The organism is Exiguobacterium sp. MH3 (genome assembly GCF_000496635.1).
In the GTDB taxonomy this organism is placed as follows: Bacteria; Bacillota; Bacilli; order Exiguobacteriales; family Exiguobacteriaceae; genus Exiguobacterium_A; species Exiguobacterium_A indicum.
The window spans coordinates 2,574,447-2,805,132 of the sequence record NC_022794.1; the positions used below are offsets into that span (position 1 = coordinate 2,574,447).

Sequence of the window (230,686 nt, forward strand, 5' to 3'; positions counted from 1 at the left end):
CGCCGGTAACATCGTCACGGTCCGTCGAACGAACAACGGTAATTGGAGATGAAGGAATCCACGCATGATCGCGTCACCTGACATCGTACCGACACTTGAAGAAGCAAGACCTGAGACGAGTAAAGCAATCGCAAACAGATATGGCGCAATGCCACCAAGCGTGACATGAAGTCCCTCGTAGATCGCTTCAAGCGAACCCGCTTGATACTTCGTGCCATAAAAGACACTTGCCGCAATGACGAGCATCGCTCCGTTGACCGCTCCGGCAATCAACATCGCCCCCCAGATGTCGAAGCGTTGGATGTGTAACATCGAAGCTTTATTCGCAACGTGCCCCATCCGCCGTTTCGTTAAATCGGAATGGAGATAGATCGCGTGCGGCATGACAGTTGCCCCAAGCATCCCGGCAGCGAGGACGATGCTCGATGTGCCTTCGAATCCCGGTAACAAACCTGCCGATAGATCACGGAATACAGGATGAACTTCAAATACTTCAATCGCAAAAGCAGCCGCGATGATCAGGACAAGAACGGCGATGACGGCTTCAAAATGCCGAAGTCCCTTTTGCTCGAAGCCGAGGATGACGAAGGACAGTACAGCTGTTAAAAGGGCCGCCATCCGTAAATCAATCGCAAACAATAAATGAAATCCGAGTGCGGCTCCGACGAACTCAGCGAGATCGGTTGCCATCGCGACAAGTTCCGCTTGTACCCAGTAGAAGAAGCGTGTGACCGGCGATAACTCTTCCCGGATCACTTCCGCTAAACTGAGATTGCTGACGATTCCGAGCTTAGCTGACAGGAACTGAATGACGACGGCCATCAAGTTCGAGGCGACGATGACCCAGAGCAGTAAGTAGCCATACTGGGCACCTGCCGTCATGTTCGTCGCGAAGTTTCCCGGATCGAGATACGCGACGGCAGCGACGAACGCCGGTCCGAGATATGTCCGTTTTCTTGGTAAATCTTGTGTAAGTGGCTGTGTCGCCATCTCGTTCACCTCACTTTTTGTTTTCATTATACGCTCATTTTGCACAAGAGCAACAAATATGTTTATGGTAAATAACAACGTATGAAGTGAATTAAAAAGGGATGTCTCCTGTAATCAGGAAACACCCCTTTTTGTTAATTAGACGATCTTCCGCTCAGGCTCCGCACCTTTTAGCTGCGCTTGCACTTGATCGAATTCATCATAGATCGCTTGACTCGGTTCCTTCGTCACGAGACTACCGACGACGAGCGCAACAGTCGAAGCGAAGAAGGCTGGAATCATCTCGTACATCTCAGAAATGTAGAATGGCAACCCTTCGACATTTTGTTTGATGAGAATCCAGGCGATGACGACGACAGATCCCGTAATCATCGAAGCAAGTGCTCCTGTCTTGTTCATCCGGCGCCAAAGCAAGCTGAACAGAACGACTGGTCCGAACGCGGCACCGAAACCAGCCCACGCATAACCAACGAGAGTCAAGATCGACTTCTGTGCACCGAACGATAAGAGAATCGCTAGAGCAGCGACGACAAGGACCATCACGCGCCCCATGACCATCAATTCACGATCCGAAGCATCACGCTTGAAGAAACGTTGATAGAAATCATTCGTTGCCGCACTCGAAGAGACGAGTAGCTGTGTCGAGATCGTCGACATGATGGCAGCAAGTAAGGCTGCAAGCAACAGTCCCGTAATGAAACCAGGGAAGAGATCGCGTGATAATTGAATGAAGACATTCTCTGGTTCTCCTAAAGGACTATTTTGTTGCGTGAAGTAGGCATATCCGATCAAACCTGTCACCATCGCTCCAACGATTGAGAACGTCATCCAGATCATCCCGACGCGACGTGCTGACTTCATCTCGTGTAAGTTCCGAATCGCCATGAAACGAACGATGATATGCGGCTGACCAAAGTAGCCGAGTCCCCATGCGAGTAGCGAGACGATTCCAATGACCGTCGTACCTTTGAATAACTCGAGCTTTGAACCGTCCGTCGACCGAATCGTTTCGAGCGTCTCGTTGATCCCACCGCTTAAAGCGAGGGCAACGCCTGGTACGATCAGCAACGCGATCACCATGATCATCCCTTGGACGACGTCTGTCCAACTGACGGCAAGGAAACCACCGAGGAAGACGTATGCAATGACGACGCCCGCTAGAATCCAAAGACCTGTCGTGTACTCGAGACCAAAGACTGCTTCGAACAAACGACCACCCGCGACAAAGCCACTTGATGCGTACATTATAAAGAATATTAAGATAACTCCAGCTGAAACAGTACGCAAGACACCACTTTTATCGTGGAATCGTTTTTCGAAGTAATCGGGAATCGTGATCGCATCCCCTGCATGTGCCGTATACGCACGCAGACGCGGCGCGACGAGTAACCAGTTGGCGTATGCGCCAAGTAACAATCCAACGACGATCCACCCACTGGACAGACCAGTTGCATACATCGCACCCGGTAATCCCATCAACAGCCAGCCACTCATGTCACTTGCTCCAGCAGAGAGCGCCGTGACGACTGGACCAATCGTACGTCCCCCAAGCATGTAGTCATTCATGTTCTTCGTCCGATAATACGCAATGACGCCAAGTGCGACCATCAGTCCGAGATACAACAAAATCGCAAACCACATTCCGTTCATCCTTGCTCCCCCTTTTTCCATGATATAAGAAAAACGGGCATGCAGGTCGCACACCCGTTTCATCTATTAAACACCATTTCAGAACATTTCTGAAGTTGTTTTTGCTTGAAGATGTAAAGTCAAGTAATCTGGTCCGCCCGCTTTCGAATCCGTTCCAGACATGTTGAATCCACCAAATGGTTGGTAGCCAACGATTGCGCCTGTGCACCCACGGTTGAAGTAGAGGTTACCGACGTGGAAGTTCGCACGCGCGTACTCTTGGTTCGTCCGGTCTTGCGTGATGACAGCACCTGTCAATCCGTATTCCGTGTTGTTCGCGATGTCGATTGCTTCTTTGAAATCTTTCGCTTTCGTGAAGGCGACGACTGGTCCAAAGATCTCTTCTTGCATCAAACGATCCGTTGGTTGAACGTCCGCGACGACTGTCGGTGAGACGAAGAATCCTGTTGAATCATCTGCCGTACCACCTGCGACGATGCGTCCTTCTTCTTTTGCGACGTCGAAGTACGACGTGATTTTCTTGAATGCTGCTGCGTCGATGACTGGTCCGACGTTGTTTGAGACATCCGTCGGGTTACCGATGCTGAGTTTGTTCGTGTTCGCGACGACTTTTTCGAGCAACTCGTCATAGACAGAGTCGAGTGCGACGACACGTGAACAAGCTGAACATTTTTGACCCGAGAATCCGAATGCCGCTTTCGTGATCATGTCCGCTGCGTAATCGAGGTCGGCCGACTCATCGATGACCATCGTATCTTTTCCGCCCATTTCCGCGATGACGCGTTTGAGCCAGATTTGACCTTCGTTTAGTTTCGATGCCCGCTCGTTGATGCGAAGACCGACATCACGTGATCCCGTGAAGCTGATGAAACGTGTTTTCGGGTGATCGACGAGGTAGTCACCAACTTCTGCCCCTGAACCTGGTACGAAGTTCAAGACACCAGCTGGAAGGCCAGCCTGCTCCATTACTTCGACGAATTTCGCTGCGACGACCGGTGTCGTCGATGCGGGTTTCAAGAGGATCGGGTTCCCTGCCACGATTGCTGCGACAGCTGTTCCAGCCATGATCGCGAGTGGGAAGTTCCATGGTGAGATGATGACACCAACACCGAGTGGGATGTAATCGTAACGGTTGTATTCGCCTGGACGACTCTCGACTTTTTTACCGTCTTTTAAGACGAGCATCTGACGTGCGTAGTATTCGAGGAAGTCGATCGCTTCTGCTGTATCAGCATCCGCTTCATTCCAAGGCTTCCCTGCTTCTTTAACGAGGTAGGCAGAGAACTCATGCTTCCGCTTGCGGATGATGTTCGCTGCTTTGAATAGGACGTCCGCACGTATAGACGGATTGACGAATTTCCATGTTTCGAAAGCTGTGACTGCTGCTTGCATCGCTTCTTCTGCATGTTCCTGTGTCGCTTTCGAGACACGTCCGACGATCTCTTCTTTGTTAGCCGGATTGACGGAGACGATTTTATCTTCCGTCGTCACATGTTTTCCACCGATGACGAGCGGATAATCTTTGCCGAGTTCTTGCGTGACGAGTGCAAGTGCCTCTTCGAACGCTTTCTTGTTTGCTTCTTGTGAGAAGTCCGTGAATGGTTCGTGTTTGTACGGAATCATCTCTATTCCCCCTTTAGTCTCTACTTTAAATCGCTTACATTCTCCATTGTACAGAAGCATGAGTCCGCTTACAATTATTCTAGTCAAAAAAATAGAGGAGCGACCAAATTGATCTCTCCTCGTCTCTATTTATTCCTTCGCTTGTGAAAAGACGATCTCTTCGTGTTCAATTGAAACTTTGACGTCTTGCCCTTGGAATAACCAATCATCTTGATCCGAGACGACGAAGTGGATGCCGTCGACGACCTCTTCGACCGCTGCCCGCTCGACTTCTTCCATATGAACACCAACCGAGAAACCTTGTGTTAAATCCGTTGAGCCACCATATTTTGCGAAGAAGCGAATCGTATCGCCTGATTTTGCTTCCATCTCATCTTTGAAGTATTGTAATGCCTCATCTGTAATATGAATTTTCATATCTATCACTCCCCTTTCATTTAGTGTACCGATATCCTACTCAAAAAAGCGAATTTCCTGTATGGTAGAGACAAGATTAGCTATGGAAGCACCATGAAACATTCATCTTAGGAGGAATTCGAATGAAACGATCGCTCGTAGTGCTGCTTGCGACCAGTCTCGTACTCGTCGGTTGCGGAAACGATTCCCCGTCTTCTACAGATACCAAATCCCCGAAGACGACGGAAACGAAACAACAGAAGGCTGAACAAGCCGTTCTTGACGTCTATCAAACATACGAAAAAACGCTCGGTCAATCCGGACGAGCAGATGCGAAGGATCTCGCATCGATTGAATATACGGCTGACGCAAAACAACTTGAACCGCTTGCCGTTGGTGCGAAGAACTTGAATGTCGTTCCCGGTAAGGTCGTCAAGTCGTTCCAAAAGGGCGACGTCGCCTATATCATCCACGAATTCAAGGATGCGAAAGGATCGATTCTCCCAAACCGGGGATCGAAACTGTTATTGAAGAAAGACGATGAGTGGAAAATCGTCCTGACACCGACGACATTCGATCCGTCCGTCTTCTCGACGCTTGGCGATATGTTCACTGGATTTAACGCTGATGAATATGGTGTCAATGCGAAGGCGGCTGATGAGATCGGAAAAACCGATGAAAAAGAGCAGGATGCCGTCTTCTCTCGTGTCAATGCGCAAACCGATTATATGGCGCTTGAGATGAACAGTAACATCCTGATGATTTACGGTGAGGCGCTCAAGAACGAAGGAAATCCTGAAACGCTCGTTGATTACTATCAAGACTACGCAGACTGGTATGAAGAAGAACAGCCACTCCTCATGAAGACAGCGAAAGCCGGTTCGGATTATGAGAAGTACTTGATTGCCCTCGATCCATTAAAAGAGAGTCTTCAAAAGAAGCTTGAGAAATATGCGGATCAATTAAACATGGAATTAGGATAAGGAGGAATTTTCATGCAAGCACCAACATTCACCCTTCCGAACGCACAAGGAGAACCGATTTCCCTCGAGGATTATCGCGGAAAAAAAGTCGTACTCTATTTCTATCCGAAGGATTCAACGCCTGGTTGTACGACCGAGGCATGTGATTTCCGTGATGCGACGCAAGCGTTCGAAGAAAATAACACCGTCATTCTCGGTGTTTCTGCTGATAGTCAGAAACGGCATCAAAACTTTATCGCAAAATACGAATTACCGTTCCAATTGTTATCAGATATCGAGCATGAAGTGTGTGAGCAATATGGCGTCTGGCAACTGAAAAAGAACTACGGTAAGGAATATTTTGGAATTGTTCGTTCAACTTTCCTAATTGATGAGTCTGGTGAAATCGTCAAGGAATGGCGCAGTGTGAAAGTAAAAGATCACGTCGCAGAAGCACTTCAGTACGTCCAAGAGCAGAAATGAGTTCAAGAACCAGTTGTTTTATACAACTGGTTCTTTTTGTATTAAACCCTTTTAAAAACTCCTAATTTTATCCTTCAAAAAAAATAATTTAATAAAAAAACCATTGGTATTACACACAAATTTAATGATTTTGAAATAATCTGAAAATATTCTATTGATTTTTCTGAATATTGTATTTATTATTGATAACAAGTTGATCCGGTGCTTTCCACAGCTTAAGAATAAAAGGCGATGACCCCTCTTATTTTTAGTCGGACACCGGATCGCTATCCTATCGGTTCTTATCGTTTCACCAGATATATCTATTTCTTTTGGGAGGGATTTACTTTATGAAGAAGAAAAAGGCACTTGCACTCGTTGGAGCACTGACAATCGCTGGATCAAGTCTTGCGGCATGTTCGACGACAGATGAAGGTAAAAAAGAAAGCGGTTCGACATCTGGAGAGAAATCTTCAGACAAACAAATCTTAAATTTAACGAGTGCTTCAGATATTCCAGCACTTAGCCCAACCGTCGCAACAGACTCTGTTTCCTTCACAGTGTTAAACAACGTCCAAGAAGGTCTATTCCGTCTTGATGACAAACAAGAAGCTACACCTGGTGTTGCTGAAAGTGTTGATGTTTCGGAAGATGGACTTACATACACGTTCAAGCTTCGTGATTCGAAATGGTCGGATGGCAGTGATGTCACAGCAAAAGACTTCGAGTATGCATGGAAACGTGTTCTTGATCCGAAAAGTGGTTCGCAATATGCGTATATCATGTATCTCATCGATGGCGCAGAAGCGTATAACACAGGAAAAGGAAAAGCTGACGATGTTGCAGTCAAAGCTGTTGACGACAAAACGCTCGAAGTTAAGCTGACACAACCGGCTGAATACTTCAAATCATTAACTGGTTTCGGTTCATTCATGCCACTGAAACAAGAGTTCGTCGAAAAACAAGGGAAAAACTTCGCGACGAAACCAGATACATTCCTTTACAACGGACCATTCGTCCTATCAGACTGGAAAACAGAAGTCGGTTGGAGCTACAAGAAAAACGATCAGTACTGGGATAAAGATAACGTTAAACTCGAAGAGATCAACTACAAAGTCGTTAAGGAAACATCGACTGCAGTTAACCTTTACGAAAAAGGTGATATCGACCAAGTTGGTCTGACAAGCGAATTCGTGGATCAGTACAAAGATAACGAAGACTTCGATACACGCCTTGATGCATCGATGTACTATATCCAAATGAACTTCAAGAATGAACTCTTGAAAAATAAAGACATCCGTAAAGCAATCGACTCTGGGTACGATAAAGAGCAGATGGCAAAAGTTCTCTTAAACAACGGTTCAATCCCAGCTTATTACTATGTCCCGAAAGAATTCGCAAAAGGTCCAGACGGTAAAGACTTCCGTGATGGTAACGAAGGCTTCGGTTCATACGATGCTTCTTCTGCAAAAGCATCGTTCGAAAAAGGATTGAAAGATATCGGTAAAAAATCAGTCAAACTCGAGCTTCTTTCATACGATGATGATAACTCGAAGAAAATCTCTGAATACCTTAAAGGCGAGTGGGAGAAAAACCTTCCAGGTCTTGAAGTCACGATCAAACAACAGCCGTTCAAGAACAAACTTGAGCTAGAATCAAAAGGTGAGTTCGAACTATCATTCGCAGGATGGGGACCTGACTACCAGGATCCGATGACGTTCCTCGATATGTGGGTAACAGGTGGACCATACAACCGTGGTAAGTACTCAAGCGATAAATATGATTCACTCATCAAATCAGCTCAAAAAGAAGTAGATGCTGAGAAACGTTGGCAGGCACTGAAAGACGCTGAGAAAACTCTCCTTGAGGACGATCAAGCGATCTCTGTTATGTATCAGCGCGGAGCTTCCTTCTTACGTAAGCCGTATGTCAAAGGAATCGTCAACCATAAAGTAGGTGCCGATACTTCATACAAATGGGCATCAATCGAAGGAAAATAAGTTACACCAAAAGACCAGATTCGCTGACGAGCGTGTCTGGTCTTTTTTTCCACCTGTGTCATTTGTCCTATTTTTCTGAATAGCATTAAAATTTCGTGTCATTCTGTTTTCATTTTTATATCTTCGTTTTATACTATCAAAGAATCCGATTCACTATATTTACAATAATTCATTAAAATTATTCATAATTAATGGAAATGAACCGATATATTTACCACAGAGGACTTTTGCCTCAATACTCTACTTCACTAGGAAGGAGGACTCACTCATGAAGCAACGCGTACTTACAAATCAAAAGAGTTATACGGAAGAACAACTCGAGATGATCGAAGCGATTCGCGCAGTCGGTGAACTCATCCAGGATCGTCCAAGGCGTACAGTCTACCGTCGTTATGCGCTCGTCAATGACTGGCCACAGCCAGAGAATATCGTTCGTCAATTCGGGTCTTGGCCTGAAGCTTTATCTGCAGCAGGTTACGAATGGAATGTAGATCAGCAACCCGAAGAACTCGAGCGGGCGCCGAAGTATACAAAAGATGAGATCTTAAAATCGTTTCATCGCTATGCGCAGGATGTCGGATCGACGATCACCTTGAAAAAGTATCAAATGTGGCGAAAATCCGTTCACCACGCGCCGAGTCACTATCACATCGTTAAGATGTTCGGATCATGGCATGATGCCTGTACGGCAGCAGGTCTTGAAGCCAGCGTGACCTATTCTAAAGCAGAACTCGCTGCATCGCTTCGTCAAGCCATCGAAGAAGTCGGATTTTCTCTTTCATTTGAAGCCTATCGAGAATGGGCGAAACGGAACAATAAACCCTCGACGAAAGCTCTATTACACCGATACGGCTCTTGGTCGGCTGCGATTCATGCGATTGAAAATGAGATCCGTCTCAACAAACAACAAGCTCAATGAACTCATCCATTCTTCAGTCCTTTCCGATCTTCGAGACGGAAAGGCTTTTTTTCACCAAAAAAAAGATGACGTTTCCGCCATCTTTTTTTGGTGTGATTCAAATGACTTTCTCTTTCCATTCATGATACGCTGCGACACGATCGCGTCCTTGGAACTTCGCACCGACATACATCGCACGGTCCGCGTTTCGGATCAAACTGGCTAGATCGCCCAGTTCCTTCAGCGTATCTATCCCTATGCTCGCTGTAATCTCAAGAGTATGACCCTCGACTACTATCGGATTAGCATGCAACGTCTCACGAATTCGTTCTGCCACGATGCGGGCGGACTCTAGATCCGTATTCGGAAGCAAGATGACGAATTCTTCCCCACCATACCGAGCCACGAGATCCGTGATTCGCGTCGCTTGCATCAGCAACTTAGCTACTTCAAATAGGACGACATCGCCGATTTCATGACCGTACGTATCATTGATTTGCTTAAAGTGATCGAGATCGATCATCAATGCGGAGAAAGGATACAGATCGCGTTGTTTGATTCGACGATCCCCCCACTCTTGTAACGCGCGATAATTGGGTAATTTCGTCATCGCATCCGTCCGGCTATCAATCAGCAATCGCTCTCGTTCATGTGCGCGCTCTACAGCCCATGACAGGACACGCAACGCGCGATACAACTCGTACCCAAAGTCTTTCGTAAACTCTCCACTGGCTTCAGAGGCAAGTAAGAGTGAGCAATTGATCGTCTCCGTTGCTTCAGGCTGTATGAATAAGACGGATTGAATTTCCTCTGGTAAACAATCATACAATCGAATATCCCACTCCTGTTGCATACCATAGAGTAAAACTTCCTCTTTTTCAATGATTTCCTCTATGACCTTCCCTTCTACATGGTCCGCCTTTAATTTACGCCCATCCTTTAAGGAATAATAGACACTTTGTTGTCCTTCTTCGAAATCGAATTTAATCCATGCAATATCCGGTTTGACGAATTGATTGAGCTGTCGCAGGTATCGTTCGATGATAAATTGCGCGTCACCGTCTTTCCACGCCGCTTCTTTTAAACGTTCAATTTGTTCCCAATGCTCAATTCGGTCCGATGCTTGGACCGAACTACCGAGAGAACGCTTGATGATGAAAAGTGCAAACGCTGCCATTACAAGCCCGCTATTCCCGTTTCCTTGCACGACAAGTGTACTGAAAATACCATAGAGTAGTTCTGCCGTGATGACGACTGCTTCGAAGCGTAGCAGCTGAAACATGACATCACTTGGAATATTTTCACCCAAAAGAAATCGTGAAAGTTGGTATTGCAGCAATAAGACAATCCATAAAATAACGACCATCGCAAACAACGGGATGATGTTGTCAGTTAATTGAAAGGCATCACCATGCGTCCCACCTAAGAGATTATAAGCTAGACCTGCTGGTACGATTAAGAAAAGTTCTAGCGCAACATTGAACGGATAGTTATGTAGCATCCGTCGTCTTCCGACTGGTGTATGAATCGTACGTAATTGATAAATCAACATGGTGACCTGTCCTACACAAATAGCAGAAAGCATGCCATACGTTAAAAATGTGAACAATACAAAACCAAAATGAAACGTGAAGCTCATATGTCGTCGGCGAACCGGATCGACGACAAAAATAGTGGATAATGCGGCAATCAATAAAAACGTGAACAAGTCGACGCTGAGGCTATAATCCTTAGACTTCGCAAAAAGATCGATGCCAATCACGATTAAGAAAAATACGACCCAGCTTCGAAGGAGATATTGTTGAAAACGGCGCACTCGAACTTCCCCTTCCTGTTTAATCTATTTTTTAAAATTGTAATAAATTGTTAATTCTATTATTCAATTTTTTGAGCAAAATGTCGAACTTGAATCGTTTCATTTGATACACTCATTAAAGAGGTGATCTTTCATGACAAATACGTTTACTCAATATGCTTTTGACACGTTTCACATTGATGGTCTTGATTCACGAATGCATGCCATTCGCGAGCGCATCCAACCGATTTTTCGCGATATCGGACAAGAAATCACGCCCGACTTGACCGTCGCGATCGAAGAGGACATGCACGTCCATATCGCACAACATGCTAGACGCAAAGTAAATCCGCCACAGGATACATGGATGGCTTTTTCACCAGATAAACGCGGCTATAAAAAGCATCCTCACTTCCAAGTCGGACTGTTTGATGACCATCTGTTCATTTGGCTCGCCTATATCTATGAGTTGCCGAACAAACAACAATATGCCTCACAATTACTAAAGCATACGGATTTACTAACCACACTCCCTGAAGACTTCGTCATTTCATATGATCATATGAAAAAAGATGCTGTTCCCGTACACGAGACCGACATCCATTCAGGGTTAGAACGCTTCCATGATGTCAAAAAAGCAGAATTCCTCGTCGGTCGTCACATTTCAGCACAACAAGTGAGCGAATTGACACGCGAGGAGTTGTTAGATGTGATTCGAAATACCTATTCGCATCTCGTACCACTCTATAAAACGATTAAATAAAAAGGATGGCCGAATCGGTCATCCTTTCATTAGTTATATTTTACTAGAATTGACATGACTTGTGTACGGTCAGAGTTTAAATTTAGATAAATGTTGACCTGTTTTGAGGAAACGGTCATGACATTGAACGTTTTATCGAGTTTAGCTGTCGGATAGGCTTGTTTGACTTCCTTGACTGTAACCGTCCGTTTGACTTGTTTCGGATCATAAACGATGGCACTGACTTTCGCTTTTGCATCCTTCACACCATACGTTGAACAGTAGTGAAGGGCACGATCTGCTGAAGCAAGACCATTTCCACTTTGACACCAGTTCGAGCTCTTTTCGCCTTTGTACGCTTTATGTACTTGCGCAAGTGTCGTTTTTTCAAGAACAACTTTTCCATCGAGGGAATGTGCTTGTTTTGCTTGCGTCTGAATTTCTTGAAGCCATTTTACATCAGTTTGTTTTGTTGCTTCGACCGATTGATTATATGAAGTGCCTGACACGATGCTGACAGTGAGTGCGGCAGTTAAGATGATTCCTAAGACTTGTTTCATGCTAATGTCCTCCTCGGCGCCTATATAAAGCGTTGATAATAAACTGATTCCCCTATTTCAAAAAATTATTCAGTTTTTATAGTTTTTTTATGGAAGTTTATTTTTATTTTTTATACATGCAAACAAAAAGAACCTAGTGTCGGCGGGACACTAGGTTCTTCCTCATTTCTTATGCATCTTAAACTCTAGGAACAACTCATTGTAATGTGCGAGCATCTTCTTCCCGAGGTTCTCATAAACTTCAAGTGTATCGGTGACTTGTTTATCAGGATAGAATCGCTCATCGGTCCGAACCGATTTGTCGAGCAGTTTTAAGCCTTCTTTGTTTGGTGTCGAATAACCGACGTAATCCGCATTTTTCGCTGAAACATCTGGACGCAGCATGAAGTTGATGAACTCATGTGCCCCCTCGACGTTTTTCGCGGTCTTCGGAATGACGACATTATCGAACCAGACGTTTGATCCTTCTTTTGGAATGACGTAGTCAAGATTTTCATTCTCGCTCATGATCTCGTTTGCATCACCTGACCAGACGACACCGAGCCCCGCTTCTTCATTCGCGAGCAATAACTTAATCTCGTCTCCGACGATTGCCTTGACGTTTGGTGTCAGGCGCATCAAGTTCGCTTTTGCTTCCTGTAGTTTCGACTCATCCGTTTCATTTAACGAATAACCGAGACTATTCAAGCTCATCCCCATCACTTCACGGGCACCGTCAGCGAGTAGAATCTGATTCTTTAGCTTCGGATCCCAGAGATCCTTCCAGCTCGTCGGTTTCTTCCCATCAATCAAGTCTTTATTGTAGACGATACCGACCGTTCCCCAGAAATACGGAATCGAGTACTTGTTGTTCGGATCGAACGATAAATCTAAAAAGCGCGAATCGATGTTTTTGAGATTCGGGATTTTTTGATGATCGATCGGAACGACGAGCTTCTCATCGATCATCTTCGCAATCGCATAGTCGGACGGAACAGCGATATCGTACGTCGTTCCTCCCTGTTCGATCTTCGTCAGCATTGCTTCGTTTGAATCGAACGTCTGATAGACGACTTTGATGCCGCTCTCCTTCTCAAACTGTTTGATCAGTGCTGGGTCGATGTAATCGCCCCAGTTGTAGATGTTCAGGACATTTTTCCCTGAATACCCTTGTGTCTCATTTAACTGATTCAAGGTGAATAAAATGACACCCGAGATCAGGAAAATCGCAGCAAATAATTGAATCAATTTTTTCAACGGTCATTTCACCTCCGGTCGCGAAAGCTTCGTAGCAGCTCGTTGGTTCAAGAAGTAGTAGCCGATGACGAGTAAGAACGTAAACAAGAAGATGACGGTCGACAAGGCGTTGATCTTCATCGAAATCCCTTGACGGGCAAGTGAGTAGATCTCAACGGACAACGTCGTAAAGCCGTTTCCTGTCACGAAGAACGTCACCGCAAAATCATCCAGTGAGTACGTCAATGCCGTAAAGAAGCCAGCGAAGATCCCCGGTGTGATATACGGCAAGATAACTTTCGTCAAAACATCCCAACGGCTTGCGCCTAAGTCGCGCGCTGCATCAACGAGCGTTGGACTCATCTCCTGCAACTTCGGCAGGACGAGAATGACGACGATCGGTACCGAAAACGCGATGTGGGACAGTAGGACTGACGTAAAGCCGAGTTGGATGCCAAGTAGCGTGAAGAAGATCAAGAACGATGCCCCAATGATAACATCCGGACTGACGATCAAGATGCTGTTGAGCGTCAACAACGACGTCTCGACCCGTTTCTTACGGACGGCTTGAATCCCAATCGCTCCGAATACGCCAAGAATCGTCGAGATTGCAGCTGATAACAAGGCGATGACGAGTGTGTTCAATACGATGATCAACAAACGTGAATCTTGGAAGACTTCCTTGTACCAATCCCACGTGAACGAATCGAAGTTCGTCATGTTGTCAGCACTGTTGAACGAATAGAATGCCAAGTAGAATATCGGAGCATACAAAATGATGAAGACTCCGATCAGATAAAGATTTGCTAGTTTCAGACGTTTCATCAAGTCGTCGCTCCTTTCTTCCGTTTCGTACTCGTCAAGGCAAGGATGATCGCCATCGCGATGATGAGGAAGACAGCGATCGTCGCTCCCATGCCCCAGTTCTGTGTCACGAGGAACTGCTGTTCAATCGCTGTACCGAGCGTGATGACGCGGTTCCCGGCAATCAGACGCGTAATCATGAACAGCGATAACGCCGGAATGAAGACGAGCTGACAGCCTGACTTCACACCATCGAGCGTCAGCGGGAAGACGACACGCCGAAACGTCGTGAAGTTCGACGCCCCAAGATCACGTGCAGCGAAGACGAGTGACGGACTCAGTTTTTCAATCGCATTGAAGATCGGCAGGATCATGAACGGAATGAAGATGTACACCGAGACGAAGACGAAACTAAAATCGGTAAAGAGAATCTGTTGTCGTCCAATTCCAATCGCTTCAAGCGTTTGGTTCGCAAGACCATACGTACTGAACAACCCGATGAAGGCATAAGCTTTCAACAACAAGTTGATCCACGTCGGTAAGATGATCAAAAGTAGCCACAGCTGTTTATGCTTCGTTTTCGTCAACAAGTAAGCGGTCGGATAACCGATCAAGAGCGAAAACACTGTAATCAAAAAGGCATACCAGAACGAGCTGAGTGTCATCGTCAAATAGGTCGACGTAAAGAAGTTCTGGTAGTTCTCAAATGAGAAGTTGCCGTCCAAATCAAGGAATGAATAGTAGACGACGAGTACGATCGGTGCGATGACGAACAAGGCAATCCAGAATAGATACGGGATGAGATACCAGTTACGTGATTTTTGCATCATAACACCCCGTCGTAGGATTCCAGACGCTTATCGAATTCTTCTTCCGTCTCGTTCAGTCGCATGACGTGAATCGCTTCCGGATCAAATGTCAGTCCGATCTGCTCACCAACCGTCGCTTTTTTCGTACTGTGGACGAGCCATTCGTTACCGACTTCATCCATACAAGCGATCTCGTAATGCACGCCACGGAAAAGTTGCGAATCGACGGTGACTTGTAGTTTCCCTTGGGTCACGTTCGTGATTTCGAGATCCTCCGGACGGATGACGATCTCGACCGGTTCGTTCAATTCAAGACCACGGTCGACACATTCGAATTCCTTTTCTGCGAACCAGACCCGATAGTCTTCCACCATGCGCCCTGGAATGATGTTCGACTCACCGATGAAGTCCGCGACGAAGCGGTTGATCGGTTCATCATAGATATCCGTCGGTGTGCCCGATTGTTGAATGACACCGTGATTGAGGACGAAGATTTCATCTGACATCGCCAGTGCCTCTTCTTGGTCGTGCGTGACGAAGATGAACGTGATGCCAAGACGACGTTGCAAGTCGCGGAGCTCATACTGCATCTCTGTCCGTAATTTCAAGTCGAGCGCTGACAGTGGCTCATCGAGCAAGATGACTTCCGGCTCATTGACGATTGCCCGAGCAATCGCGACACGTTGCCGCTGTCCACCTGACATCTCGGTGATTTCTCGTTTCTCATAACCGGACAAGTTGACGAACTTCAACGCGTCCGTCACACGTTTAGCGATTTCTGCTTCTTTCACCTTCTTGATGCGAAGACCGAAGGCGATGTTCTCGAAAACGTTCAAGTGCGGGAAGAGTGCATAGTCTTGGAAAACCGTATTGACTTGACGTTTGTTCGCCGGTACATCGTTGATCCGTTTTCCGTTGAAGATGATGTCCCCTTCTGTTGCTTCCGAAAAGCCAGCAATCAGTCGTAAGATCGTCGTTTTCCCACAACCCGATGGTCCGAGTAACGTATAGAACTTCCCGCGTTCGATTTCGAAGCTGACTTGGTCGAGGACGGTCTGATCGTCGTATCGTTTCGTAACGTCCTTGAATTGAATGATCGTAGTATCTGCCAATCTAGTTCCTCCTTTATAAGTATGAGTCAGTCGCAGTCACGAGGACCTTCGTCTCTTGTGTTGACTCATTGCGTAGTTGATGGATTTCTGAAGCCTTATAGTAAAGTGTCTCTCCTTGTTTTGCTACAAAAGACTGACGTCCGAGCGTCAGCGTGACGTTTCCTGCGAGCACATAGACGAACGTCTCGGCACCTGATGGTTCATACGTCTTGAATGCTCCCCCTGGCGCGAGTGTGAGCAGGACCGGTTCCATCTCTTTTTCATTCGATTCCGGAATGAGCCACGTGACATGATACCCCTGTTCCTCATCGGCATATGTCGTGACATCCTCTTCCCCATAGACGACTTTTTGATTGAGTGTATCCTCATCAAAGAAATCCTTCGGTGAGATGCCAAGGACTTCGAGGAGATGAAACAGCGTCTCGATCGACGGTGAACTGATTTCCCGTTCGAGTTGCGAGATGTACCCTTTACTCAGGTCTGTTCTTTCCCCTAGTTCCTCTTGCGTCAATCCCTTTTGAAGACGGAGGTTCTTGATTTTTTGACCGATTGAGTACAATCGACGTCCTCCTCTCATCGGCTTAGTTTAGTATAAGATGACTAAAAGTTTACTAATCACGTACCGATTATAGCGTATTTCATTATTTAATCAACTAAAACGTTCGATATTTTTTAATGTTCATTTGACAGCGAGAACGCTTACACCTACAATTAATATCAGGTACTAATTTAAGGAGGAACTTGTTATGCGGATCGCTTGGATCACTGATAGTACAACGATTTTACCGGATACGATCGCTCAGCGCGATGATCTTTCGGTCGTCCCTTTACTTGTCATGAAGGATGGAGAAAGTTTCGTCGATGGTGTCGACGTTGATGCGGAGACCGTCTATAGCTGGATTGACTCAAAACACAAGGTAACGACGAGCCAACCTTCAATCGGAAGCTTCACCGAGCATTATGAACGGTTGAAAGAGGATTACGACGTCGGCTTCGCTGTTCACTTATCGAGCGAACTGAGCGGAACGTACAACGCTTCCGTTCAAGGGGCAGAGATTGCTGGCTTTCGTCTGATTGCGATTGATTCCCGTTGTGGCATTTACCCGGCTGGTCAACTCCTAGCAGAAGCGATCGAACTCGTCGAAGCGGGACACTCGATCGAATCCGTCGAACAGATCATTCTCGAGCGTCGTTTCGATCATCACATTGAATTCACGGTCGCAAACCTCGATCAATTACAAGCAGGTGGACGGATCTCTTCGACGAAGGCATTCGTCGGTAACTTGTTGCAACTTCGTCCGTTGTTCCACTTCGAGGAAGGAAAGATCGTTCCTTATCAAACCGTCCGGACGTTCAAAAAAGCGCATTCGAAGATTTTTGATCACCTTGTCGCAATCATTGAACGGGGACAGGTCACGGATATTTCACTATTCCACGCGACAGCGTATGACCTGGCACTCGAGTGGAAACAACGCCTCGAATCGCAATACGATGTGCGTGTCCGGATCGATGACTTGACACCGGTTCTCGGTTCGCATACAGGAAATCCAGCGATCGGGATGTCCTTTTTGAACCCGACGCGCCGACCGTGATGACTAATGAATTTGATTTTTGGGTAAACCTTCTTTAGAGAATAAAGGAGGTTTTTTGTTTGAAAAATAATAAATGGATTTGGCTCAACTGGGTCGGCTTCATCTTCACGATTGCCGTGAACGCCCTTGATGGTGGAAAGACAGGACGAATCTCTGATTCGATCATCACATTGTTCAAACCGGCTGGGTATGCGTTCTCGATTTGGGGATTAATTTATACGATTCTACTCATCTGGTTGATTTTACAATCGATTCCGAAGTTCAAGGAACACGAACTGGCGAAGAAAATCGGACCGTGGTTCTTGATCAGCTGTCTGTTTAATGCTGGCTGGATCGTTTCCTTCACGTTTGAACTGTTCGTTGTCTCCGTTGTCGTCATCGTTGGTCTCTTGTTGTCCTTGATCGTCATCTACTCAAAAATTGACCGTGAGACGAAAGGATTACGCTTTAAGCTACCGTTCTCGCTTTACCTCGGCTGGGTATCGGTCGCGACGATTGCCGACATCTTCCTGACGATCAATGCAGAAGGTGTAACATCTTGGCTTGGAATTGGAGATGCGGGTTGGACGATGATCATACTCGTCGTCGGAGTCATCATCGCTCTTCTCTTCATGTTTGCGAACCGTGATCCGATTTATCCGCTTGTCTTCGTTTGGGCGTATATCGCGATTAATTTCGAGTCCGATAATGGTCTCGTCGATACGACGGTTCTCGGTAGCGTCGTCTTATTGTTAGCTGGTTATATCTTCCTTCTCGTTCGGATGCGCCGCCAAGTCAGCGTGAGCAAGTGACGTTCCTTTCTCGTTCAAACGGCGTATAATAAAGGAAAGGAGTGAATGACCATGAACATTACATTTACACCGTCTGCTCAGGAGCGAATCCGCCAATTACGCGGTGAAGTATCCGGTCTACTGCATCTCTATTACGATACAGAGGGTTGTGGTTGCGGAAACTCTGGTATTTTCAGTATTCGCATCGTCGATGAAGCGACATCCGAAGACATGACGATTGATTCAAACGTCGGTCCCGTTCTCGTCAAGCGGTGGTCGAGTCATTTCCTCGATCAAGAAATGACACTCGATTACAACGCGGAGAAAAAAGCGCTCATCCTAAAAAGTGATGGCCAATACTTCAATACGAATGTGCTCGTGACGGATCAAACAGGCTGCGTCCTGACGGTTCGTTCATAAGCGCAAATGAAAAAGGCAACTTCCGTCGTGGAAGTTGCCTTTGTTTGTGTTCGAACAGACAGGTGCTGCGTCGAAAGCTAGATGGTCTGAGTATGATTGAATGTACTAGATGTCTGTCTGCGTCGTGCACGAGCTGGTAATATCCCAGCGCTTTGCGTCCCCCCAGACGTCGCATGCATCATCCTCGCATGCTTATCTAGTATACGAACGAAAGTCATGTTTGGATTGCCTTATCCGACATTTAGAACGGTCTCTTCGATCGCTTGCTGATTTAAATCCTTCACATGCATCGGTCTACTATAGTAATAGCCTTGTCCATAATCACAACCGAGGCGTTTCAAGAAGAGATGCTGTTCGAGCGTTTCGACACCTTCTGCGACGACTTCGATCCCAAGACTCTTCGCAAGCTGGATGATCATTTCCGTAATCGCTGTTCCCCGTTCGTCATGTGGGACTTCATCGATGAACGACTTGTCGATTTTTAAGATATCGATCGGCAAATGCTTCAAGTGCGTTAGCGACGATAGACCCGTTCCAAAATCATCGAGAGCGATTGTCAGACTAAGCTGTTTCAATTCACCAAGCATCGTCATCGCCCGGTCCAGATTCTCCATAACGGACGTTTCCGTTATTTCGAGTTGTAGTTGCAATTCACTTCCGTTCTTCAAGGAATGATGAACGATTTCTTTAATCATCATATTATGCGACTCCGATCGGAAATGCATCGCGGATAAGTTCACCGAGACTTGGCGAATGAAATAATCTTCTTTCTTCCAAATCTCCATCTGTGCAACGGTCTCCTTCAACACCCACTCGGTCAAACGATGAATTAAACTATACTTTTCAGCAAGTGGAATGAATTCCGCCGGTGAGATGAAACCGAACTTCGGATGATTCCAGCGAATTAGAACTTCCGCCTGATCCACCTTGCCTGTCGCGAGTGCGATCTTCGGTTGGTAGACGAGAGCGAACTCCTTGAAATCCGTCATCGCCCGGCGTAAGGAACCGACGATCAATTGCTCTCTTTTGTCGGAATGCAGGGAATCATCGTACACGATGAATCGATCTCTTCCTTCGTTTTTGCCGACCCGGAGAGCACTTTCCATTTGACCAATTCGCATTTCTAACGTTTCTCCCATATCCGGTAAGATGACACCCATCGTTGCTGTCAAATGGATTGGTTGATCATCTAAGTGAATCGGTTGTCGAATATCTTCTAAAATTTGTTCGAAAGTACGAAGTAATGCATCAGTAGGTACTTTTTTGATAAGAAAAAACTGCGTTCCATTATAACGAATACATGCTTCATCTTCCGATAAGGACGCACGCATCCGATCTGCAAACTCACGAATGACGGCATCTCCTTTATCAAAACCAAACGTATCATTGACCCATTTGTACCCGTCCAGGTCAAGTATAGCCATCGCCATCTCGTCTTTAGACTTTCCGTAATGCGCATCTACTTTTATCATATGGTGATCTAACCATCTACGGTTATGCAAACCGGTCAAATGATCAGTATATGCCATCATCTGTAAGGCACGTCGTTCTAAATGAATATAGAGTCCAGCGATTAAGATCAAAATCAAAAATACCGGAATGGCTACATCGTTTAAAATATTCGATGTAATAGGACCATCACCAATACGTCCTGCTTGATCAATCGGGATACAAAAAGATGTTCCTAACATACCTACATAATGCATGGAAGAGATAGCAAAGCCCATTACAATCGCAATGGGAATAAGAATTCTTTTCTTATCAACATGTCGTAGACGATGTAAGAGTAACAAGGCAACATATGCTACAGTGATCGCAATTAGGATGGATAGAGCGAACAACCCTGTTTCATAACGAATCGCGCCACCAAAATCCATTGCCATCATCCCAAGATAATGCATCATCGCAATACCTACGCCCATCAAAGAACCTGCTAAAATGACTTTGTTTCGTGTAATCGCTGATGAGTAGAGTAGATAAAAGGCGATGAAGGCAGCTAAAATAGCTGGAATGACGGATAAGAACATTAAAATCCAGTCATAACGAACCGTGACGGGTAAAGCGAAAGCACCCATACCAACGAAATGCATCCCCCAAATCGATAGTCCCATCGTCAAAGAAGATAAGAATAACGCTCGTTTTTTCAAAGAAGTCGCCTTAGCCAAACGTCGATTTAATTCAAGCGATCCATACGATCCAATGATCGCGACGAGTACCGACAGTACAACTAAGCCCACTTCATAGTGCTTTGTTAAAATAATCCATTCATTCATTGTATGTGGCCTCTCCTTATAGAACTGACTTTCTTCTTAGTATCGACGGTTATGAAGTATATTTTCAGTCGAAACTTGCATTTCATGCGATTTAATTGATATTTTCTATTTTTTAGTCTTTTTTTCTTAATGTAAAACGCACAAAAAAACGAATTCGTCGTAGACGAATCCGTTCGTATTTTTTAAGTTAAAGTGCAACTGAGGCCACGATTTCTCCCGTAGGTTTCGCTAAATCCGGCTCTGGTTCGACAGTGATTGCTACAGCATCGACGTCACCATTACCTTTGAGTTGAAATACCGCTGCTGCTTCGCCGTCTTTTTCAATAATACCGTTCGCAGTCGGTGTCTCACCTTTGATGGTCCATAATTGATACAATTCTCCTTTTTTCAATGGAGGCAGATCTTTCAATTGAACGAGCATATACGACTTATCGTTTTGTGTAAATACCATGCTTGATCCCTTGATCGACTCGTTGCTTTCAAAGTTTCCCATTCCTTTAATTTCATCCATCGCCAGTGTTTCCGGTGTATCTGTACTTTCTTCCTGTGACAAAAAGTAGGCATTCGCACCAAGTGAAAGAATAAGGGCGGCAGCAATGCTCATCAACCAGCCAAGTGGGACACTCTTTTTCTTCGTTTGTTGCTGACGTGCTTGTTTAATGTCTACTGGAGTAGTCATCGGTTCTTCTTTAGGAGACTCCGTCTCTGTTGAACCAAGAACTTCTCCAAGAATACGTGCTTTCATTCCTACAGGAACAGGACGCTCCGGAAGCGATTCAGCGATGGGAAGCATGAGTCCTTCCATTTCTAAAAGTGCTTCGCGACATTCTTCGCACGTCGCAAGATGCGCTTCGAACGCGTCGCGATCTGCTGAAGAGAGTGTTCCATTGAAGTAATTGATCAAGTCATGACAACGTTCTTCCATCTCGTTCCCTCCCATCTAATCGTTTTCTTAATGCTTGAATCGCACTTCTGATACGTGTTTTGACTGTTCCGAGTGGTAAGTCAAGTTGATCTGCGATTTGTTGTTGCGTTAGTCCCTGAAAATAGACTAGTTCGATCAAATCCTGTTGTTCTGATTTTAGTTCACTTACGGCGCCCCGCACTTCCGCTGCAGTTTCGCGTTGCATGACGGTCCGCTCAACAGGTTCATCATATCCGCCATCTCGTTCTTCAACTTCAATCGTCGGTTGTCGTTTTTCACGACGTAAACAATCAAGAGCCGCATTACGCGTGATCGTCAAAATCCAAGATGAAAACTTTCCTTTTTGTGTATCAAAATCAACACGACCATTCCAAATTTTCATCCATACTTCTTGAATGACTTCTTCAGACAATCGATCATTATTCGTAAAGCGATAGGCGAATGAAAATAACAATCGCTCGTACTTCTCATACAAAGTCTCGAGTGCCTGTTCATCACCGCTACGCATCAGATGATAAAGCGATTCATCGGATTGAGTATGCATCCTTTTCCTCCTCCTGATATCAGCTTCATCATATAGTATACGAGAGCTAACACCAAATCGTTTTAGTTTTCATCAATTTTCTAAGTAAATTCCTCACCACATCCATATTCCCTGATTTCAAGAAAAGTATATCTTAAAATTCGATAGAATTGACAGTAATACCGTTATGGGCATAGCATAAAGGTATTACTCAGACGTTAGTTCTACTATGAAACGGAGGAACATATATGGATTATGATCGCAAAATGAAAAATCGCGTCAGCCGAATCGAAGGGCAATTACGTGGTATCCTTCGTATGATGGAAGAAGGGCAAGACTGTCGAGATGTCATTACTCAACTTTCCGCTGCTCGCTCCGCGATTGATCGTACGATTGGTGTCGTCGTAAGCTCCAATTTAATTGAGTGCGTAAAAGACGCCGAACAAAATGGTGACGGTCAGACAGAAGAGCTTGTGAAGGAAGCTGTAAATCTTCTTGTCAAAAGTCGCTAATTACTATAAACCACCCGTCAGAGTAATTTTTATCTGATAAAAAAAACAGGGTCAAGATTTCATTGAAATCCGATTCCCTGTTTTTTTTTTTAGGTTTAGTATAAAACTTTGAGTTGATCCAAGTACACCTTACTCTTAATGGTTGTTCCTTTTTTCGATGTATCCGTTTCAACAAAATACAACGATTCGATTTTAAGAGGTGTTGGCCACGTCGGATCGAGTGTCGCTTGTACCGTTTTAAATCCTTTCCAATCTACCTTCTTGACGAAATCCACGACATGTCGATTTCCTGCAGCATCTTTGACTTCTGAGCGAAGCCAAGGCGCGCGTCCATCTCCATACACATCCATCGTCAATGCACGGGCAGGAGAAGGAATGATCCATGATGCTTTTTTAATGTACATGGCTCCGTTTTGTTTCTTCCACCCTGAATAATCGTATGTCATTTCAAGTGATTGTTTGCCACTGGATTTCTGTAAGGAACTGAGACGGACAGCATAACTCGAAACATAAGGAGATTTCGCTTCGTAGACTCCCTGTTCGAAGGAATCGATGACTTCCTCTTTTTTCATAGCAGAGACGGTGACCGGTAGTCGAACCGTCTTCCCTCCAGATGAGACAGTTAGTTCTGTCTTCCCGATTTTCTTTGCAAGAATATTCCCTTTTGTAATCGATGCGGTCGCTCCGTTTGCAACCTGGTAATTGAGTTGCGAAGCAGGGATTACGACACGTCGTCCGTTTAGCCATCCTTCTGATGAAATAGCGAGGCGTTGTCCTACTTTTAACAAGATCGGACGCCCTCCATTGACTGTAAGACCGGTCAAGCGATTCGTGACTGGAATCGATACGGTTCGTTTAGCACGATCAACTTGCATCGTACCTGTCCATTTTCCAGGAGTCAGCGGTGCCGTGACTTGTAAGCCTTTGACACCTGTCCCTTTCCAAATAATCGATTTCTTCGTTGCATCTACAGGCTGTCCATTTGCATCCGTCAGCTTTAATCCAAATCCACCTTTTTCACCTACATATAATTCTTTAGGGGCAGTCAATAAAATCGTCGTCGCTACATTCGATGGAACATAATGAGTGGCTAATATTAAACCGTTCGTAATAGAGCGACTTCTTCCATCTGCCGGTACGTTCGCTGTTTTAGGTAAAAACTCTCCAGCGCGTCTGACCATTATCTCTGTCGATCCCCCACCATCAAATGCGAGGGCCGACGTTACACCTAAACGCTTCATTTGCTCCACTGCCTCAAGCATCGTAATCCCTTTTGAATCAAGACGAGCTTGATCCACCGTAATAATTTGAACTGTCCCGTTTGATGTTGCACCGATAAGTGTCCGCGCCTTACGAGCGAGCATCAAAAAGCGGTCATGGTTCAATGCTAGGCTGTCTAAACTATATCCAACTCCATTTTGAATCAACCAGTTATATCCGGATACAGCTTCTTGAATATCGTTACGCATTTGAAGATTCGATAATTGAACTAGATTTAATTGTGTTGATAACAGACCATTTGATTTTTCTTCTGCTGCTTTCACAAGTGCGAGTAGTGCCGCTTTTTGTTTTCCGAGACCGACGAGGACAACTCCAGCATCGGGTAAGCGAATTTCTTTACGGAATGTCGTATCTACCGATTCAACGGTCCATTGATAGTTCTTCCCGAGTGTAAACGCCGATGTCGCGGTTCCTTTTAAATAGACGATAGCAATTTCTTTTTTCATCGTTTCTGACGGCTCAATTAGCTTCAGCATTTTTGAAGCATGATGAGCTGAACTAAAGATACCGATTCGATTCGCTAAGTTCTCGTTACGGTTAACTGAGTGGATCGTTACCCGCTTCGTATCAGTCGTCGCAGATCCGATGATACCGAACGACCCGATCTCTGGTTTCCCTTGTCCGTTGATCATGAATGATGGGAATTTTGTCGCAGAATCTTTTACACTATGACTAACCAGTACTTGATTTTGCTGAATTTGAAGTCCAATCGGTAACCCCGAAGCTACTCGATACATATCGGCATTGATCGCTGTTACGACACGACCCCCGCTCGCTGTCACGCGACTAACTTGAGAAGGTAAAGATTCTGTTGCTAATACACGATCTCGTCCTTTCGTCGTCATCCAGTAGTTACCGGTATCGGGCTGAACCGTTATATGTCGAAATAACTGTGGTGTACCCGAAAGTGTTTCTGATTTTGTCGTATAGGTCACACCTTTTGAAATCGTTTCTGCCTGAGTGGTAGAGACAGATTGAAAAAGACAAAAAGTTGTTAATAAAATACAAATTTTCTTGAACATAACACACCTCCGTTATATATTATGCCTTTTTTAGTAAATAAATGACATAATTAATTTAGGAGAGGTTTATTTTTATTCATAACAGGTATAGAAAGTAGTTAACTGATTCCTTTTAAGCCACATATGTTGCAATCAACATATGAATCTATTCATACATGATGTAGGAGGCCTTTTCATGAGTGTATCTGTATTTATTGATGTCGCGTGTAAGACAGGTGAATCTCCTGTCTACGACGCGAAAACAAAACGCTTTTATTTTGTCGACATTCCGAATCAACTTCTTTTTTCATATGACCTTGCCACAGAAGCACTCAAGCCGTACACGTTACCAAGCGCCATCACATCAATTGCCTTGACGGACGCTCCAGACTTATTACGTGTCACGGCTGAACACGGATTTGGGACGTTTGATCTCAAGGAAGGTCATCTGTCTCTTGAGCATCAACTGTCACTGCCCGATTCCGACCGAATGAATGACGGAAAGCTCGATCCGACTGGACAATATGTCGCTGGTAGCATTAATGAAGAAGACGGTAAGACTGCTGGATTGTTCCGTCTGCGTCATGACGGTTCCATCGATGTCTTGCACGAAGACTTGACGAACTCGAATGGACTCGTCTGGTCAGAAGATGGCAAGACGCTCTATCACATCGATACACCGACAAAAAAAGTCTATGCCTTTGACTACGCTCCGGACGCACCACTTTCCAATAAACGTGTCGCCGTTGACCTTGAAGAAGAAGAAGGGTTCCCGGATGGTATGACGAAGGACGCGGAAGGTCATGCTTGGATCGCGCATTATGCTGGATCATGCATCACCCGTTGGAATCTTGCGACTGGTGAAAAACTCGATCATGTCGACTTCCCTGTTTCGAATCCGACGTGCCCGATTTTCTATGAAGATCGATTGCTCGTCACGACGGCTGCCGACGGAGATGATGCACCACATGCCGGTGCCGTCTTCGCTGTGACATTTGAATGATTCATAGAAGAGGGATCATCTTTTTACAGGTGATGCCTCTTTTTCCACATAATGCGTCTAGACGCATCTAAAAAAACAGACGATACTAAAGAAGAAAACTATTCATTTTTTTGAAGGAGTGAAGCCGATGCGTGTCACGACAATCGAACGTTTACACCAACTGCAGACGACCCCATCCTTTTTCCCGGTCAACTGCTACCTGTTTGAAGAAGCAGACAGTTTGACATTGATTGATGCCGGCCTCGGGATCAACGCAAAGGCGCTCTATCACTATATTCGAAAGCAAGAGAAACCGCTTGGTGCAATCATCCTGACTCATGCGCATGCCGATCATGTCGGTTCGCTTGATTTCCTTGCGAACGCCTTTCCTCTCGCTCAAGTCTGTATCAGTTATCGCGATGCTGCATTGCTCAGTGGGGACGAGACGCTACGCGAAGGCGAAACGACACCTTTAAAAGGTGGTATTCCGAAAAACATCAAAACACGTCCGGATCGCTTGCTCGAGAGTGGTCAACAAGTCGGAAGTCTCAGTGTCATCGCCTCACCCGGTCATACACCTGGTTCGATCTCACTTTGGCATGAAGGAAGCCGGACGTTGATCGCCGGAGATGCTTTTCAGACGCAAGGAGGACTCGCCGTCTCCGGTGACGTCCGCTGGCAATTCCCGTTCCCTGCACTCGCAACATGGGATCCGGACGTCGCCCTTCGCTCGGCTGATCAACTGACGGAACTGTCTCCGGATATACTCGCTGTCGGACATGGTCCGCTCTTTCTCGGACCGAGTTACGAGATGCGCCAAGCCGTCGATCGATTCTCTCACGTCTTACAGACGAAAAAAACATCACCTTTCAAGTAATGTACGCATATGAAAAAACATCCGCGAACGTGTTCCTGACATGTCCGCGGATGTTTTTCTTTTCAACAGACGACTCACGTCTGTTCTGTAACAGTATAACGATAGACGCGTGCTTCGTAAGGACGCAAGATATCCGGGCTACCCGGATAGTTTGATATGAGCAACTTTTCCTGTGGTAAGACGAGGGCGGTCTGCATCGGTTCATCATGTACGTTGAGGACGATCCGCCAGACTTCTCCCTCTAATTCCCGCTCATAGATATAGAGATACGGATCATGAAGCGCTAAGTCTCGGTATGTACCGTAGACCATAATCGGATGATCCTTTCGCATCTGAATCAGCGACTTGTAAAAAGCAAGCACGGACGATGGATCTGCTTCTGCCTGCGCGACATTGATGTCCGTATAATTCGGATTGACCGCTAACCATGGTTTACCACTCGTAAAGCCAGCTGCATGTGTATCGTCCCACTGCATCGGTGTACGGGAATTATCGCGCGCAAGTAACTGCATCGATGAGAGCACGACCTCTGGGTCCTCTCCGCCAGCGACGCGCTCCGCGTATCGATTCCGAAAGGCGACGTCCTGATAAAGCGACGGATCCGAGAAGCGAATCCCCGTCATCCCGATCTCTTCTCCTTGATACACGTATGGAATGCCCGGTAACGTATGCAACATCAAACCGAGTAGTTTCGCACTCTCAACCCGGTATCGTTCACTGCCGAAGCGCGTCACTTGTCGTGTATGATCATGGTTGTTGAGGAACTGTGAATTGACACCTAATGGGTATAAGACGTCGTACCAGCGTTTTTGAATCTCCTTGAATCGTAAGAGATCCATCGCTTCCATGTCGTCCGCGATTTCGAAGTGAAACAGTGTCCGGAGTTCTTTTCGTTCGTCACTGACATATAACAGTCCATCTTCTGGACCGACGAACGGAATCTCACCGACTGTAAACAAGTCTTTACCAGCGAGAACATTCGCATGCATCTCCTGCAAGAAGTCATGCACACCTGGCTGATTCCCAAGGTACGAGAGATCAAACGGATTGGCGACATCCTCGAACGACCGTTTTTTGATCAAGTTGATGACATCCATCCGGAAGCCGTCGATCCCTTGAGCAATCCACCAGTTCATCATATCGTAGATTGCTTGCCTCACAGCTGGGTGCTCCCAGTTCAAGTCCGGTTGTTCTTTGGCGAAGGAATGAAAATAATACTGCCCGCGCTCTTCACTCCACGTCCACGGACTTGGCGCAAAGTACGAGCGCCAGTTGTTCGGAGGCGTCTCTTTCGTGCCGTCTTTCCAGATGTACCAGTCATCCTTATCGTTGATCCGCTCACATGACTGACGGAACCAGGCATGCTGGTCACTCGTATGGTTCACGACTAAATCGAGAATGATCTTTAATCCACGGGCATGAGCAGCCGTGATCAACTCCTGGAGATCTCCCATCGTTCCCGCTTTTTTCATGATCTCGTAATAATCGGCAATATCATAGCCGTTATCGACGTCCGGGGAACGATAACATGGATTCAGCCACACGACATCGACACCAAGTGAAGCGATGTAATCAAGCTTCTCGATGACACCTCTTAAATCACCGATCCCATCCCCGTTCGAATCTTTAAAGCTACGCCAGTAGACTTGATAGACGACTGCCTCTTTCCAGTTAGCTCGCTTCATCTTCCCACTCCTCTCCCTACTCTTTATTCCCGCTCCACTTATCTGTACCTGTTTATCCGACAATTTTTTTAAATTTCGAAAAAGTTCTTTTCTTTTGACTGAATATTCGTTATCCTTGACGACAATACCACGAAGGAGGCATTCATCCATGAAACATTTCGCTCCATCCATCGCCATTGATCGGCTTCCTGCTCCCGTCTTCGCTGAACTTGCGAACCGAATCGGTGCTGTAAAAGCTGCCGGACATGATGTCATCACACTTGGTCAAGGAACACCCGACCAAACGACGCCTGTACATATTCTCGATGCCTTAAAACAAGCCATCGACGAGCCAACGAACCTTCAATATCCACCATTTCGTGGACATGATTTTCTAAAACAAGCTGTCGCAAACTTTTACGCGACTGAATTCGGTGTCACGATCGATCCGGCAACGGAAGTCGCGATTCTCCTCGGCAGTAAAGCCGGAATCGTCGCCTTACCGCAGACGATCGTCAACCCTGGAGAAGGTGTCATCGTCCCGGATCCAGGATACCCGGATTACCTGTCTGGTGCAGCACTTGCTGGCGCTTACCCGATTACGCTTCCGTTGCTCGAGAAAAATGATTTCTTGCCGGATTATGACTTACTTGATACGACGGACGTTGAGCGTGCCCGGATGTTGTTCCTCAACTACCCGAGTAATCCGACGGGTGCGACCGCGACGGCAGAAGCCTTCGAACAGACAGTCGCTTTCGCCGATGCCCATGATATCTGTGTCGTTCATGACTTAGCATACGGCGGTATCAGTTTCGATGGTCCGACGCGAAGTTTCTTGCAGACGGAAGGGGCAAAAGACGTCGGAATCGAGCTATTCTCACTCTCAAAACGCTTCAACATGTCCGGCTTCCGGATTGCCTTTGCCATCGGAAATCCGTCCGTCATCTCAAGCATCGAAACGTACCAAGAACATCTCTACGTCAGTGCCTTCACACCGATTCAGCATGCGGCGACCGTCGCCCTCACGAGTGACCAGACGTGCGTCCGTGAGTTAAGTCGCTTGTATGAAACACGACGCGATGCGTTGTTCGCAAAACTTGATGCAATCGGCTGGAGTGGACCACGCCCGGGCGGTTCCTTCTTCGTCTGGCTTCCTGTTCCTGAAGGTTACACGTCCCAGAGCTTCACCGATCATCTACTTGACGAAGCGCACGTCGCTGTGACCCCTGGATCCTTCTTCGGCGAACACGGTGAAGGCTACGTCCGGATCAGCTTGATTGCTGACGTCGAACGTCTAGAAGAAGCCGTCGATCGAATCGGAACGCTCAACCTATTCCGGACACCTGTTGCGGAATAATTCTGAAAAAACATTTGACAGATGGGAATCATTTCCGTTAAAGTAAATCCCAACAGCATAACTACTTATCGAGAGCGACCGAGGGATTAGGCCCAACGACGTCCGGCAACCACCTGTAAGGAACGGTGCCACATCCTACAGAATGATTTTCATTCTGAGAGATAAGTTACGAAATCTTACACTTTCGTCGCTTTTTTCTGGTTGCTCTGCTACTAGGAAAAAGCGACTTTTTTTGTATGAGGAGATGAGCGGATGATTGAATTCAAACACATTACAAAACGGTTCGTCCGAGACCGGACCCCGATTTTTGCCTTACGGGATGTCGATTTGACGATCCAAAAAGGAGAAATCTTCGGAATCATTGGCGAGTCTGGTGCCGGTAAAAGTACGTTGCTTCGCCTAATCAATGGGCTCGAGCATCCGACACAAGGAACCGTCAAGGTCGACGGTGTCTCGCTTGGCGGGATGTCAAAAGCAGATTTGCGTCAACTTCGCTTGCGGACAGGAATGATCTTTCAGCATTTCCAATTGATCCAGTCGCGCAACGTCGCGGATAACATCGCTTTTGCGCTCAAGGCCGCTGGCGTCAAACGAGCAGATTTCCCGGAGCGGATTCGCGAACTCGTCTCGCTCGTCGGACTTGAAGGATTTGAGACGAACTTCCCGAGTCAATTAAGCGGTGGGCAGAAACAGCGCGTCGGGATTGCCCGGGCACTCGCAAACAATCCGACCGTCTTGTTATGTGATGAAGCGACATCCGCTCTTGACCCCGTTACGACACTACAGATCCTTGAACTGCTGAAGGATTTGAATGAACGACTCGGGTTGACGATCGTCCTCATCACGCATGAGATTGATGTCGTCAAACAGATTTGCCATCGTGTCGCGGTCATGTCACAAGGTGAAGTCGTTGAAGTCGCCTCAACCTATGACTTGTTCAGTCAAGCTAAGCATCCGGTGACGCAACATTATGTCGATACGGCACTACAAATCGAATTGCCGGAACGCATTTTACAGGCAACCCCAGGCAAGATCATCCGCTTGCAGTTCACGGGCGAAAAGACCGGTGAGAGTACGTTATCAGAAGCGATCCGCCGTTACGATATCTCAGTCAGTATCTTGCACGGCAAGGTCGACTACATTCAAGACGTCGCCTTCGGTGTCCTCATTGTCAGCTTGACGGGATCATCCAATCAAATCGCTCTTGCCCTCGACTGGCTCGCGACGGAACTTCATGCACTCGAGGTGATTCAGGATGTGGCTTGATCGTATTCAAACGATGTTACCTGAGCTCTTGAAGGCACTCGGCGAGACAGCATGGATGGTCGGAATTTCACTTGCTTTCGCATTGGTCGTCGGGATTCCGCTCGGAATTCTCTTGTTCGTCACCGACCGCGGATTATTTTTTCAAAACCTTGCCGTCCGCCGTGTTCTTGACTTCGTCGTCAACATCGTCCGGTCGCTACCGTTCATCATCTTGCTGGTTGCCCTCATTCCGTTGACGAAGTTCTTACTCGACAATACAATCGGTCCGACGGCAGCGTCCGTCAGCCTTAGTGTCGCAGCGATTCCGTTTCTCGCACGCCTTGTCGAAACATCACTCCGCGAGATTCCGCCTGGTTTGATTGAAGCAGCGGAAGCCTGTGGGGCGAAACCATTGCGGATCATCGTCAGTGTCCTCTTACCGGAAGCACTCCCTGGCATCATTCAGGGCATCACATTAACGACGATCAGCTTGATTGGCTTCTCAGCGATGGCTGGTATCGTCGGCGGCGGTGGTGTCGGTGACCTCGCGATCCGTTTCGGTTACTATCGCTACGATAATCTCATCATGATCGTGACGATCGTCGTGCTCATCGTCATCGTTCAAAGTATTCAAGCACTTGGCAATCAACTGGCGCGAAAAACAGATAAACGCTAATCACACATACAAAGGGAGAGTGGAATCATGAAAAAACGATATGCCTTTTTAGCAACAGCCTTACTCGGTGCAGGAGTCCTCGCAGGATGTGGAGACAGCAGCGCTGATGAAAAAAACAAGACGATCAAGATCGGGGCGACGAGCGGTCCGTATAGCGACATGGTCAAACAAGCGATTCAGCCACAACTCGAAAAGAAAGGCTATAAAGTCGAAATCGTCGAGTTCAGCGATTACATTCAACCGAACATCGCCCTCGGTAGCGGCAATATCGACGCCAACTTGTTCCAACACTCGATCTATCTAAAAACGTTTTCTAAAGAAAAGAATCTCGACTTAAAAGGACTGATCACGGTTCCGACAGCACCGATGGGACTATACAGTAAAACAGCGAAGACACTTGACGACGTCAAGACAGGTGCTGAAGTCGCGACGCCGAATGATCCGACGAACCAAGCACGGGCACTGAACTTGCTTGCGGAACAAGGGTGGATTGAACTCAAGCCGGATGCTGATCCTCTGACCGTTTCAGAAAAAGATATCGTCAAGAATCCGAAGAAACTCGTCATCAAACCACTCGAAGCGGCTCAACTGCCACGCGCTGTCGAAAGTGTCGATATCTCAGCCGTTCCAGGGAACTTCGCACTTGCTGCGAAATTCGACTTACTTGATGCGTTAGCACTTGAGACGATGGACGAACAATACCGGAACCTCGTCGCTGTCCAAACGAAAGATGCGGACAAACAAGTCGCAAAAGACTTAAAAGCAGCCGTCGAATCGGACGCCTTCAATGAAGTTATCGAAAAATCATTCAAAGGCTTCAGCAAGCCTGAATGGGCAAACTGATGTAAAAAACGACCGGAATTCAAGGAGAGATCATCTCTTTGAATTCCGGTCGTTTGGTGTTAGAACCGATACCACATCAGTTCTTCATCATGATAGGTATCATCGATTTTCAGCGCCCGTGGTTCAATCGCGTATGATTCAAAACCAAGCGACCGATACAACGCTTTAGCAGCTTCGTTCGTCCGGACGATCGAGAGATGGACTTGCTCAATTACAGGATGCTGCTTTAATGTACGTAATGCCTCTTCTACAAGGTGTCGTCCGACCTGTTGTTTTCGGGCGCGTGGCGTGACGTACATCGCAAATACATTCGCTCGATGTCGCATCTTGAACGGCTCGGAGCAGACGATAGTGACGACACCGACGAGTTCATTTTCATGAAACGCACCAAACGTCATCGACTGTTCGCTTTCAAGACGAGTTGCGTACCGTTCGACGGATCGATCTTTTTCTGATTCATAATCAGAGCCAAATGCCTCAGGATGGTTTCGTAAGGCTTCTAATCGCAACGCTTTATAGAGTACTGCATCTTCTGGATTCAATCGACGGATTTCCAACATCCCCACCTCCTGCCTTTAGTGTAAAACACATCGCTTCATGAAAAAGAGGACGACATCGTGAAATATCGTCCTCCATTTTTCTATTTTAAGGTGTTCGGAAATTAATCGTGAAGTATGGCGCGTTACTCCGGAAAGCCACACCGATGTCAGCTTGTTTGTACTCTTTTTTCAAAATATTTTCTCGGTGCCCTTTTGAATTCATTAAGCCCCAATGTGATGCAAAGACATTCGGATAGCCCATTGATAGATTTTCACCAGCATAGCTGAACCTGATTCCTTCACGCTTCATCCGGTCGAACGGATCACGCCCTTGCGGATCCGTATGTGCGAAGAAATTATTCTTCGCCATATTTTCGCTATGACCGCGTGTCACTGGCTTCAGTGCCGTATACGGAGCCAACGGATTTAACTTGTAGTCAGCCCGTTCCCAGTTCATCAATCGTAGCATCAGCTTCTCATCCGTCGTTCGTAACGCATTCGAAGCCGTACCATAGAAACCCTTTTTCTTCGCTTCGACGTCTTTCGGAATCGACAGTGTCGCTTTCACCTTATTCCCATCATGTTGGTCGAAGAAATAGGTGACGTAATTCCCCTTCTTCTCATAGACGGCTGCATGATCCAGGTTCAACATGTAGTTCGTGTTGCCTTTACGGTAGGACTTCACTGCGGTCCATCCTTTTTTCTTCAGCGATGATTCCGTATCCTTGTTCAAGACTGCCCCTTGCGTTGTTATACCATTTTTAAATCGGTACTTTCCGTATTCCTTACCGTCCTTCGTCAACGATACGAATTCTTCGCTGGACGTTCGCCTGACTTCCCAGTCGTAACCTGGATATTCACTGCTATATCGATCAATCAGCTTGCCGCCACTTTTCGGATAATCGGCTTCTGCCTGTTCCATTGGAATGTTCTCGTAGCCGAAAAAAGCTACTGCTGCTACTCCGACGATCAACCATTTTTTCATATCTTCGTTTCGCCTCCTTTAATCATTACCTTTATTTTAAAAGAAAATGATTCTTTCGAACAGTCATTGGCTCTTAATTGTCTAAATCACATTTTCCGTTCACAAATTAGACACGTTTTATGAGAACGTTCTCATATTATTAAAATGCTTTCGTTAAGAGGATTCTTAAAAGTATTTAGTACATATACTAAACCATCTTTCCCTTTTCTTAAAATGTGTGAACATTCTTTTATTTCATCATTCGAGATTTTTGATTGCTCTCGGAATTCTTACTCGGTATCATTAGAATTCGTAAGCCAAACTTTCAATGCTTTTCCAAATAACATAATGAAATGAAGGAGTTGACCTATGGTTTTACTGTATTTCATTTATGAGTCCATCGCCTTTTTACCGATTCAGCAATATTTATTTTCTGGATGGATGATTCTCGTCGTGTTGACGGTTTCATTCAGTTTAGCGAATGCACACGAAGATGTACGATTGAATCAACGACTCGGTTTTGAGTTACTCGTTCCTGGTTCTGGTATGTTGCTTTGCAAACAATTCATTCCTGGTCTCGCCATTATCCTATTTTTGATCATGGTACACTTCACGTATATGTTCCGCGTCATCCCTCTTCCTGTCGCGTTAATCTCGACACTTTCGATTAGCACACTTTCTTTTCTTTCTCTCTTTTTCTCGTCACGCAAAAAAGCGGACCGTTAAGTCCGCTTTTCATCATTGATATTTCGTTGTTTCTTTCAAACGATAGAAATGAGAAAGTTCTAACCAAATCGTTTTTCCTTTTTTCGTCTTCACTTGAATATATGGTCGATCTTGCGATACACGCAGTGCGAGCAACTCACCTTGTTGCTCTCCAGTTGTTCCGCTCGCTTTTAACCAATGACGACCTAATTTCCATTCGAGGAAGATATGTTTTCCTTTTTGAACGGCACGCCATTTTCCGATTTCTGCGATGCCTTTGACCGGAACGGCTGTCTCTGCACCTTGAATCGAGATGATCGCCGGATCGTGGTCACTCGCGCTACCGTCTGCTTCCATATACTCCGAGTTGATGTTGACGATATCAGAAGACGTATAACGTTTTAAGTTGTTCGAGATCAAGATGTGATCGAGCACTTGAGCATTTCCGTTATAGACGTAAGAGTATCGCTCGGATTCTGGAAGATCATCGACTGTATTCCAGAGGTTTTTCCCTTTCAGGATATTTAGCGTTTCTGAGAACTGGAAGTCGTTCAAGTCACCGAGAACGACGACGTTCGAGTCTTTGACTTCCGTTTTCAATTCAGAGACGAAATCTTGGACGATGTTCGCGATCGCATGACGCTGGACTTCACTCTTACGTACGACCGGTTGGTTCTTACCGAAGTCAGCTCCGTCGCCACCTTTTGAGTTGAAGTGGTTGACGATGACGTGATACGAATCACCGTTGAAGAGGAATTCCGCGACGAGTGGTTTTCGAGAACTGGCGAAGTTCGGATCCGTCGGCTGGATGCGACCCGGGTTTTTCGTCAGCTTGCCGTTCTCCACCGCAACAGCTTCCGTTGCACCACCTTTTTCACCTGGTGCGAGCGATACACGCGCCGGGTTGTAAAGGAATCCGACACGGATGTTTCCACCCGGCTGTCCACCGTCTTTCTTATCTTCAGGCGCGATGTCCGTATAGGCATAGCGGACACCTGTTTTTGCTTCGATTGCTGCAATCAATGTCTCGAATGATTTTGATGCGTCGACTGTTCCGCTATCCGTCGCACCATCATTATCCTGCATTTCTGTCAAACCGACGATGTCCGGCGTCTTCAGGAATGTCGCGATGCCTTCTGAGACACGATCGACTTTTCCAGTGTCTGCCGTTGAGGCGAAGTTCTCGACGTTGTACGAAGCAACCGTCAAGCGTGATTCCCCCGTCTTGATGTTCGTCGGTTGACGCTCCACTTCGCTCGTGACGAGTTTCGGAAGGTCCGCTGCTTTGGCGAGTACTTTATAGGCCGAATAGTTATAGCTCATGACGCCTTCGATTGTTCCATCGAATGTATCACCAGCTTTCGCACGGTACGACGAGCTGCCCATCTCGACAAAGAGACGTTCTGGGTTGACATTATCCTTCGTCAGGATTGGTGTGCCACGTTTTGTGTAGACCTTGTTTGCGTCTGTTTGTGTCCGAACTGGGATTGTTCGGTTTGCTTGCGGCCCTGTGACGATTGCGTTCGGTAAAGCGACACGCATACCTTCTAAGCTTTCGTATAAATCGATCGCATCTTCTTTTGGATCAAACTGCGCGAAGGAATCATTGTCGACGACTTGCGTCGGAATCAAGACCCCTTTATCACCAAGAACGATACTTGCTGGTAAGCCTTCATTAAGCGCCCCCTTCACGAGATTGACCGTACTGATTTCCGTGACAGCAAGGTCTGTATCTGCTTTATCGCTGTATCCGCCAAGTAACCACTCTTTGACATATCCTGTCGTCGCGATCTGTTGTCCAACAGCAGCACCATGGTTTTTCGCATAGACTAGAATCCCTTCCGATGTCCGGCTGTCATGATCCGGATTCGGATCTTGCATGTAGAAGTTGTTCGCATCGACGACGTACGTGACGACACCTGTCGTTCGGACGAGTTGATCTGCGTAAGGCGACGTATGCGCAATACCTTGGATGTTGCTGATTTTCGTGATTGGTGGTGCGATATAGTACTTGAATGTCGAAACCGCTGACGTTTTACCGTCCTTGACGGCAACTGCTTGAATCGTCACTTCATCGTTGATTGTAATCGGTGACGTGTACACCGGACTGTCGACAGTTGGTGTCGTGCCATCGACCGTATAATGAATCGTTCCTTCACCTGATAATGTCACTTGATCTCCACGTTCAACTTCACCGACTGGAGAAGCTGTAGGTGCTGCAAGAACGTCGCCCGCTTCTGTCTGATGACTGCCGAGATTCGTCAGTGTATCGACCGGGAAGCTCGTCCACTGTGATGGTTCGTACGTTTTAGCACCAGACGTGACGCCGGCATTCCGGACGAGTGTCGTATCTTTTGCGAAATCCGTTGATGAACCGAGTGGTCCGATGATATCAAGAACAACATCACCCTTTTTCAGTGCGATGGGATCATTTCCGTTAAAGTTCAATGATCCCGTCGTCAATTGTGCTTTTGCTTTGATGTCCGCATTCGCACTCGAATTCGCGATGACGAACGTCTTCCCTGGATCCACTTTCCCCGATAGTGTGATTTTTGCTTCTGACGGTCCACCGTTCGTATATTGAACGAGTGTATAGTCTGCTAAATCAATGATTTGCCCCGACCCATTGTATAGCTCGATTGCCTTATTATTACTTGTTCCTTCTATGTATTCAGACAAGATGACGCCTTCGCCTTCTGCCCCGACAAGACCCGCTTGTGGAAGGATTCCTGCTGTTAATACTCCGGCCAATGCCCACTTTCCAAACGTACTGCCGTATTTCATGATGAGACCCCCTATTGAATTTTCTGACACTTCTTCATAATATCAGATTATATTCTCAATAGTGTATATTTTTCGTAAAAAAAGATACCATCCTTCGTAAATGAAAGAAATGGTATCGCTTACAACTTTTTATTGTTCGTCTTTGTGACTTTCGTACCATTTTTCAGCTTGCGATGTCGCGATCGGAATGGCGCGTCCCTCTTCATAGCCGTCTTTTAATAACGCGTTCGCGATTTCGATCGCTTTCTTTCGAAGCGGCGGATCAAAGTTCTTGAATGACTCCGGATAGTCGTTCTCATTCCATGGCATGTCGTCACCCCCCTTCTTTCAGCATTACCCGAAAAAAGGCAAAAAAAAAACGCCTCATCAGCGTGTCGTTGTTTTTGGTTGTCATGAGAATCGAGGATTACAGGTGATCAAAACACCTGAAACGACGAAAGCCCTACCTCTCTTTCGTTGTTACGGCTCCTTGGCCGCGCCAGCTGAATCAAGCATTTTAGCAAGAATCGTGATGCGTCTGCAACGGACGCATGATACTGGGATTTTTAGAAATAGCTCGGGAATGAGCGGAAAAGTATCGATTGGAAGGTTTATCTTGCTGGGTCAACTTCTCCTCGTAGTATGAAGAAGGACAAAATAAAAGCGATGACTTATGTCTGACTCATTTGTCAGTAGCGGTCTAAAAATCCTGACCTGTCGATTTAATTGTATGATATGGATTGAAGATTCTCACATGAGTGATCATCCCCGATTCATGACTTGTATTAATCTATCACACTTTCTTTTATAAAGTCAATCTTTCTTTTAAAAAATCGTTTTCTTCTGTCTCAGAATTGAAGTTGCACCTGCCGTAAAAGCCGAGTATCGTGAAGAGGACTCATTACTATAGAAGAAACGAGGGAAATCCATCATGTCGAATCGACTTATCCATGAAACGAGTCCCTACCTATTGCAACACGCTCATCAGCCTGTCGATTGGTACCCGTGGGGCGAAGACGCCTTCACTGCCGCTCGAGAAAGCGGCAAGCCGATCTTTTTATCGATTGGTTATTCGACGTGCCATTGGTGCCATGTGCTGTCTCATGAGAGCTTCGAAGATGAAGAAACGGCACGACTCTTGAACGAACGCTACATCGCAATCAAGGTCGACCGGGAAGAACGTCCTGACATCGACCATGTCTACATGACGGCGGCTCAAGTCATGAACGGACAAGGTGGCTGGCCACTGAGCGTCTTCATGACAGCGGACCAGCAACCATTTTACATCGGCACGTATTTTCCGAAGACGCCTCAGTTCAACCGCCCGAGTTTTCGTCAGGTGACGCTTCAGCTCAGCGAGCAATTCCGCCGTTCACCAGAAAAAATCGCACAAGTCGGTCAGAACATGTCGCAAACGCTTCGCGACGTATTGCAGCCTACGACGTCTACCCATACTTGGAATGAATCCATCATTCACGAGACCTTTGATCAAGCGATGCGCCAATTTGACCGTCAACACGGTGGATTCGGCGAGGCACCGAAGTTTCCGTCGCCAGCCCTGCTTCGTTTCTTGCTTGATTATTATCAATTCGCGGAAGACGAAACAGCGCTCCATATGGTCATGCGGTCACTGATTGCGATGCGTGACGGCGGGATGACGGATCAAGTCGGCTACGGTCTGTTCCGCTATACGGTCGATGCCGAGTGGCAGATTCCTCATTTCGAGAAGATGCTGTACGACAATTCTTGGTTTGCAACCCTATGTATCGAGACGTACCAAGTGACCGGACAAATACGCTTCCGACGTTACGCGGAAGAAGTACTGACATTCGTAGAGCGTGAGTTGTCTGCACCGGACGGCACCTTCTACGCCGCCTTGGATGCGGATAGTGAAGGAGGCGAAGGACATTATTATACGTTCACGGCTTCTGAACTGACCGACTTACTCGGACCAGACGCGCTGTTCCCGCGCTTTTACCATGCCTCCCAGTCCGGGAACTTCGAAGGAAGGAATGTCTTTTACCGGACAGGACAAACACTCGAGATGTTCGCACGTGAAATCCACTTGTCACCTGCTGAGACAGCAGCGCAACTCGAACGCGAGCGACAAATTCTTCTTCGTGCGCGAAGTGAACGCCCGCGACCATTTTGTGATGATAAGCGCCTGACATCGTGGAACGCGATGATGATCTCGACGTTCGCTAAAGCCGGTCGTGTCTTTGGTGAACCGCATTATACACGTGTCGCCACGCGTGCGATGACATCACTCGAGCGATTCGTCCGCACGGAGAATCACCTTGCTGTTCATTACCGAGATGGACAAGCGACCGGTCACGGTTTCCTCGATGACTATGCGTACTTGATCGATGCACATCTTGAACTATTCCAATCAACACGACGGGCGCTTCATCTAAAGGAAGCTTTAGCATTCGCAGATGTGCTGCAGGACCAGTTTCAAACAGCAGATGGTTATTTTTATCTGACTTCGTCACGCTCCGATGAGCTACTCGTTCGCCCACTCGATCTGTATGATGGCGTCACACCTGCTGGAAATAGTATTGCCTTAAACGCTTTCTTCACGCTTAGTCGTCTGACCGGGCGTCTCGTTTATCAGGAAAGTGCCGAACGGGCGCTCACAGCTTTAATCGAAGAAGTCGAGCAACAACCGACCGGATTTGCCTCCCTTGTCAGTACCTTCACCTACCGGCAGATGGAACCGAAGGAATTGATTATCTTGATTCCAGAAGACGTAGACATCCCGGTCGAAATCGAGCAACTGCAACAGTTACGCTTACCGGAAGTTGCGTTGTTAATTGGTACGAAGCGTGACCTTTTGCCGCACGTCTCTTTGCTCGCGGATTATCCAGAACCAGAAGAGCCAACGGCGTATCTCTGTCATGATTTTACTTGTGAACGCCCGACGACGAATTTAACAGAAATCCTCGCACGTCTCACTATCTGATCCTATTCCCTCTTGTTTAAACAAACAGGAGGGTTTTTCAAAAAACTAAATCCCTTTTTTCAAAAAAACCCAATATTTTCTTCATAAAAATCCGATATGGTCGATAGTAGGAATAGGCATAAGTACGTACACCTTAGACCAGACATCCTAGAAGCCGATTCCGTCCGCTTGGACGAATATCTACTAGGAGGAAAGATACTTTGAATACGACATCCATCTCGAAACCTTTGAAGGTGTTCGCGAGTCTTCTTATCGTGTTTAGCATCATTCTATCATCTCTACCGATAGTGAACGCAGCAACAACGAAAGTAACGGCTTATCGTCTATCGGCAGATACGGATCTGTATGATAAGACGACATCTTCACGGAAACGCTTGTTGACGATCAAGACCGGAACGGTCGTTTCATCCGCATATGATGCCGGAAGCTACAAAAAAGTAACAGATGGCGGAAAAACGGGATATGTCGCTTCAAAATATTTAGTGTTGTATGAGAAAAAGCAAACGATCTCTGGACAACGCTATATCGTCTCTACGAATACGGCGATTAAAAATGCGGCACGCACGACAGCAACGACAATTGGTACCTTGCAAAGTAAAGATGTGTATTATACGACACAACGGATTACCGATCCATACGGCAAAACGTGGTATCGCCTGAACTACGCAGGAAAAACAGGATATGTCCTATCTGGTGCCACTCCTGTTTCCTATCAGAAGATTGCGAACGAAACATCACGTACGACGGATACCTACACGCTACATACTTATGCAGGAACGGGTTATCCAAAAGTCGAATCGATTCCAGTTGGGACAAACGTTGAAGTAGTCGGAAAAATCGACGGCTGGTATAGCGTTCGTCACGGCAAAAATAGTGGATACATGCACCGTGACGCTTTTTTACAAGTCTCTAAACAAAGTGTCAAAACGATTCCTACTACACGTGTTCTCTTGAAGAAATCCGTCGAAATCAAAGCATCTGCCTCTTCGACGAGTAAAACGATTGCTTCTTTAAAAACAGGCGATGCGTATTACACGACGACACTTGCAACGGATTCTCGAGGTAGCACGTGGCACAAAATTAAAAAAGACGGTCAAACCGGTTATCTTTTAGCGAATCAAGGAACGATCGTGAATTATGAAAGCCTGAAGAACGTCTCTTTCGTCACAACAGCTAAAACGACACTTCGCTCTTATGCAGGCAGTTCGTATGCAGGAATCAAGTCGATTCCGGCCGGTGCAAAACCGCTCGTCTCTGGTCGAATCGGTACATGGTATCGTGTCACGTACGATGGTGTAACAGGATATGCGTCGGCTTCGACGTTTAAGACAGCAGCCCTCGTCCAAACCATTTCAGGTACACGTTTCGCCGTCACATCATCCACCGATATCTTAGTCGCTCCTGAAGCAGATGCGTTTAAAATCGCTACGCTTCAAGAGGGTGATATCTATTACACGACACGTCTCGTCACACTTGGTTCTAAAAAATGGTATCAGATCAAAAAAGACGGAAAGACCGGTTACATCGCTTACGGAACAGGAGAAAAAGTCTCCTATCAAGCGGATGCCGTGACGATGAAAACAACCGACGCTACAGGATTAAAGTCTTATGCTGGCGTATCTTACGCTTCCATCAAGTCTATCCCAAGCGGTACGAAGGTATCCGTAACAGGGGCTATCAATGAGTGGTACCGTGTGACGTATGCAGGAAAAATCGGATATGTTCATCAGGATGATTTGAACGAATATATCGTAACGTCTACGATCTCAGCAGCGCGTTATGTATTAAATACATCCATCGACGTCAAAACGACGTATCAGGCGGATGCCGATACATGGAAGACGCTAAAAAGCGGAGATGTCTATTACACGACGCGCCTTGTCACGAACGGTCACGGTCAGTCGTGGCATCGTATTTCAGTAGACGGGAAAACAGGATATATCCGAGCGAATCAAGGAAGTCCGATTTCATACCGTAAGATTTCAGCCCATCGCTATAAGACGGTACAAACGACTTCTCTGAAGTCATATGCTGGTCCGACATACAGCGAAGTCTCATCGCTTACGAAAGGAACAGTCGTACAAGTGAATGGTTCAATCGGGACATGGATGAACGTAAGTGTTAATGGAAAAACAGGGTATATCGATGGCTCTCTTTTAACACCTTATACAGAAACGAAAAAGATTAGTGGCGCTCGTTTCCTCGCGAACGAGAACTTAATCATTCGAAATTCACCTTTAGAAGAAGCAACAGCACTTACGACACTAGCTAAAGGAAACGTCTACTACACGACTTCACTGATTACGTCACATACGAATAAACAGTGGCATAAAGTAACGATCAATGGAAAAACAGGGTATGTCGATACGAACGCATCTACAAGTAAGATTGACTATGTATCGAAAGATTCGTTATACGTCCGAGCTACAAGTCCTACTCCACTTCGCTCGTATGTCGGAAGTTCCTATCAAGTCGTGACGACGATTCCTTCGAACGTCGTCGTCAACGTCACCGGACAAATCGGCCAATGGTATAAGATTTCCTATCAAGGTAAATCAGGCTATGCGTATAATGGAACACTTGTAACGACATCTTCAAAACTAAATGTCTACAACTCCATTGCGACACCGTATACATTTGATAACTTCATCAGCACTCAAATGAAGTTAAATCCTTCACCTCAAACCGATTTGTATAAAAATAAGATGATGTATGTCAGCTCGATGTATGTTCGATTCGGTGGATTAGAAGACCCAGTCAATGGTACACTCGCGACCGTATCGTCAACGACACCACTCAACATCCGATCGGGTGCGGCGACGGATAGCCATATTTATGGACAATTCCAGCCGAAACAGATGATTAAGGTCTATCAACGAATCGGTGATTTCTATACGACGTATCCGCGTGTTTACACGTCTTCCACTGGATACTGGACACTCGGTTGGTTGAATGCACTCGAGTCCGATGTCCGGAACGTCGCTGACCCATTAAAAGTCAGCCGCTCTTCAAAGGAATTCTTCCAATTCCTTGATTTATCGAAGACGACAGGCGCATCTGCCGCAACATTAGATAAGATCATCAGTACAAAAGGCATCTTTGGTAAATGTACGACTGGAAGCTGTGGACAAGCATTCATCGACGCTGGTACAGCCTTTTCCGTCAACGAAATCTACTTGATCTCCCACGCGCTACTTGAGACAGGAAATGGAACGTCAACTTTAGCGAATGGAGTCATGTGGAATGGAAAAATGGTCTACAACATGTACGGCATCGGTGCTATCGATTCAGATCCAATCAACGGTGGAGCAAGAACAGCTTACGAAAAAGGATGGTTCACACCGGAAGCAGCCATCATGGGTGGAGCCGAATTTATTGGAACCCAATATATTCACCATGCATACAATCAAAACACACTCTATAAAATGCGCTGGAACCCAATGAATCCTGGTCGTCATCAATATGCGACAGACATGGGATGGGCAGCGAAACAAACGACTCGCATCTATGATTTATATCAACAAATGGATAGCTATACAGCTGTCTTCGATATTCCAGTCTTCGCTCGTTGAGGAAACGATGAAGCCGAGTCTTTAAATCATTGAAATGATTCCAACAAAAAAAGGAAAGACCGTTCTGGTGACTTCACTGGAACGGTCTTTCCTTTTTGATTGATGTAGAACGAAAAATGTCATCCTCCACTCCTACAGGATAAAAAAGCGCGCTCGGCGCTTTCGTCAGGGTTAGGTAAGACCCGGCAGACCGCATCAAATGCAGGGATGCCGCGGCTTACCTCCCGCCCTGAGGACAGGGAGAATGACCGACTCGTTCGTCTTGTGAAACGACAAACTTCGAAGAGAACCCCTGCATTTACGCGGAAGGGCTCCCCTAGCGTTCCATGTCATCGGCAACGATTTGAATATCAATCCCGCGGACATGACGCATGATTTCATTGATGATTGATCCGCGCCGAATTTCCTGCCAACGGGTCCGTGCGGATTGACCGAGGACGATTTGAGTGATGCGATGATGCTTGGCAGCTGCCGTGATCGCTTGGGCGATCGAGCGCTCGCCTTGGATTCGGATTAGAACTTCTGCTCCGAACAAGGAGCCGCTCTCGCGTACCATCGCTAAGACTTCTTTCTGTTTCGCATTCAATTGATTTTCTGCTGCCGGTAAAATCGTTAGGACATACAGTTCTGCCTTCAATCGACTTGCCATGCGAAAGCCGCGATAGATCAACTTCCGCGCGTTGTCGTTGAGCTGGATACAGACGAGAATTCGTTCTTGTAGCGACGCCGGATCTTTTTCGATCAGCAAACGTGATTGATAGACTTGATCGTCGACTTCGTCCGCGACCTGACGCAGCGATAGCTCACGTAAGCTCGCAAGATTCTGAAGCGAGAAGAACGAATTCAAGCTCTGTTCAATCTTTTCTTTTTTGTAGATCTTTCCTTGCTCGAGTCGTTCCCGTAACGTCTGTGGTGTGACATCGACGAGTAGAATCTCATCGGCTTCCCCGAGAAACGGATCCGGGATGCGTTCCCGCACTTCGACACCCGTCACTTCCTTGACTTTAAAGAGCAAGCTTTCGAAATGCTGGATGTTGACGGCCGAATAGACATTAATTCCTGCTTCAAGAAGTGCTGCGACATCTTGATAGCGTTTCTTTCGTACCGATCCTGGCGCATTCGTATGCGCCAGTTCATCGATCAGTACGATATCCGGGCGACGGGCAATGATCGCGTCCACGTTCACCTCGGGGAATGTCTTGTCCTTGTAGACGACTTCAAGTAGCGGGACTTGTTCGAGTTGCCCGACCATCTCCGCCGTCTCTTTTCGACCGTGCGTCTCAATCAGACCGATGACGACATCCTTACCCTCAAGCGTCAATGTTCGTGCATCGGCAAGCATCTTATACGTCTTTCCGACACCAGGAGCTGAGCCGATGTACAGCTTCAGCTTTCCTCGTGTCATGATTTACTCCGATCAAGGGCTAAGTTCAAGCGCAGGACGTTGACGTAATCATGTGTTCCTGCTTCCTTCGTGATCAACTTCCGTACTTCTTCACGCGACAGGTCGCGCGCGGTTGCGATACGCTTCGCCTGAACCAAAGCATAATCGACTGAGATGTGCGGATCGAAGCCAGAACCGGATGTCACGAGGGCATCGTCCGGAAGCGAAGCGCCGTCCACTTGGTTCTGTTTCTGTAATTCCGCCATCTTCGTGCCAAGCTCCGGGTTCGATGCTGCTAGGTTATCCCCAGCAGACGCTCCCGCTAATTGATCGACCGCTGATGGACGTCCGTGAAAATACTGTTTCGACGTGAACGGCTGGGCAATCAATTCCGATCCGATGAATTTTCCGTTTTCTTGTACTAAAGAACCTTCAGCTTTATCCGGTACGAGTAGTTGACCGAACAGGGTCAATAAAGCGGGAAAGACGATCCCGCATAACGCCGTGACGAAGACCGTCACACGAATGGCTTGTTTCATGATTCGTTTTCTCCTTAGAGGATGCTTGCAAGCAAGACATCGATGATTTTAATCCCAATGAATGGAACGACGACACCGCCAAGACCGTAGATCAGCAAGTTACGACCGAGTAATTGATCCGCCGTCATCGGTTTGTAGGTAACCCCCCGCATCGCGAGTGGAATCAACATCGGAATGATGATCGCATTGAAGATCAAGGCAGACAAGATCGCACTCGTCGGTGAATCAAGACGCATGATATTGAGTACTTCCATCTGCGGGATTGCGACCATGAACATTGCTGGGATGATCGCGAAATATTTCGCGACATCGTTTGCGATCGAGAACGTCGTCAAGGCACCCCGTGTCATCAAGAGCTGTTTCCCGATTTCGACGACTTCGATGATTTTCGTCGGGTTCGAATCGAGATCGATCATGTTCGCCGCTTCTTTTGCGGCTTGCGTTCCGCTGTTCATCGCGAGTCCGACATCGGCTTGAGCGAGCGCTGGTGCATCATTCGTTCCGTCTCCCGTCATCGCGACGAGGTGACCAGCTGCTTGTTCCTGCTGAATGACACGAATCTTATCTTCCGGCTTACATTCCGCGACGAAATCATCGACGCCTGCTTCGCGGGCGATCGTTGCTGCCGTCAACGGGTTGTCACCCGTACACATGACCGTCTTGATACCCATCTCACGCAACCGATCGAATCGTTCACGCATGCCCGGTTTCACCGTATCCTTCAAATATATGACGCCAAGGATCGTTGCGTCGATCGCTACGACAAGTGGTGTTCCACCAAGACGAGAAACTGCATCTACTTTCTCTTGCAAATCATTCGGAATGGTTCCACCTTGTTCCTTGACCCATTCTTGAATCGCTTGCCCCGCCCCTTTCCGTACACGGCGACCATCTCTTAAGTCGAGTCCGGACATCCGTGTCTCTGCGCGGAACGGTACGATCTCTGCTCCATCTAACCAGTGTTGTTCCACCGGCATCGCGCGAAGTTCAGCGAGTTCAAGAACGGAACGTCCTTCTGGTGTCTCATCAGCGAGTGAGGCGAGGATTGCCCCCTCAAACGCCTGCTCGGCAGTGCGTCCGCCGACTGGCGTGATTTCCGACGCCATCCGGTTACCGAACGTGATTGTTCCTGTTTTGTCCAAGATGATCGTTTGGATATCGCCTGCTGCTTCGACCGCCTTCCCGCTCATCGCGATGACGTTGAAGCGGGTAACACGGTCCATTCCGGCGATTCCGATTGCTGACAGTAAGCCACCGATCGTCGTCGGGATCAAACAGACGAGTAAGGCGATCAAGATCGGACCTGACAGATCAAATCCAAGGTAGTTCGTAAAGACAGGTAGTGTCATGACGACAAGTAAGAAAATCAATGTCAAGCTCGTCAAGAGCGTTGATAACGCGAGTTCGTTCGGTGTCTTTTGACGACTTGCGCCTTCAACGAGGGCAATCATCTGATCGAGGAATGATTCACCCGGATTGCTTGTGATCCGGACTTCGATCTCGTCACTGACGACGAGTGTGCCGCCGATGACCGAGGAGAAATCACCGCCCGCTTCTTTGATGACGGGTGCGGATTCACCGGTGATCGCCGATTCATCAATCGAAGCAAGTCCTTTGATGATTTCACCGTCACCCGGTACATACTCTCCTGCTCGGACGAAGACGATATCGCCCTTCCGAAGGGTCGCGGACGAAACGCTTTGAATCAGTTGTCCGACACGTTTACGTGCCATGACATCTGCTTTTGACGCTTTCAGTGAGTCCGCCTGGGCTTTCCCGCGTCCTTCCGCGATCGATTCAGCGAAGTTCGCGAACAAGACCGTTAAGAAGAGGATGATACTGACCGTCAAGTTAAAGCCACGCATCTCATCAATGAAGATCGTATAGCCGATTGCGAGCAAGCAGCCGATCCAGACGACGAACATGATCGGTTGTTTGACCATATTGACGGGATTTAATTTTTTAAAGGCATCGATCGTCGCTTGACGCGCGATCGAGCCATTGATTGCTGATTTGGATTGGTGTTCCGGCTCCCCGTTCGGTTGGTGTTCCTCGGGCGTCGGATGCATGATTCGTTCCATCATATGCTTTTATCTCCTGTTCACATCGTCAGCCAATCCGCGACTGGTCCAAGTACGAGCACTGGCAAGAATGTCAATGCACCGACGAGTACGACCGTACCGAGGAAGACTGTTCCGAAGAGTGGTGTGTCTGTCTTAAACGAAAATTCATCTTGCGGAACCGATGGCTTCGCTTTAAGCGAACCAACGATTGCAAGCATCAAGATCAATGGGATGTAGCGTCCGAAGAACAACGCGAATGACGTCGAGACGTTCCAGTAGACGTTTGCGTCACCGAGTCCTTCAAAACCTGATCCGTTGTTCGCCGTCGCAGACGTGAACTCATACAAGACTTGCGACAGTCCGTGATAGCCTGGGTTCGAGATGCCGGCGACGCCTGGTGCAACGTACATCGAGATTGCCGTTCCGACGAGAATCAGGAAGGGCGGCACGAGTAGCGCGATCGCGATCATCTTCACTTCGAACGTCTCGATTTTCTTCCCGAGGAACGTCGGTGTCCGACCGATCAAGAGACCTGTCAGGAAGACCGCGACGAAGGCATAAAGCAAGACGTTCAAGAATCCTGCACCTGCTCCACCGTAAACGACATTGAGCATCATATTACCGAGCTGGATCAATCCAGCAAGTGGATGCAGTGAGTCGTGCATCGCGTTGACCGCACCGGTTTCAGCTGCCGTCGTGATCGAACTGTAGAGCGCCGTTCCGATTTGACCAAATCGTAATTCCTGACCATGTGCCGTTGGATTCGCAAGTAAGCTCCCTGCCATTCCGACCGTCATCATGATGAAAAGAAGCGTCATGACACCAAGGAATAGTCGACCTTGTTTCGCTGAACCGATGATTTTTCCGTAAGCGATCGGAAGTGACATCGGAATCAGTAGCATCAAGAACATCTGGATGAAGTTGACGAACTGGTTCGGGTTTTCAAACGGATGCGCTCCGTTGGCACCAAAGAAACCGCCACCGTTGTTACCAAGCTGTTTGATGACTTCAAAAGCAGCGACCGGTCCGCGGTAAATCAACTGCTTCGCTCCTTCGAGCGTCGTGACGCTGACTGCTCCTCCGAATGTCTGCGGTACACCGAGTACGATCATCGCTAAACCGAAGACGAACGAAATCGGTAAGAGAATTCGGAAGATGAAGCGGAAGAAGTCGGCATAGAAGTTACCGAGCGGTTTATTCGCAAGTCCACGGATGACAGCGATACAGACCGTGAATGCCATCGTTGGAGCGACGAATAACATCGTTCCGAGGACGAACGTTTGCGAGAGGTATGAGAGTGCCTCGCCTGAATAGTGTTGTTGATCGGTATTCGTCATGAAGCTGATCGTCGTATGAAGCGCCGTCGACCAGTCGAGATTCACAGCACCATTCGGATTCAAGGGTAGACTGCCTTGGAAGCGAAGTAACAAATATCCACCGATGAAAAATAACAGGTTGACGAGCAAGAGGCTCTTCGAATAGCCGACCCACGATTGATCGTGTTTCTTTTCATCGACACCGAGTAACAACAACAGTCGTCGTTCGACCTTACCAATTTTATCGACCCGGCGCTCTGCGACAGGTGCGAAGTATATCCCGATGTAGCGACCAAGCAAGACCGCCGCGCAAAGTGCGATGACGAGTAGGATCCAAAATTGGATCATGAATTGAGTCCACATGTTTTTCTTTTCTCCTATGCGATTAGAATTTTTCTGGATACATCAGACAATAACCGAGATACAAGAAGACGAGGCAGCCCGTCGCCAGTAAAAACCATGTCATTTGCGGTCACCTGCTCTCCACTGGACACGCTCGATCAGATGAATCATCCCGAACGTCGTACCGAAGAAGAAGGCAAGTAGTAAGATACTCCACAGCTCTCCCATTATGAAATTACCCCCATATTATTCAATATTTTTACAATTAAACACGACAAAAAGGCGATGTGAGGCGAAAAACGGCCCCAGCATCGCCTTGATAACTTGGCATACTGAAAAAGAGTCGTTCCCTCCTAAAAACGCCTGCGAGGTTAGCTGTCGGATTCGGGCATACCTAGGAATTAGCCCTACCTTTCCCGTTCGGAAAGGATTCACCCCGTGTCACGGTTCGTGACGGTTGGGTCCCCCGCTTCAATCATGAATTCGGCGTACTTTGAGATCGAAGCATTAACATGTTAGTGTTCGTTGATGAGATGGATATTACTCCGATTTTTTAAGGTTGTAAATAGAAAAGTTGAAAAAAAAATAGTCTGATTTTTTAATGACTTACTTTTGAAAAATAGTGTTTTTCGTCCCTATACTATAGAAGAAAAAAAACCGCAGAAATCGATTCCTTCATCTAAAATGGAGGAGCTCCATTTTAGCGAGAATCGTTCCGCGGTTTCATGAACAAACAATGATTATGATTGCTGATTCATTTTGGCATGGACCGTCAAAGGAGCTAGCATCGTCACCCATAGGGCAACCACTCCAGAAACAAGAATCACAATATCGCGTTCGAATCCAAGCGTCAGTAAGGTAATACAACTTCCGACGAGGACGAGACAAAGCGTCGCGATCATGACGAACCGCGATTGTTTCAACATTTTTCTCATGTGGCATCTCTCCTTTCCTTCCATATTCCTTTTCATCGTAACAAAGATTCGTCGAAAAAGCGTCGCTGACACCCGATTGTGATGTTTCTGTCATCTCGCAAGTAGCGATAGAAGACGACGGGAAAACGGATTTGTTACACTGGAGAAGTACTTAAAAAGGGGGAATCGATATGTTACAAGATCATTCATTTCAACGCGTCGACGGAACATCGGCATCCTTAAGTGACTACCCAGCTCAAGCATGGCTGATCGTCAATACAGCCAGCAAATGTGGCTTGACGCCACAGTTCGAAGGACTCGAGCAATTGCATCAAGATTACCGTTCACAAGGATTGACCGTACTTGGTTTCCCATGTAATCAGTTCGCGAACCAAGATCCGGGAACGGACGAGGAGATTCAGTCTTTCTGCCAAGTCAACTACGGCGTGACGTTCCCCGTCTTTTCAAAAATCGATGTCAACGGTGAGCAAGCACATCCGTTATTCGAAGAACTGAAAGCACAAGCACCAACGACGGACGGTGCAACAGACATCGAGTGGAATTTCACGAAATTCCTCGTGACCCGTGATGGAGAAGTGACGCGGTTCTCTCCAAAAACGAATCCAACTGATTTGACGGCAGCGATCGAACGATTGCTCGTTCAAGTCTAAAAAATAAGCTTCCCTCCTTCTATCTTGAAGGAACGGAAGCTTATTTTCATGTTGTCCCCGGCTCGAGATGACGACTGATCATCTCTTCCGCCAATCGTTTGACGTCATCGATATCGCGCATTTCCGTGAACGGATGCCCCCAGACGATCAGCTCTTCGATTTCTTCAATCGGTTGCGTCGTATAGCGTGTACCATCGGCAACGAACTCTTGCGCAATTGTGGATTCAAAGGCAGCATATTTTAGGAGCCACGGCTTTTCACTTAAGATCTTTTGCGCATGTTTCGCTTGCTTGAACGAAACATCGCCGACGAGGACGACCGGATCGAATCGTTCGTGGAGCGGATGCGTATATTGAACAGAGATCAGCAATCCATGTTGATTCGTTTTTTCTTGTTGCCGGACATACGTCCGTGTTAAAAAGTGCGGCACGAGTGACTCCGCACTCTCCTTTGTCTGATGGATGCTCAGACCATGCTCCGTTTGGACGACTTCCGGGAGAACCGGTTCGTATCCACGGTTTGCTAATTGTTGATCGAGCTCTTTGAACAACAGCAGAGTATGTTCGACCAGTGCTCGGACTTGGCGAAACGATAATTGAATCGATTGATTGATCATACGATGACCTACCTTCTCTAAAAGTATGGCAATATACAGTTATTTACCCAAACTTTTCCGACTTCATCCCTGTTCCCGTGAAAGTTCTTTTAGCCAGATCGAGGCCTGCTCTTTTAAGCGAGCAAACGTCTGCTCTTTGTCTAACGTAACGGGTCGGTTGACATGAATCGATCGACAATCCAGCGCACCGGGTATCTTTTCTTCGACGATACCAGCAAGAATAAGACATGGAACTTGAGCAACTCCAGCAGATCGCACGATTTCTCCTGTTATTTTCCCTAATTGACTTTGGTGATCGACTTTCCCTTCACCAGTCCAGACATAATCTGCTTTCCGTAATCGTTCTTCGAATCCTATATACGTGAGGATGGACTGGGCACCGGATACGATCGTTCCCCCGACAGCATGAATCGCACCACCCAGTCCACCTGCGGCTCCTGCACCTTGAATATTTTCTAGCTTAAGAATCGTTTCCATTTCTTTCAATCGTTGATCTAAATATTCAATCTCATTTCGTCGCAACCCTTTTTGGGGTCCAAATAGATATGCTGGACCGTCTTGACCAGAGTAATGGGAACGAACATCGACCAATGCCTCCAACGAAAATGAAGCGTCTATACATGTCAGCCGTTGCGCCTCGACTAGCGGATTCGTGTGAAACCGAATCGGACGATCTTCCGCATCTCGTAAAGAACATCCCATTTCATGTAAAAAACCAAGCCCGCCATCTGTCGTTCCTGTTCCTCCAAGAGCGACTCGAATCTTTGTCATGCCTTTTCGGCGTAACGTCTGGACGAGATGACCGACTCCTTTGGTGTGTAGCAAAAACGGATCGTCTGTTTCATGTCTCATCGATAATCCGCATATCTGTGCGACTTCAATGACGGCTTCTTGTCCATGTTGCGCATACATCACTTCACAAGGGCGTCCGGCTAAGTCCACCGTCCACTCCGTCCGCATCTCATAGCCCCCTGCCGCGTACACGGTGAGTGTTCCTTCTCCTCCATCAGCGACAGGCGATTGATCGATGATCGCGGATGGATCCCGTTGAAGAATACCTGCAGCGACCGCCTCTGCCGCTTCTTTCGAAGCGAGGCTTCCTTTGAACGTATCCATTAAAATCAAATGACGCATTCTTCACACCTTCTTTATAAGTTAATCCGCCTTTTTCTGTAACCACTTACATTTACTTTTATGGTATGTTATTGTGTGTTAAAAATACCATCTTCTTTTACACATATTAGGAGGTTTTGTTATGAATGTATCACATCTGTTTTTGAGAATGGCACGGTCCGGTAAAACGATCTTACCGAAACGCTCTTCTTCTAAAGAACGGAAGACTAGCAAACAGCAGATCTCTCTTATGTCAGATGAACATGCTTTATCCTTATCGGGTCATCTGACCGATCCGGATTTAGTCGTCGAGTCCCTTTGTATTTATGACCGGAATCAGCTCCTCGTCACGGAGCTCGTGAATCATCAAGCACGTTCAACCTTTTTCCGATTCGAATTCAATCCATCCCATATTCACCTTCTGATCGATCACCTCATTCAGCATCAAGACACTCACCTAGAACAAGAAGATTTTTCAGAAGAATCAGCTCTTACACCTGAGACGTTATTGCCTCATGGTCGATTTTCCCTATATCTCAAATATCGTAAACCGCTTGCGGCCATTCCACCGGAAACACTTGAGAAGTGGCAAGAGAGCGGTCTTCCTTCGCGATCGACCATTACTAATGAGTCATATGTACGAGAAATTACATTAGGTCGTTTCTTACGTACTACTATTCCTTCACCACTCTCGCCTCTTTTTGATGAAGCGAAGCAACATCGCGTCTTTTTATACACAGACTTGAAAGGAAACATCCGATTATTGCTCAACAAGGAACCCGTCATTAAGTCACGGCTTCAGATTGATCGGATCGATAAAAAACACTCTCACGAAACACATATCGAAGGGAAACTTTTTTCACGTCATTCTTTTTTAAAGAAAGGACAGCTCATCCTCGTCCATCGTGAAACCGGAGATCGGATCGCACTGCCTGTTGATTGGTTCTATGATCAAGAGGCAAGTCAACGTCGGTTTGGTCTATATCGCTATACGTATCGCACACAGATTGATTGGTCCGCCTTACAATCGGAGCGTCTTCTCCATGAAGGCATCTACGATAGCTTCATGGAACTGACCTACTACCATCGTCTGATCCCTCGCCTCGTCCGACTCGGAAGAGCTCGTTACATCACACGTCATCTCACAACGGAACTCACTGGGCGCAACGCGACACATACGATGCATGTCACACCTTATTTCACTGTCGGTCATCGGAATCTCTCGTTTGAATTAAGTGCGTTCACGAACGAAAATTATCGTTACCTTGAGCATATGATGACGTTTGCCCCTCTCTATCGTCTCTTTGCTGACCGAAAAACATGGTTGATCGGGGAAAGACCTTATAAAGCACAAGATAACGGGTATCACTTTTTCCGGTTCATGCGCGAGCAACATACAGAACATCCTGCTTACTACGTGATTGATCCAAATTCACCTGAGTATGATAAGGTCGCGATTCTTGGAAATACCTTGCCTTTCCGTTCGAAAGAACATATTTATCATTCGTTCATGGCAAGTAAATTCGTTGGAACCCATCATGCCGACTATCTTTATCCCCTTCGCTCACCGCGATTCAAGCGAAAAATGAAAGCCGACCGGATCTTCATTCAACATGGAGTACTGGGCGCTAAAAATATGGAGAATCAGTACGGCAAATTCGCATTATCGTTCGATACCGATCTCTTTTTAGTGAGTTCTGAACGGGAACGTCGATTGGTCATGCAGGATATGGGCTATCGTCAAGACGAGATTCGAATTACGGGGCTCTCACGCTTCGACGCCCTCTTGAACGGTGACACGCCCGTCAAACGGCAAATCTTGATCATTCCGACGTGGCGTTCGTGGTTGCAAACACCTATTCAGTTCTTGGAATCGGACTATTTCGCACAGTACTCCGCTCTTTTAGAACACCCGCGCCTCCATGAACTCGCACACGACCATGATTTGGAGATTCTGTTCTGTCTACATCCGAATATGCAACAGTACGCGAGCCATTTCGAGCGTTTCCCAGTGACCGTCATCTATCAAGGCGAACGGGATGTCCAAAGTTTGTTGAAGGAGAGTCTCTTACTCATTACAGACTACTCGAGCGTCGCCTTTGATTTTAGTTTCTTAGGACGACCGGTTCACTATTTCCAATTCGATGCTCGCAGATTCATCGGTCCGGTCGGTTCGCACCTTGATTTAGCGAAAGAGTTACCCGGTCCCATCTCGACTACAGTCGATGATTTAATCGCTGACCTCGAAGCGACGGCCTCACGTGATTTTGCGATGCTTCCGTCTTACAAGGAGCGGGCTGCGGTCTTCTTAAAACCAACAGAACAGTCTTATTCCGAAGATATCTACCAAACGATTCTTGATTACAAACAGCAGCGCCATGTTTGGGAAACGATACAAACAAAAGAAGCATCACTCGTGTTATTCCGACTTTTCCGTCGGAGTCGCTTCTATTTTCCGATCATGAAAATCAGCTATCGCTTGATGAAAAAATTACCGGTACAAGAAAATAAAATCGTGTTCGAGAGCGGGCTCGGTAAACAGTACGGTGATAGTCCCCGTTATATCTATGAAGAATTGCGTCGCCTCGGTAGCACCCATCAAGTCGTCTGGGTACACAATAAACGACTCTATCTCGGGGATGATCATGTTAACGTCATCAAACGTCTGTCACCTCGCTACTTTTATCATTTAGCGACGGCCAAGTACTGGGTGAACAATCAAAACTTCCCTCATTACATGACCCGACGTAAAGAAACGACCTATATTCAAACATGGCACGGCACACCACTGAAAAAGATGTTATTCGATTTAGAGGAAATTCATGGTCGAGACACCGGTTATGTCGACCGTGTCACTCGCTCGATCCAACAATGGAGCGTGCTTCTCTCGCCGAGTAGTTATGCGACAGCGATTTTTAAAAGTGCTTTCCAGTATGAAGGAACAATCCTTGAATCCGGCTATCCACGTAATGACTTATTTTTTGCAGATGCTACGAAAAAAGTCGACGACTTGCGTGCACAACTGAACATTTCGCCGGATAAAAAAGTCATCTTATATGCTCCTACGTTCCGGGATCATCATGCATTAGGAAACGGAAAATTTTTCTTTGATTACCCGTTCGAATTCAGTCGTGTCGCTGAAGCACTAGGGGATGACTATGTATTCCTCATTCGAACCCATGTACTCGTGACGAAAAAACCGAAAATTCCAAGTGAGTATCGAGAACAGTTCCTCGATGTCACCAACTATCCCGACATCCAAGAACTCTATTTATTAACTGATTTATTGATCACTGACTATTCATCCGTCTTTTTTGATTTCGCCAATCTTAATCGTCCAGTCCTGTTCTATGCTTATGACCTAGAGCTCTATCGCGATACGTTGCGCGGTTTCTACTTGGACTATCAAAAGGACTTACCTGGTCCGATCATTGAAGAGGAACTGTCCTTTTACGAGGCACTGGCGACGATTCCGTCTTGGTCGAAGGATTATCAAATAAAGCTCGATCATTTTCGGGAAACGTTCTGTGCGAAAGAGGATGGGCTTGCCGCTAATCGCGTAGTACGTACCTACTTCTTGGATGATGCTCCACTCGAAGCGTCCGAGACAGCCGAAGGAATCTTCGTAACGGATCCGTTGAAAAGTACGTAAATGAAACAGTAAAGAACTCATCCATTATCAAGCTGGATGAGTTCTTTTTCATGCTTTGATTACGTTTTCAATTAATGATAAGATGGAAATGATTTCAATAAATAAGATACCGACAAGAAATTGAATTTCATACACTTAGGAGGACTTGTCTTATGGAACGTTGTTCACTTTGCGGAACACCTCTAGGCTACGAGGATGACGCGTGCTCCTATTGCCAGCATCCCGTCATCGCACGGAAGCGTCCTGAAACGGAACCGACTTCATCTGCATTTCGTCCTGTTCTACTATGCATAATCATTCTTTTCGTCTTAATGACCTCAAGTTTATTTTGGTATATGACGAAAGATGCCTCTTCTTCAGAGGTCGTACCTTCTCCAGTCCAGACATGGAGTCTCTCGGAATGGTCAGATGAACAGGTTGCCTATAATCAAACCTATTCGAAAAATAAACCGCCTACATCGTATGATGTATTACGTTTCGTCCGTCAGTATACAGGAACCGTCCCTGAACTCATCACCTTTTCAACACGTTATGATTCGATCGAGACTTTCTCTTCGATTCAATATATGTCTTCTCGCGCATTCAAATCTGAACTTCAGGCACTGACCGCTCTGCGCCAAAAAGCAACTTCTGCTGCACCACCCCGCATTCACACAGTTGAATTCCAGGATTTTTCATCCGATGGTTCCATCTATGAACTTCGTACGCTAGAAACGTATCAAACGACACAAGGAAACGAGCCTTCATTTGTCACCTATCGCGTGCAGTATCGTATTCAACTGCATACGGATCATCTCCAAATCACGCACACTACACGAACTGAGGTGAAAACATGAGATATACATGGATGCTTCTTTTCTGTTTGATTTTATCAGGTTGTAAAGAGACACCCTCTAACGTTCAAAGGGAAATGGAGAACGATGCCTACACTCAAGTCGTCGAGCGCGCGACAACTAAGCAGGATAGTCAAGCGGCTCAAACGATGGTGAAGTTGGAGCAACAGTTCGCTAGCTATCATTTCAAAGAAGTAATCCGAACTGCCCGTACGATTGAACAGTCTGATTTAGCGCCGGATCACCCGATTCGTGAACGGGCTCAGTTGATTGAACAAACCGCTCAAGAGAAAATCAAGCAAGTCCGGCAGTTTGAAGGAACGTATGAAGTGGAGCGAAGTACTTTCGAAAATGAACCGTTTGAAGGGAGGGGTCGTATCCACGTTTCGTTTGATTCACGAAATACCTTTGTCGCATCCCTTCAATTCGATCACTTTGGAACAGCTGGATCTTTTCGAAACGATACAGAAGTCATTCGATTCGAGCCTGACCTTTCAGCTCGCCTTTTCTTTTCAGAAGGAAGTGTGACCTATCGATTCGTTCGTTCCTCGCTTCGTCTGACCTTCGAAGGACCAGGCGGAAAAAAGACGTATCAGCTTTATGAGGTGACGTGATGGTAGAAGACCCATTCCTCGATTCCATCCATAGAAAAGCCGTACTCTCCTTGATTCCAGAGTACGGCTTTCGTTCATCTCATCACATGTTGATAGATGTGATGACAGAGTTCATGAGTTTCTAAACTATCTGAAGCCGTGACGGACGCAGACGGCTCACCCGCTATCGTTTTCAAGAATGCATCAATCAAGGCAATGAATCCTCTTCGACTCAATGTCGATTCCCAGTTATCTAGCGGATAGACAAGCGTTCCTTCACTCGTTTGTCGTTCGTGCATCGTCACGTCTGTAGCGATCCGCTTTTCATGCGGTCCCATCACTTCTACCCGCTCTTCCGTGACACCATTGTTCCGGTTCATCACTCCGATGGCAGTAATTCCATTTGATTCGAATTGAATCGTAACGTGATGCAACCCACTCGTATCCTGCTTACTCCGGATATGCAGGTTTTCGATTTTTCCACGTCCCGTCAAATAGCGCAGCGTATCCGCAACATGGATGAAATCATCAAACAAAAAAGGTTGCGCGCCCTCAACAGAAGGCGTTCGATTTTTTTGCATGATGATCATATTCGGGGATTCAACTTCTAACAGGCGACGATGTGCGGACGCGAATCGTCGATTGAATCCTGTAATGAACGGGACCTTCTTTTCCTCTGCCAATTGAACCAGCTCCCGAATTTCCTCGATGTTCATCGAAATCGGCTTATCGACGAATACAGGAACCCCTGCTTCGAGTGCTTGCTTCGCTTGTGTTGCATGCGCTTTTGTTGCGGAATGAATCATGACAGCATCCATTCCCTCTGACAACGCCGCTTCTAAAGTCGGAAACGTACCTGAAAAACGATACATCGATTGCCATTTTTTCGCTTTTTCCTCTTCGCGCGAAATCAAATGAATGTCCACGTCTTCTCTTGCGGCATATACAGGTAAGTATGCTTTTTGTGCGATATCTCCGATACCTACTACGGCTAATTTCATCTACTATCTCCTCCATTCATCTGCTCCATTATTCCCTTTTCATCACTATTATATTCGAATGCATCAATTTTTTTGAAAACAAGTGAATTTCCTTTTTTTGTTTTATGATGAATCTATATTTTCAAAAAGGAGGGAATGATTTTTTATGAAGCCATTTTTTCGAATGAGTCTGATACTCCTGATCCTGTTTACACTTTTCCTACCAGCTTTACCGGCGCAAGCTGCCAGTTATCAAGTCGTCGTCACATCCAAATCCGGAGGAAATATTCGTTCTAAACCAAGTACGAGTTCCTCTGCAACTATCGTTCGCCTCGCTGCGTATCAATCGAAATTCACAGCAGTATCGTATTCGAACGGTTGGTACAAAATCAAAGATGGCGGCACATACCGTTATCTGTCCAATCAAGTCGCAAAAAAAGTGACCGGTCCGAGTACATATGCTCTCGTCGTCACCTCTAAGTCTGGCGCGAACATTCGCTCCAAACCAAGCACGTCCTCTAGTAAGACGATCGTTCGGCGTGCTGCTTACAAGAGTGTGCTACAAGCAGTCTCCTATTCCAAAGGATGGTATAAGATTAAAGACGGAGGAAAGACACGCTACGTTTCCAATCAAGTCGTCCGAAAGAAAACAGCAGCTAGTAAATACCCGGTTGCCTCTTTACGCTATTTTCAACTCGGTTCTACTTCCTATATTACGACGAAACAAAGTAATGTCCGACGGTATCCGGCAAGTACGACCAAGTTGTTGACTGCCATCGTCGGATACGAAGTAGCCGCTCGAAACGGTACACTGGATCAACCTTTTACGCTCACGTATTCCATGATTTCAGTACCGTATGGTAGCAGTGTGGCGAGTTTACGCTCGGGAGATCGTGTCACGATGCGCCAACTCTTGAATGGCATGTTGATTCGCTCGGGTAATGATGCCGCTAAAGCGATTGCCGTTCGGACCGCGGGTTCTGAATCAAAGTTCGTTTCGTTAATGAATAGTCGTGCTCAAGCACTCGGCATGACAGCAAGTCATTTTTCTAATCCACATGGTTTTCATGAATGGAATCACTATACGACAGCTGCCGATATGCAAAAACTCGCGAACACATACGCGAATTATAGCTACCTGATTACAGTAAGCGGTCGAAAATCATATAAAGCAAGCATCAAAGGACCTTACGCTCGGACGTTAAAGTGGTATCACACGGATAAAACCTTACCTAAGGAACCTCGTATTTATGCGAGTAAAACGGGATATACTCCTGAAGCGAACAATACGCGCGTCTTTTTCCTTAAAAAGGGGAATGTCCGTTATGGATTGGTCACACTCAAAGGTACTCCCACTCAAACGGAAACGACACTCCGCTCTGTCTTAAAACAATAATTGCTCAATCAACAACCTGATTCCCTTTCCGGGAGTCAGGTTGTTTTTCATTTTGTCTCTAAAATTATGCTTGCGCTGAAAACGAATTCATCTTAGAGTTAAGTTTAGAATCAGACGTCTGACGTCTTAATGAAGGAGAGTTTTACGTGGGAAATGTCAGTTTGTTATTTGGGGGCGTCGCGCTCTTTTTAAATAGTTTGACCTTGTTCGGAAAAGTCGATCTCCGTAGCGCGGGTGTCTTCAGTCTCATCACCGGTTTATTGCAGACGTTCATCGCAACCTATCTCGTCATCGGTGCCGCTGGCGATCCAGCGTTGACGTTCGGATACGCGAGCATCTATCTGTTTGCCTTTACGTACGTTTACGTCGGGATCACGTTCTTGTTTAATCTCGACGGGAGCGGGGTCGGTTGGTTTTCCTTGTTCGTTGCGATTGCCGCCTTGTTTTATGCGTTCGTCAGTTTCACGACGAATGACATCATCGGTGGTGTGACGTGGTTGTTCTGGGCGTTGCTCTGGAGCCTGTTCTTTCTCGGAATGGGAATGAATCGCCCGATTGATGCAATCACTGCCCGTGTCGCCCTCGTCTTGAGCTGGTTGACATTAATCGTACCGGCACTGATCGGGCTTCGATTCGGCTACTTCAGTTCAGCGTATCAATGGTTATGGAGCGGTGCTGCCCTTCTGACTACCGTCTATTTCCTCTATACGATGATGAAATTCTCGATGCTTCGGATGATCCGGTCGTCGTGATACGCTCATCGATTCATCAAAAAAAGATGTCCATTTTCGGTTATGAATCGGAGATGGACATCTTTTTTTGTTTTATTTGTAGTATACGTCAAACGAAAAGCAAAATAATTTGTTCGCTCGACATCGCTTCCTAGGGAAAAACAAGCAAGAGTGACCCTGCAGCGAAGCGGTACGATGCTTGTCCCAGGAAAACGATGCGAGACGAACAAAGCATACGCTCGTTCTTGCCTCATGTCATTCCAATGCTTCCTTTAGTTGAGCTTGAACTTCTTTCAACGACTTGTCCGTCGGATGCCAGTAGTAGATTCCGTCCGATTCGATTCCCCCTTTCCCGTCGAGTGATAAGGTCTCGACATTTCGTAAGGCATCCCGGTAATCCGTCGCGACGGTCCGGGCAACGGAAAATGGTACGTTCGTCTTGACGTTTTTCCCGAGTGCGTCGAGGACAGCATTGAAGCGACGAATCGAGAAGTCCTCCGTCATCTTATCGGTGACCGCCTGAACGACTTGCCGTTGACGGATCTGTCGTCCAAAGTCACCGCGTGGATCATCATAGCGCATCCGCGCATAGGCAAGTGCTTCTTTCCCGTTCAGCGACAGTTCCCCTTTTGGAAATTGCATCTCATAATATGAGAAATTGATATCGTTCTCGACGGTGACACCATCGACGGCATTAACGAGATCCGTGAACCCTTCTAAATTGATCTCTGCGAAATAGTCGAGTCGGATATCCAGCAGATGACTAACCGTGTCGAGTGCCATCTGTGGACCACCGAAGGCATACGCATGATTGATCTTATCGTTCGATCCATTGCCGATGATTTCTGTTTTCAAATCACGCGGGATACTGATCATTTGGCTCTTATTCGTCTTCGGATCAATCGTTACGACGATGATCGTATCACTGCGTCCTGTCTCGTTTTTTCGTTGATCGACGCCGAGTAATAAAAAGGAGAGCCCTTTTTTCTGTTCGACGGCTTTCTCTGTCTCGACGCTCGCTTTGACTGGCACTTGGACTTGAACTTCTTTCATCGTCTGGCTCGCTTTATGGTACACATACCCGCCTGAACCGAAGAGAAGGAGCAGGCATATCCCCGTCAGTGTCAACACGATCCATTTCCACTTCTTCATCATCCATTCCCCTTTTCTTCGATCTGAATTCAGGACGGTCTCTGCGCTTCAAGTACGAGCAACGCATTGCGCCAGCTACCGAACAAAGCGGTGATGACGCCGATGCTTGGCGCATCACGTCCGATGCTGAACCGTTGGTAACTTGCGATCGTCAGATGTTCCGTTTCTTTTGCAGCTGCGGCGAGCACGTCGAGTACCTCCTCTTCCCGCCAGCGTTTTCGCGGAAATTCAATGCCGATGATTTCAAGGGCGTTTGACCAAGAGCCGTACCGGCGAGCAATCGTTGCGACGGTCGGACGATTTTGACCAGCCGCCCACTTCGTGTAGGTCTGGCTCGTCAAGACCGGCAAGGCACCTTGCGCTTCAAGTAATGACTCGATGATCCGTTGTTCCATTTCCTGGATGCGTTCCTTTAAGATATCCGCTTCTGACAATGCCTGCTGCCACGAGTTGAATTGATGGACGATATCCGTCAGGCTAGGTGCTTGCTTTTGTTGCGCCCATTCGCGGTACGTCGCGCTCGTGAAAGGATCGAGTTCCTCCCGTGCCTGACGCAAGGCGTCAATGATTTCCGATTTCGTGAACGTCAAGCGGGCTTGTCCGATGCCAGCTCGTTCCAAGGCGATCTGCCACGACCCAAACAGCATCAGGATTTCCGCGACGCTTGGATGAGTGGTGTTCAATTGCCAGCGGAAATAGGTATTGGCCGTCAATTCATTCTTCCCGTTCGCAGCGAGACGGAGTGCGTGGATCGCTTCCTCCATATCGCGCATGACGATGTCCCCTTCCCATATATTCATGACTGGACGTTCCGGCGTACGTTCGTCTGTAAGGTATGACGAACGTTTCGGATGACGACGGCTTGTTCGGTGAACGTCATTTGTGAAGCAGACGGGAGGCAGATTCCGTCTTCAAACAGACGACGGCTGACATCCATCCCTTCTGCTGTGATGAATGGTACGTCGCGATAGACGGGCTGCAAGTGCATCGGTTTCCAGACCGGACGGGACTCGGCATTCGCTTGTTGTAGCGTCTGGATCATCGCATCGCGTTGCACTTGACCACCTGGTAAGAGAAAAGCACTGAGCCAACGGTTGGCGAATGTTCCGGTCTGCTCGACTTGCGACGTGACGCCGCCCGGTGCAAAGGCACGTTCATAACGATCAAAGATCTTCCGCCGCGCATCGACGCGTTGATCGATGACTTCGAGTTGACCGCGTCCGATCCCAGCAGCGACGTTGCTCATCCGGTAGTTGTAGCCGACTTCCGTATGCTCGTAATGGAGGACCGGTTGTCTCGCCTGTGTCCCGAGATAGAAGGCACGTTCGATCAAGGCTGGATCATTTGCGACGAGCATTCCACCACCTGACGTCGTGATGATCTTGTTGCCGTTGAAGGAGTAGATCCCGAACGTCCCGAATGTCCCCGTCATCCGCCCGTTGACGCGTGTTCCAAGTGACTCTGCCGCGTCTTCGATCAACGGAACATCGTACTCTTCACAGAGCGCAGCGATCTCCTCGATTTGTGCCGCGACTCCGTATAGATGAACGACGATGACGGCTTTCGGAAGTTTTCCTCGCGTTGCCGCCTGGATCAACGCGCGTCGGAGTGCGACGGGTGACATGTTCCATGTCTCCTCTTCCGAATCGATCAGGACGGGACGAGCACCGACGTAACGAATCGGATTCGTCGAAGCGATGAACGTCAAGGACTGACAGAAGACGTCATCCCCCGTCGTGACACCAAGCGTCGCGAGTGCCAAGTGAATGGCTGCCGTACCACTGCTCGTCGCAAGCATTGCGCGAGCTCCCGTGTAGGCTTGCATCTCTCGTTCGAAGGCGTCGACGTTCGGTCCAAGCGGTGCGACCCAGTTCGTCTCGAGTGCTTCCGTGACGTAACGTGCTTCTTGACCACTTAAGTGCGGGATGGAGAGCGGGATGTGTTTCATGATGTTTCCTCCCTTCGAGGTGACAGCTGACGGAGCGGCGTCCGGTAGATCGGGAACCACTGTCCTGTCTCGATTTCCGGATGTTGTTGTTTGATTTGTCGCGCGAGCCGGTCATAAATCGTCGGATCAAGAATCGATGTCCCGAGTCCAAAAAATGTTCGATTCGCTTCACCAAAGGATCGTTTGTAGGCGAGTAAGCTATCTGCATCGGATCGTGTCGTTCCGCCACCGAGATGTAACGCTTGAAGACCAGCTTGTTTTGCCCAGCGAATCATCTCCGCGAATAATAGATGATTCGGGCGAAGCGACAAGTAGGCAGGATCTGAAGCACCGAGATGATAATGTGCGAACTGGCGACCCGTCAGGACGATGCACCCAGCGATGATCCGCCCCTCTTGTTCAGCAAGCAACAGGATATTTTTGATCCGTCCTTCAGCGAAGTGATCGAAGTAGGTCTGATCAAAATAATACCGCGCATCCGCTTGATGTTTGTCCATCGTCATCTGATAGAGACGGGCGAAGTCCGAGTACTCTTCCGGACGTCCGAGGCGAATCGTGACGCCTTCGCGGCGTGCTTTCCGGATGTTACGTCGCGTCATTTGCGAGAATCCACCTTCAATCGTCTCGAACGGATCCGTCAGCTCAAGTGTCACCGTCGGCTGCAAGATATCCGTTTGATGGCACCAGTGTTGACCGAGTTCCTGATTGTGTAGCAAAGGGTGGAAACGAACCGTCTCGGTGACGATTCCGGTTTCACGACAGTACTGTTCGAATCGCGCGCGGGCTTCGCGAATCTGATCAAGTGACCAGATACCCATGAAATAAGGACCACCATAGCCGTACGGCGTCGTGATGTCCTCAAAGCGTGTGCCTGGAATCGGTCGCCGCAAGTACGGATAGATCAACGTCCCAAACTCCGTCGGATAATAAAATAATTCAGGAATCTCATCGGGCCCCTTCGCAAGTTCGAAGTAAGCATGTTCGTAATAACAATCGAGTTGATAGGTCGCGACGAGTGCGTCCCATTCGCGTGGATCCCGAATCAACCGTTCATCGCTTAGCGACATCATGGGGAACACCTCCGTCGAGACCCTTGAACTCACCCATGCCGGTCTGGTGAGCCGTCGAGTTCCCTTCTGACGAGATGACCATTTTGAACGTCTTGAATAGGATGTAGAGATCCAGTCGGAATGTATGATTGGCTGCATACCATTGATCTTGCTCGAGGCGTTGCTGCCACGTCGTTGCGTTGCGACCGTGAATCTGTGCCCAGCCTGTCAGACCAGGTAAGACATCGTGTCGTGCCATCTGCTCCTTCGTATAATGGTTCAGATAGCTGACGAGTAACGGACGCGGTCCGACGAAACTCATCTGTCCGCGGAGAATGTTTAAGAACTGCGGGATCTCATCAAGGCTCAAGCGACGAATCCACTCGAGCGATGCTGGAATCCGGTCCGCATCCGGAAGGAGTTTTCCTTCGTCATCCGTTTCATTCGTCATCGTGCGAAATTTATAGATTTTAAACAGCTCGCCCTTGTAGCCAGGGCGGACTTGATTGAAGAAGATCGGTCGTCCGAGCTTCGTATAGATGACTAAGGCGACGACGGCGTAGACAGGAATCAGGATGAGGATGGCGATTAGACTAACCGTGAAGTCAAATGTGCGTTTCATGATGACGTCCTCCTTTTACATAGCTGAAAAGAGATCAAGTTGTCGTTTGATGACGTCGGCTTCGTTGAAATGTTTCATGGCACGGTCAAATCCATTCCGTCCCATCTCATTGGCACGGTCCGGTTGTTCGACGAGGGTATTCATCCGGTTGGTGAGCTTCGCGATGTCGTGGACTTCAACGAGATACCCCGTTTTCCCCTCGACGACCTCTTCGCGGCAGCCGCGGATGTTTGTTGCAATGACGGGCTTTGCGCTCGCCATCGCTTCGATGATCGAACGTGGGACGCCTTCGCGATGCGATGGTAAGACGAAGGCATCGACTTGTTGAAACAAGCTCGGTACGTCTTCGACGAACCCAAGGTAATCGACATTCGGAATCTCGCGAATCCGTCGTAGGAATAAGTGTTTCGTCGTCTGATCCCGCTCGCTTGCCATCATCTCACCAGCGATGACGAGACGGGCTTCTGGGTGGCGATAGACGACGTCCTCGAACGCATCGAGCAGTTCGAGAATCCCCTTTTCTTCGACGATCCGACCGATGAAGAGGAACGTAAACGGCGCTCCGGCTTCACGTGGTCGTGGGTAGAAGCGGGTCAAGTCAATCCCATTTCCAAGGTGCATCAGGCGGGTATTCGCCTTAAAGCGTTTGCGCTGAGCGAGTTGATAATCTTCTTCGCTTTGGAGGAGAAGGTAATCGGTCGCGAAACGAGCTAGCCACTTTTCAACGGAATACGTCAGCTGGTACGTCACCCGCCCCATCTTCTCGTGGAAGTAAAAGCCGTGTGCCGTGTAGACGATATGCTTCGTTCCGGCCCGTTTTGCGGCGACGCGTCCGAGGGCGGCAGCGACTGGTGTGTGGACATGGACGGCGTCGTAGCCGTCCTCCTTCAAGATTCGTGTGATTTCTTGGATCGTCCGCCAGTTACTCGTCCAGTCGATCCGGCGCTCGATCGGGATGTCGTGCATCCGGAATCCCTTTGCAGCCAGTTTCACCGAGGCACCGGTGTCGGCACAAGCAATGCCGACGTCGTGCCCGGCGTTTTGTAAAGCGAGTAAGAGCGGCTGTAACATCGTCTCTGCCGTCGTATCAAGGGCACAGACCTGAAGAATTTTTAAAGGCGCCATACGTGGACCCCCTCTGGCTGTTCTGACCGTGGCAACATGCCTTTGATGTCGACGACGATTCCGCGTCCGACCTTCAGTAAGTGTTGCGCTAGATTCCAACCGCCTTCGACGTATTCTTCGTGTGAGACGGCGAAGATGACGACGTCGGCTGGTTTGAGTTCGCTCATCTCGAGCAAGTCGATGCCGTACTCGCGTTTCGCCTCACTCTTTTCGACGAGTCGATCCGTCACTTGGACGTCAATGCCGAACTCTTCGATTTCGCGGACGAGGTTCGCGACTTTCGAGTTCCGGATATCGCTGACGTTCTCCTTGAATGATAAGCCGAGGATCGTGACACGAGCACCGAGGACCGGCATGTTCTGTTTAATCAGGTTCTTGACGAGCGCTGTTGCGATGAAGCGTCCCATCGTATCGTTGATCCGGCGTCCGGCGAGGATGACTTCCGGGTGATAGCCGAGCGACTCGGCTTTCATCGTTAGATAGAATGGATCGACGCCGATACAGTGACCACCGACGAGACCCGGGCGGAACGGAAGGAAGTTCCATTTCGTACCGGCTGCTTCGAGGACTTCGAGCGTATCAATGTCCATCCGGTCGAAAATGATTGCCAGTTCGTTCATCAAGGCGATGTTGAGGTCGCGCTGTGTGTTTTCGATGATTTTTGCGGCTTCTGCAACCTTGATCGACGAAGCCCGGTGGACACCGGCTTCGACGACCGCTTCGTAAACTTCCGCGACGATATCGAGTGTCTGTTCATCCTGAGCCGAGACGATTTTTTTGATCGTCTTGAACGTGTGCTCGTGGTCACCCGGATTGATCCGCTCCGGTGAGTAGCCGACGAAGAAGTCGACACCAGCGCGTAAGCCGGATGCTTCTTCAAGGACCGGGATACAATCTTCTTCCGTCGCTCCTGGGTAGACCGTCGACTCATAGACAACGATATCGCCTTTATTGAGCTGGCGACCAACGAGGTGTGAGGCCCGTAAGAGTGGCGTTAAATCCGGTTGATTCTGCGCATTGATTGGTGTCGGAACAGCGATGATGATGAAGTCACTCGCTTGCAGTGCTGATGGATCCGAGACGTAGTCGACGGTTGCGTTCTTCAACGTGAACGGACTCAGTTCGAGTGTCGCGTCGATCCCTTCTTGCAGTTCTTGAACGCGTTGTTCCTTGATGTCAAAGCCGACAACGGCTGTTTTTTCGCCGAAGGCGACAGCGACGGGAAGACCGACGTATCCGAGTCCAACGACGGCAATCGAACGATTGGCAATGGGAAGTGAACCAGTTTGGGCTGCTGTCGTATCTACGATGTGTTTGACTGCCTTGTTCATGGTGGGTTCCTCCTATTTCATCGACTGTTTGACGATCAACGTTTTTCCGTTCGGTTCCTGTTTGACTTGTTCGACCGGCTCAAGGACGATTTTCATCTCGGATCCGAGCAACTTGCGCATCTCGTTTAAGAGGATCTGCTCGTGTTTTGGACGGAAACGCTTCGCATCTGGAATATACCGAAGTGTCACGTGATTGAGCGCGTGCTGCTCGACTTGGAGTCGCAAGACGGAGTTCGGAAGTTCTCGGGCAATCGTCGTGATATCCCCTTCGAACACCTTGCCCCGCTTTTCGCTGACGATATAACTCGTTCCCCGTCCATCGATCGAAGCGATGACTGGTCCGTTTAGTCCACAGCTACAGGTCTCGTCACTGAGCGTCATCCGGTCACCGATCCGGTAACGAATCAGTGGTGTGCCCCGTGTCGTAAAGCACGTGACGACGACTTCGCCGTCCTCTCCATATGGTTCGATGATGCCCGTCTCATGATGGAGATGAAGTTTTCGATGACTGCATTCTGAGATGATTGGTGCGCCTTCTGAAGAACCATATTGATCGAAGACCGGTGCGTTGAAGGCTTCCTCGAGAACCGAGCGCATCTCCTCCGTCACCGTTTCCGATGTCGGGAAGATGGCGATCAGCGGGATATCCAGCTTTATATGATGCTTCAGCATATAGCGGGCGATTTCGACCATCGCTGTCGGTGTGCCGTCAAGTGCTTGCGGCTGGAATCGATTCAGCTCCTCGATGTAGGCCGGGAAATTCTCCTCCTTCATGTGAAAGATCGAGACGAGCAACTGATTAAGTGGTCGGTTCATTCGCCAGAAGATTGGTTTCTTTTGATCGACAGCTGTCAGCGTCCGTCCGGTGAAACTCGCTCGGCGCATTCCGGCGTGGAAACCATGACGTTCTTTGAAGTAATCGAGATGTGCCATCCGTTCCTGGACATCCTCGCGCATGAACGCCACTTGAAGTGACTTCCCGCTCGTCCCCCCCGTCCGCCCTCGAACCGGCGCATCGACGCGGGACATGAAGGCGTCATTGTTTTGACGAAGTGTTTCTTTTTCAAGGATTGGAATTGTCTTCAGTTGCTCGAGTGACGTGAACGGTAATTGGATATCATGTTCGTGAAAGAGTTGCGCGTAGTATGGCGTATGCGTTGCAACAAAAATGAGAAAGGCATTCAAGCGATCGAGTTGTTCCGCTTTATAATCTTGCGTCCGATCTTTTTTCCGGAGTTCCTTCATCTTCTGTTCATAGAGGGGACCGTATCGTTCTTGCATTAACTTCCGACCGTATAAGGAGGTCAGCCAATTTTGGATGAAGATTGGGGACCGATAGTAGAATTCCTCTTTAAGCGCCATCTTGAATTTCCTCCTTCAGCAAGTAGTGACTCTCGTACCAGTCGATGAATGCATTGACGCCCGCTTCGACCGTCGTCTGTGGACGGTAGCCGATCGTCTCGAACAGTGATGAGACGTCAGCAAAGCTTTCTGGAACATCGCCTGGTTGAAGCGGCATCCCGTTTTGGATTGCCGTCTTGCCAAGGCGCCGCTCAATCAAAGCAACGAATTCATTGAGACGAATCGGGCTGTGACTGCCGATGTTATAGACACGATACGGAACGTTGCTGCGGTCCGGTAAGGGATTTGAGGCATCGAACGATTCATCGACTTCCGGTTCAGTCTGGAACAGGCGGTAGATGCTTTCGATGATGTCGTCGACGTAAGTGAAGTCCCGCCCCATCTCACCGTAGTTGTAGAGGTCGATTGGTTTGCCTTTCGCGATTGCTTCCGTGAACTTGAACAGTGCCATATCCGGGCGTCCCCAAGGACCATAGACGCTGAAGAAGCGAAGGCCTGTCGTCTTGATGCCGTAGAGACTGCTGTAGGTGTGTGCCATCAGTTCATTCGCTTTCTTTGAAGCGGCGTAAAGACTTAGCGGATGATCGACGGCATCCGTCGTCGCAAACGGCATCTTCGTATTCGATCCGTAGACGGAACTTGAGGAAGCGTAAATCAGTTGTTCGACTGGGTAATGCCGACACGCTTCTAGAATCGAGAGAAAGCCGACGATGTTTGACGTCATGTAGACGTCCGGTCGATCGATGCTGTACCGTACCCCTGCTTGTGCTGCTAGATGGAGAACGAGATCGATCGATTCCTGTTCGAAGATCCGCGCGACGGCTGCCGTCTCTTCGAGTGAGACCCGGTAAAACGTGTAGTTCGTTCCGAGTTCAGCGAGCCGTGCTTCTTTTAACGTCGGGTCGTAATAGTCGTTCACTTCATCGAGTCCGATAACCCGGTAACCCTCCCGGATGAAACGACGTGCGGCGTGAAATCCAATGAAGCCTGCGATACCTGTAATTAAGATCGTTTTATTCGGCACGGTGTTCGACCTCCTCGAAGTAGTGGCGCGCTTGCCAGCGCATGTAGTGAACGGATGTGTAGACGATGAGTAACATCGGGAACAACTTATACCGGTGTCGGATGGCCGTTCCGACATTGCCGGTTCCAAGACCGAAGATGACGGCGTTAAGAGCGAAGAGAAGGAAAAAGAAGAAGAGGACGCTGCCGAACGGATGCTGACGGATCAGTTTAAAGGACCGGACGATCGCAAAACAGGCGATGAAGTAGAAGATGGCGTCAAGGAAGAAGATCAGAATGTTCATGACGCTCGACCATTGCCACGGGAACGGTGAGAACAAGAAGTAAATCGTCCGAATCGGCGAGTAGAGAATCATGTCAGCTGGACCTGTCACCATCAATCCGTTCAGATAAGCAGAGCCGCCACGGTCGTAACTCATCCCGCTGAATAACTGTCCGTTTTCTGAGACGTGAGTGAACTTCGCGAACAAGACGTCCTGGAAGCTGTAGACGATGAAGCCGACGATCAGTACTTGAAAGATCAGTCGCTGTACCTTCGTCGGTTCAAAGTCCATTCGTCGTGTCTCATGGCTATAAAATGAGAAATAGACGAGTAAGACGATGATCCCGACAGCAAGACCGGAGTGGAACATCGTACTGACGAAGTAGCCGAGATACGCGAGCGTCATATACCACCCGGACTTCTCTTCCGTCCAGCGCACCATGTAGTAGAGTGTGTAGACGATGCCAAGGGCGACGATCTGGTCACGCAAGAGAATCGGTGAGAGCAACAATCCTTGTGGGAAGAACGCGAAGATCAGTGTTGCTGCGAACACGTAGCGTTCCGGTAAGCGTAACCGTTGCAGCGTCTTCGCTAGGATGACGACAGCGACGACACCAAGGATGACGTTCAAGAACTGAGCGAGAATCCGTTCCGGACCGAACATCAGGTAGAAGATTCCGAGAAACTTGGAATAGGTGCCACGAACGACATCATTGAAGGTCGACGGATCGGTGAAGATTTGGACACCTTCGAGATGAAAGGCTTCCGTGTCGTCACCACTGTGTGGCGGTAAGCGGAACAGCTCGAGATCGATGAACATCAGGACCAATCGGACGAAGAAAGCGGTGATGAAAACGAGAAAGAGTGGCGTCGTCTCTGCCTGACGGAGCAGATAATACAGAAACAACACCGAGTTGATGAGCAGCAAGGCGGTCACGTAGGTGTCCGGGAAGAGCGACCGGGCGAATTGACAAACGAGCGCTTCGAAAACGATGAGTAGTAGGATTGGTCGCATCTTCTTCCCTCCTTAACTGCTTTGTTCGACGACGAGCGTGACGTCCCGTGGATATAAGGACCGATACAGTGCTGGTAACAGCAGGACGATCTGGGTGACGGCGCAGAGGGTGTAAGCGATCGTCGCACCGTAGAGACCATACAGCGGAATCAACAGGCTACAGGCGATGAGATTGACGACGACACTGCCGAAGATCGAGATCGTCTGGATCCGGAACTGCTGGAAGCCGGTCAAGAGTGCCTGAATGACGGTCGAGTTGTAGAAAAAGAGTGAGGCGACCATCATCAAGACGAAAATCAGATGATATTGAACGAACGACGCGTTATAGAAAATCGTCAAGCCCCACTTACCAAAGAAGATTGCTCCGATGATCAACAGGATCCCGACGACGTTCGTCATCAGTAACATCGAACGAGTCAGCTTGCGCAGTTCCGGTAAACTTTGGCGTTCACCCGTCTCAGACGAGAAGTTCGGTAGCAAGACGGCAATCAAGGAGTGGATGAACAGACTACCAAGTACGAGTAAATAGGCGATGCTGGCGTAATAACCGAGCTCTTCCGTTCCGATTGCGTGACCGACGAACAATCGTGGGATGTTTGCGTTCAAGGCGATCAGAAGAGCAACGAATCCAAGTGGCATCGCTTTAAGGAACAGCTCCTTACCTGATCGGTACCGTAAGTCGAGTGCTTGATTGTCAAAGCCGCGACCGACGCGGCGAATCGTCGGTAAGTCGTATGCGAGTAGCATGATCAAGTTTCCGGCGATCAAGGCGAGTACGAATCCATGAATCGAATGGGTCGTAAAGAGAACGAGTGCTGCGCCCGAGACGTTCAAGAGACTCCGGAAGATTTTCGAGACGGCGACTTCCTTGAAGGCAGTGTGTCCTTGCAAGAAACCATAAGCGAGATCAGCGAATGACTCCATGTATTTATTGAGGTAGACGAGCAGTGTCAGGAGTAAGATATCCGCTTCACCGAAGAAATAATAGACCCCAAGGAGGACGAACACACCTGCCGAGAGGAGTGAAAAACGAGTCTTGATGAAGAGCCAGAAGTTCGTCAGTCCAGCCCGTTCTGCCGTCAGGATCGTACTGGCGTTCAGCCAACAGAACATGACGATCGGTGCGGTGATGGCAAGGGCGTAGTTGAAATAACCGATGTTGAGCGGTGTACTCCATTTGATCAGGAGCGTCAAAATCATCCATTGATGGAGCGAATACGCCGTATCGGCAATGAAGATGAGATTGAAGCGGGACAGCCGGGCCGTTTTCATCGTTTCCCCTCCTCTCTATTTGCGAGCAATCCGCATCGTCGGTGCGACCGGGTCGGCATCGGTTTCGTTCGTGACGTCTAACAAATACTGGCGGAGTACCTCGTCCTGACCGAGCGCTTGGGCGATCTCACGCAAGTACGGGTCGACGGATCCAAAAGGTCGTGTCTTACCGACAAGAATTTTATCGAAGACGAGTTCGTCATGCACTTCATCACGAGCGAGCAGTTCCTCGTAGAGTTTCTCGCCTTTTCGAATGCCGCTGTAGACGATTGGAATCTGCTCTTCCGTGAATCCACTCAAGTGAATCAAGTTCTTCGCCAGTGTCGTGATGTGGACCGGTTCACCCATATCGAGGACGAACACTTCGCCACCCTTTGCGAGGACACTCGCTTGAATGACGAGACGACTCGCTTCCGGGATCGTCATGAAGTAGCGCGTCATCCGGGGATCGGTGATCGTGATCGGTCCGCCTTTCGCGATTTGTTCTTTGAAGAGTGGAATAACGGAACCGCGGCTCCCGAGGACGTTGCCGAACCGGACGACGGCGAACGTCGTCTCGCTGTTACGCGCCATCTGCTGGATGACCATCTCGGCGATTCGTTTCGTCGCCCCCATCACACTCGTCGGATTGACGGCCTTATCGGTCGAAATCATGACGAAGCGTTTGACACCAGCCGCTTCCGCCGCTCGAGCGACGTTGCGTGTTCCATAGATGTTGTTCTTGACGGCTTCGCTTGGGTTATCCTCCATTAGCGGCACGTGCTTGTGGGCTGCCGCGTGATAGACGAGATCCGGCTCGAACCGTCGCATGACTTCAAGCATCCGATCACTGTCTTGCACATCGGCGATGACGGATTCGAACTGGATGTCCCGACTGAGACACTCGAGTTCCCGGCGGATCAGATAGATGCTATTTTCGCCGTGTCCGAGAAGGATGAGCCGTTCAGGACGGAAGCGAATCAGTTGCCTGCAAATTTCGGAACCGATCGAACCACCAGCACCGGTGACGAGGACGGTCGCGCTATGAACGCTTCGTTCGATTTCCGTAATATCGAGTTCGACCGGTTCGCGACCGAGTAAGTCAGCGATCGAGACTTCACGAATTTGTTTGATCGAGACCTTTCCGGACGCCAGTTCGACGAGCATCGGTAACGTATGCGCTTCGACTTGGGTTTGTTTAATCCGGTTCAGCAATTCAACCCGCTGCGGATACGGTAACGATGGGATCGCGAGAACGACTGCTTCAATCTTTTGTTCCTCGATGATGCATTCGAGTTGGTCGATTGCTCCGATGACGGGAACACCGTGAATCCGCATCCCGCGTAGTTCAAGCGAATCATCCAGTAATCCAACGACGTTTAAGATATGCGATTTCTTTTGTTTCAGTTCTTTTGTGATCATCTGACCGGAGGCACCGGCACCGATGATCAGCGTTCGTTTGCCGAGCGTCTTATTGTCAGGAACGAGTCTTAAGCTACGTCCGCGAATCAACAACCGGACGAATAAGATACCGTTTAAAACGAGTCCGGTCTGCAGGAAGATCGCTCGTTCGACCGCGAAGTCGAACAATGCGTACTCAAGTCCTAGTAAGACGAAGCTGCTGGCGAGGACGACGACGAGGAGAACGGCGAGATCACGAAGGCTTGCGTAACGCCAGATGATTTGATAGAAGCGCATCCAGTGTGCGACGAACGTGAGGGCGACCCACTGGATGAGAGCGATTTCGAGTGCATCCTGCAACTCGAAGTTGACGGTGAGATGGAGCGGATTAAAGAAGTAGAACGTAACGACAGTCGCGAGTGCGATGATTCCGGCGTCGATCAGGCGAAGGAGTCCGATCTTCAACTGCCGACGGTACGGGGTGAGCGGGGAATGCTGCATGACGGTGTCTCCTCTCCTCTCTCATGAATGGGTGCGGGGAATTGCTTTCGGATAACTATCAGTGGATTCACGTGTCGCTTCCTTTTTGCTTAACGAGCGAGAATAGACGATCAGGAGTCCGAGCATCAGACCAAGGACGCCACCGATCCCTGTATTCATCAGAATGTTCGGTGATACGGGGTTCGTTGGAATCCGTGCACTCGAGAACACTTCCGTCTTACTCGTGTTAATCAGTTGCGGGAGATAGTCCTGGAAGACTTCCGTCATCGTATTCGCTTGAATCGCTGCCTGCTCCGCCGAACGATCTGTGACGGATAAGGCGATGACTTGCGAATCGAGATTACTCGAGACCGTCAGACGATCCGTCAAATCGAATAACCGCTTGTCGGTGACGTTCATCTTTTGGGCGACCTGATCGACGACCTCTGGGCTTCGTAAGATATCTTGATAGGTACTGACGAGTGTCGGCGTCGATGTCGCCTCAGCGTTCGCTTGAGGAACGACGAGGATGTAGGCCGTCGCCTCGTATGTCTTTGGAATGACATACATGCTGAGTGCATATCCAGCACCCGCGAAGAGAATCATGAAGAGTGCGAGTAGCCACCAGCCGCGTCGGAGCGTCGTCAAATGATCTCCGAAGGTTTTTCTTTGATGCATCGAGCTCACTGTTGTTCACCTCTTTCTAACTTGACCGAATGGATGGACATTGGTTATATCTACACCTTATTTCCAATCGAATCCCAAAACAATTAGAGCTTGGTGGAAATGATTATATTTTTTTCGGTAGCTATCTCGCTTGCGCAACACTAGTTCACCGTATGAATTCATGTCACGAAAAAAACGCGATTCACGAAAAAATGATCACGTTTTTCTTAATCTTTTTTCATTTATCTGCATGATGTTTTGAAAGATAAGGGTAAATACCAATTTGATGATTAAAAAGTGTTCAAATCGGTAATAAGTCCTATATGAAGGGTGGATAGTCTTTAGAAATCATGTTAAAATCAGCCAATATACCCACATCGTTTGCCTTATCCATCCTAGTCGCTTGGATCATGCTCGATGCTTGGATTCGTCCCTTATCCTTCACGGACGAAGTGTTGCCGAAACAGTGGTCTCTTTGGTTGCTTCCGGTCTACATCGTTCTGTTCAGCGTCTGTTGGCTCATCTTACGACCGTTCTATCGCGCCAATCGGGCGAGAGGACATCAAATCGCACTAATTTTTCTGATTTACCTGACATTTCATATCGTTTTTTTCTTCTTTAACACGAATACGGATCGTATTCTTGCTTCGCTTTACCTCATCTCGACTTGGCTGTTCGTTGGCATCGTCTCTTCGCTCTCGCGTACATCAATCGAACAATGGCAACGGCTGTTGTGTCACTTTCTTTATGGACAAGCCGTCTTTCTCGCTTCCTATGCCCTCATCGTCTCATTTGGTTCAGAGTATGTTCCGGTCGAAAACCTGCAATGGCTTCGGATCGGTCCTTTGTCATTTCCTCAACTGTACGTCGGGGAACAAGGTTCATTCCTTCGCCTCGCTGGTCTGATGAACAATCCGAATACGCTTGCAGCATGGCTTGTTCCAGGCGGACTGTTTGCTTGGTTCTACTTGCTCAAACAGTTCCCGCGTCGGCAAAGCTTTCTGCACGCCGTCCTCCTCCTTCTCATCATCGTCGCGTTACTCAGAAGCGGTTCGCAGACAGGAATCTATTCTTTTCTCCTCCTTGCCCTGCTGACGAGTATTCGAATGGTTCCGGGAACGAGACAGCGGGTGCAGGTGACAGCATGTTACGTAACGGGCAGCTTGATCCTCCTAGCCGTCTTTACGTTTCAAGGACTGCTTCCCCGTTTGCTCAGTCTCAACGGACGATTGACGCTTTGGCAAGCCGGATGGCGCGCTTCCGCTGATTCGCTTTGGTTCGGGCACGGGATCGGAAGTGCCCCACGCGGACTGGAGGAACAACTGAACGAACAAGTTCTCTATACGTTCCACAGTACACCGATCACTTATCTCTATGAATTTGGACTCATCGGTTGTTTGCTGTACGGCGCAGTCTTTCTGTATCTGTTCTATCGACTGTTTCGGATTCAGACAACGGATCTCGCGTTTCTCGCACTGTTGCTTGCAAGCTGGCTCGGACTACTTCAATTCACGGAAAGCATTCTCGTTAGACCGAGTGGATTTTATTTCATTTGGCTCAGCCTTCTCGCTTATACGTCGCTTCGTCGACTTCCACCTCACGACAGTACCCACACCTAGAGCACCTACATGAAAGGGGTATGACATCATGAAGAAATGGACAGAACAACAAGTCATCGATAGCCTAATCGAAGCTAGTATCGAATATCCCGCTCTCGACGCAAAGACGTATGCGCGCTGGTCGGTCGGAAAAGACATTCCATCGATCACGACGATCATCAATGTATTTGGCTCTTGGCGTGAAGCACTCCAAGCGGCTGGTCTCTCATCAATCCGTCCGTACTTTTCAGATGAAGAGATTCTTGCTTTCATCAAGGAAGCATCGACACGCTTACACCCGTTCCATAGCAACAGCTACCGGGAATGGGCAAAGGCGAAACATGGCCCCTCCTTGACATTGATCAACTTACGCTTCGGTTCTTGGTCACGTGCACTCGAAGAAGCACACATTGAAATGACACGTTCTATCTCGATGACAGAAGAACGTATTATCACGGCACTGCTCGAAGCTTCAGATGTCCTTCCACGTCTGACGACACAGACGTATGCGATTTGGGCACAAGAAAACGGACATCCGACAGTCGCGACGATTGCCCGTAAATACGGTTCATGGGCAGATGCCCTCGCTTGCCTCGACATCGCACCGCCTCGCCGGAAATGGGTCGAAGAAGATGTCCTTGAAGCACTGCGGCAGGCACAAGAAGAATTACCTTCCCTCAGTATCATTCATTACCGGAAATGGGCAGAAGGTCGCTCGGTTCCGAGTACCTCGACGATCAACGCTCTCTTCGGTAGCTGGACCTCCGCCGTGCAATGCCTCAAGCGTGCACGCGTCTCTCTTTCTTGATTCTGCTCTTCTACCTAAAAGGAGTGGTCCGGTCTCGACCGGATCACTCCTTTTTCGTGCCTATGATTTTTTGATTTGCTCAAGCAGCGAGGCAGGCAACAGCGTCACCGTATCGTGCTTCAATAAATAGATGTCTTCCACATACGCTCCGATGCGTCGGGGATTACGTTGCCCGTGGAGATTGTTTTGAATCGCTTTCGGAAAATTGACGCCACATTCATACGCATGCGGGTACCCCCCACCGAATCGCGGATTGATCTCTGATAGGTAGAGCGTTCCGTCCACATCGAACAGGTCAAAATCAAGCGGACCGATAAGACCGGTTCCATCTAAGACCTGCTCGACCAGTTCAAAGACATCATCGCGTTTAACGGAACGACTCTTGTCAGTTTCTCCTGCACGCATGACGAGTTTCTCCTTGATGAAGATATCGGTCACTTCATGCGTCAGCCAGTCGACATAGACATCGACACCGAGCTCTTGTCCTCTTAAGTATTCTTGAATCAATAAATCGGGATAGGTAGCGAATAATCCTTCGACGACCTCAAGTGAAGAAACCGCCTGGACATGGAGACTGGCACTCCCATTGCGTGGTTTGACGAAGACTGGGAACTGGACCTCCCCTTGCGCAAGTGCGCTCCGGAATGCTTTGAGCGTCACGTATGTCCGCGCATGCGCGATCCCTTCCGCGACACAATACGTATACATCGCGTACTTGTCGAAACAGAGACGACAGGCATCCATCGGTGAGACGAGGACCGTGACACCGATGGCTTCAAACTGTTCCGTCGCCGCTGCAAGTAACTCCAGTTCAGGATCAATCAATGACAATAATGCTGTCACCTGTTCCCGCTGGCACAATTCAAGTAAATGCTCGATATAATCCGGTGCATCGATCCGTGGTACGAGATGATGGCGTTCCGTCATATAGAGACCCGGTGCAAGTGGACTACAATCCGCGGTACTGACATGACCGTTTGGCATCTCATGGACAAAATACTCGACCAGTTTCGTCCGACGACCAACGCTCGTCATCAATAAATGGGAAGTCTTCATAAGGCAGTCTCCTTCGTTAAAAGTGATGCCTGTTCTTTTCGTGCTGGAAGGAAAGACTTCCTGCTTGGCGTCGTACTTTTTTCCTATAGACGAGTAGATAACATCCGATTCCAATCAAGGCACCCGTTCCATCGAGTAAGACATCTTGAATGAGTCCTGTCCGGTCCCCTGTCAAAATCTGATGAAACTCATCAAAGACCGCTACCGTGATTGCTAACGAATAGGCAAACAAGACGGCCAGTCCTGTCGTTAGGCGACGACGCGTCAAATCAATCAATCCCACACCTAACACAAGAAACGTTGAGACGTGCGCGGCTTTTCGAATGAAAAATTCAATGAAGCCACTCCGTCCGAGTGCATCAACACTGACTTCTCCGTGATACGAGAAAGAAATGAAGCGCAGATGATCGACGAATCCTAACGGAATGAAGCGCGATAACCCTGGTTTGATGGATTGTGCCTGGTACGGCATCGAACTTGAGATAAAGAGGACTAAGAGAACGGCGAGGACAACATAGCCGGACCATGTAATTTTTTTCATGAAGACACTCCTTTTTTCACATACACCTTAGAATAGCATGTGATTTACCTCAGCATGACTATCGCTTTAAAAGCCAGATTTAGTATTTCACCATCTTTTTATTTCCTTATTCAAACGTTTTTTACATTTCAAAGGTTTCTCCCGTACGATAAGTGGTTAATTAGTACTATACACGATGACCTGAGGAATAGGAGTGAAGCGCTATGAATCGCGCACTTGGAAAAAAAATCATGCAACTACGAAAACAGCACAAGTACACCCAAAAGCATCTAGCCGAAAAATGCGGTGAAACTGCGACGACGATTTCCGCATATGAACGCGGACAACGGATGCCAACTCCCCAATCCCTCGAACGCTTAGCACTTGCTTTAAATACAACAATCATTGATTTGATTGATCCAAAGCATGTTCAGCACCCATCTCTGAATGAATTCATACAACAAGCGCTCGAACCGACGAAACCTCTTGATTTGAAGCTCGTATTAGAGGATTTACTTGTTCACTTGAGTTTATCTAAAGAAATTTATTTCGATGGTAGACTGATCTCAACTACAGTTCGAGAAGAGATGGCGACTTCGATTGATCATGCGTTAAAACGCGGATCAGCATCGATCGAAGCCTAAAAAGAGAAAAGGCATGGGGCGTAATCGCTCCCATGCCTTTTCTTTGGATTAATCGGTTTTTACGACATGATCGATGTACAATTGATTTTCTTCATATGTTGCCTCCAACAGCCTTCGGAAAAAAGTGTTTTGTTTAGTTTTCTCCGAAACAAACACACGATCATATCGTTGATGTGTCTGTTTGAGAAGACTGAATTTTAGCGTTCGAAGTTCTGAAGAAAAAAACAATTGAATACCGTGATGTCCGAAAGCATCCATTGCTCTCGATTCTTCTAAGAAGTGAAAGGATTCGTCTGGAAACAAAGTCTCAATGAACGATAGACAGCTTTTTTGAAAGGTAGTTTCGTTCTGATTTTCCATGATGGTCCGGCTCCTCTTTCTCATGATGTACTTTGAATCGTAATACAAAACTTCTGTATCTCAATACCCTGCCTTTAGACCTATTCAAACTAAACTAGGAGATATATTTTTAATTTATTCTCCTTCTATTCTATCAAAAGCTTATTGTTTATTGAATTCAAGAACGACAATTGTTTTTCCTTCATATATTGATCGACCTTCATAACGAGAGAGTTTCGCGAATTCAAATAAGGTTTCAGGTTTGTATAAGTAATCGATTGCATAGCTTACTTTTTCTTCGCTACCTGATTTTAAATACGCATTAAATAAGAGTCGTTCGCCATCTACATGATGACCAAAGAACATTAAAGTATCATGTATCCGTCGAGTCGAAATGGACTGCTCTGATTCTCTTAGATAAGGAATATCGTGCAACGAAACGAGCAGTTTTCCATGTACACCTAAAAGTTGACGTATGTTCCGAAAGAATAATAGCAGTTCCCCACGGTTGTAATGCATGATGGTCGTACCAGGAAGAACGATCCGATCAAAGAATTCAGGACCTACGACGTCTGTCACATCATGGCTCCAGCCATATACTTTATGACGGTACGGTGTATCGATTTGATGTGTCCGAATCATTTCTGACTCGATCAAATATAAATCGTATCCTTCATCAGATAAGAGATTAAAGAGTTTTGGATCGAACGTGCCGTAAAACAGAACCTTCTCTTCTTTTTGTAGATAGCGTCGATAAAACGTCAATTCATCAATTTCTGTGACTTGCTTCGCTTCTTGATACAGTTGCCCAAAACGTTTATCCGCATAAACGTGATCGAGTACTTCAACACGTGAATAGCTTCCCTTTCTTAAAAATGGACCAAATAATACGTCACTCATGATACATCAACTCCTTATAGTATCGAATCGCTTCTGCATAGTCTGCTCCAAGTCGTTCTGGTAATACGTCAAATTGTTCTTTTTGATCAGCTTCAAGAATCCACAAAAATGCTTCGTTCGTTTCGAATAGTTGCATCGATGTTAAATCGAAAGCGAAATACCCCTCTTCGTTTTGAATACCAATCAACGTGAGTGGACCGATACGTCCAATCGTTCGTGGTAATTCTAAATCTGAATAGGGTGTAACAAATCGACTTTCACCTGAAAATGATCCTGCGAGTTGATAGAGTAACGGAAATAACTCGAGTTCCTTTGGTGTGGCCATTGCCTCTAACTGCCCTGCTCTTTGCTCAACCATTAGAGAAATGTCCGAACTCAACCGATCGGTTTTCTGTCGATCCGCATAGATACCATCTTCAAAGAAAAAAAGACGATGTGAATTTTTCAATCCAGCTTGTGTCGCATAATCCAATATACCGGCAAATCGTTCGTTTTGAATCCACCCGGTATTCTTCCAGCGCTCCAACTGACGAGCGAGTTCTGCCCGAGATAAAACATCAAGTCGTGTTTCAAGCGGTGGGGACAGTGTATCACCGAAAGCAAGAAGGACTGGCGTCCGACTCATTAATTCAATGATTGGTAGATCGTGACGCATCGGATGATCGAAATACACGATACTATTCACTGTCATCGATGTGAAAAAAGATGCCGGAATACGATTCAACAATGAGCTATCTTCGATATAGACATGCCGCAGCGGTTCTGGTTGGAATAGTGAAACATATCGATGAACGCCCGTCATTAAAGACAATAACTCGTTTTGAACGATGGGAAGCACTAACTTTTCATCCTCAAATATGAGAGGTAGTTCTAAACCATTTAGAAAATCGGGTTGTCCAAATACGATACCACCTTCCGCTCGAATTAAATGAAACTGAACGTGAAGCATCTGCTGTTGCAAATAAGCAACCAGTCGTAATGTCCGTTCTCCTTCACCTTGTAGAATAAAGAGATAATGTTCATATTCTTGAAAATCCATATAATCCAGTAAATCCTCGAACGTATGCATGTCGTAATCAAAAACATCTAAAGAAAAACGATGGGTTTCACAAAAGTGTCTCATCGCTGAAGAGGGACGTGAGCGTTGTAACCAACCATCCTGTTCTGATACGATCGTAATTCCTATCATGTGATTACTCCTTTCTGATGAAAATCATGCAAAAAGGACTTCATCCCACATACGAATGAAGTCCTTAGAATGATTCAAGCAGTCTTGTTTCTATCTTTCTTAGACTTAGCAATGGTTTGATCCATTTCCCGATGAGCCAAGGGGGCGACTGAGACGGTAGCAGCATTGAGACACCAAGCGCAAGAAGTCATGTTACGTCGCGTTTCTTTTAAGATGAGTGTCATGGGTGTACCCCTTTCTGAATCAAATACGGCGGGCGATGAAACATTGATATGAAATCAAGTAAATCTATGGTATCCCTTTGCAATCACTTCTATAATAGAAATGGATACTGAGTAACAGTTCAATTTTCATGAAAGGACGAGGATCCAATGGATCATTTCACGTCACCGCAAATCGGTTTAGCGTTACGTCGTCTCCGAAAAAAACACAACTTGACACAAAAGGACTTGGCAAGTGGAATCTGCAGTCAAGCAGAAATTAGTAAGATCGAGAGTGGTACACATTCGCCAACAGTTGAGTTGTTATATGCGTTATCAAAACGATTACAAGTTTCAATTTCTGCTTTTTTAGATCCTAATCGTCAACAAGATTCACTTAAGACGATCGACGAAGATTTATTATATCGCTTTAGAAATTTAGATTTTGAATCTATCTATAAAGAGAGTCAAAAGATTTTAAAGCAGCATGATTCTTCTTTTGAATATGTCTTACTCTATAAATATTACTATTATATTTGTTCATATCGGCTTCAAAAAATCGATTATCGAACCTGTATCGTAGAGCTCCAAAACTTATCAACAGAATACCTAACATCTCACTATTCGCCTAATATGTTGATTCGTATTAAATCAGCTATTGCGAATCTATACTCTGAAAATAAAAGTTATCAACACAGTATTAATGTTTATGAGGAAATCCTAAAATTAAACTTTGATAGTGATGATTTAGTGACTGAAAAAATCAGAATCATGTATAATTTTTCTAAGATTTTATTAGAGTTCTCAAAAAATGATCAAGCTTTACAATTAATTGATGAAGCAATCGAAGAAAGTCTTAACTTTAAAGATATGTCTCTCTTAGGGCAACTGTATTCCCAAAAAGGAGATTGCTTAGAGAGACTAGGTGCTTCGAAAGAAGGTATACTTGATGCGTACGATAAGGCGTATTTTTTGTGTGATTTGCTCAATATGAATCACTATAAAAAAATTATTGTTTCAGTGCGAAATAACTATTTAAAAAATATAAGTGAATCGATTGAATAATTACGCCCGCTTCGTAGCGTATTCTAATGGAAGACGTTCAATCGCTACGTCACGCTTGACTGAGTACTCAAGTGGTAAACGTTCGATCGCTACGTCACGTTTGACTGAGTACTCAAGTGGTAAACGCTCGATTGCTACGTCACGTTTGACTGAGTACTCAAGTGGTAAACGCTCGATTGCTACGTCACGTTTGACTGAGTACTCAAGTGGTAAACGCTCGATTGCTACGTCACGTTTGACTGAGTACTCAAGTGGTAAACGCTCGATTGCTACTTCTTTATGATCAAGTTGATTTGCAATGCCAACTCCAACAGTAGCAGTCAATGAGAAAGCAGCAATTGCTAAACTTAATTTCTTTTTCAAGTTCATATAAATAACCTCCTAATTTTTTTCGTCTGGCTTTGTAACAACATCATATATCCTTAGACCCCCTCTAAATATTCGAATACGAATATTTATGTTATTTTACACATTATTCATTATAACCATTACTTTTGACACGTATCATATGTCCTGAATACTGTCCTTTTTTTACAAACTATCCATCAAAGTGTTGAATTTGTGTATGAAAATAGATTCTTTTGAATATTCCATCGCTTTATTTTTTCAAATCTAAATAAAAATGCTCGTTCAACTCATTAGAGTCGAACGAGCATTTTTATTTAGATGATTGTCGTAACGCAATGACGTAAAAGATACCGAGTACTACAATCACGCCTAGTAGTATTGAACTAATCGTCGTCCGAGTCGATGTATCGGGCATCCATATCCCAAGTCCTAAATTGATTGCTGCGATGATTAGGACGAGCCAAACAATTGTACGTGGTCGCATATCAATCTCCTTTCCATTCTGCCTTCCCATCGTCGAATATGCTATGGTGGAAACAACGAAGGAGGTTCTTTCATGAATAGACTTGCTGTATTTTGTGGTTCCAAAGATGGTGCCGATTCACTCTTTCGAGAGGCGGCAGGAAAACTCGGTCAAGCGCTCGCCGCGCGCGGCATCGGACTTGTATATGGAGGATCACGCGTTGGAACGATGGGCGCAGTCGCAGATGCTACGCTCGCTGCTAAAGGTCAAGCAATCGGTGTTCTTCCCCACTTTCTTCAGGAAAAAGAACTTGCGCATCCTGGACTAACCGAACTGCATCTCGTCCACTCGATGCATGAGCGAAAAGCCAAAATGTCAGAGCTCTCTGATGGATTCATCATTCTCCCGGGTGGTCCAGGAACGATGGAAGAATTTTTTGAAGTTTTCACTTGGGCACAGCTTGGACTTCATGAAAAGCCATGTGGTGTACTGAACATTGATGGCTACTATGATCCCTTGATTTCCCTATTCGATACGATGGAACGTCAAGGATTCTTGATTCCCGAACACCGTGCGATGTTGATCGTCGAGTCAGATGCTGAACGTCTTTTAGAACGTTTTGCAACGTATGAAGCACCGCGCGTCAAAACCTATATGGATCGTTCACAAACCTGATGAAAACGGAGTCTTGAACTCCGTTTTTTTTGATTACATTTCTTGATTTGCGATGATTCCTTCTTTTTCCACTCTCCTTTAGCATTCTTCACTCCTTTTACTAATTCCTACTTACATGATATAAAAAGCCAGATACCGATTGGTACCTGGCGCAGAGAATCAAAAGAAATTTAAGATTGCGTCGCTGAGATTCACCAAAGATGGCGTCTCATCAACGACCATTAAGCTACCTGCTGCGAGTACAAGAATACCTAGCGCAGATAAGATCAATGCCGGATGTTTGATGTTTTCCTCTGAATCCGTATTTTGTTTCCCGGATCGAGCATTAGCAGCTTGTGCTTTTAAACGGTCACGCCGAAATTGATGTTGCTCCTCTTTCGACCATTTTTTATACTCCGCAAGAAACTTTTTGTACTCCGGTAAGACATCCTTCGTCGTTCCGTCGAGGCGGACTTGACCGTATTCGAGCCAGACGACCCGCTCACAGAAGCTCTTGATTTGCGAGAGTGAGTGACTGACGAAGATGATTGTCTTCCCTTCTTCCTTGAATTCGTTCATCTTATCGATACAGCGGTTATAGAAGGTTTGGTCCCCGACCGATAACGCTTCATCGACGATCAGGATGTCGGCGTCGACGTTGACGGCAATCGCGAAGCCGAGGCGCGACTTCATCCCACTCGAGTACTTCTTGATCGGCTGATCGATGAAATCACCGATATCCGCGAAATCGATGATGCCTGGCATCCGACGCTCGATTTCCGCATCATCCATCCCAAGCATGAGACATTTCAAGCGGATGTTCTCACGCCCCGTCAGGACATTCTTTAATCCTTGTGAGACGGCGATGATCGCGACTTCACCATTAATAGCGACGTCTCCTTCGTTTGCATAGATGATTCCTGAAATCAAGTTCGAAAGTGTAGATTTACCGGAACCGTTGATTCCGACGAGTCCAACGACTTCACCCGAGCCGATTTCAAGCGAGATATCTCGCAGTGCAGTGAATGTTTTAACGCTCTTACTTTGATTCTTGAACAAGAGCTTGAATTTTTCTTTCGTAGTCGTAACCATGTCGAAGCGTTTCGTGACATGGTCGAGTTTAATCATAGACATGGCGATTTCCTTCCCTTAGACGAGCTCAGTGAATGATTTACGGAACTTGATATGCAAGAATGTTCCGGCTGTGAACAAGAGGAGCGTCACACTCCAGAAGTACAGTCCAGTTGGCCATTCCTGCCAGACCCAATGTCCTCCGAGCAGACTCGCCCGGTATCCTTCGACGAGATAGTAGACCGGATTCAGGCGAAGGACACCGTGCAGGGCGTCCGGGAACCGCTCAATATTCCAAAGAATCGGTGTCATATAAAAAAGCATCCGCATCATCGATTGCAAGAAGAGCTGAATATCTTTGACGAGCGTAATGAGCGTTGAAAAACAAAGTGAGAATGCGTAGACGAAAATGTATGTCGCAATCATGTAATAAGGCAACTGAAGTAGTTTCCATGTAATCGGAATTCCATTTGCAAGGATGACGATGAATACGATCACAAGCATTGCGAAGTGTTGATACATCCGTGACAAAATAACGTATGACGGAATGGCACTCATCGGGAAACGCATCTTCGTCACCATCGCAAGTCGACTATTGATCGAGTTCGATCCACGTAATAAAGCATCGTTGATAAAGAACCAAACGACGATCCCACAGAGAAGCCATACGATGAATGGAATGTTTCCATCGACATTTTCATTTCCCCGAAGACCGACACCAAAGACGAACCAGTAGATGAAAATTTGGAGACCCGGATTGAGGAGTTCCCATAAGAGACCAAGGCGTTGTTCTGCGTGCGCGGACTTAATTTCATATCGCGCGAGCCGGCGAATCAAAGGAAAGTTTTCAACCTGTTCCCGGATGATACTTTTCATTTCTTTCAACATAAGTGTAAGTTCCTTCCGATTTCATGGTGCATGTATTTGTAATTCAATGAATTCTGGATCAAATTCAAACAAAAAACGGGTTCTGTCCGCGATTCCTCAAACGAACATTCCTCCGATCGACATGATATATCATGTCTAATTATCCATCCCTCCTCGTTTATCTTTCAATTGTGTATACACGAAGTACACTTAATCAATTCTAGCCATCCGTAAAAAGCGTGTCAACGTATAGCGTGAACCGACACCAAACTGTAGCTTTCCCGTTGAAACAAAAAAATCGACAAGGACTCCTTGCCGATCCATTCACAGGATTAGGTATGTGTAAAGTTAGGAAATTCAATTGTCGTCGGTGGAGAGGCGAGCCCCCATATAATCAAGATTCCCATTATACAAAGTATACCTACGAGTAGACTCCTACGTATCTTTTCATCCATTCGTACTCCCGCCTCCCCATCGCATATTTTTCATATAGTAAATTATACATTTTTTTGAAAATGTTTACTACGCGATTCTCTCAAAATGAGGACAATTTCCTACAATCTATTGTAATCTACGTTTCTTTTGAAGGAGGAACAAGATATAATGTAAGCGCAATCATTTATCTTTTCTTCTTTCAGGTAGAAGAAAACAAACGACTTGCAAGAGTTGTATTGTCGTCGGACCTAAGAATTTACGCATTTTACAAAAGGTTCATGACACGATTGTCCGTTAAGCATTTATAGTAGAAGAAGAGGTTACCGATCGCTGGTTGACCTCATATCATCTCGAGGGAGGATTTTTATTTATGTACAAATCAAAACCGCTTTACGCGGCAGCAGTAGCTGTCGCATTGACGACATCGGCAATCGTGCCGGCTGCACAAACGACCGTATCTGCTGCAACACATGTCAAAGTCAAGACGGTCAAATTGAAGTCTCTCACTTTCACGAAGGGTGAGCCTGTTAAACTTCCGGCTACATACAAGGGAGAAAAAATCTCATGGGGTGCATACAATAAGCACATCTTCAATCGCTACCAAACGGTTCATGGCACATATGGTAAGAAAAAGCTCCCAATCGAAGTAAAGATTCACGTCGAGAATTATGTGATCAAAATCATTGAGTCCGTTAAGGAACAAGTGATTTCAGTCGATCAAAAACCAGTCCTTCCTAAAAAACTAGCTGTTCTTTACGCTAACGGCAAAGTCTACGATAAAGAAATCAAATGGAGCAAAGTTGATACGAGTGAGTCAGGTACTTACTATGCGACAGGTAGCTTGACGCATAAAGGCAAAACGGTCACGACAAAAGCAAAAATCATCGTCCGTGACATCAATACAGATGATTTCAGCCTTGCCTTGCTCCATACGAACGACACACACGCTGCACTCGATAACGCTCCAAAACGTGCGACTGTCATTAAAGAGCGTCGTGCCGCTTACCGCGCCGAAGGTACACCGTCGCTTCTTCTTGATGCTGGTGACGTCTTCTCAGGATCACTCTACTTCAACGAGTTCAAAGGACAAGCTGATCTCGAACTCATGAACTACATGAAATATGACATGATGACGTTCGGTAACCATGAATTTGATTTGGGTGACCAAGATCAAGGTGCTGCTTTACAAGCCTTCGTTGCTGGCGCTGACTTCCCATTCATTACAGCAAACGTTGATTTCAGTAAAAATCCGCTCTTCAACGGGATGCAAAAGAAAACAATCACGTCTGGTCCGGAAGATGGACGGATCTACCAAGGTGTCATCAAAAAAATCAACGGTGAAGAAGTTGGTTTCTTCGGCTTGACGACAGAAGAAACAGTTGGTATTTCAAGCCCTGGTACGATTGCATTCTCAAACTATATCAAAAGCGCTCAAGCGACCGTTGATAAGTTCAAAGCACGCGGTATCAATAAAATCGTTGCGTTGACACATATCGGTTACGATGATAATTCTGAAATTGATAACGATCCATTGCTTGCACAAAACGTTGATGGTATCGATGTCATTATCGGTGGTCATACTCATACGAATCTTACTAAACCAGTATTGATTCCTGCGAGTGAAGAAACAAAGAAAAAAGAGCCTACAGTCATCGCCCAAGCTTCTCAATATAGTGAATTCCTTGGAGATGTCAACGTAACGTTTGATTACAAAGGAAAAGTCAAATCATACAGTGGTTCGACGATTGAAGTAAAACCGTATGCAGCAGATCCTGGAGCCGCTGCTATTCTCAAACCTTACGCGGATAAAATTACAGCAATCAAAAACCAAGAAGTTGGGGTTAATATTGTATCTGCCCTTCCAAACCCACGTACTGGTGGCACTAACACAGTGAGCGTTCGAAATAGTGAAACAGCTCTCGGAAACTTAATTACGGACGGTATGCTTGCAAAAGCGAAATCAATTAACCCAGAAACCGTCATCGCTGTTCAAAACAGTGGTGGAATTCGTGCCGCGATCGATGCAGGTCCACTTACAACTGGTGAAATCTTAACTACTTTACCATTCGGTAACACACTTGCACTCGTGACAATGAACGGTTCACAACTTAAAGATCTCTTTGAAATCAGTGTTGGACTTGCACCACTTGAAAATGGTGGATTCTTACAAGTATCAGGTATGAAACTTGAGTACGATGGTTCAAAAGCGAAGGGACAACGTGTTACGAAAATGACGATTACGAAAGATGGCGGTGTAGAAGAGGCCATTGATCCAGCCAAAACGTACACAGTTGCTACAAACGCTTTCACTGCTAAAGGAAGCGACTTCTTGACACCATTTGAAGATGCGTATAAATCAGGACGTGTGAAAGACCTCGGTCTCTCTGACTGGGAAACATTCCGCGACTACGCGATTTCGAAGAAAACAATCGATTATAAAATTGAAGGACGAATCCTTAACGTGGATCCAGCTCTTCAAGGTAAATAAGTTCATAAAAAATGCTCCTTCCCGATTTCGGGAGGAGCATTTTTCTTATAACGTTTGAGGCGTATGTTGCTTTAACAATCGAATGATGTCGTCTAATTCATATTGCTGTGCCAACATCAAAGGCGTCAAACCATCCTTATTCTTAATCGAGACGTCTGCCCCTTGTTCTAGCAATACTTTCACGGTTTGAACGCCTTCCCCTTCCACCGCATGATGTAAAGGTGTGTACTTTTGATCATCAAGCTGATTGATGTTTTCACCGTTCTTTAAATACAGTTCTACTAATTCATTATTGTTACTATATACTGCTGTGATGAACGGACGTTCTCCGAAGTCATTGATTGCGTCCACATCACTTCCCTGCTTAAGTAACGTATCAAAGATTTCCTTCAGTCCTTCACTTGACTTGCGATACCCTAAATAGTGAAGTGCTGTATCACCATCTGCATCCACGGCTTTCATATCTCCGTCCGGTAACTCCTTCTGAACTTCTTCCAACGTACCTTTTTGAATGGCAGCCATCAACTTCGTTTCCTGCAATCCATTCGCCTTTGATTCATCCGATGAGGTGACGACAGCTTTTGCGGTTTCATTTGAAAACGAAACGTTCTGGACACTCCAGCCAATCAAAACGAATGCTACTATACTCGATGCTACCAACAAGAATCGAACAGCATGCTGCCCAGTAGGAGTCTCGCGTGACATCCAGCCTAATTCAATCAATCGTCTGTCTGTCGTCGGTGTCGTGTAGACCATTTCGCTAACGACTTCAGCTAGCGTAATCTGCCTCTTTTCAGCTAAATATGCTGTTACATCGATTTCATTGATCAATTGGTGCCGTCCGTTTTCTTTTAGAATACTCTGCATGACACTATCTGGATCGTCTACAAGATGCATGGCTTGACGATCCCGGTATAAGGATATCGTTCGTAAATAAGCCGGTCTTAAAAATGGAATCCAACTGCCTAATAGTAATGCGAAGCGTTTTTCCTCGTCATTATGCTTCAGACGAAGCAACTCTCGAGCTCGTTCGAACTCATTTCGCTCCCGCATGGCTTTCTCTGGTAAAAAAAACACGTTCGTTCGGAACAGACTCACTCCTCTAATCGGCGATACGTCGTCTCCGACGATATAGATGCGTGGTGTCTTTAAATTCAAACGTTCCGATAACGACGCGATATCATGATATAGTTCCGGAAAACGATATTCGGTTACCTCAATGCCTTCTTGTTGCAATCGGATCACCGAGGAAAAGAGTCGTAATATTTTCCAGGCGAGCCAGACAATCGTTAGCCCCATTAAGACAAGGCCCAAAGCCCCCAGTTCAAAAGACAGATAGACCAGTGCCCCTACTGTCGCAATCGCATTTAAAAACAAAAGCCAGAAGTATATTTTTCCTTTCATGCCAGTCCTTCTTTCTATATGTCTCTTCTCTTTATTCTTTAGTTTAGAGTAACATTTTCAATTTTGTCGTGCCTATATTTTTCCATTCCTTACTCTTTATCGGTCAACTTCTTGTGATTTCAAAGCAAAAAGCACCTTATCTCAAAAAAGATAAAGTGCTACAGACTTAAAGTGATGACGGTTTTGGTTCACGCAGGAGATGCTTGATGTCCTGGAACGTGACGAACGTCTTATTTTTTGCATCGTATAGTTTATAGCGTAAAGATTTTAAGCTAGAGAACAAACCGATCGTCGTCGCCTTTTGAAGCGGTGGTGTCGAGACGTGTGCTTTCTCTAGATGATAGTTCGGTACACGCGGACTCAAGTGATGGACATGATGGAAACCGATGTTTCCTGTCACCCACTGTAATACTTTTGGCAGCTCGTAATATGAACTACCTTCGATCGCAGCCTTGACGTAATCCCATTCGTTTTCATCCTCAAAGTAGGAATCCTCGAATGTATGCTGAACATAAAATAACCAGATACCGAGTACGCCCGCTGTGAACATCGTCGTCCCTTGGATGATCAAGAATGCTTGCCAGCCAATCCAGTAAATCAAGACACCGTATAAAACGACTAGTGATCCGTTAATGAGATATGTGTTAAGACGCTCTTTCTTCCGTGCATCCTTTCGGTTGAAACGACTCGTCACTAAAATCAAGAGCAACGGACCTAGTCCGAACATGACGAGTGGGTTCCGATAGAGTCGATATTTCAATCGCGTCCATTTCGATGACGCAATGTATTCTTCGATCGTCATTACCCAAATATCACCGACGCCCCGCTTGTCCAAGTTACCGCTTGAAGCGTGGTGAATCGCATGTTCTCGTTTCCACTTTTCATATGGAAATAGCGTTAGCACACCTGTAATGGTTCCTACGATCGCATTCGCTTTTTTGTTTTTGAAAAACGAACCATGTGTACAATCGTGGAAGATGATGAACATCCGCACGACGAATCCCGCAGCGATCATCGCAAGCGGTACTGCGAGCCAGGCTGACACGTGAAGTGCTTGATACGCCAAAAACCAAATGACGAGAAACGGCAGGATCGTATTGATCATCTGTCGGATGCTGGCCTTGATGTCTGCCTTCTCAAAAGGCGAGACATGTTTGCGCAGCTGTGCGATTTTTTCTTTACTCATGTATTACTTCCTCCTCGGGTTGTTCCAGCGTTCACGACGCTAATGATGATGATGCCTAAAAAATGAAAGAATTGAGCGGCGTACGTGACGATGTCCTCGGAGATTCGAACGTAATCATGCCCATATTGATTAATCGCTTGAATATTTTTAGTACCAAGTAATGATATCATATCATATATTTATCAGGATTTTGATTTATTAGAAAAGTTTTTAAAAAATGAGGCTGACAAAAAAGAATGACGCTTCTTTTCACGCCCTTTCCTCAGGCGAGACTCAAGTCAGTTTTCCTGCCTTATTCAGGCATGAAATTGGGGCTTGTTTGTCCCTGATAGCGCAAACATACGCATTTTCCTGTAGGAGTGGCGTATGACGCGTCACTCTTTTTGTTATGAGGTAAAGGTGACAGCTCATCACTCTGCCACCCTTACCTTTGTAGAGACTGACTGTTGAGTCATCCTCACTGTCATGTATTAGACAATTGGCGGTGACACCAAGATTTGTTCAGCGTTCCATTTTAATCGATTGACGACATTCGCTCCAGACCACTGTTCAATCTGTTGATACGCCGGCATAAGATGAAGATGGTCTGTTGCTTTTTTAGCGTTGGATGCGATGAAGTGTACCCATCCTTTTTGAACGGCACGTTGACAAAATAGCTTCTTCTCTTCTCCATGATGGCCGAGAATACTGTGTGTCGCCAGTTGACAACGCACGCCCTTTTCAATTAGCTGGACCAGACGTTCAGGATGCTCGAGAAGTTCTGCGTTATCTTCCGGTTGCGCAAGGATCGGCAAATACCCGTCTTCGATTAATCCGGTCATGACTTCTTCCGTATAGACCGGTAGCGGATCGTCGGGGCAATCGATTAACAGATAGGCGGTATCCGCTAACGTCAAGACGTGCCCTTGGTTGACCGCATCACGCAATCCGAGTGTCAAACGCGTCTGTTGTCCCGGATAGACGAGGACAGGAATCTGTCGCTGGGCCAGTAAAACATTCAGCTCTGCTACGATCAATTGGACTTCTTCTGCTGTCGCATGCGTCGCATATGGTGTTGCGATGATTCGGCGCACCTCTTCCGCAGCAGCACGCCGTGCCATGCGGATCGTTTCTTCGACATGAGTCGCTCCCTTATCGATCAACGGCAAAAGATGATTATGAATATCGATCATCATCGTTCCCCCTTTTCTCATTCGTCGTCCCATAAAAATGATATCATAAAAGGAAACGGAAAATTCATACATATCCTGACGTTAGAAGGAAGGAGGATGCCTTATGCATCGCGCCTTATCCGCTTTACAATTCTATACCTCTCACACGGAAGTTGATATCAAGCGTCTCCATGAACGAATCCTGCTGTCCTTGTCTTCCTCTTCTTCGCTTCAGGCGACCTGCCTTCATCTGACAGGGATAGCACCCTCGCGACCGTTTCAGCAAGATACGGTTCGTCCAGAAGAGTGGCAACGATTTTTGGACGGTCATCCACACGAGAGCATCGCCGACTTTTATGGTTTCCTTACATCTGTTCCTTTACTAGATGAAGGAGACGAGATGCCGCTCGAACAGACGACGCCCAATGCAGTACCGAAAAAGCGAGTCTTGTCCTGGCGACTCGTCCTCCTCGCGCTCGCTTGCTTCTGTATTGGTGCGCTTGCTACATGGGGATATCAGACATGGGCGAAGAAAGACGTAATCTATCATTTCGTCTCCACGAAATCGAGTCCGATTTATCGTCATCCTGATTCCTCGACCATTCTTCAATCCGCCGACTTTGGTGATGCATTCCCTGTCCTCGATATCGTCAAGGATCGTGCGCGTATCCAGCTCCCTGACCGGACGCAGGCATATATGAAAGCAAGCGACCTATCCGAAAAAACGATTGGTTCCATGATGACGGATCAGGCGTTGTTGAAATGGACGGACGCATATATGACGCTTCCGAAACAAACACGAGCGACCGATCTATTGGATGATCCCGCTACGACATGGGTCGGTCTCGGATCACCGAAACAGAAAATCAAAACGGCTGTAGATGAAACATGGACGTATGAGTCATTCACCGTACACCTCATCGATGATCGCGCATACGCCATCGATTGGAAGAGCCCACGCCTTTCCCAAAAAGAGTTGGCGCGTCTTGGGACGTTCCAGCGAACGAATACAGCGGGACGACTGCGCATAAGTACCCATTATCAATTACAGATCATCGAGTCCGAGTCGCGTATTCAGCTGATTCGTCTAACAAAACGGATGTAAAGCAAAATCAAGAAAAAACCGCTCTCTTTATGCTATTATTAGATAAATAATGGAATTTAACGGAGGGTATCCTATGAACATTTTAGTAACAGGAGGCGCTGGCTATATCGGCAGCCATACCTGTCTCGAACTGCTACGAGAGGGTCATGAAGTCATCGTCGTCGACAATTTAAGTAACAGTCATCGGAGTGCCCTTGAACGTGTCGAACACATCGCGGACCGGACGGTCACATTCTATGAGTCGGACGTGCGGGATGAATCGGCACTCGAACGGATCTTCCAAAACCATGCGATTGATGCTGTCATTCATTTTGCCGGTTTAAAAGCGGTTGGTGAATCGGTATCACGCCCGTTGTTCTACTATCAAAACAACCTGATCAGTTCGCTCGTCCTACTCGAAGTGATGGACCGACATGATGTCAAAAAACTTGTCTTTAGTTCATCTGCGACCGTCTACGGTGTGCCGGAGACGACACCAATCACCGAATCTGCTCCGCGCTCCGCGACGAATCCTTATGGTGCGACGAAACTGATGATCGAGCAGATGCTTGAAGACATCGCGTTCGCTGATCCGACGTGGGATATCACATTACTCCGCTACTTCAACCCGATTGGTGCCGATATGAGCGGTCTGATCGGTGAGGATCCAAACGGTATTCCGAACAACTTGATGCCATATGTGACACAAGTTGCTGCTGGAAAACTCGATACGCTTCAAATTTTCGGAAATGATTACGATACGGATGATGGTACGGGTGTCCGCGATTATATCCATGTCGTCGACTTAGCGAAAGGACATATCAAGGCACTCTACCATGATCATTCCGGGATCGAGGCATTCAATCTAGGAACGGGACAAGGGACAAGTGTGCTTGAACTCGTCGCGACGTTCGAAGATGCGACGTCTCTGCAAATCGATCGAAAGATCACGGCACGACGTCCGGGTGATGTCGGATCGTGTTATGCGGATGCTTCAAAAGCAGAACGCCTCCTCGGATGGAAGGCGGAGAAAGACTTGTATGATATGTGTAAGGATGCTTGGCGCTGGCAATCTAAAAATCCAGACGGGTATCAAAAATAATAGGTAGGATAAATCGTTTTACCTGCAATTAAAAAGGGCGATCCACTTCCGATACGAATTCGGAAATGGATCGCCTTTTCAAATTAGCCTACATGCTATTGATCTACTCAAAAGAACCTTTAACCGCTTCACATCCACGAACGATTCAATCGTTCACTCCATCGCGTAAAACGCATCGAGCGTGGCGGTAACACCATCCGACAAAACGTATGGTAATCAATATCCGAGACATAATGGATGAGTCGCATAAGCGCAAACGCAAACGTCAAAGTTGATCCGATCGCGAAGCTGAGACCGTATCCGGAAAAACCGAACGGCGCGATCAACAAGGCTAAAATCCCATTAGAGAAGAAGAACACGCATGAAATCCATGCCGCTCCTTTTTGATCTTCAAAATACAGTAACAAGAGGGTCAAGACGAGAACCATCGCATTCGAGAACGCACCGATCGTCGTCATTTGGAAGATGCTAATCGTTGCTTCAGGTAATGCGAGGTAACCGAGCAACGTCGAGGCGAACAATAAGGTGAACAGCGTAAACAATCCTTGATTTCGAAACAGTCGTTGTAACTCCTGTCGTAAGACGAGTAACATCGCGTCCCGCGCTTTTTCAACTTGATCCAGCGTTCCGCCCTCGTTCGCGTATCCATAGAAGATGCGATACCGTTCATAGAAACGCGTCTCGACGGAAACGACGAAGATCGTCATCGTCGGGATGACCGTCAAATAGGATAAGAAGATCGCCGTATCGTATAACGGATGATAACGGAATGTCCCGAGATGAACAGCACCGCCGTCAGAGAACCAGATGACCCAGTTCCCGACCCACACCCCGATATTGTAGAGAAAACTCGTCCAAAAGAGCGCCGGGTAACGATCAAAATAACTCAAGTAGGTAAACTGATTTTTCGTCCCGCGTTGCGGGAACGTCAACAACATCGAGGTGAATAGACCGAATAACGTGATGACCATGCCGAATGTGAAACCTGCCGTTAAGGCAAGACTTGGTGTCACGATACCCGTTACATACTCCATCAGATACCGATCAATCAGTAAGACCGATCCGACAGCTACGATACCGCCAATCAAAAAGCTGTATGCGACAGCCTGATAGAACTTCGCGGCACTTAAGAATAGGAAGTGCACCCAGATCAAATTGATCGTCATGAACAATATGAAGATCAGCCCGTTCAACAAGAACGGAAGTTTTGAGAAGCTGAGGAAGATGAGAAAGGCGATACTGCCTAACGCCATCGTCATCTTCGTCATACCTAGAAATGCAGGAAACAGGTCTTCATATCGTTTCTCGTAGAAACAGTCCGCCAAATAGCGCGTGACGACGAGTTGCTGAATACCGAGCAACACTTGTGAAAAAATGAAGCTGTATGAGACGACCAGATTGAAGGTCGTCCGTTCTTCAAAAGAAGCAATCGACAGGAACGTCGTCAGCCACTGGGTCACAGCGATCGTCAAGATGACGATGAGCCATGGACCGGACGTGACGAGTCCAGCGAAAGCATATGCCTTTAACCGAGATGAGAAATAGTCCTCTTGAAACAATTTTTGAAGCTTAAACCCGATGCCCGCCATACGTCACCCCCCTCTCTTGATACAATGTTTGATACTCCGAGATGAAGCGGTGCGTCTGGTAATACGCAAGCGCGCGTTCTTTCCCATTTCGTCCAAAGCGAATCGCTTCTTCCGGATGTGACTGGAACCAGGCACACCGTTCTGCGATCCGGCGAGGATTGACCGGTGGCACGACGAATCCAGCCGGACCGTAAGGATCATCCTCACGTCCGTTGATCAGCTCGGAACACGCACCGACATCAGTGACGACCCACGGTATCCCTGCAGCCATGCCTTCTAGGACAGCCAGTGGTTGCCCTTCGGAAATACTCGTCAACAAGCAGACATCAAATGATGGCAGATAGCTCCGGATATCGACCTTTCCGACGAGTTTCACACTCTCTGATAGTTCAAAGAGATCGATTTGTTCTTGGCATTCACGGGCGTATTCCGGATCCTCTTCAAGCGGACCCATGATCGTCATTTCAAATGGAACGTGCATTTCCTGTAAAACCTTCGCGGCATGGATCATCGTCTTGATGTCCTTGATTGGAACAATGCGGACGATTGCGCCGATCCGAAGTACATCTTGCTTTGGAGTATGTCCTAACGCAGCAAGTCCTGTCGCATCAATTCCATTCGGGATGACGCGAATTTTTTCGGCAGGTGCTCCAAGTTCACGCTGTAATTCACCGTTTCGGTCAAAGAGCGTGATGATATTGTCCGCCCCAGCGTAGGCTTCGCGTGATAAGTGATGGAAGAACTGCACCCAGTGCATGCGGTATTCTTGTGGAATCCACATCGCTTGGACGAGCTCCTCTTCTCGTTCGCGGGAGTAGATCCCGTGTTCCGTTAGGACGAACGGAACGTGTTGGCGTTGTTTGATCGCCGCTGCGACGAGTCCCGCATATCCCGTCGACGCGGAATGGATCAAATCGACGGTCGGTAAGTCGGCTTGGAGCAGTTCCAGAACAGGCGCATACATGCTACGCCACATCCATAAATAATCGATGAAGGAGCCAGCTTGTCGTTCTTCCCGGTAACTCGTCTTGACGAGATCAAAAAAGAGACGACTTGAGAAAAATTGCGTCGATGTTCCGATCGCCTGACCGAAGAGTGGGAAAATCGACGTGTTCGTCGCTTGGAATCGCATCCATCGTTTGATATCCTCTTCCTGCTCCGGCGTCAACGTCTGTTTTAGCGGACGCGTCTCATGCGTTTGATCGAGTGGAAGGTTCGTCACACCAACGACGTTCGCGGGAAGCGTGTAACGGAACTCTGCTTCCGTCATGCGTGTAGGTGTGATCGTGATCAGCTCGAACTCATGCTCTGTCATTTGTTGAATCAGCATATGTGCCCAACTAGCGACGCCACCACTGACATAAGGGTAACTCCCTTCTAACACTAAACCAATCTTCATTGGGATCCCTCCAGTACCGGTATGCGCGCGAAGTTCTTCTTGAGTTCTACTTCGTATAAATCGTCCGCATCTCCAAGTTTTCGCACTTGCCCGTACGCGAAGGACCCGGTCGCTAGTTTTCCTTCATTGACACGAACGACCATCTTCGAAGGAAGGAGCATTTGACTACCTGAAATCTCAATCGCTGTTTTAGAATAACGAACATCGATTTTCGATTCTTGATACAACTTCATTTTTTTGTAGCCATCGTACTGTGTCATGCTCTCGAGATACGGATAATCCGTATGGATCGTTTTGAACATCTTTTCTATCGAACGTTCCATCGTCGGCCATCCTTGCCCTTTTGAGCGTCGTTCATCAAGGACGTCATCCGGGTGGATGAAGTGCGAGACAAGTCCGAAGTTCGCGACCGCATCTGCTAAGACAAACATGTCTTCAGGCGATTCATTATATCCGCTTGTGATCCGTGGGAAATTATAGAGATTCTTATAGGTCGAATCTGGTTCGAACTCCTGAATGTAACTTCCTTTTGATGGGTCTCCAATATAAAGAGACGCGATAATTAATCCATCCGGAAATGCTTCATTTAAGACGGATAAACCGGTCGGACCAATGATGTTCGAAGGTGGTACATAGCTGCGCAATTGCTCGTTCGGGAAGAAATACTGATGTGCCGTTTTCACTTCTTCGATACCTTTCATCATCTGCTTACGGTTCTCCCAAGTGATATATCCGAGACTCGGATCCATCGTTTCCCCGTTAATGATGAGTGGTTGGTGGTTATATCCATGTAAACCAAGTTCTCCACCCATCTTCAATAATCCGCGTCCGAAGTTCAGCATCGGAAAACGAATGTTTTCAATCAATTGTTTTTCCGTATCATAAATCGCATTCTTGTAGCTTCCGATGATGAATCCGGAATAAATGACATCCTGTTCCTTCGCGACCCGTTGCATGTCTTTCCACCAGACTTCTGCAAAGAAATCTTTAACGGTCAAATCATAGTTTTTCTGAATCGCTGGATTGGAGGCATCTGGTACGGGTGCCGGGAAATCATCGAAGTGCGCTAGCTTTACAGCGACTTGCTGACTGACGAATGTCGGAAACAGTAATGACAGGGACTGGACGAGTAGACCACGCGAGTTTTTTTCGAGTAACGAAGAAGTATTCCAGAACAAGACCTCTCCTTTTCCGTATTCATGGGTCCATAAGATCGGATTCCCATCAGCCTCGATTTTGACGTCGGCATCTTTTAACGTCACATCCGCAATACTATGGACAAACAAAGTAGAAGTCTTCGGTAAATCGATATACCCGGGAAATAAATCTTTTTTGAATGTCATCCCGTTAACATCCTCTTTAAAATCACCAAAGCGTTCTACCCCTACTAAGTCGCCCCATTTCGGATCAATGAATCGACCGGCGATGTACAAGCGACCGCCTTGTTGGACGAATTTCCGAATGGTCTCGTACGGCCATTCCTTCGTATGTTCACCGGATAAGACAAGCACTGTCCGGTCACTCGGTTGAAGCGTCTTGATGTCTGACGTACGAATCCGTTGGTGATCGATCTTCGCATATTTCAATGCGTACGAGAAATTTTCGATTGCGCCTTTTGACAGGTCGCTATCGTTTTGAAGCAAGTAGACACGAAGTGCCTCCCCTTTTGCTTCAGTCGTTTTCGTGTTTGCTGTCTCGAATGAACGGACCTTCGTTTTTTCAGAAGGAATCAGTCGATGTGGATAATCGAGACGAAACAGCTGTACGATGCCCATCGTCACGAATAAGACGACAAATAATCCAATGAGATAGCCATAAGGTTTCTTATTCATTGGTCTCCTCCTTCCAAACGTTCCAATATGAAGCGATGCTCTTCTGGAATATCCTCTTCTGCTACTGTTGTTCTTAACTGATGGAGCACCGGACCGATCGAAGTCCAGTCCTGCCGTTGAAAGTAATAACGAATCAACGCTAAATATCCGTCTGGCAACGTCGGATGGATCTGAATCATCTCTTCGTAGAAGGAAATCGCTTTTTCCTCTTCGCCTTGACGTATCGCCATTTCCGCTTCCGCTTCAATCCGGACGAGATCCGTCGGATAGAGAGCGCGCATTTGTTCTAGCACGAGGTGAAGTCGCTCATCGAGTCGACCGATACCGCCTTCATCTAATAGACCACTGTCGAGGAAGGTTTTACATTCCTGAATGAACAGATGATACGTCGTCACGTCTACCGGATTGAGTTGTTGTTCCCGTAGCCGAAGATTTGCTTCATAACGGTCAAATAAGGAATTTCGGACCGTCGCTGCGTAGTGGACGGTTTCCGAGTCATCATGATCAAGTCCGTATTGCAAATACTTCCCAGTCTCCTTCAAGGACGATGTCGTCAAATGAATCATCGATTGCTTCCGGCGTTTCGCATCCATGTTCAATGCCTCCTTGATCGGAACCATCTCCATATTGTCTGCAGCTTGCTGCTGCAGTCCTTCGAGATTCATCACGTCGAACTGCACATATTCATCGTAATCCAGTAACGTATCGGAAGAAGCAAAACGACGGGAAATCAGATAAGCCAGTCCCCCTAGTACTTCACCGAGAAGTGGTAGGACGGCACTGAACAAGCACACGAACGTTAAGATCCCTCGCTCTTGCTCTGGCAATCGAAAGACGAGTACACGATAAGCCAATACGATGAGTAAAAGATGAAGTACATAAAGAATGAGCAGGAGTGCCGTCATTGGACACGCCCTCCTTTTTGAACGTACACAGCCTTGATTCGTTCGAGGAATCGGTTCGCATGTTCTTGAGGTGTTCCGGGTAATAAGAATTGGAGGTGCTCCGTGTTTTCATCAAAACCGATCAGGTCAATTTCACGCATCGATTGTCGCAAGATCAATTCCAGTTCAATCAGAGAGAACGGTGTATTTCGAATATCAAGTTGAACGAGACTATACGGCTGACCATAATGCTCGCGTCGATATTCTTGATACTTCACTTTCTCCTCGAAGTGCTCCCGTTTAAAGATGCGCGTGCCTTCGATCAATTCATGACGCGTCTCGATCCATTCCATCAGCATCGCTTTCTCGATGCGTGAGCCTGTCCAATCGACGATCAATTGCATGACGTGCATCTCATAGTTCGTCAAACGTTCGAAGGCGATCGATTGAATGACGACGACTTCCTGGATGCGTCCGTCATAACGGATTGGTGCAATCAGTAACGGGACATCTGTCTCATCAATTGTCCGGATGGCAATCGCCTGTTTCTGGAACATCCGTTGATAGATGCCTTGTTCCGGATCGATGAACATCGTTTGCGGCAACAGTTCCTTATCACCAAAACGAATATGCAAACGAAGCGTACGACGTGACGCATCAACGTGATAGATCGCGATTTCCTTCGCATCGAAGGAATCCTGTAAGATTTGCAACAGCTTATCGCGTACGATGTCCGCGACGGATTGATCAAGTTCTGTTCCGATCCGGTAAATGTTCGTCAACGTGTGATTGGATTCAAGCACTTTGTTACGCATTGCCTCTTGCGCAACGCGCAATTTTTCGAGCGTATCGCGCAACCGTTCGTTCTCTTCTGTCACTTCCTCTTGTCGTAAGCGTAAGGATAGATAACGTTCTTGGAAAGAAGTACTGAACATGCCGCATGAAATCGCGACTAAGAAGTGCAAAATGATCCATGACAATTCGCCACGATCATAAACGAAGAGTAAGACGTCTTCTCCCGCCCAGGCGAGAGAACTCAGGTGATAAATCATCGTAAACAGAAAACTCGCGAATGCTCCGAGGAGTCCATAACGGAGAGAAAAAAGTAAAATATAAAAAATAAGTGGATCAATCGTCCATTTTAAGATCGAAAGGTTAAACATATAGTCTAAAGTGCCGATAATAAGAATACTAACGATCATCTCAATCCACTTGATGCCTTGCCGGTGCTGAGTATATATCATTTTATTCACTCCTTTTGTTTTTTATCGGTATGAAGATGGAAGAAATGTATCGTTGGAACACTACAATTTCATATCGAGAAGGGCAAACTTACTGAAAAGTAAGGGCGCAAAGACATGGGTCGTCGATCTACGGATACCGATCGCCAGTCTGCAATGCCGCGGCCGCTCTCTGATAATTAATCAGGAGGCTATCAACATGGGTATTATCTCACTCAAGCGCATGACGTCTATTTTGTGCATTCTTTTATTAGGAGTGTTCTTCATGTCGTCACTAGACGCAAAAGCAGAAAAATCCAATCCATTGGACAATGCGAAGTCGTACAAAGTTTACTACGACGCACCGTCAGCAGCGAAAATCAAAAAGATGCAACAATACGATGTCATGATCATCGAACCCGTCTTTTATTCCGCTGCACAAATTAAACAGATCCAACAAAACGGTACAAAAGTATACGGCTACATCAACACGATGGAAGCAGACAACTGGAATACGGATTTGATGGGACAACTCGTCGAGTCAGACTTTTTCCATCGCGATGGTCAGCGTATTCATTACGCTGAATGGGATTCGTACTTAACGGATATTACATCGAAGCACTACCAAGCTGTTTTAATGAAAGAAGTCGAGAAACAAATCGTCCAAAAAGGACTAGATGGCGTTTTCCTCGATACAGTCGGTAACATCGATAACGAACATGCCGACCAGCCTGCCGTTCTTGAACAACAACGGGTAGGAATGACAAACTTCTTAAAATCACTAAAAACAAAACATGCGTCTCTATCACTGATCCAAAACTGGGGATTCGGAACGTTGAAATATCATACGTATCCTTATGTCGACGGCATCATGTGGGAGAACTTCAATTATTCAACGGTCGCCAACGATCAGTGGTCAAAGGATCGGATGACAGACCTCCAAAAATTGAGTCAATCTCAAGACATCAAAACATTGACGATTTCTTCTGTACAAGGAACAAAAAGTGCGACACTCGCTCAAAAGAATGGATTCCTTCACATGAAATCAAACGTCGATTTGAATTACAATAAATTCTAAACCCTTTCATATACCACCTTATAAAATGACAGTGAATCCCATCACTTGTCAAGTATCTGGCATATGCTTTACTTCGAAGATGAAGGACCATTTCCCTCTAAAATCTGAGGAAAATGGTCCTTTTTGTCTCGATAGAAATCTATTATGTCAAATACTGATATACAGTATTTGACACTACTTGTTTTTAATTATATATTTTAGAAAACTATTTGTATAGATTGGATGTCTTATATATGATTCAAAACTGGATGATTCAAGGGTCCATGATATTCGCCCTGACGTATCTCCTTTTAGCCACATACCAACTGATTCGTAGTAGAAATAGTGAATTCATCGGTACCTTGATTCTTATAATCTGGTTCGGTAGTTACCTACTGACCATTGATATTTTGTTTTCATCACAATCTTTGATTTGGCAGGTCATTCCTTTTGTTTTACTGGCCTATCACCGAGAAAAAGAGTCATTTATCGGTGTAGCGATCATCACGCTTATCCATCTAGCGATCCATGCAAATGGCTATGCTGTACTGCTCGCATCAGCAGGAATCGTGATTCTATCATTACTTTTACGGCAAAAGACATATCTCGCTTTACGCTTTGGTGTGCTGCATCTTCTGATTGGAAGTAGCATTTTGTTCTTTCTACCGGATCGAACGCTGTCCACGATCGTCTTTCACGGAAGTCTCACGTTATTGATGTACGGGATATTCCTCTATCTGTTGCCGCTGCAGCAACGCCACCGAAAACAGCTCGAGGTCTATCAACATTTAGCGGAGTATGATGCGTTGACGGGGCTTGCTAATCGGCGGGCATGGGAATTACGTGCCAAGACACTCGCCGGTCAATCTTCAACTTATCACTTGATCATCCTTGATTTGGATCAGTTCAAACAAGTGAACGACCAATATGGTCACTCTAATGGTGATGCCGTGTTGGAACAGTTCGCAAAAATTTTAGAGCGCAATACACGCCCAGAAGATTTAGTCGCCCGGATGGGTGGCGAAGAATTCATCGTGCTCCTGACCGATTTGACGGCAGAACAAGCGACTACCATCGCTGAACGGATCCGTCAGGAAGTCGAACGGCATACGTTCCGTTTGCTAGACGGCTCTTCGATTCACGTCACGACATCAATCGGACTCTCTTCCGGAAAACGCGGCATCCCTGTCCAGCACTCGATGGAACTATCGGATCAAGCACTCTATCAAGCGAAACGATCCGGACGAAATCTCGTTCGGATTGCAAGTCATCTGTTATAAAAGCAAACGACCCGAATGTATGATCCAAGCGGATTACACATTCGGGTCGTTCTAATACTTCGATGTCATCTGTTAATAAAAAACAGTCACCTCAGAAAAATCCATGATGACTGTTTAGGATAGATTAAAATTGGGAGATAGAAATCATACGTGCAATATCGTTTTGGTCGTAGTAAATAATGATGTCACTTTTACCAACAACATATTGATGGTGTGTTTTTATACCGTACCGCGCAAATACCTTTTTCCCTTTCTCAACTGTATAATCAGCTGTCCCATCACTCGGCCACAGGTTTTTATATTTTTTCCCGAAGGCTTGTAAGATTTCTTGCTTTTGTAACTTTCGCTCAGATAAGGCGGGAACAAGAAAAACGATCCCTAAACGATTGGATTTAGGATACTGCATCGTCGCTGCGTTGCGATAGAGTAAGTCCTTTATCAACGGACCATGAAATACACCATCTGAATTGGCAAGACTGATCGTTCCTTTGCTACCTTTGATTTGATTATATGGCGTTGAAAATGGATACGCCCCTTCGAACGTTCCGCTTTTTTCAATATTCGCCCAGTGTCTCTTTAACCAGTCGACGTCGGATAAGCTTGCTAGCGGTGCTTGTGTCACTTTCCCTTTTAACGTAACGGATAGCCCTTCATACGTTGCCTTTAACGTATAACTTCCCGGTTTGACGCCGTACAGTGTTCCTTTCTTGATTTGGACCGTTTTTGATGTCGTTGACCAGTTGACTCCTGTCCGAATCGATTTCGTTTTTCCATCAAATTGTTGAACTGTTAGCTGAAGTGTTTGCTTCTTTCCGGCTTGAATCGCCGCATGTACTTTCGGGATCAGGATCGATGTCGTGCGTTCCATGACTTTACTGCCGTCATAGAGGTTCGTTCCCTCTTCTGAACCAATCATGATTGTATTGGCTTGATCTGTCATCGCAATTGGTCCCTTAGTAAAGTCATCTCTCTTATCGAGAGATGTAAAAATACGGCGTCCCGAACGATCAAACAGGCGGAACTGCTCATCTTCATCAAGTGTTGCAACATATGACCCAGAAGGATCGATCGCAACAGACTGGACTCCTCGGTCTGTTGCTGTTACGAATCCATGTGGAGCGACCGTTTGAAAGTCATTTTTTCCATCGTAGACATGAACAGCTGTCGCATCTTCTGCGACGACAAGTACATCGTCACGCGTGACATCTATGTCATTTAAAACCGTGTCATCTACGGAAGGGATTTCACGAATAAACTTTCCGTCGTGTGTATAAACGTAAACAGCTTCTTCTCCTTTAACATATACGTATTGCTTCGAAGTCAATAGTTCTCCGAATTGTTGCGTTCCTCGAACGAATGTAACGACTTTCTTATCTAAATCATATCCAATTAACTTACCTTCATCTGATTCATCCGCCAAAAAAATGACGGTATGTGAATTTGGAACGAAGGCTGCATACGAAAAGTTTTCTACTTTTTCTTGATTGATAGAAATCGTCTGTACTTTCGATTGCATGGGTTGTAACGTAGCATCATAGACAACAAATCCATCTTCTACTAAAGCAATATGACGCGTCCCGTCATCGGATACGGTGAAGTCTTTCATGCCTTCTTCCAAAGTGTGTATTTTAGCACCTGTTTTTACGTCGAATGCTTTACTTCCGAACTCATTTGCGTCCATCGCCCAGACACGGGATTGATCTGCTGATATGACCAGCTTCTCTGCTGAAGCGATAGCAGCCGTATTTGGAAACGAAACGATTGCGGAAACGTTACTTCCACCAAGGCATAGTGCACTCACGATCCCCATCACTAAACTTTTTTTCATGTTCCATCTCTCCCTTCGGTTATCTATCCATTTTTTAAGCTATTCCCTGTTCGAAATAGGACTTGATACGCGCAATATCTTTTGACTCGACCGTCAGCGGTTGCTTTTCGATATAAGCGCGTAACTGGTTGACGTCATTCGTAACAATCGTCTTTTGACTTGTCACATCGAGAGCGGTCTCATGATCAAATAAGACGACACCTTGAACCCAAAGGTTTTTTGCGATCGGACGTAAATTGTTCGCCAGCCGGTAAACGTGTGTCCCTACTTGTTTCGTCGGATTGTAGAATTCCTTACCGTATACGCCGCCTTGACGTCCCGTTTTTTCGAGATACCAGTTTTTTTCTGCTTCGTCCCCGTAAACGCGTCCACGCATTGACTTCATTTCGACGACGTAGATGCCTGTCGGTCCAACGACGACTGAATCCAGTTCGCTTTGCTTACCTTGCCATTCAATGAACACGTTCGTGTAGATATCGTAGTTCTCAGGCAGCTTCGCTAACTGACTCGTCAATCGCTTCTCACCGTTTAAACCGTGAAGCTGGATCCGATATTCTTCCGCTGAAATTCCCGCTCGTGATGAACTTCGTTTCGAGAAGTAGATAACAAGGACAATGCCAACAACGATACCGAATAACGGTTGCAGGAATAATAGTAAAAACGCAACTACAAGACTGAGTATGATCTGTAGCGTTCCTTTTCGCTTTTCTTGCTTGTATGTTGAAATCGCTTGCTGTAGATGTTGCGAACCATTATGAACCTTCGCCATGGATGAATACTCCCTTTCCTTCAGTCATTGGACGAGCTTCAGAACGTGGTCCTTGAATTCCCGAAACGCCTAATCGATAAAATTCCTGATAGAGTGCCTGCTTCTTTGCAAAAGAAACGTGATGACTCATCATGACTTGTTCATTAATGCGTCGCGCATAGTTCCAAGTCGTCGGTGTATTTATGAAATTCCGCCACTTCCGGAACGTTCGAATCATTTGATCGACTTGGCGGTCGTCCAATACTTCGTAAACACATACCTTCATTAAATTACTCAAATAGAAATAACGACGGATATTAATAGTCCAATATGAAACTATGAATACGAATACAGCTATAAAAAATAGCGAAAATATCATATTACAGCACCCCTTTCATCTATTCATATTCTACAATCTAGCTTACATTTAATTCCTTTTGTTTTTCTCTAATGAAGTAAAGTGTTTTTTTATTTTTGTAATATACCTATAACAATTTTGAAGCCCATCAAAAAACGTGTACCCCCCCTCGGGCGTACACGTCTGCTTCACTGGAATCGTTTCAGGAACGCTTTTAATTCTTCATGCATTTCAGGATCCTTCATCGCATATTCAATCGTCGTCTTGACGAAACCGAGTTTCTCACCGACATCATGACGGTTCCCCTCGAAATCAAACGCATAGACCGCTTGGTCCGCATTCAACCGTTCGATCGCATCGGTCAATTGAATCTCACCCCCAGCGCCTTCCGACTGGTTTTCCAAGTAATCAAAGATATCCGCCGTCAAGACGTATCGACCCATGATGGCAAGATTCGAAGGCGCCGTCCCGGACTCCGGTTTCTCGACGAATCGGCGGACCGGATAAAGTCGTCCCTCTTTATCGAGCGGATCGATGATTCCGTAGCGGTGTGTTTCTTTCGGTTCGACTTCTTGGACACCGATGACGGACTGACCGGTCTCTTCGTAGGCGTCCATCAACTGCCGGATCGCCGGCGTCTCCGATTCGACGATATCATCACCGAGCAAGACGGCGAATGGTTCGTCGCCGATGAATTGACGAGCCGTCCAAATCGCATGACCAAGTCCTTTCTGTTCTTTTTGACGAACATAAAAGATATTCGCCAGATTCGTCGAAGCACATACCTTTTCAAGTAACTCCGTTTTTCCTGACGCCTGAAGTGCGGCTTCTAGTTCATATTGATGATCAAAATGATCCTCGATCGCACGCTTGTGTTTCCCGGTCACGATGATGATATCTTCGATTCCTGCGGCAGCGGCTTCTTCCACGATGTATTGGATCGTCGGTTTATCGAGAATCGGTAACATCTCTTTCGGCATGGCTTTTGTTGCCGGTAAAAAACGTGTGCCGAGCCCCGCAGCTGGAATAATGGCTTTTTTGATTGGTTTTTTCATGACATTCGCTCCTTCGATCATTCAGTGTGCAGCCAGTTCATCAGGTTGCGGTAATTTTCGATGCCTTGTGTTTCATATAAACCAGGTTTCGTCCGCACATGTGGGAGTGGTCGTTCGACGATTTCGACCATCTTTTCTGCGAATCCCGTGACGTCTCCTTCAGGGACGAGGTAACCATTTTGACCATCTTCGATGATTTCACGCGGTCCGTACCGAACGTCGTAGGCAATGACAGGACAGCCGACATTAATGCTTTCCATGACGGTTAGTCCGAATCCTTCAAAGCGACTCGTCAATAACGACGCACGGGACGCCGCGAAGACTTGGTCCGGTGTCGATGTGAAGTCGTGAATGAGAACATCTTCCTCGATATTCAGTAAATACATCATCTGCTTCATCAATGCTAGTTGTCCATCCTCATCCGCGCCATACAGCGCAAGCTTCGTCGGATGTCCCGATCGTTTGAAGATTGCATAACTGCGGAGCAAGTGCTCGAGTTGCTTTTGTTTTCCAAAGCGTCCGATAAAACAGAATTGATCCTCTACATGCGTCCGGTCGATCTCGACCGGTTTGATCGAGTGCGGAATGACTGCGAACTGATCATCCGGTATCGGAAAACGCGCTTGAATCTCGTCTTTTTGATGTGTCGTCAAGACGAGATATTTTGCCACACGATCCGATCCTTCGAGAGCGGTTTGGTAAGATTTTTTGATTCGTTGCTGATCTAATTCCAAATGAGAATTATGGAACACGAGAATATTTTTTGTCCGTACCTGACAGTTGAGCAATGACCAGTCGAGAAGTCGCGCATCGTTGAAGACGATATCTCCATCCGTCAAACGATGATTGAAGTAGTAGAGAAATAAATCCTTTTCAGTCTGAAAGGTATGGACAGGACGTCCAAGTTGGTAGGTTTGAATCGAAATCAATTTATTCCGTTTTTGTTCCTCATAATGTTTTTCGCAGTAGATATGACCTTCTTGATCATAGAACTGTTCATGAATTTTTTTATGCGTTTTTAGTGAGTATCGAATCTTGCGATGCAATCGACCGTTATCGTTATATTGCCAACGTTCGACTTTTTTCTTCGATGCAGGACTCATGAAATCTTCAAATGACAGCTGATCACTCGCTTCATGGTACTTCCGGTATAAGACATATGTGTTCCCGTCATAGTACCGGACTGTGTCTGTGTCTACCTGCACAGCTCGTAATCCTTCGATTTCCCGGGAAGTCACAAGCGGTGTCGTAGCTTTATATAATCGATTTCCGGAGAGCCATTCGTAGATATTCTCGATTTGCGTCGTCTCGCTTAAAATGTTCTTTTCTCTAAAGATTTGTACGATACGATCATATGCTGCATCATAGTTGGTTGTAAGGATCGTTGTCGCATAGCCAAGGTGTTTTTCGATCATTGCGATTCGACTGAGGAGCGACTTCGTGCGTCCCCCATGTTGTGCCGGTAATGTCGAAGTCATCGTATACAGCATGATTCACACTTCCTTTTTCCCGTTCTCCGAACTATTCTCTGTTAAGACAGACAGTCGCCTGTTTTCTTTTTCATATTTCAGCATCTTTTATTATTTCCGATCTGCCTCTCTCAGAAACTTCAACGAGCATATTGTTTACTCTTCCCTCTTTTTTAACGGTTTAACAGCAGGTCCTTCCATCACTGCCCCGTCGTGTGCAAAGCGCGAACCATGGCACGGACAGTCCCATGAGCGTTCGGCTGCATTCCACTTCGTATCACATCCCATATGGGTACACGTCGTTGAAACGAGATGAAGCCTTCCGGCAGGATCACGATATCCCCCGACTGTCTTTCCATGATGCCGCACAAGTCCTCCTTCGTCAGGCTGAAGATCTTTTGCGTCACGATGTGCTTTTGATACTTTCCCTTTTACGAGTTCGATCGCGACATCCGCGTTATTCTTGATGAATTGGGTCGCGTCGACTGCTTTAAGTTTTGATCGCGTCGGATCAAACAGATGTCGAAACCGATTCGGTGTCCCAGTTAAAAGATCACTGAGTAACAGTCCTGCCGCAATACCATTCGTCATGCCCCATTTTGCAAATCCGGTTGCGACAAAGACGTTCGGGTCATCTGCTGTCATTTGACCGACATACGGGATGTAATCCAGTGTAATTAAGTCCTGCGCCGACCAAAATCGGTCGAACGTTTCCACTTGAAAGGCGTTCGTCGCAAAATCTGCTAAGTGCTGATAACGTGCCATCGTTTCCGTTTCGTGACCCGATAAATGATTTTCTCCACCAAACAGTCCTAATCGACGACCGTCCGAAGTACGTGTGTGTCGTAAAGAACGACTTGGTTGATCGGCACTCATGAACATACCGTCAGGAAACGAATCGTCGACGAATCCTGAAACGATGTACGATCGATGAACTTCAAGCTTCGAAAAATATAATCCTTTGAAATCATGAAACGGAAAATGGGTTGCGATCACGACCTTCTTAGCTTCAATACGATGTCCATTCTCAAGGACGATCGTCGGTGTTCGATTACTTTCAATCGTCGTCGCCCGTGACTTTTCATACAGCGTCCCACCTTGTCGGACGAAATGTTCTGCTAAGCCCTGTAAGTACTTGACGGGATGAAACTGTGCTTGATCGCGCAGAACGACCGCCCGCTTCACGGTGTACGGCAACTTTTTCTGTACTTCATCTGTCGCATCGCCACCGTTTATCTCAAGACGAGCATACGCTTTGATTTCACGATCCATCGCATTCTCTTTTGAAGAAGAGACATACAGATACGCGTCTTGGGTCTCAAGCTCACACGCTAGATCAAGGCGTTCGACTTGATGACGAAGAAACGTAATGGCTTCTTCATTTGCTTGATAATAAAGTCGTGCTTTGTCCTCTCCTACACTTTTGATCAATTGATCATAGATGAGACCATGTTGAGACGACACCTTTGCCGTCGTATATCCAGTCGTACCAGCTGCCACCTCTTCTGCTTCAATAACACCCACGTCATACCCTCGTTCTGCGAGTTGCAAAGCGGTGACTAAACCGGCAATGCCAGCTCCAACGATGACGACATCATGTTTTGTGTCTGTCTCAAGGGGTGGATACGATACACCAACAGATGATGCTTTCCAGTACGATGACGGAAAACCGGATAATTCAGACATACAAAAACTCCTCTCTTCAAACAGGCACAACGATCAACTTCGATAGTATTAGTGCTTCCCTGTCTGCGACAAAACATGCACAAAAGATATTTTTTATATAAGAACGTCATCCGAAGTTTTTGGACCTTAAATATGAGCAACGAAAAACAGCCCCTTTTTAATCAAGAGGCTGTCCATATTCATGAACTTAGTTTGTCCGCTTGGCGTTCCAGCAGTCCGAGGCGGCGAATCTTTTTCTCCTCGACGACGGCGACAATGGCGAGGGCGATCAAACCGAACAGTAACGCAGCATTAAAGATGACAAACGTGTCACTCCAACCGTGCAATGTAACGGAACCGATCGTTAGACCATTCGTTTCCGGATCAGCGATTTTTGCGAGACCGACTTTTGCGATCGAATCACCGAACAAGTAACCGAACGTTCCGACCATCCCGTTCGTGACTGTCGTCGCTTGTTTTGGTGCAAAGCTGATGACCGAGACACCGATCAAGAGCTGCGGGCCGTAGATGAGCGCACCGAGTGCGAACAATGACGCATAAATCATGAGTTCACTCGTACCGTAACGATAACCGAGGACCGCGACAGCCGTCAGCAAAAGACAGATCGCGGCAACGAGCGCCCGGCGTCCTTTGAGTAAATCGGACACGTAACCCCAAATCATACTGCCGCATAAGGCGCCGATCTCAAAGAAGAAGATCGTATTGACGGCACTCTCCGTGCTGAAGTGCAAGTGTTCCGTGACATAGAGTGGTGCCCAGTTATCAATCCCGATCCGGACGATATAGACGAAGACGTTCGCGATACAGAGCGTCCAAATCCAGGGGTTCGAGATAACGTATGTCTTGAAGATTTGCCATTTTGTCATGCTTTCTGCAGCAATATTTTCCGGTTCGATCGGTTCCTCGAAGATTTCTTCACTCCGATTCCATCCGAGTTCCTCCGGATCATCCTTCCCGATGAACAGACCGACGATCCCGATGACGAGCGCGATCGCAGCTGGGAAGATGAACATCCCGACGACACTGCCGTTAAAGAAGACGTTCGCTCCCCAAAGGGCGAGACCCCCGGCAATCGCTCCACCGATGTTGTGCGAAACGTTCCAGAAGCCGAGGTAGCGTCCGCGTTTTTCAAACGGTGTCCAGCGAGCAATCGTCGAGTACGACGACGGTCCCCCAACCGATTGGAAGAACCCACTGAGTCCCCATAAAACCATCAAGAGACCGACTGGACTTCCACCGGCACTCATCAACAGTCCCATCGCGGTGACAATTAGAGAAGATAAGATCAATAAGAACGAGATGACACGTTTCGTGTTTTTCCCGTCAACGAAATAACCGAGTAACGTTTTCCCGATTCCGTATGTAATCGAGAAGGCGAAGCCGATATATCCGAGTTCCGTCGTCGTAAAGCCGAGTTCCTCTTTCAAGAGCGGTTGCGCTGCCTTGAAGTTGTTCCGGATGAGATACATCGCCATGTATGAGAAGAAGACGACTAAAAATGCCTTTAAGAATTGTTGTAACCATTGTTTCCGTTGTACTTCGATTGGTATGCCGGCATTCGGCAATTTTTTGATGCTGAAGAAGCCCATCTTCCATTTCCCCTATCTGAATCAGAGTCTTCGCATCATTTGTCCTGGAGCTGATTGAATCGACGGAGATAATCCCGATAGTCGGCGACGATATCCTGTCCGACGTTTTGCTGGATCGGTTGTGTCTTCGCGATCGCATAGGTCGGCGTACCAAACGAGACTTTCCGCAAGATGGCCTGACCGTCTGCTGAGAGCACGAAACGCATGAAGGCGTTCGCCTGCTTTTGTTGCGTCCGTCCTTTCAGCTTTGAAATCGCGTTGATCGAGTACGTATCGAGTGGAATGCTTTTGACCGGATAATACTTTTCACGCAGCGATTGTTGATCCCCGATGAAATTGACCCCAAGCATCGCTTCCCCACTGGCGACATACGACGTCGGTGCAAAGCCGTTCGCCGTGAATAGTCGTGTTCGCTCGATTAGCTGGCGTAAGACATCTTCTGCCTTCGTTCCGTATCCGTCAAAGACCGCTTGCAGGATCGTCGCACCGGTACCAGAATGGTTCGGATCCGGCAAAATCAACTCGTTCTGATACCGCTTCGCCGTCAAGTCAGCGAGCGTTTTCGGATAAGCTGATGCCCCGAACCGCTCGTTCCAGACGTCTGTATTGATGACGATCGCGAGGCGTTCGACTTCATAGCCGATCCAGTAGCGATCCGGATCCTGCAGTTCTGCTTGATCCATGTCGCTTGGGAACGGTGTCGACAAGCCGCGTTGTTTGAGCGTCTGGTGGGCATCCCACGTTCCGCCGATGATGACGTCAGCGCGTGGATGATCCGCTTCCTTCGTCACACGCCGGACGAGTTCTTCTGTCGAGAGACGCACGAACTCATACGTACAACCCGCCTGCTCACAATATGACGACAGCAAGGCGCGACCGATATCCTCTTTCGCGGAGACATACGCCGTCAAATGCGGGACGGTTTCCCGCGCTGCGGTCCCTTGCTTCGTCTGTTCATTATTGCGGACGATCCAAATGCTCATGAGACAAATGATACTCAGCAAGAAGAGCATTCCTTTTCTCATCGATCTGCCTCCTTCCCGGTCGGCAGGAGTTGTCCTTTTAAATAGAAGGTGTTTCCATTGTCATCATCCATGTACTGAACGCTGAACAATGTCTCGTACACGGTGATATTCAGCAGATTGGCACGCGTGTTCTGCTCATGCTTGAACCGCTGAAGCTTGAGAATGCGCGGCTGCCGCTGACTCGCATCAAGTGCCTGACCGACTTCTTCGTAGTCCGTCATCGGCTCTGCTTGCGCCAGGCGACGCTTGACGTCTTCACGCTCGCGTGCGGTTCTCGCGTGCGGTTAGAGTACGCGAGCGTCCCGCTGCATACCATGTCACCACTTCCGCCTCAGCGAACTGACGTGCGAGCTGTTCCGGTTCGTGGTAGGCGTTTAAGAACCGTGCTTTTAATGTCGTCGTCTGGGTGCTGGGACGTTGCGCGACACATTTTCCATTCAGTGTCATGCTTTCCCCGAGCGAGAACGTCCACGTCGTTCCGTTTAAGAAACGAAGCGTCCCGTTAAATGTCGCAGTATCTGCTGGACAGGTCCCGTTTGTCACCGTCTTCATTTGCTTCAATAGCGTCGTGATGCGCTGGACTTCCGTTCCGTCTTCTACCGTCTGCTCCCCCCATGCCCGGTGACGTAACGTCAACTCCGTCGGCAGCGAGTCATCGGAAGCATTCAGTCGTTTTGGTCCATCGAGGACATGTAAGCGTCCGAAGACTGTCTGCTGAAGCAAAAGAAGACCGAGGGCAAACAAGACCCCCATCAGGAAGAGATAGGCGATGGTCGATACTTTCATGATTCCTCTCCTTGCTTGATTCTTAGATTACGGGGCAATTGTTTCGTAAATCCGGTCGAAATGTTTCGTAAATGTATCATTTGTAAGCGATTACATCATGTTTGGTCGGCTAATCGGAAGGTGAGTGTGATACGTGTGCCACTCGCATCACTTTCCAGTGCAAAATCACCGCCTTGTTCCTGCATCAAACGCCGACAAAGCGGTAGACCAAGTCCATTCCCGCTCGCCGTCGTCAGACTATGTTGCTCGTCCTCCCATTCGGTAAGGACGGCTGGATCCATACCAATTCCGTCATCTGTCATGAGAAGTTGTAAGCTCGTGTCCGTACTGACTACTGCGAACGTCACCGTCATCGCGTCACTGTATTTGACGGCATTCTCGAGAAGATTTAACAAGACTTGTTTCGTCTGATCCGGTTGTCCGAGCACGTAAATTGAAGGAACATCTTGTTCGACTTGAATCCCTTGTCCGTCAAGTCGCAGTTGCATGATGAATAAGGCGTCTGCGAGCAAGGCATCGAGTGCGAACATCGTCGACGTCGCGTGGCGTTCGTTGCGTTGTTGTTTCGCCTGTTCAAGATTGTGTGAGACGAGTCGCAATAAGCGCTGGCTCTCGACTTCGATGTAGTGATAACAGTGTGCCGCTTCGTCCGGCGGTAGTTTCGGGATCAACTCGACATAGCCCATGATCGCCGTCATCGGCGTCCGGAGTTCATGGGTAATGTGATCAATGAACGTCTGTTGGTCGTTTCGTTGTTGCTCCAGTTGCCCGATGTTGTGCTGTATTGCGTCAGCAAGCGTCGAAAAGTCCGCTGCCAGTCGATTCAGTTCTTCGTATGGATAGGCTGGAAGTGCGTTTGCATAATGCCCCTTCGTCAAGGCATGCGAGACGCTACGTAAATCGTCGATTGGTCCAATTAACGTCTTCGCCATCCGCCGCGCTGTCCAAACGGCAATCACAATCAACATCAGAAACACACCGGTGAAGACATAGGTAAATTGTCGAAGCAGTTCCGCTTCCGTCCGGAGATCGACGAGAAAGCGGACTGAACCGATGACGTCTGTCTCACCATACAGCGGGCTCGAGAAGAATAGCACAGGAACATCGGTCTCTTTGAGGAACAGATAACTCGATTTTCCTTTTAAGGCTTGATCAATGTCCCCTGCGAGAAGCGGTAATTGATCGCGCTCCGAATCGGCGAGTAGTTCCGCATTCGGTCCGAACAGTTGGACGCGCGCGTCAAACCGGTCTGCTAAGTAGGAAGCGATTGGGACAGCCGTATCGGCGAGCGAGTCCGTCTCTTCGCTCGCGAGATAGTTCGTCGTATAGAGTTCTGCTTCCCGACTCAGTTTTTGGACAGACTCGACGGCGTTCTCATAGAGGTTCGATTGAATAAAGGCATAAAGAATCAAGAAGAGAACGAGCAGTGCCGGAACGAGGAGCAAAACGAAGTTTTCCGTGATGACTTGACGTAGCTTCATGCGTCGACCCATTTGTAGCCGACACCGTAAATCGTCTTGATCCGCTCCCCTTGCGCTCCGAGTTTCTTCCGTAAACGCTGGACCATAATATCGACGGCACGGGTCTGACCGGAGAAGTCAAAGCCCCAGACCTGTTCGAGCAGTTCGTCACGCTCGAAGACCCGTTTCGGATGGGTCAGGAAGAGTGCGAGCAACGCATACTCTCGGTACGTCAGCGGCAACGGTTGACCATCGAGACGAATGACGCGTTCTTCCGGATCAACCGATAAGAAAGGATCCGTCACGACAGGCATGGGTGGTGCGACCGTCTTTACACGTTTCAACAGATTTTTCACACGTAAGACGAGCTCTGTTCCATTAAACGGTTTCGTCATATAATCATCCGCTCCGAGCTGCAGACCGATAATCTTATCATTCATTTGATCACGTGCTGTCAGCATCAAGATCGGTAAATCAGGTGTCGTCTTCCGCAGCTTGGGAATCAAATCGAAGCCGGTCGTATCCGGGAGCATCAAATCGAGGACGATCAAATCAAACGTCTGCGTCTCTTGCAATGCGAGTGCCGTTGCCCCGTCCGCTGCCGTCTCGACTGTCTGACCGTCGAGCTCAAGTTGCAGTTTGACGAGATGCCGGATGCTCGCCTCATCATCGATGACAAGAATATGCATAGGAATTCCTTCTTTCTGAACAGGTTTTTCTGTTCCCTAGCGTATCATGGGATCGCTTTCAAAATCATTCAAAATAGAACGCATATTCTATTTCGTGCTAAAAAAATTCAAGCTTACAAATGTAAAAAAACTGAAATCATCAAAAAATAAACATTTTTTGTAATTATTTTTTTAATTTTGGTTAATGTTTGAGATTTTTATAGAAAAATAAGTAAAATATCTTTATGATGAACAAAGTTATTAAAATGTGAACAATAATGTTCATAATTCAGAAGGGACGTAAAAAAGCATGGGTATTGGCGGGAGAAAAGTGCCGAGTGAATCAGCATCCACAACATCAAGTGTAGGTAATGAAAAAGTCTTTCAACAAGAAGAAAAGAATCAACATCCCTTCGTTCCACAAACACCGAAGTTCACCTTTGATCAAGTCATCTTAAATGACAAGACTTTGACCGAAGTCTATGACACATTAGCAATCAAGGATAAAAGTGATCTAGTGTTTGAAGAATGGGGACTCGCTACCACTCATAAGCATTCAAAAAAGGTAGGCATCAATCTCTATGGTCCTCCGGGAACAGGAAAAACAATGGTTGCTCACGCAGTTGCTGATTATTTAAATCGCCAATTGATTGTCGTCAACTATGCTGATATCGAATCTAAATACGTAGGCGACACACCGAAAAACTTAACTGCTGTCTTCAATGCCGCGAAAGAAACGAACAGTATCATCTTTTTTGATGAAGCGGATGCCATGCTTAGTAAACGCGTCACGAACATGAGTAGCGCGACAGATACAAGCGTTAACCAAACGCGTTCCGTTCTGCTCACACTATTAAATGATTTTGATGATGTCATCTTGTTCGCGACCAACTATATCGAAAACTTCGATGAAGCCTTCATGCGTCGAATCCTTGCTCACATAAAGTTTGAACTTCCCGATTACGAATGTCGCGTTCGTCTGTACAAGACACTGATTCCAAAACAAATGCCGACATCAGACCTTGATATTCATGATCTTGCAGTTTCGTTTGATTTAGTCTCAGGAAGTGACATTTCAAATGCGATCTTGCGCGCAGCATTCAAAGCAGCACGTACGAACGATGAATATGTCAAACACGCTTACTTTGCAGAAGCATTACACAATATCGTTTTGAGTAAACAAGCGAATCAAGGCACGACAACAACGAAACCGGTGTCCGAAGAATATGCATATGCGCAATTAAATGACTAATGAACTTAAAAGGAGTGTAACGAAATTATGATCTTAACGTCTCTAATCGTCGCAGCCGCTGCAACAGTAGCAGTTGGTGCTATCATCACCTATTGGGATGACGTCAAACAATTCCTAGCCACTGCTATTAAAATGGCAAAAGCAGCATTAGATGCCATCGTCGTTGGTGTAAAAGTATTCATGAAGAAAATGGATGGATATTTCACTGAAGTTGCGCGTACGTACCAGCGTGATAAACAGAATCAATGGCACGAAACGACAACGACGAAGCGTGTCGACCCGTCAGAAGTACCTGCTGATATCCTTGCGAAAATGAATGCTTCTCGTCAAGAAGTAGATATTACTGAAAACGTAGAACGTGAGCTTCAACTTACTTTGTAACAATCACTATTCAGAATAGGAGCGTTCGAACATGAGTTTAAAAAAAGTCGATTTAGAGAAAAAAGAAAATTTGATCAGTATAAAGAATTTAAAAGAGCTATATGCAACCTACGAAAAAGTAAAACCCATGATTGAAGAATTGAAGGAATTGATGGATAAGGTTATTGCGTCCAATATGAAGTTGGAATTAGATGATATCCTCGCCTCCCATTCCGCGTTTTATGACGATCTGTTATTAAAAGCAATGCATGCGGAAAAACTGACTTATGTAGGTGGACAGCTGGTCATAAACGTCAATCAGCAAGAACGGACTTTTTCCCTCCAGATGGAAGCGTACTTCAGAAATCCTCTACAGGAGTGGATCAAAAAAGAGCACAACGTTTCCTACTCCCTCTCTTCTCTCATTAGTAAAGATAGAAAAGAATTAGTAGAAATCGGTATAGTCAAATATGAATTGAATGCCCCTACTGAAAGAGAGGTGACATCATGACAAAAACAATGATTGGTATTTTAGTTCTTTTATGTGGCGGAGTGGCTGGCGCTTTATTTCGTCAGCTAAAAGGAACATCCTCTTCGCCTAAACGCAAAACTACTACTCAAACCAAACAAACAATCGATGAACTAGCTGAATCGTATTCAAAAAAAGTCGATCAACTTATCTTGAAAGAAGTAAATCAAACAGGACATCAATTCGTTTCTGGTATCTTCACTCTGAAAGCGAATCAAGAAGAACGAATCGAATTGGTAGCAGACCTGTACTTCCAAGATGCGTCGGAAAACTGGCTACACCAAAAGAGTCAAGATTTCATGCCAATGAACACGCTTAGTGAAGCCGCACAAGCAGAATTCCTCACACAAAATGAGTTTCAATTTGATGTTGAAACACCTACAGAGCTACTCTCTGAGAAAGAAGACGAGGTCGTCTCATGATCATCAGTTCCCTATTACTTTGGGCCGCTTTGGGTGGAACCGCAGCAGTCGTCATCGCGAATTACGACAGCATCGTCGAGTGGTTAGGATCGCTGTATAACCGCTTGACGAGTGCATCTCGCCTTCGTATGAAACGTGTCTCGAGTAGCGAATATGAGATGGAAATTGAAGGCGAAACACGTATCGTCGACGAGAGCGCAGTTCCCGAAGAAATCCGACGGAAAGTTCGCAAATACAGCACAGACGTCACGATGGAGGCACGTCAGATCGGGATGCTAAAAATCTAATCCATCAAGCCTACTTGAAGTTCAAGTAGGCTTTCTCGCCTAAGGAGGAAATAAAAGATGGCATTCATTAAACAAGCCTTTCGCATAACTGGTCAAATTACCGGAACAGTCATCGGAACTCCGGTAAAGTTGATTGGGAAACAAATCGGTAGCGAATTCATTGAAGATATCGGGAAAACCGTCAAATCCGCCTCTGTTAATACAGGCACCCTCTTGGGTGGTGCTGCTGAAGGAACATGGAATACAGTATCTGGTTTAGCCAAAAAAGACGATGATCAAATTCAAGAAGGACTAGACGAATTAAAACGTACGGGATCACAAGGCGCACGTGGTATTTCTCAAGCAATCTCTTCTACCGTTCAAAGTAGTCGGGATGTCGTAGGAGGTATTCGTGACGAAGACAAGGAAAGGCTCCTCCGAGGTGCCAAAGGACTCGGAAAAACGGTTGCGGTCGCTACATTAACAGTAGGTGTATTGGATCTTGTAGATGTCATCGATCCCTTGGACGTTGAAGCAAGTTCACATGATACTTTACCGGAGCATTACATCGAGACACGAAATGACGGGTTACTCGATAGTACGCACCCAGTGACTGGCGTTGAGTTCCAGCAAAATTCCTTCGAACTTCCTAATGGTGAACAAATAACAGGTGTGTTCCCGGAGTTCGACCATGCATATCAAGTCCAATTAGATGAAGGAATGTATTTATCCTCTGACCAAGTCCAGTTCTCATATGCGAATTCTTCCTTAGCGGATCAGCTTGATCTGCATACCGGATTAGAAAATCAATTCAATGCTTCACAAATCGAACAGATTTATCTGAATCAGACACCTGATGGATACACATGGCATCATGGAGAAGTACCAGGTTCTTTACAGCTAGTTGATGAAGAAACACATACTTTGACAGGTCATACGGGTGGTCGTGAGATTTGGGGCGGTGGAGAAGAGTTTCGATGATCATATAAGGGTTAGTATTATGAACGAACCGTTTTATTTATGTAGTTTGCTATCTTTTTCTTTTAAATATGTAATTTAACAAAACCTCTTTTTCATTCGGCTGAACTGAACCCTGAATGGTGGACACTTGATAAAAGTCCCCATTCGGGTTTTTTTGTGTTTAAAGATATCGATATACTGTAGCTATTCAATTTAGACGGGAGAACTATTCATGAACAGACGCACCTTCAATCCAGATCAAATCAGACAACTTGAAGCGAATCTTCACGTAGTCTCTGTATTAGATCGTACGATTCAGTACAAAGGAGAATTTAAGATTCACGCTGTACGTGAGAATTTAGCTGGTAAGCGACCGATACAAATTTTTGAGGAAAGCGGCTTTGACTTGGACATGATCGGTAAGCAAACGCCGAACGAAGCGCTGAAACGGTGGCGGAAGACATATCGCATTTATGGAGAAGAAGGACTCTTGAATGAAAGACGTGGAAAATCTAATCTTGGAGGTCGACCGAAAAAAGAGGATTCCGTCGAACGACTACTTGCGAGAGCTGAAGTACGATTCAAGTACCTCACAGCGGAGAATGAATTATTAAAAAAGCTAGAAGCTCTCGAAAGAGAGGCGAAGTACCGAAACTAACGGCATCTGAACGCTATCAGGCAATCAATATTGTCTTACGAAAACAATCGTTGAGTCGGTTCGTGACGGATCTATGTATGCTCGCTAAAGTGAGCCGCATCGGTTATTACGCCTGGCTCGCACGTACAGATAGTGTTTCCCTTCGGGAAGAACGCGACTATGCGGACTACCTCCTTCTGAAACATGTTCATGATCGTCATAAGGGAAAAATCGGCTATCGTGGTCTTTACATGGAGATGCTTGATCTTATCGGGGGGCCGATGAATCATAAACGTATTTTGCGTATCATGAGGAAGTTTGGAATCGTGACGAAAATCCGTAGGCAGAACGCCTACCGTAAAATCGCTAAAGCGACATATGAATATAAGACTGTACCAAATCACTTGAACCGTTGGTTCGATCAGCAGGAGCCTGGTAAAGTATTCGTTGCAGAAATCACTTATCTCCGTATTGGATCTGGCCAAACTATTTATCTTTCTTGTGTGAAGGATATCGCTACATGTGAAATTATGGCACATCATGTATCTAAAAGCTTCCATATGGACCTAGTCCTTCATACAGCGAATAAACTCGCAGAACGACTTTAAGGGAATATACACCCGGAAGCCATGATACATTCCGATCGAGGATTCCATCATAAGCATACTGCTTATCAAACACGCATCCGTGAGATGGGAATGCTTCAATCCATGTCTCGTAGAGGAAACTGCCTGGATAATGCCCCGATGGAATCATTCTTTGGGCATTTGAAAGATTATGTCGATTATAAATTAGCATCTGACCTCGATAAGGTCTGTGCCATGGTCGATGCTTACATTGATTATTACAATAGCGAACGAAGACAATGGAAACTACAAAAGATGACTCCAGTACAATAGCGAAGCCATCTCATAGCAGCTTAAAACGTTAAGGGTGCTTTTATTAAACTGTCCAAACTGTAGGGCTCAGTTCAATGACGTTCCTGTTTTGTTAGATGATCAGACAAATAACTTGATTCTACAATCAGAACAAGCAGTGACAACATTACATCTCGTTCATTAATACTAAGTTTTATATACTATATGACACTAAACTGTACGATGATGCGGAGTTACGTAGTTATATCCTTTCGTCGTGTATTCTGCAGCACAAGGTAGGATCTTCTAGTTTCACACCGATAAAAATAAAAGCATCTATATCCAACATTAAAATGGACGTAGATGCTTTGCTTTGACGTAAAAACGATTCAACTCAGCTGTAACAAGGCTTCGATGTCTTGATTCATCCCTTTATACAACTCATGAATCGAAGTGACGATCTCATCGTTGCTTGAAAAGGAGTCTTCAATGATTTGATTCGTATTATAGGAGTTCGCTTGAAGATGATTTTTGAATGCAATCAGATACGATCGCTGCTTTTCATTAAAGTATTCCGGTTGATATCTGACATGATGTCCTATGCTTTTCACTAAACCGTTCATGTCATTCAATAATTGTAGTACATCCGCTTTACGTACATCTTTCTCATTTAATGCAGAAGAAGCGAGGACGTTCTCCACCTGCGCCTTTATTTTTTCATTGTATTCTTCATCTTCCGACAGAGTCGGAACGTGTGAAGACAACTTTTGAAGGTTGTTGTGATAACGACTCGTTGTTTGATCCGAATCCACTTCAACTTTTTTGTTGATGCTGAGAGCGCTATACGGATACATGTAACGAATGGCTATGGCAGCAACAAACAGTACGATGATTGCAATCACCGTATACCTCATCATATTCTTTTTCAAAATTTGCACCATCCTTGTTGATATAACTGATAGATTATTCAAAAATATACCATTCTTTCACCACTTTATAAAGCTAACCATATTAATTATTTAAGAAACTATTCCTTCAAGAAATAAGCCTATTTTCACCTCGTTCACTACAAAAAAAGCTACCAGACACCATCGATAGATGGCATCCAGTAGACTGTGACGTGTTCTATATTACGTACTCTCCTTCATCGATCCGTCGCTGAAACACCAAATGCGCGGACATAGCCTTTGGTATCGTAGTCAAACCACAGCAAGGCTTTTTTACTTACATTGTAATAGTACGTACCCTTTTGTTCGAATCGGAGATATTCTTCTTTTTTAATTTGAAAGCTCATCTTTGCTGGGACTTCATCCTTTTGTAGCGTTTCGTGTTGACTCGGTTTCCCGAGCGCCTGTTTGACCTCACTCAGCTTGATTTTACGGTCGTTGAGCTGCGGTAACGTCATCAAGACTCCGACATGCTCCGGGTACTTCGTACTAAACCGAAAATCGGAATACAGATACGTTCCTTTCAACTTCCCGAAGACACAACAATCGGTCTGATCGACCCCATAGCTGGCGTCCTTTCCTTTAATCGTGAAACGATCATACAGCTTCGCCTTTGCATCAAGCAAGGTTCCTTTTTCTGCTGCTGCGAATTGTTTCTTCAAGTACGCGGCATTCGACATCGTTTTCGCATCAACCGTCATTGGAACAAGTAATACAAGCACTAGTAGTAGTGCCATACATCCTTTCATCCATTTCATTCGATGTTCCTCCTTTGTCGTGGATTACCGTTACCCTAACACAACTCCTTCATTTTTCCAAATCCATCCATCTGTTTAATTCACATGAATCAACCGTGCCGTTCCTTTCGCGTCAAAGGCGAACTGGCACGTCACTTGTCCGATCCGATATTCGTAGACGCTGCGGATCGCGTACGTCGCGCGCATCGTTTTGCCTTCGACGACGCGTTGCAAGTAGGACGTCGCATACGTTTCCTTGAACGTTGGTTTCCCGAACACGGCGCTGACTTCTGCTTTCGTCAGCGTCCGTTTCTCAAGAGATGGTGCGAGCGTGACGAGATCAATCCGATCGATTTGACTGCCGAAGCGCGGATAACGGGCTACAAAATGACGACCTTTCCACTTTCCGTTGAGAACCTTTTCTCCTGTTTGAACGAGGCTACCGGACGTACCTGTCCACGAGACATAACTAGCTCCGACGCGTGGTGATCCTTCAAACCCTTGCTTCTCTTGCATCGCCTGCTTTTGACGTTTCAACCAACTGCTGTCGGAGACAGTCGAGAGCTTCGGTAACGGGATGACTTTTCCTTTGAGTGTCGCAGTGTAGCCTCCGTAGGATGCTCGTAACGTGTAGGCTCCCGCTTTTTTCCCGTATAGTTTTCCGGACGAGACGCTCGCGATCGTCGGTTGATCCGAGACCCACTTCACTTTTGCCGCGACTTGTTTTTTCTTGCCGTCTGCTTGCGTGACATTGAGAAGAAGCGGCTCAGGTGATCCGACCTTCACTTCCTTGAAGGAAGACGGGATCGAAAGCGCGACCGGTCGCTCGACGAGCAGGCGACCATCGTACATGTTCGTCCGCTCACCACCATCGGCATTCGCGATAAGGTAGCGGGCTCCTTTCGACATGCCGAGCACCGACGAGTAACTGACGGAATCATCCCGATCCAGCGATGTCTCGATCCGGTGACCGTTTTTCTCGAACAAGGCGAAGTAACCGTCCCGTCCCGTATACAAGGCACCGATGAACTTCCCACTTTCGTCGACCGCGATATCTTTATACGTTCCGGTCATCCCCGTGATGAACTGCGAGGAGGTACTTTCCTTGAATTGATGTGCTCCATCATAGACATATAGACGGCGGTCGTTCGCCTTCGCGAGTACGAGTGTGCCCTCGCGTCCCATCTCATAGGCGGCGTAGCCGGATGGATGCGTGAGACGTTTCGCGAGCGTTCCGTCTTTCTCGTAGACGTCAACGCTTGTCTCACGGATGATCGCTAAATAAGCAGTCGACGTCCGAATCGCTTTTGCTCCTGTCGTCTCCTGGACAAAACGAACGGTTGCTGAATCTAAATCGTAGACGGCTGTCTGCTCGACCCCCTCTTGTTTCGCGCTCACAGCAAGGAGATGTGAGTCTGGGAAGAAGCGAGCACGAGTGAACGACTGGAGCGTTCCTGCAGGTGTCTTGATCTGGTCGATGACGTGTAGCACGTTTCCTGTCGCGTCACGTACCTCAAGCACTTGATCCTTCACAAAGACAAATCGTTGTTGATCGTCCGAAACTGTAAAGTCTTGTACCGGTGCTCCTTCTTCAGTCGATAGCACCTGCAAATCACGCGCTTGCTCGAAATCAAAGAGTCGCGGTGCTTCATAAGTTCCCCAGCGCCAGACACGCGACTCATTCGGTACAACTTGAAAAGCAGATGAAGGAGTGAGTGACGTGACGAACGGAATTTTGACTTCTGCCGACGAATGGATCGACGTTGCAGAATACAATACGGTCGCAGCAAGACCGACGATCAATTTTTTCATATGTAGTTTCTCCTTTTTAGTGGCGTCTTATTCATAAGTATAATGAAATTCTCAACATTTGCCTTCTTTTTCCAAAAATAAATCTTTTTTCGAACACGTCCGAGGATAAGTAGAGTTATCCTCGGCTTTCAACGTCACTTTTTTGAATCGTGCCAACGGTTTTCTCATCTTTTACGATACGTTCACTCTTAAATACAGAAAAAATCCTCTTCATTAATCGAGAAAAACCGCATGAAATCAGACGGCTGTATCGGATAACTCTACTTATACTGAAACTACCGCGGAATACATAGCAGATATGCATATCTCGTCAAAGGACTCCCTCCGATGAATGAACTTCTTCGCAACTGGCTCCCCCTCATCAACTCCCTGCTCTCTCGCCTGTCGATCCACCCAAATGAACAAGATGAATGCCGGCAAGCCGCTTTGCTCCGACTCTGGAAATCGATCGAGGATGGCAAGACGTTGACCGTCACTTTCGTTCGGATTCGCGCGAAAGGCGCGATGCTCGATTACCTGGCGACCCGTAACCGGACGCTCGCAACAGAAGTCGTCTCCGACGCGTTACCGGAACGCCCGCGTACCCCACATCTGTCGTTCACCTACCTGATGAATGAACTCAAGCGAGACTTATCGGCGACGGAGTTCACGTTCCTTGAATCCTTGATGAACGGGACGGAAGAGACGCTCGGATATTCGCACGCCCGGCTCCGGTCCTTGAAATCCGAACTCCGTAAGAAAGTCGAGTATTTGCTCGGATGATGGTGTTCTATGAAGAACGATTATTAACGTTGATCGAACAAGGACCCTACAGTCCATTGACGAAAAAAGCTTACCGCAGCGACGTCCGTCATCTGTGTCGCAACGTGACCCGAATTGATGTTCCTTCAATGCAACGGTACGGCACCTTACTGCGAACGTCGTATGCTTCGACGACTGTCGCCCGTCGTCTCCACGCCCTGTCGACACTGTTCGACCAACTCGTTACTGAACGCGCCTTAGCACACAATCCCCTCGCGCAAACGAAACGTCATCCCCCGATTGCCCGTCGACGCCCCCGCTTTTCGTATGATGAGGTCCGGTCCGTCCTCGAACGGATTACGGACGAGACCATCTACGCGTTCTGCTTTTTACTGCTCCATACGGGACTTCGTTTCGCCGAGGCACATGCTTTACGCCTGACGGATGTCGATTGGGATACCAAGCAACTCTTCGTTCGTCACGGAAAAGGAGGACGTATGCGTCACCTGCCGTTACATGACGAATTGCATCACGTCTTATTGCGTTATCTTGAGACAACATGCGTCCCTTCGCAGGAATTGTTTTCAACGGAGACGGGTCGTCGCTTCCCGGCAGAACGGATTCGGTCGACGTTACGCGAAGCGAGTCAAACGCAGCTCGGTCGGATTCTCCGTCCGCACGATCTTCGGGTGACCTTTGCGACCACGCTCTACCACGAACATGAGACGGACGTATTGACGATCATGCGTCTACTCGGTCACCGGGACGTCCGGACGACCCAACACTATATCCTTCCTTCCAGCGATATCGATCGCGCCTCGGTCAACCGACTCAAGCCGACAACGTATTGAGGATCTCCCGGATTCGGTTCGTACGACTCCGGATATAGCCGACGGTCGTCGTCGGATGCGCATGACCGAGTAAGCGCTGGATCTCAACGATCGTACAGCCTCCTTCATGATGCAGATAGGTCGCATATGCGATCCGGAGCGCATGCGGGCGGAGCGGTGCACCGCTCAAGCGCAAGGCTGCATCACGGAGAACGAGACGCGCCGTCTGTTCGTGCAGATGGCGTCCGGTCACGGACTGAAACAGAATGCCCTCTTTGCGCTCACCGAGGAAATGTAGGAGACGATGCGACAGCATCATTCCGATCGGAATCGTCCGCAGGCGACGTCCCTTGCCGTAGCGGACGAATAGCGTATGCGTCTTAAAATCGATATCCGTAACGGATAACAGGCGTGCTTCAGTGAAGCGGAGACCGGTCTGGCAAATCACCTCGAAAAACAAACGGTACATCGGGTCCTCGATGCTACGGACGATCGACAGCCCTTCTTGTAAATCATGGTAAGTCTCGTCGGGAAAACGTTGGTGGGTAATCGGTGACACGTCATGCAGTGGATTCCGTTGCAACCTCCCGGCTCGGACAAGCACATTCCCGAGTGAACGCAAGGCATGGAACCGCCGCAGGATCGTCGACGGCTGATAGCTCAGACGCATCTGATCGAAGTAGTGCTGGAGCGATGCGATCGACCACGAGAGACCGGCACGTTCCATATGCCGGACGTCACTACGGTAGGCTTTGATCGTCGGTTTTGCGAACGTCGGATGTGAGATGAGATATTCGTGCAAGTACTCGTCGTGTTGCATGGGAATTCCTCCTTCAGCTAAATGATTTCATCTGCTCGATCTCGTCAATTCCTGCTCCGCTTAGACAACAGGAGTCCATCTAGCAAAAGATGGACTCCTGTATGTATTCATAGTGACGTATGATCTGCGACTTTGAAGGTTTTTTTCTTATAGTCGTAACTCATGAGGACCATCTTCCGTCCACCCGTCGAAGTCGGGAAAACATACGTCTTATAAGATGACTTCTCTGCACCGATCGCAGCGAGTTCCGCTTTCGATTGAATCGACGACCAATCCGTCGCCTCGATTCCTGTCCACTCCCCAAGCCCTGTTCCAGAAAGAATCGCATCGAGTTGCTTCGCTGTCATTCCTTTTTTAACCTTTGCGCCCTTTACCAGCTTACGTGTGCTTTCACGTGCGGCAGACTTCGTATTTTCACGATAAATATCAAAGGATTTTCCGATCAATCGATAGACCGAACTGTTCTTTTTCGTCATGAAGATGAGTGACGTATCGCTATCTCCGTTCTTGCCATTCGTGAAGTAGTAGAACTTCGTTTTTTGACCGTACGAGATTTCCGTCGACTCCGCTTGTTTCTTTAAAACCGTACTGCCACTCTTTTTCACCAGTTGTTTTTTGTAATCTTTACCGTATAAGACTTTTGCTGCTTCCGTCATCGTCATACCAGTCTTTAAGTTTGTGTACTGCGTCGTATACTTCGTTTCCTCTTTCGTAGCAGCCGATGCACTTCCAGCACATACTGTCGCGCCTGCGATCATTGCTGCAAGTACCGTTGTTGTCATGCGTTTCATTCGATCATCCTCTTTCTTCTGTTCATTTCATGAATGCATCATTCATACCTCATCTCATTATAATGGATTTAATGGTTTTTTCTATCTATTTTTCCTTTTTAGTTTTTATTTTTACATTTTTATTCAATTTTTATCGTTTTTTCATGACCCTTATTTCGAAATAACACTTAATTCGTACACTGGATGACCGAATTTAGTACTTTTTGAAAATAAAAGAAACAAGTATGTCATATATTTGAAATTTAGATCGAAATTACTATTTATTGAAACTTTATGAGTATATAGACCTTCAAAAGATGAATATTTATTACATCTCTAAAATCCTCTTATACCAACGATTCAGGTCAATTGACCTATATTAGATGCCTAATAAATACCATTTAATATAATTATGTTAAAAATATTACATATTTTCCATAATAAAAGGGTAATTTTATTTTATACACCTGAGATGCACGTTCATCCATGCACACTTTAGTCTATTGATTTAGAGGAGGTTGTATTGATGAAAAAAGGGTTGGCAATTGTTCTGAGTCTTCTTCTCATTCTGTCCTATGGGTTGACCCCATTGGGTGCTTCTGCCGCTTCTTCGAGTAGCGTCAAGACCGTCTACTCACCGAAGTATCTCGTTCACTACGGTGGCGTGAAGTATGCTAAGAAGAAATTGACGTATCCAAAATCCGTCAAGGTCAAGCTCTCGAACGGGAAGTATGCGTATCGATCCGTCAAATGGAGTAAGGTCAGCTTTGATAAGAAGTACATCGGAAAAAAACAAAAGATCAAGGGAGATGTCTACGGTACATCAAAAAATGCGTACTGGTATGTCAAAGTCAAAAACTATCCAGCGAAGGTACTTGCTCCGAATGTCATGACCGTCGGAAAGAATCAACCAGCGAACTTGCCGACACGTCTTTCAACGATTTTCGAGGGTGGACAACGCTACTCGTATCCGCTCAAATGGAGTAAGGTCTCAACAGCTTCATTCGGTACGAAAAATCTGACGTATTCGACAGTCGGACGCAACCTCGAAATCTACGGGGCTGCCAAGTTGAAAGTATCCGATGTCGTCCAGTCGATGCAGAAGTACTATCTCGTCTCGTACGGGAAAAAGATTCGGGCAACCGGCAAAATTCTCTATGAAGCAAAAGGTATGAAGAGCTACCTCGTCATTACGGATAAAAAGACAGGTGAGAGCACGAAGATGTATCTCAAGCTCGACAAAAAAGGTCACTACTACGTGACAAGTCAGGAACTCGCACCAGGAGACTACACGGTCTACATCCTGTCGGGTTCGAAAAAGACGAAATCCGTCACGATTACGATCAAAAAACCGATCACGGAACCAACGGATGAACAAAAACGGGAACTGCTTCAAAAGTTACTTCTCGTCATCAACGTCTCGAACCCCCTATTAAGTGACATCGAGTTCCCAGAAGTCGATGGTGTCTCGTTCGCGGTCGATTCAGACAACTCAGCTGTCTCTAGCAGCGGAAAAGTCATGCGGGGCGCGACCGATCAAACCGTTAATTTTGCAATCAAGGCGACATTTGGCGGTGTGACGGAAAGCAAATCGTTCTCGAACATCCTCGTTCCACGAAAAGATTTATCGGACGAAGAGTTGATCGACTTTACGCTTCAGAACTTCACGATCGCCAATCCACTCAAAACGAATATCACATTGCCAACAGCTGAAGGAATCTCGTTCTCGCTGATTTCGTCGAATGAAGCCGTCGTCTCAAGCAACGGAATCGTCAAACGCGGAATGGAAGATAAACAAGTCGACTTGACGTTACGCGCGACGAAAGGCAGCTTGACGAAAACGAAGAACTTCCCGAACATCCTCGTCCCGAAAGTCGACAATGCGACAGATAGCCTGTTGCAAGACTATCTTGATAAACTCGATATCAAGAGTCCGGTGACGAAAAACATCGTCCTTCCAGCACTTCCAGGTGCTACAGTCTCGATCACATCGACTAAACCTAGCGTCATCTCAGACACAGGTGTCGTCACACGCGGCATGACGGATCAAACGGTCTCGATCGTCGTCTCGGTCACAAAAGACGGTATCACGAAATCACGTGATTTCTGGAACTTAACGGTTCCAAAACAAGATGCAACGACAGATGAATTACTTGATCTTTACCTGTCTGGTTTGACAATTAGCAGTCCGTTGACAATGAACTTGTCGCTCACACCACCAGCTGGTGTAAACTTATCAATCAGTGCGTCAGACCCAAATATTTTATCGAACTCAGGTATTCTGACTCCACCAGATGTCGATAAAACGATTTCTGTGACGGTTACCGTCTCTAAAGACGGCATCACGAAATCACGGACGTTTACGAATATTCTTGTGCCACTCAGTCTTTCAGCAGAGCTAGATGCTGCGCTGAATGCAATCAATCTGAATCTATTGAATTTAACGGGTAACGTCAATTTACCAAGCAGTTCGAAAGGAATTGCGGTTCAATGGACTTCAAACAATCCGGACGTCATCTCGAACGACGGTGTCGTGAAAGGGGCATTGAACTTACAAAACTTCACACTCAAAGCAAGCGTCACAAAAGGTGGTATCACGAAAACGAAAACATTCGCAGGAACAGTCGCAGCTAATCTGGGGCTATCGTTTAAAAATGATATCGCTAAAATCAAGTCGAGCGTCGGTACGCTGAACGTCGGTTACAACCTCAACCTTCCGACTTCATTGAATGGTTCAGCGGTTACTTGGACTTCGAGTGCACCATCGTTATTAAGTAGCACAGGTGCCATCTTGAACGACTCTAGTTCAACGCCATTCACACTGACAGCAACATCTGGAGGGACGTCAGAAACGTTGAATCTTGCTATTCAACGCCCTAATGGCGGTCTACTCGGTGGGTTACTTGACTTACTTGGAGACGTTCTGAAACCGGTCCTCAATGGTCTCACTGGGAATCAAAATACCATCACACTGCCAGATAAATATGGTGGTATTGGCTTACTGGGTATCGGAGAACGTAAAATCACAGGATGGAGTAGTTCTCATCCGGATCTCGTAACGATTCAAGGAAATAACTTGACGCTTAAACGAGATGACTATGATCACGTAGTTGTCCTCTATGCAAACTTCGAAGGATTTAGTAATCCAGTTCCGATCATCATCAAAGTTTCAAAACGTTAATGATGTGCGTTTCTGTTTAAACTAAATATGCGGTGAACCTAGCTTCTCATTAGGTTCATCGCATATTTTTCTACTTTTCTTGTCTACATACAACAAGGGAATTTCAACACCTGAGAGCCAATCATTTGCCTGGACACTACATTTTCTAGGGAGGTTTGGTCATGCGAAAGAGTCTAATCGTTCTTCTCTGTCTGTTGCTTTCCTTCCCCGCCTCATTTCAATCCGTTGCTGCCGCTAAATCAAGCAGCGTCAAAAAAGTATACCGTCCTGCATCAACTGTTCACTATGGCGGTGACGTGTTTGCGGTCAAACCTCTTTCTCCACCGAAGACCGTTCGTGTCAAACTTGCGAACGGAAAAAAAGTAAAACGATCCGTAAAGTGGAGTAATGTTAGCTTCGATAAAAAAATCATTGATCGAAAACAAAAAATAAAAGGAAATGTTTCGGGAACGTCTAAGAGTGCCTACTGGTACGTCACGATTAAAAACTATCCGAAATCGATTCTCCCTCCTGTCGTCAAGACGGTCGGGAAAAATCAATCGGCCAAACTTCCAGAACGGCTATCGACGATTTTTGCTGGTGGACAGCGCTATTCGTATCCGCTTAAATGGACACGTACGACGACAGCGTCCTTCGGGAAGAAAAGCGTGAAGTACACAGCCGTCGGACGAAATGTTTTGATTGCTGGAAAAAATACATTGCGCGTCTCAGATGTCAAACATGAAAGCGTGAAGTATACGCCGTTTGAAAGTGGTCGCCGACTGCTTGTCACCGGTCGGATTCTCTATCCGGCAAAAGGTATGACACATCACCTGTACCTGATCGACGATAAAGACCGTGTATCCATGTATCCACTGAAACGTGATCGCCAAGGATACTTCCGGATCGAAACGAATATGTTGCCGGTCGGACGCTATGATGTCTCGATTTTAAGTGGATCGCAAAATGCAGCGCCTTCCACTGTGACGATTCGTAACGTCGTCACGCCTCCAGCACCGGACGACTCACGAAAAATCCTGAAGGCATTGCTTGCAGGAATCACGATTCCAAATCTGCTCCTCCAAAATATTCAGTTTCCACAAATGGATGGAGCCACATTTAGCATTCGCTCCACAGACGGCAATCTATCGCCTACCGGACAAGTCACTCGTACAGATCAAGAACGTGACGTCGCGTTCACGATCGTCGGGAAGTTGAATGGCCTTGAAGAAACACGCTCCTTCTCGGGCATCACGATTCCGAAACGTGAGCTGACGGACGAGGAACTGATTGACTTCACTCTCGACAAATTCAAGCTGGCAAGTCCATTGACGAAGGACGTTCAGTTGCCGCAAGCAGAAGGTATAACATTCCAATTAGTGTCTTCAAACGAAAAAATCGTCACACCGGACGGTAAAGTACGCCGTGATTTGACAGATCAACTCGTCACACTCACGGTAAAGGCTTCAAAAGGTAGTCTCGAAAAATCACGTCTCTACTCGAATATCACTGTCCCAAAAGTTGACAATGCGACGGAGTTATTCTTAGACGATTACTTGAGTCGTCTGACATTCCCAAATCCTTTAACAAGGGATTTAGTCTTACCTGCCGCTACGGGAACGACACTTTCTCTGACCTCTTCTCTTCCAGATGTCCTCTCGTCGACGGGGAAAGTGACACGTGGACTGACCGATCAACCCGTCTCATTTCTTGTTTCGGCGACGAAAAACGGCGTGACACGTACACGTAGTTTTTGGAACTATCAAGTCCCGAAACGAGATACGGCGATTGACGAACTGTTAGCAGATTACTTGAACAAACTCGATATCCCGAGTACGTTAACGCGTGACGTAAGTCTTCCGACAGTTGAAGGAATTCAAACGACACTTTCTTCAACCAATACATCCATCCTGTCAAATACAGGACAAATCATCCGTGGTCAAACGGATAAGATCGTCTCATTAACAGTCATTGCGACAAAAGACGGCGTTACTAAATTACGCACTTTCTCGAACTTGACCATTCCAAAGAAAGAAAACGCGACGTCCGATCTGCTTGATGATTACTTGAGAACGGTCGAAATCCCGTCACCTTTGACGACTGATTATTACTTGCCGACCCCAATGACACCGGGAATCGAGACCTCTTTCTTCTCAACGAATACAGCTGTCCTTTCAAATACCGGAAGCGTGACACGCGGTCTGACTGATCAGATTGTCTCCGTGACGGTGACTGCGTCAAAAGACGGAATCATTCGTAAGAAGGAGTTTCCACTGATCACGATCCCAAAACAAGAGGTGTTACCGGATGCCTTGATCGATACTTATTTGGATCAAGTCGAGATTGCTAGTCCGTTGAATCGAAACATTCAGTTGCCTCTCGCACCGGAAGGAATGACTGTATACCTGACCTCTTCTCAACCTGATATTGTCGCAACGTCAGGCGTTATTAAACAAGCAGACACTGCTCAAACTGTTACGGTCAGTGTGACAGCTATGCTGAATGGTGTTTCAAAGACGAGGATGTTTTCAAACCTCTCAGTACCCGCACGTCCTCTGACAGTCACAGAAGAACTGACGAATTATTTGAATGGTGTTTCGATACCGAAATCACTTGAAACTGATCTTTCATTGAATCCACCTGCAGGAATAACCGTTAGTGTCGAGTCTTCCGTTACTTCGTTGTTATCTAGTACCGGAATCCTGACACGCGATATCGTAGATCGAACGACTGATATTACGGTCATTGCTTCAAAAAATGGGCTATCGCTCTCTAAACAATTTGAAAAAATTTCAGTACCGAAACGTGGATTGACGGATACCGAAGTACTACAAAAATACCTCGACCAACTATCAATTCCTTCTTTACTCAATGATAATCTTAATATCAAGCCACCTACTGGAATTGAAGTTACGTTATCTTCCGACAAAACGAATGTACTTTCAAACGATGGAATCGTCATTCCAGGTATTAAAGATGAGCTCGTCTCACTTAAAATAACTGCTAAAAAAGGAAGTTCTACATTACAGAAAACCTTCTCTAATTTAGTGGTTCCACAGGCAGGTTTATCTGTCAGGGATCTATTAGAGTCATATCTTAAGAACCTCACCATTCCGACTAAATTAACAGAAAATCTAGTGATTCAACCTCCTACAGGAGTAAAATTATCCCTCTCGTCTGATGATCCAGGTGTATTATCGAGTAGCGGAGTCATCGTTCGAGGCGATACGACCAAAAACATTGTCGTCACGGTTCAAGTAGAGAAAGATGGTGTGACTGCTGAAAAATCATTTCCTGAAATTGAAGTTCCATGGACTCTAGAAGCGGAACTAAATCAGGCAGTGAAAGATCTCTCCCTCTCTTCACTAACAGATTTGAAATTACCACTCAACTTGCCGACTGAAGTCAATAAGTTACCGATCACATGGACCTCTAGTAATACCAATGCCATCACAAATACAGGTACTATCATCCCAGCAGTTTCTTCACAGGCGTTTACGTTGACGGCATGGATCACAAAAAACAGCGTTCTAAAAAGTAAGACATTCAATGGAACGATTGCCGGAAATCTCAGTCTGATCCTTAAAGAAGATCTCGCCCGCATCGCTACTGCTAGTCCGACGCTGAACGTGTATCTCGATTTAAAGTTACCTAAATCGTTGAACGGTTCACCTCTTAATTGGTCGTCTAGTAACGAAAGTTTGATGACAACTTTAGGTAAAGTGCTAGTGACTTCAAAGATAGCCCCATTCACACTTTCAGCTGCAACCGGAAATACATCTAGCAGCTTATCGTTATCTACACAAGACGTTCGCACCTCCTTATTAAGTGGCTTACTCAATCTTTTAGGAAGCATCGTCGATCCGATCGTTGATTCACTCACATTAGGAAAATCAGCATCTCTGCCAAAAAGTTACGGTGGTGTTCTTGGCATTGGAGCAAAATCCATTGACGGCTGGACATCCTCTCATCCAGACATCGTGACGATTCAAGGAAATCAGGCTGTCGTAACGCCAGACAAGTACGAACACCTCGTCGTCTTGTTCGCAAAGTTCGAAGACGTGCCTAAACCGGTACCATTCCTCATCAAGGTTCCAGCAAAAAAATAAGATTTCTTTTCCCTCTGTATGTTTTTCAGTACAGAGGGATTTTTGATTTTCGCTAAATTGATGTTTTTTAAAATCTCATTTCTTTATCATTTAAAACTGAAAATATATCCAGTAATTTCCTTGCTATACTACAGAAAAAGGAGGCGTTTAACGATGAAAAAAAGTATGACATGGACAGCACTCGTGACGCTTGGTCTCAGTAGCGCAGTCTATCTTTCGCCTGTTGAAGCAGCGACAGACGAATTCACGGTAGAAACGAAAAACATCCATACACGGACGGAAGTTTTGAAAGGAAAGGCACCTGCCGGATCAATCGTCGTCTTACAGTCGGACGACACAGAGGAAGAGGACTTACAAGAAGTCGCTCATGCAAAAGCTGATGCGGATGGGAACTATTCGATCGAGTTACCCGAAGAAGGATTGATCGGTGAGGATTTCTACGACTACCACCAATCTGATTCCGACGAGTATGACTATGACTATGACGATGAGTACGAAGATGATTCTTCCGACGTCACACCGAACTACTTCCTCGAAGTCGTGAGCGTCGATGATTACACGGGCGATGATGATGGAATGGAAGATGACTGGGACGATTATTACGTAACGCGTGCCACTTCTCATGGCGATGATGATGGAGGAGACGACGGTGATGGTGATGATGATGGCGATGAAGGGGACGAGCCGGGAGAGGATGATGGCGATACGACGGAAGAACCACGAGATCCAATCTCGTACGACCTCGATCCAATCGACCTCACGGTGCGGACATTCATTCCAAAAGCAGCAACCGTCGATACGAAAACACTGACACGTACGACTCGGACAGTGACCGGATCTGTTTCGAACAAGGATGTTCGCGTCGAAGCTTACGTCTATCATAAGTCGAGCAAATCATGGAAACTACTCGGTAAGGCGAAGCCACGCAGTAATGGCTCGTATAAGATGTCGATCAATAAGAAATTGTACAAGAAAGATGCGAGCGTCAACTTCTACGTCGTCGGGAATCGTGATGCGGACGGTTTCAGTAAAGCACTTCGTAAAAAATACAAGTAAATTGGAGTAGTAGAAAGGAAGCGCGACATCGTTACGTCGCACTTCCTTTTTAGTGACTATTTCTAAGGAATTATCTTGAAAAGGAGTTAATCCAAAAACACATTTCCATAAAAAGTTAATCAGAGCCTATAATCAAAGATTTTTTCCTTTAAACTAAAGAAGGTTACATTATTTGGTTTTAAACCAAATTTAATTCCTCAATTTTCTAATTAAAAGGAGCTACTATTCATGAATCGTCTCACGCGTTACCTACCTTCTTTAGCTGTGATTATTTTTAGTATTCTTGTCTTCTTATTACCCTTCCGTTGATCAATCTTTCCCTATGTCAGATACAATGAAAAAGCTGTCTCGACATACGTCGGGACAGCTTTTTGTAATCCTATTCTTATCTTTCTCTCTTTAACCTTCGCGTTGACTCTTTTTTCTTCTACTTAGAGACAGTAGAAGAATTCCAAATGCCGCAAGCAAGAACCCAATAGGCTGAGTACTGAATGGCTCGGACTCACCTGTTTGAGGAAGACCGACTGAATTAGATGGTCTTGTCCCATCTTCATTCGGTGTATCTGTTCCCCATCTGGTTTGTGAGGTGTTTTCGGATCAATCGTGTTCGTTATCGTGACACGGACAACTGCTTCTCTTCCGCTATTTAGACGAATGATACATTGTTCAGAGTCTAACAGATAACCAATAGGCGCTTGCGTCTCGATGAAGCTATATGTTCCTCGCGTCAATCCTGTTATGAGGATTTCACCGTTCGTCTCCTTCAAGAGTTTATCTTGGGTATTCTCACAAGTAGATAGTTGAAATAAAGCTTAAACGGCTTGGCTCCAACAGAATACAGAGCGAAAACTGTTTAAAGAATTTTTATTATTTGTCCTGTCTACTTGACGGGGAACAGTTCAAAGGTCCAGGTTGAATTCTTTATTCTTAAAAATGTTCTATATCAACTGAGATGATAAATGAAGGTACAATGAACCTATAATCGAATTATATATATTACATATTGTGAAATAAAATGAGGGGGTTTCATTTTTGAATTTACAAATTTGTCTTTTTATACCATTTTTTTATTTTGAATTGACCAATAATACATTTTTGGTGGATTCATTAGTTCTTATTCTTTTATCGTTATACATTATGGGAAACAATGTGATTACGCCTGTAATCCAAAACATCACCACCTGCTTCAAATTCGGTATGTTGTTCATGTACTCCAATTCTTGAAAGGACGTGGCAATATGTTGATCAAAAGAAAAACCATTTATAAGTTCTCTATGATTATGATTGCGTCAATCCTCCTTCTCTCGTTGGTTACGACGCTTCCGAAAAAATCATCTGCTGCTAGTCCCGTCATTACGATTGGTTACGGGGGTGCAAAAGATGTCGGAGAAAAATTTAGTACGACCGAGACTGTTTCAAGAAAAGAACTCGTCAGTTTCTTGGAACAAATCAAAAAAGCCGAAAAAAGCGATAACGATTTAAATAATATCCGATTTACGATCGCAGGTACGCTCGTCACTCATCCCATTGCGAAAACATTAAAAGCAAGCCTATCTTCTGGTCTTGCCTCTTATGTCATCTCTTCACTGGTCATCGATAAAGATTTAGGCTCCAAAAAAATTCAACAGGTATTAAATGCTTCAACAGCAAAAAAATTCAAAGTCAAGATCAGATATGAAAAACACACACGTGGTGCTTGGGATAAATGGTATGAAGCATACAGCTCTACCGTGGTTCCTGTAAAATAAGCTATAGTGATGATTATTTGATTCTCAATAAAACCGTTTAAATATGTTATACTAAATAATGTAAACTAAATGATTATGCCAAATCTTTAAGGAGTGAACGTATGTCGAATCGAAAAAAAGACTATCTGATTTCTTTATTGATCGTCATCTTCGCATCCATCGTCATCTTTACACTCGATTTACCAAAAGGGACTAGCTTTGCTGCGATTCTGATCGTCGTGATTCTATCCGTTTTCTTGTATGAGTTTCGATTACTCACTCAAGATAAAGCGAAACAAAAAAGATAACGTGTTTATATAGTAGACGACCTGAACTCCTCACAAGATGGGGTTCAGGTCTTTTTTATCTCTGTATAATCCTAACGAATACTGTACTAGAAAAAAGCGACAGTCTCCGGTCATCAATCGAGTACTGTCGCTTTGAGTATTACTGTGAAATACACTTATTTAACTGGGATCTCGAACGTATACGGAGCGAAATCAATATCATAGTTATCGTTTGAAGCATCAATCAACAGGTTCATGCTTGTCGTTCCGGATTCGACCGCAGGATAAATCATGACCCCTTCCGTTTCGATTCCCGGTAGAATATCCGACTGGACTTCTGCGAGACCAGATTCTTCACTATCGAGGTATTCTGTCTCGAGTTGTTTATTCCCTACGACTAGTTTGGAACCTGAATCGAAGAACGTCGCATTGACGTTCGTCTTGTTCGTAATTTTTACGAAAACACGTGTCTGATTGTCTGCTAGTTCAACCTTTTGCAGTTCAACCTTCAGACCATGTTGATCGACGACTTTATTCAGCTCAATCGTCTTTTTCGTTGGTGCCATCGCATCGATGTAGCTGATTTCCTTGACGCTCTCTGCCCGAATGCCGGCAGCAGAGATTTCTCCACCGAATGCATTCTCTCCTGAGAACTCGTCCACTACGATGCCTTTGACTTCTACATACTGTTCACTTTTGATTTTCAAAGACGTATCTGCTGCGACCATCGTGTTCTTTTCAGCATTCTCCGGATCCCCGTACATTTGGAAGTAGACACCGTCTTCATCTTTTTCTGGTTCTGAGAACACTTTCCCACGGACCGTTACTTCATATCCTTTGTATTTCTTCGGATCCGTATACATCTTCTCGTAGTCTTTCTCCGCCAACGGTCCTTTTGATTTGATTTCCGACTTCGTACCGCTCTTTCCTTTGCCTGACTCTGTATCCGAGTCGCTACATGCGACAAGCAATACTAACAGCCCGATTAAGACGGCTAGTACGATCAAGACGATCTTAAAGAATTTTTTCATGTTTCTTCTCCTTCTTTCTTAGAACATCATTCCGATTAGGATTTGACGATTTTCGTGATGACTTTCGCGGAACAATTTTTCGCAGCATCTTCTGCGTAGATGCTGACTGTCTCTCCGGCTTTCCAAGCGTTGATGCGTAGGAGGTAGTTCCCTTTCGCATCTGCCTGCGTCCGGTAGGCTTTCTTCTTATACGTGACGACGATGTTCGCTTTCGCTTCCGTCTTCCCGTTGATCCGGGTCGATTTCGAAGTGATGCGTGAAACCGTCGGCGTTTTTGGTCCGATATCGTCTTTGATTTTCAAAGAAACGATTGATCGTTGTCCGAAGGGATCACGTGAATGGATCGTGATCGTCTTCCCGATTCGTAGTGCACGATACGCTTTCATCGAAAACTGCTGATCTTGATACAAGTCGACACCAGCTAAGTTCATATCATTGTCGTCATAGGCTTCGACGGCATGATACGGCTGTGCGATCCCTTTAATCAGGCGTGTCTTTGCGGACGCTGTCAGCTTCGTCACCTTTTGATTCTGATACGTCGAACGGATCGTCTTTTTCAACGTCGCTCGCGCGGTCCCGTCCGAATTACGTAACGTCAATTCGACTTGGAATGGTGCTTTCATCTTCTTCGGTAAGGTGAAGACGGAGCGCGGACGCGTACCGGCTAGCTTGACTTCTTTTCCGTTGATTTTGAACGTATAACGGCTCGGACGAAGATGTGTATCCTGTGTGACGAACCAGATCTTGTTCTTCTTCTCACTCCAGTGGATATCTTGGACCGGGTAATCGACTGGTCGTTTTTCCGTCGTTTTCGCTGTGCCTGCCTCGTTTCGGATCGTGACACGAACGATATCCTGCTGCGTGAGCGCTCGTTTTAAGCGCATCGTCACAAGACCTTTTGTATCGGCTATTGCTTCATACTTTTGCTCACCGATGACGGCTTGGACCTTCTTACGTGGAGCTGTTTTTGCTTGCAACACCGTCTCACCAAAACGCATCTCGTAGACGGTCAGTGGTGGATAAGTTGTACTTAAAACGGATGTACTCACCCAATCAGACGTCATGTCCGAACGGTTCGTCCCCCGAACTTCGATTCGGGTGATGCCGTCTTGTTTGAACGTCCTGCTCGTTTGGCTGTCCCACGTATGGCGATAGAATCCGAATCGTGAGAGGTCCAGCTTCACCGTCTTAACGAGTGTTTCTCCTTTGTAATAACGCACGTCCGCTGATTTCAGGAGGTCGTCGGATTTAAACAAAACTTCGCGCTTTGAGTCACTGATTTTCGGAATCCGAATCGCTGGTACGGTTTCATCTGTCAATTGGCGGTTATACTTCAGTACATCCTTTGTTCCTGGACGCGTGATGGAGATCCGCATCCATCCTGAGTAATCAATGGATCGTGTCTTGGACGTATCGATAGAGGCGGTTTTCAAAAGGAATTTCCCGTCTTTTGAAACTGTCCCTTCAAATATAGTGTATCCGCCCGAGTTATACGCATCATACGCAATCGGCATCTCTAGACGGATCCGCGTGCCAGGTTCGCCTTTCCCTGTCAACGTCTGGTCATACGGACCGAAGGAGTCGAGATTCATCTCAGTCAACGGATGAAGGACACCCTCGAACGTCGCTTTTCGGACATCCTGCTCGTCCGTCAAGAGCGTCAACGTATAACGATCGCCCTCCTGAATTCCTGTGATTTGTATAGGCTGCCCCTCAGTGTCTCGTTTCGGGAAGAGGAAAGTTTGAGCATCAAAACTGCCGTCCGTATGTTCGATGATGATCTTACCAGTGACGTCCGGTGAGCCTTTCAGTGGATTCGTCAGCTCCAGTGTGTTCCCGTTGAACGACATCGCTGGTTTGGCGAGCGGTCGTCTGTCTTGAACCGTCCAAGACCGTACTTCGTAGAAAGTGCCATCTAACGAGCGGACGGACAAGCGGATTTCACCCTTGTATTGTTTCGGGAACTCCATGTGAAACTGTCCGTTCTCGTCTGAAGTTAGCGGAAATCTTAACCCGTCATACTCGACCCGAAAGTCTCGCTTCGGAATGGTCTTCCCGGACAAAACAGGATGTTCGGACGAAATCGGCTGATCGAGCGTCAACGGGAACGATTCTGGTCTTGCCGGTAACTCGACGAATGTCAATCGGGACTGTTCATCATGTTTGAACGTCACTTCATGAACTGGTTCCTGCATCTCCGTGACGTCACACTGAAAATAACCTGTCGCGTCACTCGTTGCGCAAATCGTATCATCGAGCAACACTTGACTGTTTGGATAGGTCAGTCCTTCGATCTGGTTTTGTGGCGCTTCGACGAGTAGATAATACGCTGCAGTCGGACTTGGCTGATACGCCGGGAGGATTGCTGTCGTTTTAGTAGAGACAGATCCTGCACTCACTACTTGAAGCGTACGTCCTGTCTTCACTGTCTCGAGCGTTGGCGTATATGGGAACGTCACGTTCCCCTTCGGATCTGCAACGACCGTCCAGGCGGCTCCCGTCTCTTCGTCCTTGAAAGTCAGAACGGCATACGGCCACGCATTCCCGACGAATTGTTTTGTTTCGAACGCATAGGGTTCGATGGCGATTGTAGCTGGCACTTTTGTCGATAGCAGTGTCGTCTCGCTTTTCGCCCCTTGATCCGTCTTCGCATAGACCCGCATCTCTGACGTAACGCCTTTCGGGATGAGAAGCTGATGTCTCCCCGTATAGATGTCCCCTTCGTAAGACGCATAGATCGTCGCGTCAGGTGACGTCGTTAAATAGAAACTATTCTCCGTCTGTCCGACGTAAGTAACGGATGGTAATGGTTCTTCGGTCGGCGTCGGATTCGTCGGTTCATAGGAAATCTGGTTCTCTTTATATCCGTCTATATCCAGTATGTATAGGTGAACGGATTTCATGCCAACTGGCTGCGGAAGCTTAATCGAGAAGCTACCAGATTCATCCGCTTGACTCGTATATAAGACGTCGTCTACATGAACATGAACGGTCGTCTTCGCTTCCGCCTTTCCTTTTAGTATTTGATCTTCTACCTTATACGGCAGAAGCGTCGGGTGTTCGGTTGCCAGGACCATGCTCGGAAGTAAGAAACATAAGAGCACCCCCAAAACATAGCCTACGATCGTTTGCTTCAATTCCTTCTCTCCTTTTGATTCCATTGAAATTAATAACTCCAATTGATTTTATTACCATATTGCGTTTATTTCAATATTTTATTTAAAATATATAAATTAATAGAAAATTTGATATTTTTATGTACTCTATCATTTCATTGTAGATGAATTTTTTCAATTCAGAGAGCTGATGAATATGGATTGATTCTTTATTGAAAAATAAAAACCATTCATTTGGAAGCAGTAGTCGGCTTCTTCTAAATGAATGGTCAAGAACGTTCTTCTATCTCTATTTCCTCGGTCAATAATACAATTTGTCACTTCAACAGCTATTATATTTTAGCTTGTAAAATGCTTTAATCTACACTTTTCTTACGGATATCACTGAATACTCGATAAAGTTGCTGACTCTTATCAAATTGATTGCTTGAGATCAAGGATTCACCCGTCGTAAACTCATACAATAAATCATAAGGTGTTTCTTGATAGTCTGTCGCAGAAAGACCTTCTATAGGAAAGACTGCTATGAAATAATCGCCTGGAACGAGGTTTACCACTAATCCTTGTATCAGATTTCCTTCAAGATCAAACTGCTCACTGTATTGAATCGGCTCTCCTTCCACATCATAAAGACCGATCTTGAAATATGGAGCCAGCTGACTCCCATACTCTCCTAACAACACCAATTTCATATTACGATTCGTGTGAAAACGAAATATGTCCACATCCTCCTCATCGAACGTCGTACCTGAAATCGAACCTTGTGCATATGGAATAATATCTGCTTGATCGAACGTATCGTTTAATTCCTGTTCGCCTAATTCTCCTTCCCCTTGAACAACTGGTATCTCAACAAGTTGCTGTTGGATATCCGAAATCGTTTGACGCTTTCGCAATACGGTATCTAATTGTTCGTAAGGAATAGCATAGTTCATGTTTTCCGCATCACTACGTTTCCAAGAGACGATACCTATCACCCGACCATATTGATCGATGAGTGGTCCTCCCGAGTTTCCAGGATTAACGGTCGCACTGAATTGAATATAAGGAAGTCCTCCATCATACACTCTACGATTACTAAGAATCCCTTGAGTGATCGTATTACTAATACCTTTTGGACTCCCGAGGGCATAAATGACAGAACCCGTACTTCCTGCTTTTGCTGTACGCAAGGAAGCGATATTCACCATTTGAGGGACATCTAGTATAGCTAAATCTAATTGTTCATCCACTGCTTTGATGTATTTTGCCTCATAGATCATTCCGTTCGGAAAATGAATACGTGCTCTCTCATTATCCGTTCCTGAAACGACATGATGATTCGTTACGACTTCTCCTTGTTTTGTGACGAAGCCACTCCCTAATGAAGTAACGTCACCGTTCCTATTTATCATTTCAATATATGCAACAGATGGATTAACGGATTTAAAAGCTGCCTGTGCGTCAAGTTTTTTCCAGTTTACCGTCACCGCAACAATTTGTTTTCGTTTCGTTTTTTGCTCATATACCGTAATCATCGCCTTGCCCGCTCCAATCGCTTTTACCTTTCCTTTTGAAACGGTTACTACGTTACGATCCGATGTCTTCCAGCTATAGCTCGGTTTAGAAATTCCTTTTGTTTTCACTTGTATCGTTTTCGTTTGTCCCGTGACGAGTGTCATTTTTTCAGGAGACACAACGAAGCTCGCAGCTGATACCGAGTCTGCTGTATAAAAGAAAAACAACAATAACAACAGACTACTTACGCCTATCCATTTCTTCATCCTCCATACTCCCCTTCCTTAATTCATTCCTTACTTCATGATATCAACTCTCGAAGCACAATTTTCGGAGTACTCTTTTCATGATGGAAATCTATTTTTAGTTTTTTGATTGCATCCCATTAAAATAATTTCCGCGCATCACATAATTAGGAAAAGCCACCCTGTATTCAAGGTGGCTAATCAAATTACCGCGGTTGTGTATCTATTTTTTATCCGTCCAATACGTCTTCTCTTCTTTTTTCATCTCTTCTCTCGTAAATCCTTCTGCCTCGACGATGACGTTGCTATTTCCTTCAACATAATCCTCAGAGACAATTTGTTCTGCTTCCTCGATTCGACCACTCTTGAAGATCAAGTGAGCGGGTAAGTCAGAATCCGTTCCACTGCCTAACGCGACATTGATACCGTACCATTTATTTCCAGATGTATTGACGTTATTTGCTGTTACACGCGATCGATTGACGATGATACCAGCATTGGCATTATCGCGACTTGTCACGTTCGTAAGCGTCACGTCTTGGGATCGATAAATGTTGATGCCGCTCCCAATCGATTTTTCGATGATCATGTCTTTTACTTGAACTGCTTCTTTCACATTGACGATCGATAGAAGATGTGTCGCCGAACTCGTTTGTGACTTGAAATAGTCTGTCCGTCCTAACTGTGCATGATTCTCGCCTTGAAGCGTGATCGCTTTATCCAACACGAGCTGTTCATGTAAGAGATGTTGACCATTGACGATGACCGTGTCCCCCGCTTGTGCGGCTTTCACTGCTTGATGTAACGTCAGAAATTGTCGGGTAGTGCTTTTATTTTCAAGATAGAATCCTGAAAGTCGCTTTGCGTCACTCTTCGTCCAATACGACGATGTCCCCTCCACTTTATGCTCTGTATAATCCGCTGTCACTGAAACATTTCGTGTGTCAGAAGGGCTCGCAACGATCGCATATTCTTCTGCCAGATTCCCGCTCTCTAATTTAAAGATGGATGATTCTTTCACTCCCTTGCCTGGAGCTACACCCACCCCGTACCATTTGTTTCCCGATGTATGGAATGACTGACCCTTGACCGTCGAACCGTTGACAATCAAACCAGCTGCTTCATTGTCCCGACTCGTGACATTTTCAAGACTGACGTTTGAAGAACGATAGACGTTAATCCCGTTTCGAGCCGACTTCACGACGTCCAGATTCTCAAGTAGGACGGCTCCATTTCCTGCATCGATCGTGATCAAGTTCTCGCTGTTGACGTCCGTCGTCTTTAAGAATGTTTCAGACGGCATGATTTGTGCTCGACCATCGAAAGATCGGATGTTTAGCGCCTTATTGATCAAAACTTGCGTCATGACTTTCGCATCTCCATTGAGCCAGACCGTATCGCCCGCTCCTGCTTTTAAAACAGCTTCATTCAACGTTTGATGACTCACCAACTGACGTTCTGATCCAGCAATGGATTGTACATAGACACCTTTCGGCAGCTCATTCCAGTACGCTACTCCCTTTTCGCCTTGCACGCGGTAGTAATCGTTTCCGTTCTCACCGAGATCGATTTCAACCTTATCTTGGATTAGACCTTTATCCGCATAGACTGCCAATTTTTCTAATAGTTTCCCTCGATTTAAAATGAACTTCGCCGGTGTCGTGACACCTGTTCCTTGATCGACGTTGACACCGTACCAGAGATTCCCCTCCGTTTCGAGTCCGTTTGCTGTAACGATTGATCCGTTGACGACTAGCCCTGCTGCTGTGTTGTTTAAGAGCTTGACTTGCTCGAGCGTCACGTCTTTTGATTGATACGCCTGGATACCAGAGCGAAGTGACTTCTCAATCGTCAGATTCTGAATCGAGACAGGTTCTGTGACGTTTTCGATGGAGATCAGGTTCTTCGATGGATTGTAGTCCTTATCGTCCGCTTTTACGATCTTGAAATTCGCTGCTGGCATCAAGCGGCCATCCTGTTCTCCTTTCAGGGTGATCGCTTTGTTGATGACCAGTTGTTCCTTTAGTGCTATCGTGCCGTTAATCAAAATCGTATCACCTACTTTAGCGGCACTCACAGCTGCTTGTGGCGTCGAGTATTGTTTCGTCTCTTTTGAACTGACGACATAAACACCATTGCGTCTGTCCTGAGAAGTCGACCAGTATTTCTTTGTCGTTCCTTCGATCGCATGTTCCCTGAACGATGTTGGAACATTGACGCGTACTTGCTGATTGGCAACATCTGAGACAACCTCGTATTCTTCTTCCAGCACACCGGATTTCAGTGTAAAGTCCGAGACCTCATTCACATTTACACCTGAATCGACATTGACACCGTACCAAGCATTTTTTGACGTATGCAATCCTTCTGCCGTCACCTTCGATCCGTTGACGATCAGTCCTGCTGCCGCGTTCTCAAAACTCTTGATCTCCTGTAATGTCACGTCCGACGAACGATACGCTTGGACGCCTGTCGCATACGATTTTTGGAATGTCAGACCATTCAATAGGACAGGTGCCTGTACTCCGTTGATTGAGACAAGGTTATCAAGCGGGCGACTACCGGTCTTCTTAAATGCGGCAGATGGCTCCAAGACGGCTCCTGATCCATTGATCGTCATTCCTTTCGTGATTGCTAGTTGTTCTGCCAAGGCGTACGTACCGTCTTTCAAATCAAGTTGTGTACCTTCTGGTAGATTCGCAAGTAACGGTGTCAATTCCGCCGCACTTCGGTTCGATACCGTGACGTCTAGATTGTTTACCTCGATATTTGCCCCACTAGCGTTCTTTATCGGCAAATACGCTTCTCCCTCGACCGATGCCTCTGCATAATCTAAATCGACATTCTGCAATCGAAGCGTTAAGTTCGGACTAGCTCCTCCTGTCGTGATTCGCCCTTTATCAATGCGAGTGTTCTCGATTGTCGCTGTCGTCGTTTGTTTGTCCGTACTGAAATAGATACTACCAGCGAAATTTCGGTCGAATTCATCTGTGTCGACTATTGTATTTGGCATGATATGCGCATCACGTAACGTAAAGTCCGTACCAAGCACTTCGATTACTTTATTGACTTCGACTTTTGGCATCAAAGAGAGTTTTTCGAGTGTGACGCCATCCGCGATGACTGTAACCAGATTCTGAGTCGCCCAGTTGCCGTTCTTACTGAATTCATCCCCATAGAGACGTGTGTTTTTTTCCCCTACGATTCGAAGATCCTTTTGAACAATCGGGAAGTAGTATCCAGTCTGATTACCATGAGTGATATTTTTATTTGGTTTCAGAGCATAGTCTCCACTTTGAATGAACCAGAGTTCTCCCTGTACCGCTTGTTTCATTTCGTTTTGTTTAGCGATGGCATCCGCTAACTCTTTGCTTGATCCAATGACTTTATCCGCGTGATAGAGTCGCTTCATATCACTATCCTGATGTACTGTGTGACCCGCGACATTCAACGGTGTCTTCCATGTCAACGTGTTTGAAAATGCGAGCCCAGACTTGCACTCTGCAATGTTCCAAGTAGCGTCTTTGACGTCCACTGTCCCCTTACCTCGAATCGTGAGTTCACCGTCATCCGTACGTATGTTTCCCGTCAGTGTCAACGTGATACCCTCTGGTACATAAAACGTTTTCGCGGTCGTCATCTTGCGCCCGTCAATCGTCACATCTTCCGTGATCTCAAATTGCGTATTACTTGCGCTATCTAGATAATTATTGAGGTGTTTCGTAAAGCTCGGAGGTGTCTCGACACCTCCACCGCCAGTACCACCACTTGGAGGTGTGACAGGTGGCGTAACAGGAGGTGGTGCTGGCGGATCGACCGGAGGTTTTGTCGGTGGAATGACGCGTGTCTCTTCGACCTTCACCTCATCAACGACCGTTGTTCCTGTGTCGATTGTTCCTTTGTTCGTTGCCGTCTCTTCAATCTTCGTTATATGCGGTAGCGCGATACTTGTTGCCGAAGAAGAGTCGAGCGTGACGGTTTCGACCGGTGCCGTTCCTTTGATCGAGAGCGTCGCTCCTGTAGTCTGAACTTGCATCGCATTCGTTGGCGTGTTCAGCGTCAACTCTTTCATAGCACCAGCGAGCGTCAGTGTGCCGATCCCTTTTCCACCACCGACTTGGAGTGAAGCATTCGCAATCAATTTTTCAATCATGATGTTTTGACCTAACGTCAATGCAGTCTCGCCGAGCGTTTGTAGTTGCATCACAGGGGCATCGAGCAACACCGTTCCGCCTTTGATATCCACACGATTCACAGGCTTCGTACCTGTATACTGCGCTGACTTTTCGAGAGTGAGCGTCTCTACTGTAACCTGTTTTCCGAACAGCAGCTGCGACTGGTCTCCGACCGCTGTCACTTGCTTGACGTCACCAGATACATTCATGTGAATGGTAGCATTGCTTCGCTTCGTCACCAGTTGATCGATGTTCGTTGTTCCGGTAACGCTTAACTGTTTGGACTCGGAATCGAGCGTCCCGATCGATCCGTTGAGTGTTAACTGACTGACATCCGTCTGTGTGTTGATTCGAGAGATTTTTTGTCCCTTCAGGATGTGTAACGTACCGTTTGCTCGGACGTCGACTGTATTCACGCGAGATTGATTACCAAAGAGGACAGCAGCATTTTTCCGATTCAACTCAACGGATTGGAACGTACTTCGATCGAGTTCCAGCTTCGGTTTCGTGATCGCCTGTTTCGTCGCCTTGTTCGTCTTGCTGCCGTGAAGCAGACGTGTCGATTGAACGCCGGTCATTTTTACGAGCGTCTTAGCTCGATCCGATACATTCACTTCAACCGCCTTGATGTTGCGAACCGTTACGTAATCGGCGTTGATGATTAGATTTCCTGTCAGCGTCGTTTGAAGTCCTTCCAACACAAGATTGCGTTCCAGTTTCTTGTTTGATTTGGATGGTTTTCCGGAAGTATTCAATTCAATCGTATGTAGTCGTAACACACGTCCTTTTGTGTCGTAGGTAAACGCCAGGCGTGCTTGTTTTAATATATGTTTATTCTTTTGGAAGAATGCTCCTTGCGCTTTTGAGAGCTGATAGGTCTTCTTCCCGATTTGTAAGGACTGTTGGCCAATCCGTGTAAGTGAGCTCAGCTTCAGCATCTTACCCGCTGTTTTTTGTTTGACCGATTGCTGCGTCGCTGCCTGTACCGATAGTACGGGAGTCGGAATGATGGAAAATAGTGTGGCCGCCAATGCGACCTGTGTCATGGACCGATGGAATGATAATGGCATTTCGTTTCCTCCTGATGATAGGTATTCCTACCCATAGTGATGATGCTATGAATAGAATAGGAGAATGAAACGACATTGTATATACATTTAAGGCTAATATTTTACATATTATCCCTTTATAAACTTTTTATTTCTAGGTTGATAAAAAAATCAAATTATTCATTTCCACCATTTCGAAATTTTATTGCAATAAGAAGGTGAACTCATTAAAACTGAATAATTTTTTTGAAAATAAAATAGCAGATGACGTATGTCTACGCCACCTGCTTCATGTATTTGATTCAAGAATCGGAAAGTCTCATGATGAAATCTTTTGGTTCCCTTTTTTAGAGGATTGCTTACTCACTGTGATGAATCGTACCGTATCCTTTTTATCAAAATAGGTTTCTACGGAGAGATCGTTCAAGCGATAGCGATCGACACATTTGATGGTGTATTTCGCGAATGTCTTATCGGACTTTGAAAACTGATGCGAAATGGAAGGAGCGTACGTTGTTGAGGTCACTGGTTTACCAAAGACGGACTGAATCTCCTTTTTTGAAATCGAGCGCTGTTCGAGTGCTGGGAGCATCGTCAGCAACTCAATCCGATTCGGCTGATGTTCTATGGGACGTGGATATCGTGAAGCAAGGACACTTCCTTTCCATTTCCCGTTCATATTCACCTTCTCTTTTGGAATGATCATCTTCCCCTTCGTTCCTTTGAGTTTCGAATAGGACGAGGACAGAACCGGTAAGCCTTCAAACGATTGGCGATCGAGCAGTGATTGGCGGTGACGCTCTAGCCACGGTATATCTTTTAGGGACGATAGCTTCGGCGGTGCGACCTTACCGGTAACAGTCGCCGTGAACCCCTCATAGGTTGCGGATAAGGTATAGTCTCCTTCTGCTTCACCGTGCAGTTTCCCCGATTGAATGAAGGCTGCTTCCGGATGATCCGTCTCCCAGTTAACACCCGCTTTGACGAGAGCAGTCTTTCCGTCAGCTCGCGTAACTTCAAGTGCTAATGTTTCTGAAGCCCCTCGATCTATGCGTTGACGGGCTTTTGGTATTTGAATTGCGATCGGTCGTTTCGATAATGCTTTTCCACTGTAGATGTTCGTCTGGTTAGATCCTTCGACGATGATGGAATGTGCTTCATTACTAAGCTCGACACCTGATTGATAGGAAAAATCCTGATTGTGGTCGAGAGAAGTATAAATACGCCGTCCCGTCTCTCGTTCAAATAACGAGAAGGGGCAATCACTTCCGGACGAGGTGACCGCGATGAAGGTTCCTGACTCGTCAATCGCGATGTCACTATAAGAAACGTCACTTCCCATCACAAACTGCTCATTCGTCTGTGTTTTTTCAAGACCATGATTTAAATCGTAGACGTCGGGCTGTGGTACTCCCTGTTCTCCGATGACGAGAAGCCCCTCGTCATTCATGTCAAATGCCTCGATCCCATTTTCTTCTCTCGCATGGATAACGCCTGTATACGTCAAGTCAGCGGTGTAGAGATATACAGCAGACGAATAGAAGACAGCAACATGATCGCGTACGGTTAACAATTGACCGTATGGACTGGTTCCACGGCTGCTAAGGAGTTGCTCCGTATCTAAATCATACGAAAGAAGTTGACAGTGCCCATCATTCTTCGCCAGTAACACAACCGTGTGCGTATTCGGAATGAACTGGACGTCAACGAACTTGGTAATCTTGTCTTCCTTGTCGACAATCTCTGACACTTCTTGAACCTTTGTTCCAAAAGCATTGTAGACATGAAGCACTCCCTGTTTTATCACGACATGTCGTGTTTGATCGTCCGAGACATCGAATCCTTCAATTGATGATTCTCTACCAGAGAGCGACTGAATGCGTTCTCCACTTTGAAGGTCAATCAGACTAAGTTGTTGATAGGAAGACCACTCCCAAACGCGTTCTTGTCCTTTGACGATTTGAAACTGTCCCGATAACCCGAATGATCCTGTTAATGGTAGAGTGACTTCTGCTGCGACAGGTAATGCCCCTCCAAAAGATATAATTCCCCCAAGTAAAGCCATCATTATTTTTCTCATACCTATCATCCTTTTTAGTCTAACTTTCATTCATAGTTTAACGTATTCAAGGATAATAAAATTCCATTTTTTAAAACAAAAGAAAATATTTACAATCACTTAAAATGATTTTGTCGATAATGCGCTTTCCTTTTATTAGTTAATTGGAATGCATTAAAAACGTACGTATTAAGAGAGTGGAGACAAGTCGGTAATCATTTTCAACTCAATTTCTTTAACCATTCTACTTTGACATGACATACAATAATGGTAATAATATGAAATATTTTATGGGAGTTGACTCACATGATTGTTTTATTCAACAATGTAAAATCACCTCGCATGATTCTACCAAAAGAACGATTACATTATTACATCGAATATGCTCAGCATTTAGGACAACAGGTGGTCAGTTGCACGATCGAAGATGTTGATTTTGATGCTCAAGTCATTCAAGCAGAAGTATATGATGGGAAGTGACGTCGCCAATCGATTCCGTTTCCGTCTTTACTCTTAAATGAAAACTGTGTTGTTCCTTCACAATCAGCGCATCCCGAAGAGGATCTACGTCTTCAGCAAGTCATTCCTCATTTCTTTCACCTGATTGATGATAAGTATGTGCTTCAACAAAAACTAGAAGATGCGGGATCGTGGGGAACGTTATTCATTCCAACCGAACGATTAACAGGATTCGATCAATTTCTAACACAGTTGAAGAAACACAATGTCACCATCTTAAAACCAACGAATGCATCTAAAGGAACAGGAATATATAAAATTACAAAAGCAGCGGGGGTAGGATATTCTGTAACTATTCAAGATCAGCGTCATGTGTATACCTATCAACAACTACGAACGTTGATCCTCTCGTTAATCGAACAAAGCAACTACATTATCCAGCCATTCGTAACATCACGCACGGCAAGCGGCGAAACTTTTCATCTGCGCACACACTTAGTTCGAGACGCCTCTGGTCAATGGACGATGCTCGCTTCCATTGCGGATCTTGCAATAAAAGGACGGTTTATCACGAATTTAAGTGGCTATAAGACGGAACGAGCTGACGTGTTTCTTCAATCGTTACATCCTGAAGGTTCCTTCATGCATCATGCACTCGTTGAACAAAGTCTTTTACTAGCGAAGGCCATCGACGCTTTATATCCCTTCACCTTACCCGAGCTCGCTCTTGATTTTGCATTAGACGAAACATGTGCCCTTCGATTTTTTGAAGCCAACACAGGACCTGAAATCATCGCTTATCAGGAAGAACGCGAACAACGTCGAGCAGAAGCCTTGATTCCCTTTGCTGATGCTGTATCGCAAGCGATTGAACAAATTTCTATTGAGCAACGATTTGGACGACATTTTAAAGTTGGACAATGAACTTTCTATAATTCGGAATACCACTTAACAGAATTTGTTCTTACATTTCTTTGAAATATCTTTTTTTCGTTATCTTTTTGACGGTTTGTCAAATTAAGTGCAACACTTCTTCTGCGAAGACCTTGTATACAGTTTTCCAGTTGAGACATTTTCGCGGTCTCCCATTGATCCAGGTGAGCGCTTGAGCGAGTTCAGAACGACTGACCTTTCCGAAATCTGTCCCCTTCGGGAAAAATTTACGGAGAAGATCATCGGCGTTCTTGTTACTCCCACGCTACCAAGAAGAATGCGAATCTGCAAAATACATCAGTACGCCTAAAGTGTCACGAATTCGTGAATTCGTTCATGACAGCTAAACTCTTTTCCGCAATCTGTTGTCGCAGTTTGGAACGTTTCCAATGGGAAGTAAAGATGCAATGCTTGAATCACAGACTCCATCGATTGAGCGGACCGATCTTCCATCGGTACAGCGAGATAAAAGCGGCTCTTTCGCTCGACGAACGTTGCGACACAGGCTTTAGATTTCCCTCTACCCGAGACAACAGTATCAAGCTCCCAATGCCCGAACGTTTGGCGCGCTTTGACGTCAGACGGACATTTACTGTTTGGCAGTCCGACGTTAAAGCGTCCACGCGTCTCACATGGTTTCTGACGCTTTCCCTTTTGTCGGAGAAGTCCAGAATCGGCCTCGACGTGGCCCATATGAATCCAACGATAAATGGTCTTGAACGAGAGTCCTTCTTCTTGAAATAATCGTCCGGCAATCTGTTCAGGGGACCAGGTCTCTCGTAACTTTTTGAGGATGCGGACTCCTTTTTCGATCGTAAACTTTGTCCGTGCACCGCACTTCTTTTTTCGCTCAACATAACGCTTGTCGGCATAGGAAGAATCATAGTGAGGATTTCGTTTCAATTCTCGTGAAATCGTAGAAGGTTGACGCCCAAAGCGTCCAGCAATCTTTCGGATAGAGAAACCTAACTCGAGATACGTCTCTATTTTGACTCTTTCTGATGTGGTAAGATGAACATAGCTCATAACGAATCCTCCGTTGAATGTGGTGTGGTAACTTTATTCTACACGAGGTCATTATGGGTTTTTTGTGTTTTCAGCTAGGTGTTGCACTTAATATTACAATCCCTTAATATTACAATCCGTCGGACAAAAAAACACCCTGAGCCGCGACGGTCAGGGTGTATCAAAGGAATATTATATATTTAAAAATAAAATTACCCCGCATAAGTACGAAACTCAGCGGGGTAAGATGAACAAACTTTAAGGATTACTTAACTGTAATCGTTGTAGCTGTTTTAAGTGTGTTACCAGCAGCATCAGCACCAACTGTTGAGTTAGCAGTTGTTACAGTTACACTGTTGATAAGACCTGAAGTTGAGAATTTGAAGTCAGCAACAGGACCGTCAGCAATCTTGATGTCGCCAGCATTGAATGTTCCGCTGTTGTCAAGGTCGATGTATGTCGGAGTAGCAGCAACATCATCAGGAGTTCCAGCAAGATTATCAGCACCGTTATTAGCTGCAGTACCTTGCTCTACAATGTTTTGAAGGCTAACGAGGTATTTACCTGCATCAGATCCTGAACCAGCACCCAATGTAAGCGCAGCTGCTGGGACTGTAGTTCCATTGACTTTGACAATTACATCACCGATTACAACAGGTGTACCTGCAGCAAATGCTTCGCTGAAACCAAGTGAGATTTTGTTATCTGCTGTCAAGCTACCATTCGAGAGAACAGGCTTAACGTTGTCAGTGACGTTTACAGTACCGTTGAATGCATTCAACTTCGCTCCATTTAATGCTTCTACGTTTGCAACTGTGATGATAGTGCTAGAGTCAGTCTTATTGAACGTTTCGTCAGGTAAGACAATCGTTGCAACTTCTTGATCAGTATCCAATGTGATTGAAGTACCAGCCGGGAGTGGCTTCCCACCAAGAGTGTAGTTAGCAAGATCTGTTGCAGAGTTAGCAACCGCTCCACCTTTAACAGCTGAAACAAAGTTCACACGGATTTGGTTTTTAGCTGGAGCTGTAACGTTAGCTTGCAATAATGAGAACGTTCCAGCATTGGCAGTTCCGAAATCAAATGTATGATTGAAAGCTGCTGAAGTGTTTGCAGTTTGTGCTTGGTCAGAAACAAGTCCTGCACCGAATGAGAATGCATACTTACCTGAAAGTGCAGCAGGTGTTGTTGCAGTATAAACAATTTTCTTATCACCAGCCGTAACAGCTGAAGCAGTCAAACCACCAAGGAATGAACTCGCTGAAACTGCCACACCATTCTCATTTACGATTGTTGGAAGAACAGGCGTTCCAGAGCGAAGACCTTCATTAAAGTATACTTCAAGGCTAGTCACTTGACCTTGTGAGTTTTTAACAATCTTGAAATCAGTTGCAACTGGTTTAGCAGCATCTTTAACTAGAGTTACAGCTTGAGTTCCTGCATTGAATGAATTACCAAGCTTGTCTTTCATTGTTCCAGGAAGAACTACAGAAAGTGTACGGCTGTCTTTATTAGTGAACAATGATGCAGTCACATCAAGCAAGAATTTCGTATCGTTAGATCCTGGAACTACAGTAACGTTGCTGTAGTTAACGTTTCCAAGTAATTCATCTTTAACAAGGTTAGCAGAAGCAACTAAAGCGCCTTCTACTGAAGCAGTGTTCATTGGTTTGCTGAATGTCAAGATGATATCGTTGTCACCTTGTGGTGCAAGCGAAACTGTTGGTGCAACAGCATCAACTGAAACATTGAATGATTTAGATGTTTGAACAGTTACGTTACCACCAAAGTCAGTCAAGTTGATCAATTCAATCGTGTGTTCTTTGTTCGCTTCCAATGAAAGACCTGTGATTGTACCAGTTTTTCCAGAGAAAGTTACAGTATAATAATTACCATCAACTTTAGCCAACGAAGAAACAATTGGTTCAGAAGCAGTTACAGTTAACTCAGTAGCGGTTGTACCACTTGTTTTAGCGACAACTTCAGAAATTTCCGGTTTTACAGTATCTTCAAAAGTCAATACCTTCGTGTATTTAGCAGTCGATTTGTCAGCATCAGAAGCAAGAGCGATTGGTTGAACTACGACTACTCCGTTTGTGACTTCAACTTGTGTAGCAGATGCGAATGTCAAAGTAGCTGTCATACCGTCTTCAGAAAGCGATACTGATGAAGGATTAACATTATCGATTGAGTATTTATTAAGAGTTTCAGCTGCAGTTTCGTTAACTGCTTTGTTGAATGAAACCTCAACTTGTTTAGCATTGATTGCTTTGACTTCTTTAACCATTGGCGATTCGATTACGAAGTCTTTAGCAGGTGAAACTACATCACCGATTTTAACTGCGAACGAATGTGTTCCAACCGGAATGTTTTTACCAGTAGCTGTAAACTTACCGTTTTCGAGCTTACCGTCGATTGCAGGAAGTGCTTTGCTTTCGTCTTTGCCCGGGAAGATAAGAAGCTGTGCTTTTGCATCTTTCGCTGGGAATTTCACGTCAGCAGAAACTGAGAGATCATCAACTTTTACTTCGCCCATCACGTTTGTGATTTCAGCAGCTTTGACTTCATAAGCGATTGAACCCTTGATTGAAGAGTTTTTACCCATGTAGTTGTAAGAAAGCTTCATTTCGCCAGCTTTGTCTGTTTTTTCAGCCGTGAGGTTGAACGATTTAGCAGAACGAGCGATGACTTTACCGTCTTTGTATTTCACGTCGATTGTTGAAGGAAGGTTGAGTTTCTCACCAACTGCGACAGGAGCGAGCTTTGGCTCAACAACGTCAACTGGGTAGTTGTTCAACTTCACTTTGATCGAAGCTTTTTTCGCAGTACCTGAAACAGTACCAGAGATTGTTTGGTATTTACCGATGTATTTTTTGTCGTAAGAGACTTTGCCCCATTTGACTGAACGGTTTTCGTATTTCTTGTTTGAAAGCAATACTTTAACCGTTTTTGGAAGTGACAATTTTTTCACTGCGAATGTGTAACCACCGTAGTGTGAGATTGAAGCTGGGTTTGTAACAGATTTAACTGTGACTTTCGATGCAGCATCCGCCGTAAGGCCTGGTGCTACTGCTGAAGCTGTCACTGCAAGAGCAGCTGCTGCAGCGTATAATTTGTTCGATTTCTTCGTGCCCATGTGTAAAAATCCTCCCTTAATTAAACTACTAGTTGACTTGACGACTTGCCTCCAATAAAAGACAAAAGACAAACTTCAGGATCTCCTTCACCCAGCCTTTTCTCGTCCATACAATGGTAATAAAGTTGCTATTTCTACCAACAAAATTTCAATTGCATTTCAAATCCAAGTCAGATAAAGGAAGAAGTCTTACGTCCTGACGAAAATTAATAATTAGATAAAATAGGTAATATTAGAAACCTAATTTTTCCTTTTCTATCGAATCAGTATGTAATCGTCATTCCATATTCCTTATCGACACCTGATACTCCAATGTTTAACGATTTCTCGAAGAAAAATCGTTTTTCATGAATTTGCAGGTTAATCCCACTGTTTACCAGTTGTCTCGACCTACAAGAATAAATATACCGAAAGTGTTTCATTTCAACAACCCTAAATTTGTAACTAAAATGCAATCTAATGGTCTTATTAAAAATTTTTTACATGGTGTCTTATGGAAAATGATTTTTCGATTACCCTACTGTTAAAAAACACCTTTTTTTCGACAAAAAGTGACACGTTTTCACGACTGGGTGTCGAATGATTTTTTTATCAAAAAAGCTAGACTAACTTCTCTGCTTTTAGTCCGATTTTAAAAAACGCGGAAATGATTCGAAAGTCACGCACTGTTTTTCGATCGAAAAATAATAAAAAAAAATTTTTTTTCGTTTTTTTGAACGTTTTCCACATTCGATGTTCGTGAAACCTGCTTGGAATTGTGACCAAATCATGAACCCAAGTCGTATTTCATGAATTGCTCTCAAACATTTCACCAGTTTTAAATAGGTCATTGTCTGATGGTAATCATTGCTAATGACCCTACTCACTTTGAAATCCGAACAAAAAAAGAAACAGCAGGTGATGAGACCCACTATTTCTTTTAAAATTATTTTTTTGAGACTCGGAGTTGCTTCGTCGTTTTTCCGTACTTATTTTGCGAAGTGACAGTGATGACCGTTCCCGCTTTTTGTTTTTGGACTTTCCAATTGAAATGTCCTTTTGCGTCTGCTTTTTTTGTGTATGTCTTTTTTCCAAGCTTCATTGTGACAGTAGCACCTTTTTCAGTCGTTCCACTGACATATGCCGACTTAACGTTCATCGCCTTTAAACTGACGCTTGGTAACAGATGACTCGATTTGACTTGGAAGTGATAAAGTCCTGTATAGTGGTTTGCATCATTGATTTGTAGATAGTACGTCCCTTTTGGAAACGACCATGTATTCAAGTAACGTCCCGGTGTTTTAGATTCACCTGGTAACCACCCACTGTCGATTATCTCCCCTCGCTGATCAATCCAATTGATTTTCATAGATTTCAGATACGATGACAATTCGAGTGTTACTTCACTCTTTTTCGGAACTACGATTTTATAGAAGTCGTTCTGATCCGACCAATTTAGGAATCCCGTCACTTTTTTATAGAACGCTAAGTTTTCCGCTTCGATAATCCCGTCGTTTGGCTCATTTTCTGTATTGTTTGCAGCCTTGAAAGAAGCTTGAATATCATAGACACCTGTGTAGCTATTGTTGGAACGATCCATGTATAGATAGTAAGTACCAGCAGCCAAGTCGAATGAACGTATCCATCTACCAGGTGTCTTTTCCGAACTACTGATCGTATCACTATCTACCTTTTCTCCATTTTGATCCATTAACGAGATTTTTGAATGCTCGTAGATATAGGTCGCAATATCGAATGTGACCGTACCGTCTTTCGGAACCTTGATACTATAGACATCACGATCATCTTGTTCCGAAAGCAGTCCACGAATCTTTTGATTGAATATCAAGACTTGTGCCTCAGTTATCCCATTGTTTGGTTCATTATCTGATCCAGCCACCTTTTTAAATGTCGTTTCTACTTTATAATCACTTGGCATACTGCTATCATTCTCTACGACAAAACGGTAATTACCTGCTTCTAGATAGTAGTAATCATACTCTCTTCCAGGTGTCTTACCATCACTATCAAGCGAATGATCCATAATTGTCTCATTGTATTCATCGATCAACTTAAAATCTGTATTTGGTCCGAAGGATGTGAAATCAAACGTTAATTTTCCAGCGTCCTCCAAAGTCACACTATAATCGTTCGTTTCATTCCCTGATACTATCCCTTTCAATACACCATTCAACTGTAACATTTCTTCTGCAGATACCAATGTACTTGACGGTCCGTAACCAAAGAGTACCGTACTCGCTAACAACATAGTCGCTGTCCACTTCCACACATTTTTCATGATTTCATTCCTCTCTTGTAAAGATTTCGACTTTAAGTATAACGAACACTCTAATTCAAATACTTTCAAATTACCTAAATAATGGTAACACGTTTTTAGTTTTCTGTTCTATTCAAAAAAAAAGAAAGCCACGCGGGCTTTCTTTTTAAAGTCGACTTACTATTGTTCGCCCGAGTACAGCGTTCTGCTCCGACGCGTTGACTACCTGCCAATAGATCCTCTCTTATAGAACTCACGGTAGAGCATACATCGACTTTTCCAGTGCTTCGAGAAACGGACGCTCGGCAAAGGCGTTGCTCCGTTCTGCCGTGACGACGATCGTCTCCTTCTCGCGTTTAAAACGGACCGGTAGTCCTTCTGCGATCCAGTCGAGCTGGGCTTGCATCTTTTGGCGGATGCTACCGCCCTTGCGTTCGGCTTCCATGAACTGACGTATGTACTGCAAAACATAGCCGAATCCGAACTCGATCGGAATTCGTAGTTCCGTCCCGCGCTGACGAATCCGAATCAGTCCTGCCCCGTAATGGACGGCCCGTTCCCACTCTTCGTTCTGTCGTTGATTCCATCCGGGATATAACACGTGTGCCTCGAGCGCTCCTTTTGGACCACTCGGTTGAACCGCGAAATAATCGATCTGCATGTCGCTTCGTCCTTTCGTCTAGCAAAATAGGGATGACACCATGACTGGTCTCATCCCTAATGACAGGTCGCACTTAGCGTTTGTTCGAAAATTCTTTCCCCGGACGTCCGATCGCTTCATAGGCAACGCCTGCCGGGGCATCGACGTACTGCCAACAGTTCCGTCCGTCGATCAAGCGTGGCGTCTGCATGACGCGCGTCAACAGTTCCGGTGCCATCGCCTTCATCTCTGGCCACTCCGTCATGATGACAGCGACGTCCGCTCCGCGTAACGCTTCTCCAAGCGTCGGTTTCTGGTCAAGCAATGTCCGCGCCGCCGGATCATAGCCGACGACGACGACACCGAGTTGCTCGAGCCGTTCCGCGAGGCGTAAGGCTGGTGCGTCCCGTAAGTCGTCCGTTCCCGGCTTAAAGGCAAGACCGAGTAGCGCGACACGCATACCCCGCTCCGGTCTGATCTTCGCGAGGACGTAATCGAGCTGGGCTTCGTTCGTCCGGTCAGCTGCTTCGATAACGTGCAGCGTCGTCTCGTGCGTTCGCGCAAGCGTCGTCAATGCGGCGATGTCTTTCGGGAAACAAGATCCGCCGTAGCCGGCACCTGCTCGCAAGAAAGCAGAACCGATCCGAGGATCAAGTCCGATCCCGTGAGCGACTTCCGTTACGTCGGCACCGACTGCGTCCGCGAGCCGGGCGATCTCATTAATGAAACTGATTTTGACGGCGAGGAAACTGTTCGCCGCATATTTCGTCAATTCCGCTGTCGTCGGATCAACGACGACGACCGGAGCTGTCGTCTGAAATAACTGCTCGACCGTTTTCGCGAAAGTGGCATCTGTCGTCCCGATGATCAGACGGCTCGGCTGACGATTATCCGCGAGGGCCGTTCCTTCACGCAGAAACTCCGGTACCATCGCGAAGCGTAACGTTGGGTGCTCGTCTTGCAGGCGTGCTGTCGTTCCCGGTGGCACCGTCGACTTGACGATGACACTGGCTCCCGGGCGCGTTTCTTCGATCAAGCGTGCGACCGCTTCGACAGCCGATAGATCACAGCTACCGTCTGCCCGTTCCGGAGTCCCGACGGCGATCAAGTACAAGTCGGACGCCGGATAGTCCGTCGTGAACGTCAAGCGTTCGCGATTGAGGCGGAGCGCGTCTTCGATTCCTTCTTCGGTGATCGGTGCGATCCCTTGCGCTAACCGTTCCATCCGTTCTGCATTCAAGTCGACACACGTCACCTCATGTCCGTTTTCTGCGAGTCCGATCGCGGTGACGAGTCCGACATATCCTGTCCCAATCACTGTTGCTTGCATCTCCATCACGTCCTTGTCCATTTTTCTCTGTCTTCACTATACGGGAGGAAAGCCGATTTGTGCATCGAAAAAGCTTTCCGAATACGCTATACTGAGTACGGAATGGAGGAATGCATGTGGCGATCATCATTTTTAGCCTCATTTGTCTCTTCGCGTATCGGATCCGTAAGCTTCCAGAAGTCCTGCGGTCGATTTTACTCGTCCTTGGTTTAATCAGTGGATGGTTCGCGTTATTTGAGATCATTGGATATATCGAAGCCAATCCGTACTTGGCGGCCATCCCGATCGCACTCGGGCTCGGCTATTGGTACTGGAAACGTAAACAACGTTCCGTCAAAAAGACGCCTTCGGATCAGTGAAGGCGTCTTTTCCTCTTACATACGAAAGCGCACGAGGGAGTTGTCCCTACGTGCGCTTTGCTTTTAGGATTGTTGTTTACGTTCCATCGACGCGATCTGTTCCTCGATATCGAGCAACTTCAATTCGTGTTCGAGCTCGAGACGACGTTTCTTTCGTTTTAAGCGCGCGAGTTCCGCTTCCATCGACGCTTTCGAGGCTTCCGGTGTTGCCGTTGTCTCACTCGATTGCATCGTCGCTTGGAGGGGATCAAAGACGTTCGACTTCGCAAACTGAGCTGCTTCCGGTCCGAACATATCTTGGATGATCGGGAGAATCTTGTTCAATGCCGTTCCTGGAATCTGTGATTTCTCATCGACTAATCGTTTCAACGCCAATTCATCGACACGATAGCCTTTGCCGTCCTGCTCCGCGTGCAATTCCCCTGTCCGAATCCAGCGCCGGACCGTCTCTTCCGATACGCGTAACAATTCACTAATCTGTTTTGTCGTCAACATCGAATCCCTCTTTCCTGTGATTTGATACTACTATTATGCGCATATGTGTGCGTGTGTGTCAATTACCACACATCATTCTATAAAAAAGAACGCCTCCGCTCAGGAGACGTTCCGTTTAAACTTTATCGTTTTCGGACAAGCAACCATACTCCGACGACGGCACTCATGCCACCGACGACCGCGAACGGAAACGGCTTGTCTTCCCCTGCTTGCGGTAGACGTTCTGCTGTAACGGTTGGAGTCGACTTAGCCGTATCCGCTTTTGCTGCGACCGGTGCTGTCGATTTGACCGGACTAACGACTTTCGTCGGTGTTTCCTTGACCGGTTTCGCCGGTGGCGCCAGTTCGACAGCAACCATTGTTCCGCCACCATCGCGTGTTAGATCAAGGACGGCGTCGACCGATTGACGCTTCAAGTGTTTTAAGAGATGCGCCTGAGCATCCTTCGCCTCACTCATGTCCTCTTCAAACGCAATGTAATCGAGGTGATGCATCGCCTTAACTGTATAACCGGCAGGCGCTTTGACTTTTAAAATGTACGTGCCGACCGGGAAGCTGTCTCCGCCTGCGAAGGCATGCTCATCTCCTTCGTCTTCAATCGTCCATGCCGTTTCCCCCGTGACCGTATCCAGTAACATGTACGTCATTGGGACGGTCTCTTCTTTATCCTGCGGCTGTTGATCCCCATTCGCATCGACGAAGTTCGTCAGTGTCAAGAAGTGCGACGGTTCCATCATCTCGTCCCCTTCTGTCATACCGGCATCGATGACCCGGACGTCCCCTGCTTGGATCGTTACGTTCGTTGTTCCGAACGTGTTGACATCTGAATCCTGATGCGGCTTCGTGAACGTATACAAGCCGATGTCATAGCCATCGACCTTGACTTGATACGTCCCTGGCGTCACCTGTTCGAATATGTAGTTCCCTTGTTCCGTGATCGCCATATCCGTGACGTCGCCACGTGGCGTGATCAAGAAGACACTGACGTCATCAAGAAGGGCTTCTGTCTCTTGGCGAATTCCGTCTTCGTTCGCGTCATACCAGACCGTTCCCGTAATTTGCCCCTTCGTCGCCTTGACGTTCGTCGCTGGAGCTGGTTTTGTTTCCGTGACCGGCTTTTCCTTCGTCGGCGTCGTCGGTTTCGGCTTAATCGGTGTATCCGGTTTGACGTCTGGTTTAACTTCCGGTTCCGTGACGGGTTCTTCCGGTGTCGCAGGATCATCCGTTACCGGCTCCTCCGCGTCGACTTTCGGAAACTCAAGGAGAATCGATTGCTGTGTCGTTGGTTCCGTGACGACGACCCGTGGTGCCGTCTCTGCTGTGAACGTCACGGTCGGATGTGCAGTGATATCAATGCCGCTTCCCGTCAAACCGTCTGAGAACGCAAGCGCCGTCTCACTCGTCACATCGACGATGCCTTCTCCTGTGAAGGTCAACGTATACGGTCCTGTCCCGCTTGCTGTCACGTCCCATTTCGATTCGGCTTGGACCGGAGCGATGCCCGTCCCACCCCACATCAGGAGTAACAAAAAGATGATGATTTTTTTCATGGTGTCTCATTCAGCTCCGTTTCTGTAAGAAAAACATATCTAAATTTTAAACAACAACGTAAAATTAAACCAGATAATTTTGTTTGAACTGTCCTTTTTTTCAACTTTCCACCATTTTCCGTAAAGGTCGTGATTTTTTATGAAACGTATCCTTCCACTCCTGCTCGGTGTCAGTCTCCTGACCCCGTCCGTCGTCTCGGCTGCTACGACACCACTTCCGATGACGAGTCAGACGTTACGCGGTACATATGATGCGTCCGGACGTGCCGTCTTCACCATACCGTCAGCCCTCTATATCGAACGGGCAACGCATCTCGAATTCGACTTGGATCGCTCGAAAGGTTCCGTCTATACCTCAAAGAAGAATTACAGCAAAGGGACGACCTACAAACGGTATCGCCAACTACAGGACGAAGCGTTGATCTTCCCGCTCAGCTGGTCCGGTACACAGTATGTCGTCTTCGAAGGAAAACCGGGGACCCGCTACCAGATTCCCTTTAGCCTCCGTAAACTCCAGCCGCTCCTACCGATGAAGCCAAGTGCGACGACGTCAAAGACCGCGAGTCTCCTCGTCAAAATGAAGCACGGTAGTCTGAAACAATCCGTCTCGACGTCGCTGCAGGCGACACGATCGTCGCTTCCAGCCCTGTCCCTCGAAGAATGGACGTTCAAGTCGAAAGCAGCCGCGCAACAGGCAAAACGTTACTTGGAACGATCCGCTGCTGTTGACTACGTCGAACATACACAGACCGTCCGGACGGCAAAGGATATGTATCGCCCGTACCAATGGTCGCTCCAGAACACAGGGCAACGAAAAGGAAAAGTCGGAGCTGACATCCAGTACGCCGCTGCCTTAAAACGCCTCGCCGGAAAAACGTTACAGCCGACACTCGTCGCTGTCGTCGATACCGGGATCAACTCGACCTATGCCGACTTCGCAGGACGCGTCCGGACCGATCTCGGGTACGACTTCATTCGCGGGAAGACGTCGGTCACGGATCCAGACGGTCACGGTTCCCATGTCGCCGGGATCATCGCTGCGAATGCCGATAATCTGTATGGCATTCAAGGGATTAATCCAGCGGCTTCCTTGATTCCGATTCGTGTCCTTGATGCACACGGGCAAGGGTCCACGTCGGACGTCGCACGTGGTATTCTCCATGCGGTCAAAAAAGGCGCCCGCGTCATTAACCTTAGTCTGGAAATGGATGAAAAATCGCGTGCTATCGAGGATGCGATCGCATACGCCGATCAGAAGAAGGTGCTCGTCGTCGCTGCTTCCGGTAATGACGGCGCGAAGACGATCAGCTATCCTGCGCGCTATGCCCATGTCCTCTCTGTTGGCGCAACGGACCGAAAAGATATCCGCGCCTCGTTCTCGAACCGCGGAAAAGGACTCGATCTCGTCGCACCGGGCGTTGAGATCCCGAGTTATATCGGTGACGGTGAACTCGCCTATTCGAGTGGGACCTCGATGGCAGCCCCTCACGTCGCAGCTGTCGCAAGTCTCCTAATGAGCTTAAAACCGAGCTTGTCACCGAGCGCGACAGAGAAACTCTTAAAGTCGTCCGCTCGTGATCTTGGAACAAAAGGCTACGACACCTCATACGGCTACGGTCGACTCGACGTAAACCGTGCCGTCTCGCTCGTCAAATAAACGATAAAGCGCCGATTCCTGTGACAGGAGTCGGCGCTTTATCGTTCATCGGATGATTTCGAGCGGAATCTCAATCCCGCGTCCTGCACCGGCGTCAATGACCAGGACAGGCAGGCGATTTTCGTTGAAAACTTCATCTTCAATGGTTGTATCTGAAGTGTACGTGCGAATCTCACCCATTTTTTTAGCGGAAAACGACACGAATGGGAACGGAATCGATTGATTTGAGACCTCTAACCGAATGTCGACTTGTTGGTCGTCAAGACGAATGTCATTCGTCGTCTTGATCGTCAAACGCATCCGGTCCTTACTCGTTAAGGAAATCTGGGCGGAGATGTTCTCTGTCTGACCAGCCCGTTTGATCGGGTCGACGATGACCGATGGGGAAGCGGTCTCGACTTTTTCAGCACGCTGACAGCCAGGGATGATCAATAAGGAAATCGCGAGAGGAAGCAACCAGCGTTTCATCTGGTCGTCACTTAATTGCGAATGTCAATTCGGCAGTGCAGGCGACTTCCCCGTCTACCGTCGCTGTGGCACGACCTTTTCCGATAGGTCCACGTAACTTCGTCAATTCAACTTCGAGGCGCAATTGATCGCCTGGCACGACTTGACGTTTAAAGCGGCAGTTCTCGATGCCGGCAAAGAAAGCAAGCTTTCCTTGATTCGCTTCCATCTTGAGGACAGCGAAGGCACCGACTTGCGCGAGCGCCTCGACGATGAGAACGCCGGGCATGACGTTATAGTCAGGAAAGTGTCCGTTGAAGAATTCTTCGTTCGCAGACACGTTTTTCACTCCGACCGCGCGTTTGCCTTCTTCGACCTCTAAAATCCGATCGACGAGCAAAAAGGGATAACGGTGCGGAATGACTTCCTTGATTTGTTCGATTGTATACATATTAAACAGCTCCCATCACTGACAAATTAAGATTTCATCCAAAAATCGGTGATGCGGGTCCATGTGTCGAGCTTTAACACATCCATTGCCTCGCCACCACCAAACGTTGCATACCCTACCATTGCACCGACGACCAGTGCGACGATGACGAGAACGAGAACGATCAACAACCGGACGAGAATTGGGACACGTCGCGTCGTGTACTTCCGAAGACGTGGTGTTTTCTTTTCAGATGTTCCAGCGTCCTTGCCTTGTTGATGTCGCTTTGAACGTTCACGCGTTGGCTGTTCCGTACCTGCTTGGTCTTGTACCATTTTGATCACCTTTCATTGATTCAGTCTAAGCGTAGTATAGCACATTAGTACCAGGTAACAATATCAGGAATGACTTTGTTTTCTCCTGGTTCCTAGCTAGTGTAACACGAGCGATCGGTAAACATTTAAAAAAAGTTTTCTTTTGTTATATAAGGAAGTAAAAAATTCGCAACACATTATTTCCGTAAATCTCACATTTTTTTAAATCCAAATGCCATCCATCCGCGTAAGCCTTACAGATTCACAAGCAACACTTACAAGCACAGGATGACACGGGCCCGGTTTCATCCCTCTATTCAAGTTTAGATCAACGCTTCCAAACGTTTTTCATATTAAAAACCAAAGCAAGCGCTCCACTACCTTAAAATCGAGAGGATGGATTCAACATGAAACACACTAAAAAATTCGCAGCATCAGCAATGGCAGCAGCACTCGTACTTCCAGGAACAGCAGCATTCGCTTCTGGTGGCGCAGATGACATGAAACAAGAGGCACCAAAGAACGTCACGGTCAAAACAAAAGCTGCTGACCTTCGTGCCACACTCGATCAGTTACTTTCAGAGCACTTCGTCCTCGCTGTCATGGACATGAAAAAACAATATGACGGTTCAAAAGACGCAGAATATTACGAAGCAGCACTTAAACAAAATGCACTCGATATGACACCAGCCATCGCTTCCGTTTACGGCGACGAAGGCGCAAAACAATTCGAGAAAATTTTCGTTGATCACAATAAATACACAACAGACCTCGTCAAAGCTGTAAAAGCAGATGACCAAGACGGCATCAACGCTTCGAAGAAAGAAACAGAAGAGTTCGTACAAGATCTCTCAAGCTTCCTCGATACAGCAACGGAAGGTAAACTCCCGAAAGCAGCAGCTGAAGAAGTCCTCCGTGCTCACGAAGCAGATGTCTACAAGACATTCCAACAATATGCTGCTGGTGACTACGAAGGATCGTACAACACGTTCCGTGAAGGATACAGCCGCATGTACGATATCTCTAAAGCACTCTCTGTTGCTATCACAACACAGATGCCTGAGAAATTCGACAACACGAAAGCAGATTCTAAAGCAGCAGATCTTCGTTCAACACTTAACAGCCTTGCAGCTGAACACGTTGCACTTGCAAACCTCAGCATGACAGCTGGTGTGGATAAAGCGAAAGATTACGATGCAGCAAACTGGGCTGAAGATATGCACACTGCAGACTTCAAAGCAGCGATCAAATCAATCTACGGTCAAGCCGGTGCGGATCAGTTCGAACAAGTTTGGACGAAAAACCACATCGAAGCACAAGCAAACCTCGTCACAGCAGCAATCAATGACGATAAAAAATTAATGGGTGACGCACAAGACATGCTCAAAATGTTCTCGAACGATTTCGGTGCATTCCTCGGTGCGGCAACAGAAGAAAACCTTCCAACAAAAGCAGCACAAGAAGCCGTATCAGGTCACGAGACTTACGTCCAAGATACGTTCATGCAGTATGTTGAAGGCGACTACAAAGGTTCTGTCGACACATTCCGTGAGTCTTACGCTTACATGTACGGCGTAGGTGAAAACCTCGGTGAAGCGATCGTCAAACAATCGCCAGAGAAATTCATGGATGGTACACCAGGCTCAATGCCTAACACTGGTAACGGTGGTATGAGCGACAACAACACAGCTGCAACAACAGGTGCAATCGCAGTATTCGGTCTCGCACTCGGAGCAGTTGGTCTTGTCCTCGCACGCAAACGTCAAAACGCCTAAGAAATTGGGTATAATCAAAAACAGGATAGCAATCTGCTATCCTGTTTTTACATAGAGAGACCCTTCTCTCGGAAAGGAGTTACACGTCATGCGAAAATGGTTACTGCCGACAAGCATCGTTTTGATGGTTGCTTCCGTCGGAACGCTCTTGTTCCTGCTCTTTAGCACACCGGAACAAGCAGCATCCAACATCACCCAAGGAACGGCGTCACCCAAGACGGTGACTTCTTCCGAGAATAAGAAGGAGGCGCCAGCAGAAGATCCGTTAAAACCATCGGACATCTTCAAAAAAGAGTTCAAGGATCTTTCGACGAATGAAGTTGAATTACCAAAGACTCTCTCGATTCCAACGCTTGACGTCAAAACAAAGGTCGAGCAAGTCGGTCTTGATAAGAATGGCGCCATGGCGACACCAAAGAATGAACAACAAGTCGGCTGGTATAAGTTTGGTCCACGTCCAGGCGATGTCGGGAATGCTGTCATCGATGGACACACCGATACGAAAACAGGTCCTGCCGTCTTCTATCAACTACGAGACTTAAAGAAGAATGATCAAATCAAGATTAAGGATGCTTCGGGACGGACGCTCGTCTTCCGCGTCAAAAAGCTTGTTCAATACGATCACTTGGATGCCCCGCTTCAAAAAATCTTTGGTGCTTCTGAGAAACGGAATCTTAACTTGATTACGTGTATCGGAACGTTTGACCAAAATGCCGGAACGTATGATGATCGACTCGTCGTTTTCACAGAACTCGATGAGAAAGCATCTGATCCCGTCAAAACACCACCGAAACCAGCCACGAACGTCCGCGTCAGTGGTGGATTCGTCAACTGGTATGCTTCTACGGATAAAGATGTCGTCAAATACAACATCTATCAAGAAAAAGACGGTAAACGCAAAAAACTCGGTACAACAGATGTCATCGAACGGAAAGCCTTCCCACTTCCAGAAGATGCGACGGGTCGTTTCATCATTACAGCCGTCAACAAAGCAGGCATTGAATCGGAAGAAGCCTTCAGTGCCGTACGTCGTTAAGATCCACACAAAAGCCAGAGTCTAGCGACTCTGGCTTTTGACGTCCATCAATAACGAATATGCTGTTTGCTCCAGCGAATCGATTCCTTGAACTGACGGACGAGATCTTCTGCCGGTGCCGTTAAATAATAGGCCAGCCCGTGCACTTTTTCTGACATCTGCTGGACGACGAGACCATCTTCGATCAGCTCCTGCAGCTGTTCGAGGATTTGACCGTGTGACTGATCGATCCGTTGCTCGAGTTCCCCGATCGTCAACGCCCCATCACGCAAGAGATAAATGATACTCGACTTGAGGCTGTTCTCGAAGTTGTGTTGAAACTTCTGCAATGCCAGTAAATCGGCTTGTTCTTCGGTATGACGTGAATCCATCTGATCCCTGCCCCCTTTTTCTTAACTACGTCTTCAGTATGACGCACTTTTACGTGAATTTCAAAACTCAATCGCGCTCCGTGACAATCGTATCGAACGTCTTCTCTTCTTCCGTGATGACCATCTTCTTTTGCGAGCGAAGATGATAGAGACGACGGATGTTCAGGATGACGACCTTCATGACGGCGTAGAACGGGACACCGAGTAAGACCCCGAAGAAACCAGCGATGTTCCCCGCAACAAGCAGGACGATGATGATCGTCAATGGATGGACATCGAGCGTTTTCCCTTGGACGAGCGGTGACATGATGTGCGAATCGATCTGTTGCGCGACCGTCATGACGATGATTGCATAAATCGCAAGAATCGGATCCTGGATGAACCCGACGATCAATGCCGGAATGACACCAAGGACTGGACCGAGAAACGGAATGATATTCGTCAGTGTCGCGAACAACGCAAGCAGCAACGCATAATCAATCCCGATGATTAAGTATCCGATGTAGGCGATGATCCCGACCCCGATACTGACGATGACCTGACCTCGGATGTAACTCATGATCGTCAAGTGGACGTCCCCGAGAATTTTTTTCGTTTCCTTATGGTACTCGTACGGCATCAGCTTGACGAGATTGCCTTTCAGCTTATCGCCATCAAGCAACATATAGATCAACATGATCGGGATGATGACGATCGTCACGACCGTCGTCGTCACGACACTGACGAATCCACCAACGCCCGTACCGATGTTCTTGAGGAACGTCGAAGCGTATTCCGAAATATTGCCGGAAAACTTATTGAACAAGTTATCTGGTCCTGAGAGGAAGCGTGAGAATACCGAACTGTTTTCAAGTTGCTCTCGGACATCGATCAATTGACGCTGAAACTGCGTCGCAAGTGTCGGAATCGAGTTGACGAACTGTGTGATCTGTTCTGATAGCATCGGACCAAAGATGAAGCCGAGCGTCGTCAAGATTCCGATCAGACCAACGAGGACGATCAAGACAGCAGGTCGTCGCTTCATCTTTTTCTCGAGCAACTCGACGATCGGTAGCAGGACATAATAGAGAATCCCGGCGATCGCAAGCGGTGGTACGACCATCTGTAGCAAAATCGCGACCGGTCGGAATAGGAACGTGACATGATCGCCAATCCAGACGATGATGAGTAACGTCATGATCCACCAGGCGAATCGGTACCATTTGTTTTCGAACATTTTTTGCATCTAACCACTTCCCTAATTTAAAGTATGAAGTTCCATATCCTCTATTGTTTTCCTTAAAACAACGCTTCTTAATCCTTATTCTCAGAAAATATATCGGTTCCTCCATTTTAACCAATATATGATATATTTGTTTTAATAAGATTTGCAGATTCAAATTTGCCGTACAAGTTGAATGTGCGTAAGATGAATATATTCGAACTTAAGCAATCTTTTTCATACATGTAAAATAGAATACGGAGGATACCCCAGTGAAATGGATCAACCATACCATCGGTCGCCAATTGATGTTCGCCTTCTATATGGTGTTCGTCGCCCTCAGCATCACGTCTGCGATCGTTTATTTCTACACGGAACAAAAAATCGATCAGGCGAATGCGACATTCGATGACTTACGTGAACGACGAACGAATGCGAATGACCTCGCTAGTGAGTGGACCGTCGCGCAAAGTAACGTTAAATCCTACTTATTGACCGGCTCACAGGAAACACTGGATACCGTCAAGACGAATCAACAGGAAATCAATCGTTTAACGACATGGTTCGAAAAGTACGCTGTGTACGAGCAAGGAAAAGAGTACGCAACCGCGACACGTCAAATGTATGACGATTATTTCGGAACAGCACTGCCGCTCCTTACTGAATACGTCGACGGGAAGAAAGACGGGAAAATCGATGAAGCTTTTGTCGACCCTGATACCCTTGCTGCGCTTTCGAATGGGAAGGATCTGTTTAATGCAAACGGAACAATACGCGGATCGGTTAGTTTATCAGACGCTGATGTCGACATGACACGGATTGATACGTTACTTGCTGATTATCTGACGTTGATTCAAGGGAAAGAAGTCGATGCAAAGAACGATCTTCTTGGCGAAATGCGTGTCGCCCAGTTCATCTGGCTGTCGAACCTCGTCGTCTTGATTCTCGTCCTCTTCTCTCTCGTTCGTCCATTCATCAGCCGCATTACGAAGCAGGTCAACGCACTGTCTCGCGATAGCGCTTTGCTTGCAACAGGTGAAGACATCCAAGCGATTCCATTACCGAAACGGAAGGACGAGCTGCATACGCTGACGGCATCATTCAATCAAATGGCGGCATCGATTGCCGACAACAAGGTCCATATGCTGGCGAAGAACGAAGAACTCCAGGCACAACAGGAAGAACTCGTCGCCCAGCAAGAAGAACTGCAAGCGCAACAGGAAGAGCTTGAGGAAGCACTCGATATCACGCTTCGGAGCGAACAACATCTCAAGTATCGCAATGAATTGACCGAGACGCTTGCGTCCCGTGAGACACTGACGGCGTATCCGGAAATCATCGAGAAGCTCGTCTCGATCACACATTCTGAGATTGGTGCATTGTTGTTCCTTAATCAACAGGAAGTCCGTTCAACGATCGATTATGGGATGACGGAAGAGATGGTCGGTCGTCTTGTCTCCGATGATCAATCACTCTTGCACCGCGCACGCCTCCTAAAGCGTCCAGTTCATTCATCGAAACAGGTCGCGCACGAAAGTCCGCTTCCATACCCATACTATATGTATGAGGTCGCAGTCCCAGTTCTTGATCCGACGAAAGAGCACATGATCGCCTGTATCTATCTCGTGCGCTATCGCGATGCCTTCACAGCGGAACAGATGGATGACATCTTGTCGTTCTCGCATCAATTATCGCTTTCCCTTCTCCGGATGGGGATTTATGAAGAAATGATTCGTGAGAAGAATAAGACGACCCAACTATTAAACTCGATTCGTGAAGCCGTCGTCTACATCGAACATGAGACGGACGAATTGCTCGTCAACGAACCGCTGATGACGTTGTTCCCGGAAGTACCAACAGAGTTCAAAGACGAAGAGCGCTCTGCCTTCCAGCAAGCGATGCAGGCACTCGCTGACATCATCGATGAACCAGCACCATTTGAGCGTTACATCGAACAGATCGTTGAGCTGAATTTACCAAAAGATAGCTTGATCGTCTCGATTCGAAAACAGAGTACGTACATCCAGATTTATGCCGAGAAGATTGAAGTCGACGGCATGTGGGTCGGTACGATGCTTGTTCTCCGTGACGTGACGAAAGAGACGGAAGCGGAGCGGATGAAGGAAGAATTCGTCTCGACCGTCTCGCATGAATTACGGACACCACTCTCTTCGATCTATGGCTTCACCGAGCTGATGCTTAATAAACGGTTCGAGGAAGAACGGCAACGGAAATATCTCCAGACGATCCACTCCGAGACGGGTCGCCTGACGACGCTCGTCAATGACTTCCTCGATGTTCAACGGATGGAATCGAGCGAACACCGTTACGAGATGACGACGTTTGATGTCGTCGAACTCGCCCAGGATTTAATCGAGTTCTATGATGTCTCGCATGAGACACACACGATTGATTTCGAGGCACGTGGACCGATCATGATCGACGGCGACGCAGAAAAGATGAAGCAGTTGCTCAACAACCTGCTCAGCAATGCCGTCAAGTACTCACCGAGCGGTGGTACGGTTTTGATACGGATTACAAATGAACTCGGTTTCGCCCAAATCCGGATCCAGGATGAAGGCATCGGGATTCCGCAAGATGCCCTTCCGAAATTGTTCGATAAGTTTTATCGTGTCGATAACTCCGAAACACGTAAAATCGGCGGAACCGGTCTGGGTCTATCAATCTGTAAGGAAATCGTTAAACACCACAGCGGAACGATTGATGTCGAATCCGTCGTCGGTGTTGGATCAACCTTTACGATCCGTTTCCCGATTGCTGTCATCTCGACCATCCTCACGTATGAAGATTAATCACCTGACCGTTCACATCATGTGGACGGTCTTTTTTGTCGTTAGATTCGACGACGTGCGGGGTATAGTCAAAAGCGCATTAGGATAAGGAGGAATCAACATGCAACTTGGATGGATTGGTTTAGGACATATGGGTATACCGATGGCAAAACGTCTGCTTGACGGTGGGCATGACGTGATCGTCTACAACCGGACGTATGAAAAAACAGCGCCGTTGACTGATCGAGGAGCAACAGCGGTCAAAGAAGCTAAGGACGCAGTACATCAAAGCGACATCATCTTCGTCATGCTCGCGGACGGACCAGCTGTCGCGTCCGTTCTCGACAGCGTGCAAGAGGAGCTTGTCGGTAAGACGATCGTCAATTTAAGTACAATCTCGCCAGATGAAACAAAGCAGATGGCTCGGCTTGTCGAAGAGAATGGTGGGACGTATCTTGAAGTTCCTGTTTCGGGGTCTGTCCCCGTCGCAGAAAACGGGCAGCTCGTCTTGCTTGCTGGCGGTGACGCAGACGTCGTCACGGCTTGTCAGCCGTATCTTGATTTACTCGGAAAGGAAACGATCCATTTCGGTCCACATGGCTCAGGAAGTGCGGCAAAACTTGCCATCAACCTCTTACTCGCCGTCGTCGGACAAGGAGTCGCGGAGACGTTATTGCTCGGAGAAGGTGCGGGTCTTGAGAAAGAGAAGCTGATCCAGATGATCAGTGCATCGGGCATGAACACGCCGCTCTTCACCGGTAAACGGGACATGTACCGGAACAACGATTTCCCGTCTGCCTTCCCGCTTCGCTTGATGGCGAAGGATCTCGGGCTGATCATAACTGAAGCAAAACGTCAGCAGCTCGAGTTGCCGCTCGCTCAAGCAGCGGATCGTAGTTATACGAAGGCAAAGCTTGACCATGGGGATGCTGATATGGCCGCTATTTATCAAGCGCTACAAGACTGAACGTAAAAAGCAGATCCGCACTCAAATCTGAGGCGATCTGCTTTTTCATGTTATTTCAGTGACGTGACGATTCCCATCATCTGATCGGTCGTCATCAGTGCTTTTGAATTGAATTGATACGCCCGTTGAATCTGTGTCAAATTCGTCATCTCGGTCGCCATATCGACGTTCGACGACTCGAGTGTGCCGACCGTCAATGGATTTCCATCGACTGTTTCATACTGTCCTGGTGCTGTAAACAATCCGGCTCCATCTTCCGTCAACTGATTCGGATTGTCGACATACCCGACAGCAAGTCGTGCGAGGACACGGCGCTCTCCATTGACGATTCCCGTGACGTTGCCGTCCTTGTTCAATTCGACACCCGTCGCATCCGCAGGTAAGAGAATTGGTTCATTTTGACCGTTAACGACAGACCGTCCCGCGTCATCCGTCAATTGAATACGCCCATCGGCTTGCGGAGATAGTTGGAAGTTTCCGTCTCGCGTGAACTTCGTCACCCCATCCCGATCGATGACCGCAAAGAAATGATGCGGATCCGATAAGGCGGCATCGAGTGCCCGGTCCGTCCGTTTGAACGTTCCCATCGAAAAGCGCGTCGCTTCATTGGCGACATAGCCGCCGACACCGATTCGTAAGCCGGCCGGTGTCGATAAAGGTCCCGTTTGCAATGCAGCCGGTTGGTTCTGGATGTTACGCGTCAACAGCTCCTTGAACTGGGCGTCACGACGTTTATATCCGTTCGTATCGACATTCGCTAAGTTGTGCCCGGTCGTATCGAGTTGTTTTTGTAATTGCGCCATTGTACTGGCTGACGTATAGAGTGATTGCATGGTGTTCCCCTTTCATTATCGGACGCGACCGATTTCAGAAACTGCCTTTTCGGCAGTCCGGTCATACGCTTGAATGACTTTTTGATTCGCTTCAAACTGACGCAGACCAGCGTTCATCTCTGCCATCGTCTGTTCAATCGCGACGTTCCCGAGTTCAAGTACCCCTTGATCAACCTTGACATTGCCTTGTGCCAACGCTTCAGGTGCCCGGTAGAGTCCGTTCTCAACCCGTTCGAGCTGTTCCGTATTATTCGTCGTCACAAGTCCTAGTCGTCCGACTTGCTCTCCGTTCCCCCGCGTCACGACACCTTCAGGTGAGACTTTGAAATCGTCATTGCCGACGTTCATAAAGTTACCGTCTTCATCGAGTACCTGATCACCGTCCGTCGTCCGTAAGATACCGTCTCCATCGACTGCGAACTGCCCATTCGTCGTATACAATGTTTCTCCTTCGATTCCTGTTCCTTCTCCCGTATTATGGAAAATCGTGAACATCGGCACACCGTCGATCGAACTAATCTGTAAATCCGTCGCATTTCCTGTCTCCGTGATGGATCCAGGTGCGAAGTTCGGTGTCGCCTCCTGCATAAACACACCTGTCGCGAGCGTACCGACGTTTCCAGCAGGTCGAATTCCCGTCCGTTCATTCGTCGCCGCTTGATGGATCATCATCTCCGGAAACGTGCGCAGGGATGCTTGATCGGCACGGAAGCCGGGCGTCCGTGCATTCGCTAAGTTATTACTCAACATCTCTTGTTGGCGTTGCAATGCCTGCATCGCACCGGATGCCGTATACATTCCGCGTAACATCTATATTTCATCTCCTCATTGACTTCATGTTCAATTCTATCTTTTAGTATATCGGTCCGTTTGCTTCAGATTATGAGTTTTTTTCAAAAAAAGGGAATAAAATTCTGAGTTGCATCTAAAGTACTACTATTCCTATCAAAAAATCATTCTCCTTCTTTTGAATTCGTTTCATATTCATAATTATTCCAATTGGGTATAATTAGAAGTAGTTCATATCGACCAGTTGAAACGAGGTGATGACGGTGTCTTTCTTTAAAAGACGTACGAACCAATCGACCACTCCTTCTTTAGATTTCACACTGTTGACAGACATGACCCACTTCCTTGAAAATCACCCGGATGCAGTTTATACGATGGATTTGAAAGGAAATTTCATCGCATTTAATAATAAGCTACCTCTTTTACTCGGTTATCCCACCGACGCGATCCGTGGTATGCATTTCAGCGAGCTGCTCATCAAATCAGAAGCTGAACGTATTGCACCACTAAAACATCGTGTTCACGAAGGCGAAACGATTCATTTCACAACGGACATTCAACGAAAAGATGGTCAAATCCTGACTGTCAACGTCACGAACATTCCCCTCTACAATCAACACGTCATCATTGGACTTTACGGCATTGCGCGTGACGTCTCCCAACAAAAAGAATTACGTACCGCTTATAATCGTCTACTTGCAAAGGAACAGTTGACGACGACGCTTGAAGGCGTCACCTTTCTTGAATATATTCCTTCGACGAAACAACTGACTGCCGATGCCGCACTTAGTCAATTGCTAGAATGGTCACAGCGTCATGTCGCACAAATGGATGCATACGAACTGCTCGACGAAATCCACCCGGAAGACCGCGATCTATTCTTACAACAGAGTACTGCCTTGTGTGACGAGCAGATTGCTGAATTCTCGATGTCCCTTCGAATGAGCAAACGACGTCACTATACGAAAGTCGTTCGTTGTGATGCCTTACTTCAGCAAAACTCTTCTCCCCGCTGCGTCAACTTCATCCTGCATGATGCGACGGAGCTGACGAGTCTTGAACGCGAACGCGATCATGCCATTCAGTCCTTAAAGGATGTCTTCGGCTCACTGGATACGTCCATTTACGAACATATCTATCATCCGCAAACCGTCACGTTTCAATCAGCCGGTTTTTTAGCTCCCTATCAGCACATCCTGAACCGGATTGAAAAGGAACCCCAGTTATGGCGGACACTGATTCATCCCGAGGATTTACCACATTTAGAACTCTCGTATCCTGAGATTCGTAACGGTAAGGTCATCCGACACGTCTATCGCCTCCAACTCCTCGACAATGTCTTTTGGATCGAGGAAACCTGTATTCCAATTCTTGATAATAAGGGCGATGTCTCGGGTCATTATGGGGTCTCGTCTGACATTACGATTTTAAAAGAGCAACAGCATACGATTTGGCATCTCTCCATGCATGACTCGTTAACTCAGTTACCGAACCGCGCCTTTTTACTCGAGGAAATCACGAGTTTATTGAAGACACGAACATCGTTTACGTTGCTTGCTATCACCTTTAAGCAATACAATGTCATTCATGAACGTTTCGGACATGATGTCGGAGATGAATGGATTCGCCAGACGAGTACTGAAGTGCGTCGCTTTGCAGATCAAGATCATTTCGTCGGTCATCTGTTCGGTGATAAGTATCTCTTCATCATTAAGAAACCGATTGATGAGACAGCTATCGTGAAACTAAGCCATCAGCTACTGAAGCTGTCTGAAAAACGTTTTGATGTCTTGTCTTATGAATTGTTCACGAACGTCTATATCGGTATCACATACGTCGTCAACGATAAACTATCAGCAGACGAATTATTGAAACAAACGTATACAGCACTCCGGCGTGCGAAATCACGAACGAAGAGCAATTATCAGTTTTACTCGACGACGCTCGATATTGATATGTATCGCCGTTATGAACTCGAACGGGATTTACGGTACGCCATTCAAAACGAGCAGCTCGTCCTCGAATACCAGCCGAAAGTCGACGGCTGGAACGGAAATATTCAAGGAGCCGAAGCGTTAATTCGCTGGAATCATCCGGAGTGGGGACGCTTGACGCCAAAGGATTTCCTCTCCTTGTCGGAAGAAAGTGAGATGTATCTCCACATTGGGGATTGGGTACTCGATCAGACATGTCGTTTTCTCAGTAAGCTTCGCGAACAACGCCATTCGAACATCGTTCCGATTTCCATCAACGTCTCCCCGAAGCGTCTGTTTTACGGAGATTTCGGACAAGTCATCGAACAATATCTCAAGCGATACCGAGTACCGGGTCATCTCCTTGAGATTGAATTACTCGAGTCCGACATCTTACTTGAAAGCGATAAAATCCATGAGATTCTAGAACGAATTTCTGCACTCGGTGTCCATATCTCCTTAGATGACTTCGGTACCGCCTATTCATCGATCTCTCACGTCCAGCGCTATCCGATCAATTGCCTAAAGATCGATCGTTCCCTCGCGCAACTGATCGAGCACGATCCAAAAAGTCGTTCCATCGTCAAAAGTATTCTCTTCATGGCAAAGGAGTTTCAATTGACTGTCGTTGCAGAAGGCATCGAAACGATTCCGCAGCTCGATTTTTATCGCGAGTTACAGTGCGACCTGATTCAAGGCTATTTGTTTAGCAAACCAGTATCAGAGAGCACTTTTGAAAAATTACTGACGAAAGGGATGTTATATCCACAACACACCGGTACAGCCGCTCCAGTCGAAGCGATTTTATCATTATTTGCTCAAATCACGATCACCCGGCTGAACGGTCGAGCCATCCAAGTCGGATCCTCTGATATCCTGATCAATCGATGTACGAATAAGACGTTGTTCTTCTACTCTTCGATTCGTCTGCCGATTCATCAAAACATCGAACTGAACGTGACACTTGCCTCATTGATTCATCCCGAGATTTTTCTCGTTCCTGTATCCATCACGGAACTCGATAACGGCCTGTTCCATTATGCAGCGGATTTCAAGGTGCGTGCGCTCTCTTCTCTCGTCCAGGAGCAACTGAAACATTCTCAACCTTCCTTTTTGGAAGACGTTCTCGAACCGCCTTCTTAAGACAAAAAACACGTCGACTCCTTCGTTAGAGTCGACGTGTTTTACCTTATCCGTTATTTTTACTGAGCACTGCTGTTTGTGTCCGCTCTAACACGGCATTCGTGATGACGATCAGTCCAGTGAAGAGGAATAACGCTTCAAAGCCGAAGTGCCCGGCAATCTGTCCACCCGCGAGTGGTCCGAGGAAGTTCCCCATGAACTGCGCGGACTGGTTATATCCAAAGATCCGGCCTGACGCATTGGCTGGCGTATTCTTCCGAAGCAACGTTTGAACAGACGGCATTAAAGCAGCTGTCGCAAATCCGATTCCCATCCGTAAGACGATCAATTGACTGGTATCCGTGACGAATGCTTGCGGAATCAAAAAGGCAGCAAAAATAAGTAGCGCAAAGAACAAGACACGCTCTGCTCCAATCTTATCTGAGAGACGACCGAGACGCTGTGCCGCAATCAATGCTGCAATCCCAGGTGCCGAAGCGACAATCCCGGATAGTAACGCCAGACGTTCTGTCCCCGGACTAAGTTCTCGAACATACAGCGACAGGATCGGACTGATTGATTGTGCCGCGAACTGAATCAGGAACGTCGTCAAAAAGAGACTTAAAATCAGTTCCGGATGACGCAGCGACTGGATGATTTCCTTCGCGGACGCCATTTTTTTAACTTCCATTGGGACGAATTCTTCTTTAACTAAGAAGTAGGTCACGAGAAAGGTAATGAAGAGCGGTACGCTCGTAAAGAGAAAAACGGGTCGAAGCCCAACAACGTCGGCGAGGAATCCTCCAATGAGAGGTCCTAGCAATCCACCGGCAATCCCACCGGTCGACAGGGTGCCGAGCGCCCAGCCACTTTTCTCTTTTGGGGTTTGGGAAGCAACGAGTGTAATACCGGCTGAAATGAATCCGGACACGGCTCCCATGACAAGACGTAAGAATACGAGTTGATAGACGTCTTGAACGAAACTAATCAAGAACATGACGATCGACATACCAAGACTTGCGCGAAGCAACATCAGCTTCCGACCTTTTCGATCGGCGAGACGTCCCCAAATCGGTGAGACGATCGCAGCGACGAGGAACGTTGCACCAAAAGCGATGCCGGACCAGGTCGTAATATCTTGTCGGCTGTCGACACCGAGTTCTTCAATGAATAAGGGCAAAAACGGTAAAACGAGACTGAGGGCTGCAGCGGTCAAAAAACTACCGAACCAAACGACGACTAAATTTCTTTTCCACAATGGCATTGTGGCATCACTTCCTTTTATTTTACAATTCGTTTCAATACAACAACTTCTAATATACACTTCACAATATGAAATGTCTAGCGTTTGAATCGTTCAAGTGTTTCTTCCAGTTGTCCTCTACTCTTCATTAATTCGCAAAATGGATGCTACAAAAAAAAGAAGCATTCTCCGATGAGAACACTTCCATCTTTTCATCACTTGCCTAAATTATCGAGCATGATGCCTGTACCGCGTGCGACACATAGCATTGGATCTTCTGCAATCAGAACCGGTAGTCCGAGTTCTTTTGCAAGCAGTTGATCGATGCCGTCAAGGAGTGCGCCCCCACCCGTCAGGATGATACCGCGATCGATGATATCCGCTGCGAGCTCTGGTGGTGTCTTCTCGAGCACACGCTTCGTTGCTTCGACGATTTCCATCGCTGCTTCCGCGAGCGCTTCGTGCATCTCTTCTGATGTCACCGTGATGTTGTGCGGTAAGCCTGTCACGAGATTGCGTCCCCGAATATCCATCTGTTCGCTCCGTCCGTCTTCTGAAACAGTAGCAACCGTCGTCTTGACCGCTTGTGCCGTCCGTTCCCCGATGATGAGCTTATGTGTATCCTTGATTGAACGGATGATGTCGTGGTCGAAGCGATCTCCTGCGACTTTGATCGTCTCCCCGCATACGATATCACCCATCGATAGTACAGCGACGTCCGTCGTTCCCCCACCGATATCAATGACCATGTGCCCTGCTGGCATCCAAATGTCCATACCGGCACCGACTGCTGCGACCTTTGGCTCGACTTCGAGGAAGACCGTCTTTGCGCCTGATTTTTCACCGGCTTGACGAATCGCCTTCGCTTCAACCGTCGTGATGCTTGCTGGTGTACAGATCAACATCCGGACGCCACCGAACATTTTACGGACTTCAATCTTATCAATGAAATGGCGAAGCATTGCTTCCGTCATCTCGAAGTCCGCGATGACTCCGTCTTGTAAGGGACGAATCGCGACGATGTTCCCCGGTGTCCGCCCTACCATCAAGTGTGCTTCCGTTCCTACTGCATGAATCTTACCTGTTGCCTTATCGATCGCGACGACCGATGGCTCATCGAGGACGATGCCTCTTCCTTTGACATGAATGACGACGTTCGCCGTCCCTAAGTCGATTCCGATATCTTTTGAAAACATCTCGTGTGCTCTCCTTTACCCGATGGCTATTCTTCCAAAATATAGAACGTCGTTTGGACGTCTAACCCATTTATGTATACATACTTTTCAATTCTAGCATACGCCTCATAACGAAACGACTTTCTTTTTCGCTTTTCACATTTCATTGTCATCTTTTTGAAAATACAGCAAAAAAGCATCATCTCAAAAACATGAGATGATGCTTGGATAATTGGAATTAAAGCTTTGTTGCTGCCGTTTCTTCGACGATTGCCGCTTCTTCTGTCACACGTTCGACGTCTGCACCGAGTGCTTGAAGTTTGAGGTGGAAGTCGACGTATCCACGATCGATGTGGTGAAGCGCACCGACACGCGTTTCGCCTTCAGCGATCAATCCTGCTGTGACGAGTGCAGCACCTGAGCGAAGATCCGTTGAAAGAACTTCCGCACCTTGTAACTGTACACCACCATTGATGATCGACGAGCGACCTTCAATCTTGATGTCCGCGTTCATGCGACGGAATTCTTCAACGTGCATGAAACGGTTCTCAAAAACTGTTTCCGTGATGACCGATGTGCCGCCTGCTTTGAGAACGAGGGCCATCATCTGTGCTTGAACGTCTGTCGGGAAACCAGGGTGTGGCATCGTCTTGACATCAACTGCTTCAAGTTTTGCTGGACCAACGACACGGAGTCCTTCTTCTGTATCCGTGATCTTAACGCCCATCTCTTCCATCTTCGAGATGAGTGGACGAAGGTGTTCGCGCTCAGCACCGATGACTTCGACGTCACCTTCTGTGATCGCTGCTGCGATCATGAACGTACCTGCTTCAATCCGGTCAGGAATGACATAGTGTGTTGCACCGTGTAATTTCTCGACGCCTTCGATGCGGATCGTTTCTGTACCTGCACCGCGGACTTTTGCGCCCATTGCGTTCAAGAAGTTCGCAAGGTCAACGATTTCTGGTTCTTTTGCGACGTTCTCGATGACTGTCGTTCCTTCTGCGAGTGTCGCAGCCATCATGATATTCTCTGTCGCACCGACTGATGGGAAGTCGAGGTAGATTTTTGCACCTTGGAGACGACCGTCGACATGCGCTTCAACAAATCCGTTTCCGATGATCGTCTTCGCGCCCATCGCTTCGAAGCCTTTCAAGTGGAGATCGATTGGACGTGACCCAATTGCACAACCACCTGGCATCGCAACGCGTGCGCGACCGAGACGTGCGAGTAATGGTCCCATGACGAGAATCGAAGCTCGCATCTTACGCACGTACTCGAGTGGTGCCTCGTCTTTAAGATTCGGCTCTGCATTGACCGTCACCGTGTTGGCTTCCGCATCGAATTCGACTTCCGCGTTCAAGTTGCGCAACACGTTATTGATCGTATAGACGTCTGCTAAACGTGGTACGTTTTGAAGGACGGATTTCCCTTCTGATGCAAGCAATGTTGCAACGAGTGTTTTTAATACGGCATTTTTTGCACCTTCTACTTTGACTGTGCCAGCTAATTTACGTCCGCCTCGGACAACGATTTTTTCCATTCCCCATACTCCTCTGCTTCGTTTCTGTTCTATTTATGATGGCGTGATAAGTGCGTATGCGGTTCGAGATGAACCGATAGAAGAGAAACTCCCAATAGTTAAAACTACTACGCGACTGTTTCGATGATTGATAAATTGACTGTGTTCTTTCATTAAAGAACAGTGTCCTTTTCCATGGTAATCCAGTTTCACGATACAAGGTTTACAATGAAGTTACAAGTTCAGCTGAATAAGAATTTCAGACGTTGCGCAAAACCAGCATATTCAAGTAAAAAGCGCGCCAGACTGGAACCAAGAGCAACAGCAAGCAGGACACGTAGTAAAACCGCCTGTGGACCTCTAGGATGTTGCAGGAATTTATCCCATTTGATTGGTAACATCACCCACCAAGCAAACAAGATGGCGATCACGTACATGAGCATGCTGATCAGAGCACTAATACCAATTGACGTCACTATCCTCGCACCTCTTCTTCATAATTTCTTCAACTTTACCATGATTTCATAAAATGAATGATTGCGCAAACAAAATGACACAAGCTGCATTTATTTTATCGCATAAAATATATTTATTGAAGAGCAAATGAGGAAAATCATGAGCTTTCTGTTGAAGAAATCGTGAAAACAAGGCATATAGTGTTCTTTTACATATTTTTCGCTTCCTAAACCTGATTCCAAGCGCCTCGCTCAGAAAACGCTTCTTCGCACTCATTCATTGATGCGTCGTACAAAAAAAGACCCGATTCCATGAAGGAATCGAGTCTTTGATCGACATCAATCGCGACCGTAATCTTTCAAGCTGAGACGGTTAACTGCTCGTTTCAGTGAAAGTTCAGCACGCTTGAATTCGAGTTCTGATAATTTCGTGTCCTGGAGACGACGTTCTGCACGAACCTTCGCAGCTGCAGCACGGTCGTAGTCGACCTTGTCTGCTTGCTCCGCAGTTTCCGCAAGAACCGTTACAGTATCCTGGCGCACTTCCATAAAGCCACCGCTGATAGCGATCAACGTGCGTCCGCCATCTTCGTGGCGCAACTTCAAGATGCTGATATCGAGTGGTGTTACGAGTGGGACGTGGTGCGGGAGAACCCCGATCTCACCAGAAATCGTCTTCGCAACGACCATACGGATATCGCCATCATACACTTCGCCATCCGGGGTGACGATATTGACATGAAGTGTGTTCATCTCAAGTCCCCCTTATGCTTTGTCACTTAGACAAGCGCCTTCGCTTTTTCAATCGCATCTTCGATCGGACCGACGAGACGGAATGCTTCTTCCGTTAAGTCATCGTGTTTACCTTCGAGGATTTCTTTGAAGCCGCGGATCGTGTCCTTAACTGGGACGTATGATCCTTTTTGTCCTGTGAACTGCTCAGCTACGTGGAAGTTCTGCGACAAGAAGAACTGGATACGACGCGCACGGTGTACAGTCAATTTGTCGTCTTCTGACAACTCGTCCATACCGAGGATCGCGATGATATCTTGAAGTTCTTTATAACGCTGAAGTGTTTCCTGAACTTGACGTGCAACACCGTAGTGCTCTTCGCCGACGATTTCCGGTGAAAGGGCGCGTGATGTCGATGCAAGTGGATCCACGGCAGGATAGATCCCCATCTCAGAGAGACGGCGCTCAAGGTTCGTCGTTGCATCTAAGTGAGCAAACGTCGTCGCAGGAGCCGGGTCAGTATAGTCATCGGCTGGTACATAAACCGCTTGGATCGATGTAACCGAACCTTTGTTTGTTGATGTGATTCGCTCTTGGAGCATACCCATCTCTGTTGCGAGTGTCGGCTGGTAACCAACGGCAGATGGCATACGACCGAGAAGGGCCGATACCTCAGAACCCGCTTGTGTGTAACGGAAGATGTTATCAACGAAGAGAAGAACGTCTTGTCCTTGCTCATCACGGAAGTATTCTGCCATTGTCAAACCAGTCAAGGCAACACGAAGACGTGCACCCGGTGGTTCGTTCATCTGACCGAAGACCATCGCTGTTTGTTTGATAACGCCTGAATCCGTCATCTCGTGGAACAAGTCATTTCCTTCACGCGTCCGCTCACCAACACCTGCGAATACTGAGATACCGCTGTGCTCTTGCGCGATGTTGTTGATCAATTCCTGGATGAGGACGGTCTTACCTACACCGGCACCACCGAAGAGACCGATCTTACCACCCTTGATGTAAGGAGCAAGCAAGTCGACGACTTTAATTCCAGTCTCGAGGATTTCAACTTTCGTTGAAAGGTTATCGAAAGTCGGTGCTTTTTTGTGGATCGGAAGACGTTCTACGTCAGCAGCGATTTCTTTTTCATCAATTGGGTTACCGAGTACGTTGAAGACGCGACCAAGTGTCGCTTCTCCGACGGGTACCGAGATTGGAGCATTCGTATCGAGTACTTCCATTCCACGGCGTACTCCATCCGTAGAGTCCATCGCAATGGTACGGACGACGTCGTCACCAAGGTGCAGGGCGACCTCAAGCGTCAAGTCGATAGCCACTTCTTCTACAGTTTGCGGCGTATATTGAATACGAAGCGCGTTGTAGATGTTCGGTAAGTGTCCTTCGAACTTAACGTCGATGACAGGTCCCATGACCGCGACGACGCGGCCTTTTAAACCGAGTTCGTTCATCGTGTTTCCTCCTACCTATCGTTACGCCAGTCGGGATTACTGCTGCGCAGCAGCCCCACTGACGATCTCTGTGATTTCTTGCGTGATCGCAGCTTGTCGAGCTCGGTTGTAGACGAGAGTCAATCGACCGATCAAGTCATCTGCGTTATCTGTCGCACTTTGCATTGCTGTCATACGTGACGCATGTTCTGCTACTTTCGCGTCAAGAAGCGCACCGAAGATCAAGCTCTCCGCATAACGCGGGAGGAGTTCAGCAAGGATTTGTTCCTCGCTTGGCTCGTACTCATAAGTCGTCGAAGACGAAGCTTCGATTTCTCCGAGTGGGAGAAGAGTTTCGACTTTCACTTCTTGGCTGATGACAGATAAGAAGTGGTTGTAGCACAGCTTGAGCTCGTCGATTTCGCCGATCGTGAACGCACTCACTGTGCGCTTCACGATCTCAGCGACGTCGACATACGAAGGAGAATCGTTCAAGCCTGTGATCGCATCCGTGACCGTGATTCCGCGTGAACGGAAGAACTGGACACCGACTTTACCGACCACGAAGAGAACGTAACTGTCCGCAGTATGCTTTTCTTTGATTTCCCGGTAGACTTCACGCAGCACGTTGGCGTTATATGCACCAGCTAAGCCGCGATCCGATGTGATGACGATATAGCCCGTCTTTTTGACGGGACGTTTCTCGAGCATCGGATGGCTCGCACCTGTCGTGCCATTCGCAATGGTTCCGAGTACCTCTTGCATTTTCAGCATGTAAGGTTGGAACTTCGCGCTATGTGCTTGAGCGCGGTTCAGTTTCGACGCCGAAACCATGTTCATCGCTTTCGTGATCTGTTTCGTACTTTTCGTCGAGTTGATCCGCGTTTGTATCTCGCGCAACGATGCCATTTCGATTCACCACCTTGTTAGTATCAAGAGCGTTCCGCCGGATTAAACCGTCGCTTGGAACGTTTTCTTAAATTCTGAGATTGCTGCTACGATCTCTTCGTCTGCTGGAAGGTTACCTGTCTTACGGATCTCATCGCAAAGTTGTTTGCGGTTTTGATCGAGCCAGAGGTTGAGTTCCTTTTCAAAACGACGAATATCCGTTACAGCAACATCATCAAGGTGACCACGAGTCAAGGCATAGATGATGATGACTTGCTTATCGACAGTAAGTGGTTGGTTCAAGTCTTGTTTCAAGACTTCAACTGTCCGCTCACCACGGTTAAGCTTCGATTGAGTCGCTTTATCAAGGTCAGATCCGAACTGAGCGAATGCTTCAAGCTCACGGTAAGATGCGAGGTCAAGACGGAGCGTACCCGCTACCTTCTTCATCGCTTTTACTTGAGCCGAACCACCTACACGCGATACCGAGAGACCCGGGTTGATCGCGGGACGGACACCTGAGAAGAAGAGATCCGATTGAAGGAAGATTTGACCATCCGTGATCGAGATAACGTTCGTCGGGATATAAGCTGAGATATCCGACGCTTGTGTTTCGATGAACGGAAGGGCAGTCAAGCTACCTGCGCCAAGCTCGTCGTTCAACTTCGCCGCACGCTCAAGAAGGCGTGAGTGGAGGTAGAAGACATCCCCTGGGTAAGCTTCGCGGCCTGGTGGGCGTTTCAAGAGAAGTGAAAGCTCACGGTAAGCAGCTGCTTGTTTTGAAAGATCATCATAGATGACAAGAACGTGTTTGCCTTGGTCCATGAAGTGTTCACCCATCGCGACACCTGCGAATGGTGCGAGGTAAAGAAGTGGAGCTGGCTGTGAAGCCGCTGCCGAAACGACGATCGTGTAATCGAGGGCACCGTTTTTACGGAGCGTCTCGACGACGCCACGGACTGTTGATTCTTTTTGTCCGATTGCGACATAGATACAGATCATGTTTTCTTCTTTTTGGTTGATGATCGTATCGATGGCGATCGACGTTTTACCCGTCTGACGGTCACCGATGATCAACTCACGCTGTCCACGACCGATTGGAACGAGGGCATCGATCGCCTTGATTCCTGTCTGAAGTGGCTCGTGTACCGATTTACGCGCCATGACGCCAGACGCCTTACGCTCGATCGGGTTGTAGTGTTCTGTTTCGATTGGACCAAGACCATCGATTGGCATACCGAGTGGGTTAACGACACGTCCGAGGAGTGCGTCTCCTGTTGGTACTTCCATGATGCGGCCCGTACGGCGAACAGAGTCGCCTTCTTTGATTTCAAGGTAGTCACCGAGGATGATGATACCGACGTTGCCTTCTTCTAAGTTTTGCGCCAAGCCCATTGTGCCGTTAGCGAATTCTACGAGCTCTCCCGACATGACGTTGTCGAGTCCGTGTGCACGAGCGATACCATCACCGATTTGGATGACCGTACCTGTCTCGTTCACTTCCATCGTAGAACCGTACTGCGCGATACGCGCTTTAAGCAGGGCGCTGATTTCTTCAGCTCTAATGCTCATGCGTTTCACCCCTATTTTCTTACGCTTTTAACAGCTCACGCTCAAGGCGCGTTAGTTTAGTTTCGATCGTACCGTCATATGTCGTGTAACCGATTTGAACGCGAAGTCCTCCGATGACACTCGTGTCGACGACGTTCTCGACTTCAAGCGTTTTACCTGATTTTTGGCCAAACGTCTCTTTCACTTTCGTGAGTTCCTCGTCTGACAATTTGTATGCACTCGTGACGATTGCCGTCGCGACATTGCGGTGTTCATTCAACAATGCAATGAAGTGTTCCGGTAATGTAACGATCTCTGCCGCCCGGTCGTTTTCGACCATGACGAGCAATGTGTTCAAGACGATCGAGTTGAAGCCCGTGAAGCTTGTTTGAAGAACTTGCTTGAGCTCTTCAGCAGAAATCGATGGGTTATCTAAAACCGAAGCGAGCTCTGGTGTTGCGTGGAGCACTTCGCCGAGCGTCCGCACATCAGCTTCTGCTTGCTCGAGCACATGGTGCTCAAGCGCAAGATCGAAGAGCGCTTTTGCGTAGCGTCCCGCTACGTGATCACGCATTAGTTCGTGCCCTTAGTATCAGCAAGGAATTGATCGACGAGTGCTTTTTGAGCGGCTTCGTCTGTCGCAAGCTGTGTTTTCATGACGTGGCGTGCTGCAGCGATTGCTTGAAGAGCGACATCGTTCTTCAAAGCAGCTTGTGCTTCAGCGCGTTCACGTTCGATCGCACGGCGAGCTTCTTCCTTACTCATTTCGGATTCAAGACGTGCCTGCTCCATCGCACGTGCTTGCTCTGCTTCTGCCTGACGGCGTGATGCTTCTAAAAGATCGCGTGCTTCCGTACGCGCCTTGTTTAATTCTTCGCGTTGTTGTTCTACGTAGACTTCAGCGTCTTTACGGCTCTTTTCAGCCGAGTTGATCTCGCTAGCCACATGCTCTTCCCGCGCTTTCATCATGTTGACGAGCGGGCCCCATGCGAATTTCTTCAAGAGGATGAGGAGCAAGAGGAAAACGACGATCGTGACGATCATGTTGGCTAATAAGAGTTGGTTGCCTTCGCCGCCAGCCTCTGCCGCAAGATACGTTAGATTCATTCGATTACACTCCCCTCGTGGTTGGTTCAACTTCAATATCTACATAAGGGAGCCTAAGCTCCCGTGACGGTTCACTCAAACGTTGAACGAATAGCGCCCTATGTAGTCCGTTCTCGTTAATCGTGGATTAAGAGTTGAGAAGAAGGAAACCGACCGCTACACCGATGATTGGAAGTGCCTCAACAAGACCGATACCGATGAACATTGTTTGACGAAGTTCGTTTTTGAGTTCTGGCTGACGTGCTTGACCTAATACTGTACCGTTTACGATAAGACCGTTACCGATACCTGCGCCGAGTGCGCCGAGTCCGATGATGATCGCTGTTGCAATAAGATTCATGATAAATTGCCTCCCTAGAGTATGTTCATTGATTTGTCGTGCTGTTATCGGAAAAGCGGATGCTTTACCTTCGAATTAATGGTCGTGCGCTGCCTTATGTCCGATGTAAACCATCGTCAGGATAAGGAAGATGTACGCTTGGATACCACCGATGAAGAGTGAGAATCCTTGCCAGATCAACATCGGGATACCCGAGATGATCGCGCCGACTGGTCCGAGGAATTGGAAATCGTTCGTACCAGAGACGATACCGATCGAAAGAATGATTCCGATCATGATTTCACCAGCGAAGATGTTTCCGTAAAGACGAAGACCGAGCGTCAACGTGTTTGCAAACTCCTCGATGATGGTAATGATAAACATCGGCGTCATGAATGTTTTCGCATAAGCGCCGAAGCCTCGCATCTTCACACCGTAGTAATGACTTAAGACTACTACGAGAGATGAAAGTGCCAGTGTCACGTAAGGATCTGCAGTTGGTGAGTTGAACCAAATGTAGTGTCCCGTCACGACGTTGAATGGGAGACCCATGATGTTGGACACAAGGATGAACAGGAATAATGTCATTCCGAACGTAAGGAAGCGACCCCCTGTTTTCCAGTCCATCGTGCTGCTGATGATTCCGCGAACGAATTCAAGGAACATCTCCATCACGTTTTGAGCACCGGTTGGCTTCATCACAAGACGTCGCGTACCGGCCACGGCAATCAAGAAGACGAGAGCAGCAGCAATTAATACTGTGATCAAGTTCGTCCAGCTACCGTACAGAACGAAGTCACCCCAGAGTGGGATTTCGTAAAGTGGCATTTCGTGGTTCATTTGACTATTCACCTCTTTTCCCGCTTGAGTTCGTGAGTCAAGAACTCACAAAATTGTATGACGTGGCCGGCGAGAAGGCCTATTACCACCGCAGTTAATGACAATTCAGTTTGATATTTCAAACCGATCATCACACAAAGTACCGCGACCGCCATGCGTGAAACGGTCCCTCGAGACACTGGCTTGCGCCCGGTCTCAATTACACGATACATACGATCGACGCTTAATCGTTGAAGCGTCAAGATCAGAAAGCTGCCAGTTCCACCAAGTGCTAGTCCATAAATGACCGGGTCACTCGGGCGTCCGATGAGCAGCAGGACAGCCAGGATTCCGTAAAAGAGTCCAAACCATCGTAAGTACGCACGATACAACGCATCTTGAAGGATGATGTTCATGTCTTCTCCCCTAACAAGTGCCTGATCATGGCGATCATGCAAAGAATGCCGATGAAAATCCCGATGAACACGGCGAATGTCGCACCCATTTTTTCCCACCATTGTTGTTGTTCCCCATAGTTCCCAACCAAAAAGCCAATGACGATCGGTGCAGCCAGTGCCGTCGAAATTTGCGAGGCCATGACCATACTCTTCGCGAGCCCACTTTGGCGCACTAGAGACGACCCCCTTTTTTCCCAATTGCGAGTTCTTTTTCTTTCCCACAATTTGCGGATTTTCATACTAGTCAAGAATACAATGAAGCAGCTTTCATAGTCAAATGAATTCACAATAAAAACAGAGCCAAAAAACCTATACATATCAACGAATGATAAGGTTTTCACAGATGTCATACGTGCAACTCATTTCACGAAGATGTGAAGAAAATATGTAGTACTATCAACGGTTATAGAGATTGTTCATATGGTGAACAAAACCGTTGAATAGTAACGTTATATCGTGCTACCTCAACCGAAACAAGACCTCTAAAATTGATTTGTGTCGATTTTGTGAAAAAACATTTTCTGTTCACAATTGTAAACGCTTCCGAATCGGGACACAAAAACAGCTCTGACATCTGTTTGTAACAATAGATTTCAACGATTTCCAATTTTTCAATCGTGAGGTGTGTCACAGCCTGAATCGTCATGGTTTATCTTCCAGTTTCAAGGTCATCTGGTTTTACATTTTCTAAACAAATGGGCTGATTTTAGTGGAAATGGTAAGAATTAAAGATGTTATTCCTATAAACTAAAACCTCTTGTCGCCATAGATGTACTAAAACAAAAAGAATCGCTTATTTCACGCGACTCCTACAGGAAAAAGCACAAGTCTTTGTGCTGTCAGAGACAAGTGAGACCCGACTCCTCGTCTAAGAACGATGGAGGCGCGGCTTGCGTCTCGCCTGAGGAAAGCAAGTGAATATAAGCGATTCGGAGAGTACTAGTCGTTTCTCATTGCGTGAGTAGCGGTGCCGGCGCTTCCCCTTGACCGAAGTGATGCAGGATGGCTTGGACGATCCGTTCTGACGCATGACCATCACCGTATGGATTTGAGGCATGTGCCATTTCTTTATAAAGTGCGTCATTCGTCAACAGTTCGGTTGCCATCTGATAAATCGTCTCTTCTTCTGTTCCGGCAAGCTTTAACGTCCCAGCAGTAATTCCTTCCGGACGCTCGGTCGTATCGCGTAAGACAAGAACCGGAACACCGAGTGACGGTGCTTCTTCCTGAACACCACCGGAGTCCGTCAAGATTAAGTGAGCACGACTCGCGAAGTTGTGGAAGTCGAACACGTCGAGCGGAGCAATTAACGAAATCCGATCATGTCCTTCAAAGACCGTCTTCGCCGCTTCCTGAACAACTGGGTTAAGGTGAACTGGATAAACGACGTGTGTATCCGGGAATGCATCGACGAGACGACGAATCGCGCGGAACATCTGATGCATCTTCTCGCCTTGGTTCTCACGACGGTGCGCTGTCATCAAGATCAACTTCCGATCCCCGACCGTCTCAAGCATCGGATGGACGTAATCGGCTTGGACCGTCGTTTGCAGGGCATCGATTGCTGTGTTCCCCGTAATGTAGACGCCAACATGACGATTCTCGGACGCAAGGTTCGCTGCCGCTTGTGCGGTCGGAGCAAAGTGCAGGTCCGCAAGAGTCGATGTCAATTGACGATTGACCTCTTCCGGGAACGGTGAGTATTTATTATACGTGCGCAGCCCTGCCTCGACGTGACCGACCACGATTTGGTTGTAATAGGCAGCAAGACTTCCGACGAACGTCGTCGTCGTATCGCCATGGACGAGGACGAGGTCCGGCTTGATCTCCTTCATGATCGCATCGAGTCCTTCAAGACCACGCGTCGTGATATCGACGAGTGTCTGACGTTGCTTCATGATGTTCAAATCATGATCCGGTTCGATTTCGAACAGGGTAAGTACTTGATCGAGCATCTCGCGGTGCTGGGCAGTGATCGTAACGTGAACATCAAAAGCAGGGTGTTGCTTCAGGGCGTTGACGAGCGGTGCCATTTTAATAGCTTCCGGTCGAGTCCCGAAAATCGGCATGACTGTAATCGGCATGGTGACTTCCTCCTTTTTTCCTTTTTTCATTAAAGCATATTTCAGCAGTCTTGCGCAGTTTACGAAATAGCAACGAAAAAGACCGCAGATCATCGTCTGCGGCCTTTTCATGTATCTTACTATTTTTTACTTCGTTCCAAAGAGACGGTCTCCTGCATCACCGAGTCCCGGGACGATGTAGCCGTGGTCGTTCAACTTCTCGTCGAGTGCCGCAAGATAGATATCGACGTCCGGGTGTTCTTCTTGAACGCGTTTGACGCCTTCAGGTGCTGCACAGAGGCATGCGAGCTTGATGCTCTTCGCCCCTTGTTTCTTTAAGGAGGAGATGGCGTCTGCCGCCGAACCACCTGTCGCAAGCATCGGGTCAACGACGACGAAATCACGTTCTGCGACGTCTGTTGGGAGCTTGAGGTAGTATTCCGTTGGCTCGAGTGTCTCCGGATCACGGTACAAACCGATGTGACCGACCTTGACGTTTGGCATCATGCGGAGCATGCCGTCGACCATCCCGAGACCGGCGCGGAGAATCGGGACGATCCCGAGTTTCTTGCCTTCGATCATCTTCTGCGTCGTCTTCGTGACCGGTGTCTCGATCGCGACATCTGTGAGTGGAAGGTCACGTGTGATTTCATATGCCATCAATGAAGCCACCTCGTCGACAAGTTCCCGGAATTGTTTCGTTCCTGTTTCGACCTTACGCATGATCGTCATCTTGTGCTGAATCAATGGGTGATCAAATACATGTACTTTACTCATTGTTTGCATCTCCTCTCCATTCTCTTTTCGCATTGTACTCTAAAAGCGCACTGCTTGGGAACTGTTTTTTCGTCAGTCCCCGAGCGTGCTCTTGCCGGAAAGAATCGCTTTCGCCGCGTAAGACCATTCATTGTCCGGCTGTTGTGCGAGTTCTTGCAAGGTCGCGCGATAATCACCTTTTTTATATTTTTGTTCATAGACCGCTTGCATCCAGAGGACATCACTCATGTAACCCGACTTCGGAAAATCCTCACGGTAAGCAATATAGTCCGCCTGTGTCGTCTTCTTTAACTTACCAGCGGCAATCAACTTATAAAAACGTGCCATGCCTGCTGTCTCTTTATTTTTCAAGACGTCTGCACTCAACAGGTCATTCGCTTTTTGATAATCCTTTGCTTGGACAGCCGCAACCGCTTCCTTTAATGCGGCTTCCGGTTTCAGACCACTCGTTTTCGTCGTTTTCTTTTCCTTAACCGGCGACTCTTCTTGTTTTACTTCCGCTTCCGTCTTTTCCTTCTGATCGGTATTCAATTTCTCGTTTTCTTTTTTTAATTGCTCGACTTCCGTTTGTAAGGCAGCCAACTGTTGCGCAATTTTTTGATCGGTCTCTTCTTTCGGTGCAACATTCTCTGAATTAGGAGACCACGCTTGAATACCTATGAATAAGAGGCCGGCCGCCGCTACTCCAGTTGCTGCCATCCACCATTGATTCTGATTCACCGCTTGGCGCCACTGTTTTAATTTGTCATGTTTCTGAATCGCTTCCGGCAGCGCCTTGAATCGCTTCTTCGCAAGACGTCGTCCGCCTGCCTTTGAGGCGATCGCAAGACGATATGTATAATATTCAACCGGCATCGGTAAATGTTTCCATTGCAGAAGCCGTGCATCCGCTTGTTCATAAAAGCCTGCTTGTTGCATGATGATGATCGTCTTGAAATCTTCGTACAGTCGTTTGTATTCTGATTTCGTCGTACTCTTCTTCTCCAACCATTTCAACATCTGGCTTCCTGTCGTCGACGCGAGCTCGGCTTGGGTCAACTTCATAATATTCATAACGCGTAAACTCCTTCATTTCCTTTTTTAAAAAGTATAGCAAATTTTTGGAATGACATCGCCTCCTCTTACAAGATTGAATATAAAAAAAGAATCGCTTTCCATTCTCTCGAAAGCGATCCATTCGTTGTCTTATGCTGTATGAATTTTTCCATCCTCGATCCGCCAGATGCGATCACAGACGTCAAGCATCCGTTCATCATGAGTGATGACGATAATCGTCTTGTTTGACTCATGCGCTTGCCGTTGTAATAGCTCCATCACTCGACGCCCATTCGCATAATCGAGACTTGCGGTCGGCTCGTCCGCTAAGACAAGTTGCGGATCATTGACGAAGGCGCGGGCAATCGCGATGCGTTGACGCTCACCGCCCGATAACGCATGCGGCAAATGATCTTTGCGATGTTCGAGTCCGAACATGGCTAGTGCTGCGACCGTATCCACTGTTCGTCCAGCTTCTTTTGCGACGAGTTCCAGTTGCTCCTGGGCTGTCAAAAAGGGTACGAGATGCGACTCCTGAAAGATGAACCCGACTTCCTCAAGACGTAAGCGACGACGTTCTTCGCCCGATGCTTCACTGACGCACGTATCATCAAAATAGACGGCACCTTTTGTTGGTGTCTGCAGTAAACCGAGCAACTGAAGGAGTGTACTTTTCCCACTCCCGCTCGGTCCAACAAGGGCAATCAGTTCCCCTGCTTCTGCCTGTAAGTTGATATCGTGCAAGACGGTCATCTCACCATAACTCTGTTCAATCCGTTCTAACTGAATCATCCGTTCATTCCTCCCATCGCGTCTGCCGCCTCAAGTTTTTTCACCATTCGTAACGGAACGAGCGCTCCGAGGATCGCTGTTACGAGTAAAATGCCGCCGTACATCAGACTCGTCGACCATTCAAATCGGAAGGGAAGATCCGCTGGTAAGAAGCGGCTCGTCAGATAGGTGATAACGACACTGACACCAAAGGCGAGGCTCGTCAGGAGGATGACTTGTACGAGTAGACTCGCACCCATCGTCCGTGTTCGGATGCCGATTGCTTTTAGGACGCCAAGTTGTTTCATCTTCTGCATCGTCAAGATATAGAAGAAAGCTGTCAGAATCAATGCCCCGATGACGACGAGTGCAACCCGCATCATCTGGAAGGAGTTTTGCTCCGCTGCATAGCCTAGCACATTCTCAACGACTGCTTGTTTTGAGAAGACCGCTTGATCCGTTTGTAATGACTGACCGATGTACGCTGAGACGTATGATGCCCCCATCTTCGATTGCCATGCTTGCCACGATTCATCCGTCATCCAGAGGACAGGTGCGTGACTATAACGTCCGTCCGTGACCGTGCCGGCAATCCGGAACGTCTCTTTCGTCCGAAAATCGGTGATCGTATCGCCGACACGGGTTCCGCGTTGTTCCGCATACGCGGCATCAACGAGCACTTCTCCTTTTTGCAATGATTGCAACTGTTTTGGACCATAGTTCGTCGTCTCTGGTAACGCAAAGACTGTCACATCATCCTTCGTTCCATTCTTCTTCTCAAGCACCATGTTCTGGACACCGAGCGCTTCCGCGCCCTTCGGTGTCTCATCCGCCCGTAAGAATGAACGGGTCAGCTGCCCTTCCGCATCTTTACTCAGTGCAAACTGCTCGACCGGCAGATTACGGACGGCAGCCCCATTGTCGTAGGCCAGCCCGTCTGCAAGACCGGTGATCATTAAAATCAATAAAACGATCAACATCGTCACGATCGTCATCCAACTGAATCGTCCTTTCATCCGGACGAGTTCTTTCCATCCTAGTTTCATTGCATGATCCCTCCTGTATGTTCGCTACAGGATTGATGATACGACTGCAATATGAACGGAACATGAACGCACGCGTCAAGTACGTAAAAAAATCAATGTCACAGTCAGACCGGATGAATCGGACGACAAGCTCGCATCCCCACCAAGTTGGCGCATCGTCTCTTTGACGATCGCAAGCCCAAGACCCGTCCCGCGCGACGTGCGGGATACATCACCTTGATAAAAGCGTTCAAAGGCATGTTCCATCTGTTGTTCGGTCATGCCTGGTCCTTCGTCCTTGATTCGGACGATGACCTGATTCACTTGTTCTTCCGCTTGAATGTGAATCGTCGCTCCTTCGGCTGAGACCGAAACAGCGTTTCGAATGACGTTTTGGAAAACATGTTCGAGCGCACTAGCATCTGCTTGAATCTGTAGCGCTGGCGATACATCGAGTGCGACGGCGATGCCTTGCTCATCGAGCTGAAAGGCAAGTGTTGCGAGTGTCGTCTCTAAACTCGCGCGTAGATCGAGTGCTTGCCGCTTGAAGCGCCGTCCTTCATCGAGCTTCGCTAAGATCAATAATTGACGCGTCAGCTCCGACATTCGTGCTGCCTCTTGTTGAATGATTGCCCGTCTCCTGACGTCTTCTCCCGTCACGTCGAGTTGTCCCGCGTACCCCGAGATTGTCGTCAGCGGTGACTGAAATTCATGCGAAACGTTTGCGACGAACCGGCGTCGTTCTGTATCAGACGCTTCGACTGCCGTTGCCATCTCGTCAAATCGCCGGGACAGCTCTCCAATCTCATCGCGTGCCTTCGTTCCGACGCGGATTCCGTAGTCACCGTACGCCATCTGTTCCGTCGCTTTGGTCAGGCGCCGGATCGGACGCACGAGATACCGGATGGAGAAGACAAGCAAGAGGAAGCTGATCACGACCAGCAGTCCGAGAAACAGACCGACGAACAGGTGCAACTCACGAATTTGCCGACTCAAGTCCGGCCGGACGAAGATCGCATCCGTTCCTTGCGCCGTCTTGACTGACGTCCCGTACGTATTGATGACTTCATTGTCGAATAGACCGAGCAAGAAGAGGTGGAACGGATACTCACGCATCCCGTAGTACGGTTGACCATTTTTCACTTGCTCGACGATTTGACTTGAGAGCGTTTCATCACGAAATGGATTTCCGTAACGCTCCGTTCCGTCATCTGTTTGTACATATAGTTGAAAGCCAGTCGCTTGTAACATCCGGTAAAACGATTCCGTCTTTCCGTCACCGTGCGTCTCGTAATAATCAATCGCTGTCTCGACCGCTTCCTCAACTTTTTGGCTATAGCTGTCCTGCCAAAACGAATAGTAGGCAATGTTACTGATTAAAAGCGCTAACAGTGCGGACACGAGTAGAACGACACAGACGAGTCCGACGATTTTCGTATAGAGGGATCTCATGATTCGACCTCCAACCGGTACCCGAGTCCACGAACCGTCTCAATCTTCACCTGATTCGTCTCCTTTAAGCGTCCACGGAGTCGTTTGATGTGGACGTCAATCGTCCGGTCATCTCCCATGAAATCAAGTCCCCAGACGTGTTCAATCAATTCCTCGCGACTGAAGACCCGTCCCGGAAAACTCGCCAGCTGATGTAATAATTCGAATTCGCGCCGCGGAAGTGTCCACTCGGTCGACTGGATCGTCACGAGCTGACTGCGTTTATCGATCGTGACATCTCCGAGATGCAGAACGGGTTGCGCCGCTTTTTGATAGCGCCGCGCCACGGCGTGAAGCCGAAACACTAATTCTTCCGGATCAAACGGTTTCGTGATGTAATCATCGGCACCGGCTGCAAAGCCGTCCCGCTTATCCGTCAGCTCACCGAGTGCTGTCAGCATCAAGATCGGGATGTCCCCGTTTTGCCGTAATCGCTCACACAGGACGAGACCGGTCTGCCCGGGAAGCAAGACATCGAGCACCGCTGCTTCGAACGTCATCGTGTCAATCCAAGCGAGCGCTTCATTTCCGTTTGCTGTCGCTCGAACGGAATGTCCGTCGGCTTGTAACGTCGATACGACAAGTGCTTGGATATGTGGATCATCTTCAACGACTAGAATATACATCGTACGCCTCCTTTTTTAGACAAACAAAAATCCCCTTCCCCTTCTCATAACGAAAAGGACGAAGGGGATGACGATCATCCGCGCTCTGGGTAGAGTGGGAAACGACCTGTCAAAGCAACGACACGCTCACGTGCTTGTGCGAGAACGTCTGCTTCTTCTGGGTGATTCAAGACGAGTTCGATCAACTCGGCGATTTCTTTCATCTCCGCTTCCTTGAAGCCACGTGATGTCATCGCAGCCGTTCCGATTCGGATACCGCTCGTGACGAACGGGCTCGCTGGGTCGAACGGAATCGTGTTCTTGTTGACCGTGATACCGGCTTCGTCAAGCGCGTGCTCTGCGAGTTTCCCTGTGATCCCGAGCGGTTGCAAGTCGACGAGGAGCAAGTGATTGTCCGTTCCGCCTGAAACGATCCGGAGTCCACGATTCGTCAATTCCTCACCGAGGACTTTCGCGTTCGTGACGACTTGACCGATGTAGTCCTTGAACTCAGGTGCCAGTGCTTCACCGAACGCGACAGCTTTCGCGGCGATGACGTGCATGAGTGGACCACCTTGAATTCCTGGGAAGATCGCTTTATCGATCGCTTTCGCATGCTCTTCTTTACAGAGGATCATCCCACCACGTGGACCACGCAACGTCTTATGCGTCGTCGTCGTGACGAAGTGTGCATGCTCGACCGGGTTCGGATGCTGACCTGCTGCGACGAGTCCAGCGATGTGTGCCATGTCGACCATCAAGTAAGCACCGACGCTGTCTGCGATTTCACGGAAACGTTTGAAGTCGATGACGCGCGGATACGCCGATGCGCCCGCGACGATTAATTTTGGTTTGTGCTCTTCTGCTAATTGTGCGACGACGTCGTAATCAATCATCTCTGTCTCTTGATCGACACCGTATTCCACGAAGTTGTACTGGACACCGGAGAAATTGACGGGGCTACCGTGCGTCAGATGGCCACCGTGCGAGAGGTTCATCCCGAGGACCGTATCGCCTTGCTCGAGAATCGTGAAGTAGACCGCCATGTTCGCTTGTGCGCCCGAGTGTGGTTGCACATTCGCGTGCTCCGCCCCAAAGATTTCCTTCGCGCGGTCGCGTGCTAAATTCTCAGCGAGATCGACATACTCACAGCCACCATAATAACGGCGACCTGGGTAACCTTCTGCGTACTTGTTCGTCAAGACGCTGCCTTGTGCTTCCATGACAGCTTGCGAGACGAAGTTCTCGGATGCGATCAATTCGATGTTATCCCGTTGACGACCTAGTTCCTGGCGCATTGCCGAAAAGAGTGCCTCATCTTGTTGTTTCAGATACGTAAGCGGTGTTTGTTCCATCTGAATTCCCCCATTTCATTTCGATAGACCTATCTTAACACGAATGTTTCGTTCCCGGCATCCCTAAAAACAACATCAAAAAAGCAAGGGGTGCGCAACCCCTTGCATCAATCATTCGTATTTAGCACGTGCTCCACCGATTAATTTCGGTCGTGTCACGGCTGCCGTCACATGTGCCTCACCGATTTCCTTGTGCGGCAAGCGCACAGGAATCGCAACAGCCTTCAAGTGCATCCCGATGAACGTGTCCCCGATATCAATCCCGGCGTCTGCCTGAATCGCTTCGACGACGACCGGTGCCGAGAAGCGCTGATAAGCAGCACTCGCCATCGACCCACCGGCTTCCGGAACCGGAACGACCGTCACTGGATCGAGTCCGAGTCGTTCTGCTGTTTGCCGCTCAAGCGTCAGCGCTCGGTTGATATGCTCACAGCCTTGGAAGGCAAGATCGACTTGGTGCGACCGCCGAAAGGCATCGAATACGTCGAACAACGCGTCCGCGACTTCTGGCGAACCGGCCTTGCCGATTTGTTTACCGATGACTTCGCTCGTCGAACAGCCGATCACGAGCAATTTTCCTTTTAAGGAAAATCGTTCATCCAGAGCGTTCAGTGCTTCTTCTAAATCGTGCTGGATGCGTGTCAAGTCCATTACTTCACCTCATAATCTGAGATTTTGCAAACGCGGTTCTCATGACGTCCGCCTTCGAATTCCGTTTCAAGCCAAAGCTGTGCGATCTCACGAGCCAGTCCTGGACCGATGACGCGTTCGCCCATCGTCAAGATGTTCGAATCGTTGTGCTGACGTGTCGCTTTCGCACTGAACGTGTCATGGACGAGTGCTGCTCGGATGCCCTTGACTTTGTTCGCTGCGATTCCGATCCCGATCCCTGTTCCACAAATCAAGATACCACGATCAAACTCTCCGCTTGCGACTGCCTCAGCGACTGGAATCGCGACATCCGGATAATCGATCGAGTCGGCTGAATGCGTACCGAAGTCCGTATAGTCGATGCCGAGCTCTTGTAAGAGGTCGTTGATTTCTGCCTTTAACTTAAAACCGCCATGATCCGCGCCGATTGCTACTTTCATCTTTACTATTCCCCCGTTTGTTTAGGTTGTTTTTTCGGAAGTTTCCGTGTATCCGGAGCTTTTCTTCCGTTTCCGTTCTGCGTCAATTTTAACACAAGACGGTTGACGAGGGGTTCGAGTTCATTACGTACTTGCCGGTAGACGTTCATCGATCCGCCGTACGGATCGTTGATATCCCGTTCAAGCCCTGTCACATATTCATATAAGGTGAACGTCCGTTCTTTCAGTTCCGGATAGCGTTCACCGACTTCCTGCTTGTGCTGACGCGTCATCGTCAAGATAATATCAGACCAACGTCCGAGTACATCATCAAAGACTTGCGTATAGTGCTCGAGTTCGATCCCGCGCTCGCGCAACACTTGTAAGGCGTTCTCGGACGCATCAAATCCTTGCATCGAACGTAGTCCTGCTGAACGGACGTCGAATTCCTGATCAGCGACCTTCGAGCGTAGTAATGCCATCGCCATCGGGCTACGGCATGTATTTCCTGTACAGATGAATAAAACGCGACGTGTGCTCATCTCCGTATCCTCCTTCTTCAAGGGCGAATGACCCGACCACCTGCTGCTTTATGGAGGCGGTTGCGGACCGCAAGCCCCACCCCTTCTTCTGATAGGTCTCGTACAAAAATCTGATCCACCGTCGTCTGATCAAATCGCCGTAAACAATCGTAAAGACGTTGTGCCGCCGTCTCCATCGAATTACCAAGGGAGCAGCGAACATCTGCGTCGACATCCTCCCCGTCAAACAGGAGAACGCCCGTCTTGTGTCCGGTTTGTCGCGCATCATCGATGAGTTGCTGTAAGAATGAAAGATCCCCTTCGACGACGGACAGTGTTGCTTCCGGCGCATAGTGGGTATATTTCATCCCGGGTGCCTTCGGTGTAACATCTTTCATCGATAAGGCAGGATCGAGTGTGACAGGACCGATGACCGACTCGATTTGTTCGCGTGTCACGCCACCCGGTCGTAAAATCGCCGGTGGCGTCATCGTACAATCGATGACAGTCGATTCGACCCCGATGCCCGTTTCCCCTCCATCGACGATCGCAGCGATGCGTCCCGAGAGGTCATATGCGACGTGCGCAGATGACGTCGGTGAAGGTTTTCCGGAACGGTTGGCACTCGGTGCTGCGAGGCCCAGCCCTGTCGCTTCAATTAATTGAAGCGCGAGCGGATGGTCTGGCATCCGTAATCCGATCGTATCTAGTCCTGCTGTGACGAGTGTGGATGCGGTGCCGTTCGATTCGAGGATGATCGTCAAGGCTCCTGGCCAGAACGCCTCCATCAAACGTGCCGCGACATCTGGAATGTGCGTGACGAACTGATGTGCCTGTTCTACGGATGCGACATGGACAATCAGTGGATTGTCGGAAGGTCGACCCTTCGCGGCGAAGATTCGCCGAACAGCCGCTTCGTTCGTTGCGTCTCCTGCGAGACCATAAACGGTCTCGGTCGGCATCGCCACGACCTCTCCTTCCTGCAATAACCGAACTGCTTCATCCATCGTCTGTAAGTCAATCATTTCCGTCTTCACGCTGTACAATCCTTTCGTTCCGCATACACGATACGGTCTTTACCGTTTATATCTTTTAAAATACCCGTTTCCGCATTTGGATAACGTTCTTTTAACATCATTTGCACTTCTGGTCCTTGATTGTGTCCAATTTCAAACGCAATCAGTCGGAAATCGTCGCGTAAGACCCGTCCACTCTCCTCGACGAGACGTCGGTAAAAGACGAGACCGTCTTTTCCGCCAAACAGGGCGAGATGCGGTTCATGATCGAACACGACTTCACTGAGTAATTCTTCTTCCTCGATATAAGGAGGGTTCGAAACGAGCACCCGGACGGAATCATCTGCGAGCGGTGCGAGTAAATCTCCTTCAAGGAACGTCACGTCTCCACCAAGCGCTGCTTGATTTTGCTTCGCGACCGCGATTGCAGCTGGTGAAATATCGACGGTCGTGACCGGTTGCTCGAGTTCGAGGGCGAGCGTGATTCCAATCGCCCCGCTACCGGTACCGATGTCGACGATCTGTCCCGCGGTGAACGTCTCGCGTTTGAGACGCTCCGTCACGAAGACGATCAACTCTTCCGTTTCCGGTCGTGGAATCAAGACATCCGGTGTGACACGAAAGTCCCGTCCGTAAAACGGCTGATAGCCGATTAAATGCTGAACGGGCACACCGTGAACATGAGCAAGCAAGTATTCACTGAATCGTAAATCCTGCTCCGGTGTCAATTCATCGGACAAGCGGACAAGGAGTCCGGTCCGGTCGACTTCTAAGACGTGCATGAGTAACCATTCGGCACTTGAACCCTCGCGTCCTGCTTGTTCCATCATCGTTTTTGCCTCATTTAGACGTTTTGCGATCCGCATCAGTTTGCCGCCTCCGATGCTCGCGCCTGATGTTCCATGACGAGCGTATCGATGACTTCATCCATCTCGCCTTGCAAGATTCGATCAAGCTTCTGAATCGTCAATCCGATGCGATGGTCCGTCACCCGGTTTTGGGCGAAATTATACGTCCGAATCCGCTCTGAACGGTCACCCGTACCAACAGCCGACTTTCGTTTTTCATCATACTCCGCTTGCTGTTCGCGTTGAATTTTATCGTAGACACGCGCCCGTAAAACTTTCATCGCTTTTTCCTTGTTCTTGATTTGCGATTTCTCATCCTGACAGCTCGCGACGATCCCCGTCGGCACGTGCGTGACACGGACGGCGGACTGCGTCGTATTGACGGACTGTCCACCCGGTCCACTCGACGTGAACGTATCGACCCGGACATCCTTATCATGGATTTCGACCTCGACGTCTTCTGCTTCCGGTAACACGGCAACCGTTGCGGTCGATGTATGAATCCGTCCACCCGATTCCGTTGATGGAACGCGTTGGACGCGGTGTGCCCCGTTCTCATACTTCAGCTTCGAGTAGGCGCCTGTTCCTTTGACGATAAAGATGATTTCTTTATAACCACCGAGCTCCGTATAGCTCGCGTCGATGATCTCAATCTTCCAGTTCTGTTTCTCAGCAAACTTCGAGTACATCTTAAACAGGTCACCCGCAAATAAGGCTGCCTCATCTCCCCCTGCCGCACCACGAATCTCGACGATGACGTTCTTATCGTCATTCGGATCCTTCGGTAAGAGTAAAGCTTTCAGCTTCGCTTCGAGCTCTTTGATCTCCGGCTCAAGCATCGCGACTTCTTCCTTCGCAAGGTCGCGCATCTCCGGATCTGTCAACATCTGACGTGCCTCTTGATAGGCTTCCATCTTCTCGCGATAGACGCGATATGTCTCAACGGTTGGGGCAAGCTGCGACTGCTCCTTTGAGACCTCGCGTAATTGATTCGTATCATTGATGATGGCTGGATCAGCCAACATATCATTCAGTTTTTCATAACGGTCCTCTAAGGCACTCAATCGATCCAACATCTCGGTCATCCTTCCTGGCGGTTCTTCTGTCGTCAGTATAGCAAATTATTTTGCTTCTCATAGCACTATAAAGCATTCAAATAAAAAATGACCCCGCGTATACGCGAAGCCATCTCTATTTTAATAATCTTCATCATATGAGTAATCATCGTCATTGAACGTCCGAACGTCACCTTTCGTGAATCCGTTCAGTTCTTTTGTATTGATGATGACCCAGTCCTCGTTACGATACCACAATGTGTACTCAAAGACGGTCGATGTCGTATCATCGACATCTACCATTTCATCTGTATCCATATCAAAATAAGCTCCATCATAATTTGCTTTTGCTTGAACTGTCGCAGTGATGTTTTTTCCTTGGGTAACTTCTACTGAATCATAAGAAACTTCCACTCCGAGAAACTCACCTTCATAGTATCGACTATTTTGATCAAGCGTCTTGTAATACTTTTCTTGGCGTTGGATATAAGCTGGTGCGTCGACTTGCGTGAAAAGGCTTGAATCTTTTTGCTCATATGCTTCTTCCCATTCCATCGCATGCATGTTAATGGTGCTTGCCAAATCATCCTTAACTTCTTCGCGAATCGCCATTTTCTCAGTCGATGCCTCATCTTTAATCAGTTTTCGACCGTCAACCAACCAGTCGTCCCCTTGCTTAGTGAAAGTCAATTCCCATGTGATTGCATTTCCAGCAGGTTCTTCCTGAAGATAGGGATTATAGGATCGTGAAGAATAGTCGGCAGTCGTTCGTGCTACGATTTGCTGGTCATCAACACTTCGTATAGATGAACTATCGACATCACGCATATCAATCGTACCTTCGAAAATAGAGTCATGTTGACGGAGCGAGTTCAAACTTGGTTGAAATTCGTTACGAAATTTAGCTGTAGTAGTACTCATCCCACTTGCTGTCTGCTCGATCAGAGAATTTTCAAGATCTTTATAAAAACGTAATCCAATGTCATTGACTACACTGACTGCATCTTCTTTTTTTTGTTCGAGTGCTTCTTGTTTCTTTAATTCTTTAGCTTTTTTTTCTTCTGCTTTCTGTTCGTCGTCAACTTCTACATCGTCATTATCAGTAGAACTCGTATTTGATGCTTTAGAAGCAGTTTCACTTGCGAGAGAAGAACTCGGCGTATTGTCACTTTCTTTCTCAAAATAAGCGAACGCGGCAGCCGACAACATAACACCTGCTACGAGTCCCGTTCCGATCCACACTACTAATTTCCATTTACCTGTTTTTTTAGAGTTTGGATCATTCTTTACAGCCGCTTCGTCACGATCAACTGAAACATGCTCTTCCTGAGACGGAGTCTCGGGTAAAGTCCCATGCGATATTTTATGATTGCGCGTTTTATTAAGATGCTCCATGATTTCCTGATATGCTTCGTCAATGACTTTCCGTTCTTCTGGATGAGTAGACTTTGGATACGTAGCACATAATTCTTTGTAGCGAGTTTCAACTTCCTGCCTTGAGGCTAACGGAGTCAAATTAAGTAATTGATAAGCTTCCATAGTACCTCCTCTAGTTACATCGCTGAAATGAACCAGTCACCAGCAAATCGCACTTCCATCTCTTCTTTTGTTTTGTCATATTCTTCTTGATTTTTTAGAGTCGTTAAGTAGGCAAAATAAGCATCACCCAAATAATCTGAATCAGGATATGACGTTTCGAACTCATTCAAAGCCTGCTTGGATTCATTCTGAACCTTATAACCAGCCATTAATTTGTAAAAATCAATTGTTTCTTGATTGTATAATCCAGCTGGCTTCATTTTACTCAGTAACGACACTGCCGTTTCATAATCACCATTTGCATAGGCGGTTAAACCCCCAACATCACTAGAGGTGGACTGATTACGATCAAGCTGACTCTCCAGTTCTTTCCGCTCAACCTCCCACTTTTTTTCTCGAGCACTTAATTCTTTTTGTGTGGCAGCTAAGCGCTGTTCTGCCTGTTCCACATCACTTTTCGTCTGCTTTATTTGGCTTTGTATTTCGTCTCGTTGCGCAGTCATGGTCTTCAGCTCGGTATTCGTCGCATTTTCTTGGTTCATTGCGACAAGTCCGAAAATCCCTGCAGCTAAAGTAATTCCAGCCGCCCCGGCAAGTACACCCCATTGTTTTTTAGTGTTTTTTTGTACGGGTGTAGACGAATGGAGTAGACTTCGAATCTGCAATACATACGGCTGGTTATCTGGCAAACGATTCATGAACGTCCCCATTGCTATATCATCTTCAATCAGAATAGCAACGGAAAGTCGTTGAATCTCAACCATCTCCGGATAAATCAGATCAGGTAACCGTTTAGAAATCTCGTGTGCTTGCTGATAATCCTTGTGCTCGATATGTTCAGCCATCTGATTTAAATCTGATTCAACATCTTCATATAATGGTAGTTGCTTGACGAGTTCCTTTCCGAGATCCGTCTCTAGAAGCGAACTATTTTTAAGGATAGTATACGCTTCAAAAGGTTGACCATTTAAAATCGATTCACTTGCCAATCGCAATACTGCCATCGTTTCTTGGGTAGTGTCCAATGGATTAATCATTCACTGCACCATCACATCAAGTCGATCAGAATATCAGTTAATTGTTCTTCTATACGTTCTGCAGTCGAAGTATGATTACCAATCATTGCATCTTCTAATTCTTCTACTAATGTTTCGATTTTACGACGATCCTCTGGGGATGCTGTTTTCTTCATTTGATTTGCTCGTAAAATGATTGGTTTCATCCGATTGTATAGTTCTGTTTTCGTGATATCACGTTCGAGTGTGGCCGCCGCCTCACGTGTCTCAAAATGAGACATGCTTGATTTTGGTCTGACTTCGAGTTGTTTTTGAATTCCGAAACCGAGTACTTCAGCACTCACTTCAAGCAATCCATTTAAATTGTATTTAAACGTGACCTCGATTTCTACTTGTCCTGCTGGACGTGGCGGTAAACCATTTAATTCGAGCTCGCGGTCATTGATTTGTACGACTCCTGGTGAAGTAGGAAGCTCCGTACCTGTGTATTGCTCGGATTGATAGACGTTTAATACGACAGAATCTTGATTATCATGAATCGTCGTATAGATTTTCCGTTTAACTGCTGGTAATGTCGTATTACGTGGAATGATTTCGTCGTAATAACTTGTCATGTCTGAGAACGAACGCGTCACTTCTGTACCGAGAGAATAGGGACAGACGTCAATGACCATCAGACCACTTCCCGTAGTCTTTTTCAATTCACGGTCTTGTGATTTGATTCCCATTTGCAGAGCCGCACCGAGTGCAACGACTTCATCCGGATTGATATCTACGCGGACTTTGCGATTAAAATGCTGTTCTACCGTATTTCGTACTAATGGAATACGAGTCGAACCACCAACCATGATGATATCTGTGATCTCATTCGACTTAAATCCAGAATCATTAATTGCTTCTTCAACTAACGAAAGCGTCGATTCGACATCTTTTCGGATGAGTCGTTCAAATTCATCTTTTGAAACATCAATATTCAGTGAAAGCGGTGCTCCATTATGCATACCGATGAATGGAAGGTTCATATTCGCGACATCTTGTTGTGACAATTGAATTTTGACATTTTCAGCACCTTGAACGATTCGTAATAACATGGACTCAAAGTCTTCTAAATCAGCTAGAGAAATCCCCGTTTCCATCTCATAGCGATCGATGATGTGCTCTGCTAAAATCGTATCAAAATCTTTTCCGCCCAGATGGTTATTACCTGAACTTGCTTTGACCTCAATCATACCTTCAAAGACCTCAACGATTGAGACATCAAACGTCCCTCCACCTAGGTCATATACTAAGATGTTACTTTGTTGATCTAAATTCTCAAAAGCAAATGCAATCGCCGCTGCTGTTGGTTCATTGATTAAACGTTCTACTTTTAATCCGGCGATTTCCGCAGCTTTCTGAGTAGCCCGACGTTGTGTATCATTAAAATATGCAGGTACTGTGATGATTGCTTCCTCGACTTTTTCTCCTGTTCTTTCTTCTGCGCTTGCAATTAGATATTTCAAAATCCGAGAAGCAATCTCTTCTGGACGATATGACTTGGAACCCAATGTGATTTTTTCATCTGTTCCCATCAATCGTTTTGCTTCAACTGCTACATCTTTCGGAAATGAGATAATCGCATTTTTAGCTTGTTTCCCTACAATCATTTGTTCTGCCCCAGAATTTTCTAACTTAATAAACATTGCTGAAGGTGTCGTTCGGTCCCCTTCTTTATTCTCGATAATGACTGGCTTTCCATCTTTGATATATGAAATGGCAGAGTTCGTCGTTCCTAAATCAATACCTACTTTAATTCCCATTTATATTTCCTCCTAAATAATTAGTTCAATACTGTAATGACTTTGGATTCGCGAATCACTTTTCCGGACTGCATGTCTTTAAAACCTTTTTCAATCTCGTCAGCGACATCATATTGGTTTAAGCCATTGGCTTGTTCTGAAGGGATCGTTCCTACACCGACCATATACTCTGGATCCATTCGTCTGCCTGTTGACGCAATAGCTTCAAGACTTACTTCTTGTAATTGCACCTCTATATTTTCTAATTGTTGAGTTACCTGATTCGCAAGTGCACCCGGTTGATGGATTCGTAACATTCTATCCAAATGGAATAACACATCGTATGTTTGGATGATCGTATTAATATACTTTTGACGCTCTTGTTCCTGAACTTCTTGAATATCTACACCTTCACTTGAATCATTCAATAACTGCTTAATTTCTTCAGCAGATTTAAACGTCAGGCGTTTAGTCTTCTTCACCTCATCCGTTATTTCTTCGATTCGTTTTAATAATGTCTGATCTTCCCTCGTCACAGGACGAATGATTGGATGTGAATTCTTTGTGGCTTCCAGCATCCCTTCAGCCAATAACTTCAGTTGATTCAACTTAATTTCTCCTTCCGTAAATAGATGTGATTTTTTCTCTATGAAATCTTTATGTTGAAAAAAGATTGCTACTTCCTCATTCGTGTTGTATGCATTAAGTGTTCTAGCGATATCTACAAGAATTTGTTGAAATGCTAAATCTTGTATCCATACAGCAACCTGGCGATACGACTTAAAACGATTATATAAAGTGGCTTCATATTCTTTACTTAATATCGATGTCTTCATTTTTTGTGAGAGAGAGGATGTTTTTTGTGGTTCATTTGGGTAAAGTGTGTGTTCAAAAAAACGGATTGCATCGAAGTACATATTAAATTCAATACATTCGTCTTCACTTTTTTGTATAACTTCACTTCCAAGTAACGTCTCAAGATATCTTTTGTGCATGGCAGATGGAATTTTCATTATTTTCCATGATTCAATTAAATAAATTTCATATGCATATCGTGTTTTTGATTTCATGATTTACTCAACGCCAACGTACTTTTAAATACGATGTCTTTCGTGATTAATTGTAAATCTGAATGCTTATCTTCGACTGTTTTAACTGCCTTTTGAATGATCATTCGTTCTACGATATTTCGGACAAATCTACCATTACCAGTCATTTTTTCTCCCTCCAAAAAGTACTTCAATTCCTGTTCAGCACCTTCTTCGAGATGGTATTGTTGTTCTTTCAACATTTTTTTTGCGATGTTCAAAAGCTCATCGCTTTTATAATCTTTAAAGTGAAATGTCCGTGTGAACCGCGACTCCAATCCTGGGTTCATACGCAGTAATCCTTTCATTTCTTGATCGTATCCTGCAAGAATCAGGACGAATTGGTCGCGTCGATCTTCCATCGCCTTCACGAGGGTATCAATCGCTTCTCTTCCGAAGTCACTTTCTTGTCCTCTTGCTAACGTATATGCTTCATCAATGAATAATAGACCGCCCATAGCCAAATCGATTTGCTTTTGTGTCTTAATGGCTGTCTGCCCAACATATTCTGCTACTAAATCTTGACGTGTCACTTCGACGACGTGCCCTTTACTTACGATTTTCATTGCTTTGAACAACTTTCCAATTAAGCGGGCAATCGTCGTCTTTCCGGTTCCTGGACTTCCAGAGTAAATCGTGTGAAGTGTGACCGGAGAAGTTTTAAAGCCTGCTTGTTTTCGAAGCTGATTGAATTCCAGCCAGTGCAACAGTTCCTTTACTTCTTTTTTGACATTCGATAATCCGATCATCGCCTCTAACTCTTTTAAGACATCCTTAACTTCTATTTGAGGTACAGGCTGATCATAATTCGGTTGTTGTTTTACTTGATTAAGAGAAAAATCAATCCACTCAAGTGTTTTCGACATATCTACATTGCGCCGACTCGCTAAATCGCAGAGAGTACGCACTCTTTTAAAAATAAGATAAAATGAATTCGCATTTGTTTGATCGATCGTTGGTAATGCCTCGCCCACTCGAATACCAACTTCCGAAAAGGTTAATTGTAAATAAGAGGTCAGTGCCGGAGCAGAAATTTCTAAGTATAGTGCTTGAAGTAACAAAATTGACTTTGTAGCGTTCGTCTCGTCTGCTATACAATGAATCAATTTAGAAAAATCACGATCAACAATACTTAAATCCATCCGGTTTTGGGTTTTATTGATTTGATGCTTGAATTTAATGAGCATCACCATTGAATCCATTACGTCATTTATTTCACGTCGTTGAACGCTCCGTTCAATCGAATTAGCAAGCCATCCATATTCAGTATTTCCTTGCATCATCTTGTTCCCCTTAAAAATACATCAAATGCCTTATCGAAATCGCTCTCAAGAAATGCATACGATTTTGGATAGAGTAAACAAAATTTCGCAATCCACCCTTTATGTTCTGCTTTTTCAGATAGCCAATCTTTCAAATAGGTAAAGGAATAATGGAAGTTTTCCAAGTTTTGATCAGTTGTTTCTTTGATGTATTCCAAGTATTCATATACGGGATGAAGAAGTTCCCAAGGCACGGCATTTGATTCTGCTGCCATCTCCAACTCCTCCATGACTCCCCCTAATTCAATCAATGATTGGATGCCTTCTTGATCTAAATGATGATCCACCCATTGTTTGCATTCATCAAACAAAACATATGCAGCATCAAAGCGTTGAAATTCGATTGCTTTAGAAAAACTTTGATTCATGTAGTTTTTGACATGTTGCTGTTCTTCTTCCGTAAAACGATTCTCCACCCAGCTCATCACAGTCTTTAGTTGTTCACGGTGCCCCCAGAATAAAACAGCTTCTAACCAGGATTGCCAAATTAGAATACGTCGATCACCGTGTTGCATAATCCATTTTTCATAGCGATTCATCGCATCTGTTCTTCGATTGCTGATCATCAATAATTCACCGTACAGCGTCAGTGTCTCAAGATTTTTTTCTTCTTCTTCATAAATGACTATTTTTAATTCTTTAATCGCTTTATCATATTCACGATTTTTTCGAAGTAAGTACACCCAAAAGATTCTATTCTGATGAGTCAACTGTTTATATCGATTTAGTCGATCTGCATAATCTAATCCTTTATTCGTCTGATTTAATAAAAGTGCACTCTCCAATAGAAGATTCGCGATACGTTCGGAGTCTAATAAATGATGTTCCAGCGAAGTAAGCCGTGACCACTCGATTTGAGAATAATCGCGTTCCAAAGTACGTTCTAAATACTCCAATTCCGATAAAATCGATTCTCCTAAACGTAGCCCTTCATCGTACTTATTCCTTCTTTCGTTATTTGTCAATTCTTCATAAATTTCTTTCATATTCAAAAATTCTTCAGGATGTGTTTCATTGGAATAACGCATCGTCATTCTCTTAAATGCCTGCTTGATTTCTTGAATAGAAGCATCCGAAGAAATTTCAAAAATCTCATAGTGATTCAAACTTTTCACGAATCATCAGCCTTTCTTCAATAATGCATAATATTATTAAAAATCATTTTTATTATTTTATTTTTTTCCTTTATAGTATAAATATAGAATATATCGTAAGATATTCATATAAAATTTGTAAATTTAAATTACTTCCTAATCATTTTTATTCGATATTATATTTTTTAATCTATTACTTATAAGTTAGGATGAAAAAAATGAATTATTATCAATTGTTAGAGCTTAATCCAAAAGCGACGCGTGATGAAATCACTCAAGCGTATAATCGAAAAAAAGAATCACTCACTGGTCAGTCCTTATCAGATGTAAAGCGTGCTTATCTGATACTTCTTGATCCAAAAGAACGTATTCGCTATGATAGTCAACTGTTAAAAGATACAAATTCTTCCACTCAATCTTCTAATGCACAAGCTCACCATGTTGAAGTCGAGACTAAATCGTTACTTGCCTTAGAAGAATTAGAAGCCAAAAGTTATTATGAACGCCTTTCTGTCGGAAATAATGAAAATGCTATGGCCATCAAAAAAGCCTATGCTCAAGCAGCACGGCTTTATTCAAACGAGCAATATCCAAATCATTTCATTCTCATCCGTGAAGCTTTTGAAACATTATTCGATACAGAAAAAAGAAAAGAATATGATGCGTATCTTGATGGATTCGATGCAAAGGACGACTATGTAAACTATGAGTCTTATTATCACCACTCGAACGATGAAACAACTAGATCCACGACTTCGGATACGCAATCGACTCAGTCCACATATACACCAATAAATGCTCCTTCTTCCGGGTCATCGCGAGTCGTGTGGGGGTGGATCGTTGCAGTATTAGGTTCCTTCATTTTCACTCCAGTGCTTGCGATTCCTATTGGTATGATTATCGGGATGGGCTTATCAGGTGCTATCTCATTTGTATTCAAATTCTTTTCCACTATCATCACAATCGTTGTCATCATTCTTCTTTTCATTCTGATATTCGGATAAAATCAAAGTCTCTTTTTGGTCTTCAATCAAAAAGAGGCTTTTTGTTGTTGACTCACAATCAATCATTACCTATAATTGGTGTATTAATTGAATTAGTACACTTAAGGAGGTGAAGAAATGTTCACCGTCGATCCGAAAAGTCCCTTGCCGATTTATGAACAGTTAGTCACGCAAATCATCCGCTCGATTGCCCGTGGTCTACTCCGCTCCGGCGAACAGATGCCATCCGTTCGTGAACTTGCCGGTACACTCCTTGTCAATCCGAACACGGTCTCCCGTGCCTATCAGGAACTCGAGAGCCGCAACTTCATCGTCACGATGCGCGGCAAAGGCTCCTTCATCTCAGATATTCCCCTCAGTGAAGTCAAACAAGCCGCTATTCAAGATCCACTCATCCGTCTTTGTTCCGTCGCCGACGAACTCTCGATCTCAAACGAAGAACTCTATCAACTCATCTTACACATAAGGGAGGATTCCTCATGTTGACCGTTTCTCATCTAACGAAACAAATTGACCGTACCATGATTTATGAAAATGCATCCTTCACCCTGCCAGCAGGAACGATCACCGCGTTGATCGGTCGTAATGGTGCCGGAAAAACGACATTACTGAAAACACTCGTCGGAGCCCTCGAGCCGACACGCGGAAAGGTTGAATGGAACAACGAATCCATTCACCATGTCCCGCAGACGCGGGAGCACCTCTTCCTCGTTCCGGACTCCGTCTCCGTCTATCGTCAAATGACACTTGGCGAACTGATCAACTTCTACAATGCGTTCTATCCGAATTTCGAAAAGACGTATATCGAAAATTATTGTCGCTCGTCGAATCTCGATCGTGGTCGTCGCGTGACATCCTTATCAAAGGGACAAGCCCAGCTGTTCCTTCTCCAACTCGCGTTTGCAACCAATGCTCCGGTCCTCTTGCTTGACGAACCAACTGATGGACTTGACCGGATCAACAAACGTGATTATCTGAAACAACTCGTCTCGTTACTTGCGGAGCGTCAGACAGCCGTTCTGATTGCTTCCCATCAACTCGAAGAACTCGATTCCCTTGCCGACCGCGTCATGACGATCGAAAAACACCTCGTCCGCGAACCGAAGGCACTCGATGATGCCAAAGCTAGCATGCAGAAATGGCAAGTCGTCTATGAAGACGTTCCAGAGCTCAGTCATGCCGATCTCCACGTCTTATCCCAAACGGGTCGGGTCGTGACGTTACTCGTCTTATCGGATGAAGGCGCACGTTATCTTGAAACGACAAGCCCTCTCTTAAAGGATGCTTTACCGGTGCAGATGGAAGATTACTTCTTAGGGACATTTGGAGGGAAACGACATGGTTAAGCAATTGATCCGCTATCATATCAAGCAAGGTATTTGGCCTCTCGCTTGTTTCATTCTGCTCGCAATCTTCAGTTATGGGTTCGGCAGTTATACCGTCATCAATGAATTCGAAAAATACGATGTATCTCAGCAACCCGATCTACTCAACACTGTACTCGTCAGTCCGTTCTTCGCTGGGTTCGCAGCAATTCTGATTGCCGTCTTTGCAATCCTGATGCTCGGCTCTGAGCGTGGAAGTGGTCGTAGTTTGATCTTGCATGCACTCCCATTCCCGAAGGTCTGGTTGTTCTGGATCAAATGGATCATCGGTGTCGTGACATTGATCGTCTTCCCGATCATCGGCTTTTTTGCTAGTTGGTTATTACTTCAAGCATTCGGAATCGATCCGTTCGATTACGTCACGTGGTCGTCACTCCTTCAAGATTTTGGTCTTTTCCTTCTATTTGATGTGACGATTTTGACGATCTTCTTATTTGCCGGAACGATTGCTGGTGATATCATCGGTCAGCTATTGCTCGGGACGTTCTTCTTATTCTTGAACTACTTCACGTACTTCAGCATCTATGCCATCGGTCAGCTGGGCTTCGGTATGGGCTACGAAGAGTTAGACAAACCAATAAGCTTCCTGATGACGATTACGACACCGTTTGCGCTCTTCTTTGAGTACAATACTGAAATTAACATCACGTATGCCGTGTTGTTCAGCTTAGCCTTGACAATCGTCTTACTGATTTTCGGTAGTCGCCTCTATGTCAAAGGTGCGAATGAACGTCTCGGTCGTTTCACGATCTTCCCGAAATTACATCCAGCACTCATCATCACCTTCTCGATCTATACGACGATTTTGCTCGCTGGCATCATCGGTCTGATCTCGTCTGAGAACCAGTTCCTGTACTGGCTCGCAATCGCGATTCTCGCCTGGCCGACGTTTAGCTCGTATCGTCGGATGATTGGGTGGAGTCGCTAATGCAACGAATGGACCTTCTGAAATGACTTTTCAGAAGGTCCATTTTTTTGTTATCGATTCTTCACAAAGCTTTACACACTATACACATGGTTTTCATATTTCACCCGTAAGGTGGAGTTTGTAGTTCGTATCGATTATCAAACCCCATCACCTTTCGAGGAGGAACCTGTATGAAATTAAAACGTATCATTCCGATTTTTGCCTTATCAACCCTTTCCCTCAGTACGATGTTCTCGATGCCTGAAGCAGAAGCAAAGACAAAACCTGTTAAATCACCGGAAATCCGGAACGTCATCTTCTTGATCGGCGACGGAATGGGGGTCTCGTATACATCTGCTCATCGTTACTTAAAGAACGATCCATCGACACCGGTTGCTGAAAAAACTGCGTTTGACCAATACCTCGTTGGCCAACAGATGACTTATCCGGAAGATCCGAAGGAAAACGTCACCGATTCCGCTTCCGCAGCAACAGCGATGTCATCCGGCGTCAAGACATATAATGCAGCGATTGCCGTTGATAACGATAAATCGGAAGTCAAGACCGTCCTTGAAGCAGCGAAAGAACGGGGTAAGTCAACAGGACTCGTCGCAACATCAGAAATCACGCATGCTACACCTGCTTCTTTCGGTGCTCATGATGAGAGCCGAAAGAACATGAACGCGATCGCAGACGATTACTTCAAGGAACGCGTCAATGGGAAGCATAAAATTGACGTCATGCTCGGTGGCGGTAAGTCGAACTTCGTCCGTCCGGATGTTGATTTGACGAAAGCATTCAAAAAAGACGGTTACAGTTACGTCACGGATCTGGATCAATTGCAAGGTGATAAAAACAAACAAGTCCTCGGTCTGTTCGCAGATGGCGGATTACCAAAACGGATTGACCGCGAAAACTCGGTCCCATCGCTTGAACAAATGACGAACTCTGCCATTAAGCGACTCGACTCGAATAAAAAAGGATTCTTCCTGATGGTCGAAGGTAGCCAAGTCGACTGGGCCGGTCATGACAATGATATCGTCGGTGCCATGAGTGAGATGGAAGACTTCGAGCGGGCATTCAAAGCCGCGATCGCATTTGCAAAGAAGGATAAACATACACTCGTCGTCGCGACAGCTGACCACTCAACGGGTGGATATTCAATCGGTGCAGATGGTATCTATAACTGGTTCGCTGAACCGATCAAAGCGGCAAAGAAAACACCTGACTTCATGGCGCAAAAAATCGTCGATGGTGCGGACGTCCGCAAAACGTTGACGACGTATATCGATCAGGACAAACTCGCCTTGACGGATAAAGAAATCGATAGCGTCTCCCGCGCTGCTGAATCGAAGAAATTACTCGAGATCGATAATGCGATTGAAGAAATCTTCAACGAACACTCGCATACAGGATGGACGACAGGTGGACATACAGGTGAAGACGTACCGGTCTATGCGTTCGGTCCTGCCAAAGAACGTTTCGCGGGACAAGTCGACAATACGGATCACGCGAAAATCATCTTCGATCTCTTGAAATCGAAGAAATAAGGAGAATGTTCATGAGACAGATACTTGCTACTTTGATGCTCGGGACGGTGCTCGCTGGTTGTGGCACTTCAGCATCACAAGACACACCAAAAGAACCAGCGTCTGCGAAACAGGAGCAGCCGGTATCGCTTGAAAAAACAAGCGCCTATGTCCCGAATCCACAAATTCCAGACGATCGCGATTTGACAAAAATCGATCAGACCGTCACGGATGATAAGGGCGACCTGACGCTTAAACAATTCAAACGAGTGAACGAAACACGGAAGATTGGTCCGATCGAGATGACGATTGAAGAGATCAAAGTATTCCATGCTCGTCCAAGCTATGGCATGATTGATTTCTTCCATGGCTTTACGCACGATGAATCCTTTGATTTGATCAAGACACGGGTCACGATCAAGAATACAAGTAATGAACCGGTCACGTTCAATCCTGTCGCCCACTTCAAACTCGATGCTGCGACAGAAAAGACGCTCGAGGAAGACGTCTATTTGGAGTCGCTTGCCAAGACTTACGCCCCGTCCGAGTCACGGAGTGGTAACTTCGGCTTCATCTTGGAACATCCGGTTGACTCGATTGAACTCTTGACGAGTGATGTTCTCGATGAAAAACAAGATGTCCTCAAAAAAGGAACGACGTTTTCGACGTATCTTCGTTGACTGACATTCACACTTCTACGCTCTATCTATTTTCCGGTCATGTCCGGATCATAGGTGGAGCTATTTTGATGCCTGTAATCGTTCCGTGCTACACTAAAGGCATTATTTGAGTGTAAAGGACGGATCATATGCCGAAGTATTTAAACATCTATCACGAGCTCGCACAGCGGATTCAGGAAGGAACGCTCCCGGCCGAAACGAAATTACCTTCTGAAACGGAATTGATGCATGAATTCGAGGCGAGCCGCGGAACGGTTCGAAAAGCGATTGATGCCCTGCAAGAAAAAGGCTTCGTCCGTAAACATCAGGGGAAAGGTGTCTTCGTCCTGTCGCAAGAAGCGATCGAGTTCCAATTCAACGGCATCGTCAGCTTCTCGGAAGCACATCGCCGTATGGGGCGTCATACCGTCGAGACGGATGTCTTATCCTGCGACGTCCTTTCCGCTTCCGCTGAACTCGCTTCGTTATTACATGTGGCAGAAGGAACGGACGTGACACGCATCGAACGCATTCGCCAAATCGATGGTGAACGTGTCATCCGTGACATCAATCATTTCGTGACAGCACTTGTGCCCGGACTAACGACTGACATCGCTCGAGGTTCGATCTATCAGTACATCGAAGAGACACTTGGTCGGCAAATCAGCTACGCGAAACGAAAAATCGAAGCCCGTCCTGCGACACGCGAAGACCAAGAACGACTCGACCTTCACGATATGACGCATGTCATCGTCGTCACGAACGATACGTATTTCTATGAAGGACAGCATTTCGAACGGACGGAATCGCGTCACCGGCTCGATAAGTTTCAGTTCACTGATATTGCCCGTCGTTGAATATGCATTTTTAAATGAGGGAATCCGTAGATGACGGGTTCTCTCTTTTTTACCTCACCAAACTTATCTATATAAGTTCTTGACCAACTTATATAGATAAGTTAAGATAAGTGTGCGCAGATAAGAAAACGTTTTCATTTCAAGAGTGGTCGAGTATGTCACTTCCAAAAAGGAGCATCGAGATGAAACCAAACTATCGTCAGATTTCAGAGCAAATCATTGAGAACATCGGAGGCAAGGAGAACGTCGAGCAGGCAGCTCACTGTGTCACCCGTCTTCGTTTAACGCTTAAGAATCAAGAGCTTGTCGATCAAGAAGCCTTACTTGAAGTTCCACTGGTCAAAGGCGCGTTCTTGAACGCGGGTGTCTACCAAATCGTCATTGGTGCCGGAGACGTCGACCGTGTCTATGCAGAATTCATTCAACTGACCGGCTTACAGGCAACAACGATCGCAGATGTAAAATCGTCTGGCGCTGCTAAGATGAATCCGTTCCAAAAATTGATTAAAGTCTTTTCTGATGTCTTCATGCCCATCATTCCGGCAATCATCGTTGCTGGTCTCTTAATGGGAATCAATAATCTATTCGGAATCGAGTTCGGTGGCAAGACGATGATCGATCGTTATCCAAACCTACAAGGACTTTGGGATCTCATCAATATGATGGCTAATACGGCCTTCGTCTTCCTCCCGGCACTCGTCGGTTGGTCAGCGACGAAGCGATTTGGTGGTAGTGAGATTCTTGGGATTGTCATGGGTCTGATGCTTGTTCACCCCGACCTTCTAAACGCTTGGAACTACGGACAAAGTGCTCTAAAAGGTGAAATCCCGACGTTCAACATTCTCGGTCTCTTTGAAATTGAAAAAGTCGGCTACCAGGGACAAATTCTCCCTGTACTCGCTGCTGCTTATGTCCTGAGTACAATTGAACGTTGGCTTAAAAAACGGGTACCGAATGCGATTCAATTACTCGTCGTACCGATTACGACGATCACATTGACCGGATTCCTCGCCCTTGCCGTCATCGGACCGGTCACGCGCCAAGTCGGTGACTGGATCACGATCGGTGTCGTCAATACGTTCGAAGCTGTTCCATTACTCGGTGCCCTACTCTTTGGTGCACTCTATGCACCGCTCGTCATCACCGGCATGCACCACATGTTCATCGCCGTTGATCTACAGTTGATCGGACAAAGCGGAACGACGTTTATCTGGCCGATGATCGCGATTTCGAACATCGCTCAAGGTTCAGCAACACTCGCGATGCTTTTCCTCGCGAAAAACGTTAATGATAAAAACATGGCATCAACGTCCGCTTTATCCGCCTACTTCGGGATCACGGAACCGGCCATGTTCGGGGTCAATCTCCGATTCAAATATCCGTTTTACGCGGCACTCGTCGGTTCAGCAATCGCGTCAGCTTTCATCGCCGTCAGTGGCGTTCTTGCTCCTGCAATCGGTGTTGGCGGATTACCTGCTTTCATTTCGATCGTACCAGGCTCGATTTTATCATTCATCGTCGGCATGGTGATTGCGATCATCGTCCCTGTCGCCTGTACGTTCCTGTTCCACTATGTCTCAACGAAACGCGCAAAAAAAGCTGCCCTGAAAAAAGCAGCGTAATTCTAGAAAGGTGTGTATCTCATGATCACGACAACCGATTGGCGCAAATCCGCCGTTTATCAAATTTATCCGAAGAGTTTTTATAGTCCGGAGGGCAAAGCGACCGGTACATTGCGTGGCGTCACTGCCAAACTCGATTATCTGGCGGATCTTGGTGTCGATTACCTTTGGTTGACGCCGGTCTATGCCTCACCTCAGAACGACAATGGCTATGATGTCAGTGATTATTACGCGATTGATCCATCCTACGGAACAATGGCCGATTTCGAGACGTTACTTGCAGAAGCAAAACAACGCGGTCTGTCTGTCATGATGGATATCGTCGTCAACCATTGCTCGACGTCGCACTCTTGGTTCGAAGAAGGACGTCACCCGGATAGTCCCTATCACGACTATTTTATCTGGCGCGATACACCGAACGACTGGGTATCAAAATTCGGTGGTCCCGCTTGGTCGTTCGATGAGGTAGCCGGCAAGTATTACTTGCACCTGTTCGACAAGACACAAGCCGATCTAAACTGGGAAAATCCGCGCTTACGCGAAGAGGTTTATCAGATGATGCGCTTTTGGCGGGATAAAGGAGTCAGCGGCTTCCGACTCGATGTCATCAATTTGATTTCAAAGACGCCAGGTCTTCCAAACGATCCAGCAGGAGACGGACGTGCGTATTATACGGACGGACCGAACGTCCATGACTACCTGCAAGAGATGAACGCAGAAGTCTTTGCCGGACACGATCTCATGACGGTTGGTGAGATGTCGTCGACGTCACTTGAACACTGCCTTCGTTATTCATCGCTTGATGAACAAGAACTGAAGATGACATTCAACTTTCATCATTTGAAAGTCGATTATCCGAACGGTGAGAAATGGACGGCAGCACCGTTTGATTTCACGCAACTGAAACAGATCTTCTCCGACTGGCAATCCGGCATGAACGGACAAGCATGGAACGCGATCTTTTGGTGCAATCATGATCAGCCACGCGTCGTTAGCCGGTTTGGTGACGACGTCACGTATCGCGTCGAAAGTGCGAAGATGCTCGCGACGACGCTTCATGGTCTACAAGGTACACCGTACATCTATCAAGGAGAAGAGATTGGCATGCCGAATCCGGACTTCACGGATCTGTCCGACTACCGCGATGTCGAGACATTGAACGCCTATCAGAAAGCTCGGGACAACGACGTAACGGAAGAAGCGATTCTCGCTGCGATTCGTCAAAAGTCGCGTGACAATGCGCGGACGCCGATGCCATGGTCAGACGCACTCAACGGTGGCTTTAGTACAAGCGAGCCGTGGATCCCGGTCTCGCCGACGTATGATCACATCAATGTCGAGTCGGCTGTCGCAGACCCAAACTCGGTCTATCATCATTACAAACGATTGATTCAACTCCGTAAACAGTATGACGTGCTCACGGATGGTTCGTACCGTCTGTTGACACCAGACGATCCGTCACTCTGGGCGTACGAACGCGTAACGAACGAGGAAGAGTTGCTTGTCGTTTCGAACTTCTACGGAACAGACACGACGTTCACGTTACCTCGTGACGGGTCGGACTATACGGTGTTGATTCACAACTACCAGGAGATGCAGACAGAAGATCACACTCTGACGTTACGTCCTTATGAATCCTTGATGCTTTATCGTAAAAAGTGATGCATCTCTTGTTGTTCTCTTGATCACCATCTCTAACAACGCATGTTTTATCATCCTCGCTTTCCACAGGCGGGAGTCGAGTATGATGCACATTCGTATTTCTTTCGGATCAAATAAAAAGGGAAATCACCATCCGAGTACATGACCCGGAACGTGATCTCCCTTTTCTCATACTTCATCATACACGAACTCGTTTTTAGAGCATGTATCCTACGAAACCTTCCGATTCGCTTCTTCTCGTCTCAACTGTTCGCGGAACAGTCGTGTCTCGGCAATGACGACGCCAGACAATCCAATCAAACCGATTAAGTTCGGAATCGCCATCAATCCGTTAAAGACATCGGAAATCGCCCAGACCATGTTCAAGTTCGTCGTCATCGCGCCGGCTCCGGCGACTAAAACGAACAGGATTCGGTACGGTAGGATTGATTTTTGACCAAATAGATAATAGATCGACTTTTCACCGTAATACGACCAACCGAGGACCGTCGAGTAAGCGAACATGACGAGACCAATCGTAACGATGTATTTCCCGGCAGGACCGAGGAAGACCTCGAAGCTTGCTGTCGTCAACTCGACGCCTTCTAATTTCGTGTCCAACTGTCCCCCCATGACGAGCGTCAGTCCCGTGATCGAACAGACGACCAATGTATCAAGAAACACTTGCGTCATCGAGACGAGCGCTTGACGCCCCGGGAAGTCCGTCTTCGCAGCAGCGGCTGCGATCGGTGCTGAACCGAGTCCTGCTTCGTTCGAGAAGACACCACGCGCGACACCATAACGAATCGCTGCCCCGATTGCCCCACCCGTGATGGCTTCGTTTGAGAACGTACTGCTGAAGATCGTCGAGATCGCACCTGGAATCAGGTCATAGTTCATGATAAGAATCAGCAAGCCACTTCCGACATAGAAGAAAATCATGAACGGAACGAATAAACTAACAACCTTTCCAATCGATTTGACCCCACCAAGAATGACGACACCCGTCAGTACCATCAACGCGATCCCCGTCACGTAAAGTGGCACATCAAACGTCGATTTCATCGCGAGAGCGACCGAGTTCGTCTGGACCCCGTTCCCGATCCCGAACGCCGCGATTGAAGCGAATGCGGCAAACAGAACACCAAGCCATTTCTGCTTCAGTCCTCGCTCGAGATAATACATCGGTCCTCCTGCCATCTGTCCATTTTCATCGACGACGCGATATTTGACGGCAAGAATCGCTTCCGCATATTTCGTCGCCATCCCGAACAGACCGGACAACCACATCCAGACGATCGCACCTGGTCCCCCGAGAACGACAGCGGTTGCGACACCGACGATATTCCCCGTACCGACGGTCGCAGCCAGTGCCGTCATCAATGCTTGAAAGTGACTGATGTCACCTTCTGACTTATCGTCCTGATGCTTTGAAAACGCAAGCTTCAGCGCATACGGCAGTTTGGTAATTTGAATGAATCCTAAGCGAATCGTCAAGTAAATCCCCGTACCGACTAACAGGATGAGTAACGGTGGTCCCCAAACAAAATTGGACACCTTACCAATCCAGTCACTAAATGAATTTCCCATTCGTTTTACCTCCCTCTATGTAATCTATAGTTCCTTACCATTTTTTCAGAATTTACTGATAATTGTCAAACTATTTTTTCATAAAACTATTCTACATTTTAATTTTTTCTATAATAAGTAAATTTTTTACTTGTGACGGTATAATCAAGAAAATGAATAGTTCATCTTGCAAAAAAAGGAGCGAATCATATGAAGATTAAAACGAAGCTTATCTTATTGTCCTCCATCCTTTTGCTTAGCTTGATTGGTGTCGGGTTATACGGCGCTTCTTCTCTCAATCGTGTTGACCAAGAGAGTCAAACGATCACCTCGTCCTGGATTCCCGGTCTGAACTTATCTCATGAAACGAATACTGCTCTATCTGATTTACGACGTGTCGAATTGCTACACATTCAAGAAAATGATCCAGAAATCAAAGCCGGTTATGATAAGCGTGTCAAAGACGGTTTAGCGACCGTTGATGCGAATCTCGCGAAATACGAAAAAACGATTTATTTAGAAAGCGATCGCGCACTGTTCAATGATCTCACAAAAAAATGGCAAACTTTCAATGAGACGACTGATCGCCTTCTCGTCCTCAGTACACCAGAAACTCAAAAAGAAGCGGTCACCTATTATGAAGGTGAGAGTCGTGATTCATACTTCGCTGTTTCGGATCAATTGACGAAAATCGTGAAATACAATAATCAACAAGCTGGTAAAAATGGTGACGCTATCACCAGCGCCGCTAATACGGCGCATCTTATGCTGTTCACGATCATCGGTGTCGTCGGATTGCTCGGTGTCATCTTCACCGTCTTGATTTTACGCTCAATCTTCGGTCCACTCCGTCAACTGCAGGCGAAAACGCATGAACTCGCAACACAAGGTGGTGACTTGACGGCGCAACTCGACGTCGTACGAGAGGACGAAATTGGACAAATCGCCAAGTCGATGAATCAATTCATCGCTCACTTACGAACAATTATTGTCCAAGTCGATGATACGGCAACACACGTCGTGTCGACCTCTCGTCATGTCTCTGGTCGAATCAGCGAACTCGATCAAGATATGGCGTCGACTTCGCATACGATTGAAAACTTATCGGCGGGTATGCAAGAGACAGCCGCTTCAGCTGAAGAGATGAACTCGTCTGCCGTCGATATGGAAGCGACGATTCATGACATCGTCTCCGGCGCAGAAGCGAACGGAAAACGCGCTCAAGAAGTCGGCGGTCGTGCTGAATCGCTTCAAGTTGTCGCCACAGAAGCGAAACAGACCGCCACTCAAATTCTCTTCGAAACAAAAAATAAACTGGAAGATGCGATGGCACGGGCGAAAGCCGTTAAGGAAATTTCCGTTTTGTCTGACGCGATCCTTTCAATTGCGGCGCAAACGAATTTATTATCCCTTAACGCTTCGATTGAAGCAGCACGTGCCGGAGAAGTCGGTCGAGGCTTCGCCGTCGTCGCCGATGAGATTCGAAAACTCGCCGAGAGCAGTCGAGATACCGTTGAACAAATTCAAGACGTCTCACTCTCCGTCATCGATTCCGTCGAACACTTGAATGCCGCGTCCGGTGAGATGCTCTCTTTCATCGATACAAAGGTCGTCAAAGACTATGATTTATTCGAAGATGCCTCGATTCAATACCGTGATGATGCGCAATTATTTGGTGATGCAGCAGAACATTTTGCCGCTCAAGCTGGTCAACTTCAGGAACTGACAGCAAATATGCTCGGTGTCATCCATGACGTTGCGGTCACCGTCAATGATGGGGCGCAAGGCACTCAATCGATGTCGGAGCAAATCAATCATTCCGTTCAAGCGTTCCGAGATGTGCATGAACAGACTTCCGTCAGTCAACAGCAGGCGGAAGCATTAAAAGAGGTATTACGTCAATTTCAAGTCTAAATGAGACAAGCCCCTCACTTCCGATTGGATGTGAAGGGCTTGTTGTTCGTTATTGTGTCGCACCTGTGAGCGGTTGGGCATCTTTTGCTTCCGCTGGTAATTTGATTTCGTCAATCTCATTGAATTTCGAGAACGTCGACGCGTTTTTCATATTGAACTCGGTATCTTTTTCAATCGCAAATACCATGTCCATGTCGAGAGACTTCGGATAGAACGTTTTTGCGTCATACGTCATCTTGTAGTTCATCTTCTTATAGTCGATGCTATCCATCGCATCTTTCATCTGCGCCATCTGTCCTGTTTGTTCGAGCGAATCCTTCATGAAAGCTTTGAGGTCGTCACCCTTTAGTTTGACGTCGATTTGATAGACGTCACCCTCTTTTTTTGCTGTCCAGTTGTCTTTATACTTTTTCAACAGCTTGAGATTTTGATCCGTCGATGCCGATGACTCCATTGCTTCAACCATATCGCCTAGTTCCGAGACATCTTGAACGAGCCATTGTCCGTTTTGCGAGATATACATCTTATCGTCGACGATATAGCTCTCAATCGACATGTCTTTACCGTCCTGTGGATTTTTCATTGTCATCGTCTGGTGCATCGTAAGCGGCTTCTGGATGATATCGGCGGATACCTTTTGATCCACTGTCATCTCACCTGCTTTTGAGTTGACTGTCCCTTCCATATGGAACGATTTAATATCTTTTTGAGCGGCTGTCGCTTTATTCAGTAATTCCGTATTCGAGAGTTCCCCCGACTTCGTCGAACCAGACCCACTGCCACTCCCTGTATCTGTTTGTCCATCTTGACATCCCGCAAGCCCAATCGATGCTGCAACGATCCCGGCTGCTATCCACCTAGCTTTCTTCATATTCATTTCCTCCTTTATACGCGTTACCCTGATTTACGAAAAACATTGGAAAATGTTTCAAACTTTCTTTAGTAGACCATTACCGTTCTACTTAAAATTGAATCCTCAAATTTCAAATCAACGATTCTTTTTTTGAAATTTGATTCAATCTTCAAGAGATTTCCGCAAAAAAACAGGATGACGGAATGTACCGTCACCCTGCCTCTATTCAATTAAATCGTCCGTAAAAGATTCGCCATCTCAATCGCAGAAACCGCAGCTTCGTAGCCTTTGTTTCCGGCTTTCGTGCCAGCACGTTCGACTGCTTGCTCGATCGAATCCGTCGTCAGGACACCGAAGATGATCGGCACGCCTGTATCGCGCGCGGCACTTGCGACACCTTTTGCGACCTCGTTACAGACATAATCATAGTGCGACGTCGCCCCACGGATGACGGCACCGAGTGTGATGACGGCGTCATACTTACCGCTTTTCGCTAACTTTTCCGCGACGAGCGGAATTTCGAATGCTCCCGGAACCCACGCTGTATCGACAGCATCCGCTGCGACCCCGTGGCGGCGGAAAGCGTCGTTTGCTCCTCCGACGAGTTTTGAAGTGATCAATTCGTTAAAACGTGCTGCGACGATTGCGACGCGTAGTCCTTCCCCTGTTAAGAAACCTTCGTAGATCATGATGTGTGTCCTCCTTGGATGTCGAGCCAGTGCCCGAGTTTCGTTTGTTTTGTTTTTAGGTAACGCTGATTTTCCGGCTCGGCCGGTACTTGATGGGGTACACGTTCGATGATTTCGATCCCCTCTTGCTCGAGCACCCGTTGTTTGTCCGGGTTGTTCGTCATCAAGCGGATCTTCGTCACGCCGAGATCGCGCAACATATTGGCTGCGACCGTGTAGTCACGCATGTCCGTCGGATAACCGAGTGCATGGTTCGCTTCGACCGTATCGAGTCCTTGTTCCTGTAACTCGTACGCTTTTAACTTCGCCATTAGACCGATGCCGCGTCCTTCCTGACGTAAATACAAGACGGCTCCACCTTCTCGTTCGATCCGCTCGAGTGCCGCATCGAGTTGTGGTCCACAATCGCAACGCTTCGAACCGAAGACATCCCCTGTCAGGCATTCCGAGTGTAGACGGACGAGCATCCCGTCTTGCGCTTCACCGGATAAGACAGCGACATGTTCTTTCTCGTCTTGCGTCGTATAGCCAATCATCCGGAAAGCTCCGAACGTCGTTGGAAGTAATACTTCTGCTTCACGTGTCAATGGACGCTCAAGATACGCGACAAGTGCTTCGATCGTGACCAGTTTTAAATCGTGTTCTTCCTTATAGAGAAGTAGATCGTCGACCCGTGCCATCGTGCCATCTTCTTTAATGATTTCACAGATGACGGCGATCTCATCGCTACCGGCAAGACGGGCAAGATCGACA

General features: G+C 46.6%; 199 protein-coding genes, 3 pseudogenes and 3 riboswitches (2 of these 205 only partly in view). Of the genes and pseudogenes, 67 read left to right on the top strand and 135 right to left on the bottom strand.

Going from position 1 to position 230,686, the window contains the following annotated elements; all coding sequences use genetic code 11:
- The 4 genes from U719_RS13505 to U719_RS13520 all read right to left on the bottom strand — a co-directional run.
- Positions 1-1,017: the 5' portion of an Nramp family divalent metal transporter gene (locus tag U719_RS13505; RefSeq protein ID WP_081706935.1), read on the bottom strand. It extends 228 nt beyond the left edge of the window; only the first 1,017 of its 1,245 coding nucleotides appear in the window; the start codon lies at positions 1,015-1,017; its stop codon lies beyond the left edge, outside the window.
- A gap of 111 nt (positions 1,018-1,128) precedes the next feature.
- Positions 1,129-2,640 carry a sodium/proline symporter PutP gene (gene putP, locus U719_RS13510; RefSeq protein WP_023469338.1) on the bottom strand — a complete coding sequence of 504 codons (1,512 nt, stop codon included), beginning with the start codon at positions 2,638-2,640 and terminating at the stop codon, positions 1,129-1,131.
- A gap of 78 nt (positions 2,641-2,718) precedes the next feature.
- On the bottom strand, positions 2,719-4,263 hold the full coding sequence (pruA, locus tag U719_RS13515) for an L-glutamate gamma-semialdehyde dehydrogenase (protein ID WP_023469339.1): 1,545 nt from the start codon (positions 4,261-4,263) through the stop codon (positions 2,719-2,721).
- A 129-nt stretch (positions 4,264-4,392) separates the two neighbouring features.
- Positions 4,393-4,680: a HesB/YadR/YfhF family protein gene (locus U719_RS13520; protein WP_023469340.1), complete on the bottom strand. Its 288-nt coding sequence runs from the start codon at positions 4,678-4,680 to the stop codon at positions 4,393-4,395.
- A 122-nt stretch (positions 4,681-4,802) separates the two neighbouring features.
- Between U719_RS13520 and U719_RS13525 the strand changes: the two genes are divergently transcribed.
- The 4 genes from U719_RS13525 (at position 4,803) to U719_RS13540 (ending at position 9,002) form a co-directional block, all read left to right on the top strand.
- Complete coding sequence (locus tag U719_RS13525) at positions 4,803-5,642, top strand: hypothetical protein (protein WP_023469341.1); 840 nt, start codon at positions 4,803-4,805, stop codon at positions 5,640-5,642.
- Between the two features lie 12 nt (positions 5,643-5,654).
- Entirely contained in the window at positions 5,655-6,104 is a 450-nt protein-coding gene (gene bcp / locus U719_RS13530; RefSeq protein ID WP_023469342.1) for a thioredoxin-dependent thiol peroxidase, read from the top strand.
- Positions 6,105-6,433: 329 nt separating this feature from the next.
- Positions 6,434-8,083 (top strand): peptide ABC transporter substrate-binding protein, encoded by a 1,650-nt coding sequence (locus U719_RS13535; RefSeq protein ID WP_023469343.1) that lies wholly within the window; start codon positions 6,434-6,436, stop codon positions 8,081-8,083.
- Positions 8,084-8,351: 268 nt separating this feature from the next.
- Positions 8,352-9,002: a homing endonuclease associated repeat-containing protein gene (locus U719_RS13540; RefSeq protein WP_023469344.1), complete on the top strand. Its 651-nt coding sequence runs from the start codon at positions 8,352-8,354 to the stop codon at positions 9,000-9,002.
- 97 nt (positions 9,003-9,099) lie between these two features.
- Here the strand turns inward: U719_RS13540 and U719_RS13545 are convergent, their stop codons facing one another.
- Positions 9,100-10,797, bottom strand: coding sequence for a GGDEF domain-containing protein (locus U719_RS13545; RefSeq protein WP_023469345.1), 1,698 nt, complete (start codon positions 10,795-10,797; stop codon positions 9,100-9,102).
- 133 nt (positions 10,798-10,930) lie between these two features.
- On the opposite strand from U719_RS13545, the gene U719_RS13550 reads away from it, so the two are divergent.
- Positions 10,931-11,539: a YktB family protein gene (locus U719_RS13550; RefSeq protein WP_023469346.1), complete on the top strand. Its 609-nt coding sequence runs from the start codon at positions 10,931-10,933 to the stop codon at positions 11,537-11,539.
- A gap of 29 nt (positions 11,540-11,568) precedes the next feature.
- Here the strand turns inward: U719_RS13550 and U719_RS13555 are convergent, their stop codons facing one another.
- The 6 genes from U719_RS13555 to U719_RS13580 all read right to left on the bottom strand — a co-directional run bounded on the left by U719_RS13555 (position 11,569) and on the right by U719_RS13580 (position 16,577).
- Entirely contained in the window at positions 11,569-12,078 is a 510-nt protein-coding gene (locus U719_RS13555) for a hypothetical protein (RefSeq protein WP_023469347.1), read from the bottom strand.
- Between the two features lie 162 nt (positions 12,079-12,240).
- A complete protein-coding gene (locus tag U719_RS13560) occupies positions 12,241-13,314 on the bottom strand; it encodes a PotD/PotF family extracellular solute-binding protein (protein ID WP_023469348.1) in 1,074 nt (357 codons plus the stop codon).
- A 3-nt stretch (positions 13,315-13,317) separates the two neighbouring features.
- Entirely contained in the window at positions 13,318-14,118 is an 801-nt protein-coding gene (locus tag U719_RS13565) for an ABC transporter permease (RefSeq protein WP_029342587.1), read from the bottom strand.
- The gene (locus tag U719_RS13570) at positions 14,118-14,927 is read right to left on the bottom strand and encodes an ABC transporter permease (RefSeq protein ID WP_029342588.1); all 810 of its coding nucleotides are present in this window, start codon (positions 14,925-14,927) and stop codon (positions 14,118-14,120) included. Before U719_RS13570 ends, U719_RS13565 begins: the two co-directional genes overlap by 1 nt.
- Positions 14,924-16,018 carry an ABC transporter ATP-binding protein gene (locus tag U719_RS13575; protein WP_023469351.1) on the bottom strand — a complete coding sequence of 365 codons (1,095 nt, stop codon included), beginning with the start codon at positions 16,016-16,018 and terminating at the stop codon, positions 14,924-14,926. Before U719_RS13575 ends, U719_RS13570 begins: the two co-directional genes overlap by 4 nt.
- 13 nt (positions 16,019-16,031) lie before the next feature.
- Positions 16,032-16,577 (bottom strand): helix-turn-helix domain-containing protein, encoded by a 546-nt coding sequence (locus tag U719_RS13580; RefSeq protein WP_023469352.1) that lies wholly within the window; start codon positions 16,575-16,577, stop codon positions 16,032-16,034.
- 187 nt (positions 16,578-16,764) lie between these two features.
- Between U719_RS13580 and U719_RS13585 the strand changes: the two genes are divergently transcribed.
- The 3 genes from U719_RS13585 to U719_RS13595 are packed head-to-tail and all read left to right on the top strand — an operon-like array spanning position 16,765 to position 18,800.
- Entirely contained in the window at positions 16,765-17,610 is an 846-nt protein-coding gene (locus U719_RS13585) for a DegV family protein (RefSeq protein ID WP_023469353.1), read from the top strand.
- Positions 17,611-17,669: 59 nt separating this feature from the next.
- Complete coding sequence (locus tag U719_RS13590) at positions 17,670-18,401, top strand: tryptophan-rich sensory protein (RefSeq protein WP_023469354.1); 732 nt, start codon at positions 17,670-17,672, stop codon at positions 18,399-18,401.
- Positions 18,402-18,452: 51 nt separating this feature from the next.
- Positions 18,453-18,800, top strand: coding sequence for an iron-sulfur cluster biosynthesis family protein (locus tag U719_RS13595; RefSeq protein ID WP_023469355.1), 348 nt, complete (start codon positions 18,453-18,455; stop codon positions 18,798-18,800).
- Positions 18,801-19,030: 230 nt separating this feature from the next.
- On the opposite strand, the gene U719_RS13600 is transcribed toward U719_RS13595, so the two are convergent.
- The 3 genes from U719_RS13600 to U719_RS13610 all read right to left on the bottom strand — a co-directional run bounded on the left by U719_RS13600 (position 19,031) and on the right by U719_RS13610 (position 22,542).
- Positions 19,031-21,073: a bifunctional diguanylate cyclase/phosphodiesterase gene (locus U719_RS13600; protein ID WP_023469356.1), complete on the bottom strand. Its 2,043-nt coding sequence runs from the start codon at positions 21,071-21,073 to the stop codon at positions 19,031-19,033.
- A gap of 187 nt (positions 21,074-21,260) precedes the next feature.
- The gene (locus U719_RS13605; RefSeq protein WP_023469357.1) at positions 21,261-21,998 is read right to left on the bottom strand and encodes an anti-sigma factor domain-containing protein; all 738 of its coding nucleotides are present in this window, start codon (positions 21,996-21,998) and stop codon (positions 21,261-21,263) included.
- Positions 21,979-22,542: an RNA polymerase sigma factor gene (locus U719_RS13610; RefSeq protein WP_023469358.1), complete on the bottom strand. Its 564-nt coding sequence runs from the start codon at positions 22,540-22,542 to the stop codon at positions 21,979-21,981. Before U719_RS13610 ends, U719_RS13605 begins: the two co-directional genes overlap by 20 nt.
- A gap of 227 nt (positions 22,543-22,769) precedes the next feature.
- On the opposite strand from U719_RS13610, the gene U719_RS13615 reads away from it, so the two are divergent.
- Entirely contained in the window at positions 22,770-23,033 is a 264-nt protein-coding gene (locus U719_RS13615) for a metal-sensitive transcriptional regulator (RefSeq protein WP_023469359.1), read from the top strand.
- Between the two features lie 95 nt (positions 23,034-23,128).
- Here the strand turns inward: U719_RS13615 and U719_RS13620 are convergent, their stop codons facing one another.
- On the bottom strand, positions 23,129-25,336 hold the full coding sequence (locus U719_RS13620) for a phosphodiester glycosidase family protein (protein ID WP_023469360.1): 2,208 nt from the start codon (positions 25,334-25,336) through the stop codon (positions 23,129-23,131).
- A gap of 175 nt (positions 25,337-25,511) precedes the next feature.
- On the opposite strand from U719_RS13620, the gene U719_RS13625 reads away from it, so the two are divergent.
- Together U719_RS13625 and U719_RS13630 are read left to right on the top strand one after the other, a co-directional pair.
- The gene (locus U719_RS13625) at positions 25,512-26,318 is read left to right on the top strand and encodes an SMP-30/gluconolactonase/LRE family protein (protein WP_023469361.1); all 807 of its coding nucleotides are present in this window, start codon (positions 25,512-25,514) and stop codon (positions 26,316-26,318) included.
- A gap of 127 nt (positions 26,319-26,445) precedes the next feature.
- Complete coding sequence (locus U719_RS13630) at positions 26,446-27,174, top strand: MBL fold metallo-hydrolase (protein ID WP_023469362.1); 729 nt, start codon at positions 26,446-26,448, stop codon at positions 27,172-27,174.
- 74 nt (positions 27,175-27,248) lie between these two features.
- Here the strand turns inward: U719_RS13630 and U719_RS13635 are convergent, their stop codons facing one another.
- Entirely contained in the window at positions 27,249-28,859 is a 1,611-nt protein-coding gene (locus U719_RS13635; protein WP_023469363.1) for an alpha-glucosidase, read from the bottom strand.
- Positions 28,860-29,007: 148 nt separating this feature from the next.
- Here U719_RS13635 and U719_RS13640 point away from each other — a divergent pair, with 148 nt between their 5' ends.
- The 4 genes from U719_RS13640 to U719_RS13655 all read left to right on the top strand — a co-directional run bounded on the left by U719_RS13640 (position 29,008) and on the right by U719_RS13655 (position 32,959).
- On the top strand, positions 29,008-30,195 hold the full coding sequence (locus U719_RS13640; protein ID WP_023469364.1) for an aminotransferase class I/II-fold pyridoxal phosphate-dependent enzyme: 1,188 nt from the start codon (positions 29,008-29,010) through the stop codon (positions 30,193-30,195).
- Positions 30,196-30,257: 62 nt separating this feature from the next.
- Positions 30,258-30,363: riboswitch (SAM riboswitch) on the top strand.
- Between the two features lie 84 nt (positions 30,364-30,447).
- Complete coding sequence (locus tag U719_RS13645; RefSeq protein WP_023469365.1) at positions 30,448-31,461, top strand: methionine ABC transporter ATP-binding protein; 1,014 nt, start codon at positions 30,448-30,450, stop codon at positions 31,459-31,461.
- Positions 31,451-32,116 carry a methionine ABC transporter permease gene (locus U719_RS13650; RefSeq protein WP_023469366.1) on the top strand — a complete coding sequence of 222 codons (666 nt, stop codon included), beginning with the start codon at positions 31,451-31,453 and terminating at the stop codon, positions 32,114-32,116. Before U719_RS13645 ends, U719_RS13650 begins: the two co-directional genes overlap by 11 nt.
- 27 nt (positions 32,117-32,143) lie before the next feature.
- Positions 32,144-32,959 carry a MetQ/NlpA family ABC transporter substrate-binding protein gene (locus U719_RS13655; RefSeq protein WP_023469367.1) on the top strand — a complete coding sequence of 272 codons (816 nt, stop codon included), beginning with the start codon at positions 32,144-32,146 and terminating at the stop codon, positions 32,957-32,959.
- Positions 32,960-33,018: 59 nt separating this feature from the next.
- Here the strand turns inward: U719_RS13655 and U719_RS13660 are convergent, their stop codons facing one another.
- Both U719_RS13660 and U719_RS13665 read right to left on the bottom strand, forming a co-directional pair.
- On the bottom strand, positions 33,019-33,519 hold the full coding sequence (locus tag U719_RS13660) for a GNAT family N-acetyltransferase (protein ID WP_023469368.1): 501 nt from the start codon (positions 33,517-33,519) through the stop codon (positions 33,019-33,021).
- Between the two features lie 85 nt (positions 33,520-33,604).
- The gene (locus U719_RS13665) at positions 33,605-34,483 is read right to left on the bottom strand and encodes a CAP domain-containing protein (protein ID WP_023469369.1); all 879 of its coding nucleotides are present in this window, start codon (positions 34,481-34,483) and stop codon (positions 33,605-33,607) included.
- Positions 34,484-34,831: 348 nt separating this feature from the next.
- On the opposite strand from U719_RS13665, the gene U719_RS13670 reads away from it, so the two are divergent.
- A complete protein-coding gene (locus tag U719_RS13670; RefSeq protein ID WP_023469370.1) occupies positions 34,832-35,188 on the top strand; it encodes a hypothetical protein in 357 nt (118 codons plus the stop codon).
- 12 nt (positions 35,189-35,200) lie between these two features.
- On the opposite strand, the gene U719_RS13675 is transcribed toward U719_RS13670, so the two are convergent.
- Positions 35,201-37,951: an FN3 associated domain-containing protein gene (locus U719_RS13675; protein ID WP_023469371.1), complete on the bottom strand. Its 2,751-nt coding sequence runs from the start codon at positions 37,949-37,951 to the stop codon at positions 35,201-35,203.
- A gap of 129 nt (positions 37,952-38,080) precedes the next feature.
- Positions 38,081-38,260 (bottom strand): hypothetical protein, encoded by a 180-nt coding sequence (locus U719_RS13680; protein ID WP_035396111.1) that lies wholly within the window; start codon positions 38,258-38,260, stop codon positions 38,081-38,083.
- Between the two features lie 601 nt (positions 38,261-38,861).
- Here U719_RS13680 and U719_RS13685 point away from each other — a divergent pair.
- Both U719_RS13685 and U719_RS13690 read left to right on the top strand, forming a co-directional pair.
- The gene (locus U719_RS13685) at positions 38,862-40,892 is read left to right on the top strand and encodes a thioredoxin domain-containing protein (protein WP_023469372.1); all 2,031 of its coding nucleotides are present in this window, start codon (positions 38,862-38,864) and stop codon (positions 40,890-40,892) included.
- 200 nt (positions 40,893-41,092) lie between these two features.
- Positions 41,093-44,464: an SH3 domain-containing protein gene (locus U719_RS13690; RefSeq protein ID WP_023469373.1), complete on the top strand. Its 3,372-nt coding sequence runs from the start codon at positions 41,093-41,095 to the stop codon at positions 44,462-44,464.
- A 316-nt stretch (positions 44,465-44,780) separates the two neighbouring features.
- On the opposite strand, the gene U719_RS13695 is transcribed toward U719_RS13690, so the two are convergent.
- From U719_RS13695 to U719_RS13715, 6 genes are all read right to left on the bottom strand, one after another.
- Positions 44,781-45,869, bottom strand: coding sequence for a universal stress protein (locus U719_RS13695; protein ID WP_023469374.1), 1,089 nt, complete (start codon positions 45,867-45,869; stop codon positions 44,781-44,783).
- Positions 45,866-46,387, bottom strand: coding sequence for a K(+)-transporting ATPase subunit C (kdpC, locus tag U719_RS13700; protein ID WP_023469375.1), 522 nt, complete (start codon positions 46,385-46,387; stop codon positions 45,866-45,868). Before kdpC ends, U719_RS13695 begins: the two co-directional genes overlap by 4 nt.
- A 14-nt stretch (positions 46,388-46,401) precedes the next feature.
- Complete coding sequence (gene kdpB / locus U719_RS13705) at positions 46,402-48,471, bottom strand: potassium-transporting ATPase subunit KdpB (RefSeq protein ID WP_023469376.1); 2,070 nt, start codon at positions 48,469-48,471, stop codon at positions 46,402-46,404.
- A 17-nt stretch (positions 48,472-48,488) separates the two neighbouring features.
- Positions 48,489-50,129 carry a potassium-transporting ATPase subunit KdpA gene (kdpA, locus tag U719_RS13710; protein ID WP_023469377.1) on the bottom strand — a complete coding sequence of 547 codons (1,641 nt, stop codon included), beginning with the start codon at positions 50,127-50,129 and terminating at the stop codon, positions 48,489-48,491.
- 22 nt (positions 50,130-50,151) lie between these two features.
- On the bottom strand, positions 50,152-50,232 hold the full coding sequence (locus U719_RS17135) for a potassium-transporting ATPase subunit F (RefSeq protein WP_071908832.1): 81 nt from the start codon (positions 50,230-50,232) through the stop codon (positions 50,152-50,154).
- A 221-nt stretch (positions 50,233-50,453) separates the two neighbouring features.
- Positions 50,454-50,607: riboswitch (cyclic di-AMP (ydaO/yuaA leader) on the bottom strand.
- A gap of 241 nt (positions 50,608-50,848) precedes the next feature.
- Positions 50,849-51,043, bottom strand: coding sequence for a hypothetical protein (locus tag U719_RS13715; protein ID WP_023469379.1), 195 nt, complete (start codon positions 51,041-51,043; stop codon positions 50,849-50,851).
- Positions 51,044-51,213: 170 nt separating this feature from the next.
- Here U719_RS13715 and U719_RS13720 point away from each other — a divergent pair, with 170 nt between their 5' ends.
- Positions 51,214-51,693 (top strand): glutathione peroxidase, encoded by a 480-nt coding sequence (locus U719_RS13720; protein WP_023469380.1) that lies wholly within the window; start codon positions 51,214-51,216, stop codon positions 51,691-51,693.
- 46 nt (positions 51,694-51,739) lie between these two features.
- Here the strand turns inward: U719_RS13720 and U719_RS13725 are convergent, their stop codons facing one another.
- Positions 51,740-52,309 (bottom strand): hypothetical protein, encoded by a 570-nt coding sequence (locus U719_RS13725; RefSeq protein WP_023469381.1) that lies wholly within the window; start codon positions 52,307-52,309, stop codon positions 51,740-51,742.
- A gap of 63 nt (positions 52,310-52,372) precedes the next feature.
- Positions 52,373-53,443 (bottom strand): glycerate kinase, encoded by a 1,071-nt coding sequence (locus U719_RS13730; protein ID WP_023469382.1) that lies wholly within the window; start codon positions 53,441-53,443, stop codon positions 52,373-52,375.
- Between the two features lie 121 nt (positions 53,444-53,564).
- Between U719_RS13730 and U719_RS13735 the strand changes: the two genes are divergently transcribed.
- The 3 genes from U719_RS13735 to U719_RS13745 all read left to right on the top strand — a co-directional run bounded on the left by U719_RS13735 (position 53,565) and on the right by U719_RS13745 (position 58,521).
- A complete protein-coding gene (locus U719_RS13735; protein WP_023469383.1) occupies positions 53,565-57,074 on the top strand; it encodes a CDP-glycerol glycerophosphotransferase family protein in 3,510 nt (1,169 codons plus the stop codon).
- 152 nt (positions 57,075-57,226) lie between these two features.
- Positions 57,227-57,910: a hypothetical protein gene (locus U719_RS13740; protein WP_023469384.1), complete on the top strand. Its 684-nt coding sequence runs from the start codon at positions 57,227-57,229 to the stop codon at positions 57,908-57,910.
- Positions 57,907-58,521 (top strand): hypothetical protein, encoded by a 615-nt coding sequence (locus U719_RS13745; protein WP_144080708.1) that lies wholly within the window; start codon positions 57,907-57,909, stop codon positions 58,519-58,521. Before U719_RS13740 ends, U719_RS13745 begins: the two co-directional genes overlap by 4 nt.
- Positions 58,522-58,595: 74 nt before the next feature.
- Here the strand turns inward: U719_RS13745 and U719_RS13750 are convergent, their stop codons facing one another.
- Complete coding sequence (locus U719_RS13750) at positions 58,596-59,501, bottom strand: Gfo/Idh/MocA family protein (RefSeq protein ID WP_023469386.1); 906 nt, start codon at positions 59,499-59,501, stop codon at positions 58,596-58,598.
- Between the two features lie 163 nt (positions 59,502-59,664).
- On the opposite strand from U719_RS13750, the gene U719_RS13755 reads away from it, so the two are divergent.
- Both U719_RS13755 and U719_RS13760 read left to right on the top strand, forming a co-directional pair.
- Positions 59,665-60,876: an SH3 domain-containing protein gene (locus tag U719_RS13755; protein ID WP_235147599.1), complete on the top strand. Its 1,212-nt coding sequence runs from the start codon at positions 59,665-59,667 to the stop codon at positions 60,874-60,876.
- Positions 60,877-61,022: 146 nt separating this feature from the next.
- A complete protein-coding gene (locus U719_RS13760; RefSeq protein ID WP_023469388.1) occupies positions 61,023-61,628 on the top strand; it encodes an AmiS/UreI family transporter in 606 nt (201 codons plus the stop codon).
- 234 nt (positions 61,629-61,862) lie between these two features.
- On the opposite strand, the gene U719_RS13765 is transcribed toward U719_RS13760, so the two are convergent.
- From U719_RS13765 to U719_RS13825, 13 genes are read right to left on the bottom strand one after another with little or no spacing between them, the layout of a single operon-like run.
- Entirely contained in the window at positions 61,863-62,759 is an 897-nt protein-coding gene (locus U719_RS13765) for an LCP family protein (protein WP_023469389.1), read from the bottom strand.
- A gap of 29 nt (positions 62,760-62,788) precedes the next feature.
- Entirely contained in the window at positions 62,789-63,559 is a 771-nt protein-coding gene (locus U719_RS13770) for a hypothetical protein (RefSeq protein ID WP_023469390.1), read from the bottom strand.
- Positions 63,556-64,707, bottom strand: a complete 1,152-nt coding sequence (locus tag U719_RS13775; RefSeq protein WP_023469391.1) for an aminotransferase class I/II-fold pyridoxal phosphate-dependent enzyme — start codon at positions 64,705-64,707, stop codon at positions 63,556-63,558. The genes U719_RS13770 and U719_RS13775 overlap by 4 nt, the downstream gene beginning before the upstream one ends.
- Entirely contained in the window at positions 64,704-65,777 is a 1,074-nt protein-coding gene (locus tag U719_RS13780; protein WP_023469392.1) for a GNAT family N-acetyltransferase, read from the bottom strand. Before U719_RS13780 ends, U719_RS13775 begins: the two co-directional genes overlap by 4 nt.
- Positions 65,758-66,378, bottom strand: coding sequence for a sugar transferase (locus U719_RS13785; RefSeq protein WP_023469393.1), 621 nt, complete (start codon positions 66,376-66,378; stop codon positions 65,758-65,760). The genes U719_RS13780 and U719_RS13785 overlap by 20 nt, the downstream gene beginning before the upstream one ends.
- Before the next feature lie 15 nt (positions 66,379-66,393).
- On the bottom strand, positions 66,394-67,503 hold the full coding sequence (locus U719_RS13790; protein WP_023469394.1) for a glycosyltransferase family 4 protein: 1,110 nt from the start codon (positions 67,501-67,503) through the stop codon (positions 66,394-66,396).
- On the bottom strand, positions 67,491-68,834 hold the full coding sequence (locus U719_RS13795) for a nucleotide sugar dehydrogenase (RefSeq protein WP_023469395.1): 1,344 nt from the start codon (positions 68,832-68,834) through the stop codon (positions 67,491-67,493). Before U719_RS13795 ends, U719_RS13790 begins: the two co-directional genes overlap by 13 nt.
- Before the next feature lie 12 nt (positions 68,835-68,846).
- Positions 68,847-70,196: a phenylacetate--CoA ligase family protein gene (locus U719_RS13800; protein ID WP_023469396.1), complete on the bottom strand. Its 1,350-nt coding sequence runs from the start codon at positions 70,194-70,196 to the stop codon at positions 68,847-68,849.
- Entirely contained in the window at positions 70,186-71,220 is a 1,035-nt protein-coding gene (locus tag U719_RS13805) for an NAD-dependent epimerase (RefSeq protein WP_023469397.1), read from the bottom strand. The genes U719_RS13800 and U719_RS13805 overlap by 11 nt, the downstream gene beginning before the upstream one ends.
- Positions 71,210-72,496 carry a glycosyltransferase family 39 protein gene (locus U719_RS13810; protein WP_023469398.1) on the bottom strand — a complete coding sequence of 429 codons (1,287 nt, stop codon included), beginning with the start codon at positions 72,494-72,496 and terminating at the stop codon, positions 71,210-71,212. Before U719_RS13810 ends, U719_RS13805 begins: the two co-directional genes overlap by 11 nt.
- Positions 72,497-72,508: 12 nt before the next feature.
- Entirely contained in the window at positions 72,509-73,768 is a 1,260-nt protein-coding gene (locus U719_RS13815) for an oligosaccharide flippase family protein (RefSeq protein ID WP_023469399.1), read from the bottom strand.
- 15 nt (positions 73,769-73,783) lie between these two features.
- Complete coding sequence (locus U719_RS13820; RefSeq protein ID WP_023469400.1) at positions 73,784-75,649, bottom strand: nucleoside-diphosphate sugar epimerase/dehydratase; 1,866 nt, start codon at positions 75,647-75,649, stop codon at positions 73,784-73,786.
- A 21-nt stretch (positions 75,650-75,670) separates the two neighbouring features.
- Positions 75,671-76,306: a YveK family protein gene (locus tag U719_RS13825; RefSeq protein WP_235147600.1), complete on the bottom strand. Its 636-nt coding sequence runs from the start codon at positions 76,304-76,306 to the stop codon at positions 75,671-75,673.
- Between the two features lie 338 nt (positions 76,307-76,644).
- On the opposite strand from U719_RS13825, the gene U719_RS13830 reads away from it, so the two are divergent.
- Together U719_RS13830 and U719_RS13835 are read left to right on the top strand one after the other, a co-directional pair.
- Positions 76,645-77,913: an O-antigen ligase gene (locus U719_RS13830; RefSeq protein WP_023469402.1), complete on the top strand. Its 1,269-nt coding sequence runs from the start codon at positions 76,645-76,647 to the stop codon at positions 77,911-77,913.
- A 28-nt stretch (positions 77,914-77,941) separates the two neighbouring features.
- On the top strand, positions 77,942-78,700 hold the full coding sequence (locus U719_RS13835; protein WP_023469403.1) for a homing endonuclease associated repeat-containing protein: 759 nt from the start codon (positions 77,942-77,944) through the stop codon (positions 78,698-78,700).
- A gap of 60 nt (positions 78,701-78,760) precedes the next feature.
- On the opposite strand, the gene U719_RS13840 is transcribed toward U719_RS13835, so the two are convergent.
- Positions 78,761-79,756: an ATP-grasp domain-containing protein gene (locus tag U719_RS13840; RefSeq protein ID WP_023469404.1), complete on the bottom strand. Its 996-nt coding sequence runs from the start codon at positions 79,754-79,756 to the stop codon at positions 78,761-78,763.
- Between the two features lie 16 nt (positions 79,757-79,772).
- Positions 79,773-80,297 carry a VanZ family protein gene (locus U719_RS13845; protein WP_023469405.1) on the bottom strand — a complete coding sequence of 175 codons (525 nt, stop codon included), beginning with the start codon at positions 80,295-80,297 and terminating at the stop codon, positions 79,773-79,775.
- 203 nt (positions 80,298-80,500) lie between these two features.
- On the opposite strand from U719_RS13845, the gene U719_RS13850 reads away from it, so the two are divergent.
- Positions 80,501-80,920, top strand: coding sequence for a helix-turn-helix domain-containing protein (locus U719_RS13850; RefSeq protein ID WP_023469406.1), 420 nt, complete (start codon positions 80,501-80,503; stop codon positions 80,918-80,920).
- A 48-nt stretch (positions 80,921-80,968) separates the two neighbouring features.
- On the opposite strand, the gene U719_RS13855 is transcribed toward U719_RS13850, so the two are convergent.
- The 3 genes from U719_RS13855 to U719_RS13865 form a co-directional block, all read right to left on the bottom strand.
- Complete coding sequence (locus U719_RS13855) at positions 80,969-81,280, bottom strand: hypothetical protein (protein WP_023469407.1); 312 nt, start codon at positions 81,278-81,280, stop codon at positions 80,969-80,971.
- 141 nt (positions 81,281-81,421) lie between these two features.
- Entirely contained in the window at positions 81,422-82,159 is a 738-nt protein-coding gene (locus U719_RS13860; protein WP_023469408.1) for a hypothetical protein, read from the bottom strand.
- Positions 82,152-83,348, bottom strand: a complete 1,197-nt coding sequence (locus U719_RS13865; protein ID WP_023469409.1) for a hypothetical protein — start codon at positions 83,346-83,348, stop codon at positions 82,152-82,154. The genes U719_RS13860 and U719_RS13865 overlap by 8 nt, the downstream gene beginning before the upstream one ends.
- A 371-nt stretch (positions 83,349-83,719) precedes the next feature.
- Between U719_RS13865 and U719_RS13870 the strand changes: the two genes are divergently transcribed.
- Positions 83,720-84,613, top strand: a complete 894-nt coding sequence (locus U719_RS13870; RefSeq protein ID WP_023469411.1) for a helix-turn-helix domain-containing protein — start codon at positions 83,720-83,722, stop codon at positions 84,611-84,613.
- Here U719_RS13870 and U719_RS13875 read toward each other — a convergent pair whose 3' ends face one another.
- Complete coding sequence (locus tag U719_RS13875; protein ID WP_023469412.1) at positions 84,614-84,982, bottom strand: hypothetical protein; 369 nt, start codon at positions 84,980-84,982, stop codon at positions 84,614-84,616.
- A gap of 289 nt (positions 84,983-85,271) precedes the next feature.
- Positions 85,272-85,445 carry a hypothetical protein gene (locus tag U719_RS16965; RefSeq protein ID WP_023469413.1) on the bottom strand — a complete coding sequence of 58 codons (174 nt, stop codon included), beginning with the start codon at positions 85,443-85,445 and terminating at the stop codon, positions 85,272-85,274.
- Between the two features lie 72 nt (positions 85,446-85,517).
- Here U719_RS16965 and U719_RS13880 point away from each other — a divergent pair, with 72 nt between their 5' ends.
- On the top strand, positions 85,518-86,099 hold the full coding sequence (locus tag U719_RS13880; protein WP_023469414.1) for a TIGR00730 family Rossman fold protein: 582 nt from the start codon (positions 85,518-85,520) through the stop codon (positions 86,097-86,099).
- A gap of 159 nt (positions 86,100-86,258) precedes the next feature.
- Here U719_RS13880 and U719_RS13885 read toward each other — a convergent pair whose 3' ends face one another.
- On the bottom strand, positions 86,259-87,212 hold the full coding sequence (locus U719_RS13885) for an ABC transporter ATP-binding protein (protein WP_041255206.1): 954 nt from the start codon (positions 87,210-87,212) through the stop codon (positions 86,259-86,261).
- A gap of 15 nt (positions 87,213-87,227) precedes the next feature.
- Entirely contained in the window at positions 87,228-88,025 is a 798-nt protein-coding gene (locus U719_RS13890; RefSeq protein ID WP_235147601.1) for an ABC transporter permease, read from the bottom strand.
- A gap of 796 nt (positions 88,026-88,821) precedes the next feature.
- On the opposite strand from U719_RS13890, the gene U719_RS13895 reads away from it, so the two are divergent.
- Positions 88,822-90,939 carry a 5'-nucleotidase C-terminal domain-containing protein gene (locus U719_RS13895; protein WP_023469417.1) on the top strand — a complete coding sequence of 706 codons (2,118 nt, stop codon included), beginning with the start codon at positions 88,822-88,824 and terminating at the stop codon, positions 90,937-90,939.
- Positions 90,940-90,984: 45 nt separating this feature from the next.
- On the opposite strand, the gene U719_RS13900 is transcribed toward U719_RS13895, so the two are convergent.
- The 3 genes from U719_RS13900 to U719_RS13910 all read right to left on the bottom strand — a co-directional run bounded on the left by U719_RS13900 (position 90,985) and on the right by U719_RS13910 (position 94,701).
- Positions 90,985-92,343: an ankyrin repeat domain-containing protein gene (locus U719_RS13900; protein WP_023469418.1), complete on the bottom strand. Its 1,359-nt coding sequence runs from the start codon at positions 92,341-92,343 to the stop codon at positions 90,985-90,987.
- 166 nt (positions 92,344-92,509) lie between these two features.
- Positions 92,510-93,529 carry a fatty acid desaturase gene (locus tag U719_RS13905; protein WP_023469419.1) on the bottom strand — a complete coding sequence of 340 codons (1,020 nt, stop codon included), beginning with the start codon at positions 93,527-93,529 and terminating at the stop codon, positions 92,510-92,512.
- A 470-nt stretch (positions 93,530-93,999) separates the two neighbouring features.
- The gene (locus tag U719_RS13910) at positions 94,000-94,701 is read right to left on the bottom strand and encodes a tyrosine-protein phosphatase (RefSeq protein ID WP_023469420.1); all 702 of its coding nucleotides are present in this window, start codon (positions 94,699-94,701) and stop codon (positions 94,000-94,002) included.
- A gap of 103 nt (positions 94,702-94,804) precedes the next feature.
- Here U719_RS13910 and U719_RS13915 point away from each other — a divergent pair, with 103 nt between their 5' ends.
- Together U719_RS13915 and galE are read left to right on the top strand one after the other, a co-directional pair.
- On the top strand, positions 94,805-95,785 hold the full coding sequence (locus U719_RS13915) for a hypothetical protein (RefSeq protein ID WP_023469421.1): 981 nt from the start codon (positions 94,805-94,807) through the stop codon (positions 95,783-95,785).
- Between the two features lie 73 nt (positions 95,786-95,858).
- A complete protein-coding gene (gene galE / locus U719_RS13920) occupies positions 95,859-96,866 on the top strand; it encodes a UDP-glucose 4-epimerase GalE (protein WP_023469422.1) in 1,008 nt (335 codons plus the stop codon).
- Positions 96,867-96,994: 128 nt separating this feature from the next.
- Here galE and pelG read toward each other — a convergent pair whose 3' ends face one another.
- From pelG to U719_RS13945, 5 genes are read right to left on the bottom strand one after another with little or no spacing between them, the layout of a single operon-like run.
- Entirely contained in the window at positions 96,995-98,455 is a 1,461-nt protein-coding gene (gene pelG, locus U719_RS13925; RefSeq protein WP_023469423.1) for an exopolysaccharide Pel transporter PelG, read from the bottom strand.
- Positions 98,436-99,854 carry a GT4 family glycosyltransferase PelF gene (pelF, locus tag U719_RS13930; protein ID WP_023469424.1) on the bottom strand — a complete coding sequence of 473 codons (1,419 nt, stop codon included), beginning with the start codon at positions 99,852-99,854 and terminating at the stop codon, positions 98,436-98,438. Before pelF ends, pelG begins: the two co-directional genes overlap by 20 nt.
- Complete coding sequence (locus U719_RS13935) at positions 99,851-101,686, bottom strand: DUF2194 domain-containing protein (protein ID WP_023469425.1); 1,836 nt, start codon at positions 101,684-101,686, stop codon at positions 99,851-99,853. The genes pelF and U719_RS13935 overlap by 4 nt, the downstream gene beginning before the upstream one ends.
- Complete coding sequence (locus U719_RS13940; protein WP_023469426.1) at positions 101,683-102,591, bottom strand: hypothetical protein; 909 nt, start codon at positions 102,589-102,591, stop codon at positions 101,683-101,685. Before U719_RS13940 ends, U719_RS13935 begins: the two co-directional genes overlap by 4 nt.
- Positions 102,588-103,814, bottom strand: coding sequence for a GAF domain-containing protein (locus U719_RS13945; protein ID WP_023469427.1), 1,227 nt, complete (start codon positions 103,812-103,814; stop codon positions 102,588-102,590). The genes U719_RS13940 and U719_RS13945 overlap by 4 nt, the downstream gene beginning before the upstream one ends.
- Before the next feature lie 71 nt (positions 103,815-103,885).
- Positions 103,886-103,970, top strand: a riboswitch (cyclic di-GMP riboswitch).
- Positions 103,971-104,076: 106 nt separating this feature from the next.
- On the opposite strand from U719_RS13945, the gene U719_RS13950 reads away from it, so the two are divergent.
- Complete coding sequence (locus U719_RS13950; RefSeq protein ID WP_235147602.1) at positions 104,077-104,868, top strand: endo alpha-1,4 polygalactosaminidase; 792 nt, start codon at positions 104,077-104,079, stop codon at positions 104,866-104,868.
- Between the two features lie 248 nt (positions 104,869-105,116).
- On the top strand, positions 105,117-106,127 hold the full coding sequence (locus U719_RS16535; RefSeq protein ID WP_158408704.1) for a GGDEF domain-containing protein: 1,011 nt from the start codon (positions 105,117-105,119) through the stop codon (positions 106,125-106,127).
- A 124-nt stretch (positions 106,128-106,251) separates the two neighbouring features.
- Here the strand turns inward: U719_RS16535 and U719_RS13960 are convergent, their stop codons facing one another.
- The 12 genes from U719_RS13960 to U719_RS14015 all read right to left on the bottom strand — a co-directional run bounded on the left by U719_RS13960 (position 106,252) and on the right by U719_RS14015 (position 118,820).
- Positions 106,252-107,955 carry a hypothetical protein gene (locus U719_RS13960; RefSeq protein ID WP_023469430.1) on the bottom strand — a complete coding sequence of 568 codons (1,704 nt, stop codon included), beginning with the start codon at positions 107,953-107,955 and terminating at the stop codon, positions 106,252-106,254.
- A gap of 34 nt (positions 107,956-107,989) precedes the next feature.
- Positions 107,990-108,724: a nuclease-related domain-containing protein gene (locus tag U719_RS13965; protein WP_023469431.1), complete on the bottom strand. Its 735-nt coding sequence runs from the start codon at positions 108,722-108,724 to the stop codon at positions 107,990-107,992.
- Entirely contained in the window at positions 108,708-108,965 is a 258-nt protein-coding gene (locus tag U719_RS13970) for a hypothetical protein (protein ID WP_158408705.1), read from the bottom strand. Before U719_RS13970 ends, U719_RS13965 begins: the two co-directional genes overlap by 17 nt.
- 284 nt (positions 108,966-109,249) lie before the next feature.
- Complete coding sequence (gene galU / locus U719_RS13975) at positions 109,250-110,116, bottom strand: UTP--glucose-1-phosphate uridylyltransferase GalU (RefSeq protein WP_023469433.1); 867 nt, start codon at positions 110,114-110,116, stop codon at positions 109,250-109,252.
- A gap of 17 nt (positions 110,117-110,133) precedes the next feature.
- Positions 110,134-111,606 carry a glycosyltransferase gene (locus tag U719_RS13980; protein ID WP_023469434.1) on the bottom strand — a complete coding sequence of 491 codons (1,473 nt, stop codon included), beginning with the start codon at positions 111,604-111,606 and terminating at the stop codon, positions 110,134-110,136.
- Positions 111,607-111,741: 135 nt separating this feature from the next.
- The gene (locus U719_RS13985; protein ID WP_023469435.1) at positions 111,742-113,271 is read right to left on the bottom strand and encodes an FAD-dependent oxidoreductase; all 1,530 of its coding nucleotides are present in this window, start codon (positions 113,269-113,271) and stop codon (positions 111,742-111,744) included.
- Between the two features lie 179 nt (positions 113,272-113,450).
- Entirely contained in the window at positions 113,451-114,860 is a 1,410-nt protein-coding gene (gene uhpT / locus U719_RS13990) for a hexose-6-phosphate:phosphate antiporter (RefSeq protein ID WP_023469436.1), read from the bottom strand.
- A 35-nt stretch (positions 114,861-114,895) separates the two neighbouring features.
- Positions 114,896-115,885, bottom strand: a complete 990-nt coding sequence (locus U719_RS13995; RefSeq protein WP_023469437.1) for an ABC transporter substrate-binding protein — start codon at positions 115,883-115,885, stop codon at positions 114,896-114,898.
- The gene (locus tag U719_RS17085; protein ID WP_023469438.1) at positions 115,882-116,106 is read right to left on the bottom strand and encodes a DUF3919 family protein; all 225 of its coding nucleotides are present in this window, start codon (positions 116,104-116,106) and stop codon (positions 115,882-115,884) included. The genes U719_RS13995 and U719_RS17085 overlap by 4 nt, the downstream gene beginning before the upstream one ends.
- A 34-nt stretch (positions 116,107-116,140) precedes the next feature.
- On the bottom strand, positions 116,141-116,671 hold the full coding sequence (locus U719_RS17090; protein ID WP_023469439.1) for a DUF3919 family protein: 531 nt from the start codon (positions 116,669-116,671) through the stop codon (positions 116,141-116,143).
- Positions 116,672-116,766: 95 nt separating this feature from the next.
- Entirely contained in the window at positions 116,767-118,164 is a 1,398-nt protein-coding gene (locus U719_RS14010) for a HAMP domain-containing sensor histidine kinase (protein WP_023469440.1), read from the bottom strand.
- Complete coding sequence (locus U719_RS14015) at positions 118,149-118,820, bottom strand: response regulator transcription factor (protein WP_023469441.1); 672 nt, start codon at positions 118,818-118,820, stop codon at positions 118,149-118,151. Before U719_RS14015 ends, U719_RS14010 begins: the two co-directional genes overlap by 16 nt.
- Positions 118,821-119,130: 310 nt before the next feature.
- Here U719_RS14015 and U719_RS14020 point away from each other — a divergent pair, with 310 nt between their 5' ends.
- The 7 genes and pseudogenes from U719_RS14020 to U719_RS16685 all read left to right on the top strand — a co-directional run bounded on the left by U719_RS14020 (position 119,131) and on the right by U719_RS16685 (position 124,124).
- The gene (locus U719_RS14020; RefSeq protein ID WP_235147603.1) at positions 119,131-120,051 is read left to right on the top strand and encodes an ATP-binding protein; all 921 of its coding nucleotides are present in this window, start codon (positions 119,131-119,133) and stop codon (positions 120,049-120,051) included.
- A gap of 27 nt (positions 120,052-120,078) precedes the next feature.
- Positions 120,079-120,432: a hypothetical protein gene (locus U719_RS14025; protein ID WP_023469443.1), complete on the top strand. Its 354-nt coding sequence runs from the start codon at positions 120,079-120,081 to the stop codon at positions 120,430-120,432.
- A 31-nt stretch (positions 120,433-120,463) separates the two neighbouring features.
- Entirely contained in the window at positions 120,464-120,922 is a 459-nt protein-coding gene (locus U719_RS14030; RefSeq protein ID WP_023469444.1) for a hypothetical protein, read from the top strand.
- Complete coding sequence (locus U719_RS14035) at positions 120,919-121,362, top strand: hypothetical protein (RefSeq protein ID WP_023469445.1); 444 nt, start codon at positions 120,919-120,921, stop codon at positions 121,360-121,362. Before U719_RS14030 ends, U719_RS14035 begins: the two co-directional genes overlap by 4 nt.
- Complete coding sequence (locus U719_RS14040; protein ID WP_023469446.1) at positions 121,359-121,649, top strand: hypothetical protein; 291 nt, start codon at positions 121,359-121,361, stop codon at positions 121,647-121,649. Before U719_RS14035 ends, U719_RS14040 begins: the two co-directional genes overlap by 4 nt.
- A gap of 57 nt (positions 121,650-121,706) precedes the next feature.
- Positions 121,707-122,609, top strand: coding sequence for an HNH endonuclease (locus tag U719_RS16540; RefSeq protein ID WP_023469447.1), 903 nt, complete (start codon positions 121,707-121,709; stop codon positions 122,607-122,609).
- A gap of 211 nt (positions 122,610-122,820) precedes the next feature.
- Positions 122,821-124,124 (top strand): annotated as a pseudogene (locus U719_RS16685) (IS3 family transposase).
- A gap of 347 nt (positions 124,125-124,471) precedes the next feature.
- On the opposite strand, the gene U719_RS14060 reads toward U719_RS16685, so the two are convergent.
- The 3 genes from U719_RS14060 to U719_RS14070 form a co-directional block, all read right to left on the bottom strand.
- Positions 124,472-124,999 carry a hypothetical protein gene (locus U719_RS14060; RefSeq protein WP_158408706.1) on the bottom strand — a complete coding sequence of 176 codons (528 nt, stop codon included), beginning with the start codon at positions 124,997-124,999 and terminating at the stop codon, positions 124,472-124,474.
- A gap of 227 nt (positions 125,000-125,226) precedes the next feature.
- Entirely contained in the window at positions 125,227-125,787 is a 561-nt protein-coding gene (locus tag U719_RS14065; RefSeq protein ID WP_023469449.1) for a hypothetical protein, read from the bottom strand.
- Between the two features lie 75 nt (positions 125,788-125,862).
- On the bottom strand, positions 125,863-127,578 hold the full coding sequence (locus U719_RS14070) for a hypothetical protein (RefSeq protein ID WP_023469450.1): 1,716 nt from the start codon (positions 127,576-127,578) through the stop codon (positions 125,863-125,865).
- A 327-nt stretch (positions 127,579-127,905) separates the two neighbouring features.
- On the opposite strand from U719_RS14070, the gene U719_RS14075 reads away from it, so the two are divergent.
- Positions 127,906-128,340 (top strand): sigma factor, encoded by a 435-nt coding sequence (locus U719_RS14075; RefSeq protein ID WP_023469451.1) that lies wholly within the window; start codon positions 127,906-127,908, stop codon positions 128,338-128,340.
- Complete coding sequence (locus U719_RS14080; RefSeq protein WP_023469452.1) at positions 128,337-129,170, top strand: tyrosine-type recombinase/integrase; 834 nt, start codon at positions 128,337-128,339, stop codon at positions 129,168-129,170. Before U719_RS14075 ends, U719_RS14080 begins: the two co-directional genes overlap by 4 nt.
- Here U719_RS14080 and U719_RS14085 read toward each other — a convergent pair.
- Both U719_RS14085 and U719_RS14090 read right to left on the bottom strand, forming a co-directional pair.
- Positions 129,151-129,969, bottom strand: a complete 819-nt coding sequence (locus U719_RS14085) for a tyrosine-type recombinase/integrase (protein WP_023469453.1) — start codon at positions 129,967-129,969, stop codon at positions 129,151-129,153. The genes U719_RS14080 and U719_RS14085 overlap by 20 nt on opposite strands.
- A gap of 107 nt (positions 129,970-130,076) precedes the next feature.
- Positions 130,077-130,760: a hypothetical protein gene (locus U719_RS14090; RefSeq protein WP_023469454.1), complete on the bottom strand. Its 684-nt coding sequence runs from the start codon at positions 130,758-130,760 to the stop codon at positions 130,077-130,079.
- A 505-nt stretch (positions 130,761-131,265) separates the two neighbouring features.
- Here U719_RS14090 and U719_RS14095 point away from each other — a divergent pair.
- The 3 genes from U719_RS14095 (at position 131,266) to U719_RS16880 (ending at position 139,064) form a co-directional block, all read left to right on the top strand.
- Positions 131,266-133,920: an immunoglobulin-like domain-containing protein gene (locus U719_RS14095; protein ID WP_023469455.1), complete on the top strand. Its 2,655-nt coding sequence runs from the start codon at positions 131,266-131,268 to the stop codon at positions 133,918-133,920.
- Positions 133,921-134,081: 161 nt separating this feature from the next.
- On the top strand, positions 134,082-138,008 hold the full coding sequence (locus U719_RS14100; RefSeq protein ID WP_023469456.1) for an immunoglobulin-like domain-containing protein: 3,927 nt from the start codon (positions 134,082-134,084) through the stop codon (positions 138,006-138,008).
- Positions 138,009-138,161: 153 nt separating this feature from the next.
- Positions 138,162-139,064, top strand: coding sequence for a hypothetical protein (locus U719_RS16880; RefSeq protein WP_023469457.1), 903 nt, complete (start codon positions 138,162-138,164; stop codon positions 139,062-139,064).
- Positions 139,065-139,463: 399 nt separating this feature from the next.
- On the opposite strand, the gene U719_RS17140 is transcribed toward U719_RS16880, so the two are convergent.
- Entirely contained in the window at positions 139,464-139,541 is a 78-nt protein-coding gene (locus tag U719_RS17140) for a hypothetical protein (protein WP_081706964.1), read from the bottom strand.
- A 179-nt stretch (positions 139,542-139,720) separates the two neighbouring features.
- Positions 139,721-139,858 (bottom strand): annotated as a pseudogene (locus U719_RS17145) (prealbumin-like fold domain-containing protein); the annotation flags it as partial.
- 444 nt (positions 139,859-140,302) lie between these two features.
- Between U719_RS17145 and U719_RS14110 the strand changes: the two are divergent.
- Together U719_RS14110 and U719_RS14115 are read left to right on the top strand one after the other, a co-directional pair.
- Positions 140,303-140,812 (top strand): hypothetical protein, encoded by a 510-nt coding sequence (locus U719_RS14110; protein WP_023469458.1) that lies wholly within the window; start codon positions 140,303-140,305, stop codon positions 140,810-140,812.
- Between the two features lie 101 nt (positions 140,813-140,913).
- Complete coding sequence (locus tag U719_RS14115; protein ID WP_023469459.1) at positions 140,914-141,099, top strand: hypothetical protein; 186 nt, start codon at positions 140,914-140,916, stop codon at positions 141,097-141,099.
- A gap of 155 nt (positions 141,100-141,254) precedes the next feature.
- On the opposite strand, the gene U719_RS14120 is transcribed toward U719_RS14115, so the two are convergent.
- From U719_RS14120 to U719_RS14140, 5 genes are all read right to left on the bottom strand, one after another.
- Positions 141,255-142,109, bottom strand: a complete 855-nt coding sequence (locus U719_RS14120; protein ID WP_023469460.1) for a hypothetical protein — start codon at positions 142,107-142,109, stop codon at positions 141,255-141,257.
- 35 nt (positions 142,110-142,144) lie between these two features.
- Complete coding sequence (locus U719_RS14125; protein WP_023469461.1) at positions 142,145-145,270, bottom strand: Ig-like domain-containing protein; 3,126 nt, start codon at positions 145,268-145,270, stop codon at positions 142,145-142,147.
- A 311-nt stretch (positions 145,271-145,581) separates the two neighbouring features.
- A complete protein-coding gene (locus U719_RS16550) occupies positions 145,582-146,988 on the bottom strand; it encodes a serine protease (RefSeq protein ID WP_023469462.1) in 1,407 nt (468 codons plus the stop codon).
- A gap of 202 nt (positions 146,989-147,190) precedes the next feature.
- A complete protein-coding gene (locus tag U719_RS14135) occupies positions 147,191-152,212 on the bottom strand; it encodes a right-handed parallel beta-helix repeat-containing protein (RefSeq protein ID WP_023469463.1) in 5,022 nt (1,673 codons plus the stop codon).
- A gap of 298 nt (positions 152,213-152,510) precedes the next feature.
- Positions 152,511-154,271 (bottom strand): hypothetical protein, encoded by a 1,761-nt coding sequence (locus U719_RS14140; RefSeq protein ID WP_144080711.1) that lies wholly within the window; start codon positions 154,269-154,271, stop codon positions 152,511-152,513.
- Between the two features lie 321 nt (positions 154,272-154,592).
- Between U719_RS14140 and U719_RS16890 the strand changes: the two genes are divergently transcribed.
- A complete protein-coding gene (locus U719_RS16890) occupies positions 154,593-154,730 on the top strand; it encodes a hypothetical protein (protein WP_158408708.1) in 138 nt (45 codons plus the stop codon).
- Positions 154,731-154,850: 120 nt separating this feature from the next.
- A complete protein-coding gene (locus tag U719_RS14145) occupies positions 154,851-155,633 on the top strand; it encodes a YheC/YheD family protein (protein ID WP_255343805.1) in 783 nt (260 codons plus the stop codon).
- A gap of 88 nt (positions 155,634-155,721) precedes the next feature.
- Here U719_RS14145 and U719_RS14150 read toward each other — a convergent pair.
- The 5 genes and pseudogenes from U719_RS14150 to U719_RS14170 form a co-directional block, all read right to left on the bottom strand.
- Positions 155,722-156,668 (bottom strand): annotated as a pseudogene (locus tag U719_RS14150) (IS30 family transposase).
- A gap of 244 nt (positions 156,669-156,912) precedes the next feature.
- Complete coding sequence (locus tag U719_RS14155; RefSeq protein WP_023469467.1) at positions 156,913-159,783, bottom strand: Ig-like domain-containing protein; 2,871 nt, start codon at positions 159,781-159,783, stop codon at positions 156,913-156,915.
- A gap of 925 nt (positions 159,784-160,708) precedes the next feature.
- On the bottom strand, positions 160,709-162,061 hold the full coding sequence (locus U719_RS14160; protein ID WP_023469469.1) for an Ig-like domain-containing protein: 1,353 nt from the start codon (positions 162,059-162,061) through the stop codon (positions 160,709-160,711).
- A gap of 232 nt (positions 162,062-162,293) precedes the next feature.
- Positions 162,294-162,701 carry a hypothetical protein gene (locus U719_RS14165; protein WP_023469470.1) on the bottom strand — a complete coding sequence of 136 codons (408 nt, stop codon included), beginning with the start codon at positions 162,699-162,701 and terminating at the stop codon, positions 162,294-162,296.
- 73 nt (positions 162,702-162,774) lie between these two features.
- Positions 162,775-164,010 (bottom strand): UDP-glucose/GDP-mannose dehydrogenase family protein, encoded by a 1,236-nt coding sequence (locus tag U719_RS14170; protein WP_023469471.1) that lies wholly within the window; start codon positions 164,008-164,010, stop codon positions 162,775-162,777.
- A gap of 110 nt (positions 164,011-164,120) precedes the next feature.
- On the opposite strand from U719_RS14170, the gene U719_RS14175 reads away from it, so the two are divergent.
- The gene (locus U719_RS14175; protein ID WP_041255214.1) at positions 164,121-164,369 is read left to right on the top strand and encodes a hypothetical protein; all 249 of its coding nucleotides are present in this window, start codon (positions 164,121-164,123) and stop codon (positions 164,367-164,369) included.
- A 63-nt stretch (positions 164,370-164,432) separates the two neighbouring features.
- On the opposite strand, the gene U719_RS14180 is transcribed toward U719_RS14175, so the two are convergent.
- Both U719_RS14180 and U719_RS14185 read right to left on the bottom strand, forming a co-directional pair.
- Positions 164,433-164,864: a helix-turn-helix domain-containing protein gene (locus tag U719_RS14180; RefSeq protein ID WP_023469473.1), complete on the bottom strand. Its 432-nt coding sequence runs from the start codon at positions 164,862-164,864 to the stop codon at positions 164,433-164,435.
- 122 nt (positions 164,865-164,986) lie between these two features.
- A complete protein-coding gene (locus U719_RS14185; protein WP_023469474.1) occupies positions 164,987-166,414 on the bottom strand; it encodes an SdrD B-like domain-containing protein in 1,428 nt (475 codons plus the stop codon).
- A gap of 139 nt (positions 166,415-166,553) precedes the next feature.
- Between U719_RS14185 and U719_RS14190 the strand changes: the two genes are divergently transcribed.
- The gene (locus U719_RS14190) at positions 166,554-168,071 is read left to right on the top strand and encodes a S8 family peptidase (RefSeq protein ID WP_023469475.1); all 1,518 of its coding nucleotides are present in this window, start codon (positions 166,554-166,556) and stop codon (positions 168,069-168,071) included.
- 45 nt (positions 168,072-168,116) lie between these two features.
- Here the strand turns inward: U719_RS14190 and U719_RS14195 are convergent, their stop codons facing one another.
- Genes U719_RS14195 through U719_RS14205 form a run of 3 tightly spaced genes read right to left on the bottom strand, consistent with a single transcriptional unit; the run spans position 168,117 to position 169,283 of the window.
- Positions 168,117-168,539, bottom strand: a complete 423-nt coding sequence (locus U719_RS14195; protein WP_023469476.1) for a hypothetical protein — start codon at positions 168,537-168,539, stop codon at positions 168,117-168,119.
- 7 nt (positions 168,540-168,546) lie between these two features.
- Positions 168,547-168,969, bottom strand: coding sequence for a 3-hydroxyacyl-ACP dehydratase FabZ (gene fabZ / locus U719_RS14200; protein WP_023469477.1), 423 nt, complete (start codon positions 168,967-168,969; stop codon positions 168,547-168,549).
- A gap of 26 nt (positions 168,970-168,995) precedes the next feature.
- On the bottom strand, positions 168,996-169,283 hold the full coding sequence (locus U719_RS14205) for a DNA-directed RNA polymerase subunit beta (protein WP_023469478.1): 288 nt from the start codon (positions 169,281-169,283) through the stop codon (positions 168,996-168,998).
- Between the two features lie 386 nt (positions 169,284-169,669).
- On the opposite strand from U719_RS14205, the gene U719_RS14210 reads away from it, so the two are divergent.
- Both U719_RS14210 and U719_RS14215 read left to right on the top strand, forming a co-directional pair.
- Positions 169,670-171,037: a hypothetical protein gene (locus U719_RS14210; protein ID WP_023469479.1), complete on the top strand. Its 1,368-nt coding sequence runs from the start codon at positions 169,670-169,672 to the stop codon at positions 171,035-171,037.
- A gap of 88 nt (positions 171,038-171,125) precedes the next feature.
- Positions 171,126-172,073: a class F sortase gene (locus U719_RS14215; protein WP_023469480.1), complete on the top strand. Its 948-nt coding sequence runs from the start codon at positions 171,126-171,128 to the stop codon at positions 172,071-172,073.
- 47 nt (positions 172,074-172,120) lie between these two features.
- Here U719_RS14215 and U719_RS14220 read toward each other — a convergent pair whose 3' ends face one another.
- The gene (locus U719_RS14220; protein ID WP_023469481.1) at positions 172,121-172,444 is read right to left on the bottom strand and encodes a helix-turn-helix domain-containing protein; all 324 of its coding nucleotides are present in this window, start codon (positions 172,442-172,444) and stop codon (positions 172,121-172,123) included.
- A 67-nt stretch (positions 172,445-172,511) separates the two neighbouring features.
- Positions 172,512-173,669: an AI-2E family transporter gene (locus tag U719_RS14225; protein ID WP_023469482.1), complete on the bottom strand. Its 1,158-nt coding sequence runs from the start codon at positions 173,667-173,669 to the stop codon at positions 172,512-172,514.
- Positions 173,670-173,917: 248 nt separating this feature from the next.
- Here U719_RS14225 and U719_RS14230 point away from each other — a divergent pair, with 248 nt between their 5' ends.
- Both U719_RS14230 and U719_RS14235 read left to right on the top strand, forming a co-directional pair.
- Positions 173,918-176,458 carry an ATP-binding protein gene (locus tag U719_RS14230; RefSeq protein WP_023469483.1) on the top strand — a complete coding sequence of 847 codons (2,541 nt, stop codon included), beginning with the start codon at positions 173,918-173,920 and terminating at the stop codon, positions 176,456-176,458.
- 100 nt (positions 176,459-176,558) lie between these two features.
- Positions 176,559-177,404 carry an NAD(P)-dependent oxidoreductase gene (locus U719_RS14235; protein ID WP_023469484.1) on the top strand — a complete coding sequence of 282 codons (846 nt, stop codon included), beginning with the start codon at positions 176,559-176,561 and terminating at the stop codon, positions 177,402-177,404.
- 50 nt (positions 177,405-177,454) lie between these two features.
- Here U719_RS14235 and U719_RS14240 read toward each other — a convergent pair whose 3' ends face one another.
- Entirely contained in the window at positions 177,455-178,237 is a 783-nt protein-coding gene (locus tag U719_RS14240) for a flagellar hook-basal body protein (RefSeq protein WP_023469485.1), read from the bottom strand.
- A gap of 15 nt (positions 178,238-178,252) precedes the next feature.
- Positions 178,253-179,047, bottom strand: coding sequence for a flagellar hook-basal body protein (locus U719_RS14245; protein ID WP_023469486.1), 795 nt, complete (start codon positions 179,045-179,047; stop codon positions 178,253-178,255).
- Between the two features lie 311 nt (positions 179,048-179,358).
- Between U719_RS14245 and U719_RS16555 the strand changes: the two genes are divergently transcribed.
- The gene (locus U719_RS16555) at positions 179,359-182,142 is read left to right on the top strand and encodes a GGDEF domain-containing phosphodiesterase (RefSeq protein ID WP_255343806.1); all 2,784 of its coding nucleotides are present in this window, start codon (positions 179,359-179,361) and stop codon (positions 182,140-182,142) included.
- Between the two features lie 46 nt (positions 182,143-182,188).
- Here the strand turns inward: U719_RS16555 and U719_RS14255 are convergent, their stop codons facing one another.
- From U719_RS14255 to U719_RS14420, 34 genes are all read right to left on the bottom strand, one after another.
- Positions 182,189-183,385: a multidrug efflux MFS transporter gene (locus U719_RS14255; RefSeq protein WP_023469489.1), complete on the bottom strand. Its 1,197-nt coding sequence runs from the start codon at positions 183,383-183,385 to the stop codon at positions 182,189-182,191.
- A gap of 194 nt (positions 183,386-183,579) precedes the next feature.
- Complete coding sequence (mreB, locus tag U719_RS14260; RefSeq protein WP_023469490.1) at positions 183,580-184,560, bottom strand: rod shape-determining protein MreB; 981 nt, start codon at positions 184,558-184,560, stop codon at positions 183,580-183,582.
- Positions 184,561-184,777: 217 nt separating this feature from the next.
- Positions 184,778-186,082, bottom strand: coding sequence for a UDP-N-acetylglucosamine 1-carboxyvinyltransferase (gene murA, locus U719_RS14265; protein WP_023469491.1), 1,305 nt, complete (start codon positions 186,080-186,082; stop codon positions 184,778-184,780).
- Positions 186,083-186,303: 221 nt separating this feature from the next.
- Positions 186,304-186,537: a DUF1146 family protein gene (locus tag U719_RS14270; protein WP_023469492.1), complete on the bottom strand. Its 234-nt coding sequence runs from the start codon at positions 186,535-186,537 to the stop codon at positions 186,304-186,306.
- Between the two features lie 318 nt (positions 186,538-186,855).
- Entirely contained in the window at positions 186,856-187,269 is a 414-nt protein-coding gene (locus U719_RS14275) for a F0F1 ATP synthase subunit epsilon (protein WP_023469493.1), read from the bottom strand.
- Positions 187,270-187,295: 26 nt separating this feature from the next.
- The gene (gene atpD / locus U719_RS14280) at positions 187,296-188,714 is read right to left on the bottom strand and encodes a F0F1 ATP synthase subunit beta (RefSeq protein WP_023469494.1); all 1,419 of its coding nucleotides are present in this window, start codon (positions 188,712-188,714) and stop codon (positions 187,296-187,298) included.
- A 36-nt stretch (positions 188,715-188,750) separates the two neighbouring features.
- Positions 188,751-189,602 carry an ATP synthase F1 subunit gamma gene (gene atpG, locus U719_RS14285; protein ID WP_023469495.1) on the bottom strand — a complete coding sequence of 284 codons (852 nt, stop codon included), beginning with the start codon at positions 189,600-189,602 and terminating at the stop codon, positions 188,751-188,753.
- A gap of 42 nt (positions 189,603-189,644) precedes the next feature.
- Positions 189,645-191,153, bottom strand: a complete 1,509-nt coding sequence (gene atpA / locus U719_RS14290; RefSeq protein WP_023469496.1) for a F0F1 ATP synthase subunit alpha — start codon at positions 191,151-191,153, stop codon at positions 189,645-189,647.
- A gap of 19 nt (positions 191,154-191,172) precedes the next feature.
- A complete protein-coding gene (locus U719_RS14295) occupies positions 191,173-191,706 on the bottom strand; it encodes a F0F1 ATP synthase subunit delta (protein ID WP_023469497.1) in 534 nt (177 codons plus the stop codon).
- Positions 191,706-192,239 (bottom strand): F0F1 ATP synthase subunit B, encoded by a 534-nt coding sequence (gene atpF / locus U719_RS14300; protein WP_023469498.1) that lies wholly within the window; start codon positions 192,237-192,239, stop codon positions 191,706-191,708. Before atpF ends, U719_RS14295 begins: the two co-directional genes overlap by 1 nt.
- Positions 192,240-192,366: 127 nt before the next feature.
- A complete protein-coding gene (gene atpE / locus U719_RS14305; protein WP_023469499.1) occupies positions 192,367-192,579 on the bottom strand; it encodes a F0F1 ATP synthase subunit C in 213 nt (70 codons plus the stop codon).
- Between the two features lie 75 nt (positions 192,580-192,654).
- A complete protein-coding gene (gene atpB / locus U719_RS14310) occupies positions 192,655-193,398 on the bottom strand; it encodes a F0F1 ATP synthase subunit A (RefSeq protein WP_023469500.1) in 744 nt (247 codons plus the stop codon).
- Between the two features lie 8 nt (positions 193,399-193,406).
- Entirely contained in the window at positions 193,407-193,793 is a 387-nt protein-coding gene (locus tag U719_RS14315) for an ATP synthase subunit I (protein ID WP_023469501.1), read from the bottom strand.
- On the bottom strand, positions 193,790-194,008 hold the full coding sequence (locus tag U719_RS14320; protein ID WP_023469502.1) for an AtpZ/AtpI family protein: 219 nt from the start codon (positions 194,006-194,008) through the stop codon (positions 193,790-193,792). The genes U719_RS14315 and U719_RS14320 overlap by 4 nt, the downstream gene beginning before the upstream one ends.
- A gap of 777 nt (positions 194,009-194,785) precedes the next feature.
- Positions 194,786-195,919 carry a non-hydrolyzing UDP-N-acetylglucosamine 2-epimerase gene (gene wecB / locus U719_RS14325; protein ID WP_023469503.1) on the bottom strand — a complete coding sequence of 378 codons (1,134 nt, stop codon included), beginning with the start codon at positions 195,917-195,919 and terminating at the stop codon, positions 194,786-194,788.
- 126 nt (positions 195,920-196,045) lie between these two features.
- A complete protein-coding gene (gene upp, locus U719_RS14330; RefSeq protein WP_023469504.1) occupies positions 196,046-196,675 on the bottom strand; it encodes a uracil phosphoribosyltransferase in 630 nt (209 codons plus the stop codon).
- Between the two features lie 72 nt (positions 196,676-196,747).
- Positions 196,748-197,719: a hypothetical protein gene (locus U719_RS14335; RefSeq protein WP_158408709.1), complete on the bottom strand. Its 972-nt coding sequence runs from the start codon at positions 197,717-197,719 to the stop codon at positions 196,748-196,750.
- 141 nt (positions 197,720-197,860) lie between these two features.
- Positions 197,861-198,502: an ABC transporter ATP-binding protein gene (locus U719_RS14340; protein WP_023469506.1), complete on the bottom strand. Its 642-nt coding sequence runs from the start codon at positions 198,500-198,502 to the stop codon at positions 197,861-197,863.
- On the bottom strand, positions 198,499-199,527 hold the full coding sequence (locus tag U719_RS14345; RefSeq protein ID WP_023469507.1) for an ABC transporter permease: 1,029 nt from the start codon (positions 199,525-199,527) through the stop codon (positions 198,499-198,501). Before U719_RS14345 ends, U719_RS14340 begins: the two co-directional genes overlap by 4 nt.
- A gap of 75 nt (positions 199,528-199,602) precedes the next feature.
- On the bottom strand, positions 199,603-200,958 hold the full coding sequence (locus U719_RS14350) for a HAMP domain-containing sensor histidine kinase (RefSeq protein ID WP_023469508.1): 1,356 nt from the start codon (positions 200,956-200,958) through the stop codon (positions 199,603-199,605).
- Positions 200,955-201,623 (bottom strand): response regulator transcription factor, encoded by a 669-nt coding sequence (locus tag U719_RS14355; RefSeq protein WP_023469509.1) that lies wholly within the window; start codon positions 201,621-201,623, stop codon positions 200,955-200,957. The genes U719_RS14350 and U719_RS14355 overlap by 4 nt, the downstream gene beginning before the upstream one ends.
- Positions 201,624-201,697: 74 nt before the next feature.
- Positions 201,698-202,957, bottom strand: coding sequence for a serine hydroxymethyltransferase (glyA, locus tag U719_RS14360; protein WP_023469510.1), 1,260 nt, complete (start codon positions 202,955-202,957; stop codon positions 201,698-201,700).
- Between the two features lie 111 nt (positions 202,958-203,068).
- Positions 203,069-203,608, bottom strand: coding sequence for a TIGR01440 family protein (locus tag U719_RS14365; protein ID WP_023469511.1), 540 nt, complete (start codon positions 203,606-203,608; stop codon positions 203,069-203,071).
- Positions 203,608-204,048: a ribose 5-phosphate isomerase B gene (rpiB, locus tag U719_RS14370; protein WP_023469512.1), complete on the bottom strand. Its 441-nt coding sequence runs from the start codon at positions 204,046-204,048 to the stop codon at positions 203,608-203,610. The genes U719_RS14365 and rpiB overlap by 1 nt, the downstream gene beginning before the upstream one ends.
- A 5-nt stretch (positions 204,049-204,053) precedes the next feature.
- Complete coding sequence (locus U719_RS14375) at positions 204,054-204,569, bottom strand: low molecular weight protein arginine phosphatase (RefSeq protein WP_023469513.1); 516 nt, start codon at positions 204,567-204,569, stop codon at positions 204,054-204,056.
- A gap of 17 nt (positions 204,570-204,586) precedes the next feature.
- A complete protein-coding gene (locus U719_RS14380; protein ID WP_023469514.1) occupies positions 204,587-205,585 on the bottom strand; it encodes an L-threonylcarbamoyladenylate synthase in 999 nt (332 codons plus the stop codon).
- Positions 205,582-206,430, bottom strand: coding sequence for a peptide chain release factor N(5)-glutamine methyltransferase (gene prmC, locus U719_RS14385; protein ID WP_023469515.1), 849 nt, complete (start codon positions 206,428-206,430; stop codon positions 205,582-205,584). Before prmC ends, U719_RS14380 begins: the two co-directional genes overlap by 4 nt.
- Complete coding sequence (gene prfA, locus U719_RS14390; RefSeq protein WP_023469516.1) at positions 206,430-207,488, bottom strand: peptide chain release factor 1; 1,059 nt, start codon at positions 207,486-207,488, stop codon at positions 206,430-206,432. Before prfA ends, prmC begins: the two co-directional genes overlap by 1 nt.
- A 120-nt stretch (positions 207,489-207,608) precedes the next feature.
- A complete protein-coding gene (locus tag U719_RS14395) occupies positions 207,609-209,006 on the bottom strand; it encodes a J domain-containing protein (RefSeq protein ID WP_023469517.1) in 1,398 nt (465 codons plus the stop codon).
- Positions 209,007-209,020: 14 nt separating this feature from the next.
- Positions 209,021-210,010: a hypothetical protein gene (locus tag U719_RS14400; protein ID WP_158408710.1), complete on the bottom strand. Its 990-nt coding sequence runs from the start codon at positions 210,008-210,010 to the stop codon at positions 209,021-209,023.
- A gap of 44 nt (positions 210,011-210,054) precedes the next feature.
- On the bottom strand, positions 210,055-211,821 hold the full coding sequence (locus tag U719_RS14405) for an Hsp70 family protein (RefSeq protein ID WP_023469519.1): 1,767 nt from the start codon (positions 211,819-211,821) through the stop codon (positions 210,055-210,057).
- Between the two features lie 20 nt (positions 211,822-211,841).
- Positions 211,842-212,870: a nucleotide exchange factor GrpE gene (locus tag U719_RS14410; protein WP_023469520.1), complete on the bottom strand. Its 1,029-nt coding sequence runs from the start codon at positions 212,868-212,870 to the stop codon at positions 211,842-211,844.
- Positions 212,867-214,171 (bottom strand): AAA family ATPase, encoded by a 1,305-nt coding sequence (locus U719_RS16560; protein WP_081706939.1) that lies wholly within the window; start codon positions 214,169-214,171, stop codon positions 212,867-212,869. The genes U719_RS14410 and U719_RS16560 overlap by 4 nt, the downstream gene beginning before the upstream one ends.
- A complete protein-coding gene (locus tag U719_RS14420; protein ID WP_023469522.1) occupies positions 214,168-215,325 on the bottom strand; it encodes a J domain-containing protein in 1,158 nt (385 codons plus the stop codon). Before U719_RS14420 ends, U719_RS16560 begins: the two co-directional genes overlap by 4 nt.
- 197 nt (positions 215,326-215,522) lie before the next feature.
- Here U719_RS14420 and U719_RS14425 point away from each other — a divergent pair, with 197 nt between their 5' ends.
- The 9 genes from U719_RS14425 (at position 215,523) to treC (ending at position 224,929) form a co-directional block, all read left to right on the top strand.
- A complete protein-coding gene (locus U719_RS14425) occupies positions 215,523-216,308 on the top strand; it encodes a DnaJ domain-containing protein (RefSeq protein ID WP_023469523.1) in 786 nt (261 codons plus the stop codon).
- A 117-nt stretch (positions 216,309-216,425) separates the two neighbouring features.
- On the top strand, positions 216,426-216,794 hold the full coding sequence (locus U719_RS14430; RefSeq protein WP_023469524.1) for a GntR family transcriptional regulator: 369 nt from the start codon (positions 216,426-216,428) through the stop codon (positions 216,792-216,794).
- Between the two features lie 35 nt (positions 216,795-216,829).
- The gene (locus tag U719_RS14435; RefSeq protein ID WP_235147604.1) at positions 216,830-217,654 is read left to right on the top strand and encodes an ABC transporter ATP-binding protein; all 825 of its coding nucleotides are present in this window, start codon (positions 216,830-216,832) and stop codon (positions 217,652-217,654) included.
- A complete protein-coding gene (locus tag U719_RS14440) occupies positions 217,647-218,621 on the top strand; it encodes a hypothetical protein (protein WP_023469526.1) in 975 nt (324 codons plus the stop codon). Before U719_RS14435 ends, U719_RS14440 begins: the two co-directional genes overlap by 8 nt.
- A gap of 170 nt (positions 218,622-218,791) precedes the next feature.
- Positions 218,792-220,150 carry an alkaline phosphatase gene (locus tag U719_RS14445; RefSeq protein ID WP_023469527.1) on the top strand — a complete coding sequence of 453 codons (1,359 nt, stop codon included), beginning with the start codon at positions 218,792-218,794 and terminating at the stop codon, positions 220,148-220,150.
- A gap of 11 nt (positions 220,151-220,161) precedes the next feature.
- Positions 220,162-220,809 (top strand): hypothetical protein, encoded by a 648-nt coding sequence (locus tag U719_RS14450; RefSeq protein WP_023469528.1) that lies wholly within the window; start codon positions 220,162-220,164, stop codon positions 220,807-220,809.
- 128 nt (positions 220,810-220,937) lie between these two features.
- On the top strand, positions 220,938-221,645 hold the full coding sequence (gene treR, locus U719_RS14455) for a trehalose operon repressor (protein WP_023469529.1): 708 nt from the start codon (positions 220,938-220,940) through the stop codon (positions 221,643-221,645).
- Positions 221,646-221,827: 182 nt separating this feature from the next.
- The gene (gene treP / locus U719_RS14460; RefSeq protein WP_023469530.1) at positions 221,828-223,267 is read left to right on the top strand and encodes a PTS system trehalose-specific EIIBC component; all 1,440 of its coding nucleotides are present in this window, start codon (positions 221,828-221,830) and stop codon (positions 223,265-223,267) included.
- A 21-nt stretch (positions 223,268-223,288) separates the two neighbouring features.
- Complete coding sequence (treC, locus tag U719_RS14465; protein WP_023469531.1) at positions 223,289-224,929, top strand: alpha,alpha-phosphotrehalase; 1,641 nt, start codon at positions 223,289-223,291, stop codon at positions 224,927-224,929.
- A 210-nt stretch (positions 224,930-225,139) separates the two neighbouring features.
- Here treC and U719_RS14470 read toward each other — a convergent pair whose 3' ends face one another.
- Positions 225,140-226,498: a sodium:alanine symporter family protein gene (locus U719_RS14470; protein ID WP_023469532.1), complete on the bottom strand. Its 1,359-nt coding sequence runs from the start codon at positions 226,496-226,498 to the stop codon at positions 225,140-225,142.
- Between the two features lie 189 nt (positions 226,499-226,687).
- Between U719_RS14470 and U719_RS14475 the strand changes: the two genes are divergently transcribed.
- A complete protein-coding gene (locus tag U719_RS14475) occupies positions 226,688-228,391 on the top strand; it encodes a methyl-accepting chemotaxis protein (protein WP_023469533.1) in 1,704 nt (567 codons plus the stop codon).
- Between the two features lie 49 nt (positions 228,392-228,440).
- Here the strand turns inward: U719_RS14475 and U719_RS14480 are convergent, their stop codons facing one another.
- The 3 genes from U719_RS14480 to U719_RS14490 all read right to left on the bottom strand — a co-directional run.
- Entirely contained in the window at positions 228,441-229,262 is an 822-nt protein-coding gene (locus U719_RS14480; RefSeq protein ID WP_023469534.1) for a DUF6612 family protein, read from the bottom strand.
- 212 nt (positions 229,263-229,474) lie between these two features.
- Complete coding sequence (gene ribE / locus U719_RS14485; protein ID WP_023469535.1) at positions 229,475-229,933, bottom strand: 6,7-dimethyl-8-ribityllumazine synthase; 459 nt, start codon at positions 229,931-229,933, stop codon at positions 229,475-229,477.
- Positions 229,930-230,686, bottom strand: the 3' portion of a protein-coding gene (locus U719_RS14490; protein ID WP_023469536.1) for a bifunctional 3,4-dihydroxy-2-butanone-4-phosphate synthase/GTP cyclohydrolase II. It continues 434 nt past the right edge of the window; the window shows 757 of its 1,191 coding nt (coding positions 435-1,191); its start codon lies beyond the right edge, outside the window; its stop codon occupies positions 229,930-229,932. The genes ribE and U719_RS14490 overlap by 4 nt, the downstream gene beginning before the upstream one ends.

Coding starts and splice junctions, on each gene's coding strand:
- putP (WP_023469338.1), bottom strand. CDS start 2,640: ATGAACGGAATGTGGTTTGCGATTTTGTTGTATCTCGGACTGATGGTC.
- pruA (WP_023469339.1), bottom strand. CDS start 4,263: ATGATTCCGTACAAACACGAACCATTCACGGACTTCTCACAAGAAGCA.
- U719_RS13520 (WP_023469340.1), bottom strand. CDS start 4,680: ATGAAAATTCATATTACAGATGAGGCATTACAATACTTCAAAGATGAG.
- U719_RS13525 (WP_023469341.1), top strand. CDS start 4,803: ATGAAACGATCGCTCGTAGTGCTGCTTGCGACCAGTCTCGTACTCGTC.
- bcp (WP_023469342.1), top strand. CDS start 5,655: ATGCAAGCACCAACATTCACCCTTCCGAACGCACAAGGAGAACCGATT.
- U719_RS13535 (WP_023469343.1), top strand. CDS start 6,434: ATGAAGAAGAAAAAGGCACTTGCACTCGTTGGAGCACTGACAATCGCT.
- U719_RS13540 (WP_023469344.1), top strand. CDS start 8,352: ATGAAGCAACGCGTACTTACAAATCAAAAGAGTTATACGGAAGAACAA.
- U719_RS13550 (WP_023469346.1), top strand. CDS start 10,931: ATGACAAATACGTTTACTCAATATGCTTTTGACACGTTTCACATTGAT.
- U719_RS13555 (WP_023469347.1), bottom strand. CDS start 12,078: ATGAAACAAGTCTTAGGAATCATCTTAACTGCCGCACTCACTGTCAGC.
- U719_RS13565 (WP_029342587.1), bottom strand. CDS start 14,118: ATGAAACGTCTGAAACTAGCAAATCTTTATCTGATCGGAGTCTTCATC.
- U719_RS13570 (WP_029342588.1), bottom strand. CDS start 14,927: ATGATGCAAAAATCACGTAACTGGTATCTCATCCCGTATCTATTCTGG.
- U719_RS13585 (WP_023469353.1), top strand. CDS start 16,765: ATGCGGATCGCTTGGATCACTGATAGTACAACGATTTTACCGGATACG.
- U719_RS13595 (WP_023469355.1), top strand. CDS start 18,453: ATGAACATTACATTTACACCGTCTGCTCAGGAGCGAATCCGCCAATTA.
- U719_RS13600 (WP_023469356.1), bottom strand. CDS start 21,073: ATGAATGAATGGATTATTTTAACAAAGCACTATGAAGTGGGCTTAGTT.
- U719_RS13605 (WP_023469357.1), bottom strand. CDS start 21,998: ATGGAAGAACGTTGTCATGACTTGATCAATTACTTCAATGGAACACTC.
- U719_RS13610 (WP_023469358.1), bottom strand. CDS start 22,542: ATGCATACTCAATCCGATGAATCGCTTTATCATCTGATGCGTAGCGGT.
- U719_RS13615 (WP_023469359.1), top strand. CDS start 22,770: ATGGATTATGATCGCAAAATGAAAAATCGCGTCAGCCGAATCGAAGGG.
- U719_RS13620 (WP_023469360.1), bottom strand. CDS start 25,336: ATGTTCAAGAAAATTTGTATTTTATTAACAACTTTTTGTCTTTTTCAA.
- U719_RS13625 (WP_023469361.1), top strand. CDS start 25,512: ATGAGTGTATCTGTATTTATTGATGTCGCGTGTAAGACAGGTGAATCT.
- U719_RS13630 (WP_023469362.1), top strand. CDS start 26,446: ATGCGTGTCACGACAATCGAACGTTTACACCAACTGCAGACGACCCCA.
- U719_RS13635 (WP_023469363.1), bottom strand. CDS start 28,859: ATGAAGCGAGCTAACTGGAAAGAGGCAGTCGTCTATCAAGTCTACTGG.
- U719_RS13640 (WP_023469364.1), top strand. CDS start 29,008: ATGAAACATTTCGCTCCATCCATCGCCATTGATCGGCTTCCTGCTCCC.
- U719_RS13645 (WP_023469365.1), top strand. CDS start 30,448: ATGATTGAATTCAAACACATTACAAAACGGTTCGTCCGAGACCGGACC.
- U719_RS13650 (WP_023469366.1), top strand. CDS start 31,451: ATGTGGCTTGATCGTATTCAAACGATGTTACCTGAGCTCTTGAAGGCA.
- U719_RS13655 (WP_023469367.1), top strand. CDS start 32,144: ATGAAAAAACGATATGCCTTTTTAGCAACAGCCTTACTCGGTGCAGGA.
- U719_RS13660 (WP_023469368.1), bottom strand. CDS start 33,519: ATGTTGGAAATCCGTCGATTGAATCCAGAAGATGCAGTACTCTATAAA.
- U719_RS13665 (WP_023469369.1), bottom strand. CDS start 34,483: ATGAAAAAATGGTTGATCGTCGGAGTAGCAGCAGTAGCTTTTTTCGGC.
- U719_RS13670 (WP_023469370.1), top strand. CDS start 34,832: ATGGTTTTACTGTATTTCATTTATGAGTCCATCGCCTTTTTACCGATT.
- U719_RS13675 (WP_023469371.1), bottom strand. CDS start 37,951: ATGAAATACGGCAGTACGTTTGGAAAGTGGGCATTGGCCGGAGTATTA.
- U719_RS13680 (WP_035396111.1), bottom strand. CDS start 38,260: ATGCCATGGAATGAGAACGACTATCCGGAGTCATTCAAGAACTTTGAT.
- U719_RS13685 (WP_023469372.1), top strand. CDS start 38,862: ATGTCGAATCGACTTATCCATGAAACGAGTCCCTACCTATTGCAACAC.
- U719_RS13695 (WP_023469374.1), bottom strand. CDS start 45,869: ATGACACGAGGAAAGCTGAAGCTGTACATCGGCTCAGCTCCTGGTGTC.
- kdpC (WP_023469375.1), bottom strand. CDS start 46,387: ATGAAACAAGCCATTCGTGTGACGGTCTTCGTCACGGCGTTATGCGGG.
- kdpB (WP_023469376.1), bottom strand. CDS start 48,471: ATGATGGAACGAATCATGCATCCGACGCCCGAGGAACACCAACCGAAC.
- kdpA (WP_023469377.1), bottom strand. CDS start 50,129: ATGTGGACTCAATTCATGATCCAATTTTGGATCCTACTCGTCATCGCA.
- U719_RS17135 (WP_071908832.1), bottom strand. CDS start 50,232: ATGACATGGTTTTTACTGGCGACGGGCTGCCTCGTCTTCTTGTATCTC.
- U719_RS13715 (WP_023469379.1), bottom strand. CDS start 51,043: ATGAGAAAAATGTTGAAACAATCGCGGTTCGTCATGATCGCGACGCTT.
- U719_RS13720 (WP_023469380.1), top strand. CDS start 51,214: ATGTTACAAGATCATTCATTTCAACGCGTCGACGGAACATCGGCATCC.
- U719_RS13725 (WP_023469381.1), bottom strand. CDS start 52,309: ATGATCAATCAATCGATTCAATTATCGTTTCGCCAAGTCCGAGCACTG.
- U719_RS13730 (WP_023469382.1), bottom strand. CDS start 53,443: ATGCGTCATTTGATTTTAATGGATACGTTCAAAGGAAGCCTCGCTTCG.
- U719_RS13735 (WP_023469383.1), top strand. CDS start 53,565: ATGAATGTATCACATCTGTTTTTGAGAATGGCACGGTCCGGTAAAACG.
- U719_RS13740 (WP_023469384.1), top strand. CDS start 57,227: ATGGAACGTTGTTCACTTTGCGGAACACCTCTAGGCTACGAGGATGAC.
- U719_RS13745 (WP_144080708.1), top strand. CDS start 57,907: ATGAGATATACATGGATGCTTCTTTTCTGTTTGATTTTATCAGGTTGT.
- U719_RS13750 (WP_023469386.1), bottom strand. CDS start 59,501: ATGAAATTAGCCGTAGTAGGTATCGGAGATATCGCACAAAAAGCATAC.
- U719_RS13755 (WP_235147599.1), top strand. CDS start 59,665: ATGAGTCTGATACTCCTGATCCTGTTTACACTTTTCCTACCAGCTTTA.
- U719_RS13765 (WP_023469389.1), bottom strand. CDS start 62,759: ATGAAGAAGTGGAAATGGATCGTGTTGACACTGACGGGGATATGCCTG.
- U719_RS13770 (WP_023469390.1), bottom strand. CDS start 63,559: ATGAATATATGGGAAGGGGACATCGTCATGCGCGATATGGAGGAAGCG.
- U719_RS13775 (WP_023469391.1), bottom strand. CDS start 64,707: ATGAAACACATCCCGCTCTCCATCCCGCACTTAAGTGGTCAAGAAGCA.
- U719_RS13780 (WP_023469392.1), bottom strand. CDS start 65,777: ATGATGTCGCTAAGCGATGAACGGTTGATTCGGGATCCACGCGAATGG.
- U719_RS13785 (WP_023469393.1), bottom strand. CDS start 66,378: ATGAAACGCACATTTGACTTCACGGTTAGTCTAATCGCCATCCTCATC.
- U719_RS13790 (WP_023469394.1), bottom strand. CDS start 67,503: ATGGCGCCTTTAAAAATTCTTCAGGTCTGTGCCCTTGATACGACGGCA.
- U719_RS13795 (WP_023469395.1), bottom strand. CDS start 68,834: ATGAACAAGGCAGTCAAACACATCGTAGATACGACAGCAGCCCAAACT.
- U719_RS13800 (WP_023469396.1), bottom strand. CDS start 70,196: ATGGCGCTTAAAGAGGAATTCTACTATCGGTCCCCAATCTTCATCCAA.
- U719_RS13810 (WP_023469398.1), bottom strand. CDS start 72,496: ATGCGACCAATCCTACTACTCATCGTTTTCGAAGCGCTCGTTTGTCAA.
- U719_RS13815 (WP_023469399.1), bottom strand. CDS start 73,768: ATGAAAACGGCCCGGCTGTCCCGCTTCAATCTCATCTTCATTGCCGAT.
- U719_RS13820 (WP_023469400.1), bottom strand. CDS start 75,649: ATGCAGCATTCCCCGCTCACCCCGTACCGTCGGCAGTTGAAGATCGGA.
- U719_RS13825 (WP_235147600.1), bottom strand. CDS start 76,306: ATGCATCAAAGAAAAACCTTCGGAGATCATTTGACGACGCTCCGACGC.
- U719_RS13830 (WP_023469402.1), top strand. CDS start 76,645: ATGTTAAAATCAGCCAATATACCCACATCGTTTGCCTTATCCATCCTA.
- U719_RS13835 (WP_023469403.1), top strand. CDS start 77,942: ATGAAGAAATGGACAGAACAACAAGTCATCGATAGCCTAATCGAAGCT.
- U719_RS13840 (WP_023469404.1), bottom strand. CDS start 79,756: ATGAAGACTTCCCATTTATTGATGACGAGCGTTGGTCGTCGGACGAAA.
- U719_RS13845 (WP_023469405.1), bottom strand. CDS start 80,297: ATGAAAAAAATTACATGGTCCGGCTATGTTGTCCTCGCCGTTCTCTTA.
- U719_RS13850 (WP_023469406.1), top strand. CDS start 80,501: ATGAATCGCGCACTTGGAAAAAAAATCATGCAACTACGAAAACAGCAC.
- U719_RS13855 (WP_023469407.1), bottom strand. CDS start 81,280: ATGGAAAATCAGAACGAAACTACCTTTCAAAAAAGCTGTCTATCGTTC.
- U719_RS13860 (WP_023469408.1), bottom strand. CDS start 82,159: ATGAGTGACGTATTATTTGGTCCATTTTTAAGAAAGGGAAGCTATTCA.
- U719_RS13865 (WP_023469409.1), bottom strand. CDS start 83,348: ATGATAGGAATTACGATCGTATCAGAACAGGATGGTTGGTTACAACGC.
- U719_RS13870 (WP_023469411.1), top strand. CDS start 83,720: ATGGATCATTTCACGTCACCGCAAATCGGTTTAGCGTTACGTCGTCTC.
- U719_RS13875 (WP_023469412.1), bottom strand. CDS start 84,982: ATGAACTTGAAAAAGAAATTAAGTTTAGCAATTGCTGCTTTCTCATTG.
- U719_RS16965 (WP_023469413.1), bottom strand. CDS start 85,445: ATGCGACCACGTACAATTGTTTGGCTCGTCCTAATCATCGCAGCAATC.
- U719_RS13880 (WP_023469414.1), top strand. CDS start 85,518: ATGAATAGACTTGCTGTATTTTGTGGTTCCAAAGATGGTGCCGATTCA.
- U719_RS13885 (WP_041255206.1), bottom strand. CDS start 87,212: ATGTCTATGATTAAACTCGACCATGTCACGAAACGCTTCGACATGGTT.
- U719_RS13890 (WP_235147601.1), bottom strand. CDS start 88,025: ATGAAAAGTATCATCCGGGAACAGGTTGAAAACTTTCCTTTGATTCGC.
- U719_RS13895 (WP_023469417.1), top strand. CDS start 88,822: ATGTACAAATCAAAACCGCTTTACGCGGCAGCAGTAGCTGTCGCATTG.
- U719_RS13900 (WP_023469418.1), bottom strand. CDS start 92,343: ATGAAAGGAAAAATATACTTCTGGCTTTTGTTTTTAAATGCGATTGCG.
- U719_RS13905 (WP_023469419.1), bottom strand. CDS start 93,529: ATGAGTAAAGAAAAAATCGCACAGCTGCGCAAACATGTCTCGCCTTTT.
- U719_RS13910 (WP_023469420.1), bottom strand. CDS start 94,701: ATGATCGATATTCATAATCATCTTTTGCCGTTGATCGATAAGGGAGCG.
- U719_RS13915 (WP_023469421.1), top strand. CDS start 94,805: ATGCATCGCGCCTTATCCGCTTTACAATTCTATACCTCTCACACGGAA.
- galE (WP_023469422.1), top strand. CDS start 95,859: ATGAACATTTTAGTAACAGGAGGCGCTGGCTATATCGGCAGCCATACC.
- pelG (WP_023469423.1), bottom strand. CDS start 98,455: ATGGCGGGCATCGGGTTTAAGCTTCAAAAATTGTTTCAAGAGGACTAT.
- pelF (WP_023469424.1), bottom strand. CDS start 99,854: ATGAAGATTGGTTTAGTGTTAGAAGGGAGTTACCCTTATGTCAGTGGT.
- U719_RS13935 (WP_023469425.1), bottom strand. CDS start 101,686: ATGAATAAGAAACCTTATGGCTATCTCATTGGATTATTTGTCGTCTTA.
- U719_RS13940 (WP_023469426.1), bottom strand. CDS start 102,591: ATGACGGCACTCCTGCTCATTCTTTATGTACTTCATCTTTTACTCATC.
- U719_RS13945 (WP_023469427.1), bottom strand. CDS start 103,814: ATGATATATACTCAGCACCGGCAAGGCATCAAGTGGATTGAGATGATC.
- U719_RS13950 (WP_235147602.1), top strand. CDS start 104,077: ATGTCGTCACTAGACGCAAAAGCAGAAAAATCCAATCCATTGGACAAT.
- U719_RS16535 (WP_158408704.1), top strand. CDS start 105,117: ATGATTCAAGGGTCCATGATATTCGCCCTGACGTATCTCCTTTTAGCC.
- U719_RS13960 (WP_023469430.1), bottom strand. CDS start 107,955: ATGAAAAAAAGTTTAGTGATGGGGATCGTGAGTGCACTATGCCTTGGT.
- U719_RS13965 (WP_023469431.1), bottom strand. CDS start 108,724: ATGGCGAAGGTTCATAATGGTTCGCAACATCTACAGCAAGCGATTTCA.
- galU (WP_023469433.1), bottom strand. CDS start 110,116: ATGAAAAAACCAATCAAAAAAGCCATTATTCCAGCTGCGGGGCTCGGC.
- U719_RS13980 (WP_023469434.1), bottom strand. CDS start 111,606: ATGCTGTATACGATGACTTCGACATTACCGGCACAACATGGGGGACGC.
- U719_RS13985 (WP_023469435.1), bottom strand. CDS start 113,271: ATGTCTGAATTATCCGGTTTTCCGTCATCGTACTGGAAAGCATCATCT.
- uhpT (WP_023469436.1), bottom strand. CDS start 114,860: ATGGGCTTCTTCAGCATCAAAAAATTGCCGAATGCCGGCATACCAATC.
- U719_RS13995 (WP_023469437.1), bottom strand. CDS start 115,885: ATGAGAAAAGGAATGCTCTTCTTGCTGAGTATCATTTGTCTCATGAGC.
- U719_RS17085 (WP_023469438.1), bottom strand. CDS start 116,106: ATGACGGACTACGAAGAAGTCGGTCAGGCACTTGATGCGAGTCAGCGG.
- U719_RS17090 (WP_023469439.1), bottom strand. CDS start 116,671: ATGAAAGTATCGACCATCGCCTATCTCTTCCTGATGGGGGTCTTGTTT.
- U719_RS14010 (WP_023469440.1), bottom strand. CDS start 118,164: ATGGGTCGACGCATGAAGCTACGTCAAGTCATCACGGAAAACTTCGTT.
- U719_RS14015 (WP_023469441.1), bottom strand. CDS start 118,820: ATGCATATTCTTGTCATCGATGATGAGGCGAGCATCCGGCATCTCGTC.
- U719_RS14025 (WP_023469443.1), top strand. CDS start 120,079: ATGATCTTAACGTCTCTAATCGTCGCAGCCGCTGCAACAGTAGCAGTT.
- U719_RS14030 (WP_023469444.1), top strand. CDS start 120,464: ATGAGTTTAAAAAAAGTCGATTTAGAGAAAAAAGAAAATTTGATCAGT.
- U719_RS14035 (WP_023469445.1), top strand. CDS start 120,919: ATGACAAAAACAATGATTGGTATTTTAGTTCTTTTATGTGGCGGAGTG.
- U719_RS14040 (WP_023469446.1), top strand. CDS start 121,359: ATGATCATCAGTTCCCTATTACTTTGGGCCGCTTTGGGTGGAACCGCA.
- U719_RS16540 (WP_023469447.1), top strand. CDS start 121,707: ATGGCATTCATTAAACAAGCCTTTCGCATAACTGGTCAAATTACCGGA.
- U719_RS14060 (WP_158408706.1), bottom strand. CDS start 124,999: ATGATGAGGTATACGGTGATTGCAATCATCGTACTGTTTGTTGCTGCC.
- U719_RS14065 (WP_023469449.1), bottom strand. CDS start 125,787: ATGAAATGGATGAAAGGATGTATGGCACTACTACTAGTGCTTGTATTA.
- U719_RS14070 (WP_023469450.1), bottom strand. CDS start 127,578: ATGAAAAAATTGATCGTCGGTCTTGCTGCGACCGTATTGTATTCTGCA.
- U719_RS14075 (WP_023469451.1), top strand. CDS start 127,906: ATGAATGAACTTCTTCGCAACTGGCTCCCCCTCATCAACTCCCTGCTC.
- U719_RS14080 (WP_023469452.1), top strand. CDS start 128,337: ATGATGGTGTTCTATGAAGAACGATTATTAACGTTGATCGAACAAGGA.
- U719_RS14085 (WP_023469453.1), bottom strand. CDS start 129,969: ATGCAACACGACGAGTACTTGCACGAATATCTCATCTCACATCCGACG.
- U719_RS14090 (WP_023469454.1), bottom strand. CDS start 130,760: ATGAAACGCATGACAACAACGGTACTTGCAGCAATGATCGCAGGCGCG.
- U719_RS14095 (WP_023469455.1), top strand. CDS start 131,266: ATGAAAAAAGGGTTGGCAATTGTTCTGAGTCTTCTTCTCATTCTGTCC.
- U719_RS14100 (WP_023469456.1), top strand. CDS start 134,082: ATGCGAAAGAGTCTAATCGTTCTTCTCTGTCTGTTGCTTTCCTTCCCC.
- U719_RS16880 (WP_023469457.1), top strand. CDS start 138,162: ATGAAAAAAAGTATGACATGGACAGCACTCGTGACGCTTGGTCTCAGT.
- U719_RS14110 (WP_023469458.1), top strand. CDS start 140,303: ATGTTGATCAAAAGAAAAACCATTTATAAGTTCTCTATGATTATGATT.
- U719_RS14115 (WP_023469459.1), top strand. CDS start 140,914: ATGTCGAATCGAAAAAAAGACTATCTGATTTCTTTATTGATCGTCATC.
- U719_RS14120 (WP_023469460.1), bottom strand. CDS start 142,109: ATGAAAAAATTCTTTAAGATCGTCTTGATCGTACTAGCCGTCTTAATC.
- U719_RS14125 (WP_023469461.1), bottom strand. CDS start 145,270: ATGGAATCAAAAGGAGAGAAGGAATTGAAGCAAACGATCGTAGGCTAT.
- U719_RS16550 (WP_023469462.1), bottom strand. CDS start 146,988: ATGAAGAAATGGATAGGCGTAAGTAGTCTGTTGTTATTGTTGTTTTTC.
- U719_RS14135 (WP_023469463.1), bottom strand. CDS start 152,212: ATGCCATTATCATTCCATCGGTCCATGACACAGGTCGCATTGGCGGCC.
- U719_RS14140 (WP_144080711.1), bottom strand. CDS start 154,271: ATGAGAAAAATAATGATGGCTTTACTTGGGGGAATTATATCTTTTGGA.
- U719_RS16890 (WP_158408708.1), top strand. CDS start 154,593: ATGATTCTACCAAAAGAACGATTACATTATTACATCGAATATGCTCAG.
- U719_RS14155 (WP_023469467.1), bottom strand. CDS start 159,783: ATGGGCACGAAGAAATCGAACAAATTATACGCTGCAGCAGCTGCTCTT.
- U719_RS14160 (WP_023469469.1), bottom strand. CDS start 162,061: ATGAAAAATGTGTGGAAGTGGACAGCGACTATGTTGTTAGCGAGTACG.
- U719_RS14165 (WP_023469470.1), bottom strand. CDS start 162,701: ATGCAGATCGATTATTTCGCGGTTCAACCGAGTGGTCCAAAAGGAGCG.
- U719_RS14170 (WP_023469471.1), bottom strand. CDS start 164,010: ATGCAAGCAACAGTGATTGGGACAGGATATGTCGGACTCGTCACCGCG.
- U719_RS14175 (WP_041255214.1), top strand. CDS start 164,121: ATGCATGTGGCGATCATCATTTTTAGCCTCATTTGTCTCTTCGCGTAT.
- U719_RS14180 (WP_023469473.1), bottom strand. CDS start 164,864: ATGTTGACGACAAAACAGATTAGTGAATTGTTACGCGTATCGGAAGAG.
- U719_RS14185 (WP_023469474.1), bottom strand. CDS start 166,414: ATGAAAAAAATCATCATCTTTTTGTTACTCCTGATGTGGGGTGGGACG.
- U719_RS14190 (WP_023469475.1), top strand. CDS start 166,554: ATGAAACGTATCCTTCCACTCCTGCTCGGTGTCAGTCTCCTGACCCCG.
- U719_RS14195 (WP_023469476.1), bottom strand. CDS start 168,539: ATGAAACGCTGGTTGCTTCCTCTCGCGATTTCCTTATTGATCATCCCT.
- fabZ (WP_023469477.1), bottom strand. CDS start 168,969: ATGTATACAATCGAACAAATCAAGGAAGTCATTCCGCACCGTTATCCC.
- U719_RS14205 (WP_023469478.1), bottom strand. CDS start 169,283: ATGGTACAAGACCAAGCAGGTACGGAACAGCCAACGCGTGAACGTTCA.
- U719_RS14210 (WP_023469479.1), top strand. CDS start 169,670: ATGAAACACACTAAAAAATTCGCAGCATCAGCAATGGCAGCAGCACTC.
- U719_RS14215 (WP_023469480.1), top strand. CDS start 171,126: ATGCGAAAATGGTTACTGCCGACAAGCATCGTTTTGATGGTTGCTTCC.
- U719_RS14220 (WP_023469481.1), bottom strand. CDS start 172,444: ATGGATTCACGTCATACCGAAGAACAAGCCGATTTACTGGCATTGCAG.
- U719_RS14225 (WP_023469482.1), bottom strand. CDS start 173,669: ATGCAAAAAATGTTCGAAAACAAATGGTACCGATTCGCCTGGTGGATC.
- U719_RS14235 (WP_023469484.1), top strand. CDS start 176,559: ATGCAACTTGGATGGATTGGTTTAGGACATATGGGTATACCGATGGCA.
- U719_RS14240 (WP_023469485.1), bottom strand. CDS start 178,237: ATGCAATCACTCTATACGTCAGCCAGTACAATGGCGCAATTACAAAAA.
- U719_RS14245 (WP_023469486.1), bottom strand. CDS start 179,047: ATGTTACGCGGAATGTATACGGCATCCGGTGCGATGCAGGCATTGCAA.
- U719_RS16555 (WP_255343806.1), top strand. CDS start 179,359: ATGACCCACTTCCTTGAAAATCACCCGGATGCAGTTTATACGATGGAT.
- U719_RS14255 (WP_023469489.1), bottom strand. CDS start 183,385: ATGCCATTGTGGAAAAGAAATTTAGTCGTCGTTTGGTTCGGTAGTTTT.
- mreB (WP_023469490.1), bottom strand. CDS start 184,560: ATGTTTTCAAAAGATATCGGAATCGACTTAGGGACGGCGAACGTCGTC.
- murA (WP_023469491.1), bottom strand. CDS start 186,082: ATGGAAAAAATCGTTGTCCGAGGCGGACGTAAATTAGCTGGCACAGTC.
- U719_RS14275 (WP_023469493.1), bottom strand. CDS start 187,269: ATGAACACACTTCATGTCAATATCGTCACCCCGGATGGCGAAGTGTAT.
- atpD (WP_023469494.1), bottom strand. CDS start 188,714: ATGAACGAACTCGGTTTAAAAGGCCGCGTCGTCGCGGTCATGGGACCT.
- atpG (WP_023469495.1), bottom strand. CDS start 189,602: ATGGCATCGTTGCGCGAGATACAAACGCGGATCAACTCGACGAAAAGT.
- atpA (WP_023469496.1), bottom strand. CDS start 191,153: ATGAGCATTAGAGCTGAAGAAATCAGCGCCCTGCTTAAAGCGCGTATC.
- U719_RS14295 (WP_023469497.1), bottom strand. CDS start 191,706: ATGCGTGATCACGTAGCGGGACGCTACGCAAAAGCGCTCTTCGATCTT.
- atpF (WP_023469498.1), bottom strand. CDS start 192,239: ATGAATCTAACGTATCTTGCGGCAGAGGCTGGCGGCGAAGGCAACCAA.
- atpE (WP_023469499.1), bottom strand. CDS start 192,579: ATGAATCTTATTGCAACAGCGATCATCATCGGACTCGGCGCACTCGGC.
- atpB (WP_023469500.1), bottom strand. CDS start 193,398: ATGAACCACGAAATGCCACTTTACGAAATCCCACTCTGGGGTGACTTC.
- U719_RS14315 (WP_023469501.1), bottom strand. CDS start 193,793: ATGAACATCATCCTTCAAGATGCGTTGTATCGTGCGTACTTACGATGG.
- wecB (WP_023469503.1), bottom strand. CDS start 195,919: ATGCCGATTACAGTCATGCCGATTTTCGGGACTCGACCGGAAGCTATT.
- upp (WP_023469504.1), bottom strand. CDS start 196,675: ATGAGTAAAGTACATGTATTTGATCACCCATTGATTCAGCACAAGATG.
- U719_RS14335 (WP_158408709.1), bottom strand. CDS start 197,719: ATGAAGTTGACCCAAGCCGAGCTCGCGTCGACGACAGGAAGCCAGATG.
- U719_RS14340 (WP_023469506.1), bottom strand. CDS start 198,502: ATGATTCAGTTAGAACGGATTGAACAGAGTTATGGTGAGATGACCGTC.
- U719_RS14345 (WP_023469507.1), bottom strand. CDS start 199,527: ATGAAACTAGGATGGAAAGAACTCGTCCGGATGAAAGGACGATTCAGT.
- U719_RS14350 (WP_023469508.1), bottom strand. CDS start 200,958: ATGAGATCCCTCTATACGAAAATCGTCGGACTCGTCTGTGTCGTTCTA.
- U719_RS14355 (WP_023469509.1), bottom strand. CDS start 201,623: ATGTATATTCTAGTCGTTGAAGATGATCCACATATCCAAGCACTTGTC.
- glyA (WP_023469510.1), bottom strand. CDS start 202,957: ATGGAACAAACACCGCTTACGTATCTGAAACAACAAGATGAGGCACTC.
- U719_RS14365 (WP_023469511.1), bottom strand. CDS start 203,608: ATGGACTTGACACGCATCCAGCACGATTTAGAAGAAGCACTGAACGCT.
- rpiB (WP_023469512.1), bottom strand. CDS start 204,048: ATGAAAGTAGCAATCGGCGCGGATCATGGCGGTTTTAAGTTAAAGGCA.
- U719_RS14375 (WP_023469513.1), bottom strand. CDS start 204,569: ATGAGCACACGTCGCGTTTTATTCATCTGTACAGGAAATACATGCCGT.
- prmC (WP_023469515.1), bottom strand. CDS start 206,430: ATGCGGATCGCAAAACGTCTAAATGAGGCAAAAACGATGATGGAACAA.
- prfA (WP_023469516.1), bottom strand. CDS start 207,488: ATGTTGGATCGATTGAGTGCCTTAGAGGACCGTTATGAAAAACTGAAT.
- U719_RS14395 (WP_023469517.1), bottom strand. CDS start 209,006: ATGGAAGCTTATCAATTACTTAATTTGACTCCGTTAGCCTCAAGGCAG.
- U719_RS14400 (WP_158408710.1), bottom strand. CDS start 210,010: ATGGCAGTATTGCGATTGGCAAGTGAATCGATTTTAAATGGTCAACCT.
- U719_RS14405 (WP_023469519.1), bottom strand. CDS start 211,821: ATGGGAATTAAAGTAGGTATTGATTTAGGAACGACGAACTCTGCCATT.
- U719_RS14410 (WP_023469520.1), bottom strand. CDS start 212,870: ATGAAATCAAAAACACGATATGCATATGAAATTTATTTAATTGAATCA.
- U719_RS16560 (WP_081706939.1), bottom strand. CDS start 214,171: ATGATGCAAGGAAATACTGAATATGGATGGCTTGCTAATTCGATTGAA.
- U719_RS14425 (WP_023469523.1), top strand. CDS start 215,523: ATGAATTATTATCAATTGTTAGAGCTTAATCCAAAAGCGACGCGTGAT.
- U719_RS14430 (WP_023469524.1), top strand. CDS start 216,426: ATGTTCACCGTCGATCCGAAAAGTCCCTTGCCGATTTATGAACAGTTA.
- U719_RS14435 (WP_235147604.1), top strand. CDS start 216,830: ATGATTTATGAAAATGCATCCTTCACCCTGCCAGCAGGAACGATCACC.
- U719_RS14440 (WP_023469526.1), top strand. CDS start 217,647: ATGGTTAAGCAATTGATCCGCTATCATATCAAGCAAGGTATTTGGCCT.
- U719_RS14445 (WP_023469527.1), top strand. CDS start 218,792: ATGAAATTAAAACGTATCATTCCGATTTTTGCCTTATCAACCCTTTCC.
- U719_RS14450 (WP_023469528.1), top strand. CDS start 220,162: ATGAGACAGATACTTGCTACTTTGATGCTCGGGACGGTGCTCGCTGGT.
- treR (WP_023469529.1), top strand. CDS start 220,938: ATGCCGAAGTATTTAAACATCTATCACGAGCTCGCACAGCGGATTCAG.
- treP (WP_023469530.1), top strand. CDS start 221,828: ATGAAACCAAACTATCGTCAGATTTCAGAGCAAATCATTGAGAACATC.
- treC (WP_023469531.1), top strand. CDS start 223,289: ATGATCACGACAACCGATTGGCGCAAATCCGCCGTTTATCAAATTTAT.
- U719_RS14470 (WP_023469532.1), bottom strand. CDS start 226,498: ATGGGAAATTCATTTAGTGACTGGATTGGTAAGGTGTCCAATTTTGTT.
- U719_RS14475 (WP_023469533.1), top strand. CDS start 226,688: ATGAAGATTAAAACGAAGCTTATCTTATTGTCCTCCATCCTTTTGCTT.
- U719_RS14480 (WP_023469534.1), bottom strand. CDS start 229,262: ATGAAGAAAGCTAGGTGGATAGCAGCCGGGATCGTTGCAGCATCGATT.
- ribE (WP_023469535.1), bottom strand. CDS start 229,933: ATGATCTACGAAGGTTTCTTAACAGGGGAAGGACTACGCGTCGCAATC.